Below are 222,541 nucleotides of genomic sequence, written 5' to 3' on the forward strand. Positions count from 1 at the left end.
TCCTGACGTGGCTCGCGCAGCACGGCGACCAGTCGGGTGCCGTCGCGGGAGACGATGGCGCGGGTGATGTTCTCGCCCGTCACGCCCGGGACCCGGACCGGGTGGCGACGCCCCCGGGTCACGTAGGAGACCTCGGCGTTGCCGGAGTTCCGGTCGACCACCCACAGCCGGCCCGACACGTCCCACGACGGCTTGAGCAGGTCGGTGCCGCCGCTGAACACGGTCGTGGCCCGCTCCCGCTCCCCCGAGACGGGGGCCAAGCGGATCGAACCGCCGTCGGAGGTGACGCCGGCGACCCGGGTGCCCGACAGGTCGACCGCGATCGCCTCCAACCCGGCGGCCTCGGTGCCGAAGGGCCCCGTCTGGTTGACCACTCCGCTGCCGGTCTGGGACACCAGACGTCCGTCGCGCAGGGCGAACAGGTCACGCCCGGCACCGGGACCGACCGGGTTGTACTGCTCCCCCATCGCCACGTCGAGGTCGGAGGACGTGCCGGAGACGCTGATCGGGGTGTCGTTGATGGTGAGCCGGACCCGACGTACGGACGGGTCCTGGCGCAGGGTCCAGACCACCTGCACCGCCATCAACTGAACGCTCTCCGGGTCGAGGGGTGCGGCGTCGCCGCGCAGGGACACCTCGGCCAGGCCGTTGGCGGAGACCGGTGCGGTGAGGTCAAGGGTGAGGTCATCGGGAATGTAGGAGCGGGTCACCCCGCGCAGGTCCGGGCCCGGCCCGCGGAGCAGGGCGCGCATCAGCACCGCGGAGAGCTGTCCGCCGGTGGGCACGAAGACCGGCTCCGGGACGACCACCTTCGCCGTCGGGTCGAGGAAGTAGAGGAACACCTGGCGGTAGCGGGCGTCGAAGAACGCGTCGGAGACCACCATCGCGTCCGGCGGGTCGTCGATGCGCCACTCGCCGTCCTCGATGGTCATCCCGAAGTCGAGGGTGCGCTGCCGCTCGGGCAGCTCGCCACGCCACACGCCACGGGCGTCGAGGTGGTGCGCGCCGAGAAGGGTCACCGACACCTCGTCGTTGCCGCTCGGGGTGAGGATGTCGTCGTAGGTGATCAGCTGACGGTCCGGGTGCCAGGAGTCGCGGGCACTCGAGGAGAGGAACTGCTTGGCCACCGCGGTGGTGGTCGGGTTGGCGAGCATCGCGTCGAGGAAGTGACCGACGATCTCGTCCGGCTCCTCGCCCTTCTGCGGCGGCCTCGGGTCATAGGGGAAGCCGGAGTCCTGGGCCGACGCCGGACGGTCGTCGCCGACCTGCACCTCGCCGCTGTCGGGCAGGCCGACACAGGCGGAGCAGAGCGAGACGAGCAGGGCGACTGCCACGAGGGCTCGGGCGTACGGCGTCATCAGGCCAGCTCCTCGGCGTCCTCGGGGACGAGCGGCAGCGGGCTGTGCCGCAGGATGCCCCCGGCCCGGCGGGGCAGGGTGAGCCGGAACTGCGAGCCCCTCCCGGGCTGGCCCCATGCCTGCAACCAGCCGCCGTGCAGGTGTGTGTCCTCCAGGGAGATGGCCAGGCCCAGGCCGGTGCCGCCACTGGTGCGGGCCCGGGCCGGATCTGCGCGCCAGAAGCGGTTGAAGACCAGGGCTGCCTCGCCCGCGGCCAGTCCGACACCGTGGTCGCGTACGGCGACCGCGGCCGCGTGGTCGTCACCGTTGACCAGGATCACGATGCCGCGGCTCTCCGCGTGGTCGATGGCGTTGCTGACCAGGTTGCGCAGGATGCGCTCGACCCGGCGGGTGTCGGCCTCGGCCAGCACCGGTTCGGAGAGCGCGCGCACGGTCACCGTGGTGTTGCGTTGCTCGGCCAGCGGACGGGTCATGTCGACGATCCGGTGCGCGATGTCGATCAGGTTGACGTCGTCGGCGTCGAGGGCAGCCGCACCGGCGTCGAACCTGCTGATCTCGAGCAGGTCGGTGAGCAGCCCCTCGAACCGGTCGAGCTCGGTCTGCAGCAGCTCGGCGGCACGCGCGGTCGCCGGGTCGAAGTCCTCACGCGCGTCGTGCAGCACGTCGCCGGCCATCCGCACCGTGGTGAGCGGCGTACGCAGCTCGTGCGAGACGTCGGAGGTGAAGCGACGCTGGACCCTGGAGAGCTCCTCGAGCTGCCGGATCTGCCGCTGCAGGCTGGAGGCCATCTGGTTGAACGACGTGGCCAGGCGAGCGATGTCGTCGTCCCCGCGCACCCGCATGCGGTCCTCGAGCTCCCCGGCGGCGAGTCGCTCGGCGACCCGGCGCGCCATCCGGATGGGGGTCACCACCTGACGGGTCACCAGCCAGGCCAGACCGGCGACCAGGACCAGCAGCAGGGCGCCCGCGGTGAGCAGGGCGCGGGTGACCAGGCCGAGCGTCTCGGCTTCCTGCTGCATCGGGTAGAGGTAGTAGATCGTGTAGAACTCGCCGTCGGCAGGCAGCTGGATGCGGGAGCCGACCACGATGCCGGGAGTGTCGGCGCGGCCGCTGTCGGGCAGGTAGCGGATCTTCGAGAAGACCCAGGCCATCGAGTCGCCGGAGTCCAGCTGCCTGACCAGGTCCTCCGGGACACTGCGCAGGTCGAGCCCCGCGGAGTAGCGGGGGCCGCTCCCGGCCAGGTCGGTCGGCGCCGAGCCGATCGGACCGTTGAGCACGACCGAGAAGCCGCGCGACTGTCCGCGCGTGATGATCGGGTCGACGAGCTGCTGCAGCTGGAGACTGGCCTCGTCGTCCGTGCCGGGGACCGTGGCCAGCCGGGCGCGGGCGTCGGCGGTCTCGTTGCGAGCCTCGGCGACCACGCGCTCCACCCGGGAGTCGACCAGCCCGTCACGGGTCTGCTGCAGCAGGAACCACCCGACCACGCTGACCACCAGCGCCGAGAGCAGCATCGTGCTGACCACGACGCGGGCCTGGATGGAGCGTCGCCAGAACGTCAGTCCCCGTCGGATCGCCTCGGGCAGGCTCCGGGAAGGCATCAGGCCCTACTGGGTTCCGGCCTTGTACCCCACGCCACGCACGGTGACGACGATCTCCGGGTTCTCCGGGTCGTGCTCGACCTTCGACCGGAGCCGCTGGACGTGCACGTTGACCAGGCGCGTGTCCGCCGCGTGGCGGTAGCCCCAGACCTGCTCGAGCAGGACCTCTCGGGTGAAGACCTGCCAGGGCTTGCGGGCCAGGCACACCAGCAGGTCGAACTCGAGGGGCGTGAGGTTGATCGGCGTACCGCCGCGGGTGACCGAGTGGCCAGCCACGTCGATGGAGAGGTCACCGATGGTGAGGTTCTCCTGGGCGGGGTTCTCGGTACGCCGGACGCGGGCCCGGATGCGGGCCACGAGCTCCTTCGGCTTGAACGGCTTGACGACGTAGTCGTCGGCCCCGGACTCGAGGCCGACGACCACGTCGACGGTGTCGCCCTTTGCGGTCAGCATGACGATCGGTACGCCGGACTCGGCGCGGATCTCCTTGCAGACGTCGATGCCGTCCTTGCCGGGCAGCATCAGGTCGAGCAGCAGCACATCGGGGCGGTAGTCGCGGAACGCGGCCAGTGCCAGGTCGCCCCGGGGACAGACCTGGGCGTCGAACCCCTCCTGCCGGAGCACTATGGAGAGCATCTCGGCGAGGGACGCGTCGTCGTCGACGACGAGGACTCGCCCCTTGGTGCCGTACTCGCTTGCTGCGCTCATGGGTGTCAGTGCCCGCTCAGTAGCGGTACTGCTCCGACTTGTAGGGGCCCTCGACGGGAACGCCGAGGTAGTCGGCCTGCGCCTGCGTGAGCTCGGTGAGCTCGACACCGAGGGCGTCGAGGTGCAGTCGGGCGACCTCCTCGTCGAGGTGCTTGGGCAGCACGTAGACGCCGACCGGGTAGTCCTCGACCTTGGTGAAGAGCTCGATCTGGGCCAGCACCTGGTTGGTGAAGGAGTTGGACATCACGAACGACGGGTGACCGGTCGCGTTGCCGAGGTTGAGCAGGCGGCCCTCGGAGAGCACGATGATCTTCTTGCCGTCGGGGAAGATCCACTGGTGGACCTGGGGCTTGATCTCGTCCTTGACGATGCCCTCGATCTTGGCCAGGCCGGCCATGTTGATCTCGTTGTCGAAGTGGCCGATGTTGCCGACGATCGCCTGGTGCTTCATCTTCTCGAAGTGCTCGACCCGGATGATGTCGAAGTTCCCGGTCGTGGTGATGAAGATGTCCGCGGTCTCGACGACCGACTCGAGGCGCTTGACCTCGTAGCCGTCCATCGCCGCCTGCAGCGCGCAGATCGGGTCGATCTCGGTGATGATGACGCGCGCGCCCTGGCCGCGGAGGGACTCCGCCGAGCCCTTGCCGACGTCGCCGTACCCGCAGACGACCGCGACCTTGCCGCCGATCATGACGTCGGTACCGCGGTTGATGCCGTCGATCAGGGAGTGGCGGCAGCCGTACTTGTTGTCGAACTTCGACTTGGTGACCGAGTCGTTGACGTTGATCGCAGGGAAGAGGAGCGAGCCCTCCTTGAAGCGGTCGTAGAGGCGCAGCACGCCGGTGGTGGTCTCCTCGGAGACGCCCTGGATGCCGTTGGCGATGGTGGTCCAGCGGTCCGAGCTGTTCTCGAGCGAACGGGCCAGGACACGCAGCACCTCCTTGAACTCCTCGTTGTCGGTGGAGTCCTGGCCGGGCACCTTGCCGGCCTTCTCGAACTCGACGCCGAGGTGGACGAGCATGGTGATGTCGCCGCCGTCGTCGAGGAGCATGTTCGGGCCGATCGTGTTGCCGGCCTCGTCCTTGAAGTCGAAGACCTTCTCGGCCTCGTCCCAGTACTCGGCCAGCGACTCGCCCTTCCAGGCGAAGACCGGAGTGCCCTGCGGGTCCTCGACGGTCCCCTTGCCGACGACCACCGCGGCAGCGGCGTGGTCCTGGGTGGAGAAGATGTTGCAGGTGGCCCAGCGCACGTCGGCGCCGAGCGCGACCAGGGTCTCGATGAGCACACCGGTCTGGATGGTCATGTGGAGCGAGCCGGCGATCCGGGCACCCTTGAGCGGCTGTGCGTCGCCGTACGTCGTGCGCAGCGACACGAGACCGGGCATCTCGTGCTCGGCGAGAGTGAGCTCCTTGCGGCCGAACTCGGCCAGGCTCAGGTCAGCAACCTTGTAGTCCATCGAATAGTCCTCAACGTGTTCGACTGGGTTCCGCGGTGCATCTGCATCTATTCGGGATCTCCCGCGCGGACCCGTCCAGCCTACAAGCGTGTGCCGCCGCCCACTGAATTGTCGCCGGGCGTGCGCGTCGGGGCGTCCGGGATCAGTGGGACTTCTCGGCGCCGTGGCCGAACGGCAGGAAGTGCATGATCACGACCACCACTGCGCCCACGAGCAGGCCCATGATCGCGGAGGCGATCGTGTTGACCACCCAGCCGAGAGCGGCACCGATGCCGGCGACCGCGTGGTGCACCTCTTCCTCGAGGTGGTGGACGAACTCGTACGGCGGGTGCCAGCCGAGATCGTCGAGTCCGACGAGGAGGATGTGGCCGCCGACCCAGAGCATGGCCGCGGTGCCGACCACGGAGATGACGCCCAGCAGCGCGGGCATGCCCTTGACCATGGCGTGGCCGAGCTTCTGCGAGAGGCCGGAGCGGAACCTCGTCATCGCCACACCGATGTCGTCCATCTTCACGATGATCGCGACCACGCCGTACACCAGGGCGGTGATGCCGAGCGCGACCACGACCAGGATCGCGGCCCGGGCCAGGAACGGCTGGTCGGCGACCTCGTTGAGCGAGATGACCATGATCTCGGCGGAGAGGATGAGGTCGGTGCGGATCGCGCCGGCGATCATCGTCTTCTCCTGCTCGGGACTGATCTCGGCGGTCACCTCCTCCTCGGCGTGGGCGTCGTGGCCGCTGAGCTTCTCCCAGATCTTCTCGGCGCCCTCGTAGCAGAGGAACGTCCCACCGAGCATCAGGATCGGGGTGAGCAGCCACGGCAGGAACTGGCTGAGGATCAGGGCCGCCGGCAGGATGATCAGCAGCTTGTTGCGCACCGACCCGACGGCGATCTTCTTGATGATCGGGAGCTCGCGCTTGGCGGCCACTCCCGAGACGTACTGCGGGGTGACCGCGGTGTCGTCGACGACCACGCCGGCCGCCTTCGCGCTGGCCCGGCCGGCGGCCGCACCGACGTCGTCGATCGACGCGGCGGCGACCTTGGCCAGGGCCGCGACGTCGTCGAGGAGGGCGAACAGACCGGCGCTCATCGGGCGTTCACCACTGCGTGGTCGGCTACGTCATCGGCACACACGTGTGTCATCACGCCGGCAAGTCTAGGGGGCCGCCCCCGCTCGCCAACTCTTCGATACTCCCTGACGTTCCGGCCCTCACCCATGGATACTCCCTGACGTTTCGGCCCTTCAGGGGGCCGAAACGTCAGGGAGTATCCCCACGGAGGGACCGAAACGTCAGGGAGTATCTCGTCAGTCGGGGACGAGGCCGAGCTGGAGGTAGGCGGCGGCATAGCGCCCGGAGAGGATCAGGGAGGCGTAGCGGGCCACCTCGCTGCCGGTCTCGGTGGTGACGGTCTCGACGCGGATGCCGCGGCTGTCGGCAGCCGCCCTGAGCCGGCCCAGCTGCTCGTTGCCGACCGGGTCCTCGGCGCCGTCGTCGAGGACCAGCAGCACGGTGCGCAGGTCACCGCCGTCGTCGGCGAAGGGGTCGTCGAACACGTCGCGGGCGCGGGTCGCCTCCAGCACCGGGAGCAGGTGCTCGGCGTCACCGGCCAGGGCGCTGCGACCGGAGGCACGCCGGATCGACTCGGCGACGCGTCGCGCGGCACGTGCGGCCAGCACCGAACCGCCCCACACGAGCGGGTTGGCGTCGGCCAGGGCGATCGCCAGCACCTTGGCGGGGTTGACCGCCAGGTCGCGGTGCGGGGAGTCCGCGATGGCCACGGCGTCGAGGGCGGCAGCCACCTCGTCGGCGTCGGAGGCCGGGCCCAGCCCGATGCGGTGGAGGTAGTCGAGCATCACGACTGCGGTGGCGAGCTGGTCGCCCGACTGGATCGGCAGCACCGTGGCCCACCGGCCGGCGGCGTGCTCGGCCACCATCGAGTCGGCCTGGCAGGCGACGACCACCTGGCAGCCACGGCGCACGGCCTCTGCGATCGCCGACGCCGCGGCCGGGTCGGAGCGCTCGGGGGCCAGGATCACCACGAGGTCGAGGCTGCCGGCCCACCCGGGGAGGGCGGCACCGGGCCACGCCACGAACGGCACCGGGCACCACGGCTCGAGCACCGCACGCAGCAGCCGTGAGTCGGGACCCGCGGCGATCACCGCCCGCGGACGCGAGTCCTGGCTGGCCTGGACCGCCTCGACGATCGCGTCGGCAGCGTCGCTCGCGGCCCGTCGGACCCGCGATCCGGACTCGGCCAGGGAGCGCAGCAGGAGGTCCACCCCGGCCAGGGCGGCTTCGTCATCCAGGCGAGACTCGTCGAACCACATGGGCGTCAGGCCGTCGTACGGGCCTCGTCGACCAACAGCACCGGGATGTCGTCCCGGACCGGGTAGGCCAGCCCGCACCCGGAGCAGACCAGCTCCTCGGCGACGGGTGCCAACGTGCCGTGGCAGTCGGGGCACACGATGATCTCGAGCAGGGCGGGGTCGATGTTCACTGGTCTCTCCTGATCACACTGAGTACGGCGTCACGCATGGTCACCATCGTCGCTTCGTCCTTGCCCTCGGCGTTGAGCCGCAGCAGGGGTTCGGTGTTGGAGGCCCGCACATTGAACCACCAGTCGTCGTGGGCCACCGTGAGCCCGTCGAGGTGGTCCAGCGCCACTCCCGGGGTCCCTGCGTACGACGCCTCGAGCTCATGCAGGATCGCGGCCTGGTCGGCGACGGTCGAGTTGATCTCGCCCGACGCGACGAACCGGACGTACTCCCCCAGCAGTTGCGACAGGGGCTGCTCGGTCTCCGCCAGGGCGGCCAGCGCGTGCAGCGCGGCGAGCATGCCGGAGTCGGCCCGCCAGAAGTCGCGGAAGTAGAAGTGGCCGCTGTGCTCGCCACCGAAGATGGCGTCGGTCTCGGCCATCGTGGCCTTGATGAAGGAGTGGCCGACGCGGGTGCGCACCGGGGTGCCGCCCAGCTCGGCGACGATCTCGGGCACCGAGCGCGACGTGATCAGGTTGTGGATGATCGTGGCGCCGGGCTCGCGGGCCAGCTCGCGGGCGGCGATCAGCCCGGTCAGCGTCGAGGGCGAGACCAGCTCGCCGCGCTCGTCGACGAGGAAGCACCGGTCGGCGTCGCCGTCGAAGGCCAGCCCGATGTCGGCGTTCTCGGCCCGCACCCGCTTCTGCAGGTCGACCAGGTTGGCCGGTTCGATGGGGTTGGCCTCGTGGTTGGGGAAGGTGCCGTCGAGCTCGAAGTACATCGGCACGACCTCGACCTGGTCGGCCAGCCGGTCGAAGACGGCCGGCGCCGTGTGGCCGGCCATGCCGTTGCCTGCGTCGACGACGACCTTGAGCCGACGCCCGGTCACCGGCGCCAGCGACAGCAGATGGTGGGCGTACTCGGCGAGCACGTCGCGGTTGGTGATCGAGCCGACCCGGCTGCCGGTGACCTCGGTCGCGACCGCGTCGCGGATGTCGAGCAGTCCGGTCTCCGCGCCGATCGGCCGGGCACCCGGCAGGCACATCTTGATGCCGTTGTACGCCGCGGGGTTGTGGCTGGCGGTGAACATGACACCGGCCAGGTCGAGGTGACCGGAGGCGAAGTAGAGCTGGTCGGTCGAGGCCAGGCCGATCACCACGACGTCGGCACCCGCAGCGGATGCGCCGTCGGCGAACGCCCCGGCCAGGCCGGGCGACGAGGGCCGCATGTCGTAGCCGACGACGACGGTGGACACCCCGGTGACGGCCACGAAGGCCCCGCCGATGCGTCGTGCGAGAACTTCGTCGATCTGATCACCGACCGTGCCGCGTACGTCGTACGCCTTGAAGATCGCGTGCAGGTTCTCGGTGGCCAGTGTGGATTCTGGCGCGGAGGCTGGAGGCATGGCGCGAGCCTATCGCCCGTCGCAGGGTCAGTCGTTGGAGAGGACCCGCAGGTGGCCGCGACGCGTGGTCTCACGACCGGTCTCGGCCTCGAGCCCTGCGGGTGCGGGGATGCGGGGCGCCGGTCGCGCGGCCTCGCGGACCGCGTCGGCCAGGGCCAGCAGGTCGTCGCCACTGGGCTCGAGCGTGGCCGGGTCCGGGGCCAGCCGGAGCACCTCCCAGCCGCGCGGCGCACTCAGTCGCTCGCTGTGCGCCTCGCACAGGTCGTAGGCGTGCGGTTCGGCGTACGTCGCCAGCGGTCCCAGCACCGCGGTCGAGTCTGCGTAGACGTAGGTCAGCGTGTTGACCGCGGGACGGCCACACGCGGTACGCGAACAACGACGGGCTGGCTTCACGGAGCAGACGCTACCCCGCGGGTGCCCGGGTCCCGATTAGGCTCGCGGCGTGACTGAGCATGGACTGACCGGGCGACCGGCTGGGCGACGAAGGGACCGGCGTGACCGGGGCATGCGTGGACCGGAGGTGCTGCCGCCGTCGGCCCCCGGTGGCCTGCGTGCGCCCGACCGACCCACGCGTCGCGAGCGGTTCGACTCCCTCGTGCTCGGCGTGGTCTCGGCGATCGAGGAGCGCTGGCACGACCGCCTCGGCCTGGTCGAGTTCGCGGTCGAGGACACTCCGTTGGTCCCCGACGACTGGGAGCAGACCGGGGTGCCGCTGTCGTCGTTGATCCGCGGCAGCGGGAGTACGCCGACCAGGCTGGTCCTGTTCCGCCGGCCGATCGAGCATCGATGTGACAGCCGCGAGGAGCTCGACGCCATGGTGCTGACCGTGGTGGTCGAGCAGGTCGCCGAGCTGCTCGGCATGGACGCCACCGACGTGGACCCGCGCTACCGCGCCGACGACTGAGCCGGTCAGGGAAGACCGGTCACGCCGGTTGGTCGCGGACGGCCGGCTCGGGCCTGGGCCCGGGCACGGCCGCCCGCGCGCCTCGGCCTCGAGCTCAGCCGACCTTGGAGTCGAGCTTGATCTTGAGGGTCTTCTCGTCGCCGTTGCGCTTGACGGTCAGCTCGACCGTGTCGCCCGGCAGGTGGGAGCGGATGGCCACGATCAGGGTCGGGCTGTCGGTGATCATCCGGTCGTCGAGGGCACTGACGACGTCGCCCTCCTTGAGGCCGGCGTCCTCGGCCGGGCTGCCCTTCACGATTTCCTGGATGTGTGCACCGTCGCCGGAGCCGTCGCTGTTCACGGTCGCCCCGATCACCGGGTAGCGCGCCTCGCCGTCCTTGAGGATCTGGTCTGCGGTGACCTTCACCTGCTCGATCGGGATCGCGAAGCCGACGCCGATGTTGCCGGACTCCTGGCCCACGCTGGAGCCGCCGGTCGTGGCGATCGCCGAGTTCACGCCGACGACCTGCCCGGCCAGGTTGACCAGCGGGCCGCCCGAGTTGCCGGGGTTGATCGCCGCGTCGGTCTGGACGGCGTTGATGTAGGACTGTGAGTCCTCCTCGCCGCCGGTGGTGACTGGCCGGTCGAGGGCGCTGACGATTCCGGCGGTCACGGTGCTGCTCAGGCCGAGCGGGGAGCCGATGGCCACGACGTTCTCGCCGACACGCAGGGCCTTCGAGGTGCCGAGTGCGGCGGGCTTCACGTTCTTGAGGCCCTTCACGTAGAGCACGGCGAGGTCGTAGACGGGGCTGCGGCCGACGACCGTGGCCTCGTGCTGGACGCCCTCGTGGTCGACGATCTTGATCTCGCCACCGTCGGCGGCATCCGCGACGACGTGGTTGTTGGTGACGACGTGCCCCTGCTTGTCGAGGAAGAAGCCGGAACCGGTGGCGCCGCCCTCCTCACCCTTGAAGTCGGCGATGATCTGCACGGTGCTGGGCAGCAGCTGTTCGGCGACGGCGGCGATGCTGCCGTTGTCGGCAGGGAGCGGCGCGGTGTTGACCGTGTCGACGTCGGCCAGGCCGTTGTCGGTGCGCCCGGGTTCGTCGGAGCTGTCCTGCCACTTGGTCACCACGGCCCCGCCGACGGCACCGCCGACCAGGCCGAGGAGCAGCGAGAGGACGGCCACGGCCGGCCAGATGCCACGTGGCGGCTTGGCCCGACGCTCCGGGGCCGGGCCCACGGCCTGCACCTGCGGGTAGGCGGCGTACGGCTGCTGCGGGGCACCGTAGGGAGCGCCCCGGTAGGGGCCGGGTCCGCCGGTCGGGGGCGCGTACGACGGGGGCCCCGAGGGCGGCGCATAGGAGCCGGGCCCCTGCTGGCCATGCTGCGGAGCCTGGTGACCGCTGGCTGCGTGAGAGCCGGCAGCCGGGGCCTGCGTGCGCTCGTCGGGCGGCGCGAACTGCGAGGTCTCGGCATCGGGGGCCGCGGACTCCGCCGGCAGCCTCAGGGTGTGCTCCACGTCGTCGGCGTCGGAGGTCGCGGCAACGGGCTGCTCGGCGTCCGACCGCTCGAGGTCGGCGCGGCCGGCGTCGGGCTGCTCGCCGTCGGGTGTGGGGGTCTGCTGATCGTTCACTGGGAGATTGTCACCCATCTTGGGAGGGAAGCGTCAGGCGCAGAGCCGCGCGTGGACGTCGACGACACGGTCGTTCCGACCGGCGTGGCCGATCGGGAGGGGCCCGAGACACCGCCGGTCAGGGAGGTGACCGGACCGCGGCGGTCGACCGCCGGGGCCTGGGCCGGCACGGCCAGGGCGAACACGCCGACCATGGCCGCGCCCACCGAACCGGCGCCGACCACTGCGACGGCCATCGTGCGACGACGACTTCCCAGCGGGGAGAGAGCCGGCGCCGGCTCCTCGGGGAGATGGGTGGCCCGGCACAGCACGCTGGCCAGGTAGTTGGGGGCGGCCGGCTGGCTGGTCGCGTTGAGTCCGGCGAGGCGGGTCTTCACCCAGCCCTCGCGCTCGACGTGGCTGCGGCACATCGCGCAACCGTGCACGTGCACCCAGAGACGGTCGCTCTCGGCCTGCGGCAGCTGCCCGTCGATCAGTGCGCTGACCTTGGTGCCGACGTGGCCGATCACCGGACGACGCCCTGTTGGACCTGGCGCGGCACGGGCCCGGAGTAGCGCTCGCGGCCGGCGGTGGGGGCGCGGTGTGCCAGCGCCTCGCGGAGCATGGCCCGGCCGCGGTGGATGCGGGAGCGGACGGTGCCGAGCTTGGCGTCGAGGATCTCGGCGATCTCCTCGTAGGAGAGCCCCTCGATGTCGCAGAGCACGACGGCGGCACGGAAGTCCGGCGGAAGCTGGGCCAGCGCCTGCTCGACGTCGTCCTCGAATCGCTGGTCGGCGTACTCGTCGTGCGGGATGCCGCCGTCGCTGCGCAACCGCGCGGCGCGCTCGTCGGACAGCGCGTCGAAGCGGATCCGCTGCTTGCGGCGGGCGCCGTCGAGGAAGAGGTTGGTGGTGATGCGGTGCAGCCAGCCCTCGAAGGTGCCGGGGCTGTACGTCGACAGTGACCGGAAGACGCGGACGAAGACGTCCTGGGTGAGGTCTTCCGCGTCGGCCTGGTTGCCGGTGAGGCGGTAGGCCAGCCGGTAGACGCGCTCGGAGTGCTGGGCGACGATCTCGTCCCAGCTGGGGACCACCTGACTGTCCTGCATGGTGCTCTCCTGCCCTCGTCTGCGCAACAACCTGACCTCACCAACGCTAGGGAACCCGACTGAGAGGAACCTGAGCAGCAGCAAGGGAGTTGCTGGGAGGTTCCTCAGTGCTTCAACGATCCCGGACCCCGCCGTGTTCCCGCTCCGGCACGCGGTCCACGCCCGAGAGTCGTTATAGGGTCGTCCACATCGGTGAGTCGTCACGACCTCAGGAGGCTGTCATCACCACGCCCATCAAGCCCACGAGCTGGACCTACGCCGAGGAGTTCGTCGCCGAGGACGAGATCCTCGCGGCCGCCCGGGCACGCGCCGAGGAGGTCGGCGTCGTGCCGATCGGTTCCGGCGTGGGCGCAACCCTGCGCTTCCTGGCCGCCGTCCTCGATGCGCGCGCCGTCGTCGAGATTGGCACCGGCACCGGGGTCTCCGGCCTCTGGCTGCTGCGCGGCATGCGCCCCGACGGCGTGCTGACCACGGTCGATGTCGAGACCGAGCACCAGCGCCTCGCCAAGCAGACCTTCGGCGACGCCGGTGTCCCCGCCCAGCGCGCACGCACCATTCCCGGTGCCGCACTCGACGTCCTCCCCCGCCTGACCGACGGCCACTACGACCTGGTGTTCTGCGACGGCGACAAGCGCGAGTACGCCGACTACCTGAAGGAGGCCATGCGCCTGCTTCGTCCCGGTGGCGTGGTGGCCTTCGACAACGCCCTGTGGCACGACCGCGTGGCGGACCCGGCGCAGCGCGACGAGGAGACCGTCTCGATCCGCGAGCTGGGTCGCACGATCCAGGAGGCCGAGGGCCTGGTGCCCGTGCTGTTGCCGGTCGGCGACGGCCTGCTGGCGGCCAAGAAGGAATGGATCCCCGAGTGATGTGACGGCGGTCGGGTGCAGACGCAGCCGGCCGTCAGCTCGGAAGAGGTGTGAACCCGTGGGCGCCTTCGGCGATCGCGACGACCTCGCACGCCTCGATCAGGATCGGCGCGCTGCCGATGATCTGCGAGCCCGGCGACTCCGCGGCCGTGGCGGTGAACGTCTCCTGGAACGACACGCGCTCCTCGTCGGAGCCGAACACGTAGCAGCCCTCGAACCACCGACCGGGCACGCTGCGCCACGTCTTGTAGGCGAGCCCGTCCATGCCGGTGAAGCGGGCGTGCGAGGTGCCGTGCACGTAGTCCCGGAGCCGTGCGTCGACGTCGTCGGGGGCGTCGGTCAGTGACCAGCGCACGGTGAGGCCGTTCACGAGGACGCCTTGCGGGTGATGCCCGCGAGAGGGTTGTCCTGCTCGAGCCAGGTCAGGAGGGTGCGAGCCCCGAAGCCGGTCGGGCCGACCGTCCACTCGTTGTCGTCGGTGGGCGCGTCGCCCACCGAGGCCACGTCGAGGTGCACCCACGGCAGGCCTCCGGTGAAGTGCTGGAGGAACAGGGCTGCGGTGATCGCGCCCGGGTTGCCGGCGCCGTTGTCGCCGTCGGCCACCTTCGAGGAGATCTTCTCTTCGTACTCCTCGGCGAGGGGCAGGCGCCAGAGCCGCTCGCCGGCGTCCGCGCCGGCCTCGGCGACCAGGTCGGCCAGCGCCTCGTCGTTGGCGAAGTAGCCGCCGGTGCGCAGGCCCAGCGCCACCTTCATGGCACCGGTCAGGGTGGCGATGTCGACGAGCACGTCGGGCTTGACCTTCGCGGCGGCGTACGCCAGCGCGTCGGCCATCACGAGACGCCCCTCGGCGTCGGTGTTGGTCACCTCGGTGGTGCGCCCGCCGTAGTGGCGGATCACGTCGCCGGGGCGGTACGCCGCACCGCCGATGGCGTTCTCGGCGGCGGGCACCAGCGCGGTGACCTTGACCGGGCACTCGAGTGCGGCCAGTGCGGCCATGGTGGCGAGCACGACGGCACCGCCGGTCATGTCGCGCTTCATGTTGACCATCGCCTCACCGGGCTTGATGGACAGGCCGCCGGTATCGAACGTGATGCCCTTGCCGATCAGGGCCACGTGGCCGGTCTTCGCGCCCCTGCGGGCCGACCGGGTGGGCGTGTAGTCGAGGCGGATCAGGCGCGGCGGCGTGGCCGAGGCGGCGCCGACGGCGAGGATGCCGCCGAACTCGTCGTCGGCCAGCTGCTTCTCGTCCCAGACGGTGATCTTGAGTCCGGCCTCGTCGGCGATCTCCCGGGCCTGGTCGGCCAGCCACGCCGGGTTCTTGGCGTTCGAGGGGACGCTGGCCAGGAAGCGGGCCCGCCACCCGGCGGACGCGACGGCAACCGCCTTGTCGAGCACGGGCTGCCGCTCCACGGAGCCGGCCAGCACCACCCGGTGTACCGGTTGGGCCTTGGCACCGTCCTTGCGCCAGTGGAACTCGAAGGAACCGAGGGTCAGCCCGACGACAAAGGCGCGCAGGCCCTCGTCGTCGGCGACCGTGGTGATGGTGGTGGCGACGAGTTCGCGATCCTTGACCTGACGAGCCAGGGCCGCGCCCGCGGCACGCAGGTCGGCCGATCCCCCGGCCCCCACACCGACCAGCGCCACCGCCGTGTGGCGGGAGTCGCCGAGCAGCGGGTGCAGCACGACCTCGCCCGCCCGACCGGTTGCCCGGTGGTGGTCGAGGACGCCGAACAGGTCGACGTCGTGCGTGTCGAGGAACTCCGCCGCACCCGGCCCCAGAGTGGGACCGTCGTCGTCGCTGCCGGCAAGGACCGGGAGGGCGATGATCGACGGCTGGTCCTGGTCGAGCGTCGTGTCACTGAGTGTGAACGTCGGCGGCTGGACCTGGTCGGGAAGGCGGGGGTGTCGGGAGGGATCGCTCACAAGTCAGCCAACAACACCCTTGAGTGCATCGCCGAGAGCCGTGGCTTCCTCAGCGTTGAGTTCGACAACGAGACGGCCACCGCCTTCGAGCGGAACGCGCATGACAATGCCGCGTCCTTCCTTGGTGACCTCCAGCGGACCGTCCCCAGTCCGCGGCTTCATCGCCGCCATCCGCGCACCTCTTCCTGTGCTCATGCCGCGCCCCGTGGCGCTGTACGCAGGGACCAGTATCCCCTATTGCCCCACGAGTCCCGAAACGACGGTCGCTCGGCTGCTGGCACACTCATCCCCATGCACGCCCGATCCGCGCTCTTCGACGTCTACGGAGACCACCTGAGCACGCGCGGCGACCGGGCACCCGTGGCCGCACTGGTGCGGCTGCTCGAACCTGTCGGCATCGCCGCACCCGCCGTACGCACCGCCATCTCGCGCATGGTGCTGCAGGGTTGGTTGGACCCGGTGCCGCTCGACGCGGGGCGTGGGTACGCCGCCACGGCGCGCGCCGGTCGACGCCTCGACGAGGCACGGGCCCGCATCTACCGCACCCTCGACCGGGTGTGGGACGGCCACTGGCACATGGTCGTGCTCGACCCGATCGGCTCACGCACGGTGCGCACCCGGGTCCGTTCGGCGCTGCAGTGGATCGGGTACGCCGAGCTGGTCGACGGCGTCTGGCTCAGCCCGTGGCCGCAGCCCGACCTCGAGGAGCTGCTGGCCCGCGAGGGCGTCACCGCCTCCCGCGCCGAGGCGACCTGCTTCGACCCGCCGTCACGACCGGCGACCTGCTGGCACCTCGACGACCTCGCGGAGGAGTACGCCACCTGGCTGGCCCATGCCCGCACCGCGCCGTGGCGGGTCGAGACCGACGACGCCGACCGCGCCGACTTCGCGCACCGCTTCCACCTGGTGCACGAATGGCGCATCTTCCTCTTCCGCGACCCCGGCCTGCCCGACGACCTGCTGCCCGCCGACTGGCCGGGTCGCGAGGCCGCCGCGTTCTTCACGGCCGAGGCCGGCCGCCTCAAACCCGGCGCCGACCGTTTCGTCGACCGCTGCCTGTCCGCCTGACCCGCACCCACGAAGGGATCCACCCATGTCCACCGAGTCCGTCCTCCTCGAGGTCACCGACGGCGTCGCCACCATCACGCTCAACCGTCCCGAGGCGATGAACAGCCTCGACATCGCCACCAAGGAGGCGCTGCTCGACGCCGTACGCCGGGCCGCGGACGACGACGCCGTGCGCTGTGTGGTGCTGACCGGCACCGGCCGCGCGTTCTGCGTGGGCCAGGACCTCAAGGAGCACATCCAGCTGCTCGAGAAGGGCGACTCCGACGCGCTGTTCACCACCGTCGACAAGCACTACAACCCGACCGTCACCCTGCTGGCCACGATGAACAAGCCGGTCATCGCCGCCGTTCAGGGCGTGGCCGCCGGGGCCGGCGCGAGTCTCGCGTTCGCCTGCGACTTCCGGATCCTGGCCGACACGGCCGGCTTCAACCTGGCCTTCACCGGTGTCGCGCTCTCGTGCGACACAGGCGCCTCGTGGACCCTGCCCCGGCTGGTCGGTCAGGCCAGGGCGCTCGAGCTGCTCTACTTCCCGAGCACCCTCTCCGCCGAGAAGTCCGCCGAGCTAGGACTGGCCACCAAGGTGGTCTCCGGTGACGACTTCGCGGCCGAGGTCGGCGCGCTGGCCCGCAAGCTGGCCGACGGCCCGACGGTGTCGTTCGGCGCCATCCGGCGATCCGTGGCGAACTCGGCCGGCGCGTCGTTCGAGGACGCCGTCGCCTTCGAGAGCGAGATGATGTCGCTGACCGGCGCCACCGCCGACCACAAGTCCGCGGTCGCCGCGTTCGTGGCCAAGCAGAAGCCGGTCTTCGAGGGGCGCTGAGGCGTCGTACGACGGGCTGGTTCGGGACGTCCTGCGTGGCGGTTGCTCTGGCGACCGGCGCGCAGGACGTTGTTCGTGTGCCGGGCGTACGGCGGGTGGGTCAGACCCTGGAGAGCAGGTAGGCCCAGGTGAAGACGGAGACGCCGACCACCATGCCGACGTGGGCCAGCACGGAGAGTCCGGGCCCCTGGCTCCAGGTGTCGTGCACCGCGTCCGAGGAGTGCTTGCCGCGGGAAGGCAGCCAGCGGACCAGGATCATGATTCCGACCACGGCGGTGAGCCAGAACAAGGCCAGCGCCGCGATCCCGATCATGGAGTTGCCGTTGCCCTCGCCGAGCCCGGTGACCAGGAAGACCGCCCAGGTCATCACCGCAGCGAGGCCGGCGATCGTGTGCACGTTGAGCAGCATCGAGGAGGTCTGGAACCGACCTGCACCAGCCTTGTCACCGCCCAGCCGGACCCTCGTGAGCACCACCACGACGGCCGCCAGCACGGTGAGGATGTAGATGATCCACTGAAGAGGCACGGGCCGAGTGTGCCCTACGTGCCGGTCGCTTTGCCATCTTCCGCGCCGTCACGAGCGTCGGCGTTCTCCTCGAGCTGGGCGGCCAGACGCGCCAGGAGGGCGTCGACCTCGCTCATCCGGTAGCCCCTGACCGCGGCGGTGAACCGCACCCGGCGCAGGTCACCACCGGCCAGGTCGCGGCCTGCCGGGAGTGTCACGTCACGCCGGTCGGGGTGCACCCGGGCCAGGCCCTGGCCGTAGCCGGAGGCCACCAGCGCCACCCCGCCGAGGGCCAGCACGATCAGGATCGCGAAGAACCACGTCACGGCCGCGTCACTCCGGCTGCTTGGCGACCGGCGCCGTGGGCCCGTGGCCCGCTCGGGCCTCCACCATGAGGCGTACGGCGAGGTCGAGGTCGTCGGTGAGCGTGATCAGGTCGAGATCCTTCTCGGAGATCTTGCCCTCGGCGAGCACGGTCTCGCGCAGCCAGTCGATCAGCCCGGACCAGTAGTCGACGCCGACCAGCACGACCGGGAACGAGGTGACCTTCTGGGTCTGCACCAGGGTGACCGCCTCGAAGAGCTCGTCGAGGGTGCCCACTCCGCCGGGCAGCACGACGAATCCTTGGGCGTACTTGACGAACATCGTCTTGCGGGCGAAGAAGTAACGGAAGTTGACGCCCTTGTCGACCCACTGGTTCAGCCCGGTCTCGAAGGGCAGCTCGATGCCGAGGCCGACACTGACGCCACCGGACTCGGAGGCGCCCTTGTTGGCCGCCTCCATCGCGCCCGGTCCGCCACCGGTGATCACCGCGAAGCCGGCCTCGACCAGCTTGCGGCCCAGCTTCTCGGCCTGGGCGTACGACGGCTCGTCGGTCTTCGTGCGCGCCGACCCGAACACGCCGATCGCGGGACCCAGCTCGGCCAGGGCGCCGAAGCCCTCGACGAACTCCGACTGGATCCGCATGACCCGCCACGGGTCGGTGTGCACCCAGTCCGTCGGGCCGCGTGACTCGAGCAGCCGCTGGTCCGTCGTACCGCTGTCGACCTGCGAGCGGCGCATCACCACCGGCCCGCGGTACTTGTCGTGCCCCTTGTTCTCCGTCATGACTCCCCCAACCAGATCCGAAGCTGCTCTTCGCACCGCTCGATGTGTGCGAACGGGACGTGCTCTTCCTGCTTGTGCGCCAACAGTGGATCACCCGGCCCGAAGTTGACTGCCGGCACCCCGAGCTCGCTGAACCGGGACACGTCGGTCCAGCCGAACTTCGGGTTCGCCTCGCCACCGACGGCCTCGAGGAACGCCGCCGCGGCCGGTACGGAGAGACCCGGGAGCGCGCCGGGGGCGAGGTCGGTGACCGTGATGTCATAGCCGTCGAAGAAGTCGCGAAGGAACTTCTCGGCCTCCTCGCCACTCCGGTCGGGGGCGAAGCGGTAGTTGACCTGAACCACGCACTCGTCGGGCAGCACGTTGCCGGCGACGCCACCGTCGATGAAGACGGCGTTGAGGCCCTCGTGGTACTCCAGTCCGTCGATCACCGGCCTGCGCGGCTCGAACTCCGCCAGCTTGGCCAGGATCGGCGCCGCGGCATGGATCGCGTTGACGCCCATCCAGCTGCGGGCGCTGTGCGCGCGCTCCCCCGTCGTGCGCACGTCGACCCGCATGGTGCCCTGGCAGCCGGCCTCGACGACCGCGTTCGAGGGCTCCATCAGGATCGCGAAGTCGGCCTGCATGAGCTCGGGGGCGCTCCGGCTCAGCTTGAACAGCCCGTTGTGCTCGGCCTCGACCTCTTCGGCGTCGTAGAAGATGAAGGTGATGTCGCGGTTCGGCTGGGTCAGGTCGGCGGCCAGCTTGAGGGCGACGGCGACGCCGCCCTTCATGTCGCAGGAGCCGAGTCCGTGCAGGAGCTCCTCGTCGCGACGGGCCGGCAGGTTGTCGTTGAGCGGCACGGTGTCGATGTGGCCGGCGATCACCACCCGGTCGTCGCGGCCGAGGTTCGTGCGGGCCACGATCGTGTGTCCGTGGCGGGTCACCTCGAGGTGTGCCAGCGGTGTCAGCGCCGCCTCGACGGCGTCCGCGATCACCTGCTCGTGGTGGCTCACCGACTCGATGTTGACGAGTTGCTCGGTGAGGGTGACGGCATCGGCGGCGAGGTCGAGTTCGGGCATGCCCGCCATCGTAGAGGCGCGGAATACTGGAACGTGTTCTAGATTGTCACCATGCGCCACGGAATCGTCCTGTTCACCAGCGACCGCGGGATCACCCCGGCCGCTGCCGCACGCGCAGCAGAGGAGCGGGGCTTCGACACGTTCTACGTGCCCGAGCACACGCACATCCCGGTCAAGCGCGAGGCAGCCCATCCCGGCACCGGCGACGAGACGCTGCCCGACGACCGCTACACCCGCACCCTCGACCCGTGGGTGTCGCTGGCCACCGCTGCCGCCGTCACGTCGCGCATCCGGCTCTCGACGGCCGTCGCGCTGCCGGTCGAGTCGGACCCGATCACCCTGGCCAAGACGATCGCCACGCTCGACCACCTCTCCGGCGGCCGGGTCACCCTCGGCGCAGGCTTCGGGTGGAACGTCGACGAGCTCACCGACCACCACGTGCCGGCCCGGAAGCGCCGTACGGTCCTGCGCGAGTACGTCGAGGCGATGCGGGCGTTGTGGACCCGGGACGAGGCGTCGTACGACGGGGAGTTCGTGCAGTTCGGGGCGTCGTGGGCCTGGCCGAAGCCTGTGCAGGACCACGTGCCGCTGCTGATCGGGGCCGGCGGCGGGCCGAAGACGTTCACCTGGATCGCGGCCAACGCCGACGGCTGGATGACCACGCCGATCGAGACCGACATCGGCGACAAGTCCGCCGCGCTGCACAAGGCCTGGGCGGACGCCGGACGCGAGGGCTCCCCCGAGATCCACGTGCTGATCGCGGCCAGGCCGACGCCCGACGACTTCGCGACCTGGGACGCCGCAGGTGTCACCGAGCTGATCTGGGGGGTGCCCGACGCGTCGGAGGACGAGGTCGTCGCCCACCTCGACCGACTCTCGGCCAGGCTCGGACTGCGCTGACGCCGGATCCCGGCAGGTCAGGCCCTAGGGTCAGGGCATGTTCGGCCTCACCGGCTCCGAGCGGACCACCGTCCGCAACGTCCAGCTCGCCAGCCTGCTGGCCCTGCTCGCGGGCATGCTGAACTCTGTCGGCTTCGTCGCGGTGTCGGCGTACACCTCCCACATGACGGGCCTGACCGCCACCGTCGCCGACTCCCTGGTGGTCGGCTTCGACGAGCTCGCCTGGCTGGCGGTCGTGGCGCTGGCCGCGTTCGTGGTCGGAGCCATGACCTGCGCGGTGGTGTTCAACTGGGGTCGCCGGCGGGACCTGCGCGGCCGCTACGCCAACGTGCTGGTGATCGAGGCGTTGCTGGTCCTCGCCTTCGGGCTGCTCGCCGAGCAACTCCACGGACCCCACCGTGCGTTCGTCTTCATCAGCGTCCTCGGCTTCACGATGGGCCTGCAGAACGCGATCATCACCAAGCTCTCCGGCGCCCAGATCCGCACCACCCATGTCACCGGCATGATCACGGACATCGGCATCGAGATCGGCAAGGCCGCCTACCGGGAGCGCACGCCGGGTCTCCCACCTGTCACCGCCGACGCCCGGAAGCTCGGCGTGCTCGTCCTCCTGGTGGCGCTCTTCTTCATGGGTGGGGTTCTCGGCGCGCTCGGCTACCTGCGCTTCGGCTTCCCGGTCGTCGTACCGATGGCGCTGGTGCTGCTCGTGGTGGCCTCACCGCCCGTTCTGCAGGATCTCCGCCGCCGCGCACAGAGCGACTGAGCGACAGAGCGACTGACCGCACTGCCGCGCCCCCGTGGACGCATTGCACCCCGCCAGCAGGGTGCAATGCGTCGTGGACAGCGCGTTGCACGAGGTGGGGCGGGGTCAGACGCGGGCCACGGCCACGCTGACGCGGGCCTTCTCACCGTCACCGACGACCACCTCGGTGCCCGCGACCGTCGCGTCGAGGACGACCGTCGTGGCCAGGGTCTCGCCGGCGATGAGCGCCTCGTGGGTCCTGGCCGCGGCCAGGACCGCGTCGTCGCCGCCGACGGTCAGGGTGATCCGGTCGGAGACGTCGAGGTCGGCGTCACGGCGGGCCTGCTGGACCGCCCGCACGAGGTCACGGGCCAGACCCTCCGCGGCCAGCTCGGGCGTCACGACCGTGTCGAGGACGACGAACCCGCCGCGCGGCAGCATGCCGGTCGCCGAGTCGTCGCCACTGGCGGCCACTGTCTCCAGGGTGAACTCCCCCTCGACCAGCGCCAGCCCACCGGAGGTCACGGCGCCGTCGTCGGCCACCGACCAGTCGCCCGACTTCGAGCCCTTGATCGCCAGCTGCACGTCCTTGCCCAGGCGCGGACCGGCCGCGCGGGCGTTGACGGTCAGCTTCTGCGAGACGCCGTACGACGCGGCTTCCGGGTCGGCCAGGTCGAGGAGGCGCACCTGCTTGACGTTGACCTCGTCGGAGACGATCGAGCCGAAGCCGGACAGCGCGTCGGCGCGGTCGACCACCACGGTCAGCGTCGAGAGCGGGAGCCGGTTGCGCAGCGAAGCGCCCTTGCGCAGCGCCGACGTGGCCGAGCAGACGTCACGCACGAGGTCCATCGACGCCACGAGCGCGTCGTCGGCGGGCAGCTCGTCGGCGGAGGGCCAGTCGGCCAGGTGCACCGAACGGCCACCGGTCAGGCCGCGCCACATCTCCTCCAGCGTCAGCGGCAGCAGCGGCGCCGTGACCCGGCAGAGCACCTCGAGCACGGTGTAGAGCGTGTCGAAGGCGTCGTGGTCGAGGTCGTCGCCCGTTGACCAGAACCGCTCGCGGGAACGACGGATGTACCAGTTGGTGAGCACGTCGAGGAAACCACGCGTCGACTCACACGCACCGGCGATGTCGTAGGCGTCCATCTGCTCGGTCATCGACTCGACGTGCTGGCGCAGCTTGGCCAGCAGGTAGCGGTCGAGCGGGTCCTTGGAGTCGGTGCGCCACTGGGCGTCGTACCCCTCGCCACCGTTGGCGGCGTTGGCGTAGAGGCTGAAGAAGTACCAGCTGTTCCACAGCGGCATCAGCACCTGGCGGACGGTGTCGCGGATGCCCTGGTCGGTGACGATCAGGTTGCCCCCGCGCAGGATCGGCGAGGCCATCAGGAACCAGCGCATGGCGTCGGCGCCGGCGCTGTCGAAGACCTCGCGCACGTCGGGGTAGTTGCGCAGCGACTTGCTCATCTTCTGGCCGTCGGAGCCCAGCACGATGCCGTGGCAGATCACCGAGCTGAAGGCCGGCTTCTCGAAGATGGCACTGGCCAGGATGTGCAGCATGTAGAACCAGCCGCGGGTCTGGCCGATGTACTCGACGATGAAGTCGGCCGGGAAGTGGTGCTCGAACCACTCCTCGTTCTCGAACGGGTAGTGCACCTGGGCATAGGACATCGACCCGGAGTCGAACCACACGTCGAGGACGTCCTCGACGCGGCGCATCGTGGACTTGCCGGTCGGGTCGTCGGGGTTGGGCCGGGTCAGGTCGTCGACGTACGGCCGGTGCAGGTCGGGCTCGCCGTCGGCGTTGAGGGGCACCCGTCCGAAGTCGCGTTCGATCTCGGCGAACGAGCCGTAGACGTCGATGCGCGGGTAGGCCTCGTCGTCGCTCTTCCACACCGGCACCGGGGAGCCCCAGAACCGGTTGCGGGTGATCGACCAGTCGCGGGCGTTGGCCAGCCACTTGCCGAACTGGCCCTGCTGGATGTGGTCGGGGACCCAGCGGATCTGCTCGTTCAGCTCGAGCATCTTGTCCTTGAACGCGGTCACCTCGACGAACCACGACGAGACCCCCTTGTAGATCAGGGGCTCGCGGCAGCGCCAGCAGTGCGGGTAGGAGTGCTCGTAGGACTCGCGGCGCAGCAGGATCGTGCCGGGGGTGACGGATCCGACCTCACCGGTCCCACGGGTGGCGGCCTTGAGGTGGTCCATGATGTGCAGGTTGGCGTCGAAGACCAGCATCCCGGCGTACTCCTCGACCGGGTGCGTGAAGCGGCCGTCCTTGCCGACCGGCATGACCGGCTCGATGCCCTCGCGGTCGGTGACCTCCTTGTCGACCTCACCGAACGCGCCGGCGCTGTGCACCAGCCCGGTGCCGTCGGTGGTGGTGACGGCGTCGTCGGCAGCCACGATGCGGAACGCGTTCTCGTGGCCGGCGTAGTAGGAGAACGGCGGGGCGTAGCTGCGCCCGACCAGGTCGGCGCCGCGGTAGCGGCCGAGCACCGTGAGCTCGCCCTCGGCGTCGCCCAGCTCGCGGGCGTACGACGCCAGCCGGGCCTCGGCCAGCAGGTAGCGCGCGGTCGACTCGGTGCCGGGTACGCCGGCCTCGACCACGACGTAGTCGATGTCGGAGCCCACCATGACCGCGAGGTTGGAGGGCAGGGTCCACGGCGTGGTGGTCCAGATCAGCACGTGTGCGCCGTCGAGGACCGGGTCGTCGCCGGTCATCTCCATCACGAAGCCGACCGTGACCGCCGGGTCCTGACGGTTCTTGTAGACATCGTCGTCCATGCGCAGCTCGTGGTTCGACAGCGGCGTCTCGTCGTTCCAGCAGTAGGGCAGCACCCGGAAGCCCTCGTAGACGTAGCCCTTGTCGAAGAGCGACTTGAACGCCCAGATGACGCTCTCCATGTATTCCGGGTTGAGCGTCTTGTAGTCGTTGTCGAAGTCGACCCAGCGGGCCTGGCGGGTGACGTACTCCTGCCACTCGTCGGTGTACTTCAGCACCGAGGCGCGGGCGGCGCCGTTGAACTTCTCGATGCCCATCTCGTGGATCTCGTCGGTGGTCTTCAGTCCGAGCTGGCGCATCGCCTCGAGCTCGGCGGGCAGGCCGTGGGTGTCCCACCCGAAGCGGCGCTCGACGCGCTTGCCGCGCATCGTCTGGTAGCGCGGCACGACGTCCTTGACGTAGCCGGTGAGCAGGTGGCCGTAGTGCGGGAGGCCGTTGGCGAACGGCGGACCGTCATAGAAGACGAACTCGTTCTCGCCGTTGACCCCGGCGTCACGCTGCTCGACGCTCGCCACGAAGGTGTCGTCGTGCTTCCAGTAGGACAGCACCCGCTCCTCGAGCGCCGGGAACCTCGGGCTCGAGGGAACGCTCGCGGTCTCGTCCTGGGTCTCCTGGGTCGAGGCCTTGGGGTACGTCATGTGCTCTCCTGCGGGTACGTCGTACAACTCGGGGCTGTTGCCACGAGGACGACTCCCCCGGACTTCAGTCCGGAGTGACCGCGGTACCACCTCGCTTGCCGCACCGTGGTGCGACCGCTTCGTCTCAGGCTGTGACGGGCCCGCCCGTCCGGTTCTAGTGAGGCCCTTGCGGACCCGTTCTTCCGGAGACTCGCCGCTGATGACGGCTCGAACGTCTGTGGGGCCAAAGGTACTCCCCGGCGCCCGCCGGCGACCAATCAGATTCCCCGGGGAGAACTTTCGGCGGTGTTTGTCGGGGCGGTTGTTGGTTAGGGTCACCTCGCAGGCAACTCTTCAACGTGACTCGGGGACTCCCATGAACGACAGCTTCGGACCGTCCGGCGACCAGCCCTGGCAGCAGCCCGGTGGCCAGCCGCAGCAACCCCAACAGCCTGGTCAGCAGCCCGGTCAGCCCCAGCAGCCCCCGCACCAGGGCGGCCAGCAGCCGGGCCAGGGCCAGTGGAACCAGCCCCCCGCCCAGCACCCCGGTCAGCCGCAGCAGCCCCCGTACCAGGGCGGCCAGCAGCCCGGTCAGCCGCAGGGCCAGCAGTGGGGCGGTCCGCAGGGCCAGCAGCCCGGACAGCAGCAGTGGGGCGCCCCGCAGTACGGCGCCCAGCCTCCGCAGGGCGGTGGCGGGGTCAACAAGAAGATCGTGATCGGTGGCCTGGTCGTCCTACTCCTGATCATCGGCGGCATCATCGCCGCCGTCCTCCTCACCGGTGGCGATGACGACGACAAGGAAGCCAGCAGCGACAGCCCCGTGGCGACCGTCGAAGCGTTCATCAAGGCGTCCGAGGACGACGACTGCGAGGCCGCGAAGAAGCTCATCCGCGACGGCGACGACCTGCCCTGCGAAGACTTCGACAGCTCCGACGAGGACATTAGCTTCGGCGACGTGACCGAGAAGTCGGTCGACGGCGACAAGGCCGAGGTCGACGTCGAGTACACCCAGGGCGGCGAGACCGACACCGAGACGCTCTCGCTGAGCAAGGTCGACGGCAAGTGGCTGATCGACTTCGGTGGCGGTGATGGCAGCAGCGACGAGGGCTCGTCGTCCCAGAGCGCTCCGGAGTCGCCGGACTCGGCCGAGGTCCAGCCCGAGACAGTCACGCCCGACGGGGGCGGCGACACCACCGCGGTCACGAGCGTGGCGACGACCTTCGTCTCGGCCATCGAGAGCAACCAGTGCGACATCGCGAAGGCCTGGCTGGTCGACCCGGACTCCGCGGACTGCTCGGAGATCACCACCGACGACGCCGAGGGCGTCACCTTCGGCGAGCCGAACGTGATCTCGATTGACAGCGAGACCGCCACCGTCGGGGTCGACATGACCGCCGGCGGCTCGAGCGTCGGCACCTTCACCATCGAGATGGTCCACACCGAGACCGGCGAGTGGAAGATCGAGAGCTGGCACTACTGAGCCGACAAGGCTGAGTCAGCCGGGCATGCGACGTACGGCGTCGGCGGGAGCAGTCACCACTGCCCACCGCCGGCGCCGTTCACCGTTGGGAGCCTGTCCTGCGGCGCTGGGTGTCCGACCGTAGAGTTGCGCCCGTGACTGACACGACTTCCGGCCCCGCGTGGGCCCACGGCCTGGCCACTCTCACTCCCGACGGCACCGTCCTCGACGTCTGGTTCCCCGAGCCCGCGCTCGGCGCGGCACCGGACGACGCCTCGGCGCCCGCCGAGCTCACCGCGCTCGAGGGCTTCGACGACGTGCGCGGCGTACGCCGTGAGGTTCGGCTCGTCACGATCGCCGACCTGGCCGCCGCACCGGTCGACACCCCCGACACCTGGCTGCGCCTGCACCTCCTCTCGACCCGCCTGGTGCAGCCGCACGGGCTCTCGCTCGACGGCATGTTCGGGCTGCTGACCAACGTCGTGTGGACCAGCGCCGGCCCGTGCGCCGTCGAGGGCTTCGAGCTGACCCGGGCGCGCCTGCGTGCGGCCGGCCAGCACGTCACGGTCTTCAGCATCGACAAGTTCCCCCGCATGGTCGACTACGTGATCCCGAGCGGCGTCCGGATCGGTGACGCCGACCGCGTCCGCCTCGGCGCGCACCTCGCGTCGGGCACCACGGTCATGCACGAGGGCTTCGTGAACTTCAACGCCGGCACGCTCGGCGCCTCGATGGTCGAGGGTCGCATCTCCGGCGGCGTGGTTGTCGGCGACGGCTCCGACGTGGGCGGCGGAGCCTCGATCATGGGCACCCTCTCCGGCGGCGGCAAGCAGGTCATCTCCGTCGGCGAGCGCTGCCTCCTCGGTGCCAACTCCGGGCTCGGCATCTCCCTCGGCAACGACTGCGTGGTGGAGGCCGGCTGCTACGTCACCGCCGGCACCAAGGTCACGCTCGCGGACGGCTCCGTCGTGAAGGCGCTGGAGCTCTCCGGCGCCGACAACGTGCTGTTCCGCCGCAACTCGGTCAGCGGCGCGATCGAGGCCGTGGCGTGGAAGGGCGAGGGCATCGCGCTCAACACCGCCCTGCACGCCAACGACTAGGCGAATGACTCCACGGGGTGCCGGATCAGCGAGCGGTGCATCCGCGCCCGATCCGGCAAGGCGGACGAGCGAAGGCGGGACGGAGTTCCGTCGAGTCGAGGACAACGCCGCCGGTCGGGATGCGGGGCACCGTGAGCCCGGCACTTCCCCTTGGAGTCACCCGCCTGGGGCCGGGTCACCCATCCCCACGTCAGGGACGGCCCGATGATCACCCGCGGCCGGATCGCCGCTGGGGTGGCCGTCATCGCCGTCGTCGCCGGCGTGGCGATCGCGGTCGAGCGCGGCTTCGGGCCGTTGCCGGACCCCGAGTCGTGCACGGCGAAGGTCGCCGGGCACGAGGTCGAGCTCGACCTCGAACAGGCCGAGAACGCGTCGTTGATCTCCGCGATCGCCACGCGACGCGGCCTGCCCGCTCGGGCGGTCAGCATCGCGCTGGCCACGGCGTACCAGGAGTCGAAGATCATCAACCTGGAGTACGGCGACCGCGACTCCCTCGGCCTCTTCCAGCAGCGACCCTCCCAGGGTTGGGGCACCCGGGAGCAGCTGCTGGACCCGTACTACGCCACCAACGCGTTCTACGACGCGCTGGTCAAGATCGACGGCTACGAGACGATGCGGATCACCGAGGCCGCCCAGCGGGTGCAGAACTCCGGGTACCCCGAGGCCTACGAGGACCACGCCGAGGATGCCAAGACTCTGGCGTCGGCGCTGACCGGCAACTCCCAGGAGGGCAAGTTCAGCTGCGTGGTGCAGGGGCGTCCCGAGAGTGAGGACGACGACCTCGACGAGACGGGCCTGACCCACCGTGCGGCCGTCGTACGCGCAGACCTGGAGGCCGCGTTCGGTGACCAGGCGCTGGGCGGGTTCGCCCCCGAGGGTGTCGACTCAGGCCACATGGAGGGCTCGGCGCACTACGAGGGCCGGGCGATCGACGTGTTCGTCCGGCCGATCAACGAGGCGAACCGCAAGCAGGGTTGGGCGATGGCCTACTACCTGGTCGCCCAGGCCGACCGGCTCGACATCGAGCACGTGATCTTCGACGACATGATCTGGAGCTTCGGGTCCCGCTCGGAGTCGGGCTGGCGCGACTACGACCCCGGCGACGTCAAGGGCAAGCCCGCCGGGACGATCGCCGTGCTCGAGCACCGCGACCACGTGCACGTCGACGTCCACGACTGACCACCCAGACCTGCGCGAACCGTGGATTGTTGATGCGCGAACCGCGTGCTCTTGACGCGCGAACCGTGGATCAGGTCAGGCGGCGTACGGCGGTGTCGACACGTTCGTCGGTGGCGGTGAAGGCAACCCGCACGTGCTGGTGCCCGGCCGCGCCGTAGAACGCACCGGGAGCGACCAGGATGCCGAGCTCGGCGAGGGCGGCCACGGTGTCCCAGCAGTCCTCGTCGCGGGTGGCCCAGAGGTAGAGCGAGGCCTCGGAGTCGTCGATGCGGAAGCCGGCCCGCTCGAGCGCCTCACGCAGCTTGGCCCGGCGCGCGGCGTACCGCGCGTGCTGGTCGGCCACGTGGACGTCGTCGCCGAGCGCGGCGATCATCGCGAGCTGTTGCGGGTTGGGCATCTGCAGGCCGAGGTTCTTGCGCACCGCGAGCAGCTCACCGATCAGGGCGGTGTCGCCGGCGATGAACGCACACCGGTAGCCGGCCAGGTTCGAGCGCTTCGACAGCGAGTGCACCGCGAGGATGCCCTCGTGGCTGCCACCGCAGACGTCGGGGTGCAGCACGGAGATCGGCTGCTTGTCGGCGTCCCACGCCATCTCGATGTAGCACTCGTCGGAGACCAGGATCGTGCCGCGCTCGCGGCACCACTCGACCACCTTCTTGAGGTGGTCGGCGGGCAGCACCTTGCCGGTCGGGTTGGACGGCGAGTTGATCCAGAGGATCTTCGGCGTCTCGGGACCGATCGCGGTGAGCGAGTCGGCGGCCAGCGATCGGGCACCGACGAGCGCCGCGCCGACTTCGTACGTCGGGTAGGCCAGCCGCGGGAAGACCACCAGGTCACCCGCGCCGACGCCCAGGTGCAAGGCCAGGCTGGCGATCAGCTCCTTGGAGCCGATCACCGGGAGCACGCCGTCGAGGCCCACGCCGGTGACGCCGAGCGCGCGCACCATCCAGTCGATGATCGCCTGGCGGGTCTCGACCTTGCCGATCGTGACCGGGTAGCCCGGGCTGTCGGCGGCCGCGACCAACGCGTCCTGGGCCACCTTCGGCGTCGGGTCGACCGGCGTACCGACCGAGAGGTCGACGATGCCGTCGGCGTGCTCACGCGCGCGAGCGGCGTACGACGTCAGCTTGTCCCAGGGAAAGTCGGGAAGCCGCCCGGAGACGGTGGTTCCGAGAGGGCGCTGGCCCTCTCTGACCACCGAGCTCACTCCTGGTTCTGCGGCTCGAGGGCGGCGATGATCGGGTGGTCCTTGTCGATCTCGCCCATCTTGGCCGCGCCACCGGGCGAGCCGAGGTCTTCGAAGAAGCCGACGTTCGCGGTGTAGTAGTCCTTCCACTGCTCCGGGGTGTCGTCTTCGTAGAAGATCGCCTCGACCGGGCAGACCGGCTCACACGCACCACAGTCGACACACTCGTCGGGGTGGATGTAGAGCATGCGCTTGCCTTCGTAGATGCAGTCGACAGGGCACTCGTCGACACACGCGCGGTCCTTGAGGTCGACGCACGGCTGGGCGATGACGTAGGTCACCAGTTCCTCCTGAGGACTAACGAATGCGGGTTTCTGCAGACAGCCTAGTATCCCCCGCATGGAATCCGTCGGCGACTCCCACGACGTGGGCATGCATCGGCTCGGACCGCACGTGGTCGGCCGGCGCGTGGTGGTCCGGCGCGTGCTCCGTGGAGAGACCGGACCGTCCGGTGGTCCGGCCATGACCGACGTCCTCGGCGTGTGTACGGCGTGGGCCGACGGGGTCTGTGTCGTGGAGCCGGCCACGGGTCCGGCGGTGGTGATCCAGATCGCCGACATCGTCTCCGGCAAGCCGGTTCCGCCGCGCCCGTCGGTGCGCCACCGGGTCTCGGCCCGTGAGGCGGAGAGCCACGCCACGGCGCTCTGGGCGCACGTCGAGCGCGCGGCACTCGGCGAGTGGGAGCTCCGCTGCGACCCTGCTCCCGTGGGCCGCCTGCTGAAGCGGGCCAACTCCTGCCTGGCGATCGGAGACCCCGGTACGCCGTACGCCGAGGCAGAGTCCGCCGTACGTGCCTTCTACGCCGCGCGTTCGCGCGACCCGTTGGTGCAGGTCGAGACGGGGTCCGAGGCCGACGAGCACTTCACGCGGCAGGGCTGGCAGGTCGTGGCCGGCGGGGACTCGCACTTCCAGCTCGCCTCGCTCGCGCAGCTCTCGCGAGCGCTGCGCGGCGTCCCTGACTTCTCGACGCTCCTCGCCGGGGATGCACTGCCGCCGATGTCGGTCGGGCTGGCCCACGACGGACCACGACTCGACCTGTCCCTCCGGATCGGTGACCAGGTGGTGGCCTCCGCCAAGGTCGCGCTGTCCGGCGAGTGGCTCGGCATCCACGCCTTCGGCGTCGAACCGGCCTTCCGGCGCCGGGGACTGGCCCGCCGCATGCTCGCCGAGCTCGTCGAGTGGGGCGGCGAGAAGGGCGCCTCGACCGTCTGGCTGCACGTCGAGACCGACAACCAGCCGGCACTCGCGCTCTACGGCTCGCTCGGGTTCGCCACACACCACACGCTGCGCTACCTCTCCCCGGACTGAACGGACGCGCCCGCTCGGTCACCCGGGGCAGCCGTACCGCCGAACGGGCACAAGGCCGCCCTTTCGCCTCTTTCCGGGCCGAATCGGGCCGTTGTGCCCGTTCAGAGGTACGTGCGAAGGCACGCACGGACCCAGTCGCGCTCGGACATCACATGGGCGTGGCCGAACCGCAGCACCGTCCAGTCAGCGACTGTCAGGGACGTGTAGCGCCAGAGGTCCTGCTGGAACACCCTGATGTCGAGCCTGTGGTGCCGGTAGCTGTCAGCTTCGAGCACCAGCCGCCGGCCCACGTCGACCAGGTCCGGATGCACCAGCCGACCGGGCAACTGGATCGGATGCTGCGCAATGACGTCGAGCCCCACGTCGAGGGCGATCGCCCTCAGGCACGACTCGAAGGAGTTGGCCGAGAGCCCCGAGGCGCTTTCAGCCACTCGACGAATCTGCACGGACCCCGGGCCACGGGCCTGCGCGGCGGCCTCGACCAGGACGGCCTTGTCGACGTCGCGGGCACGCAGGGCGGAGTCGGCCACGCTGAGCGCCTCGTCGAAGGGCAGCTTCCTGGCGCAGTCGAGCACGGTGCGCAGCGGGTCGGTCACCCTCCCCACGGCGGGGGCGAACACAACGTGCATCTCCTCCCGCACCGACGCGGGCACGTTGCGGCTCCGGGGCACCGTCACCCAGGGCCGTGCCGGGGCGCGGGCAATCGGCCAGCCATGGAGTTGGGCCGCGCTGAGGTGTGAGGCCGTGCCGGACAGCCGCATCGCTGCCTGAGCCGCTTGGTGAGCAGACCGCAGGCCGAAGCGTCCGCGCCCGAGGCGGACGATGTGGCCCTGCCGGAGGGCCCCGGTGATCTCCCGCCTGGTCAGGTGCTCGAGCAGCTGAGCCCGGGTGGCCACGAACCCGAGCTCCTGCATGACGTCCTGGGCCTTGATCGTCTCCGGAATCACCCTTCCAGCCTGTGCGATGCCGACCGCCGGCGCATCCGGTCATCCACAGGGCACCCCGGGCGTACCGCCGAACGGGCACAGGGCGCTCCATCCCCCACTTCCGGGCCGAATCGGGCCGTTGTGCCCGTTCTTCGGTACGGCGCTCAGGTGTCGAGGTGGCCCGCCAGGCCGACCATGCTGGTGAACGGCTCGACGAGCTCCTCGATCTCGTCGCTGATCGCCCGGTTGGTGTCGCTGGCGCAGTTGTCGAGGTCCATCGACGTGCTGGCCGAACCCGCGTCCTGCACCTCGAGTGACATCGCGGTGCCGCCGGTGCACCCCTCCTCGACGTCCTCCGGCTCACCGAGCTCGTCGACCGCGTCGTCGAGATCGGCCACGAAGTCCTTCCACCGCCCGGCCGATATCTCGACGGTCTCGTCGGCCAGCACGTCGCCGTACGAGTCGACGACGAGGTGCACCGTGTCCTGGTCGAGCGTGAGGTCCCAGCTGCGGTGGTACTCCGGCGGCACCGACGAGTCGGTGAAGTGCACGTGCACCGTCGTCGCGGCCGGGTCAGCGGGCGTGGCGTCCGCCGCGTCGGAGTCGTCGTTGCACGCGGACATCGACAACACGGTGACCAGCAGGGCCGGCCCGAGAACCTTCATGCGCTTCGTCATGGCGAGTACGACGGGATGCGGCCGGATCCGGTTCCCGCGCGCACGGCATCCGTCAGCAGGCAGGCTTGAACGTGGCGCGGGCCGGGCCGGCATGCGTCAGTGCGTCGAGGGTCCAACTGACCGCGGGCTTGCTGGTCGGGATCAGCACGTGCTCGGAGAGCTCGAGAGGGCAGGCGTTCTGGACGGTCAGGTTCGTGGTGCGCGGGCCGGCCCTCAGGTAGCCCGACGTGTGCGGCACGACGACCTCGTCGTACCGCGTGGTGATCTGGGTGTAGCTGACCGTGCCGGGGGTCTCGTCGCCGGCGTTGAGCCGCTGCAGGAACGGCGAGTCGGTGGCCTGCTGACTGCACGCCCGACAGACCACGTCGAGGAGCGGGCCGACCACTCCCATCAGTGGCGCCAGCCGACCGATCTGGTCGGTGCCGTGGTTGGACGGCGCGATGCCGACCAGGTCGTCGACGACCGCGGCGCCACCGAGGAACTTGAGGTAGTAGCGCGGCATCATGCCGCCCTGGCTGTGCCCGACCAACGACACCTTGGCGGCACCGGTCGCGTTGCGCACCTTGGCGACGTACGCCTTCAGGGCCTTCGCGGAGGTCGCGACGTCGCCGGTGCCGCGGTTGCCGTAGTCGAGGGAGAAGACGCAGAAGCCGGCCGCCTTGATGGCCTTCGACAGGTTCTCGAGGAGGTTCTTGCGGTCACCGAACGTGCCGTGCACGAGGATCACCGGCGTCGGCCGCTTGGCGGTGGGCTTGCAGTTCCAGTCGTTGGCGCCGGGTGGGTCACCCGCCGGAGAGGTCGGCAGCGGCAGCGGGAAGCCGTCACCGGCGGCCGAGGCCGGCGAGACGGGCAGCAGCCCCAGGAGGGCGAACCCGAGGAGCGAGGCGAGGAGCAGCGAGAGTCGGCGCATACCCGGTGAAACGACGCCGGGCGACGCGCGTTACTCGCGGGTCAGTTGTCGTCGCTGGGCTTCTCGTCCGGTTTCTTGGGTGCCTCCGGCTCCTTGCAGACCACGGAGTCGGACGGCGTGTACGTCGTGTGGAACTTCTCCGTGCGCTCGACGTTGCCGGAGCCGGCCTTCGCGAAGTAGCGCCACACGTTGATGTCGAAACCGCCGTACCCGCTGTTCGGGTAGCAGTCGGCGGTGGTCATCGTGCGCGTCTGCGGCGAGGTGAAGTTGTAGCGCTCACCGGTCTTGGTGGTGATGTCCCAGACCTTGGTGGAGTACATCGACACGGTCAGGGATCCCTGGCCGGACGGCGAGCTCGGGGCCAGGTGCGCGTTGATCAGCACGCCGTGGTCGGTGTCGTTCTTGAACTTCAGGTCGAGCGAGCCCCACACCACGGTGGCCTCGCGACCGACCGGGTAGCGGTCGATGTAGAACGAGTGCGGCTTGTGCTCGACGTCCTCGAGGCCGGCGAAGAACATCGCGTTGAACAGGGTGGTCGCCATCTGCGAGACGCCGCCGCCGAAGTCTTCCTTGAAGATGCCGTTGCTGATGATGAAGCCCTTGGTGAAGCCGTTCTCGGCCGTGCGCTCCCCCACGGTGTCGTTCAGGGAGAACGTCTCGCCGGGCTTGAGGATCGTGCCGCTGATCAGCTCGGCGGCGCGGCCGAGGTTGACGTTGCGGTACTCGGCGTACGGGAAGTGGGTGGTGAACGTCGAGATCTGCGTCTTGATGCCGAGCTTCTTCGCGTCGGCGGTGGTGAAGTCGGGCTGCTTGACCGTGGCCTTCACCTTGACCTCGCGGCCGGACTCCTTCGCGACCAGGTCGAGGAACGCGGAGCTGATGTCGGAGGGCTCGTAGTCGACGCCCGGCTTGGCCGGGATCACCTTGGGCTTGCCGTTGACCAGCTTGACCGTCGCGTCGACGGGGGCACCCTTGGGATCGGAGAACTGCGAGCGCACCAGCTTGGTCAGCCGCTTCTCGTCGAGGTCGGGGACCAGCCTGCCGTTCTCGGCCTTCATGCTCAGCACCGGCGCGAACTGGGCCGGGCTGAGCCGCACCTTGGCCTTGTCGAAGACCAGGGTGACCGGACCGGACACGGCCGCGTTGCCGAAGTCGTTGAGGGCGTTCTGCACGTCGTCGTCATTGATGTCGGGGTCGGCCTCGACCAGGTCGAGCTCGGCCGCGTCACCGGTCAGCAGCGCGTTCGTGAGCTCTTCACGGGCCTGGTCGGGATCGATCGCGGTGCCCTTGGCCGACGCGACCCTGTGCACCCGGCCGCCCTTGAAGGTGACGGCGCCGTCCTTGGTCGGCGTACCGAACTCCTTGGTCAGCTTGTCGACGGTGGCGGTGAGCGCGGCCTCGTCGGTGTTCACGACGGGGTCGATGTCCTCGCCGCCGGTGTAGTAGTGCCACAGCCGGGTCGGCGACCAGCTGCGACCGCCGCCGGCCTCCGTCACGGACGCCTCGGCGTCGACCTCGATGCCGGTGTCGGCCACCGGGACGCTGGTCTTCTTGCCGTCGACCGTGACGTCGATCTCCGCGCGGTCGGCCATGCCCTCCTCGAGGGTCGACACCGCGTCGCCGTGCGACTTGCCGCCGATGTCTATGCCGGCGACGGACGCACCACGGGGCACCTTGGCCCCGGCTCCGGCGTACGCCGCGACGTACCCGCCACCGAACAGGACGAGGAGGCCGAGGATCGTCAGGATGACGACCCGGCCTCCATTGCTCTCACGCGAGGGCTTGGTGTTCACCCGCGCCATCCTAACGGCGCGGGTGGCCTATCCAGATTCGTCGGTGCGCCGCCTCACGGGCAGCGTCACGATCACGAAGACCAGCATCGCCAGGCCACCGACCAGCAGCCCGTAGCCGCGCGCGCTGGAGAGCACGACGTAGTCACCCTCGGGTCGGGTCTGCAGGAGCAGGAACACCATGGCCAGCCAGCCGAGACCGAATCCGCTGCGCAACCAGCCTGCCGACAGCGCCCAGGTCGCGCTCAACGGGGCAGCCAGCGCCAGCGCCAACCAGGCCCACGACTTCTCGTGAACCAGCACTGACGCGATGGCCGTGCCGCCGCCGATCAGCGCGGCGACGATCACGACGGCAACGAGCAGGATGCCGCGGGGCGGCCACGCCATGAAGCGCGTCACAGACCCGCGAACAGGTCGGCCTCGAGGCCGTCGTCGCCGACCGGGCCGGGCGTGCCCTTGGCAAGCCGGAAGTATTCGTCGGCCCAGAACGCGTGCCCGCTCTCGGCGCCCGAGAAGAAGAACCCGTCCTGCTCGATCTGGGTGGTGTGCGCCTTGAGCGCGGCCATCTTGCGGTCGATGAAGCCGCTGCCGTCGACGCGCGCCGCGATCAGCTCGTCGGGCGTCACGAACGGCCCGAGGTCGCCGTCGGGCTCCATGCCCTCGAACGACTCGGTGTCACCCGACTCACGGATCGCCCGCAGGCTCTCGCGCATCTTGTTCTCGCTCATCGCGCCCCAGTAGATCTTCGCGATCTCCCAGGGCTCACCGAGGTCGAGCTTGTACGACGTCACGGCGGCCAGCTGTGCGGCGTACATCGCCACTCGGTGGGCCTGGATGTGGTCGGGGTGCCCGTAGCCGCCGAACTGGTCGTAGGTGACCAGCACCTGCGGCCGGACCTCGCGGATCACCTTCACCAGGTGGTCGGCCGCCTCGGTGAGGTCGGCGTGCCAGAAGGCGTTCTCGTGCACGTCGTCGGCCGCGACGGCGTGGCCGTCCTCGTGCCACTTCATGCCGGAGTCGCGGTAGGTGCCGAAGCCGCCGAGGAAGCGGTGGTCGGAGACACCGAGCTCCTTCATCGCGTCCTCGAGCTCGCCGCGCCGGTGTTCACCGAGCTGGTCGTCCTTGTCGGCAGCGAGGTGCTCGAGCTCCTTCACGAGGATCTCGCCCATCTCGCCCGCCGTACAGGTGACGAGCGTGACGCCCCTGCCCTCGGCGACGTACCTGGCCATGGTCGCGCCCTGGCCGATCGACTCGTCGTCGGGGTGGGCGTGCACGAGGAGCAGTCGCTGGTCATTCATGGGACCAGCCTAGTGAGCGGGCTCCAGCTTTTATTCAGCCGTCGGTCGCTTGATGCGCTTCGGCGCGGTCGGCAGGTCGAGCGGGGGTACGACGACGGACGGGCCGGCCGGCACGTCGTCGGTGTCCATCCACCCGTCGTACTGGTCGATCAGCATCTCGAACTGGAACGGCGGCGCATCCGTGAGCACCGCCCACGGGTGGTCCTCGTCGTCGTCCTCACCGGCCAGACGCTCGCGCACGACGGAGGCCTCCCACCCCTCGCGCTGCAGCTGGGCGACGACGGCCCGCGCGTCGTCCTCCTCGAAGAAGATGCCTCTCACGCGTCCAGTATCCCAGCAAGCTGACCCAGGAACGGGCGGTCGGGCTGAAGCCAGTCGACGTCGTCGAGCTCCTCGGGCGTCAGCCAGCGCAGGGCGTCGTGCTCGGTCGGCTCCGGCTCGCCGTCGACGAGGTCGACCACTGCCACGCGCAGCTCGTGCGTCGAGCCGATCGGCACCACGCCGTCGAGCCAGCTCCTGACCCGCACGACGCAGCCGAGCTCCTCGGCGATCTCGCGCACCAGCGCGTCGGCCGGCGACTCGCCGGGCTCGACCTTGCCGCCGGGGAACTCCCAGCGGCCGGCGGCGTCGGGCGGCGACGTACGCCGGGCAGCGAGCACGCACCCGTGACGGACGATGGCGGCACCGACGACGGGCTTCATGGTGCGTCAGCCTGCCACGTCCCGAGGAGGGTCGTGGCCGCGATCGCTACGGTGGGGCCATGGCCTTCGAGTTCGTGCAGGGCGTCCACCTGCACCGCACCGACGAGAACATCGACGAGATCGACGCGCTGGCCGACCGGCTCGGTGGCAGGGTCGGGTTGGAGGGGGTCCTCAAGGACCTGAACCGCCAGGCCCGACGCAGCTTCTTCGCGTTCGGTCGGGCCGTGCACCGCGCCTACCGGTGGGACCGCTCCGACTGCCGCAGCGCGCGGTGGTGGCCGCAGGGCATCACCACCTCGGCGGACGCATCCGACACCGAGGACTTCGACGGCCGACGACTGCTGGTCACGACCTGGTACGCCAAGGAGACCGAGGGCGTGAACAAGGGGTCGCGCATCAGCATCGTCGACCTCGAGACGCTGAAGTACCGCCACGTCCTGCTCGTCGTACCGACCCTCGGCGAGGACGGCGAGATGAAGCTGGCACCGCTCAAGGTGCACGCCGGCGGCATCGTGTGGGCGGGGCCGTACCTCCACATCGCGGCCACCTCGAAGGGAATCATGACCTGCCGGGTCGATGACATCCTGCGCGTACCCGACGAGCGCGGCGTCCTCGACCGGCTCAAGCTCGGCGCGGCCGAGGACAAGGTCGCGTCGTTCGGCTACCGCTACGTGCTGCCGGTCCGGTTCTCCTACAAGGCCTACTCCGACGAGGGTCTCGACCGCTTGCGCTACTCGTTCATGTCGCTGGACCGTTCGGCCGACCCGCCCGAGCTGGTCGTCGGCGAATACGGCCGCGGCAAGCAGACCACGCGGCTCGCGCGCTATCCGATCGACGCCGAGAGCATGCACCTCGTGCTGGGCGACGACGGCTACTCGCGGCCGCTGATGCTCGACGACGGTGGCGTCGTCCAGATGCAGGGCATCGCGGTCACCGGCGGCCACTACTACGCGACCGCGTCCAACGGGCCGGTCTTCCCGGGCAACGTGTACGTCGGCAGGCCCGGCGACTTCCGCAAGCACAAGTGGGCCACGCCGATCGGGTGCGAGGACCTGTCCTACTGGCCTTCACGCCAGGAGCTGTGGTCGGTCACCGAGCACCCGAACCGCCGCTGGATCTTCTCTATGCGGAAGAAGTGGTTCGACAAGCGGTCCTGAGAGACCGCAAGAATCCACGGCTCGAGGCGCAAGAATCCACCGCTCGCGCATCAAAAACCCACGGTTCGCGAGGGAAAGGACAAGGGTCAGCGGGGGGCGCGGGCCAACTGACGGGACTGCGCGACGAGGCGTCCGGCGGAGTCCCAGACCTCGCAGTCCTCCTCGAACATGCCACCGGCGACGTTGCGCGTCGCATGGCGCACCTTGAGCCAGCCCGGCGCCGGGATCGCCCGCACGTGCGCGGTGAGCTCGAGCGTCGGCGCCCAGCCGGGCAGGCCCAGGTCGTAGGTGGCCGGCGGCAGCGCGTCGACCATCAGCAGGAGTGACAGCGCGTCGGGTTCACGCGCGTCGGCGAGCCGGATCCAGCCCTGGACGACGCCGTTGCCGCTGGGCTGCCCGACCGCCCAGCCGGCGTACGCCGGATCGAGGCGGAGGTCGAAGCGCGACAGGAGCGGGGCGGTCTTCTTGAGCTTCTCGGGTGCCGCCGAGGTCGGCAGGCACTGCTCCAGCGGCGGAAGCTCGGGCTCGACGGCCGACGTGCGCACGTCGTCGGGCAGACCGGACAGCTCGCCGTACGTCGCGAGCACGGTGATCCGGTCAGCGCCGTCCTGGCTTAGATCGGCGGCGAGAGTGGCCACGCTGCCACCGTCGCGGATCACGCGGGAGCGCACCGTGGCCGGACCGGGCGTCGATGCGGAGAGGTAATAGGCGCTCACCGAGATCGGGTCGGGCTTGCCGGGCGCGGCCTCGCGCAGGGCATTGCCGATGACCGCGAGCAGGTAGCCGCCGTTGACGCCACCACCGACGACCCACCCCTCGCCCAGCTCGACGGTGTGCTCCCCGGTGCCGTTGGCGGTGACCTCGATGTCACGGTCGAACTCAGTTCCCATGCCGTTGATCCTAGGAGGGCCCGGCGACACCGCACGATGCATCGGACCGTGCGCTCGGTCACCCTGCCCCTCCATGGATGATGGGGGCCGTGATCCGACACCGCGACATCGCCCGTGACGCCCTCCGGTTCGGGCCACACGGCGGCGCGCACCGGGTGGCCATGCGGGCCGGGGTCTCGGTGTTCGTGCCCTTGGTCGTGCTGTGGTCGATGGGCCACCTCGACTGGTCCATCTACGCAGCGTTCGGCGCCTTCACCTCCCTCTACGGACGCCAGCGCACCGGGCGCGCCCGGCTCCAGCTGCAACTGACCCTCGCGCTCGCCCTCACCGTGTCGGTCGGGGTCGGCGTGCTGGTCGGCATGTCGCCGCACCGGGCCTGGCTCGCCGTACCGGTGGCCGGTCTGGTCGCCGGGGTCGGCTCGTGGGTCTCCGACCTGGAGGAGTGGCACCCGCCCGGGCCGCTGTTCATGATCTTCGCCTTCGCGGCAGTCGCGTCGATCCCCGCGCAACCCGGCGACATCGTGACCGGGTGCCTGGTCGCGGGCAGCGCCGCCCTCTTCGCCGTCGCGATCGGTTCGACGGGGCACCTCTGGCGTGCCGTACGCCGACCCGGCGGACAGGTGTCGGCGTGGCACCCCAGGCGCAGCTCGGCGGCCGGGCGCCACGTGGCCCGCAATGTCATCGGCGTGGTGGTCGCCGGCGGCGTGGCCACTGCGATCGGCATCGGGCACCCCTACTGGGCGATGGTCTCCGCCGTGGTGCCGTTGGCCGCCCGTGACCTGCTCCCCCAGACGGTGCGTGGCGTCCAGCGCGTCGTCGGCACCGGTCTCGGACTGCTCACCGCCGGGTTCCTGCTCTGGCTCGACCCGGGCGGTCTGGCGCTGATCCTGGTGGTCGTCGTGCTGCAGGTGGGCGCCGAGCTGCTGGTCGGTCGCAACTACGCACTCGCGCTGGTCGTCATCACCCCGCTGGCCCTGCTGATGGTGCACCTGGCCGCACCCATCCCTACCCGCACCCTCCTCTTCGACCGGGGTGTCGAGACCGTGATCGGCGTCGCGATCGGCATCCTGATCGGATACCTCACCCGTGATCGGAGTCGTGCCTGATGCCGCGTCCCCTCCTGTCCGTCGCCCTGCTCGGACTGCTCTCGGCCGTGACCGGCGTCCACCTGTGGGCGCAGTGGGTGGCACAGGGCCGGGTTGCCGACGGCACCCAGTGGCTGCTGATGCCGTTGCTGGCCGGGGCCTTGTGGCTCGACACCCGCTCGGGCCGCAGCCGACTGGCCCGGCTCACCCTTCTGGCACTGGTCTTCTCGTGGCTGGGCGACGCCCTGCCCGGGTTCTTCTCCGGCGACGCCGACTTCCTGGTGATGGTCGGCTGCTTCCTGCTGGCCCAGCTCACCTACGTCAACGCCTTCCTGCCGTACGCCGACCGCTCGGTGCTGCACGTCGGACGCATCGCGCTGGCGCCGTACGTCGTGTTCGTCGTCGTGCTGGTCACGCTGTGCGCAGCCGGCGCCGGTGTCCTGTTGATCCCGGTCCTCATCTACGGCGGATGCCTCGGCGCGATGGCGGTCCTGGCCACGGGCGTCAACGGCCTGGTCTGGGTCGGCGGTACGACGTTCCTGGTCTCCGACGCGATGATCGCCCTCGACGCGTTCAGCGACCTCGAGATCCCGCACAGCGACTTCTGGGTGATGCTCACCTATGTGGTCGCGCAGGTGCTGATCGTCCTCGGCGTCGAGGAGAAGGCCGAGCAACTCACCGACCCGTCGCCAGCTCCCACTGACCCGTCGTGAGTTTGAGCTGACCCGTCGCCAGTTTCGAACTGGCGACAGCTCAGGCGAGCCCGGCCAGCACCTCGTTGAACGACTCGGTGCTCGACGGGTGGGTCCAGATGCCGTCGCGCAGCTGCGAGGCGGTCACCCCGGCGCGCATGGCCAGCGCGACCAGGTTGACCAGCTCCTGCGCGTCGATGCAGAACAGCGCCGCGCCCAGCACCTCGTCGGTGTCCGCGTCGACGACGAACTTGATCAGGCCGTGGGTCTCCCCCACGATCTTGGGCCGGGGCATGGCGGCGATCGCGGCCACCGGCTTCACGGCCACCTGCACGGCGCGCCCCTGCTCACGGGCCTCGGCCTCCGTGACGCCGACGCGTCCCAACGGCGGGGTGAGGAACGTCGTGGTGGGCACGGCGACCCGGTCGCCGGTGGTGCGGGTGCCGGACCCGGTCAGCTTGTCGAGCACGATGCGATGGTCGTCGTAGGAGACATAGGTGAACTGCGGTCCACCGTTGACGTCGCCGACAGCGAAGACGTGCGGTCGGCTGGTGCGCAGGTGCTCGTCGACCGCGATCGCACCCTTCTCGCTCACCTCGATGCCGGCCGCGTCGAGTCCGAGCCCGTCGGTGGCCGGGCGTCGACCGACGGCGACGAGCACGGCATCGGCCGTGATCTCCCGGTCCTCGCCGTCGACCTCGTGCCGGACGACGGCGCCGCCGATCGCGGTGACCGTCGCGCCCTGCACGAACGTCACACCGACCTCCTCGAGGGAGCCACGCACGGCGTCCGCGACGTCCTCGTCCTCGCGCATCAGCAGGCGGGCGCCGCGGTCGAGCACAGTGACATGTGAGCCGAACCGGGCGAACATGCCCGCGAACTCGAGACCGATCGGCCCACCGCCGACCACGACCAGCTCGGCCGGCAACGGATCCACGTGCTGGAGGGTCGTGCTGGTGTGCACCACCGGGTTGTCGACCAGCCCGGGCAGGTCGGGCAGCACGGGCACCGAGCCGGTGTTGACGATGATCGTGTCGGCGCGCACCCGCAGCACGTCGTCCCCACCGGTCACCTCGACGATGTGCTCGTCGACGAACGTGGCGCGTCCGGTCAGCGCGGTGACGGTGTCGACGACGTCGAGCATCTCGAAGTTCTTGGCGCGCAGCTTGCCGATGAGGGTGTCGCGGAAGGCCACCGCGTCGGTGAACCACGCCTGCGGGTCGTCGCCCTCGCGGCGTCCCTCCGCCTGGTGCACCAGCGCCTTGGTCGGCACGCAGCCGATGTTGATGCACGTGCCGCCGTACATCTCGTCGGACTGCTCCACCATGACCACGCGCTGCCCGGCCCGGCCGAGGGCGCCGGCGAGCGTCTTGCCCGCCTTGCCCCAGCCGACCACGAGTACGTCGGTTTCCAGCTCCTGCACGGGTGCCTCCTCGGAAGTCGTGTGCCGCCATCGTGGCAGCCCGATGATCGACAGTGGTGCTGGCACCACACGGGGACGGGACCGAGCGCCCTCGCGTCAGACCAGAAAGAGGCGTTGACTCGAACCATGACCATCGACCTGCAGACCGAGCCGTCCAGCCGCCGCGACCACGGCGGATCCGACTTCGCCGAGCTCCGGCGCCGCATCGACGATGCCGGCCTCCTCGACCGCCGCCCCGGCTACTACGCCGCACGCTTCGCCCTGCTCGGCACGGCGGTCGTCGTGGGCTGGGCGTCGTTCGTGGCCATCGGGAGCACCTGGTGGCAGCTGGTCACGGCCGTCGTACTCGCTGTCGTGTTCGCGCAACTTGCCCTGCTGGCCCACGACATCGCGCACCGCCAGGTCTTCCGGACCCGGCGACCGAGCGAGATCGCGGGTCGCCTGGTCGGCAACCTCGGCGTGGGCATGAGCTACGGCTGGTGGATGGACAAGCACACCCGTCACCACGCGAACCCGAACCACGAGGAGCTCGACCCCGACGTCTCACCCGACCTGCTGGTCTGGTCGCAGGACCAGGCCCGCAACGCCAGCGGGGCGGCCCGCTTCATCGGGAAGTACGAGGCGTTCCTCTTCTTCCCGCTGCTGACCCTCGAGGCGTTCAACCTGCACATCTCGAGTGTGCGCGCCGTGCTGAAGCCGGGCCTCAAGGAGCGCCGCCTCGAAGGTGGCCTCCTGCTGGCCCACTTCGTGATCTACCTCAGCCTGGTCTTCACCGTGCTCTCCCCCGGGCTCGCCGTCGCGTTCATCCTGCTCAACCAGGCCGTCTTCGGCCTCTACCTCGGCTGCTCGTTCGCGCCCAACCACAAGGGCATGCCGACGCTGACCGGCGACCGCGAACCCGACTACCTGCGCAAGCAGGTGCTCACCTCGCGCAACGTGCGCGGCGGCCCGGTGGTCGACGTCGCCCTCGGCGGACTGAACTACCAGATCGAGCACCACCTGTTCCCGAGCATGCCGTGCGCCAACCTGCGCCAGGCACGGCCGATGGTGCGGGACTTCTGCGCCGAGCGCGGCGTGGAGTACGCCGAGGCAGGGCTGGTCGAGTCCTACACGATCGCCCTGCGCCACATGCACTCCGTCGGCGAACCGCTGCGCGCTGCCTGAGCCGACCGCGAGCGCACGATTGATGTCGTGCCCAGGCCCGGAAGCGACCGAAATCGTGCACTCAACGCCTGGCTGGTTGCGCTTGCCATCCACCCGAATCGCCTGTCAGCGGGCACCGCTCACCGGCTGCGGACCTGCTCGAGCACCGCGCGGAACTGCGCCGCGGCGCCGGCGGAGTTCGGGTGGGCGGGCACTCCCACGCCCGGACCGTTGACGGACAGTCCGACCACTTCGACGTACCGCTTGTCCGGTGGGGCGCAGACGTCGTGCCCGATCGACGGGGTGTAGGTGTCGACGAACTCGGCACCGCCCTTTCGCGCGGCCCGCTTCACCATCGCGTTGAGGCTGCGGAAGGTCCTGTAGAGGTAGGCACGGTCCGACTCGGTCATCGGCAGCTGCGGGTAGCAGGTGTGCGTCGGTACGGCGGCGAGGTAGTCGACCATCAGGATCCGCGCCCTCGGTGAGCGCTGGTGGATCTGGCGCAGGGCACGCACCAGCTTGGGCTCGGATGCCTTGATCTGCTTGGCGAGCACGTCGACTCCCCCGGCCGTGAAGCGTTCCTTGCAGCCGCCGAGCGGCAGCTGGCCCGGCACCAGCGGGAGTCCGAGACTCGGCAGCGGCGGCACGGTCCCAGCGGGAAGCGGCAGGGCCTGCGGGAGGAGGCTCAGGCAGTCGAGTGCCGCCGAGGCGATGCCCGCGTCGTTGCCGCCGATGCCGACGGTGACCAGGTCGGTGGTGCGGGTCAGCCGCGCGAACTGGGGCGGGTTCGTCTGGCCGGTCGGCAGCTTCTGGGCCCGGTAGAAGTCGTCGGTGGTGGCCGACCCGCAGGTGGCGTCCCGGTGCACCCTGACGCCCAGCTGCCTGGCCAGGAGCTTCGGGTAGTTGGTCTGCGACTGTGCACACCCGAGCGGCACGTGGCGGGTGTCGGGTGTGCCGTTGAGGTCCGCGAGCTTCACGTCGGCCGACCACGAGTCGCCGAGGGAGACGTACTCCCGGTAGACGCGTTTCGCCTGTGCAGGCTGGGCAATCTCCGCCGTGGAGCCGGCGGCCACCGCCGGTGAGGGACCGTGGGCCAAGGCACCGAGGGCCAGGGCAGCGAGGACGATTCCGGACACCTGCAGGCGAGGCTTCATGCCTGCTCAACGCAGCGATGTGGCCCAGGTCACGCCAAGCGGTCGAACTCCAGGTGGTGGCGCAGCTGCTCCAGGCCGGCCGTCAGGTGCCGGGCCATGATGCCGCGCCCGAGGATCTCGGAGAGCCGGGCCATCAGGAGCCCGCTGAGCCGCAGGGACAGGGAGGAGGTCACCAACGACCCGTCGGGGTGGTCGGTCACCTCGAGCCGGAAGTCGCTGGTGGTGCCGCGCACGGAACGCCACACGAGGGTGCGGGAGTCGGGGTTCTCGAGCAGCACGCGACCGCCGACGTGGATCGTGCCGATGTCGAGGAACACGTCGTACTCGCCGTCCCCGAGGCGCTCGAAGCGGTCGATGCCGCCCATGATCGGGAAGAGCCGGTCCGGGTCCGTGGCGAAGGCGGCGACCTCCTCCGGTGGGCGTCGTACGACGACCGTGCGGGTCACGTTGGTGGCCATCAGCCGAGCACCGGGATCACGGTGCGGGTGGCCAGGTTCGACAGGCCGACCTGCATGAGGCTGGTGACGTAGTCGTAGGCCTCGTCCCAGTCGGGGTCGTCGCCGAAGAGCTCGCGCAGGTCGATCGGCGGGAGCACCTGGATGCGGATCTTCGCCGGCAGCGGGACGTGCGGCAGGTCGCCGGGCAGCAACCCCCACGGGAAGCTGATCGACAGCGGCAGGGTCTTGAGCCTCAGAAGCTTGTCCAGCTTGAGGAATCTCGCGGTGGCGCGGCCGTCGTTGAGCACGAAGAACGTGTCCTGGCCGCCGGTCGCGACCACCGGCATGATCTTCACGTCGTTGCGGTGGGCCAGTCGCAGGAAGCCCTTGCGCCCGTCGAAGACGATCTTGTTGCGGTCGCGCCACGGCCGCAGGGCCTCGACGTCGCCCCCGGGATAGACCATCACCGAGGCGCCTGCGGCGAAGAGCTCGTCTGCCTTCTCGTTGCCCGCGGTGACCATGCCGAACTTGCGGGCGAAGTCACCGACCACCGGCGTCATCGCGATGATCTTGTGCCCGAGGCCGGCCAGCGGGCGACCCTCGACGGTGAAGTACGTGTGGTAGGCCAGCGTGAACACCCAGGTGTCGGGGATGTTGGCTCCGCCACTGTGGTTGCCGACGAACAGCACCGGCTCGTCGGGCACGTTCTCGAAGCCGTTGACCTCGGGACGGAAGTAGAGGCTGGTGCCCAGCCACAGTCGCGGCAGCATGCGCCTGATGAAGTCGGGGTCGCGCCCCTCGAGCCCCTCGGGCCGGGGCGCCAGCAATCGGGCGAACGGCAGTCCCACGCGTCGTACTCCTCATCGTGGCCGCGGTGTGCGGCCATCAGGTGCAACGCGCGAGCGGTCCGTTGGTGACGGTCACGTGGGCGAGGTCTCACGCCCACCCCGGGCGTGACGGCGAGGCCCTGGTCGCCGGCCGCACCCGGGGTCGCGGTTGAGTCGCCGGCCCCCACGCAAAAGCGGTGGCGGTCGTCGTACGGCGACGGTTGACTGGCCCGGTGAGCAACGCACCGGAGGGCTTCGACCACACCGTCCGCAAGGACGGCACCGTCGTGATCACCCACCACGGCAGGCCGGCCGGCGTGCTCCGGGGCCGTCGCGCCGCCGAGTTCCTCGAGGACGTCGAGGATGGCGACGCCCAGGAGCTGATGGCCCGGCTGACCGGCAACTACAAGCACGGCAACGAGCGCACGGCACGGTCCCACCCGCGCAACCGCGACTCCCGCTGACTCCGGACCCGGGCAGAACGCACGGTCAGGAGCCAGCGCCGAGCCTCAGGCCGCGGGTCGCAGCGCGACGCCGTACTGCCAGATCGTGTCGACCTCCGCGGACTCCACCGAGTCCGGGTAGGCGTTCGTGCACGACGGGCCGGGGCCACCACCGGACATCAGCTTCGAGCACGGCTGGGTGTAGCGGTCGGGCAGGCCGAGCGCGTGGCCAGTCTCATGGGCGACGATGCGCAGCGGCGCGTAGACGTCGGCCTGGTCGTAGTCGATGAAGATCAGGCCGCTGCCGTGGCCGTCGCCCTGGTAGTAGGACCCGTTGGACGACGAGCCCTCCTCGAAGTAGAGGGTCGCGCGGCTCGTGTCCTCGACGAGCTGAACGTTGCCGACCGACGAGTTCCAGATCTGTTCGGTCCCCGAGACCTCGCTGGCGAACGACGGAGCGTCGGTCGCGTCGTAGTAGACAGTCGTGACGGCGGCCGGGGCCTTGGCGACGCCGTCCGCCTTGGCGACGCCGTCCGCCTTGTCGGCCCGGGCCTGGGCCTTGGCGGCGGCGAGCTGCCGTTCCAGCCGCTGATTCTGCTCCTTGTCCAGGTCGTTGGGCAGGTACGCCGAGGAGCCGCCGGAGCGCTCAGTCGTGGGAGCCGACGCCGTGGAGGTGGCTGCCGGAACTGCTGCGGTTCCGGCGAAGGTGAGAGCCGCTGCGAGGAGTGCGAGCGGTGTCCTGATGGCCATGGGAATGTCCTTCCAGGTTGTTCCCGAGAGTTGCCTTGCCTCTCGTTCCTAACCCGGCGGACACTCCCCCGTCTGCGGTGCGCAGCGTTTTGACTTTTGACAGTTGTGGCTCAGCGCCGCCATTCGTACGGCGTCGTGGTCGACACCTTCAGCAGCCCGGAGCGCTCCAGGATCGGTCGGGAGAACTCGGTCGAGTCGCTGTTCATCAGCGACTTCCCGCGGGCCAGCGCCGAGTTGGCACGCGCCGCGGTGAGTGCGCGGTAGATCCCCTTGCCACGCCATTCCGGGCGGGTCGAGCCACCCCAGACACCAGCGAACTCTGTGCCCGCGACCGGCTCCAGACGGCCGGCACTGACGATCACCCCGTCGGCCTCCGCGACCCAGAGCTCCATGCCGTCGTCCTTGGCCAGCCGAGACAGCATGGCCTGGGTCATCTGCTCGGCGTCGCCGGGCTCGTCGCCGAAGACCTCACCCTGCATCCGGCACATCGCGAGCACGTCGTCCGGCTCGGTGACCTTCCGCAGCGTCACGCCGTCGGGAAGCTCCACCTCGCCGGCCAACAGCTTCGCCTCGCCGATCATGATCGACTCCGACTCCTCCTGCACGAACCCGTTCTCCAGCAGTGCCTGGTGCAGTCCGGGTGCCCGGTCGTGGCCGCGGGTCTTCCACTCCACCTTGGTGATCCCGGGGTCTGCCCGGTAGTGCTCGAGCGCCTCGCCGACCAGCCGTCGGATCTCGTCGGCGTCGGCGTCGCCGAGGTCCTGGTAGGTGATGAACCCGCGGCCTCCCGCGAACGTCACGAGGCGCAGCGGCCCGAGGCGGGTCACGGACGCCGCACCGGGCGTCTCGGCGTCGGTGCGCAGCTGTTCGTCGTACGCGGCCAGGAGCTCGTCAGGGTTCATGGCCGCCACTCTGGCAGTCGGCCGCTTCGGAGTGCCACCGCATTTCCGGCACAATGGCGCCCGATGAGCGATGCACAGGTCTGGTACGTCAGCTACGGCTCGAACATGAGCCGGACCCGCCTCGCGACGTACATCGCCGGTGGCCGGCCGCGCGGAGCCGTCACGACGTACGTCGGCGCGCGCGACGCGACCCTGCCGGTGCACGACGTGCCCGTCGTGCTGCCGGGGCGGCTGTACTTCGCGGGCGAGTCAGCGAACTGGGGCGGCGGCGTGGCGTTCTACGACCACGACGCGCCCGGGCCGACCGAGGCGCGCGCCTACCTGATCACCGCCGAGCAGTTCGCCGACGTGGCCGCCCAGGAGATGTTCCGCATCCCCGAGCCCGGGGACCCGCTCGAGGAGGTCGTGATGAACGGGCTCGAGACCGGCCGCCACGAGGCCGGGCCCGGCCACTACGAGACGCTGATCGAGGTCGGCCGCCGCGACGGCCTGCCGATGCTGACCTTCACCGCACCCCACGGGTTCGACGCCGTCCCGCACACGCGGCCCACCCCGGCGTACCTCGCGATGCTGGCCGAAGGCCTGCGGGAGTCGCGCAACTGGTCGGCCGCTCAGGTGGAGGCCTACTTCGCCCGGGTCATCGCTCCCTGACGACCAGCGCACCGCCTTCTGCAGTGAGCGTGGGTACGCCGACTGCGGTCGGGTTCGGCAGCAGGGTCGGGGTGGTCATGGTGGGTGTCTACCCCGACGCCGGCGGTTGAACCTGCGGACCGGAAACCCGCGTGTCCCCGGGGCGCCTACAGCTCCCTGACCTGGCCCGCCTCGACCCGCAACAGGCGGTCGGTGTGCACGTTGGCGAGCATGCGCCGGTCATGGGTGACCAGCAGCAGTGCCCCGTCGTACGCCGTGAGGGCCTGCTCGAGCTGCTCGATCGCGGGGAGGTCGAGGTGGTTGGTCGGTTCGTCGAGGACCAGCACGTTGACGCCCCGCGCCTGCAGCAGGGCGAGGCCGGCCCGCGTGCGCTCTCCCGGCGACAGCTGGTCGACGGGGCGACCCACGTGGTCGGCCTTGAGCCCGAACTTGGCCAGCAGGGTGCGCACCTCGCCCGACGCCAGGTCAGGCATGAGCTCTTCGAAGGCAGCGGCCAGGGACCGGGACCCGGCCAGCAGCGAGCGCGCCTGGTCGACCTCGCCGATCTGCACGCTGGTGCCGAGGCTCGCCGTGCCGGTCACCGGTGACTGTTGTCCGAGCAGCGCCCGGAGCAGCGTCGACTTCCCGGCGCCGTTGGGTCCGGTGATGCCGATCCGCTCCCCCGCGTTCACCTGCAGCGACACCGGCCCGAGCGTGAACGAGCCCTGGCTGAAGGTCGCGTCGTTGAGCGTCGCCACCACCGAGCTGGAACGCGGAGCCGAACCGATGCTGAACTCGAGCTGCCACTCCTTGCGTGGTTCCTCGACCTCTTCGAGCCGGGCGATCCGGCTCTCCATCTGGCGCACCTTCTGGGCCTGCTTCTCGCTCGACTCGGTCGCGGCCTTGCGCCTGATCTTGTCGTTGTCCGGCGCCTTCTTGATCGCGTTGCGCACCCCCTGGCTCGACCACTCGCGCTGGGTTCGGGCCCGGGAGACGAGATCAGCCTTCTTCTCCGCGAACTCGTCGTACTTCTCCCGCTGGTGGCGGCGCACGGTCGCGCGCTCTTCGAGGTAGGCGTCGTAGCCACCGCCGAACACGCGGTTGGAGCCCTGGGCGAGGTCGATCTCCAGGACCCGGGTGACACAGCGGGCGAGGAACTCGCGGTCGTGGCTGACCAGCACGACTCCCCCACGGAGCCCGTGCACGAACTCCTCCAACCTGTCGAGCCCGTCGAGGTCGAGGTCGTTGGTGGGCTCGTCGAGCAGCACGACGTCGAACCGTGAGAGCAGCAGCGAGGCCAACCCGACATGGGCCGCCTGCCCGCCCGAGAGCGAGGTCATCAGGGCATGCTCGACGTTCGTCCCGTCGAGGTCGAGACCGAGCTCGGCAAGCACGCCCGGCAGGCGGTCTTCGAGGTCGGCCGCGCCACTGGCCAGCCAGTGGTCGAGTGCCGACGAATAGGCGTCGTTGGGGTCGACACCGGTGGCCACCGAGGCCGACGGGTCGGCCAGTGCTGCCGCCGCGGCATCCATCTCGGCGGTCGCCGCGGCGCAGCCCGTACGGCGGGCGACGTAGCCGGAGACGGTCTCGCCGGGGACGCGTTCGTGCTCCTGGGGCAGCCACCCGACGAAAGCGTCGGCCGGTGAGAGTGCCACCGACCCGGACAGTGGTTCGTCGAGGCCGGCGAGCAGCCTGAGCAGGGTCGACTTGCCGGCGCCGTTGGCACCGACCACTCCCACGACGTCGCCGGGCGCGACGGTCAGGTCGAGGGAGTCGAAGAGGGTGCGGTGGCCGTACCCTCCGGCCAGGCCCCGGGCCACGAGGGTTGCGGTCATGGTCCGATCCTGTCACTGGCCGGTCGGCAACCGTCCGGCCGCCGTCCGGTCGACCTAGCCGGACTTGCGCCCGGCGACCGTTCCCGGAGCCTCGATCAGGGCCAGCGCCTCGCGGTCCTTGATGACCTTGGGGTTCGACGACACGATCCCCGCGTCGAGGTAGATCTGGTCGAGACTCCCGCGCCCGCCCCCGCTGACTGCCCGCGCCAGGGGTCCCATGCCGAGGAACAGCAGCACGCAGACCGCCGTCACGGCGAGCGTGACGTTGGTGCCGACACCCACCCGTGGCAGGACGAGCCACGCCACCACGACGCCGACCACGGCTATCCCGGCCACGACCAGGAGCACGTTGGAACGGCGGGCAAAGGTGCTCTGGAAGTCGTCGAGGCGCTCGTCCAGGGCGTAGAGGTCCGAGAGCTCCAGCCGCCGGTTCGTGTCGTGGCGCAGGTACTTCAACCGGTCGTTGTCGGGGCCGGGCGGCCAGGTCTGGAGGACCGTGCCGTCGGCGGCGATGAACCACTGGGGCTTTTCGGACTGCTCGCTCATCGACACTCCTCGTGCGGCGTCGCCCGGACGACGTGACGCTCGATGAGATCGTACGACGTGCCTCAGACGTTGAAGCGGAACTCCACGACGTCGCCGTCGGCCATCACGTAGTCCTTGCCCTCCATGCGCACCTTGCCGGCCTCCTTGGCCTTCTGCATGGTGCCCAGGCCGATGAGGTCGTCGAACGAGACGATCTCGGCCTTGATGAAGCCGCGCTGGAAGTCGGTGTGGATCACCCCGGCCGCCTCGGGAGCCGTGGCGCCCTTGGGGATCGTCCAGGCCCGCGTCTCCTTGGGTCCGGCGGTCAGGTAGGTCTGCAGGCCGAGGGTGTCGAAACCGACCCGGGCCAGCTTGTCGAGGCCGGGCTCGGTGATGCCCATCTCGGCGAGCATCTCCCGTGCTTCGGCGTCGTCGTCGAGCTCGACCAGCTCGGCCTCGAACTTCGCGTCGAGGAAGATCGCCTCGGCGGGCGCGACGAGGGCGCGCATCCTGTCCTTCAGCTCTTCGTCGCCGAGCTCGTCGGAGTCGCAGTTGAAGACGTAGATGAACGGCTTGGCGGTGAGCAGTGAGAGCTCGCGGATCAGGTCGCGGTCGATCTTGGTGGCGATGATCGGCGTACCGGCCTCGAGCGCTGCCTTGGCCTCCTTGACCGCTTCCGCCTTGGGCGCGACGTCCTTCTTGATGCGCGCCTCCTTCTCCAACCGCGGCAGGGCGTTGTCCACCGTCTGCAGGTCGGCGAGGATCAGCTCGGTCTGGATGGTCCCGATGTCGGAGCCGGGGTCGACCTTGCCGTCGACGTGGGTGACGTCCTCGTCGCGGAACACCCGGGTCACCTGGCAGATCGCCGAGGACTCACGGATGTGAGCGAGGAACTTGTTGCCCAGGCCCTCACCCTGCGAGGCGCCGGCCACGATGCCGGCGATGTCGACGAACTCGACCGTCGCGGGCAGCAGCTTGGCCGATCCGAACACCTCGGCGAGCTTCGGCAGGCGCTCGTCGGGCACGCCGACCACCCCGACGTTCGGCTCGATGGTCGCGAACGGGTAGTTCGCCGCGAGGACGTCGTTCTTGGTCAGTGCGTTGAAGAGCGTCGACTTGCCAGCATTGGGGAGCCCGACGATTCCGATGGTGAGTGCCACGGGCGGTGAGTCTACGGCCCGCGTGCCCCTCCCCCGGAATCGAGCCGGACCGGGCACTCGACCCGGTCAGCGCGGCAGCTGTCGACGTACTGCCTTCACCCGCTGCGCGTGCCACAGCAGGGCGCCGATCACGACCGCGAGATAGACCGCGTACGCAGACAGCACCGCCACGTGGTGGTCGCGCGCGATGCCGGTCACCACGATCGAGAAGAGGAGCACCCCGGCGGAGGCAGCGGTCCACATCAGCCGGCCCGCATCGAGGCGGCCGAGCAGCACGGTCATCAGGGCCAGCACCCCGAAGACCAGGTGCGGCAGCGGCACACCGAACGACTCGTCCCGGGTGACCGCGAGGACCAGGAACGCGATCTCCGCGAGCACGCCGAGGCCGAGCAGCACCATCACCGCGAGACCCGCTCGCTGGACGGCGGCCATGCCCTGCAGCAGGCCCCGGTCGACCTCGATGAAGTCCTGATCGACAGGCTCCGCGGCTTCGGTGAGCCCCCCTTCACGCGATTCGGACTCGCTGGAGAACGGCCAGTCGAGCTCGTGGAAGGTCCCCGCCAACCACTCGTCGTCGAGCACCTGCACCCCGGTCAGCCGGGCAAAGGTCTCGGCGACCGCGTCGGACTCGAACTGCTCCTGGGCGAACGCCGCCTCCTCCTCGGGCCACGGCTCGCCGAGTGAGTCCATCACGTCGCCGGCGTTGAGCACCCGCTCGTGCTCGCGTTCGCCGTCACGCATCCACAAGACGTGCACGTCCGCGGTGCTGCCGAACACGGCGACGACGGCGCGGGCGTCGAGCTCGCGCGAGACCTGCTGCACCTCGTCGAGCAGCTCCGGCGACGCGCAGGCGAAGACCAGCTGGCCGTCACGGACGCCGACGTACGGCGTGCCCTCCTCGAGTGCCAGGTCGCCGGACGTGGTGGCCCCGGTGGTCCTGATGCCGAGCCCGGCCAGGTCTTCGAGCCGGGTGTCGGCGAGCGCCGCGATCGTGAAGTTGAATCCCATGGCCGGTGTCTACCACGCCCTCCCGGTCGGAACGAGCGTTGCAGTTCGTACGTCGGCGGACGTCGAACTGGTCGAACTGCAACACTCGGCGGCCGACCCCGATGCCGTGCCGTGCCCCCGAAATTGACGATGCCGGACGCCCTCCGACTCCCTAACGTGGGCCTTGGGACAGAGGGAGGGACACCATGCCCAGGCTCGCTGCTGCATTCACGGCCGCCATCACGACGAGGGACCGGGCGCGCCTGAGTGCCCTGTTCGCCGACGACATCGACTTCCGGGGCCTGACCCCGCACCGGTTCTGGGAGGCGCACACACCCGACGAGGTCGCCTCGGTCATCCTCGACCACTGGTTCGAGGGAGACGACCGCATCGTCAACGCCCACCTGATGGACGTCGTGACCGTCGCCGACACCCAGCGGATGGGCTACCTCTTCGAGCTCGAGACCCCTGATGGCGCGCACGTCGTGGAGCAGCAGGCGTACTACCGCACGGACGGCGAGCGCATCTCCTACCTCCGGGTGCTCTGTTCCGGATTCCGGCCCGTGGTGCCGGGCTAGCCGACGACGATCACGTGCAGCACCCGGGGGCCGTGCACGCCCTCGACCCGGTCGAGCTCGATGTCACTGGTGGCCGACGGGCCGCTGATCCAGGTCAGTGGTCGGGACGGGTCGAGGAGCCCGACGGCGTCCGGCACGTCGGGCACCACCTGGTCGGCGCGTACGACGCAGACGTGGTGGTCGGGCACCAGCGAGAGTGCACGGCGGCCCTGGTCGGGTTGATGGTCCAGGACGATCGTGCCGGTCTCCGCGATGCCCAGACGGGCGGCGGTGACCACGGCGTCGACAGCGTCGAGCTCGACAGCGGTGAGGCCGTCGTCGACGACCGCGCCGGGCACCTCGATCTCGAGGCCGGGCGGCACGACCACGCTCGCACCGGACGGCAGTGCGGCGCGCACGCGCTCCTCGAGGTCGGACCCGTCGCAGCGCTCGACCACGGCGCGGTAGTCGGCCACTCGCTCGAGGAACAGTGCGACCACGTCCTCGGGTCCACCCTCGTGGCGGGGCGCCGGAGGCACGTCGACGTCTGCTTGCCGGTCGACGTCGGCCAGCGCCGCCCGGACCCGGCCGAGGATCTCGTCGCGGGCGCTCATGACCGGCCCCCCGACGTACGCCGCCACCATGCGCGGAACGACTCCGGCGGCGGCGCCGGCAGGTCGCGGGCCGACGTCCATGCGGCGCCCGGTCCGGGAACGCGTCGTACGGCGGCCCGCCCGCCGGGAAGACGTGAGCGTCCGAACCGGCCGACGACTCGACCTGCGAGACCGGAGAGCCGTTCGGCGAAGGCCAGTCGCCGCGCGTCGGAGAAGGCGTACGACGCGGCCTTCATCGCCACCGCCTCGGGCTTGGGCGGCCGGTCCCCGCGATGGGAGTCGACCACCTTCGTCCGCAGGTGCACCAGCACCTCCGGGATGTCGATGCGCACCGGGCAGACCTCGAAGCAGGCACCGCACAGCGTGGAGGCGTAGGGCAGCGAGTCGGTCTGCTCGTCGACGCCGGTGCCCTTGAGCAGCGGGTTGAGGATGGCGCCGATCGGGCCCGGGTAGACCGAGCCGTAGGCGTGGCCGCCGGTGCGCTCGTAGACCGGGCACACGTTGAGGCAGGCCGAGCAGCGGATGCAGCGCAGGGCCTGGCGACCGACCTTGTCGGCGAGGGCGTTGGTGCGGCCGTTGTCGAGGAGCACCACGTGCACCTCCTGCGGCCCGTCGCCGGGGGTGACGCCCGTCCACGTCGAGGTGTAGGGGTTCATCCGCTCGCCGGTCGACGACCGGGGCAGCAGGCGCATCATGGGGTCGAGCGACTCCCAGGTCGGAAGCACCTTCTCGATCCCGACCACGGAGACCAGGACGTCAGGCAGGGTCAGGCACATCCGGCCGTTGCCCTCGGACTCCACGACGACGAGCGTGCCGGTCTCGGCGATCGCGAAGTTGGCCCCGGAGACGGCGACCTTGGCGCGGAGGAACTTCTCGCGGAGGTGCTCACGGGCGGCCCCGGCCAGGGCGGCGGGGTCGTCGGTCAGCCCCGCGGGGGCCGGGCGACCGGCGGCGGCCATCCGGGTCCGGAAGATCTCGCGGATCTCCGCACGGTTGCGGTGGATGGCCGGCACGAGGATGTGGCTGGGCAGGTCGTCACCGAGCTGCACGATGAGCTCGGCGAGGTCGGTCTCCCAGGCGGAGATGCCCTCCGCGGCGAGCGCCTCGTTGAGCTCGATCTCCTGGGTGACCATCGACTTCACCTTCACGACCTCGTCGGCGCCGTGTCTCTTGGCGACCTCCGCGACGACGGCGCACGCCTCGGCGGCATCACGGGCCCAGTGCACCACCGCTCCGTGGGCGACGAGCTGTTCCTCGAGCTGCACCAGGTGGGTGTCGAGCGAGCGGAGCGCGGACTCCTTGACCGCGGCCCCGACCAGGCGCAGCTCCTCCCACTCGGGCAGCTCGGCGACCACCCCGGCCCGCTTGGCACGGATGGTGCCGGTGGCATGGGCCAGGTTGTGGCGCAGCTGGGGGTCGGCCAGCGCCTCGCGGGCGGCTTCGGGGAAGACCGGCATGCCGACGAACGTGGCGCTCATGTCGTGACTCCCTTGCCGCGTGCCACGTCGGGCAGGGTCACGGGCTGCGTCTCGTCCGGTTCGGTCGCAGCCAGGATCTCGGCCAGGTGCATCACCCGCACCCCGGCCTGCTGGCGCGAGAGCATCCCGCCGATGTGCATGAGACACGAGTTGTCGCCGGCCACCAGCACCTCGGCATTCGTCTCGCGCACGTGGCGGGCCTTGTCGGCGCCCATCGCCACCGAGGTGTCCGCGTTCTTCATCGCGAAGGTGCCGCCGAATCCGCAGCACTGGGTGGCCTCCGGCAGCTCGACGAGGCGCAGCCCGCGCACCGCCTCGAGCAGCTGTCGTGGCCGGTCGCCGACGCCGAGCAGACGCAGCGAGTGGCACGTCGGGTGGTAGGTGACCTGGTGCGGGAAGTAGGCGCCGACGTCGGTGACTCCGAGGACGTCGACGAGGAACTCGCTCAGCTCGTGCACCCGTGGCCCGGTCTCGGCGACCGCCTGCACCAGGGCCGGGTCTCCCGAGCGCTCGGCGACGAGGCCGTGCTGGTGGCGACAGGTCCCCGCGCAGGAGCCGGACGGCGTGACCACGGCGTCGTACCCCGCGAAGGCCTGCACCCAGGTGCGGACCACCGGCACGGCCTCGTCGAGGTAGCCGGTGTTGACCATCGGCTGCGAGCAGCAGGTCTGGGCCTCGGGGAACTCGACGTCGACACCGAGGCGACGCAGCAGCGTGACCACCGCCTTGCCCGTGTCGGGAAACATCGCGTCGTTCACGCAGGTGACCATCAGTGCGACCTTCACCCGGCCACCCTCGCAGACTTCGACCGTGGAATGAACCGTCGTGGCTCGTGCGTGGACGCCACCAGCCGACGCAGCGCCTCGAGGTCACCGGACACGGCGCCGACAGTGCGCCCCTGGACCAGGATGTTGCCGAGGGCCGTGGCTTCCACCGGTCCGGCCAGGACCGGCAGCCCGCAGCGATCGGCGGTCAGCTGGCAGAGCAGCTCGTTGAGTGCACCCCCGCCGACGACGTGCACCACGTCGACCCGCCGACCCGACAAGTGGCTTGCGCGTCGCACGCTGACCGCGAAGGCCTCGGCCAGGCTCTCGAGGATGCTGCGCACCGTCGACGCACGATCGGCGGGCGGTGCCACGTCATGCTCGACGCACCACGAGGCGATGCGACCGGCCATGTCACCGGGCGGCAGGAAGCGCGGGTCCTGGACGTCGAAGACGGGCACCGGTGCGGTCACGGCTGCGGCCTCGGCCAGCAGCGTCACAAGTGGCGCTGACCGTCCGGTGCGCTCCCAGCCACGGATCGCCTCGCTGAGCAGCCACAGGCCCATCACGTTGGTGAGGAACCGGACCCGTCCGTCGACGCCGCCCTCGTTGGTGAAGTTGGCCTCGCGCGCGGCGTCGCTCAACACCGGGGCGGGCAGCTCGACCCCGACCAGACCCCAGGTGCCACAGGAGATGTACGCAGCGGTCTCGCCATGCATCGGCACGCCCACCACCGCGGAGGCGGTGTCGTGGGAGCCGACGGTGGTGACGGTGAGCCCGGACAGGACGTCGGGCAGCGCCGGCCCTGTCACCGGGCCGACGACCGTGCCCGGGTCGACGAGGTCGCCGAAGAGCTGTTCGGGCAGGCCGAGCCGCCGGATCAGGGCTCGGTCCCACTCCCCCGTGAGTACGTCGAGCAGCCCGGTCGTCGATGCGTTCGTGCGCTCGGTCACCGGCACCCCGGTCAACCAGAAGGCGATCAGGTCCGGCACCAGCAACAGGCGGTCCGCCCGGTCCACCAACGGGTCGGCGGCCAGTTGGTAGAGGGTGTTGAAGGGCAGGAACTGAAGGCCGTTGCGTGGGTAGAGCTCCTCATGGGGCAGCACGGCATGCACGACGTCCACGCCGGCGGTGCGGCCCGCGTCGCGGTAGTGGAACGGCTCGGCAAGGAGCCGGCCCTCGCTCAGGAGCCCGTAGTCGACGGCCCAGGAGTCGACCGCCACCGAAGCCAACCTGCCGAGGCTCGAGGCCACCGCTGCACGCAGCCCGTCCAGGACGGCGTCGTAGAGGCCGGACACGTTCCAGTGCAGGCCGTCGCCGGTGCCGACCGGTTCGTTCGCGAGCCGGGCGACGACGTCGAGGCGGAGCCGGTCCGGGCCGACCTCTCCGAGCACGACCCGACCACTGGAGGCGCCGAGGTCGACCGCGGCGACATGCACCATGACCGGCTACCTGAGGAAGGCCGCCGCCACCCCGGCGTCCACCGGGATGTGCAGGCCGGTGGTCTGGGTGAGGTCCGGGCCGACCAGGGCGTACGCCGCGGAGGCGACGTGGTCGGGCAGCACCTCGCGCTTGAGCAGGGTGCGCTGGGCGTAGAACGCGCCCAGGTCCTTCTCCTCCACGCCGTAGACCGCGGCCCGGTTGGCACCCCAGCCGCTGCTGAAGATTCCCGAGCCCTGGACGACACCGTCTGGGTTGATCCCGTTCACGCGGATGCCGTGCTCGCCGAGCTCGGCGGCCAACAACCGCACCTGGTGCGCCTGGTCGGCCTTGGTGGCGGAGTAGGCGATGTTGTTCGGACCCGCGAAGACCGAGTTCTTGCTGGAGATGTAGACGATGTCGCCGCCCAGCCCCTGCTCGATCATGGCGACCGCTGCGGTGCGGGCGACCAGGAACGAGCCCTTGGCCATCACGTTGTGCTGGAGGTCCCAGTCGGCGACGGTGGTCTCGAGCAGCGACTTCGACAGCGACAGGCCGGCGTTGTTGACGACCAGGTCGAGGCCGCCGAAGGCCAGCAACGCCTCGGCCACGGCCCTCTCGACGGCAGCTTCGTCGGAGACGTCGACCTGCACCCCGACGGCGACGTCGGTGCTGCCGAGCTCTGCAGCAGCTGCCTGCGCCTTGTCCAGTGACAGGTCGGCGATGACCACGCAGGCGCCCTCGGCGGCGTACCTGGTGGCGATCGCCTTGCCGATGCCGGAGGCGGCACCGGTGACCAGGGCGATCCGCGTCGCCAGCGGCTTCGGCTTCGGCATCCGCTGGAGCTTGGCCTCCTCCAGCGCCCAGTACTCGATGCGGAACTTCTCCGCCTCGTCGATCGGGGCGTACGTCGAGAGTCCCTCGGCACCACGCATCACGTTGATCGCGTTGACGTAGAACTCCCCCGCGACGCGGGCGGTCTGCTTGTCCTTGCCGAAGCTGAACATGCCGACCCCGGGCACCAGGACGATCAGCGGGTCGGCGCCACGGATCGCCGGGCTCTCCGGGGTCGCGTGGCGGTCGTAGTAGCCCTGGTAGTCCTCGCGGTAGGCGGCGTGCAGCTCGCGCAACCGGGCCACCGACTCCTCGACGGTCGCCGAGGCGGGCAGGTCGAGCAGCAGCGGCTTGACCTTGGTGCGCAGGAAATGGTCGGGGCAGCTGGTGCCGAGGGCGGCCAGTCGCGGGTGCTCGGTGGCGGCGAGGAAGTCCAGCACTTCGGTCGAGTCGGTGAAGTGGCCGACCATGGGACGGTCGGCGGACGCGATGGAACGGATCGTCGGCACCAGTGCAGCAGCCTTGGCGCGGCGCTCGGCCTCCGGCAGGGCGGCGTACCCCTCGAGTGCCGGGCCGAAGGGATCGGGTCGGGACTGCTCCGCGATGTGGGTGGCCGCGGTCTCGATGATCCAGAGGGAGTTCGCCTCGGCCTCTTGGGAGGTCTCGCCCCACGCGGTGATGCCGTGGCCGCCAAGGATGCAGCCGATGGCCTCGGGGTTCTGCTCCTTGATCGCGGCGATGTCGAGTCCGAGCTGGAAGCCGGGCCGGCGCCACGGCACCCACACGACCTTCCCCTCGAAGATGACCTCGGTCAGCTTCTCACCGTCGGCGGCGGTCGCGATGGCGATGCCGGAGTCGGGGTGCAGGTGGTCGACGTGCGCCGCGTCCACGAGGCCGTGCATCGCGGTGTCGATCGACGGGGCGGCGCCGCCCTTGCCGTGCAGGCAGTAGTCGAAGGCGGCGACCATCTCGTCCTCGCGGTCCACGCCCGGGTAGACGTCGACCAGGGCGCGCATCCGGTCGAGCCGGAGCACGGCCAGGCCGGAGTCCGTCAAGGTGCCGAGGTCGCCGCCGGAGCCCTTCACCCAGAGCAGCTCGACGTCCTCGCCGGTGACCGGGTCCTTCTCGATGCCCTTGGCGGAGGTGTTGCCGCCGGCGTAGTTGGTGTTGCGGGGGTCCGCGCCGAGACGGTTGGACCGGGTCACGAGCTCGGTCACGGTGGGGTTGACGTCATTCGCCATGGGGATCAGTTCCATCCTGCTTGGTGGCCGCCGACTCGGTCGGCCGCGATCTGCTGCTGGTAGCCGCTGGCCGCGTAGGCCGCCATCGGGTCGGCCGGCAGCCCGCGCTCCTCACGCCAGCCGGCCAGGTCGCGTCGCACGTCGGTGTAGAAGGCGTCCATGAAGACCGAGTTGGCGGCGAGCACGTCACCGTCCTCCCGCGCGGAGGCCAGGGCGTCGGTGTCGAGGAGCAGTGCCCGTGCCGTCATCTCCTGGACGTTGAGGACGGAGCGGATCTGGCCGGGCACCTTGTCCTCGATGTTGTGGCACTGGTCGAGCATCAGGGCGACGTCGCTGTCGGGACCGAACCCCCCACCGCGGATCACCTCGACGATGATCCGGAACAGCTGGAACGGGTCGGCCGCGCCGACGATCAGGTCGTCGTCGGCGTAGAAGCGGCTGTTGAAGTCGAACGAGCCGAGCTTCCCGAGCCGCAGGAGCTGCGCGACGATGAACTCGATGTTGGTGCCGGGGGCGTGGTGACCGGTGTCGAGGCAGACCATCGCCTTGTCGCCGAGGGCGCTCACGTGGGCGTACGACGTGCCCCAGTCCGGGACGTCGGTGTGGTAGAACGCCGGCTCGAAGAACTTGTACTCGAGCACCAGCCGCTGGTCGTCGCCGAGTTGGTCGTAGATGCGCTGCAGGCTCTCGGCCAGCCAGTCCTGGCGGGCCCGGATGTCGCCCTGGCCCGGGTAGTTGGTGCCGTCGGCCAGCCAGATCTTGAGATCGCGCGACCCGGTCGCGTTCATCACCTCGATGCAGTCCAGGTTGTGCTGGACCGCCTTGTCCCGCACCTTGGGGTCGGCGTGGGTGAGGCTGCCGAGCTTGTAGTCGTCGTCCTGGAAGGTGTTGCTGTTGATGGTGCCCAGCACCACGCCCTGGTCCTCGGCGTACGCCTTGAGCGCGGCGAAGTCGTCGACCAGGTCCCACGGGATGTGCAGGGCGACCGACGGCGCGAGCCCGGTGAAGCGGTGCACCGTGGCCGCGTCGGCGATCTTCTCCTCGACGGTGCGCGGCGTGCCGGCACTGCCGAACACCTTGAAACGGGTGCCCGAGTTGCCGTAGGCCCAGGAGGGGACCTCGATGGCGAGCGCCCCGAGGCGCTCGGTGATGTCTGCGAAGGTCGTCATGTCTCTCTCACTTGCTGGTGCGGTGCGCCGGGAGGCGCCCGAGCTGGTCCTCGAGGTGGAAGACCTCACGAAGCTGGACGAAACCGGTGTCTGGCCGGGCGTCGCCCAGCTCCTCGAAGAACTCCGACATCTCGGCCTGCCAGCGGGCGTTCACGTGCGTGGTGGCCATCCCTGCAACGGCCTCCTCGATGGAGGGCGTCTCGACGTAGCCGATCAGCAGGCCGTCGTCGCGCAGGAACAGGGAGTAGTTGTGCCAGCCGTGTGCGGCCAGGGCCTCGAGCATCTCGGGCCACACCTCCGCGTGTCGGGCGACGTAGTCCTCGATGCGGTCTGACCGGACCTGGAGCTGGAAACAGGCACGCTGCACGGTCGCCTCCTTCGCGGATGACGGGCTGGACGGTTGGGTTGGTGTCGAGGGCGCCGGCCGGACCAACCACGGAACGGCCGGCGCCCTCGGGAACGGGGAGTGCAGCGATCAGAAGTTGAAGTCGCCGATGTTGTCCTTGGTGAAGACGAACGGGTCGCCGAGCAGCACCTCACCGTCGGCGCCCACCGTGTACTCGCCGAGCTTTCCGGCCTTGAAGGTGTCGCCCTCCTCGCCCTTGATGTCGCCGTCGACGAGCGCCTTCGCGACGTACGCCGCCAGGTAGCCGAGGTCTTCGGGGTTCCACAGCGCGAACTCGGCCACGGTGCCGTTCTCGACGTACTCGCGCATCTGGTTGGGGGTGCCCAGACCGGTCAGCGCGACCTTGCCCTTCTTGTCGGAGTCCGACAGGTAGCGGGCCGCAGCGGCGATGCCGACGGTGGTCGGCGACACGATGCCCTTGAGGTTCGGGTGCGACTGCAGCAGCGCGGCGGTCTTGTCGAAGGAGGTCTGGTCGTCGTCGTCGCCGTAGACGGTGTCGACGAGCTTGATGTCGGGGTGGTTGGCCGCGAGCTCCTCCTCCATCATCTTGATCCAGGCGTTCTGGTTGGTCGCGTTCGCCGACGCCGAGAGGATCGCGATCTCGCCCTTGTCACCGATCGCCTTGGCGATCATCTCGACCTGCACCTTCGCGATGCCCTCGGCGCTGGCCTGGTTGACGAACGCGTCACGGCAGTCGGTCTCGGTGTCGGAGTCGAAGGTGACGACCTTGGTGCCTGCGTCACGGGCCTGGTTCAGTGCGTCACAGATGGCCTTCGGGTCGTTGGCCGAGACCACGAGCCCCTTGACCTGCTGCTGCGCGGCGGTGTTGATGTACTCCACCTGGCCGTCGGGGGTGGCCTCCTGGGGTCCGACCTCCTCGAACTTCCCACCGAACTCGTCGACCGCGGCCTTGCCGCCCTTGTCGCTCGTGTCGAAGTAGGGGTTGCCGAGGTTCTTGGGCAGGAACGTCACGGTCACCTCGTCGGAGGAACCGCCGCCGTCGCCGCCACCGCATGCGGTGAGGATCATCGCGCCGCTGAGCAGGAGTGCCGCAATCGCGCAGGCCCGCTTCGAGTGCAACTTCATGGTCATTGCCTTCCTTCTGTTCCCACGCCGGCCGGCGCGACTGAGGGGCTCGGGCCCCGCTTGTTCCGTCTGGTCGCGGTTGTCGAGGACAGCCATGCCAGGACGCTGTTGGACATCACCGAGGCCACGAGGAGCAGACCGATGATGATGTTGATGACGTTGACGGTGTAGTGCTCCAGGCGCAGGGCGCTGGCGATGACACCGATCAACAGGACTCCCGCGATCACGCCGTGCAGTCGCCCGCGGCCGCCGAAGATGGACACGCCACCGAGAAGGACGGCGGCGATCACGCGCAGCTCCATGCCGGAGGCGTTGTCGCCGCGGGAGCTGCCGAACCGCAGCGTGTAGTAGATCCCGGCCAGGGCCGAGACGACCCCGGCCAGCATGAAGAGGATCAGCTTGGTGCGGCGCACGTTGACGCCGGTGAAGTGGGCGGCCTCGGTGTTCAGGCCGATGTCGTAGACACCTCGGCCGAACGAGGTGAAGTGCAACAGGAAGGCGAACACCAGGGCCAGCAGGATCACGATGATGATCACCTGTGGGTACGGCGAGTCGCCGATGTTCTCCTTGGCCCGGGTCGTCCACTTCTCGGGGAAGTCCGTGACGGCCTTGGTGCCGAGCAGTCCGACCGCGAGTCCGCGGTAGAGCGCCAGGGTGCCGATGGTCACGGCCAGCGACGGCAGGCCGACGTACGCGACCAGGAAGCCGTTGAGCGCCCCACAGAGCAGGCCGACGACGAGGGCGGCCAGGCCGGCGGCCGGGATCGACCAGCCGTCCTGGTGCAGCACCCCGACCAGCACACTGCTCAGTCCCACGACGCTGGCGACGGACAGGTCGATCTCGCCGGTGATGATGATCAGGGTCATCGGCAGCGCGATCAACAGGATCGGCGTCATGTCCTGCAGCAGGAACGTGATGGTGAGCGGGCCGTCGAAGAACGCGACGTTGTTGAGCGCGTAGAACCAGACGGCCAGCAGCAGGGCGATCACCGCGGCTTCGCGGGTGAACAACCAGCGTTGCCACAGGGGGCGGCCGTACGCCGGGTAGTCACGGGTGGTGGGTCCGGCGGTCGTGGTGGTCGCGTTCATGACTCATCCCTCGCTGTGACGAGCTTGCGGGCCTGCCGGAGCGCGAGGATCCGGTCCAGGACGATGGCGCTGAGGATCAGGGCGCCGACGACGGCGCGCTGCCAGAAGTCGGGGATGCCGAGGATGGGGAGGGCACGGTCGATGGTGACCAGCAGGATGGCGCCGAGCGAGGCTCCCCACACGGTGCCGCTGCCGCCGAAGATCGCGACCCCGCCGATGACCACCGCGGCCACGGCCTCGAGCTCGATGCTGGTGCCGGCGCCCGAGCTGACGGTGCCGTAGCGGGCCGCGTAGACGACACCGGCCAGACCGGCAAGGGCGCCGCTGAAGACGAACGCGGCGATCACGCGGCGCCGGACGGGCAGGCCGTAGAGGACCGCGGCGTCCGGGTCGGAGCCGATCGCGTAGAGCTCGCGCCCTCCGCGATGCGAGTGCAGGTAGTAGCCGACGAGGCAGACCACGACAGCGGCCACCATGAACAGCACCGGGATGCCGAGCACGGACCTGGTGCCCAGGCTGAGGAATCCCTCGGGCATGTCACTGGCGTTGACCCGGTCGCTGCCGGCCCAGCTGAGCACGATGCCGCGGTAGACGTACATCGTGCCGAGGGTGATCACGAGCGCGGGCACCTTGCCGATCGCGACCAACAGCCCGTTGACCAGCCCGAGCAGGGCACCGGCCAGCATTCCGGCCGCAACCACGGCCACGACCGGCAGGCCGGGGTGGTCGATGAACAGCCGGCCGGTGAGGTACGCCGTGAACGCCAGCACGGACCCGACCGACAGGTCGACGTTGCGGGTGATGATCACGACCGCCTGACCGGCCGCCAGGAGCAGCAGGATCGACGGGGTGAGGAGCAGGTCGCGCCAGGAGTTGGAGCTGAAGAGGAAGCTCGGTGTCTTGACGGTGGCGGCCGCGATGACCAGCAGCAGCACCAGCAGGATCGACATCTCGCGTGAGCGGAAGACGGTGTTGAACAGTCGCGTCGACCGCGACTGGCTGCTCGGCTCGATGAGCCGCTCGAGCTCGGCGCTGGGCGCGGCCTCGGTCGGCCGGATGGTGGTGTCGCTCATGCGGAGGCCTCCTGGAGGGTCTGCGTGGCGGCCTTCATGACGACCTCGGGGGTGGCCTGGTCGCGCGGGATGTCGGCGGTGAGCCGTCCCTCGCAGAGGACCAGGACGCGGTCGGCCATCCCGAGCACCTCGGGCAGCTCGGAGGAGATCATCAGGATCGCCATCCCCTGCCCGGCCAGCTCGGAGAGCAGCCGGTGCACCTCGGCCTTGGTGCCGACGTCGATGCCGCGGGTGGGTTCGTCGATGATCAGGAGCCGTGGGTTGGTGGCCAGCCACTTGGCGATGACGACCTTCTGCTGGTTGCCGCCGCTCATGGTCGCCGCCGTGGCGTCGAGGGCGCTGGTCTTCACCTCGAGCCGGGACGCCCAGGGCCGCGCCGCCCGGCCCTCGTCGGCGCCACGGAGGATGCCGAAGGTGCCGAGCCCGCCGCGGACCACACCGGCGATGTTGCGGGCCACCGAGGCCTCGGTGACCAGGCCCTGCTTGCGACGGTCCTCCGGGACGAATGCGATGCCGCGGCGGATCGCCACGCTGGGCTTGTGCTTGGGGATGGTGCGGTCGGCCAGGGTGACCGTGCCGGAGTCGTAGGAGTCGACGCCGAAGATGGCCCGGGCGACTTCGCTGCGACCGGCTCCGACCAGCCCGGCCAGGCCGACGATCTCGCCGGCACGGACCTCGAAGCTGACGTCGTGGAACACACCGGTGGACGTGAGGTTCTCGACGGTCAGGACCGGCCCGCCGATGGCGGCCGGGGTCTTGGGGAACAGGTCTCCGACCTCGCGGCCGACCATCATCTCGACGATCGCATCGACGTTCGTGGTGCTGGTCTCGACCGTGTCGACGTACGAGCCGTCGCGCATCACGGTGATGGTGTCGCAGAGGCCGAACACCTCGTCGAAGCGGTGGGAGATGAAGATCAGCGCGCGCCCCTCGTCGCGGAGGCTGCGGGCGACGGCGAAGAGGCGGTCGACCTCCACCCCACTCAGGGCCGCGGTGGGCTCGTCCATGATCAGCAGCCGGGCGTCGAGCGAGATGGCCTTGGCGATCTCGAGGATCTGCTGGTCCGCGATCGACAGCCCGAGCGCGGGTCGCCGCGGGTCGATGTGGACGCCGAGCCGGGCAAAGAGTGACTCCGCCTCGGTGTGCATGGCGCGGCGGTCGATGCGGCGGCCGCGGCCGAGCGGTTGGCGGCCCATGAAGATGTTCTCGGTGACCGTGAGGTCGGGGAACAGGGTCGGCTCCTGGTAGATCACCGCGACGCCGGAGTCCTTGGACTCGGCGGTGCTGGAGAAGTCCACGGACTCACCACCGAGCAGGAACTCCCCCGAGTCGCGTCGGTGGACACCGGCGACGATCTTGACCAGCGTCGACTTGCCGGCGCCGTTCTCGCCCACCAGCGCGTGGATGGACCCGGCGCGGGCCTCGATGCGGCCGGACCGCAGGGCCACCACGGGGCCGAACGACTTGGAGACGTCGCGGAGCTCGAGGACGACCTCGCCGCTTCCTGCGGGCATCTGCTGCCTCCGGTTCTTCGTTGATTGAAAGGTTTCAAGTTTCGGTAACGTAACGTGACCGGCACCACAGCGTCAAGGGTTTCCGCAACAATTGCCCAGAGCGCCCACCACCTGCGCAGATGCTGCGCCCGCTAGAGTCACCGAACACGCATTGAAACGGCGCGCCACATTTCACGAAACGGGAGGCTTCGATGGCAATCGGGGTGAAGGACATTGCGACCGCGGCCGGCGTCTCTCTCGGCACGGTCTCCAACGTGCTCAACCATCCTGACCGGGTCAGCCCCCGCACCCGGGCCCGGGTCGAGAAGGTGATGGCCGAGCTCGGCTTCGTCCCCAACGAGTCCGCCCGGCAGCTGCGGGCCGGCCGCTCGCGCACCCTGGCCTACGTCGTCCTCGACGCGACCAACCCGTTCTTCACCGACGTCGCCCGCGGTGTCGAGGAGACCTTGGCCGCGCGTGACCTCTCGCTCTACATGTGCAACTCCGACAACCGTGCCGACCGCGAGGCCAACTACCTCAACCGGCTCGAGGAGCAACGGGTCGCCGGCATCCTGCTCACCCCGGTCGACCCTGAGTCGCCCGCGCTCGACAAGATCTCCGGCCGCGGCACGCCGATCGTGATCGTCGACCGCACCCGGGCCGGCGACACCCACTGCTCGGTCGCCGTCGACGACGTCCTCGGCGGCCGACTGGCCCTCGAGCACCTGCTCGACCGTGGCCACGAGCGGATCGCCTTCATCGGCGGCCCCTCCTCGATCGGGCAGGTGCATGACCGTCATGCGGGCGCCCTGGCGGCACTGGCCGATGCCGGACTCGACGAGAGTCACCTCGTTCGGATCGACACCTCCGCGCTCAGCGTCGGCGAGGGTCGCCAGGCCGCGCAGCGACTGGCCGGGATGCCCGGGGCGCGCCGGCCCACGGCCGCGTTCTGCGCCAACGACCTCCTGGCCCTGGGTCTGCTCCAGCACTGCGTGACGACCGGGGTCTCCGTGCCGGACGAGCTGGCCATCGTCGGCTTCGACGACATCGAGTACGCCGGTGCGGCGGCGGTGCCGCTGACCTCCGTGCGCCAGCCCCGCCTCCGCCTCGGCCGGACCGCTGCCGAGCTGCTGCTCGACGAGGTCGAGAACCCGGACCACGTCCACCAGCAGATCACCTTCACGCCCGAGCTGGTCGCCCGGGCCTCCACGGAGACCCGGGCGAACTAGACACCCCCAGGGGCGTCCGGCCAGCGGGGTGTTCGGGTCGGACGGGGACGGCCGGATCAGCTCACCGGCCGGCTCCAGACATCGGCGATCGAGGGGTCGTAGTAGGCGGGGTCACCCTGGTTCTCGAACTTCACCCGGACGGTGCCGTCGGCCGCGGCCAGGGCCGCCGGGACGGTGAACTCGTAGGTCTCGGTTCCGACGCCACCGGTGTGGGCGAAGGTGCGCAGGAGCACCTCGGTGCCGTCGACGTACACCTTGTAGCGCTTGGTCTGGGCCCGGTCGTAGGTCTCCACCGCCCGGAGCACGAACGCATCGCCGGGCACCACGGCCAGGTCGAACTGGAACTGCGATAACGGGGTCAGGTGACCGGCGTACCGCCGGGTCAGGCCCGCTTCGCTGCTGGTCCCGGACGACGCCGAGGCGGTGAGCGCATGGGCCTGTTCGGCCGCGGCGACGCCGAGGTCGAGGTGGTCGTACCCTGCGGCGGTCCCCGGGCTCGGGTCGATGGCCACCCGGACGTTCCCCGTCCCCGAGGCGAGCACCTCACCGTCACTCGTGACGTGGGCGACCAGGGCGAAGTCCTCGACGGCCTGCCGGGCGTCGCGCGGCACGCCGACGTCGAGGGAGACGCTGCGGGTCGCCCCCGCCGGGATGTCCAGCACGTCGCTCGGCTCCGGAGCGGTCCAGCCCGTCGGCACCTCGACCGTGACGCGACCACTGGCCGGTGCGCGGCCGATGTTGCGCACCGTCGCGGTGACGGAGACCGTCGTGCCCGGTCGGACCGGGCTCGGCGCAACCGTCACCGTGTCCACCACCACCGGCGAGGCGACCTCGAGGTCGAAACCCGTCCCCAGCCTGAGCTGCGCGTCCTCGAACTCGTACGTCGCGGTTGCCGCGCCGCGGGTGGTGCCCGGCCTCTGCCGCTGCGGGACGGTGACGGTGAACCGGCCGTCAGCGGTGTCGCCACCGGCCAGCTTGTTGCTCAGGCGGGTGCTGGCCGGAGCAGTGGCCCAGCCCTCGGGAAGACCGTCGAGGGTGGCGCGGACGTCGTGCACCGTGGCGCTCCCGGCGTTGCCCACCTCGACAGTCAGTGGCGCCTCGTCACCCGGCCGCAGCACGTCGTCGCCGGCGGTCGCCGTCAGGTCGAGCTCGAGGTAGTCGGCGACGGCGGCGTCCAGGGCGTCTCGGACGGCCACGATGGCCGCGTCGAGGCTGGCTGCCTCATCGGCCTCGAGATCGAGCCGGCCGGCGACCTCCTGGGCGGACTCGATGTCGCGGTGGGCTGCGGCGAGGGCCTTGGCCGCACGGACGACGTCGGCGTCCAGCAGCTCGTCCATCGCGCGGATCATGTCGGCCCGCGCCGTCGACGTGAGGGCGAGCAGGCGCGAGGCCAGGCCGGCGTTGATGCTGCCGTCGTCGCGCAGCGCGGTGACGACTCCGTCGGCCGTGGCGATCGCCTCGACCGCCGTACCGGCAAGGCCGCGCCGCTCGTCGGAGGCGAAGCTGTAGTGCCCCGAACCGACCGTGACCACCACGGTGCCGTCGGCGTACGCCACGTCGTGGACGCCCTCCGCCTCCGCGGCGGGCAGGCCGCCCTCGGTGAGCGCCCAGGCGTTGGCACCGGGCACCTTGATGGTGGCGGTGGAGCCGACGGGAACGTCGACGTCCAGCTGGAGAGTGCGGCCTGTGCGCCGCCAGTCACTGGTGACCGGACCGTACGGCGTCTCCGTGGTCGCCCTGGCCCAGCTCATCTGCTTCGTGACCGCCGGGGCGATGGTCAGGTCGCGGTAGCCGGTGGTCTCGGAGGCCTTGATCCCGGCGACGTAGTGGTAGAACCAGTCGTCCACGGTGCCCAGGAAGTAGTGGCCGCGGGACCGGGCCTCGAGCGCCCAGTGCTCCCACATCGAGGTGGCGCCGTTCTCGATCATGTAGCCCCAGCTCGGGTACGCCGTCTGCGCGGCGAGCCGGAACGCCACGTCCTCGTAGCCATGGTCGGAGAGCACCGGCAGGAGGTACTTCGTGCCGAGCACGCCGGTGTTGAGCGTGTAGTTGCGTGCCTTCACGTTCGCCACGATGCTGGCCGCGACGCGTTTCTCGGTCCCCTCGTCCGGGGCCAGGTCGAAGGCCAGCGCCAGCACGTTGTGGGTCTGTCGGTAGCCACGGTCGCCGTTGCCGCGATAGTGGCCGGCTGCCCGGTCGAGGAAGGTCGCGTTGAACGTGGCCTTGACGGTGGCGGCGTTGTCGGCGAACGCGGCAGCGTCGGCGTGATTGCCCAGGTGTCGCGCGGTCCGCTCCATCGCGGTGGTCATCGAGTAGAGGTAGGCGGTGCCCGAGACCCGCACGTCCTCCGGTGCGTTTCCTCCTGCGGGGCTGGCCTCCGGACTGACCCAGTCACCGAGCCGCGGGTTGGTGACCAGCCCGTTCGCCGACTGCGCGAACTCGAGGTCGACGTACTTCTTCATGCCGTCGTAGTACTCGGTGAGCACGCGGTCGTCGCCGCCGTACTGGTAGAGCCACCACGGGATCATGATGTACGCCGAGTGCCACGGCGGCGCGACGCCCCACTCGCCCCACGTGCTCGAGCTCGGGGCGATCACCATCGGGCGGCCGTCGGTGGACCGGGTCTCGTTCACGTCGCGCATCCACTTGGCGAAGAGCTCGTGGACGTCGAGGTTCATCATGAACATCTCGGCACCCACCGCGGCGTCACCGGTCCAGCCGTTCTTCTCGAACATGGGGGTGTCGGTCGGGATGCCGTGGATGTTGTTCTTCAGCGTGTCCACCACGGCCCGGTGGGTGCGGTTCATGATGTCGCTGGAGCTCTCGAACGAGCCGGTCTCCGTCGCGTCGGTGTGCACCACCCGGGCGGTGAACGCGTCCAGCGTCGGCGGTTCGCTGCCGGGCCAGCCGGTCACCTCGATGTACTGGAAGCCCTTGTAGGAGAAGCGGGCCTCCCAGGTCTCACGGTCACCGGTGCCGGCGAGGATGAACCGGTCGGTCTGGAAGCCGCTCTGGAAACCGCCGTTGTTGGAGAAGTTGACCCGGCCGTTGGGCAGCAGCTTCTCGCCGTACTGTGCGCGGACCGTGGTGCCGGCCGATCCCTCGACGCCCAGCTCGACCCAGCCGGCCAGCATCCGGGGGAACTTCACGACGTAGACGTCGTCTGCGGGTTCGGTGATCTCGACGGCCGGCAGGGACTCGGTCACCCGGATCGGCTGCTGGCGCTGGTTGACCAGGCCGCCGGCGGGTCCGTCGACCTCGCTGGCCGATGCCCAGCCCGCGTCGTCGAAGCCGACGGTGTCGTAGCCGTCCTGGACCAGGCGGGCGTCGTACACCTCGCCACCGTAGAGGTCGTCGAAGACCGTCGGGCCGTCGTGGATGGTCCACGAGTCGTCGGTCACCACCTGCTCGGTGTGGCCGTCGGCGTACTCGATGTGCAGGACGGCGCGGAACACCGGCTCGTCGTGCCAGGGCGCACGCTCCCACCACCAGACGTTGCCGCCGGTCATGCCGTAGAAGCCGCGGCCGAGCTGCGCGCCCAGCGCGTTGTCACCCTGCGCGAGTTGGTCGGTGACGTCGGTGGCGACGTACTGCACGGTGTCGTCGTAGTCGGTGAATCCGGGCGACAGCACGTCGTCGCTGACCGGCGCGCCGTTGAGAGACATGTCGGCGTAGCCGCCTGCAGCCACGAACAACGTCGCGTCACGGACGTCGCCGTCGACCTGGAACTCGCGACGCAGCAAGGGCGCAGGGTTCACCTCGGTCTTCGGCGCGCGGACGCCCGAGCCCCAGGGGCCACTGCCGTAGTCGGCCTGCTTGGCGGCACTGCCCCAGGCGGAGTCGTCGTACGCCGGGGCCTCGAAGCCGGTCGGGACCGTCTTGCTCGCCAACCAGTCGGTGCCGGTCGTGAAGACGGAGGTGGTGCCGTCGGTGTAGGTCACCCGCACCTTCGCGACCAACCCTGCGGGCGACCCGGCTCCGTTGTTCGTGCGGACCGCGAAGACGTTGCTGGCGGGGTCGAGCTGCACTGTGTAGAGGTGCGACTGCTGCCACTCGTTCTCCGCGCCGTGGCTCTCGCCGACGAGCTCACCGTTGACCCAGAGGCGGAACAGGTCGTCGGCGGTGATCAGGATCTCCGCGCTCTGCGCGGTCCTGCCCTCCGGTGTCGTGCGGGTGGTGCGGAACGCGCGAGGCTCGGCGGGCGCGACCGGACTGGTCGCCTCGGGGGTCCAGATCCACGACGCCCCGGTCATCGTGAGGTCGTCGGAGGTGTCGATCCGTTCGTTGCCGATCCACGAGCTGTCGGCCCAGTCCGACTCGTCGTGGAACCCCGTGCGCAGCTGACTTGTCGCGGACGCGGTGCCGACGCTGGTCGTGACCTCCACGCTCCAGACGTAGTCGGTCGCGGAGGCCAGGTCCGGGCCGTCGTACTCCACACCCGATGACCGGTCGGAGGAGACCTGACCGCTGTCCCAGGTGAGGTCACCGGCGTCGAGGTCGGCCCGGCTGGTGGCGACCCGGAGCCGGTAGCCCTCCTGCACGACGTCGCGTGCCTCGGTCTCGATGACCCAGCTGAAGCGAGGGCGGTCGACGTCGATGCCGACCGGTGCCGTCTTCTTCTCGACCTGGAGGCGCGTGAGAGCGACCTGTGGCGCCGCCGCGGCAGCGTCGGCCGACGCGGTGGGGGTCGTGAGGGCGACCGTCCCGACGAGGGCGAGCTGGAACACCAGGGCCAGGACGGTCAGCATCGCCGCCGTCCCCCGCCTGTGCGAGCGGGCGTTCGGGTCCGTTGCCGACACGGTTTCCTCCATCGTTTAGAACGTTTCAGCGATACAACCACGCGCGGCGTGATCGGCACCACATCCGTGACCGGATCCGGCCACCTCCTCGGGCACTTCGGCGCCGCGTCGCCCAGGCGTCGGCGACGATCGCGCTGCGACCAGCACGACCGACCCTGCGGTCAGACGAGCCGACGCCGCGCCGCCCACACGACCGCCTCGACAGTGGTGCCCACGCCGAGCCTGTCGCAGATGAGCCGGATGCGTCGTCGGACCGTGCGTTCGGAGAGGCCGAGTCGTCGGGCTACGGTCTCCGCCGGCAGGCCGCTGGCAAGCAGGGCCAACAGCGCGACGTCGTCGTTGCTCAGCTCTTCTGACAATGCCTGCATCCCGAATTCCCTAAAACGTTTCAGTCCTGCGGAACGTATGAGGTCCGGCCGACTGTGTCAACAGTCACGGGGGCATTCACGCCTCCTGACTACAGTCGAGCCATGACTGGGGAGAACCAGCCGGCCCGTCGCAGGGTCACGCTGACCGACATCAGCTCCCGTGCCTGGGAGCATCCCGCCGATCAGGGCGCGCTGGTCGCGCTGCGCAAGCTCAAGGGCTTCGACTTCGTGCTGCGCAAGATGACCGCGATGGTCAACGAACGCGCCTTCCGGCTGCGCTTCCTCGGGTCGGCGATCCGGGTCGACGACCGGCAGTTCCCCGACATCCAACGGCTGTACGCCGAGGCGGCCGCGGTGCTCGACGTACGCACCCTGCCCGAGCTGTACGTCGTGAACTCGCCGCTGTGGAACGCCGTGACCATCGGCCTCGACAAGCCGTTCATCGTGCTCAACTCCGCGCTGGTCAACGCCCTCGACGAGGAGGAGCTCCGGTTCGTGCTCGGTCACGAGCTCGGCCACGCCGCCAGCGGGCACGCGCTCTATCGCACACTGCTGCTGTGGTTGATGCAGATCAGCGGAGCCCTGTCGTGGGTGCCGCTGGGCAACCTGGGCCTGCGCGCGATCGTCGCGGCGCTCACCGAGTGGGAGCGCAAGTCCGAGCTCTCCGCGGACCGGGCCGGGCTGCTGGCCACCCAGGACCCCGCCGCCGCACTTCGGGTCAACATGAAGTCGGCCAGCGGCGGCAACCTGTCGCAGCTCGACAGCACGGCGTTCCTCGCCCAGGGCAGTGAGTACGAGGCCGCCGGCGACCTGCGCGACAGCGTGCTGAAGATGATGCTGCTCGAGGCCAGCTCCCACCCGTTCCCCGTGATGCGGGCCCACGAGCTGCGCCGCTGGGTCGACAGCGGCACCTACGTCAAGATCATCGCCGGCGACTACCCTCGTCGTCAGGACGACGGCTCGGCCTCGATGTCCGACGCGGCCAGGCAGGCGGCCGCGTCGTACGGCGAGAGCTTCCGCACGTCCCAGGACCCGTTGGCCAAGCTGCTGCGCGAGATCGGCGACGGAGTCGGCTCCGCCAAGGACTGGATCACCTCCCGCATCCCCCGCCCCAAGCAGGACGACACGTGAGCAGACCAGCAGCCCTGCTCCGCGAGCCGGCCCACCAGGTCTCCCCCAGGGCCGTCCAGATGTGGCGGGTCATCGCCGTCGCGGAGCTGGCGACCACGGTCGTCGTACTCGTCGTGATCGCGGTGCTGCTGCCCTCGCGCCCGTGGTGGCTGTGGGTGGCCTACGCCGTGGTGCTGACTCCCCTGGCCGCCATCGCGATCTGGATGCCTGGCCTGCGCCACCGCATCCACCGGTGGGAGGTGACGCCCGGCGCGGTCTACACCCGCTCGGGCTGGGTCGTCACCCGGCAGCGGATCGCACCGTTGTCGCGCGTGCAGACCGTCGACACCAGGCGCGGCGCGATCATGCGTCTCTTCGGGCTCTCCGCGATCACCGTGACCACGGCGTCGGCCGCCGGTGCGATCACCATCGAGGGCCTCGACCAGGACGTGGCCCGGCGCGTGGTCGCCGAGCTCACCGAGATCACGGCAGCCAGCGAGGGCGACGCCACGTGAGCGAGTGGCAGCGTCTCGACCGTCGCACGATGCTGGTCGGACCGCTCAAGACGTTGCGCCAGATCCTCGTGCCGGCACTCGCTGCTCTGATCGGAGTCGGCACCCAGCAACCGCGCTGGCTGCTCTTCGCAGCACCCGTGGTGCTGGTGGGTGCGGTCGGCATCGGCGTCCTCCCGTGGGTGACCACCCGGTTCCGCATCGCCGGTGACCAGCTGGTCGTGACCCGCGGGCTCCTCAACAAGACCCGGCTGACCGCACCGCTCGACCGGATCCGCAGCGTCGACCTCGAGGCGCCCTTGCTGCACAGGGCGTTGGGCATCCAGAAGGTCGAGGTCGGCACCGGCGTCGACGACACCCGCATCGAGCTCGACTCCCTCTCGACCGCGCAGGCCGAGCAGCTGCGCAACCTGCTGCTCACCCGGGCCGCAGTCACCCCTGACCCGGCGGACGACGCCGACGTGGACACCGAGCCGGCGCCACGCAGCCCCGACCTCGCCCGCTTCCGGGGATCCTGGGTCCGATTCGCGCCGTTCAGCCTCGGCCGCCTGGTGATCGCACTCGGTGCCCTGGGTGGCCTGAGCCAGTTCGTCGGCGACGTCGGCATCGACTTCAGCGTCGACCAGGAGGACGTCCAGCGCATCGAGAGCGCGCTCCTGCTCGTCGTCGTCGTCCTGCTGGTCGGCGGCCTCGTCGTGTGGACCCTCCTGTCGATGGCGGCGTACGCCGTGCAGTGGTGGGGCCTGCGCCTGTTCCGCGAGGAGGGCAACCTCCGCCTGACCCGCGGGCTCTTCACCACTGCGTCGACCACGATCGAGGAGGCCCGGGTCCGTGGCGTGCAGCTGCGCGAGACCGCCCTGCTCCGCGCGGTCGGGGGCGCCGAGCTGCACACGCTGGTCACCGGCCTCGACGAGGGCGTGTACGCCGTCCTGCCGCCGTGTCCGACGTCGGAGACCCGACGGGTGGGCGACGACGTGCTCGGCGACCCGGCCCCACTGCGCACTCCGTTGACGAAGCACGGGTCGCGGGCCCGCCGGCGCTGTCACCTCCGTGGTGTGCGGCTGCTCCTGCCGGCCGTCGTCGTCGCGCTGGTGCCGGCGGTCTTCTTCTCGGTGACCCCCGTGCTGCCGGTGCTCGTCACGCTCGCCGTGCTGCTCGTCGGCATCGCGCTCGGTGAGGCGGAGTACCGCCACCTCGGCCATGCGCTCACCGCCGATCACCTCGTCGTCGGCTCGGGCGTGACCTCCCGGGTGCGCACCGTGCTCGAACGCGGCGGTGTGATCGGCTGGGTGGTGTCACAGACCTGGTTCCAGCGCCGCCGAGGGCTGGCCACCCTGGTCGCCACGACTGCCGCAGGGGCCGAGCGCATCACCGTGCGCGACGTGCCGCTCGACCGGGCCATCACGTTCGCCGACGCGGTCGTGCCCGGCATGCTCGAGCCGTTCCTGGTCAGCTCACCGCCGGCGACCGCACCGGCTGGAACGTGAGCCACAGACTCAACGCCGTGTAGTACGCCGGGTAGGCGAGCGAGAGAATCGCCAACCACAGTTGGGGATCGGGCAGCTGCGCGGTCAGTACGGCGAACGCCACCAACCACAACGAGGCGAGCGTCATGTTGAGCCTCCACAGGGTCGCGGTGCGTGAGGGATAGACGTACTTGACCGGCACGAAGACCAGCACCGCGAAGACGAGCAACAGCCACGCCGCGGTCGTCGTACCCCACCCGAAGACGACCACGTAGAACGCCACGATGTTCCAGTAGCTCGGGAAGCCGAGGAAGAAGTGGTCCTCGGTCTTCGCGTCGCTGCGGCAGAACTGGTAGCAGGAGGCCATCAGGGGCACCGACGCGGTCACCGCACCGAGGACGCCGTCGGGCAGGTAGCCGCACGACCACAGCAGCACCATCGGCGCGAACGCGTAGGTCAGGTAGTCGACGATGTTGTCGAGCAGGGCACCGTCGAAGCCGGGCAGCACCGTCTTCACCTCGAGGTGGCGGGCCAGGAACCCGTCGGTGCCGTCGATGACCATCGCCGCGAGGAACAGCCACAGCACCGTGCGCACGTCGCCCTCGTAGGCGAAGTGCACCATCAGCAGCCCGAGCACCACCCCGAGCGAGGTGTAGACGTGCACCAGCGCGGCAGCGAGTCGGGCCCCGCGGGTCGACGTGTCCATCCCCGAACGATAGGGCCCGTACGCCGCCCGCCCGCGCACGCCACGTAGATTCGCCGCATGCGCATCGCCACCTGGAACGTCAACTCGATCCGCAGCCGCATCGATCGCGTCGAGGCATTCCTGCAACGCCACGAGATCGACGTGCTCGCCCTGCAGGAGACCAAGGCCCGCGAGGACCAGCTGCCCCTGATGGGGCTGCAGTCCCTGGGCTACGAGGTCGCGGCCGCCGGCTACAACCAGTGGAACGGTGTGGCCCTGATCAGCCGCGTCGGGCTCGACGACGTGCAGGTCGGCTTCGAGGAGATGCCACAGTTCGGCGACCCGCTGGCCTCCGAGGCGCGCGCGATCGGCGCCGTGTGCGGCGGCGTACGCATCTGGTCGCTCTACGTGCCGAACGGTCGCAAGATCGAGGACCCGCACTACGCCTACAAGCTGGACTGGTTGACCCGTCTGCGCGCGGCGGCCGGCGGCGACTGGCTCACCGGTGACACCGCACTCGTCGGGGACTGGAACATCGCGCCGCTCGACGAGGACGTCTTCGACATGGCGCAGTTCAAGAACTCGACCCACGTCACCGTCCCCGAGCGCGAGGCGTTCCAGTCGTTCATCGACGACGGGTACGTCGACGTCGTACGCCCGCACACGCCCGGGCCCGAGGTCTACACCTACTGGGACTACTACCGGCAGCGCTTCGAACGGAACCGGGGCCTGCGCATCGACTTCGTGCTGGGCTCCCCGTCGTTCGCGGCACGCGTGACCGGGGCGCGCATCGACACCGACGAACGCGACCCTGCGCAGGGCCAGGGCAGCCCGTCCGACCACGCCCCCGTCGTCGTCGACATCTCCTGACCCTTCACGCGGCCTTCAGCGGTAGCCCAGTGTCGTCGACACGCCCCGCAACAGCGCTGGGCCACCGCTGAGCCGGCGTCGGCCCCGAGTTCGCCAGGTGACCGCCTCAGGATTCTGGATGCGGCAGAGGTTGGCCCGCTACCTCACCCGAGCGCAACGCGACCACCTCGGCCCGGAGCGCGGCGATCTCATGGGTCAGCGCGCGGAGGTCGCGGCGGGTGACCGCGTTCGACTCCTCCTCCACCTCCGACACCCGGTCGAGCAGCCAGGACGCGAACGACGCCGTCACGATTCCGAGCAGGGCGATACCGGCAACCATGAGGCCACCCGCGACGAAGCGTCCCGTCGTCGTCACCGGGAACTGGTCGCCATATCCCACCGTGGTCACGGTGGTCATGGCCCACCACAGTGCATCGGAGAAGGTGCCGATGTTCGCTCCCTCCGCACCGCGCTCGGCGTCAAGCACGGCGAGGGCGGCGACGAAGAGGACCAGCCCGGTCCCGCCGGTCACGTAGACGATTACCTGGCCACGAAGCGAGCTACCCGCGTGCCTGTTGAGGACGCCCAGCAGCTTCACCAGTCGAAGCAGGCGGAGCGGTCGCAGGATCGGCAGCACGACGACCAACAGGTCAAGCACGTTGCCCAGGACGAAGCCGCGTCGATCGTGGCTCAGGAACCACCGCGCCAGGTAGTCCACGGTGAAGGCAGCCCACGCGATCCAGGTCACCCATTGGCACGCCGTGACCCACCACGCCGGGGTGTCGGGCTCAAGGATCGGCCACGCGTAGGCGGCCAGGAACAGAAGGGCCAGCCCGGTCAGGGGCCACTCCGCGGCCCGTTCCCAGTGGGTGCGCCTGTCCTCAGTCATGGCGGTCAGCATGGCAAAGGGAAGGTGTCTGTGACAGCGCCTCGCCCAATGGCCGCCCGTCCGGCCGTCTCTCCCGGCGGGTCAGTCCATCAGCGCCGGTTCGGGTGAGGCCGGGTCCGCCGACGGGACTCGCCTGATCGCACCCGAGGCGACGGCCGCCACCAGGCACAGCGCACCGGTGATCACGAACGCCGGCGCGTAGGTGCCCTGCACGTCGCGGATGAAGCCGGCTCCCGTCGCGGCGACGGCGGCACCGAGCTGGTGCGAGGCGAAGATCCAGCCGAACACGATCGGACCGTCGGCCCCGAAGGCCTCGCGCGCCAGCAGGACGGTGGGTGGCACCGTGGCCACCCAGTCGAGCCCGTAGAACACGATGAACGCCCACGTCGGGGGCTCCACGCTCGGTCCGAGCAGTGACGGCAGCAGCATCAGGGAGAAGCCCCGCAGCAGGTAGTAGACGACCAGCAGCAGCCTCGGGTCGACCCGGTCACTGAGCCAACCTGACGCGATGGTGCCGACGACGTCGAAGATGCCGATCACCGCGAGAAGTCCGGCGGCCAGGGTCGTGGGCATGCCGTGGTCGTGTGCAGCCGGCACGAAGTGGGTCTGGATCAGCCCGTTGGTGGACATGCCGCAGATCGCGAAGCCCAGACTGAGCAGCCAGAAGGTGCGCGAACCCAGGGCAGCGATCAACACCCGGATCGCCCGCCCGGCACTCGACCCGGCACCGCTGTGTCGGTCGGGTCCCGGGTCCTCGGCGGTGGCGCCGTACGCCGTGATGCCGAGGTCGTGCGGGTGGTCGCGCAGCCAGAAGACGACGATCGGTACGACGGCCAGCGCCGCACCGGCTGCCAGCAGCGAGGCGGTGCGCCAGCCGTGCTCGCCGGCCACCATGGCGATCAGCGGGAGGAAGATCAGCTGGCCGGTGGCGGAGCCGGCGGTGAGGATGCCCGCGACCAGGCCCCGTCGCGCCACGAACCAGCGGCTCGTGACGGTGGCGACGAACGCCATCGACATCGACCCGGTGCCGACTCCGACGAGCAGCCCCCACGTCGCGACGAGGTGCCACGGCTGGGTCATGAAGACGGTCAGTCCGCTGCCGAGCGAGACCAGCAACAGTGCCAGGACCACCACGCGTCGTACGCCGAAAGTGTCCATGAGTGCGGCCGCGAAGGGAGAGATCAGTCCGAAGAGCACGAGGTTGAGTGAGACCGCGGAGCCGATCGTGGCGTGCGCCCAGCCGAACTCGTGGTGCAGAGGATCGAGCAGGATGCCGGGAACGGAGCGGAAGGCGGCCGCGCCCACGAGGGTCACGAACGCGACCACCGCCACGGTCCACGCGGGGTGCACGCGGTACGGCTTCGGGGCGCGCTCGGGAACGGTCTCGGAATCGATCACCCGTAGATCCTCGCTGACCGGAGCACGACCGACGAGTGGCCGAATTGCCAATGTGTGGAAGAATCCTGCCATGAGCGCTCCGCACCGCGTCGTCGTCCTCGCCCTGCCCCCGGTGATCGGCTACGACCTGGTCATCCCGACCCTGGTCTTCAGCACCGCGAACACCGACCCGGGCAAGCCGCGGTACGACGTGACGGTGGCCAGCCTCGACGGTCGACCGGTCCCCACCTCGGCGGGCTACGACATCGCCCCGCACAGCACCGTCGACGCACTCGCCGCGGCCGACACCGTGATCGTCCCGGGCACCCAGATCGACGGCCCGCGCCGGCACGGCGTGCTGCCCGACGACCTTCGCGATGCCCTCGCCCTGATCAGGCCCGGCACCCGACTGATGTCGATCTGCACCGGCGCCTTCGTCCTGGCCGCGGCCGGACTGCTCGACGGCCGTCCGGCCACCACCCACTGGTCGCACGCCGAGAGCTTCCGCGCCCTCTATCCGCACGTCAACCTCGACGAGAACGCGCTCTTCGTCGACGACGGCGACGTCCTCACCTCAGCCGGACTGGCCGCCGGCATGGACCTCTGCCTGCACGTCGTGCGCCGCGACCACGGCAGCGAGGTGGCCAACCACGTCGCGCGCTACTGCGTCGTGCCGCCGTGGCGCGACGGCGGCCAGGCACAGTTCATCGAGAAGCCGTTGCCCGAGGCCGTGGACGAGTCGACCGCCGCGGCGCGCGACTGGGCCCTCGCCCATCTCGACCAGCCGATCGCCGTGAGCGAGCTCGCGACCCGTGCGCGCATGAGCGTGCGCACCTTCGCCCGACGGTTCCGCGCCGAGACCGGGCACTCCCCCGGTGCCTGGCTCATCGTCCAACGCATCCGCTACGCCCAGCGCCTGCTCGAGACCTCCGACCTGTCGGTCGACATGGTCGCGGCGAAGGCCGGACTCGGCACGGGCGCCTCGTTGCGGCAGCACCTGCGTGCCGTGGCCGGAGTCTCGCCGACCGCCTACCGTCGCACGTTCCGGGGCACGGCTCCGCTCGTCGGCTGACGCGGGGCCCGGGCGCCGCGTCGAACGCCGCGTCCTGAACGGCATTGTCGGTGGCCTCGTGCATGCTCGGGGTCATGGAGATCTTGCTGCTGATCGTGGGGCTGGTGCTCGGCGTCGTCATCGGGGTGCTGTGGAACCGTGGCCGACCGGCCGACAGTGGTGAGGCGGTGGCCGCCCTCGAGCGCCGGGTCGCCGACGACACCGTGGTCCGCGACGGGCTCGACCGGCTGGCCGACCAGATGCGCGACCTCGAGCACAACCGGGCGACGTGGCAGGGCCAGCTGCGCCAACAGGTCGAGGAGGTGCGCCACTCGGCCGAGGGCCTGCGCCGTGAGACCGCCTCGCTCTCGACCGCCCTGCGCAAGCCGCAGGTGCGCGGCCAGTGGGGCGAGATGCAGCTGCGCCGCGCGGTCGAGCTGGCCGGCCTGGTCGACCGGTGCGACTTCACCGAGCAGCATCACGTCGTGGTCGACGGCGCCGCCCTGCGCCCCGACATGGTGGTCCACCTCGCGGGCGGTCGCGACGTGGTGGTCGACTCGAAGGTGCCCCTCGACGCGTTCCTCACTGCCACCGAGGCCGACGACGCCGACGTCCGCGAAGCCCATCTGGCCCGCCACGCCCGCCAGGTGCGTGCCCACATCGACGCCCTGTCGACCAAGCGCTACTGGCAGGCGCTGGTCGACACCCCTGAGTTCGTGGTGCTCTTCCTGCCCGGAGAGGCGTTCCTCTCCTCCGCCCTCGACGGCGACCGTTCCCTCCTGGAGTACGCCGCCACCCGCAACGTCGTGCTGGCCACACCCACCACGTTGATCGCCCTGCTCAAGACGGTCGCGCACGGGTGGACCCAGGAGCGCCTGGCCGAGCAGACCCGGCAGATCCACGACCTCGGGCGCGACCTCCACTCCCGCCTCGGTGTCATGGGCGGCCACCTCGACAAGGTGGGCCGCTCCCTCAAGGCATCGGTCGAGGCCTACAACCGTGCCGTCGGGTCCCTCGAGTCGCGGGTGTTCGTCACCGCGCGACGCTTCGAGGAGCTCGGCGTCAGTGGCGAGACCCTCGAGGCCGTGGAGCCGGTCACCGACACGCCTCGTCCCCTGACCGCGACCGAGCTGCTCGACGTGGTGGCCGACCCTCGCCCGGAGCTGCATCTTCCCGCGCCCGGCGAGGCCGGTCCCGCGGACGATCGCCAGATCGGCTAGGCGGCATTCGCCCGGCGCCTCCGTAAGGGGTCGACTAGTCTTTGCCCGTGACCGACCCTCGTGAGCGCGCACCAGGTGCGCGTCGGGCGACCCGGGCCAGGCCTCGACCGGCGCGGCGCGCCTCGCGCAGGCGTTCCCGGTCCTACCGTGGCCCTGTGGCCCGTGCGCGCACCCTCTGGGAAGAGGGCACCGAACCCGGACGGCTGGTTGCCGCTCTCGGGATCGCCGTCGCGCTCACCGCCGTGCTGGCCGACCTCGCCGTCCACCGTGAGATCACCTGGCTCTTCGACCTGGCCTTCGTCGCCCTGTGCGTGACGATGGCGCTGCGCGTGCGCCAGGCCGACTTCTTCACCGTCGGGGTGCTGCCTCCCCTGTTGATGCTCGGCATCTTCAGCCTCCTCGGCCTTGCCTCGCCCGGGGTCATCGCCGCCAAGGGCGACGGCACGGTCCAGGCCGTGGTCGCGGGGCTGGCGCACCACTCGGGCGCGCTGATCCTCGGTTACGCCCTGTGCCTGGGTGTGCTCGCCATGCGCCAGCACGTCTATCGCAAGCGCGCGGCCGGGCCCGCACAGATCGTCCCTCCGCGTCCGCGGACCGGCGACCGGACCCTGCTCGATCGTTGAGGCGGTCGCCCCTCGGCGTACGCCGTCGAAGGTCGCACGTCGTGCGCCCGGCTGTTGTCGATGTCGCCGCGGTGACTACGCTGAGTCAGGTGAGGACGTCAGAAGCGCTGAGAAGACGCGCGCGCCTGGTCTCGGGACTGATCGTCGGCCTGGTCGCACTGTCCGGGCCCGCCTGGGCTGCCCCTCCCCCGGTCGCCGAGCCCGGTGGGTGCACGGTCAAGCCCGGCTTCCCCGCCTCCGCCGAGATCCCCTGGGCCCAGGAACGCCTCGGCTTCGAACGCGTCCACGCCCTGGCCACCGGAGCCGGCATCACCGTCGCAGTGGTCGACAGCGGGTTGAACGTCAACGACCAGCCGCAGGTGAGCAGCCTCGAGTCCACGAAGCCCACCAACGTGATGGGTGGCGGCGGGTACGGCGCGACGGACGTCAACGACTGTGAGGACTACGGCCACGGCACCCGGGTCGCGGCCATCATCGCGGCCCAGCAGGAGGACGGCGTCGGCTTCGAGGGCCTGGCGCCCGACGCCACGATCATGCCGATCAAGTACCGCGACTCCAGCAGCCAGGACGTCGGTGGCGATGCCGCCGCGGTGGCCCGGGGCATCGAGGCCGCCATCGCGGCAAAGGTCGACGTGATCAACCTGTCCCTCCAGTCCCCCGACACCCCCGAGCTGCGGGCGGCGGTCGAGCATGCCAAGGCAGCAGACATCGTCGTCGTGGCCGCCTCGGGCAACAACGACGGCCAGGGCGTCCCGGCGCTCTATCCCGCGAAGTACGCCGAGGGGAAGGACTTCCCGAACGTGCTCGTCGTCGGGGCGAGCGACGCCAACGACGCGATCGCGCAGTTCTCCATCACCGGCGACTACGTCGGCGTGGCCGCACCGGGAGTCGGCATCCTGGCCCCCACCCAGATCCAGGGCTACTACGCCGAGGACGGCACCAGCTTCGCGACCCCGTTCGTGAGCGCCACCGTCGCCCTGGTGCGTGAGCGCCACCCGAGGTTGTCGGCCGAGCAGGTCGTCAACCGCATCAAGGCCACCGCAGACCGTCCCGGTGTGAGCGTGCCCGACGCCGGCTACGGCTGGGGAATCGTCAACCCCTACGTCGCGATCACCGCCGAACGCGACGACTCCCGCATCCTGCCGCAGCAGGCGAAGCTTCCCGCGGTCCCGGCACCCAACCTGCCGGAGCCGCCCGACCACACGCTGCGCGACAGGGGCTATGCCGTCGCCGCGGGCCTGCTCGGCGCCGCGCTCCTCTTCGGAGTCGGCAGCATCGCCTGGCGCCACACCGCCGAGCGGCGTGGGGCCACCGCGGACGGCACCCAGCCCCGAGGCTGAGTGCCTGCCCGTCAGCTCGTGGCGGTGTTGCCCGTCTGCTTGTCCACGACGAGGATCTTGCCGGTGACCGACTCGCGGTCGAGGCGTACGACGGCGTCGGCGACGGACTCCGTGCTGACGATGCCCGGGAAGCTGTTGGGGGCAAGCCCGTTGACGCGCACGCCGAACCCGTCGAACTCGCGCGCCATGTGCCGGGTCATCTGGTTCTGGGCGGCCTTGCTGGCGGCGTACACGGCTTGGCCGCCACCGTAGATTCCCGTGCCGGCAAGGCTGGAGACGTTGACGACGTTGCGGTTCGCGGCACGGTTCTCCGCGGCACGCGAGGACCAGAACTTCTGGGCCAGGCGTACGCCGAGACGCATCGGCAGCTCGACGTTCACCGCGAAGTGCCGGGCCGCGTCGTTGAGCGCGGCGTCGCCGTCGATCATCCCGTTGCGGTGCCACACCGAGAACGCGGCGTTGTTGACCAGCAGGTCGACGCGTCCGTGGCGCGCGAGCACCAGGTCGACGACGTGCTCCGGCTCCCCCTCCTTCTCGAGGTCGGTGTGTACGACGAACACACGGCCGCCGTCGACGTCGGCCGTCGGGTCGAGCGGGTCGACGAAGGAGTCGTACTGCGAGGGCACGTTCGGCGCCCGGTGGCGGCAGACCGCGACGATGTCGTAGTCCTTGAGGTACTTCTGGCAGAAGGCGTTTCCGAGCTGCCCACCGGCTCCGGTGAGCACACACACGCGACGTTCATCCCCAGTGGACAATGCTCTGCTCCCCCCACGTCGAAACCGCATCTTCCTTGGTCCGGTGCAGCCACATCACCACGGAGGTGCGCGGCTTCCGGTTGGTCAGGAACGAGTGCCAGGTGAAGGGCGTGCACTCGAACATCACCATGGAGTTGTTGATCGGCGGCACCACGGCCGAGGGCCCGTGCGCGGCGGCGCTGGCCGACTCGAACAACCCGGTCTCGCCACCGTCGCCCGGAGACCACGCCGGGTTGCCGAGGTAGAACAGCACGGCGACCGCGCGAACGTTCTCCCGAGCCTCGACACCTTCCGCACGGGTGCCGCGCTGGTGATCGACCAGGTCGTTCTCGACCATCTGGATCTCGTCGCTCTTCGGCGGCGGTCCGGGGAACCAGCTGGGGTTCAGGTCATTGTGCGGCCAGCCGCTCTTGCCGCCGGGTGCGTGATGATGCAGCGTGGCGGAGACGTCGCCGGTGGCCTCGACTCCCCAGATGCCGGCCAACGTGTCGTGCCAGGCCCGGGAGGTGAACACGCCGAGCGGGCCCTCGCGGTGCGTCTTGAGCTCGCATGACGAGGCGTCGTAGCCCGGCATGTTGCGGGCGAACATCTCCGGGTCGTCCAGGATGCCCTGCACCTGGTCGTGGAGCTGGCCGTAGAAGTCCGGGGTGAACACGTCGGTCGAGACGACGTGGTCGAACGGCCTGCGGCGTCGTACCCACCGGCGATGCGCGAGCACGTCGCCGAGGCTGTGCGGGTCGGGCAGTGCCGACCAACCTTCTCCGGTGCGAGTGAGTTGGGCCGACGCCGTCATGAGCCGGACCCGATCGTGAGGGGTGTCATGGTCGCGACGCTTCCCACGGACTTTCGCTCCGAAACCTGCGAGAGCACAACCGCCGGTTCGACTGTGCGTCGGGCTCGACACTTCATGCTCGCCTGCCTAATCTCGGGTTTGATCCGCTGGACAGTGGGTACGCCAGCGATCACCAACTGAACCACGGCGCACCACACACGACCGGAGCCACTGGGTTTGCGAGTGCGAGGGCGCCCCGACAACTGGGACGGAAGACTATGGGGACAGGAACCAGGTTCGATCCTGACGTGCTGGAGGAGGCCTACGAAGCCCTGGCACGTATCCCGGGCATCATCGATGGGGACACCCACGGCCTGGGATCGATGGACGACTCAGCAGAAATCATGTCGGACATGGGTTTGTCCGACTCCGAGGGAGGCTGGTCCTACCTCGGCGGCGAAGTCAGCGATGTGACCAATGCGGTCAAGATCCACGTCGGGAACCTGAGGACGAAGGCCGCCGAGGTGCACGCAGCGATGCGCTCCACCATCGACACGCTCCACGGAACCGACAAGGCCAACGAACAGGCCGCCAACCAGCAGAACTCGAGCACGAGCACCGCTCCGGTTCCGCCGAACGTGGGAGGCTGACATGGCTGGCTTCGACACCAGTGGCGAGAGCTACGTCAACGTAGAGCTCCACAACCCCGGCGGCTTCCTGTTCGTCGAGGGCGGCACCGCCGGAACGGACGAGGACTGGTTCAACGAGCAGCTGGCGTTGGTCAGTGAGGGCAAGATCCTCAACAAGGCAGGAACGTGGAAGGAGATCCACGGCACCCTCAACCAGATCGAGCAGCAGCTCAACACGGCCATCCAGAAGGCTCGTGAGGCCAACTGGGAGGGCGACACCGCCGAGAAGGCGATCAAGAACCTCGAGCAGCTGCACCTCACCTCCGGCTCGTTGTCGACTGCGTCCCGCCAGGTGCACGAGGGCATGTCGGGCGTCGGGGAGGCCTTCAACACCGCGAAGAACTCCGGCGGCGATGCGGGAACCCGCTACCAGACGCTCCTCGACAACATCAACCACAACGGCCTCGACAAGCTGCCGTCCAACGCCGAGGTGAACACGCCGGGGACCAACCCGGCTCCCGGACCGCCCGGACCTCCGGGACCGCCCGGACCTCCCGGACCCCCCGGACCCGGAACACCCATTCCCGGTCCACACCCGCCTGGGCCTCCGGGACCCATCCCCGGCCCGGAGATTCCCGGTCCGCCCGGACCTCCCGGACCGCCCGGACCGATTCCTGGTCCTCCCGGCCCCATCCCTGGCCCTCCTGGTCCTCCTGGACCTCCCGGACCCGGGCTCGACACCGGCTCCAACCTGGCCGGCCTCGGTCCCGGTGGCCCCGGCCCCGGCCCCGGCGGTCTCTCGCCGGGTGGCCTGCCCACGGGCGGCCCCGGCCCCGGTTCACCTGCCGGTCCCGGTGGACCCGGACCGGGCACCGGTCCGTCGGTCGGCACCATGGGCGCCGGCGGACGCCCCGGCCCCGGCCCCGGCATGATGCCGGGCAGGGGCGGTGGCGGCGGTGAAGAGGGCGAGACCGACCGCTCCACCTGGCTGAGTGAGGACGACGACGTCTGGGGCGGCAACCCGGACGCACCGTCCTCGGTCATCGAAGGCGAGTGACTCCAGCCCCACCGCGACACAGAAGTGGCGCCCTACCCGCAGTGCGGGTAGGGCGCCACTTCTGTGTCTGCTGAGTACGGCTACTGCAACCGGGAGAGCATGTTCTCCGCCACCGGCACATCGACGTTGTCCCGCCACAGCGCCTTGTCGTCCTTCGAGGGCTCAGTGCCACTGGCGGTGACGTCGAACATCATCCCCCCGACCAGGACGTTCACCTTCACGCCGTCGAAGAAGGCGTCCGAACCCGCGCCGAGCTCGTCCTTGTAGTCGACGAAGTCCTCGTCGTCGGCCGCCGCCTCCTTCGAGGAGTTGAAGGCATCCTCGACGACGGCGCGGTCCACGACCGCGGCGTTCTGGTCGAAGCTGACGATGATGAATCCCACGTTCTCGTCGTCGGCCGTGCCGGAGAAGTACTGGCACATGTAGGGCGTGCCGTTCTGGTCCTCCGACGAACGCTGCACGCCGGCCTCGCCGTCCTCTCCAGCGGCCGGCAACAGCTTCAGCACCATCTCCTCGCTCAACACCGAACAGGCGTCGGGGTAGGCGCCGCCGTTGGCGGCCTTGAGCGGCGTCGTCCCGCCCTCGAGCGTGGACAGGTCGGGCGCCGGGCCCTCGGGCTGGGCATAGCCACCGTCACCGCTGCCACCCTTGCTCCCCTTGTCGCCGTTGCCCGAGTCGTCATCACCACACGCGGTCAGCCCCAACGCCATGACGAGGGAAACCAGCAGCCCGAGAAATTTCATGTCTTCATCCTCGCTGTCGAGTCGTCGCCCGTGGTCGGGGCGCGGAATGACCCCGACGGTACCGTCCGGACACAGGGCTTTCATCCCCCAGGTCCGGACATGCGTGTGCCCCGACCCATGGAATGAGTCGGGGCACATAGCGGCCGCAGTGCTGCGGCGTCGTACGGCGAGCGTCAGCTCACTGCCACATGTTGGTGGCGGTGCCCTCAGCCTGCTGGTAGTTCTCCTGGGCGGAACCGACGAGCGTGCCGATCTGGCCCAGGGTGGTCGCCATCTGCGCGGCGGCGTTGTCCCACTCCTGCTTGCACTGGTAGTACGCCTCGCGAGCCGCACCGTCCCAGGTCTGCAGCATGGGCTGGAGGTTCGCCTCGAGGTCGTCGAGGGTGGAGACCAGCTGACCGTGGGTCTTCTGGATGCCGGCCTTACCAGCTTCGAGGGATCCGAAGTTGACCTTGATTTCACTCATGACCTACTACCTCACATCTCGTTGATCTGGCTGGACAGGTTGGTGATGTTGGAGGATTCCTGCTCCTCCTGCGCGGCGTACGTCGTACGCGTGGAGACCAGGGCCTCCTGCATCGACTGCAGCGAGCTGTTGATGCGGTTCGCCTGGCCTTCGAAGTTCTGGTGGAGGTTCTGGAACGCGGTCGCAGCGCCGCCACCCCATCCGCCCAGCATCGTCTCGATCTCGGTTCGCAGGGTGTTGATGTGGCCCTGCACCTGCTGGGTAGCCTCGTCGACGTGGGCCGCCCCAGCGGCCATCGCCTCTTGACTGGTATTGAATCCGGACACGGTACTTCCTCTCCATTTGAGTGGTCGGTGACGTACCAATTCCCATCTCCCGAGAGCCTAAACCGGCAACTTGCGAGAGAACAGGGTCGTGCCGGATCCGGCCGCCGGCATCAGCCGGCGTTCAGGCTCACTGTCGGGTGGGCTCACTGCTGGAGCGGAAGCCGGGCCCGGGCCGGGTCGAGCGCGTCCCCGTGTGGGATGACGCCGAGCAGCTCGGCCGGAATCTCCACGGCGTCGTCGCCGTCGTAGCCGAAGCTGGCCAGGGTGCCGATCCCCTGCGCGGGGTAGGCCTCCCCCGGCTCGCCGATCAGGTAGACCATGTTGCTGGCGGGGGTGCTGGCGATGAGTCCCACGCCGGGTGAGAGTGAGACGTCGTCGGCGCTGCCGTGCTTCGAGGCGTCTGACTCGCTGGTCGGCGTACCGGCCTGGCTGTCCGTGGGCACGGCCAGCCGCAGGGCCGACGAGTCCTCGTCGAAGACGACGCAGGCACCCGATGCGGTCGACGCGGCGGAGGACTGCGACGGCATCGCCGAGGGCAGCCCCTCCATCTCGCCGTCCATGCCGTCGGACTCACGCATGTCGAGCACGTCGGAGAGGGACATCGGGACGGGGTCGCGGCGCTGCCCGTCGAGCTTCGCGGTGCGGAGCAGCTTGGCCTGCACGTCGGTGATGGTGGCGATGCCGTCGGGCAGTACGACGCGGAACGTGCCGTCGTCGACCTCGATCACCTGGCCGACCAGCATGGAGCGCCCGGCTTCCTCGGTGGGCGAGCCCGCCTGGTCGATCGACGGCGTCTCGAACGGTGTGCCGACGGGAATCGCGGTGAGGAAGGCGCTGCCCACCTTCACGGGGTCCTGGGTGATCTGCAGGGCGGGCTCGACGGTCTCGCTGACCAGATGGCGTCGACCCTGGAAGAGCAGGAACCGCTCGCCGTCGAACGACTCGACGTAGAGAGCCTCATCAGGGTCCAGCGGCTGCGAGGACGAGTCGCCGCCCACCTGGACGTGGACCACGGCGCTGACGTTGACGCCTTCGGCCTCGGCCTGTGAGCAGACCGTGACCGGGCCGCGGACGAGTTCTTCCTGCGAGGGCATCGAATCGGGCAGGCCAGGTATGCCGATCGTCGTCGATCGCTGCACGGAGTCGAGGTCGGACCGCGGCACGTGGTGGACCTCCACCAGCTTGCTGGCACCGGTGGACAGCACGGCCGAGGCGTAGTTGACGGCAGGGTGCAGCTTTCCGTCGATCATCACGAAGCGGGCGCCGGTCTCCTCCTCGACGATGACCGATCCCTCCTCGCGCCAGGCGTCTCCGCCGCCGCCCTTCAGGATGCCGATCACGGCGAACACCGCGGCGACCACGATGGCGATCATGATCCCGCTGATGGTGATCACGGTGAGCCGTCGCATCGGCGGCTCGACGGAGTCGGGTTCGCCCGTGACCAGTGCCGACATGGCACGTCGGGTCATGAAGCGATACGCGTGCAGTTGATCGCGGCGGGTCTGCACCACGCCCCCTTCACTCGGAACCGGACAAGAACGGCAATCACCATAGGTCGAGGACAACCATAGAGGTCCGGCATACTCACCCTCATGTCACTCCTCTCGCGCCCCCGCCTGGTCTTGCTGGAGATTGCGGCTGCCGCCGCACTGGTCGCCGTCGCGTTCAAGGGCATCTGGATGCCCGTCGGCGGCGTCGTCGCCGTGGTCGCCGCGGCACTCGCCCTGGTGTCCGTACGCCGACGCGGTCTCCACCAGGTGGTGCGATCCTGGCTGGCCATGCGCTCGCGTCGATCGCGGCTCCGCGGCCAGGGAATCGCATCCCTGACTGGTGATTCCTACGAGGTCGTCAGCGTTCCGACCGCCGGTGGCGGCGTACCGGTCGGCGCGATCCGCGACGCCACGACATGGTCGGTGCCGCTGGCCCTTCCGCTGGCCGGTGTGTTCAACGACGACGCCCCGATCCCGCTGGAGCGACTGGCCACGCTGCTCACCGTCGAGGACGTCCCGCTCTCCAGCGTCCGGCTCGTCACCATGACGGCACCGGCCACGGCGGGCAACCCGGCCGGCCCGGTCGCACCCGCGCCCCGCCTGGCGATGCGGCACCTGGTGCTGACGCTCGACACCGTGTACGCCGCCGACGTGATCGCACAACGCGGCGGGCACGCCGCGATCCACCAGATCCTGCGCCGCTGCGTCCTGCGCGCCGAAGAGGTGCTGGCCTCGGCGGGCGTGGAGGTCCGCCGCCTGACCGAGAAGGTCGTGGCCATGGACAGCGCGAGCTGTCTCGGGCCCGTGCCCATGTCCCCGGACGGCACGCTGCCCTCGGCCACCGAATCACTCAACGACGTCCGACTGGAGGGGTCCATGTCCATGACCTTCGCGGTCTCGGGAGACGACGCGGTGACCAAGCTCGACCAGCTGGCCGCGGTGCTCCCGGTGCCGATCGTGGCGACCAGTGCGGTCCTGCAGCCGGGGCCGCTTCACCGCCATCCCACGCTGCTGCTCCTGCTCCGCCTCAGCGGCCCGACCGAGGTGGTGCAGGGTGCGGTCGACCATCTCGACTCGGTGAGCCGTGACCTCGGGCTGCGGATCAACCGGGTCCTCGGTGAGCAGGTGCCACTGCTCAAGGCCACCACGTTGCTCGGCGTCTCGGCGGAGGCAGCATGAGCCGCGCCTGGCAACAGCCCCTGATGCCCGAGCACGTCGCACCGGCACCGACCACCGGAGTGTTCCTCGGCCGCAACAAGTCCGGCCCGTTGACGCTGCGCCTGCTCCGGCCTCGTGGCACCCGGATCGTGGTGTTCTCGGGACCCTACGCCGCCCAGCTCATGTCGCTGCGCGCTGCCGTGTCCGGTGTCGCGGTGCGCATCGTCACCAACCGCGAGGCGGCCTGGGCACCGATCTTGCGGAACGGCTCCGACACCCGGCTGGTGCCGGCCAACGGACCACTGCCGCCCGCGATCCAGGGCCCGGGCCTGGTCATCGAGGACCGGCCCGACGAGCCTCGCCCGCTCGCGGAGGTCTCCGACTGGCAGTGCCTCCTGGATCTCCGCAACCTGCCGGAGGGCCACGACGAGGCGGACGCGGCACGGCTCTCGAGCTTCGGCAACGCCGACGTGGCGTTCTTCGGCGCACTGAGCACCACCTTGGCCAACGCGGCCGGCCGGGTCTTCAACCTGGGTGACGCGGCCGCGTCCCTGACCGTCGTACCGCCGCACGCGGTCGCCGTCGTGGCGCGAGGCAGCGTGCAGCTGGTGCGCCTCGAGGCCACGCCGGGCGAACGCGACGCCCTGCGCGGCTGACAGGAGGCAGGGCGCGATGCGGAAACTGGTCTACGGCATGAACCTCACACTCGACGGCTACGTCGCTGCGCCCGGTGACGACATCGGCTGGGGTGTGCCGAGCGACGAGCTGTTCCAGTGGTGGCTCGACGAGGAGCTGGCGACCGGCCTGTTGCTGTACGGGCGCAAGCTGTGGGAGGCCATGAGCTCTCACTGGCCGACCGGCGACCAGCAGCCCGATGCCAGCCCGGCGCAGGTCGAGTTCGCGCGGAACTGGCGTGACACACCGAAGGTGGTCTTCTCCTCGCAGATCGAGAGGGCCGACTGGAACACCCGCGTGGTCACCGGCGACGCGGTCGCGGAGATCACCCGGCTCAAGGCCGAGGACGGCGGGCCGATGCGGGTTGGTGGTGCCATGCTCGCCGGCGCGGCCATGCGGGCCGGGCTGGTCGACGAGTACACGATCGTGACCCATCCGGTCCTGGTGGGCGCTGGCACACCGTTCTTCACCGCACTGGACAGCTGGGTGGACCTGAACCTCGTGGAGACACGGACGTTTCCCGGCGGGGTGGTCCTGACCAGGTACGAGACCAGGCGCTGAGCGCGTTCCCGCCCCCGCCCGAGTACGTCAGCCGACCATCTCGCGGATCTTGCCGTAGACCCCGACGATGCCCAGGATCAGCGGCAGCACGGACAGCACCAACAGCGACTCGAAGATGTCGGCGGCACGGCTGGTGGGCGGGGCGTAGCGGCGACCCGGAAGGACCACCACGAGGGCCAACATGGCCAGGGCCAGTGCAGCGACGGGTACGACGAGGACGAGCAGTCGCACGAGCGGCTCGGCGTCAGCGGACAGCCCGGCCAGCACGGCCACGCCGGCAGCCGCCGCCGCGATCAGCATCGACAGGCGCTGCGAGCGACCGGTGAACAGGCGCGCCCGGAAGAGTGCGATGCCACCGAGGACGGCGGCCAGCACCTGCTCGACGGTTCCGGCGGAGGCGAGGAACACCGCACCGCCGCCGACCGCCGCGGCGAGTGCGGCCACGATGCCGGTCATGAACTGGTCGGCCCGGACTGCCTGCCCCAGCACGCGGGTGCCGTCGACGGTCGTGCGTTCGTTGCGCAGGTCGTCGGCACCGGTCGGGACGAAAGGCAGCGCCAGCCGGGACAGCTTGAACGCGACCATCGGGATCATCGGTGACAGGAGGAGCGCCACGCCCGCGGTGAATGCCGCCGTCGCCGCGACGTCGAGGTCGCCGAAACCGGCGGCCGCAGAACCGATCGCGGCCAGGAGACCGCTGCCGATCACGGCGGTGAAGCCAGGGACGCCGCGGCTCAGCATGACCAGGCTGACCAGGGCGATGAGCACCGCGGCAGCGGCACCAGGCAACAGCTGGGTCGCGCCGAACGACCACACGCGTTCGTCGCCACCGACCACCATGGCGCCCGCCGCGAAGGCCGTGGCGATCGAGAAGCCGGCCGCCACCAGGGCTGGCCCGGGCTGGGCGTAGGCCCGGTCGAGGGCGACCGCGCCGCCGAGCAGCAGCAGGCTCAGGGCTCCGGAGATGGCCGCGGGAGCGATCCACGACGGACCCGAGAGGAGGCAGGCGAAGAGCACGAAGACGATCGACAACGACGCGAACCAGGTGCAGGCCCGTGCGGTGTGGGCGTCGGACCACCGCGCCGACTTGGTGAGCACACCGGTGGCGACGGCATCGAGCACGTCGTCGTAGGCCACCTCGGGCAACTGGGTCGCGCGCATGCGCAGGTGGAGCAGGTCGCCGTCGCTGATCTGCCCTGCCCGCAAGGTCAGGGCTGGGTCGAACGGCGCCTCCCCCGTGCGCTGAAGGACGAACCCGCCGGCCGCGGCACCCTGATCGGCCACCTCTGGGCCGAGGGTCCCCACCAGGTTCGTCAGCAACTCGGCAACGGTCAGGTCCAGTGGCACCGCGAGATCGACTCGCGTGTTCGTGGTCATCACCGTCAGCCGGCACAGACTCGACATCGTGCTCGCAGCCATCACACCTCCAGACGTCATCCGGGTCCGCGCCCGGTATTGTCACCAGCATTGTGGACCATCGAGGGTGGTTTCCACCGGTGCGGGTCGAACACGCCGCACCGGCTGACTCGGGAGGTGTGTGTGGGAACGCAACTGTTCAAGCGGCCGGCTCGGCAGCGCGCGCCGCGGGAACCACGCGGCGAGATCGTCCTCGAGTCACCCCCTGAGTTGCCCGAGACCACCCAGGGCGGCGGGGTCGGCCAGGCGCTGACCATGCTGCCGATGCTGGCCGGCGCCGGCGGCATGGGACTCATGATGACCGCGCGCGGCGGCACCGGCGGCAGCCCGATCATGATGCTCGCGATGGGCATGATGGCGGTCGCCTTCGCCGGCATGATGGTCGGCAACATCGGACGCCAGTCCGGCGAGAAGCGCCGCAAGCTCGACGGCGACCGCCGCGACTACCAGCGCTACCTCGTGCAGGTACGCCGCCGCGTCCGCAAGGCCGTCGAGCAGCAGCGCAAGGCAGCCCTGTGGCACCACCCGGACCCCGCTTCCCTCTGGTGCCTCGCACTCGGCACCCGGCTGTGGGAGCGCCGTGCCACCGATGTCGACCATCTCGCCGTCCGCATCGGTCGCGGCCCACAGCGGCTGGCGGTCACGCTGGTCACGCCGGAGACCAAGCCGGTCGAGGACCTCGAGCCGATCTCCGCAGGCGCGCTGCGTCGTTTCGTCGGCACCCACAAGTCCGTCCCCGACCTCCCGGTGGCCGTGTCGCTGCGTGCCTTCGGCCTGATCAGCCTCAACGGGCAGGTCGACCAGACCCGTGCCATGGCGCGGGCGATGATCGCCCAGCTGGCCACGCTTCAGTCGCCAGACGACGTCCGCATCGCCGTCTGCGCCGGCAAGAACACGGTCAGCGACTGGGAATGGCTCAAGTGGCTGCCCCACGCCCTGTCCGAGGACACCGACGCCGTCGGCCAGGTGCGACTGGTCCGCGACGACCTGATCGCCATCGAGGCGCGGCTGGGTGACCTGCTGAGCAGCCGTCCGCGGTTCGGTGCCGACGCCGCGTCCGACGGCCCGCACCTCGTCGTCGTACTCGACGGCGGACGCGTTCCGCCTGAAGCCCAGCTGGCCGCCGGCCTGGTGCAGGGCGTGACCGTGGTCGACCTGCGCGGCGTGCTGCCCACCGAGCACTCCTCCGGTGTGCTGCAGCTCGAGCTGCGCAAGGGCACCGTCTCGATCGTGCGCAAGGAGGGCACCTCGGGAGACATCACCCGCTCCCCGCTGGGCGCCCCCGACGCGCTCTCCACCACCGAGTGCACGACGCTGGCCCGCGCCATGACCCGCTACCGCATGTCCGCCGGCGCCGAGAACGACCCCACCGACCTGCTCACCGTCGACGTCACCCTCCCCGAGCTGCTGCGTCTCGGCGACCCGCACAACATCGACACCGACACCACATGGCGCCCCCGGGCGGCCCGCAACCGACTCCGGGTGCCGATCGGGGTCGGACCCACCGGCCACCCGGTCGACCTCGACATCAAGGAGTCGGCGCAGGGCGGCATGGGGCCCCACGGCCTGGTCATCGGTGCCACCGGATCCGGCAAGTCCGAGCTGCTCCGCACCCTCGTGCTGGGACTGGCCGTCTCCCACTCCCCCGAGATGCTCAACTTCGTGCTGGTCGACTTCAAGGGTGGTGCCACGTTCGCCAGCATGGACGTCCTGCCGCACACCTCGGCGGTGATCACCAACCTCGAGGACGAGCTCATCCTCGTCGACCGCATGAAGGACGCCATCGCCGGTGAGATGGTGCGCCGCCAGGAGGCGCTGCGCGCCGCCGGCAACTACTCGTCGCTGAAGGACTACGAGAAGGCCCGTGAACAGGGCGCTCCCCTGGACCCGATGCCCTCCCTGTTCATCGTGGTCGACGAGTTCAGCGAGCTGCTCAGCGCCAAGCCCGACTTCATCGACCTGTTCGTGATGATCGGCCGACTCGGCCGCTCCCTCGGCGTACACCTGCTGCTCGCCTCACAGCGCCTCGAGGAGGGCAAGCTCCGCGGCCTCGACACCCACCTGTCCTACCGGGTCGGCCTGCGCACGTTCTCCGCGATGGAGAGCCGCACCGTGCTCGGCGTCGCCGATGCCTACGAGCTGCCCAGTGCACCCGGCCACGGTTACCTCAAGGAGGCCAGCGAGGGCCTCGTGCGGTTCCGTGCGGCCTACGTCTCCGCGCCGTACAAGCGCAACCCCAACGCCGTCGGTGCGGGGCTGAGCGAGTCTGCGGTCGGCGGCTACGTGCTGCCCTACGAGGTCGCGTACCTCGAGCCGCGCCAGCAGGAGGTCGAGCCGGAGGACACGACGCCCGAGGCCGAGCCGACCGGGCCGAGCGAGACGCTGATGGAGATCATGGTCGACCGGCTCAAGGGCCGCGGCACCCCGGCACGCCAGGTGTGGCTGCCGCCGCTCGACGAGTCGCCGTCCCTCAACGACCTGCTTCCCCCGCTCGCCGAGACCGAACACGGTCTGCGCCCCGGGCAGTGGGACAACTCGCGGATGCTGTCGGCGCCGATCGGCATCGAGGACAAGCCGTTCGAGCAGCGTCGTGACCCCCTGTGGGTCGGCCTGGCCAGCTCGCACGCCGTCGTGGTCGGCGGTCCGCAGAGCGGCAAGAGCACGCTGCTCCGCACGCTGATCAGCGGCCTGGCCCTGACCCACACGCCGCAGCAGGTGCAGTTCTACTGCATCGACTTCGGTGGCGGCACGCTGAGCGGTCTCTCCGACCTGCCGCACGTCGGTTCCGTGGCCACCCGCATGGACCCCGAGCGTCTGCGCCGCACGGTCTCCGAGATGAACGCGCTGATCGACGGACGCGAGGCGCACTTCACCGCCAAGCGCATCGACTCGATGCAGACCTACCGCCGCATGGTGGCCTCCGGCGCGGAGCCGGGTGACGGGTTCGGCGACGTGTTCCTGGTCGTCGACGGCTGGGGCACGGTGCGCCAGGACCACGAGGCGATGGAAGCCCAGATCACGAAGATCGCCACGCGTGGCCTCGGCTTCGGCGTGCACGTGGTGGTCTCGATCCAGCGCTGGATGGAACTGCGGCCGGCCCTTCGCGACCTCATCGGCCAGCGCCTCGAGCTGCGACTGGGTGACCCCGCCGAGTCCGACGTGGACCGCAGGGCCGCCAAGAACGTCCCGGAGAAGATGCCCGGACGCGGCCTGAGCGTCAACAAGCTGCACTACCTGACCGCACTCCCGCGCATCGACGGGTCCTCCAGCTCCGACGACGTCGCCGACGGCGTGGCCGACATGGTCAAGCGGGTGCGCAACGCGTGGACCGGCCCCGAGGCGCCGGAGGTGCGACTGCTGCCCCGGAAGATGCCGTACGACCAGCTGCCCGTGCCCGACGAGGAGAAGTCGGCGCTGCCGCTCGGCCTCGACGAGGACACGCTCTCGCCGGTGTTCGTGAACTTCGACGCCGAGCCGCACTTCCTGATCCTGGGCGACGTCGAGTCCGGCAAGTCCAACGTGCTGCGGGCCATCGCCCGGGGCATCACGACACGTTGGGATCCCAAACAGGCGAAGATCGTCACGTTCGACTACCGCTGGGGCATGATCGGCGCGGTCACGACCGGGCACCAGCTCGCCTACGTGACGAACTCCGGTGACGCGCCCGAGATGGTCAAGCAGATCGCCTCCGCGATGCGTGACCGCCTCGCCGGCATCAAGGTCGACCCGACGGCGCAGGAGGTGCCGCGCTGGGAAGGGCCCAAGCTGTTCGTGCTCATCGACGACTACGAGATGATCGCGGCCGCCCAGCCCAACCCGCTCCACGCGCTGCTGGAGTTCCTGCCGCAGGCCCGCGACATCGGCCTCCACGTGGTGCTGACCCGCTCTGCCGGCGGCTCGGGCGGCGGCAGCTTCGAGCCGCTGCAGAAGCGCCTCAAGGAGCTCGGCACGCCGGGCCTGCTGCTCTCCGGCTCCAAGGAGGAGGGCGCGGTGCTGCACGGCAACAAGTTCGAGCCCCAGCCCCAGGGCCGAGGCAAGCTGGTCGACCGGCGCACCGGCGTGAAGGTCATCCAGACCCCGATCATGACCAAGTGACCGCTGACCGGCGTACGCCGTGTGGCGGCACGCACGCCGTCACTCGAAGCGCGTGGGGTCTCCGGCGCCGACGCGCACGATCTCGGGTGCGTCGCCCGACCAGTCGATGACGGTGGTCGGCTGCGCCGAGACCTCACCGGCCTCGATCACGATGTCGACGACGTGGTCGAGCTCTTCCTTGATCTCCCAGCCCAGCGTGCGGGGTTCGTCCTCGCCCGGCAGGATCAGCGTGCTGGTCAGCAGCGGCTCACCGAGAGTGTCGAGCAGCGCGTGGACCAGCGGCGAGGTCGGGATGCGCACGCCCACGGTGCGCTTCTTCGGGTGCATCAGCCGCCGCGGCACCTCGCCGGTCGCCGGCAGGATGAAGGTGTAGGGCCCCGGCGTCGAGGCCTTGATCGCCCGGAACGCCGTGTTGTTCACGTGCACGAACTGGCCGAGCTGGGCGAAGTCGCGACACATCAGGGTGAAGTGGTGCTTGTCGTCGAGCTCGCGGATCCGCAGGATTCGGTCGCGGCCGTCACGGTTGCCCAGGGCACATCCCAGCGCGTAGCCCGAGTCGGTCGGGTAGGCGATCAGCGCGTCGTCGCGCAGCTGCTCGACGACCTGGTCGATCAGTCGCTGCTGCGGGTTCTCCGGGTGTACGTCGAGGTAGCGCGCCATCGTCGTGGGCTACTTGCCGGCGTTCTGGGCGGCGCGCAGGTCGCGACGCAGCTCGGGCGGGAGCGCGAAGATCAGTGACTCCTCGGCGGTGTGCACTGCCTTGGCGTCGGGGTAGCCGCGGGCGCTGAGGAAGGCCAGCACGCCGTCGACGAGGTCTTCGGGCACGGAGGCACCGGAGGTGACGCTGACCTTGTCGACACCTTCGAGCCAGGCCTCGTCGATCTCGGTGGCGTCGTCGACGCGGTAGGAGGCCTTGGCCCCGGCCTCGAGGGCCACCTCGACCAGGCGCACGGAGTTGGAGGAGTTGCCGGAGCCGACCACGATCACCAGGTCGGCGTCGGCGGCGATCTCCTTGACCGCGAGCTGGCGGTTCTGGGTGGCGTAGCAGATGTCGTCGCTCGGCGGGTCGAGCAGCGCGGGGAAGCGCTCCCGGATCGCGGCCACGGTCTCGAGGGTCTCGTCGACCGACAGGGTGGTCTGGGAGAGCCACGAGACCCGGTTGGGGTCGCGGACCACGATGTTGGCGACGTCTTCGGGGCCCTGCACGAGCTGGATGTGGTCGGGTGCCTCACCGGCGGTGCCCTCGACCTCCTCGTGGCCCTCGTGGCCGATCAGCAGGATGTCGTAGTCGTCGGCGGCGAACCGCTTCGCCTCGTGGTGCACCTTGGTCACCAGCGGGCAGGTGGCGTCGATGGTCTTCAGGCTGCGGGTCTCTGCCTGGCGGTGCACCTCGGGCGAGACGCCGTGGGCGGAGAAGACCACCGTCTCCCCCTGGGGCACCTCGTCGAGCTCTTCGACGAAGATGGCGCCACGGCTCTCGAGATCGGAGACGACGTGCTTGTTGTGCACGATCTGCTTGCGGACGTAGACAGGGGCGCCGTACAGGTCGAGCGCCTTCTCGACAGTGATCACGGCCCGGTCGACGCCGGCGCAGTAGCCACGCGGCGCGGCCAGGCGTACGGCGCGTTCTGCCTCGTCGGGACTGAGGACGGCAGGGGTGCCGAGGTCGGTGCTCATGGGCCCGAGTCTAGACGTCGGGTGTACGCGCCCTGTCGGCGCTGTGGAGAGCCGGAGGCAGGCTGTCGGTCTCCTCCCCTAGGCTCGCGGTCATGGCAATGGAGACCTCCCTCGAATCACCGGCCCCGGTCCGGCAGATCGCCAACGCGATCTCGGGTTGGGTCGACCGGCTCGGCGTGGTGTGGGTCGAGGGCCAGATCGCCCAGCTGAGCCGCCGCCCCGGCCTCAACACCGTGTTCCTGACGTTGCGCGACACGGTCGCCGACATCTCCATCCCGGTGACCTGCTCGCGCACGCTGTTCGACGGCCTGAACCCTCCGGTCGTCGAGGGCGCCAGTGTGGTGATCCAGGCCAAGCCGACGTTCTACGCCGTCCGCGGCACGCTGTCGTTGCAGGCTCGCGACATCCGCATGGTCGGGCTCGGCGAGCTGCTGGCCCGCATCGAGCGACGCCGCCAACTGCTCGCCGCCGAGGGCCTGTTCAGCATGGAGCTCAAGCGCAGGCTGCCGTTCCTTCCGCACACCGTCGGCCTGGTCACCTCCCCCGGCTCCGACGCCGAGCGCGACGTGATCGAGAACTCCCGCCGGCGCTGGCCGTCGGTGCAGGTGAAGGTCGCGGCCGCCCGCATGCAGGGACACAACAGCCCGCTCGAGGTGACCGAGGCCCTGCAGAGGCTCGACGCCGACCCCGAGGTCGAGGTGATCGTCATCGCCCGCGGCGGCGGCTCGGTCGAGGACCTGCTGCCCTTCTCCGACGAGGGCCTGCTGCGCGCCGTGCACAAGGCCCGCACGCCCGTGGTCTCCGCGATCGGCCACGAGGCCGACCAGCCGCTGCTCGACCTGGTCGCCGACGTGCGTGCGTCCACACCGACCGACGCCGCGCGGCGCGTGGTGCCCGACATGGCCGAGGAGACGCAGCGCATCGACCAGGCCCGGCAACGTCTGCGCTCCTCGATGCTGGCCTGGCTCGACCGCGAGCAGACCGGGCTGGCGGCGATCCGCAGCAGGCCGGCGATGGCCGACCCGCGCAACCTGCTCGACGACCGGGCCGACGAGGTCGCGCACCTCCGCGACCGCGCCAGGCGCAGCGTGCGCCACCGTCTCGACCGGGCCGGCGACGAGATCGCCCACCACGCCGCGCGGGCCACGGCCCTGTCGCCACTGGCCACCCTGCGCCGGGGGTACGCCGTGCTGCAGGGGCCCGACGGCCACGTCCTCACGTCCGTCACCGGCGTCGACGAGGGCGCCGAGATCTCCGTGCGCGTCGCCGACGGACGCGTGCACGCCACCACCACCAGCATCGAGACCGCGACACCCGTGGTCGAGGTCGACACCGAGGAAGCAGATGCCTGAGCAGACCACTGACGAAGAACTGTCCTACGAGAGCGCCCGCGAGGAGCTGATCACCGTGGTGCAGCGGCTCGAGGCCGGTGGCACCTCGCTCGAGGAGTCACTGGCGTTGTGGGAGCGCGGCGAGAAGCTGGCCCGCACCTGCCAGGGCTGGCTCGACGGTGCCCGCAAGCGGCTCGACGCAGCCGTCGAGGCCACCGACGACGAGTGAGCGGAACCTCGGGGTTCAGGTGACCGGCTCGGTCACCAGCGACTCGGCGACCTGCTGGATCGTGCCGTGGTCGGCGGTCCCGAAGACCAGCACCACCGTGCCGTCGTGCTCCGCGGTCAGCGCGTAGTCACCGTCCTCGTCCTTCCAGGACTGCCAGGTCGGGGCGATCGCACTCTTGAGGGTGACCGGGTCGCCCTTGTCGACGGCATCATCGTCGACGTACTCCTTGAGGAAGTCCTCAACGGGAGCCGCGCCCTGGTAGACCCCGATGAACTCGTCGTCATGGGTCAGGATGTCGAGCGACCAGCCAGCACCGAGCGCACCCTCGACGTCGACGGCCTTGGCGCCCTCGGGCAGCCTCGGCGGGTAGGCGAGGTCGAAGTCCACGCTCTTCTGGAGGCCCTGCACGGCGGGCAGGTAGTCGATGGCTTCCCGTTCGACGTCGAGGTCGTCGCGGGTCACCGACCGGAAGATCACGAAGATCAGGATCACGCCGACGGTCACGATCATCGCGCCGACCATGCCGATGCTGCTGCCTGAGTAGTGGCTGCCGCCACGCTGCTGGCTCATCGCACGACCCCGGCGTCCGTCGTACGACGACCTGCGGGCCGGTCGTCGTGGTGCTTCGCGTTGTGCACGGCGCTCCTGCTGTGGGTCGAACGGTTTCGCGGCAACGCTAGCGCCTGCCGCCACGGCGGTCGCTGGCGGCCGCACGTCGGGTCGCCGCGTGTGTGACGTCGTGCACGCCGCGAACCGCTGCGGCTATTCAACCAAACGGTTGACAAGGCACCTTGGTCGTCGTACGGTTTATTCAACCAATAAGTTGAAGAAGGTGTCCGCATGACCGACCAGCTCTCGAAGGTCTTCGCCGCCCTGGCCGACCCGACCCGGCGCGACATGGTCGCTCGCCTGACCGAGTCCGACGCGACGGTCAACGACCTGGCGGCGCCGTACGACGTCAGCGTCCAGGCGGTCTCCAAGCACCTGAAGGTGCTCGAGGACGCCGGGCTGGTGAGCCGGAGCCGGGAGGCCCAGCGCCGACCGGTGCACCTGGAAGCAGAGGTGTTCGACCTGATGACGAAGTGGATCGAGCGATACCGCCAACGTGCCGAGGAACGGTTCAGTCGCCTCGACGCCGTGCTGGCCGAGCTGAACGAGGACGAGACGCCAGAGACCCCCACCCGCAAGGAAGGAACAGCATCATGACCACCACGAACCCGACCGCCCGCTACACCGAGGCCGCGATCGAGGCCGACCCGAAGGTCCCCGCCGTGCACATCTGGCGCGACTTCGCCGGCACTCCCGAACAGCTCATGAAGGCGCACACCGACCCCGAGCTGTTCGCGAGGTGGATCGGACCCGACTCGCTCAACACCCGGATCGACCAGTGGGACTGCCGCACGCTCGGCTCCTACCGCTATGTCGCGGGCCGGGGCGAGGAGGAGTTCGCCTTCCGTGGCACGTTCCCCTACGTCGGCGAGAACAAGCTGGTCCAGACCTTCACCTGGGAGGGCATGCCCGAGGCCATCGCGCTGGAGACGATGACCTTCGAGGACCTCGGCGACGGCCGCACCCGCATGCACGCGTTCTCGTTGTGCGACTCGTTCGAGAGCCGCGACGGCATGCTGTCGAGCGGCATGGAGGTCGGGGTCCACGAGGGCTACGCCAAGCTCGACGCCCTGCTCGCCGACGGGTCGGTCTGAGATGGCACTGCCTGACTCGGCGGCCGATCGCCACCGCGAGGTCGCCGGCGCCTTCGCGGCCAGGGTCGCAGCGACCCCGGACTGGGAGGCTCCCGCGCCCGTGGCCGGCTGGACGGCCCGCGACGTGGTCGCCCACCTGGTCGAGTGGTTCCCGGGATTCCTGGGTGGGGGCGGGATCACCCTGCCGGCCGGTCCCGCCGTTGCCGACGACCCGGTGGCGGCGTGGCAGCACCATGCGGACGCCGTACAACACCTGATCGAGACCCGGGGCGAGGAGTCCTTCACCCACCCGATCGCCGGCACCCACCGGCTGGCCGACGCCGCGGACCGCTTCTACACGGCCGACGTCTTCATGCACACCTGGGACCTCTCGACCGCGACCACGGCCTCGACGTGGACTTCGCGGCCACGCTCCTCGAGGGCATGGCGCCGATCGAGGAGCTGCTGCGCTCGTCGGGGCAGTACGGCGCCGCCGTGCCCGTCGCCGATGACGCCCCCGTGGTTGACCGCCTGATGGGCTTCATCGGCCGCGACCCGGCCTGGGCGCCCTCGGCCTGAACGGCTGGCCCGAACGAGCTCGGCCCGCCTGGTCGTCAGGAGCAATGTCGCGGACTGTCTGGGCAGGAAAGCCGCAGATGCGGAATACTCGCCGCGTGACCACCTACCGAATAGCGGAAGCGGCAGAAGTCCTCGCCGTCAGCAACGACACCGTGCGTCGCTGGATCGACGGCGGGCGCCTCCCTTCCGTGGCCGGCACGGAAGGCAGCCCGACCACCATCCGTGGCACCGACCTCGCGGCCCTGGCCACCGAGCTGGCCGACCGGCCCGACCGGGACGACCCCCGGAGCACGACGGTCAGCGCGCGCAACCGGCTGTCGGGAATCGTCACCAAGGTCGTCAGGGACACCGTGATGGCGCAGGTCGAGATGATCTGCGGCCCCTACCGGCTGGTCAGCCTGATGAGCAGCGAGGCCGCCGCCGAGCTCGGCCTCGAACCGGGCGTGCGCGCCGTCGCGTCCGTGAAGTCCACCAACGTCGTGATCGAGAGGCACTGAACCCCTGATGCGCATGCGCCCACTGATCGCCGTCTCCGTCCTCACCCTGCTCCCCCTGACCTCCTGCTCCTCCGATGACGACGAGAAGCAGCTGACCGTGCTGGCCGCAGCCTCCCTCACCGGGACCTTCGAGACGCTGGCCTCGACGTTCGAGGACGAGCACGACGGCGTGGACGTGAAGTTCAACTTCGGCTCCAGCACGACCCTGGCCGAGCAGGGCGTCGACGGCGCCCCGGGCGACGTGCTGGCCACCGCCGACGAGAAGTCCATGACCATCGCCGAGGACGGCGACGCACTGGCCACGGACCCGGTGCAGTTCGCGACCAACGAGCTCGTGCTGGTGGTGCCGGCCGACAACCCTGCGAAGATCACCGGGTTCGACGACCTCGCCGACACCGACTGGGTGCGCTGTGCGGACGACGTACCGTGTGGGCGGCTCGCCCTGAGCCTGCTGGAGGAGAACAAGGTGACGGCGGAGCCCAGGAGCCTGGAGGTCGACGTGAAGTCCGTGCTGGCCAAGATCACCTCGGGTGAGGCCGACGCCGGCTTCGTCTACGCCAGCGACGCGGTCGCCGCCGGCGACGACGTGTTGGTCTTCGACGTGCCCGGCGCCGCCGAGCAGCTCAACCCCTACTTCATCGCCCCGCTCGACCAGAACGACAGCGGCGACCTGGCCCAGGAGTGGGTCGACTTCGTGAGCTCCGACGAGGGTCGCAAGATCCTGGACGACGCGGGCTTCGGGAAGCCGTGACCGACCCCCTCGGGCGACCGCCGGTCAGGTTGCTGGTCCCGGCCGCCCTCGGCACCTTGCTCCTGCTGCTCCCCCTCGTCACGCTCGTCGCGGGCACGCCGTGGTCCCTGCTCGGCGAGCAGCTCGCCTCGCCGGAGCTGCGCGAGGCCATGTGGCTCTCGGTGCTCACCGCCACGGTCGCGATGACCATCTGCCTCGTGCTCGGGCTGCCGCTGGCCTGGGTGCTGGCCCGGGTCGAGTTCCCCGGGCGCGGGGTCGTGCGCACCCTGGTCACGGTGCCGCTCGTGCTGCCCCCGGTGGTCGCCGGCGTCGCGCTGGCCAGCGCCTTCGGCCGCACGGGCTTCATCGGCGAACCCCTGCGAGAGCTGACCGGCTTCTCCCTCCCCTACACGACGGCCGGCGTGGTCCTGGCCCACACGTTCGTCGCGCTGCCGTTCGTCGTACTCAGCATCGAGGGCGCCCTGCGCACCGCACGCCGTGAGTACGACGCCGCGGCCGCCACACTGGGCGCCACGCGCTGGCTCACCTTCCGCGCGGTCACCGTGCCGTTGGCGATGCCGGGCATCCTGGCCGGGATGATGCTGGGCTGGGCCCGCTCGATCGGCGAGTTCGGCGCGACCATCACCTTCGCCGGCAACTACCCCGGCACCACGCAGACGATGCCGACGCTGATCTACGTCTCGATCAACTCCGAGCCCGAGGCCGCCAGGTCGCTGAGCCTGGTGCTGCTGGTCTTCTCGATCGTCGTGCTGGTGGCCCTGCGCGACCGTTGGCTGGTGGCCCGATGAGCACCCTGTCGCTCGACCTCGAGGTGCCCGGCCGGGTCCACGCTGTGCTCGACGCCGACCGCGGCGACGTGATCGCGGTGATCGGTCCCAACGGCGCGGGCAAGTCGAGCCTGGTCAAGGCGCTGGCCGGTCTCGTGCCCGCGCGCGGCCACGCCACGCTCGACGGTGTGGACCTCACCGGCGTGCCCACTCGGGAGCGCGGCGTCGGCATGGTGTTCCAGGACCAGCTGCTGTTCCCCCACCTCGACGCCCGGCACAACGTGGCCTTCGGACCCCGGGCCCGCGGCGTACCGAAGGCCGAGGCGCTGCGTCGCGCCGAGCTGTGGCTGACCCGTCTCGGGGTCGACGACCTCGCCCACCGCAGACCCGGAGAACTCTCCGGCGGGCAGGCCCAACGCGTCTCGATCGCCCGGGCCCTGGTCACCGAACCCGACCTGCTGCTGCTCGACGAGCCGATGAGCGGGCTCGACGTCGGGGTCGCGGCGTCCCTGCGCATCGAGCTGGCCAGGCACCTCGCCGAGTTCGGCGGGATCTCGCTGCTGGTCACCCACGACGCGCTCGACGCGCTGACCGTGGCGAACCGGGTGCTGGTGCTCGACGGCGGGGAGGTGGCCCAGTTCGGCACCCCCGACGAGGTCACCCAGCGTCCGGTCACTGACCACGTTGCCCGGCTCGTGGGCCTCAACGTCCTGCGCGAGGGCACCGAGCTGCGTGCGTTCGAGCCCACGGCGGTCACGGTCGACCTGAACGAACCCAGCGGCTCGGCCCGACACCACTGGCGGGGCACGATCGTCGTGGTCACCCCGCACGGCGCCGCGATGCGGGTCGTCGTACACGTGGCCGACGACGGTCCGGAGCTCCTCGCCGACGTGACGCCGGCGGCCGCCGTCGAGCTCGGACTGTCGGTCGGACGGGTGGTGTGGCTGTCCGTCAAGCAGACATCGGTGCGGTCCTACACCGCGCCCTCGTGATGAGCCGATAGCATTCGCCCATGCCTACGCGCCCCCCTGAGTTCCGTGTTGCCCCCGAGTCCCCCGACCGCAACCTCGCCCTGGAACTGGTCCGGGTCACCGAGGCGGCCGCGATGGCTGCTGGCCGCTGGGTCGGCCGGGGCGACAAGAACGGTGCGGACGGCGTGGCGGTCAACGCCATGCGCGTGATGATCTCCAGCATCGGCATGAAGGGCACCGTCGTGATCGGCGAGGGCGAGAAGGACAACGCCCCCATGCTCTACAACGGCGAAGAGGTCGGCGACGGCAGCGGCCCCGAGTGCGACGTCGCGGTCGACCCGATCGACGGCACCACCCTCGCCGCCAAGGGCATGACCAACGCGGTCTCGGTGCTCGCGGTCGCCCCGCGCGGCACGATGTACGACCCGTCGGCCGTGTTCTACATGGACAAGCTGGTCACCGGACCCGAGGCCGCAGACGTGGTCGACATTCGTCTGCCCGCCGCCGAGAACATCAACTTCGTCGCGAAGGCCAAGGGCTCGAGCCCCGAGGACGTCACGGTCGTGATCCTCGACCGTCCGCGCCACGCGGACCTCGTCGAGGAGATCCGGGCGACCGGTGCCCGCATCAAGTTCATCAGCGACGGCGACGTCGCCGGCGCAATCATGGCGGCCCGCCCCGACACCGGTATCGACCTGCTGATGGGCGTCGGCGGCACTCCCGAGGGCATCATCACCGCCTGCGCGATGAAGTGCATCGGCGGCACCATCCAGGGTCGCCTGTGGCCGACCGACGACGAGGAGCGCCAGCGCGCGATCGATGCCGGACTCGACCTCGACGCGATCCTGACCACCGACGAGCTGGTCACCGGTGACGACTGCTTCTTCGTGGCCACCGGCATCACCGACGGCGAGCTGCTCAAGGGGGTCCGCTACCGCGCGGGCGGGGCGACCACGCACTCACTGGTCATGCGCTCGCGCAGCGGCACGATCCGCAACATCACCAGCGAGCACCGCCTGCGCAAGCTGCGCGCCTACAGCGCCATCGACTTCGACTGAGCACAGTCGGTCGGCGGGGAGTCGGCGTACGCCGGCGGGAGCCCGTGTACGTCGGCACTTGTGCGCCCCTGTTGACACTTCCACCCCCGTCAGCAGGGTGCAGAGCGGCACGGACGGCGCATTACATGCGGTGGGGTCAGGCGGTGTCGGCGGGGGCTGCGGCGCGGGTGGTTCGGCGCTGGGCGGCCAGCTCGGCGACCACGTGGTCGGCCACCCGCGGATCGATCGCCATGCCGATGTGACTGGCATGCACCTCGATCGACGTCGCCAACGGGTCCACGCACGACGCCGGGTCGACCAGCCCGTCACCGGCCGACCAGATGCAGGTGAAGTCGACGCCTGACGGGATCGGCTGACGCGACTCGTGCCAGGCCGAGCGTGCGCAGTCACCGCGGACGCAGGACTCCCCCATCACCCCTGGTACGCCGACCTGGTTGAGCCGGACGAGCACGTCGGCGGCACCGAGCAGCAACGGATGGGCGGTGCCGGGCGCCATCATCGGGCTGCCCATCGTGATGATGCCGGACACCAGGTCGGGTCGGCGTACGGCCAGCCCGCGGGCGAGCATGCCGCCCAGTGAGTGCCCGACGATGCGGACCCGGCTGTCGCGCTTGGTGGCGATCGCCTCGAGGCGCCGTTCGAGAAGTGCCGCGTTGGTGGTCAGGCACGACACGTTGGTGTGGATGTGGGAGCGATAGGTGCGGTAGCCGTGGCGGCGCAGCGTGTGCGCCATCAGCCGCAGCGTGTAGTCGCCGGCCAGGAATCCCGGCACCAGCAGGACCGGCTCGATCGAGCGCTGCGGAGCGCGGCTGACGTAGGGAGTGCCCAACAGCTCACGCTTGTCGGCGAGGGAGCGCCGGATCGCGCGCCCGGCCTCGGGCCACACGGTGAGCTCACGGACCAGACTGAGCGCCCCGGGCTGGTGGTAGCCCGCAGGTGCCAGGAAGTCGCCGATGCTGTTCGCCACGTCGCCACCGTAGAACGGCAGGACCCCGCGGACAGGCAATTCCCGCTCCTCTCGGAGCGTCGTGTTGGATGAATGCATGAGCGACGTCCATGTCTCCGAAGAACTGTTCGCCCCCGTCGGCGGCGGTGTCGAGCTGTGCTACCAGACCTTCGGCGATCCTTCCGCCGACCCCCTGCTGCTGGTGATGGGCCTGGGCGGGCCGATGATCTGGTGGGACGACGAGTTCTGCAAGCTCCTTGCCGGCAAGGGCTTCCACGTCATCCGCTACGACAACCGCGACACCGGCAAGTCCTCCCACGTGCGCGGTCGGGTCCGTCGGCCCGACCTGGTCCGGGCCTTCCTCACCGGCCGGGGCGCGGCGCCGTACGGCATCTCGGACATGGCCTCCGACGGCATCGGCCTGCTCGACCACCTCGCCATCGACTCCGCGCACGTGGTCGGCATCTCGATGGGCGGCATGATCGTGCAGACGATGGCCCTCGACCACCCGGGCCGGGTGCGTTCGCTGACCTCGATCATGTCGACCACCGGCAAGCGCAGCGTCGGGTGGCAGGACCCCAAGCTGCTGCCGCGGCTGCTGGCCGGCAAGCAGGTGGACCGTCAGGCGTACGTCGACACGTCCGTGGCGTTCGCGAAGCTGATCGGCTCCCCCAGCTACCCGGAGCCGACCGAGCGGGCCACGAAGCGGGCCGAGGACACCTTCGACCGCGGCCTCAACGGGCCCGGGGTCCTGCGCCACATGATGGCCGTGCTGACCCAGCCGAACCGCTCGAAAGCCCTGCACTCGTTGACGATTCCCAGCCAGGTCATCCACGGACTGCGCGACCGCATGGTGCACGTCTCCGGTGGTCGGGCGACCTCCGCGGCGATCCCCGGGTCGGAGCTCCTGCTGGTCGACGGCATGGGCCACGACCTGCCACCCGAGCTCTGGGAATCAGTGACCGACGCCATCCGTCGTACGGCGGACCGCGGCAACATCTGATCCGCACTAGCAGGTGTCACAACCCCCTACAAGTGGCTTGCCAAATCGGCGCAAGAGGTCGAGTGTGAGGTAGACCACGACAGGGAGGCACTCGTGAAGCAACCCTCAACGCACAGAGGGCGCTCGCGTCGCACCATTGCGGCCCTAGCGTCACTGGCTTGTACGGCCGGTCTGCTGACATCCTGCTCGGCGTTCGGAGACGACTCCGGCCCGCCGACGCTCAACTGGTACGTCAATCCCGACGGTGTCGAGACCCTGACCAAGCTGGCCAAGCAGTGCAGCACCGACGACTATGACATCGAGATCCAGCTGCTGCCGTCCGGTGCAACGGATCAGCGCACGCAGCTCGCTCGCCGGCTCGCCGCCAAGGACTCGTCGACCGACCTGATGAGCCTCGACCCCGTGTTCGTCGCCGAGTTCGCCAACGCCGGGTGGCTGGAGAAGCTCCCCGAGGACACGGCGGCCAAGGCGGTCGACGAAGACGTCCTCACCGGTGCCGCCGAGACCGTCAAGTGGGACGACGCGGTGTACGCGTTCCCGCAGTGGGCCAACACCCAGGTGCTCTGGTACCGCAAGTCGCTGGCCGAGAAGGCAGGACTCGACATGACCAAGCCGGTGACCTGGAGCGAGGTCATCGAAGCCGCCGAGAAGGCCGGCGGCACGGTCGGCGTCCAGGCCAACAAGTACGAGGCGTACGTCGTGTGGATCAACGCGCTGATCCAGGGCGCGGGCGGCGACATCATCTCCGACAACGAGGCCGGCAAGGACGCCAAGATCGACATCGACTCCGATGCCGGCAAGAAGGCCGCCGAGGTGATCAAGCAGCTCGCCGACTCCGACGCGAAGCAGCCTGACCTGTCGACCTCCAACGAGGGCACCAGCCTGGGCGCGATGTTCCCGGAGGGGGCCCCGGGCGAGTTCATGACGAACTGGACCTTCGTCTACAAGAACTACGAGGGCGTGATCGGCAAGCCGGGCGGCCCGGTCGACAAGGACGCGTTCGGCGACCTCGGCTACGCCCGCTACCCCGAGACCGTGGCCGGCGAGGACTCCAAGCCGCCGATCGGCGGCATCGACATCGGCGTCGGCGCCTACTCCGAGCACCCCGACTTCGCGATGGCGGCGGCGGAGTGCGTGACCAACACGGAGGCCCAGGTGGCGCTGGCCGTCGAGTCCGGCCTGATGCCGGCCCGCGCGTCGGCGTACGAGGACCCGGCACTGGCCAAGGCCTATCCGCCGGATCTGCTCAAGCTCTTCCGGGAGAGCGTCGACACCGGCGGACCCCGGCCCAAGAGCGCCTACTACGCCACGATCTCGGCTGCGATCCAGAGCCAGTGGCACTCTCCCTTCGACGTCGATCCGGACTCCACTCCGGGTGACTCGGCCGACTTCCTCTCGGACGTCCTCAACGGAAAGGCACTCCTGTGAGCACGGCAACCGTCGAGAAGCCTGCCCGGGGCAAGGGCAAGGTCCGGGCAAGTGACCGGGCCAGGGCGGAGAACAGCCTGGGCCAGAAGCTGGTGGCACCGGCCATCTTCGTGATGCTGCTGGTGACCGCGTTCCCGATGCTCCGGGCGCTCTACCTCTCGGTGTTCAACTACACCCTCACCGCACCCGACGACCGCGAGTTCGTCGGGCTGAGCAACTACATCACCGCACTGACCGACCCGCTGTTCTGGCGCGACACCGGGGTGACCGTCCTCTACATGCTGGTCACCGTCTCCGTCGAGCTCGTGATCGGGTTCGTCTTCGCGATGGTGATGCACCGGGTGATCTTCGCCCGCGGGCTCATCCGCACGTCGATCCTGATCCCCTACGGCATCATCACCGTGGTCTCGGGCTTCGCCTGGCAGTTCGCGTTCAGCTACCAGAACGGCTTCGTCAACGGGTGGCTGCCGGGCATCAGCGAACAGTTCAACTGGTTCGGTGAGACCACACCGGCGGTGATCGCGATCATGGTCTCCGAGATCTGGAAGACCACACCGTTCATGTCACTCCTGCTGCTGGCCGGGCTCGCCCAGGTCTCGGAGGACATGATCGAGGCCGCCAAGGTGGACGGTGCCTCCTGGACCCAACGACTGTTCAAGGTGATCCTGCCCAACATGCAGGCAGCCATCATGGTCGCCGTACTCTTCAGGGCCCTCGACGCCTACCGCATCTTCGACAACATCTTCGTGATGACCAATGGTGCGTCCGGGACGGAGTCGATCTCGTTCCTGACCTATCGGCAGACCATCGAGCAGTTCCAGCTCGGCATGGGATCGGCACTCTCCGTGCTGCTCTTCCTCTCCGTGCTGCTGATCGCCTGGCTGATCGTCAAACTGTTCCGCGTCGACCTCGCCGCGGCACGGCAGGAGGGCTGAGACATGGTGCGCAAACTCGGAACCGCAGTCGGGTGCCTCCTGATCCTGGTGTGGTGCCTGCTGCCAGTGGCCTGGATCATCTCGCTGTCGTTCAAGACGCAGGAGTCCATCACGGTGGGCAACCCCGGGTTCCTGCCCGCCGAAGGCACCAACGCCGGCTGGCAGAACTACATCGACGTCTGGGACAACGAGCAGTTCCGCCGGGCGATCCTCAACTCGGTCGGCATCGCGCTGATCGCCACGGTGGCCTCGGTCATCCTCGGCACGCTGGCCGCCTACGCCATCGCCCGGCTCGAGTTCAAGGGCAAGAAGTTCGTGCTCACCACGGCACTGGCGATCGCGATGTTCCCGGTGGTCTCCCTGGTCGGCCCGCTCTTCGACATGTGGCGCACGCTCGGCCTCTACGACACCTGGCCGGGGCTGATCATCCCCTACATGAGCTTCACGTTGCCGTTGGCGATCTGGACCCTCACCGCGTTCTTCCGGGAGATCCCGTGGGAGCTCGAGCAGGCCGCCCAGGTCGACGGCGCCACGTCATGGCAGGCGTTCCGCAAGATCATCGTCCCGCTCGCGGCACCCGGTGTGTTCACCGCCGCGATCCTGACCTTCTTCTTCGCCTGGAACGACTTCGTCTTCGGGATCTCGCTGACCTCCACCGAGAACGCCAGACCGATCCCAGCGGCGCTGTCGTTCTTCGTCGGCGCCGACCCGTTCAACCGGCCGGCATCCCTGCTCGCCGCCGGGGCCGTGATTGCCACGATCCCGATCATCGTCATCGTGCTGGTGTTCCAGCGCAAGATCGTCGCCGGTCTGACCTCCGGCGCAGTGAAGGGTTAGGGAGAACCTCATGGCCAAGATCCAGATGAAGAACATCGTCAAGAAGTACGGCGACGGGTTCCCGGCGGTCAACGACGTCAGCATCGACGTGGCCGACGGGGAGTTCGTGATCCTCGTCGGGCCGTCCGGGTGCGGCAAGTCGACCCTGTTGCGGATGATCGTGGGGCTCGAGGACATCTCGTCGGGCGACATGATGATCGGCGAACGACGGGTCAACGACCTCGCCCCCAAGGAGCGCAACCTGGCGATGGTCTTCCAGAACTACGCGCTCTACCCTCACCTGACCGTCTACGAGAACATCGCGTTCCCGCTCCGTCTCGCCAAGGTTCCCGACAAGGAGATCGACGAGAAGGTGCGCCACGCGTCCAAGACGCTCGAGCTCGACGAGCACCTCGACCGCAAGCCCGGCAACCTGTCAGGCGGTCAGCGCCAGCGAGTCGCGATGGGGCGGGCGATCGTCCGCGAGGCCGACGCGTTCCTCTTCGACGAGCCGCTGTCGAACCTCGACGCCAAGCTCCGTGGCCAGATGCGCACCGAGATCTCGCGGCTCCAGAAGCGCCTGGGCATCACCACGGTCTACGTCACCCACGACCAGACCGAGGCGATGACGCTGGGCGATCGGGTCGCCGTGCTCAAGCGAGGCATCCTGCAGCAGCTGGCCACCCCGCGCGAGCTCTACACCCAGCCGAACAACCTGTTCGTGGCCGGCTTCATCGGCTCGCCGCCGATGAACTTCCTGCCCGCCACCGTCGAGGGCAACACCATCTCGTTGCCGTTCGGCAAGGTGAACCTTCCGCCGGACAAGGCGGCAAAGGCGCAGGGCAAGGGGCTGCTCATCGCCGGCATCAGGCCCGAGCACTTCGAGGACGCCTCCGTGGCGGCGAACGCCGACGAGGGCTCCACGTTCAGTGCCAAGGTCGACGTGGTGGAGTGGCTCGGCAACGAGGCCTACGCCTACATCCCGTTCGAGGCCCCGCCCGAGGTGCAGGAGCAGCTGACCCAGCTCGAGAAGGACCTCGACGGCGAGTCGATGCGCACCCAGCTCGTGGTCTCTCTCGACGGCGCGTCCATGGTGGCCGCCGGCGACGACGCCAGGATCTGGGTCGACGCGTCCAAGATCCACCTGTTCGACCCCGCCACGGGCGAGAACCTCACCCTGGAGCGCACCGTCCAGGACAACGAGCAGGCCGATGACACGACCCGCGCACCCGGGGGCGGGCCCAGCGAGGAGCCCGAGATCACGCGAGTGCGCGAGGGCAACTGACCCCTGGTGAGCGGGTGGCTGTTTCGACGGCCACCCGCTCACTGCCATTTCAGGAGCGGCGCAACAGGTAGGTGTCCATCACCCAGCCGGACGTCGCCTTCGCGTGCGCCCTGGCGGCCTCGATCTCGGGGAGTACGTCGACCAGGGGCCCGGCGACCAACGCCTGGTCGGGGGTCCCGAGGTTCGCCCCCCACCAGATGTGCCAGCCGGGTTGGTCCTTCAACGTCGTGCAGGACAGCGAGCCGTCGAGCATGACGACGAGGTTGTCGTGCCCTTGGTCGACTGCCTCGGCCAGCCGTCGCCCGGTGGTGACCAGGATCGGCTGGCCGACCTCGTGCAGCACGATGCGGTGTGCCGCGGCCAGCACCTGCAGGCTGGAGATGCCGGGCAGCACGTCGTAGTCGAACGTGACGTTGCCGCGGGCCAGGATGCGCTCGACGATGCGAATCGTGGAGTCGTAGAAGGCCGGGTCTCCCCACACCAGGAACGCCGCGTCGCCGTCGCGTTCGAGCAGCACCTTCTCGTACGCCGCGGCCCGGGCGTCGTGCCAGTCACCGACCGCGCCGGTGTAGTCGGCCGGGTCGTTGCGGTCGCGCGGCGGGTCGGGGACCGGCACCAGCTCGGGGTTGCCGTGCCGACGGCAGATCTCTCGGCGAGACTCGAGCAGCGGGTCCTCGGCGGACTTCGCCGCCGCGATGACGAAGTCGACGCCCTCTATCGCGGCCGCGGCCGCCAGGGTGAGCTGATCGGGGTGGCCCGAGCCGATCCCGACGAGGCGCACGCGGCGGGTCACCCGCGGTCCTCGAGGTCACCCTCGAGGTCGAGGTAGACCTGCTGCATGGCGGCGATCACCTCGGGGTCGGGCTCGGCCCACAGGTCGCGCTCGGCGGCCTCGTGCAGCCGTTCGATGATGCCGCGCAGCGCCCAGGGGTTGGCGTCCTTCATGAACTCCTGGTTGGTCTCGTCGAGGACGTACTCGCGTGCGAGCGCGTCGTACATCCAGTCGTGGACGACGCCGGCGGTGGCGTCGAACCCGAAGAGGTAGTCGACGGTGGCGGCCAGCTCGAACGCACCCTTGTAGCCGTGCCGCTGCATCGCACCGATCCAGCGTGGGTTGACCACCCGGGCCCGGAAGACGCGGGCGGTCTCCTCGGCCAACGTGCGGGTGCGGACGGCGTCGGGCGTGGTGGAGTCGCCGACGTACGCCCGCGGGGTGTTGCCGGTGAGCGCGCGGACGGTGGCGATCATGCCGCCGTGGTACTGGAAGTAGTCGTCGGAGTCGGCGATGTCGTGCTCGCGGGTGTCGATGTTCTTCGCGGCCACGTTGATCCGGCGGTAGTTGGCCTGCATGGCGTCGGCGGCCGGGGCGCCGTCGAGGCCACGGCCGTAGGCGAAGCCACCCCACTGGGTGTAGACCTCGGCCAGGTCCTTGTCGTCGCGCCAGTTGCCGGACTCGATGACCTGCAGGATGCCCGCGCCGTACGCGCCCGGGCGGGAGCCGAAGATGCGGGTCGTGGAGCGGCGTACGTCGCCGTGCTCGGCCAGGTCGGCCTGGGCGTGGGCCCGGACGAAGTTCTGGTCGAGCGGCTCGTCGAGCTCGGCGGCCATCCGGATCGCGTCGTCCAGCATGGCGATCACGTGGGGGAAGGCGTCACGGAAGAACCCGGAGATGCGGACCGTGACGTCGACGCGCGGGCGGCCCAGCTCGTCGAGCGGGATCACGGTCAGGCCGTTGACCCGACGCGACGCGGGGTCCCACTCGGGGCGGATGCCGATCAGGGCGAGGACCTCGGCGATGTCGTCGCCGGAGGTGCGCATGGCGCTGGTGCCCCACACCGAGAGGCCGACCGACTTCGGGTACTCCCCCGTCTCGGTGAGGTAGCGCTGCACGAGCGACTCGGCCATCGAGACTCCGGTCTCCCAGGCCAGTCGCGACGGGACGGCGCGGGGGTCGACGGTGTAGAAGTTGCGGCCGGTCGGCAGCACGTTGACCAGCCCGCGCAACGGCGACCCGCTCGGGCCGGCCGGGATGAAACCGCCGTCGAGGGCGTGCAGCACGGCGTCGAGCTCGTCGGTGGTCTTCGCCAGCCGGGGCACGACCTGGGTGGCGGCGAAGTCGAGGATGGCCGCGACCTCGGGAGCACTCTCGGACTCGTGCCGGGCGATCACCCCGGCCACTGCGTCCGGCTGCCAGTCGGCGTCCTCCATGCCCTGGACCAGGGCCTTGGCGCGTGTCTCGATGGCGTCGACCTCGGTTGTCGTCGGCTCACTCGGTGGTCGAGTAGATCCCGAGGAACGAGGGGTCGTATCGAGACCCAGTCCGAGGGCGTGCCGCAGGCCGGGCAGGGAGGCCTGGGTGCCGCCCCAGATCTGGGTGGCCCGCAGGATCGCGAGCACCAGGTTGACCCGGGCCTCGCCCTCGGGTGCCTGGCCGAGGACGTGCAGGCCGTCGCGGATCTGCGCGTCCTTCACCTCACACAGCCAGCCGTCGACGTGCATGATGAAGTCGTCGAACTCCTCGTCGCCGGGCTGGGCCTCGAGGCCGAGGTCCTTGTGCATCTGGGCGGCCTGCATGAGCGTCCAGATCTGGGCCCGGATCATCGGCAGCTTGGGCGGGTCCATGGCGGCGATGTTGGCGTACTCGTCGAGGAGCTGCTCGAGCTTGGCGATGTCGCCGTACGACTCGGCGCGCGCCATCGGCGGGATCAGGTGGTCGACGATGGTGGCGTGCGCGCGGCGCTTGGCCTGGGCGCCCTCGCCCGGGTCGTTGATCAGGAACGGGTAGATCAGCGGCAGGTTGCCGATCACCGCGTCGGTCGCGCAGGTGGCGGCCAGGGCGGCGTTCTTGCCGGGCAGCCACTCCATCGAGCCGTGCTTGCCGAGGTGTACGACGGCGTGGGCGCGGAAGCCCTTCTCGACCCAGCGGTACGCCGCGAGGTAGTGGTGGCTGGGGGCCAGCTCGGGGTCGTGGTAGATCGCCACCGGGTTCTCACCGAACCCGCGCGGCGGCTGGATCATCAGGACGATGTTGCCGGCCCGGAGCGTGGCCAGCACGATCTCCTGCTGGTCGTTGACGAAGAGCGTGCCGGGAGCGGCCCCCCACGCTTCGACGATCTCGTCCTTGAGCTCGTCCGGGAGGTCGGCAGTCCACTTCTCGTAGTCCTGCTTGGGGATTCGCACATGGCTCTCGTCGAGCTGGGCGGAGGTGAGCCACTCCTCGTCCTGGCCGCCGGCCGCGATCAGGGCGTGGATCAGTGCGTTGCCGGCGGCGGTGTCGTCGTCCATGGCGAGGAGCTCGTGGACGTCGAACGTGGCCCCCTCCGTCAAACGTGCGGGCGCACCGAGGTCGTAGCCGGCGTCGCGCAGCTTGCGGAGCAGCCGGATCGTCGAGACCGGGGTGTCCAGGCCGACCGCGTTGCCGATGCGGCTGTGCTTGGTCGGGTACGCCGACAGCATCAGCGCGAGCCGGCGGTCCTTGGGCTCGATGTGGCGCAGACGCGCGTGGTTGACGGCGATTCCGGCCACCCGGGCGCAGCGCTCCTCGTCGGCGACGTAGCGCGGCAGGCCGTCCTCGTCGATCTCCTTGAACGAGAACGGGGCGGTGATGATCCGCCCGTCGAACTCGGGGATCGCGATCTGGTTGGCCGAGTCGAGCGGGGTCACGCCGTCGTCGCTCTCCTCCCACTCGGCGCGGCTCGAGGTGAGGCAGAGCCCTTGCAGGACAGGGATGTCGAGCGCCTTCATGCGTTCGACATCCCACGCCTCGTCGTCCTCACCGGCGCTCGCGGTGCCCGGCGTGGTGCCACCCGCGGCAAGCACCGTCACGATCACCGCGTCGAGGGTGCCGAGGGCGTCGTACAGCTCGTCGGGTGCGGCGCGCAGGGACGAGGAGAAGATCGGCAGGCCGACCGCCTCACCGGTGGCGTCGATCGCGTCGGCCAGCGCGTGCGCGAACGCGTTGTTGCCGCTGGCCTCGTGGGCCCGGTAGTAGAGCACTCCGACCCTCGCCGTGCCCGGTTCGCCCGCGGGCGACGGGCGTTCCGACCAGCCCCACTCGGGGACCACCTGCGGGGCCTCGAAGCCCTCACCGGTCAGCAGCACCGTGTCGGAGAGGAACGCGTGCAGGTTGGTCAGGTTCACCGGCCCGCCCTGGGCAAGGTAGGCGTGGGCCTCGGCCGCCGTCCCGACCGGGACGGTCGAGTGCCCCATCAGCTCGGCGTCCGGGGTCTGTTCCCCGCCCAGCACGACGACGGGGACGCCGCTTGCCAGCACGGTGTCGAGACCGGCCTGCCAGGAGCGGGCGCTGCCGAGGATGCGTACGACGACGAGGTCGGCACCCTCGATCACACCGGGCAGGTCAGCCTCGACGTCGAGGCGCGACGGGTTGCCGAGTGCGAAGTCGGGCCCGGCAGCGCGTGCGGAGAGCAGGTCTGTGTCCGAGGTCGAGAGCAGGGCGATGCGAGTCATGACTTCTCCTGGAGGTTCATCGTCCGAGCGTCGTCGGACTGGATGTGTCGCGGCAGGCGGTGCGCCTCGACGGGTTGGTGTGTGACGAGGTGGTCGGTGGCGATGGTGCGGGCGACGTCGGGCGTGACGCCGCCGTACCAGACGTCGTCGGGCTGCACCGAGACGACGGGTGCGTGGTTGCAGGGGAACTGACAGCCGGTCTGGGTGATCAGCACGTCGTCGTCCCCCTGCTCGAGACGCATCAGCTCGAGGGCGAAGGCCTCGGCGGTCCTGTCCGAGCCGAGCGCCGTGCAGCGCGGCCCCCGGCAGACGAACAGCTGGTGACGGTGGCCCGGCACGTCCTCCCAGGCCGCCGAGGTCAACGGCGCCTCGGTGCCCGCGATGGGGCGGGTGACGTCGAGGACGAGATCGAGGTCGAGGTCGTTGCGCATCATCGCCGTGGCCACCTCGATCACCGGAGGCTCACCGGCCCGTTCGCGCCACCAGTGCGAGGCGATCCGACGCAGCCACGAGTTCGCGGGTGCGAGGGTGCCGAGGCTGACCCCGACCAGCGTGATGTGGGTGGCGCCGGCGTCGGCCAGCCGGGTCAGCTCCCGGTCCAGCGAGGGATCGCCCATCTGCAGGAACGCGACGGTGCCCTCGTGGCGCGCGGCGACTGCGGTCAACCGGTCGCGCGCGTCGGCCTCACGGACGGACATTCCAACCAATACGAGTGCCGTCACCGGCGGTCTCCAAACCCTCGTGGAACATGACGCGCCGTGGCCGGTCTCCTGGCTTCCGTCTCAGCGTCTCTGGCCGACCTTCCCGGGACTTCTCCCAGTGGTCCGGCGCCCTCCCCGTTCTCAGGGGTGAGCACCGCAAGGGCCGTCAACTCGACGGTTACAGTGGCGAGGGCCGCGCCGGCATCGAACCGGCTTCCCGAACACCACGGCACTGGCACCGTATCAACGCCCCCGCCCACCGCGTCGACCCGTCGCCAGTTCTGGGCGACCCGTCGTGAGTTCTGGGCGACCCGTCGTGAGTTCTGGGCGACCCGTCGCCAGTTCCGGGCGCCGTGGGACGATGCCGCCGTGAGTTCGCCAGCAGCACGCCATCGCGCTGACCTGTGCCCGGGAGTCCTGCGCCCCTGGCCGGCCGATGACGGTGCGCTCGTGCGGCTGCGCCTGGTCGGTGGTGAGATCACGCCCGCAGCGCTGGCCCAGCTGCTCGACGTCGCGACGACGTACGGCGGCGGCACCGTGCACCTGACCAAGCGCGCCAACCTGCAGCTGCGTGCCCTTCCCACCGACGACGGCTGCCTGGCGCCCGAGGTGGTGGCCGCCATCGAGGCGACCGGCCTGCTGCCCTCACCCACCCACGAGCTGGTCCGCAACATCATGGTCTCGCCACTCAGCGGGCTGCTCCCGGACCAACGTGGAACATCGCAGGCACCAGGTGACTGGGATGTTCCGCGCAGTGGCCGGGTCGACCTTCGTCCGGTCGCCCGAGCACTCGACGAGGGCCTGTGCGCCCACCCTTCGTTGGCCGCCCTGCCGGGGCGTTTCCTCTTCGTCCTCGATGACGGTCGCGGCGACCTCCTGGATCGTCCGCTCGACCTGGGCCTGGTCGCGGTCTCCGAGACCGAGTGCCAGCTGCGCATCGGCACCCGCGCCTGGGGGCCGGTGGTGCCCCTGGACGAATCAGCCGCACGCCTGGTCGGGCTGGCCCGGGCGTTCCTCACCGTGCGCGGACACGGTGCCTCGGCTGCGTGGCACGTCGACGAGCTGTCCGCGCCACCCGAGGCGCATCCACGCGATCCCCGTACGCGCGTGCATGCCCGGCCACCGGCGTACGGCGCACTCACCCACCGCGTCGAGCACGTCGCCGTACCCGACGGGTTGCTGACCCGCCCGCTCGTCCAGCGCCTGCTCGTGGACGCTCCGAAGCATCTCGTGGTCACACCGTGGCGCAGCGTGCTCGTCGTCAACGCGTAGTCTGAGCCCGTTCTGGAGCCAGGAACCCGGTGCGAGTCCGGGGCGGTTCCGCCACTGTGAAGCCCGAGAGGGCCAAGCCAGACACTGACGCCAGGACAATCCCGCACACTGCCGCATTGGGGCGAGAACCCCGAGGAGTGAACATGTCCGCACCGGCTGCACCGTCCCGGCCCCCGCGCCGCTACGACTACATCGACGACGGCTCCGCGATCTACGTCGACTCGTTCGCGACGATTCGCGCGGAGTCGCGCTTCGACCACCTGCCGGCCGATGCCGAGAAGGTCGCCGTCCGCATGGTGCACGGCACCGGGCAGACCGACCTGACCGGTGACCTGGTCATCCATCCGGGTCTGGTGCGGGCTGCGCGCGACGCGTTGGGCGCCGGCGCGCCGATCATCACCGACGCCCACATGGTCGCCTCGGGTGTCACCCGCGCCCGCCTCCCCCGCGACAACGACGTGGTCTGCCTGCTCCGCGACGAGCGCGTCCCCGGGTTGGCGCGCGAGTTCGGCACGACGCGGTCGGCGGCCGCCTTCTCGCTGCTCGGCGACCGGCTCGAAGGCTCGGTGGTGGCCATCGGGAACGCCCCGACCGCACTGTTCCACCTGCTCGAGATGCTGGCCGACGGGGCTCCCCGGCCGGCCGCGATCATCGGCTGCCCGGTCGGGTTCATCGGCGCCGCCGAGTCGAAGGACGCGCTGGCCGCCTTCGCCGACGACCACGGCATCGACATCCCGTTCCTGACCGTCCGCGGCCGCCGGGGCGGCTCCGCGATGACCGCCTCCGCCCTCAACGCACTCGCCCAGGAGCAGGAATGACCGGCCGTCTCTACGGCGTCGGGCTCGGCCCCGGCGACCCCGAGCTGATCACCCGCAAGGCCGCCCGGCTGATCGGTGAGGCCGACGTGATCGCCTACCACGCAGGGGTCGGCAAGGAGTCGAACGCGCGACGCATCGCGGCCGACCTGATCCCCGACGGCGTCGTCGAGGAGCTGCTGCGCTACCCCGTCACGACTGGCCCGACCGCCCACCCGGGTGGGTACGCCGGCGCGATGGCCGAGTTCTACGAGTCCTGTGCCTCCCGGCTGTCTGATCATCTGGCCGCCGGCCGCACGGTCGTCGTACTGGCCGAGGGCGACCCGCTGTTCTACGGCTCGTTCATGTACCTCCACGACCGGCTCTCACCGAGGTTCCTGACCGAGGTCGTGCCGGGGGTGCCCGCGTTCGCCGCCGCCACGGCCGTCGTCGCGACACCGCTGGTGCGGCAGACCGACGTCCTCACCGTCCTGCCGGGCACCCTGCCGGTGCCCGAGCTGGCCCGCCGGCTGGCCGACACAGACGGTGCCATCATCATGAAGCTGGGGCGGCGGTTCCCGGGTGTGGTCGACGCGTTGGCGCAGGCCGGACGTCTCGAGCACGCGTGGTACATCGAGCGCGCCTCGATGCCCGCCGAGCGCTGGATGAAGGTGACCGACGTCGACCCGTCGTCGGTTCCGTACTTCTCGCTGATCGTCGTGCCCGGTGACTCCCTGACCGACGACCCCGGCGGGCGGAGGCCGGCGCTGGTTGCGGAGGCCCGGCAGGGTGCGCAACTTCCTCGACCGGCGGCTGCCGAACTGCTCGTGATCGGGCTCGGGCCCGGCCCGGACGACTGGCTGACCCCCGAGGCCAGCGCGGCACTGGCCGACGTGCAGCACGTGATCGGCTACGCGCCGTACGTCAACCGTGTGCCGCAGCGAGCGGGTCTCACCCGCCACGCGTCCGGCAACACCGTGGAGGTCGACCGGGCCCGGCTCGCGCTCGACCTGGCCCGTTCGGGCGAACGGGTCGCGGTGGTCTCCGGCGGTGACGCGGGCGTCTTCGGCATGGCGTCGGCGGTCTTCGAGGCGGCCGAGGGTGAGTACGACGACGTGCCCGTGCGCGTGCTCCCCGGGGTCAGCGCGATCCAGGCCGTCGCAGCCCGTGCCGGTGCTCCCGTGGGCGCCGACTTCGCGGTGATGAGCCTGAGCGACCGGCTCAAGCCGTGGTCCGTCATCGAGGACAGGTTGCGTGCCGTCTCCGAGGCCGACCTCGTGCTCGGCATCTACAACCCCGCCTCACGTTCGCGCACGGACCAGATCGTCCTGGCCCACAAGGTGCTGCTCGCACACCGCTCCGCGGAGACCGTGGTCGTGGTCGGGCGTGACATCGGTCGCGCCGAGGAGTCGCTGACCGTCACCACGCTCGGTGAGCTGGACCCCACGACGATCGACATGAAGTGCCTGCTGATCATCGGCGCCTCGAGCACCCGGCGTACGGCGAACGGCCAGGTCTGGACGCCCCGCTTCGTCGACCCGTCGTGAGTTTCGGTTCGGGCGCTGAACTGGCGACAGGTCACTCAGAACTGGCGACAGGTCGATCGAGACTGGCGACGGGTCAGCGCTTGAGGGAACGGTCGCGGGCCGGGGCGTAGAGGTAGGACTCGGCCATCTCGTGCGTGACGAGCGACGGGTCGATGGCGGGACCGACCATGATCAACGCGGCCTGGCGCAGGTCCGCGGCCTCGACCTGGTCGGCGATGTCGGCGAGGGTGCCACGCAGCACCAGCTCCGACGGCTGGCTCACCCGGGACACCACGGCAGCCGGGCAGCCGGGCCCGTAGTGCTCCGCCAGCTGCGTCGCCAGCTCACGGGTGCGGGTGATCGCCAGGTGCAGCACCAGCGTCGCGCCGGTGGCCGCGAAGTTGTCGAGGGTCTCCCCCGACGGCATCGCCGTCGACCTGGCCTGAGCGCGGGTGAGCACCACCGACTGGGCCAGCTTCGGCACGGTCAGCTCGCGGCCGAGCGCGGCGGCTGCGGCGGCGTACGCGGGAACGCCGGGCGTGACGTCCCACGGCACCTGCGCGGCGTCGAGTCGTCGGGTCTGCTCGGCCAGCGCCGAATAGACCGACGGGTCCCCCGAGGTGAGGCGTACGACGTCCTGCCCGGACTCGTGCGCGTTGACCATCACCGCCGTCATCTGGTCGAGATCGAGGTCCTGGGTGTCGACGCGGACGGCGTCGGGTCGGCAGTGCGAGAGGACCTCGTCGTCGAGATAGGTGCCGGGAAAGAGCACGACATCGGCGCCGGACAACAACGTCGCCGCGCGCAGGGTGATCAGGTCGGCCGCACCGGGGCCGGCGCCGACGAAGTGGATGGTCATGACTGCTCCTTGACGAGGGCCCACTGGGTGACCGTGCGGGCGGGGGTCCACCCGGTGAAGGTGCCGATCGGTGCCGCGGTCTCGACCTGGTGCCGGGTCAGCTCGCCGCCGTACTCCTTGTGGGCCGCGGCCAGCACGACCTCGGTCTCGACGGTGACTCCGTGGACGACCAGTCGACCGCCAGATCCCAGTGCAGCAAGGGAATTCTCGATCACCCCGTCAACTGTGGCACCGCCACCGACGAAGATCGCATCGGGCTTCGGCAGGCCGGCGAGGGCCGCGGGCGCCCGCCCTTCGACGACCTTCAGCGCGGGTACGCCGAGGGCCAGCGCGTTGCGCGTGATGCGGGCGGCACGCTCGGCGTTGCCTTCGACGGCGATCGTGCGGCAGGTGTGGTGGGCCCGCATCCACTCGATGCCGACGGAGCCGGCACCGGCGCCGACGTCCCACAGCAGTGCGCCGGGGGTGGGGGCGAGCCGGGCCAGTGCCGAGGCACGCAGGTCGCGCTTGGTCAGCTGTCCGTCGTGCTCGAAGGCGTCGTCGGGAAGGCCCGCCGACCAGCCGCCGACGAGGGGCCCGACGAGCTCGAGGGCGATCACGTTGAGCTGGGGCGCGCGGCCTCCCCACTCCGCAGCCGTCGTGTTGAGGCGGGTCTCGTCGCGCGAACCCAGGTCGGCCAGCACGGTCATCTTCGACTCGCCGTAGCCGGCACCGACGAGCAGTGCGGCGACCTCTGCCGGCGTACCGGCGTCGGAGGAGAGCACCACGAGCCGGTGCCCGGGCGCGAGTGCGCGCAGCACCGCGTGGGCGTCGCGACCGACGGCACTGACCACGTCGACCGCCTCGGAGTCCCAGCCCATGCGGGCGCGGGCCAGCGCCACCGAGGAGACGGCGGGTTCGACGACGACGGCGCTGCGCCCGAGCAGGTCGACCAGGGTGCCGCCGATGCCCGAGACGAACGGGTCACCCGAGGCCAGGGCGACCACGCGTCGGCCGTCGTACTTCCACAACAGGGCGGGCAGGCCGTCGCGCAGCGGAGAGGGCCACGGCTCGCGCACCTGGCCGGGCACGTCGGGCAGCATGTCGAGATGGCGGGTCCCGCCGAGGACCACTTCGGCGTCGAGGACGCGCTGGCGGAGGGCGGCCGTGACACCGGGCCAGCCGTCCGCGCCGATACCGATGACGGTGACTGCTGACATGGGGCCGACCCTAATCGGTCAGCGGGCCATCGCGAACCAGCGTCCGCCGCGACGCCCCACCTCGATGGGGTGGTCGAACGTCTCCGTGACCAGCTCGGAGGTCAGCGTCTGCTCCACCGGACCGGCCGCGACGATGCGCCCCGCACGCAGGAGGACGGCGTGGGTGATCGACGCCGGGAGCTCCTCGAAGTGATGGGTGACCGTCACCGACGTGAGCCCCGGAATCACGTTCGGCAGGTCGGTGATGGTGTGGATCATCTGCTCGCGGGCGGCCACGTCGAGCCCGGTGCTCGGCTCGTCGAGCAGCAGCAACGGCGGGTCGGGCATCAGCGCCCGGGCGATCAGTGCGCGACCGCGTTCCCCCTGCGACATGGTGTGCCAGTGCGGGTCGTCGGCGTCGATGCCCAGGGTCTTCATCAGCAGGTGCGCCCGCTCGTGGGTCTCGGACGACGGGGTCCAGCGCGGCACCATCTCGTTGGTGCCGGTCTCTCCGGTGAGCACGACCTGCTCCACGGAGAGGTTCGTGCCGATCTGGTGGCGCGGGTTCACGTGACCGATCGAGCGACGCAGCTCGCGCAGGTCGACCCGACCCAGCTTGTGGCCAAGCACGTGCACCTCGCCCCGGCTCGGGAAGGTGACCACGCCGAGGATGTTGAGCAGGGTGGTCTTGCCGGCACCGTTGGGTCCGATCAGGGCCCAGTGCTCACCACGGCGGACGGTCAGCGAGATGTCGTCGAGCAGGGTGCGACCGCCGCGGGTGAAGGCGACGTCGCGCAGCTCCAGGGCATGGCCGGCATTGCTTGCGCTCACCACGCAACCGTACGACGTACACCGGGCCTTCCTGCCCGGGTGGTGGCCACGTGGACAACCCGGTGGCGCGACCGGATACCGTGGCGCCGAAGGCACGAGGTGCCCCGAAGGTCGCCGTCATCCGACGGAGGTCGAGGGGAGAATCTGGGAAGCCGGTGAGAATCCGGCACAGGGCCCGCTGCGGTGACTCAGGCATTCCGTCCGACGGAGTGACCTCGAGAAGTCCGAAGACCGGCCTCGCGCCGCCACCAGTTCGTTGGCGAATGAGAGCGGGAGCCCCCAATGCCACAGCCCCACCCTGTCCAGCGCTATCCCTTCAGCGCGGTCGTCGGTTCCGACGACATGGCCCTCGCCCTGGTCCTCACCACGATCTCCCCGTCCGTCGGCGGAGTCCTCGTGCGCGGGGAGAAGGGCACTGCGAAGTCGACGATGGTGCGCGCACTTGCCGCAGTGCTGCCACCGATCGAGGTGATCGCCGGCGACCGGTTCTCCACCGATCCCCACGAGGCCCACCCCCTCTCCCCCGACGGCCCGTTCGCCGCGGACGTCGACACCGAGACCCGGTCGGTGCGCCTGGTCGAGCTGCCGGTCGGCGCCACCGAGGACCGCGTGCTCGGCTCGCTGCACCTCGAGAAGGCGCTCTCGTCGGGCGTCGCCGAGTACGAACCCGGTCTGCTGGCCCGCGCGCACCGCGGCATCCTCTACGTCGACGAGGTCAACCTGCTCCACGACCACCTCGTCGACCTGCTGCTCGACGCCGCCGCGATGGGCCGCTCGACCGTCGAGCGCGACGGTGTCTCGGTCGAGCACGCTGCCCGCTTCGTGCTGGTCGGCACGATGAACCCCGAAGAGGGCGAGCTGCGCCCGCAGCTGCTCGACCGCTTCGGCCTGACCGTCGAGGTCGCCGCACCGCGCGACCCGGCCCTGCGGGTCGAGGTGGTCCGCCGCCGGATCGCGTTCGAGACCGACCCTGCCACCTTCGCCGCGGCGTACGCCGACTCCGAGCGGGCACTGACCGACCGGATCCTGGCCGCCCAGAAGCTGGTCGACCAGGTCGCCCTCGGCGACGCCGCCCTGCTCAAGATCGCCGAGATCTGCGCCGCGTTCGACGTCGACGGCATGCGCGCCGACATCGTCACCGCCCGCGCCGCGGTCGCGCACGCCGCCTGGCACGGTCGTACGTCGGTCGCCCGCGAGGACGTCCGTGCGGCGGCCCGGTTGTCGTTGCCGCACCGGCGACGCCGCAACCCGTTCGACGCACCTGGCATCGACGAGGACCTGCTCGACAGGCTGCTCGGTGACGACGACTTCCCGCCCGAGCCGGACGGCCCTGATGACGACGGTCCGGGCGACGGTGGGCCGGGCGACGGTGGAACTGGCGACGGTGGAACTGGCGACGGTGGGCCGGGCGACGACAGCGCGGGCGACGGTGGTCTCAAGACGGGCGCTGGCGCGCCCTCCTCGACCAACGAAGGAGGCCGCGCGCCCTCCTCGACCAACGAGGAAGCAGGCGCGCCCTCCTCGAACAACGAAGACGCTGGCGCCACCTCCTCGACCGACGAGGCTGGCGCGCAGGACGTCCCGGTTGCCGAGGAGGTGGCCCGCACGCACGCGCCGTACCGCCCCAAGCTGTTCACGGTCACCGGCACCGGAGCGGGCGAGTCCGGGCGGCGCAGCCGCGCGGTCACCTCGTCGGGCCGCCGGATCGGCGCGACGAAGGCGACCGGCCGGGGCGGTTCGATCCACCTGACCGAGACCATCCGGGCCGCCGCACCCCATCAGGTGATCCGCGGCCGGGTCGGGGGCGCGCTGACCTTCCGGGCCAGCGACCTGCGCGTGGCGACCAAGGAGGGCCACGAGTCGAACCTGATCCTCTTCTGTGTCGACGCGTCCGGTTCCATGGCTGCGAAGAAGCGCATGGAGCAGGTCAAGACCGCGATCCTCTCGCTGCTGCTCGACGCCTACCAGCGCCGCGACAAGGTCGGGCTGATCACCTTCCGCGGGAACGACGCACAGCTCGCCCTGCCGCCCACGAACTCGGTCGACATCGCCGCCGCCCGGCTCGAACAGCTGCCCGCCGGTGGTCGTACGCCGCTCGCCGAGGGCCTGCTCAAGGCGGCCGAGGTGCTGCGCCTCGAGCGCATCCGCGACCCGCGTCGCCGTCCGCTGCTGGTGGTGGTCACCGACGGACGGGCCACCTCCGGGGCGGACGCCGTACAACGCTCGCGGCAGGTGGCGACGCACCTCGCGTCCCAGGGCACGGCGTCGCTGGTCATCGACTGCGAGGTCGGCCGGTTCCGGATGGGCCTGGCCGACGCGCTGGCCACCGACCTGATGGCCGAGTACGTGCCCGTCGGCGAGGTCAGCGCCAGTGCACTGACCGGCGCCGTCCGCGGATCACTCGGCACGACAGAAGGAGCGGCCTGATGGCCAAGGGAGTCCCCGCACACGTCCCCGACGACGGGCTGACCACGGCGCAGCGCCGCAACCAGCCGTTGCTGATGGTCAACACCGGCGACGGCAAGGGCAAGTCGACGGCCGCGTTCGGGCTGGCCATCCGCTCCTGGAACCAGGGGTGGAACGTCGGCGTCTTCCAGTTCGTGAAGTCCGCCAAGTGGCGCATCGGCGAGCAGACCGTGCTCGAACGGCTCGGAGAGCTGCACATCGAGACCGGCGAGGGCGGCCCGGTCGAGTGGCACAAGATGGGCTCGGGCTGGTCGTGGAGCCGCAAGGAGGGCACCGACGAGGACCACGCCCGCGACGCCGCCGAGGGCTGGGCGGAGGTCAAGCGCCGCATCGCGGAGGAGCGCCACGACCTCTACGTGCTCGACGAGTTCACCTACCCGATGGAGTGGGGTTGGGTCGACGTCGACGACGTCGTCGAGACGCTGGTCAACCGACCGGGTCGGCAGTACGTCGTGATCACCGGCCGCCGCGCGAACCCGAGGCTGGTCGAGGCCGCCGACCTGGTCACCGAGATGACCAAGGTCAAGCACCAGATGGACCGCGGCCAGAAGGGCCAGCGGGGCATCGAATGGTAGCGCTGCCCCGGCTGGTGATCGCTGCACCCGCCTCGGGGCACGGCAAGACCACGATCGCGACCGGCCTGATGGCTGCGCTCTCGCGGCGTGGCCTGTCGATCAGCGGCCACAAGGTCGGGCCTGACTACATCGACCCGGGCTACCACTCGCTGGCCACCGGGCGTCCCGGCCGCAACCTCGACCCGCACCTGGTCGGCGAGGAGCTGCTGGTGCCGCTGCTGCTCAACGGCGCCCGGGGTGCAGACGTCGCGGTGATCGAGGGCGTCATGGGGTTGTACGACGGCCAGATCGGCGGCGACGGATTCGCCTCCACCGCCCACGTCGCCACGGTGACCCGCTCCCCCATCGTCCTCGTCGTCGACATCTCCCACGCGTCACGGTCGATCGGTGCCGTCGTGCAGGGCATGGCGTCCTACGACTCGTCGGTCGAGATCGCCGGGGTCATCCTCAACAAGGCCGGGTCGGTGCGGCATGCCGACGAGGTACGCCGCTCGATCGACCTGCCGGTGCTCGGCGTGCTCCACCGCGACGACGGCATCGTCGCACCCTCGCGACACCTCGGGCTGGTGCCGGCCGACGAGCGCGACGAGGCAGCGGCGACCCTGGAGCGATTGACCGACCGGATCACCGAGCGGATCGACCTCGACGCCGTCCTGGCCCTCGCCCATCTGGCGCCTCGTCTCGACGCCGAGCCCTGGGACCCGACTGTCGCCCTGCAGACGTCCTGCAGAGCGGCGGCTCCGGCGACCCCGGTGCAGGACGCAACGCCGGACGTCCTGCGAGGCGGTGGCCCCGACGACCACGATGCAGGACGTCCCGATCGACGACCGGTCATCGCGATGGCCGGTGGGCGTGCGTTCACGTTCCGCTACGCGGAGACCGAGGAGCTGCTGCGCGCCGCCGGGTGCGACGTGGTCACCTTCGACCCACTCCACGACGACGCGCTGCCAGCGAGAACGGCCGGCCTCTATCTGGGCGGTGGATTCCCCGAGGTCCACGCCGCCGGCTTGAGCGCCAACGAGGCCTTGCTGGGCGAACTCTCCGCTGCCATTGCGTCGGGCATGCCGACGGTCGCCGAGTGTGCCGGGCTGCTCTACCTCTGCCGCACCGTCGACCACGCCGCCATGGTCGGCGCGCTGCCCGCGGACGCCCGGATGACCCCGCGCCTCACGCTGTCCTACCGACGCGCGGAGTCACCCGTCGCGACGTTGTTGGGACGTCCCGGCGAGGTCGTCACCGGCCATGAGTTCCACCGGACGACGGTCACGCCGGCCGCGTCCGACGTCCCGGCCTGGCGTGTCGACGACCAGCCGATCGGGTTCGCCTCCGACACCGTGCATGCGTCGTACCTGCACACACACTGGGCCGGGCATCCTCAACTGGCGCAGCGCTTCGCGGATGCGGCGTGTGCGTATGCGGAGGCCCCTGGCCCGCTGGTTGAGGAGGGCAGCGTGCCGCTGGTTGCGGCGGGCAGCGCCCCGCTGGTTGAGGAGGGCCGTCAAGGCCCGTCTCGAAACCTTGCGGCCCCCGGTTTCGAGACAGGCGCAGAGCGCCTTCCTCAACCAGCGGGAGCCGTCGCCGAGCGCCCTGGTCGACCAGCGGATCCGTTGCGGCACCACGGGGACACCGAGGCCGGGGAGGGCCTGGTCGACTTCGCGGTCAACGTGTACGACGCCCCGCGGCCGGCCTGGCTGCACGAGGCGCTCCTCGCCAGTCTCGACGGGATCGGCGCCTACCCCACCGCGGTTCAGGCCGAGCACGCGATCGCCCGCCGACACGGTCGACGCGATGGCGAGGTGCTGGCCACCGCCGGTGCGGCCGAGGCGTTCTCACTGATCGCCCGGATGCGCCCGTGGCGGCATCCGGTCGTCGTGCACCCGCAGTTCACCGAGCCCGACGTCGCGCTGACGATGGCCGGCCACCGACCCGCGCACGTGCCCTGTGACCCGGACGACGGATTCCGCCTGGACCCCACCCAGGTGCCCGATGACGCCGACCTCGTCGTGATCGGCAACCCGACCAACCCGACCGGCGCGCTCCACCCCGCGGCGACCATCCGTGCCCTGCTGCGACCGGGGCGACTGGTCGTGGTCGACGAGGCGTTCATGGACGCCGTGCCGGGTGAGACCCAGTCCCTCGCCGGCGCCACGACACCGGGCCTGGTCGTCGTACGCAGCCTCACCAAGCTGTGGTCGATCCCGGGGGTGCGCGCGGGCTACGTGCTCGCGGAGGCCGCGGTCGTCGACGACCTGCGGGCCCAGCAGGTGCCGTGGTCGGTCTCGACGACGGCGGCCGCTGCGATGGTGGCCTGTTGCAGTGACGACGCCGCATCGGAGGCGGCCGAACGTGCCCGGCAGGTCGTCGTACGCCGCAAGGTCCTCACCGACGGGCTGGCCGAGCTCGGCGTCGACCATCTCGCCTCGGACGGGCCGTTCGTGCTGGCCCGGGTCGACCCGGGCCTCCGGGCGCGGCTGCGCACGGCCGGGTTCGCCGTCCGCCGGGCCGACACGTTCCCGGGCCTGGACGAGACGTGGATCCGCATCGCCGTGCGCGCTCCCGAGCCCACGCGCAAACTCCTGTCGGTGCTGGGGATCGAGCTCGGTGACGCCGGTCGTGTCCAATGTCCGGCCGGCGGTGTCGGTGGCGACCTCGATGCTCTAGGGTGAAGCACGTTGGGCTCGAGGAAGCCGGTGTAACTCCGGCACAGTCGCGCTACTGTGACATCGCTCCGGCGGTGGAGTCAGACCCGAGGGCCCAGCGGAATCCCCACTAGTTCAGGGACGCACCATCCCTCAGGAGGACACATGTCTCAGGCAACCCCCGCCATCTCGACGGCCGGCCCCGACGCGATCGAGCTCCCCTCGATCCCGCTGGCCCAGATCGCCCCGTGGGCGCTCTTCTTCGGTCTCGTCGCGCTGCTCGCGCTCTTCTTCATCAGCACCGACCAGGGCGCCACTTCGCTGATCTCCGGCACCGCGATCCACGAGTGGGTCCACGACGGTCGCCACCTGCTCGGCTACCCCTGCCACTGATCCACGCCTGACGTCCTGCACGCCGGTCGCTCCGGCAACCACTCCGCAGGACGTCCAGCGCAACGTCCTGCGTGCAGGCTGCTCCGGCAACCACTCCGCAGGACCTCCGTCGCCACGTCCTGCACGCCGGTCGCTCCGGCGACCGCTCCGCAGGACGTCCAGCGCAACGTCCTGCGTGCAGGCTGCTCCGGTCGCCGCACCGCAACGTGCGCGCCCCTCTCTGATCGGAACGACCCATGACTGCACGCAACATCCTGATCCGGGGGCTCATCGCCGGATTCATCGCCGGCATCTTCGGCTTCCTCGTCGCCCACCAGGTCGGCGAACCGCACGTCGAGAAGGCGATCGCCCTCGAAGAGGCAGGCACGGCTGACGAAGCCGAGGCGCCCGAGGAACACGGCCACGAAGAAGGCGCGGCCCACGCGCACGACGCCGCAGAGGCGGGCGGCACAGCGCAGGAACACAGCCACGAGGCCGGGCACAGCCACGGCGAGGCGGCCGAGGTCTCCCGAGGCAACCAGCGCACCTGGGGCCTGCTCACCGGGACCCTGATCGTCGGTACGGCGCTGGGCGGGCTCATCGCGCTCATCTCCGCAGCCGCGATCGGTCGGGTCGGCCGGCTGCGTCCCGCCGCGTCGACGGCACTGGTGACCGCGATCGGCTTCGCGTCCTTCGCCCTGGTGCCGTTCTTGAAGTACCCCGCGGCTCCCCCGGCCGTCGGGTCGGGCGACACGATCGGCGAGCGCACGGGCTACTACTTCATCTTCCTGGCCATCTCGGTGCTGGCCGCCGTGGCCGCCACGTTCCTGGCTCGGCGCCTGCTCACCCGGGTCAGCGTGTACGCCAGCGTCGTGATCGGCGCCGGCGCCTACCTCGCGGTCGTCGTACTCGCGGCGGTCGCGATGCCGACGGTCAACGAGCTGGGCGACTTCCCGGCCGACACGCTGTGGTACTTCCGCCTGTCATCGCTGTTCACCCTGGCCACCATCTGGGGCGTCATCGGCGTCGTGCTCACCGGCCTGGTCGGCCGCCTCGACGCGGTCGCCGTGGCCCGGGCCGAACGCCGCGAACTCGCCGCGTCGATCTGAGCCACCGTTCGGTTCCGTGCTGATGAAGCATTCCGTGCCGCGTGCCCTGGGACTGCTCCTGGGGTTCGCGGCCGACCGCGCGCTCGGGGACCCTGCACGGTTCCACCCGGTGGCCGGCTTCGGCCGGCTCGCGACCCGCGTCGAGAAGCTGACGTACGCCGACTCGCGGGCCCGTGGTGCCCTCCACAGCGCCCTCCTGGTGGGCGGCCTCGGGCTCACCGGCGCCCTGGCCGAACGCTCCACCCGTGACCGTCCGGTCGCGCGGACCCTGCTGACCGCCACCGCCACCTGGGCCGTCCTGGGCGGCACGTCACTCGGTCGTGAGGCCGAGGCCGTGCACACCCGACTGCACGACGGGGACCTGCCCGCGGCACGGCAGCGGCTCACCCACCTGGTCGGCCGCGACACCTCGCGTCTCGACGAGTCCGGGGTTGCCCGGGCCACCATCGAGTCCGTCGCCGAGAACACCTCCGACGCCGTGGTCGCGCCACTGGTCCTCGGAGCGGTGTTCGGCGTTCCCGGTCTCCTCGGCTACCGCGCTGCCAACACGCTCGACGCGATGGTGGGCCACCACAACGAGCGCTACGAGAACTTCGGTTGGGCCTCCGCACGCCTCGACGACCTGCTCAATCTCGCCGGCGCGCGGCTGTCCGCCCTGCTCGCAGCAGGTCTCGCGCCCACGGTCGGTGGCTCGCCGCGCGCCGCGTTCACCGCCTGGCGCAAGGACGCCCGTCACCACCCGAGCCCCAACGCCGGCCCGGTCGAGGCGTCGTTCGCCGGGGCGCTCGGCGTACGGCTCGGTGGCGTGAACACCTACGACACGCGGGTCGAGGACCGGCACACCCTCGGGAGCGGCGGTGCTCCCGGGGCCACAGACATCGCCAGGGCGGTCCGACTCGCCGACCGGGTTGATCGGGGTTCGGTCGTCGTCGCGGCCGCCCTGGCGATGGCCCGACGAGGTCGCTGACGACTAGGCGCCGCGGCGAACCAGCCAGGCGTCGGCCGTGGCGGGCTCGGTGACCACCTCGACGTGGGACGCCGACGCAGCACGTCGTACGACGACCACCGGCACGCCCAACTCTGCCGCGGCCTCCATCTTGGGCCAGGTGAACGAGCCACCGGAGTCCTTGGTGACCACGACATCGGCGGCGTGCTCGCGCATCAGGGCCAGCTCGCCGTCGAGGCGATAGGGACCACGACTCGTCAGCAGGGTCCACGGGGCCGGCAGTTCGAGGTCGGGAGGGTCCACAACCCGCACCAACGCTGACGATTCGGCCAACGGCTCCACGAAGCGGGCGAGCGACTGCCGGCCCACGGTGAGGAAGGGCCGCTCCCCCAGCGTGGCGGTCAACGCGGCCGCTTCGTCGTGGTCGTCGACCCAGTGCCACGTCTCTGCGCCGGGCGCCTGGGCCCAGCCGGGTCGCTCGAGACGCAGCAGGGGCACGCCGGTCACCGCGCACGCCGCGATCGCGTTGCGGGTCATGCCCTCCGCGAAGGGATGCGTGGCGTCGACGACCGCAGTCACGTGCTCGTCACGAAGGTGGCCGACCAGTCCGTCCACGCCACCGAAGCCACCGATGCGCACGGGTCCGACGGGCAGCCGCGGACGCGCCACCCGCCCGGCCAGCGACGAGGTGAACGTGACACCGCGTTGTTCGAGCAGGAGGGCGAGCTCACGCGCCTCGCCGGTGCCGCCGAGGAGCAGGACGTTCATCGCGACGCTCCCGGGGGCAGGATCGCGAGGTCGGCCGGTGCACCGCGCTCGACCAGCTCGAGGAGGGCGTCGACGTCGAGGTGCTCCTCGACGAGCGCGCCGAGCAGGTCGAGCCGGGCCTCACGCTGCTCGGGGAAGCTCACGTCGGAGGAGCGCCACTCACGCCCCGCGGCGCTCGCTGCGGCTGCGAGGAAGGCGCGCCGGAACTCGTCGCCCTCGAGGCTGCCGTGCCACATCGTGCCGAACACTGCGCCCGCACGCGCTCCACCGAGGAACTCCTCGCCGGAGCTCCGGGTGATGCGGCCGTGGTGGATCTCGTAGCCGGTCGTCTCCGCACCCAGCGCCTCACCGGACGGCAGCCGCAGCGCCTTCTCCTCGGCGAACGTCGTGGCCACGTCGAGCAGGCCCAGGCCCTCGACATCGGCGCCGGCCACGCCCTCCACCCCCGTCGGGTCGATGATCCGACGACCGAGCATCTGGAAGCCACCACAGATGCCGAGGACCGGCTTGCCTGCCGCGGCGTGGTCGAGGATCGCGCGGTCCAGCCCACGCGACCGCAGCCAGGCCAGGTCGGAGATCGTCGCGCGGGTGCCGGGCAGCACGACGAGGTCGGCGTCGGCCATCGCCCGTGGGTCGCTGACGAACACCACGTCGAGGCCCGGCTCGATGCCGAGTGCGTCGACGTCGGTGAAGTTCGAGACCCTGGGCAGCCTGACCACTGCCACCTTCATGGCTGCAGCGCCGTCCGGCGTACGACGTCCCTCGAGGTCGAGTGCGTCCTCAGAGTCCAACCAGAGATGGGGATTCCACGGCAGTACGCCGAACACGCGGCGACCGGTGAGCGCCTCGAGCTGGTCGAGGCCGGGGGCCAGAAGGGTGGCGTCGCCCCGGAACTTGTTGACCACGAACCCCGCGATCAACGCCTGGTCGGCCGGCTCCAGCAGCGCGACGGTGCCGAACATCGCGGCGAACACACCACCCCGGTCGATGTCCCCGACGACTACGGTCGGGATCGATGCGTGCCGGGCCAGGCCCATGTTGACGTAGTCACTCTCACGCAGGTTGATCTCGGTCGGGCTGCCCGCGCCCTCGGCGATCACCACGTCGTAGCGCGCGGACAGGTCGTCGAAGGCGTCGTACGCCGCGTGCGCGAGGTGGCGTCGTCCGTCCACGAAGTCGCGGCTGGAGATCTCACCGGCAGGCTGGCCCATCACCACGACATGGCTCCGGCGGTCGCCCCCGGGCTTGAGCAGCACCGGGTTCATCGCCGCCTCGGGCTCGGCCCCGGCGGCCAACGACTGGATCCACTGGGCCCGCCCGATCTCGGCGCCGTCGCCGCAGACCATGGAGTTGTTCGACATGTTCTGCGACTTGAACGGCGCCACCTTCAGGCCCCGTCGCATCAGTGCGCGGCACAACCCGGTGGTCACGATGCTCTTGCCGGCGTCGGAGGTGGTGCCGGCGACGAGAAGGGCACCACGAGTCATGTCCGAACCCTATCGGCGCCGGGACCCGCGCGAGTCAGCGCGGCCAGACCCCGGACGAGCCGCGGCGATGGCTGGCCATCAGGTGGGTGTCGACGATGCCGACCGCCTCCATCAGTGCGTACATCGTGGTCGGCCCGACGTGGGCGAACCCCTTCTTCTTCAACGCCTTCGAGAGCGCCAGCGACTCGGGCGACTGGGTGGGCACGTCGGCGTACGTCGTCGGCTCGGGGGTCTCGGACGGCTGGAAGGACCAGACGAAGTCGACCAGCCCACCCTCGTCGCGCAACGCGAGCGTGGCCCGGGCATTGGTGATCGTGGCGTCGACCTTGCGCCGGTTGCGCACGATGCCGACATCGGCCATCAGGCGCTCGCGGTCGGCGTCGTCGTACGCCGCGACCTTCTCGGCGTCGAACCCGTCGAAGGCGGCGCGAAAGTTCGGCCGCTTGCGCAGGATCGTGGCCCACGACAGTCCCGACTGGAACGCCTCGAGGCTGATCCGCTCGAAGAGCGCGGTCTCCTCGCGGATCGGCATGCCCCACTCGGTGTCGTAGTAGTCGCGCATCATCGGATCGGTCGCCGCCCAGGTCGGCCTGGCCAGTCCGTCGTCACCCATCACCGTCATGGAGGTCAGTCTGCCAGCGGTGACGAACTGCGGCAGTTCGTCTGGTCCGGACCGCCACGCACGCTCATCGCATGGCCGATCGTGACGAACTGCCGCAGTTCAGTACCTCATGCCGTCAGGCGCGGGGCTCGACGTACACCGTGCCCCCGAGCTCGATGAACTCCTCCGACTTCTCCTTCATGCCCACCTCGGGGTCGAGGCCGGGCTCGAGTGCCGACCCGAACCGCTCCCGCACGTCCTGGCTGATCTTCATCGAGCAGAACTTCGGGCCGCACATCGAGCAGAAGTGCGCGGTCTTGCTGGCCTCGGCCGGCAATGTCTCGTCGTGGAAGGCCTCGGCCGTGTGCGGGTCGAGCGAGAGCGCGAACTGGTCACGCCAGCGGAACTCGAAGCGGGCCTTCGACAAGGCGTCGTCCCAGTCACGGGCCCGCGGGTGGCCCTTGGCGACGTCCGCGGCGTGCGCGGACAGCTTGTAGGTGATCACACCGGTCTTCACGTCGTCGCGGTTCGGCAGGCCGAGGTGCTCCTTGGGCGTGACGTAGCAGAGCATCGCGGTGCCGTGCATCGCGATGGTGGCCGCACCGATCGCCGACGTGATGTGGTCGTAGCCGGGCGCGATGTCGGTGGCCAGCGGGCCGAGGGTGTAGAACGGCGCACCCTTGCACCAGTCCTGCTGCAGCACGACGTTCTCCTCGACCAGGTTGAGCGGCACGTGGCCGGGCCCTTCGACCATCACCTGTACGTCGTACTTCCAGGCGCGCTCGGTGAGCTCGGCCAAGGTGCGCAGCTCGGAGAACTGCGCCTCGTCGTTCGCGTCCGCGGTCGAGCCGGGACGCAGCCCGTCACCGAGGGAGAACGAGACGTCGTACTGCGCGAAGATCTCGCAGAGCTCGTCGAAGTGCGTGTAGAGGAAGTTCTCCTGGTGGTGGGCCAGGCACCAGCCCGCCATGATCGAGCCCCCGCGCGAGACGATGCCGGTGACGCGGTCGGCGGTCATCGGCACGTAGCGCAGCAGCACACCGGCGTGGACCGTCATGTAGTCGACGCCCTGCTCGCACTGCTCGATGACCGTGTCCCGGAAGATCTCCCAGGTCAGCTTGTCGGCCTCACCGTTCACCTTCTCGAGTGCCTGGTAGATCGGAACCGTGCCGATCGGGACGGGGCTGTTGCGGACGATCCACTCACGGGTGGTGTGGATGTCGTCGCCGGTGCTGAGGTCCATCACCGTGTCGGCGCCCCAGGTGACCGCCCAGGTCAGCTTGTCGACCTCCTCGGCGATCGAGCTGGTGACCGCACTGTTGCCGATGTTGGCGTTGACCTTCACCAGGAAGCGCTTGCCGATGATCATCGGCTCGGCCTCGGGGTGGTTGATGTTGGCCGGGATGATTGCCCGACCGGCTGCGACCTCGCTGCGCACCAGCTCGACGTCGCAGCCCTCGCGGATCGCCACGAACTCCATCTCGGGCGTCACGATCCCGTTGCGGGCGTAGTGCATCTGCGTGACGTTCTTCCCGGCAATCGCCTTGCGGGGCTGGGGATTCTCACCCTGCCACTCCTCGGCGGCCGCACCACGTCGTACGGCGGAGCGGCCGTTGTCGAGCAGCTGCGTCTCGCGGCCGTCGTACGCCTCGGTGTCGCCGCGCTCGACGATCCAGTCGGCGCGCAGCCCGGGCAGCCCGACCTCGGGCGCGGACCCGGGGCCTTCGGTGGCGTAACGGTCGAAGGTCTCGCCGTTGGTCAGGTGCACGCGGGTCTGCGGCACCCGGATGTCGGGCCGCGGGCCGGTGACGTGGATGCGGCTGTGGGCGTCGTGAACGGTCATGGTGTCTCCTCGTGTCGGTGGTGCAGGGGGGTCAGGTGTGCGATCGGGCCGCGTCCGCGGCCCAGGTCCCAGCGACGGCTGAGCGCCAGCTGGGAGGAGGTGTACGCCGCCGCGCGACGGATGGCGGCCGGGATCGGCAGCCCGCGGGCGAGCAGTGCGGCAAGGGCAGCGCTGAACGTGCAGCCGGTGCCGTGGTCGTTGGTGGTGGGCAGGGCGGGGTGGCTCAGCGGCAGGGGTTCCTCGCCCGGGAGAGCGAGCCAGTCGGTGCAGACGAGCCCGGTGGCGGCGTCGCTCGCAGTCGGTTCGGGCCCCCACTCCAGTCCACCGGTCAGCACCACCGCCGGCCCCAGCGCGGCGAGCTTGGCGGCCAGCTGGTCCGGCGCGCCGTCGCAGCCGAGCAGCGCCCGGGCCTCGTCCAGGTTCGGCGTGATCACCGTGGCCACCGGAAGCAGGTGGTCGACGTACGCCGCCCGCACCGCCTCGTTCCCGAGCACGGCACCACTCGTGGCGACCAGCACGGGGTCGACCACCAGCAGCAGGTGGCCCAGCCGCTCGGCGACCAGGCGCACCGTCTCGGGAGAGCCGAGCATGCCGGTCTTCGCGGCGGCCACCGGCAGGTCGTCGAGGACGGCCTCGAGCTGCCCCGCCACCACGTCGTACGGCGGCACGTGGATCGCGTGCACGCCGGTGGTGTCCTGGGCGGTCACCGCGGTGACCACGAGCGCACCGTGTGTCCCATGGGCCGCGAACGTGGTCAGGTCCGCGGCCAGCCCGGCAGCTCCACCGGAGTCGGTGCCGGCCACCGACAGCACGACGGTCGGCGTCATCCGACCACCTCCAGCAGTCGCGCGACCGTCGCAGCGGGGTCGCCCGCGCGCATGATCTCCCCCATCACGGCGACCCCGTGAGCGCCGGCGTCGCGTGCTGCGGCGGCGTTGTCGGACGTGATGCCGCCGAGCGCGTAGACCGGCACGCCGTGCCCGGCGTACGCCCCGGCCGCGAGCGGTGGCCCGTAGCCCGGCTTGCTGGGTGTGGTCGCGAACGGCGAGAGGGTCACGTAGTCGGCCCCGTCGTCCGCTGCCCGGCGTACCTCCGCAGCCGTGTGGCAGGACCGCCCCACCAGCCCACCCCCGCCCGAGTAACGCGGGGTTATGGTCGCTTCACACGTGTTCTGACGCGTGTTCAGCGACCATAACCCCGCGTTACTGCCGGTGGGGAAGTGCCCGGCGGGGTGGGCGTGGGCGGGGAGGTGGAGGCCGTGGGCGGCGGGGTCCGGGATCCGGCTGCTGATCACGGTCAGGCCCGGTACGCCGACCAGGGCGCCGACCAGCGCGTGGCGCGCGGGTGCAGGCAGGTCGTGCTCGCGTACGACGACATGGGTGAGCCCGGCATCGACGCACTCGGTGATCGTGCGGGCCAGCCCGCGACCGAGCCGCAGCTGGGACCGGTCGGTCAGCAGGATCAGCCTCGGCAGGGCGGTCATGCGATCCGCCCCCTCACCGGGCTGGAGGCGCGGGCCACCGAGCGCCGCGGGACCCGACCGGCCGACCGGGCTGCGAAGCCGGCCTGCACGCCGAGGGAGAGCGCCCGCGCCATCGCCACCGGGTCGTCGGCCCGGGTGACCGCGGTGGCCGCCAGGACGGCCGAGCACCCGAGCTCCATCGCCAGCGCCGCGTCCGAGGCCGTGCCGACCCCGGCGTCGAGCACCACGGGCACGTCGACGGCGGCGACCACGGCTTCGATCGCATGCGGGTTGAGCACGCCCAGCCCCGAGCCGATCGGCGAGCCCAGCGGCATCACCGCGACGCACCCGACATCGGCCAGGCGCCGAGCCAGGACGGGGTCGTCGGTGGTGTAGGGCAGGACCGTGAATCCCTTGCCCACAAGGGTCTCCGCCGCTTCGAGCAGCTCCACGGCGTCGGGCATCAGGCTGGTCTCGTCGCCGATCACCTCGAGCTTGACCCAGTCGGTCTCCAGCGCTTCGCGGGCCAGCTCGGCGGTGAGCACTGCCTCTCGGGCCGAGAGGCAGCCGGCGGTGTTCGGCAGGATGCGCAGGCCGCGCCGAGTCAGCACGTCGAGCAGTCCGCCGGGCCTGGTGCTCGACGTGCGCCGCATGCTCACCGTGACCAACGCGGGTGCGGCGGCGTCGAGCACGGGGTCGAGCAGGGACAGCTGCGGCAGGCCGCCGGTGCCGAGGAACAGTCGGGACGGCAGGGGAACTCCTGCGATGACGAGGCTCATCCGCCCTGCACCGCCGTCACGACCTCGACCACGTCGCCGTCCTCGAGGTGTCGTGTGGCGTGCGCGCTGCGCGGCACCACACTGCCGTTGACCGCGACGGCACTCCCGGCGCACGGTGCGAGCACGGCGACCGCACTCCCGGGGGGCAGGTCGGCGGGTTCTCCGTTGAGGGTGATCTTCATGCGTTGTCCTTCCTGTACGTCGAATCGCGCCCGCTCGGCGCATGGACGAGTCGGTCCGCGTCGACCCGCCCAGCGGCGAGGTCGAAGCGGCGAGGGTCGAGGGCGGGGTCGAGGTGCCCGGTCTCGATGTGGTCGGCGACCAGTCGGGCGGCCAGGGGCGCGAGCAGCACGCCGTGCCGGAAGAAGCCGGCGGCCAGGACCACGTCGCTGCGACCCGGCGCCGGACCGACCAGCGGCAGGTTGTCCGGGGTGCCGGGGCGGTCGCGGGCGCACACCTCGACGAACGTGGCCCGGTCCAGGCCCGGCACCAGCAGTCGGGCGCCTTCGAGAAGCCGGGCGACGCCGCCGAGCGTCACGACGGGGTCGGCGTCGTGTTCCTCCGACGTGGCCCCGATGACCACACCACCGTCGGCCCGCGGGACGACGTAGAGCGGCTCGCCGTGCACCCATCCGCGGATCGTCCGTGTCGGCGGATCGTCGGTGTGGGCCCGCAGGATCTCGCCGCGCACACCCCGCACGAGGTGCGACCAGGGCTCGGGCAGCCGGGCACCGGTGGCGATCACCGTGACGTCGTGATCCCCCACGTCCGGGACGTCCTGGGCACCTCCCACACGAGACAGGAGTGCCGCGACCACCGCGCGAGGATCGACGCTGTGGTCGTCAGGGAGAAGCGCGGCACCGGTCAGACGGTGCGACAGGGTGGGCTCGATCCGCCGCGCGGCGGCTCCACCGAGCAGATCGACCGAGACGCCGACGGTGTCGAGCAGGGCCACCTGCCGCTGCACCTGCTGCAGGTCGCCGCCGTCGAAGCCGGCCAGCAGGGTTCCGGTGCGGTGCATGGGAACCCCCAGCCCGGCGGCGTACGACGGCCACAGCTGCAGGCTCGCCAGCCCGAGTCGCAGCAGGTCGAGATCGGTGTGCCACACCTCGCTCGACGGCGAGAGCATCCCGGCGGCGGCGTACGACGCACCGGCGCCCGGCGCGGGGTCGACCACGGACACCTGGTGCCCGCGGCGCAACAGCTCCTCAGCGCACGAGAGCCCGATGATCCCTGCGCCGAGCACGAGCACCCGCATCAGGCGACCGCGTTCACGAGTTCCTTCGCTGCCTGCACGGGATCGGGTTGTCGCCAGATCGAGCCGATGACCGCCACACCGTGGGCGCCGGCCGAGAGGACGGCCGGTGCCGTGGCCGCCGAGACCCCGCCGATGCCGATCAGCGGCAGTGGGCCGACACAGGCGGACAGGGCCGAGAGGCCGAGTGGGGCAGGCAGTCCGGCCTTGGAGGTGGTCTCGAACAACGGTCCGAACCCGGCGTAGGTCGCTCCGTCGAGAGCGGCCTGGCGCAGTGACGCGAGGTCACGGCAGGTGGCCCCGATGACCAGGTCGGGCGCCAGCCGTCGGGCGCTGGCCACCGGCAGGTCCGAGGCACCGAGGTGCACACCGTGGGCGCCGGCAGCCAGCGCCACGTCGAGCCGGTCGTTGACCACGACCATCGCGCCCGTGTCGAGCGCTGCCGCCACGCACGCCATCAGCGAGCGGGTGGTCGCGGACTTCGCCCGCACCTGGAAGCCGTCTACTCCCGCGTCGGCGAGAGCGGGCAGCAGGAACAGGTCGTCGGTCGTGTCGACCAGACAGAAAATACGTGCAAGCACGGAAATCGCTCCTCGCTTCCTGCGCCGGCATTACCCGGTTCAGGTTCAACGGTCAGAGCGGCTTCAGCCCCATCTCAGCCCGCTGCCGCGAGCACCCGTGGTGGAATGTGCTGCGACCATAGCGCAATCAGCAGGCCATGAGAACCGTGGGTTCAGTGGCCGGGCAGCGCGCCGTGCCCGCGCCAGCGCCTGCCCTCGCCGGGCATCGGCTTGCGCACGACCGTGACGCCGCCCATCAGCGCGAAGCCCTTGACCCGGACGATCGGCGAGTCCGGACCGAGCTGGGCCTCGACACGGTCGCGGCCCTGGCTGAAGTCGCCCATGATGCCGAAGCCCTCGACCACCACGACGGTGAACGCGTTGACGATGACGTCGATGCCGCCCATCACCGTGTTGGCGATGATCGTGGTCTCATGCTCGGTGAGGATCGCCTGGCGCAGGTCGATGTCGATGCCGCCCATCATCGCGAAGGCGGTGTGCGTGCCGTTGACCTGCCAGACCCCACGGCGGTCCTGGCCGCCCATGATCGCCAGCGACGACCGGTGCACGGGGGCACGCACGTTGGCCGGAAACGACGCCGCCTGGCGTACGGGCTCCTGTGGACGGACGGGCTCGACGCCCTTCATCGGCAGGTCCGCGGTGATCGGCACGAGGTCGGCGTACACCTTCGCGGCGTACGTCGCGTCGAGCCGCTCGTCGAGCTCGTCGAAGTCGAGCCGTCCCTCGGCTGCGGCGTCGCGCAGCACCTCGGCGACCTTGTGACGGTCGGCGTCAGAGATGCGCATCTCGTGGGGTCCCGGCGTGCCCTCCATGCCCGTCAGACTAGCGGCCGCACCCTCATCTGGTCAGTGCCCGGCAGCGGGCCGGAGCGCACTGGTCCCAGGCCCGCAGGCGACGCATGAGCTCGCGCGCATAGGGCTTTCGGTGGTCCTGGGTGAACACGTTGCGGTCCTCCCACGGCACGTCGTAGCGGTAGAGCTCCCAAGCGTAGCGGGTGCCGCGCCACGAGTTGTCGAGGTCGAAGCGCACCAGCAGCCCACGACGCCCACGCACCGCGATGTACGACGGCACGAGGTCGGTCATGCCACCGGTCTGACGATCGGCATCGACCTCACCGGGCCGCGACTTCGACCAGGTGTGCTCGAAGAACGCGAACCGCCCACCCGGGGCCCGTCGCGCGCGCAGGCTGGCCTTGAACGAGGAACCCGAGCGGTACTCCGGGCTGTCCAGACCGGCCAGCGCCTCGAACGTCGGGGCGAGGTCGATGTTGTTCACGAACTGGCCACGCCGGCCCGGCGCCACTCCCGGACCCACCACCACCAGGGGCACCCGCACGTCCGAGTCGTAGGGCGTGCCCTTGCCCCCGTTGAGCTGGTGCTGGCCGAGATGGATGCCGTTGTCGGCGGTGAGGAAGACATATGTGTTCGGGCCGACCTCGGCACGGACCCGGCCGATCAGCCGGTCGATGGACTGCACCATGCGGGCCCGGTTGCGGTAGTGGCCCAGTGCCGCCCGGTCGGTCAGCGTGATCCGGTTCGTCCGCCAGGCAGGAGCCGGCGCGGTCCGTCCGTTGCGACGCAGGTAGGTCGGCGCGTTGTCACGCCGCGGGTCGCCGTACCCCAACAGGTCGCGCAGCCTGAGGGACCCGCACGCCTTGAGTCCACAGTTGCCGTTGGCCAGGCCAGCGCGCGGGCGGTCGCGGAACGCCGGCGGGAAGGTCGGACTGTTCCGGTAGGCCTTGCGGAGCTGGCCGTGCGAGCCGTAGGTCGCGATCTCGAGGAAGTACGGCGCCGCGTCGTCACGGTGCCCGCGGATGAACCGCACCGCCTTGGCCGCGGTCACGTTGGTGGCGTAGTGGCTGTCTCGCACTCGTCGGGGCGCACGCAACGGCGGAATCGGGTGGTTGCGCAGCCGCAGGTTGCCGTCCCGGTCCAGGTAGGTGGAGCGGAACCCCCAGCCGTTGTACCCACCGCCGAGGATGGCCTGCCAGTCGTCCCACCCGGGAACCTTCGGCGGCGCCACGGTGTGCCCGTCGACGTCACGTGCCTCATACAGGTTGAGGAACTTGCCGATGAATCCCGTGGTGTAGCCACTGCCCTGGAGGGCCACGCTGAACTGCTTGCCCGGGTTGTCGTGCGCGACGAACGCCGGGTAGCCGCCGACGGCCAGCGTGCCGTTGCGCGTGTTGGTCAGCACTCCGGTCTGGTGCGGCGCCTGGCCGGTCAGCAGGGCAGCACGCGAGGGGCAGCACAGTGAGTCCACGACGTAGGAGTTCCGGTACGACGCTCCCTGGCGCACCATGCGCTGCGCGTTCGGCATCGTCGAGAGGAGCTCCATGGAGAAGTCGTCCATCAGGATCAGCACCATGTTGGGGCGCCGGTCGCCGGCCGCACCGGCCGACGAGGGCTGGCTGGCGCCCTGGCCGGCCGACGAGAAAGGACCCATCACGAGGGTCACGACGAGCAGAAGTGTGCCGAGGACGCCGCCAGAGAACCTGTACCGCATTTTTAAAACCCTTATCTGTAGTGACTTACTACAGTTTCACACACGGCAGTGACGGATCCCCGACCGGGTCCATCCTTCGGCGAGCCGCCCGAGGGGTCAGTCGGAGCTGTTCAGCCCGCGGCGGTCAGCCCGTCGGACCCGAGGAAGCCCGAGACCGCCACCGCGGCACGACGTCCGGCCCGGTTCGCGCCGATGGTGCTGGCCGAGGGCCCGTAGCCGACCAGCTGCACTCGCGGGTCGGCCACCGATGTGGTGCCGTCGAGGCGGATGCCGCCGTACTCGCTGCGCAGGTGGAGCGGCGCGAGATGCGAGACCGCCGGCCGGAAGCCGGTCGCCCAGAGGATCACGTCGACAGCCTCGAAGGTGCCGCCCTCCCAGCGCACGCCGTACGGCTCGATCCGGGCGAACATCGGGCGCCGGTCGTAGGCGCCCAGCCGCTCGGCCGCACGCTCCTGCTCGCGCAGCACCAGGCCGGTCACGCTGACCACGCTGCGCGGCGGCAACCCGCGGCGGACCCGGTCCTCGACCATGGCGACCGCGGCCCGGCCGATCTCGGGCGTGAAGTCGTCGGTGCGCCAGACCGGTTCACGCCGGGTCACCCAGACGGTGTCCGCGATCGGCGCCAGCTCACCGAGGAACTGCACGGCCGAGGCGCCACCTCCGACGACGAGCACCCGCTTGCCGGCGAGGCGCTCCGGGCCGGGGTAGTCGGCGGTGTGCCACTGCTCCCCCGCGAACGAGTCGATGCCCGGGTACGTCGGCACGAACGGCCGGGTCCACGTGCCGGTGGCGTTGACCAGGGTGCGGGTGAGCCAGTGGCGCGGGCCGGCGGACACCCGCAGCAGCCCGTCGTCGTCCTCCACACGTTGTACATCGACCGGGCGGATCACCGGCAGTCCGTGCGCGCCCTCGTAGTCGGCGAACCAGGACGGGACGACCTCGTTCGCCCGGTCGTGCGACCGACCGGGCGCCGGTGCGTCGGGCAGGTCCGCGACACCGTGCACGTCGGCCATCGTCAGTGAGTCCCAACGATGCTGCCAGGCCCCGCCCGCCTGCGGATTGGCGTCAAGCACGACGTGGTCGATGCCGAGGCGGCGCAGGTGGAAGCTCGTGGAGAGCCCCGCCTGCCCGGCGCCGATCACGAGGGAGTCGAGGATGTGCACACCCACGTCAACGCCCGACGCCCGGCGGTTATGCCGTGCCGCGGGTCAGGACCGCTGGCCCATCACCCAGGTGGCCACCTGGGTCCGTGAGCGCACTTCCAGCTTGGCCAGGATCCGCTCCAGGTGACCGTCGACGGTGCGGTTGGAGATCACCAGCTGCTCGGCGATCTGCCGGTTGCTCAGTCCCTCGGCGACCAGCTCGGCCACCTGCTGCTCGCGCTTGGTGAGCGGACTGTCCCGGGGGCTGCCGGTGGCGACGGCAGCGGTGCCGAGCCCGAGCATCACCGCCCCCACGCGGTCGAGCCCCCGTTGCGCCTCACGCAGCCGCTCGGCCTGCGGGTGCCCGATCGCGGCGTCCACGTGCGAGACGATGCGCCGACTGTCGGCGCTGATGTCGGGCCCGAAGGCGTCGATGTCGGTGCCGAGCAGTCGCCACACCGCTGTGGCCGCCCCGAAGAGGGCAGCCGAGTTCTCGAGGTGGTCGTTGGCCGCCGCGATCCATGACGTGAGCTCGAGGGTGAGCGCGATGCAGATCCCGTCCTGGAAGTCGCGTTGAAGCTCCAGCGCCTCGACCGCAGCCGCCCTGGCCGAGACCTGGTCGCCGAGGCGCCAGTGGCACATGCCGGCGATCCACAGCGTGTAGGCCCGGCACCAGCCCTCGCCGCGCGGCGCACTCAGCGCGAGCACCTCACGGCACGTGGCCAAGGCCTCGGTCGGCCCCACCTCGAAGTACTCCGCCATCGCCAGCTGGAACATCGCGGTCTGGGCAGCGGCATCATCGCCGACCTTCTCGAACGTGACCAGCGCACGCCGGAACGCCGCGATCGCGGGACCGAGGTTGCCACTGAACAACCCATGGATCCCGGTCCAGGCGTCCACGTGCGCCAGCAGGTGCTCGTCCTCGAGCTCCAGCGCCAAGGCACGACCATGCTCGAGATGGACGCTCCCCGCCTGACGATCACCCTGGATGAGGCAGACCCACGCCGCGACCCACAGCGCCGCTCCGTGCTCCGGGGTCCGTCCGAGATCGAGGGCCAGGATCCGCTCCAGCCAGCGCCGTCCGTCGCTGAGGAAGCCGCCGGCGATCCAGTGGTAGCGCAGCAGCGAACCGAACGCGGCCGCCTGTTCCTCCTCTCCCGTGGTGGTGGTCGACCACTCCAGGCCCGCGAGCACGTTGGCGTGGTCGCGCCGCATCGCCGCCAGGGCCGCCGGCTGGCCCGGCCCGCACCAGGCCGCGACCATCGACTCCGCACGGGCCAGGTAGTGGTCACGATGCCGACGGCTCAGCTCGTCCGCCTCGCCGGACTGGTCGAGCTTCTCCGCGGCGTACTCCCGCATCGTCACCAGCATGCGATACCGCATCTCGGCACCGCCGGACTCCGCGATGACGATCGACTTGGCGACCAGCTGGTCGAGCACGTCCAGCAGTCGCTCCGGCGCCAGGTTGCCGAACCCGCACACAGCCTCCGCCGCGGCCAGGTCGAGGCTTCCGCGGAACACCGACAACCGGGTCCACAGGAGCCGCTCCTCCGCACCGCACAGCTCATGGCTCCAGTCCACCAGGTCCCAGAGCGCCTGGTGTCGCGGCAGACGGCCCCTGACGTCACCCTTCAGCAGCTGGAACCGGTGGTCGAGCCGCTCCAGCAGCTGGCTGACCGACAGGCTGCGCAACCGGGTGGCCGCGAGCTCGATCGCCAGCGGGAGCCCGTCCAGCGTCGCGCACAGCCGCTCCACGTCGTCGTGATTGGCCTCGGTGACGGCGAAGTCGGGAACCTGGTGTCTGGTGCGGTCCACCAGCAGCCGCACTGCCTCGGGCAGATCGAGCGGTCCGACCGGGAAGACCTGTTCGCTCGCCAGGCCCAGCGGTTCACGACTGGTGGTCACGATCCGCAGCGCGGGCGCCACGTCGAGCAGCTCGGAGACCAGGTCTGCCACCTCGTCGAGCACGTGCTCGCAGTTGTCGATCACCAGGAGCATCGCCTTGCCGACCAGGTGCCGGCACAGCTGCTCCAGTGGCGTGCGGGTCGACTGGTCCGCGACTTCGAGGGCAGACACCATCGCGGGCGCCACCGCCGCGGCTCCGGCCAGGCTGGCCAGGTCGACGAAGACACCGCCGTCGGCGAAGAGGTGCCGGGTGCGCTCGATCAGTTCGAGGGCCAGCCGGGTCTTGCCGACGCCGCCGGTCCCGGTCAGCGTGACCAGCCGTGAGGAGCCCACCAGCGAGCGCACGTCTCTCAACATGTCGTCACGGCCGATGAAGGTCGTCAGCCGTTCACCGGTGCCGGGGCTCATGCTGGGAGACCTTAGTCGCGCACTGTGACCCGTGCCACGGTCTGCCCGCCCGCGGGAGGAAACGGGTGGGCGAACGGGTGGTTCCACCCGCGCCCCGGCCGTGTGACCGCGGTCACGATGGCGCTCCGCCGACTGGAGGAGAAACCATGACCCAGGACCAGACCCACGACGTCATCGTGGTCGGTGCCGGATTCGCCGGCATCTACGCCATCCACAAGTTCCGCGACCAGATGGGCCTCGACGTCCACGCCTTCGATGCCGCCAGTGACGTCGGCGGCACCTGGTACTGGAACCGGTACCCGGGCGCCCGGGTCGACATCGAGAGCGTGCACTACTCCTACTCCTTCGACGAGCAGCTCCAGCAGGAGTGGCACTGGAGTGAGCGCTACCCGGCGCAGCCCGAGATCCTGAAGTACCTCAACCATGTCGCCGACCGCTTCGACGTACGCCGCGACGTCACGTTCGACACCCGGGTCACGTCGGTGACCTGGGACGACGACGCGAGCCTGTGGCGGGTCACCACCGACGACAACCGCGAGCACACCGCACGGTTCTTCGTCTCCGGCGGCGGCACCCTCTCGGTCCCCAAGACCCCGGACTTCCCCGGCATCGAGACGTTCGCCGGCCGTACCCTGCTGACCGGCAACTGGCGCGAGGACGTCGACCTGTCCGGCCAGCGGGTCGGCATCATCGGCACCGGTTCGAGCGGGATCCAGGCGATCAGCGAGATCGCGAAGGTGGCCGACTCCCTCACCGTGCTGCAGCGCACCCCCAACTTCGCCACCCCTATCGGCAACTACGCCACCGACCCGGCCGAGGAGGCCACCGAGAAGGCGAGTTACGCAGAGCTCCGCGCAGCGTCACGCAACCACTTCCTCGGCGTGCCGTACTCCGACGTACAGCCGTCTGCCCTCGCGGTGAGCGCGGAGGAGCGCCGGGCGATCTTCGACGACCGCTGGGACCGCGGCGGCTTCCGCCTCTTCATCGACAGCTTCGCGGACGTGCTGCTCGACCAGGACGCCAACGACACCGCCGCCGACTACATCCGTTCGCGGATCCGCGAACGAGTCACCGACCCGACCACCGCTGACCTGCTCTCCCCCACGACCTACCCCTACGGGACCAAGCGACCCCCGCTGGAGACGGACTACTACGAGGCGTTCAACCGCGACAGTGTCTCGCTGGTGGACGTCGCCGCGAACCCGATCGCCGCGGTCGTGCCCGAGGGCGTGCGACTTGCCGACGGTTCGGTCCACGAGTTCGACGTGCTCATCCTGGCCACCGGGTTCGACGCCTGCACGGGCCCCCTGCTGGCGATGGACATCACCGGGCGTCACGGCGTACGGCTGGCCGACGAGTGGGCCGACGGCCCGCAGACCTACCTCGGCGTCACGGTGCACGGCTTCCCGAACCTGTTCATGGTGACCGGCCCGCAGAGCCCGTCGGTGCTCTACAACATGCCGTTGGCGATCGAGGACCACATAGACCTCATCGGCGACACGATCAGCTACATGGCCGAGCACGGCCACCACGTCATCGACGCCAGCGAGCAGGCGCAGGACCAGTGGGTCGCGGAGACCACGGCCATCTCCGAGATGACGCTGCTGCCGAAGTCGGCCTCGTCCTGGTACATGGGTGCCAACATCCCCGGCAAGCCGCGTCGCGTCCTCGTCTACCTGGGCGGCGCGCCGCGCTACCGGGCGATCTGCGACAACGTGCAGGCGCACGACTATCGCGGGTTCCGGTTTGCCGAGACCTCGCGACAGCTGGACGGTGCCGGCTGCTCGCGGGCGCTGGACCCGTCGGTGATGTTCGTGGTCCAGGCGCTCAAGGACCAGCAGTTCACCGGCTTCCGGGCGGTAGGAGTCGAGGGCACCCGCGCGGTCGTGGAGTCCTTCGTCGAGATGCAGGCCCCGAAGAAGGAGGTCGCTCGCGTCGTCGAGGCGTCGTACGGCGAGCACGCAGACCAGCGGGTGCGCATCTACACGCCCGAGTCCGACGGTCACGAGAAGCCGGTGCTGGTCTACCTGCACGGTGGCGGCTTCGTCGGCGGCAGCCTCGACGTGGCCGACGAACCGGCCCGTGACCTCGCGGTGCGCACCGGAGCGATGGTGGTGTCCGCGACCTACCGCCGTGCTCCGGAACACAGGTTCCCGGCCGCCCACGACGACGCGTACGCCGCCCTGCTGTGGACGGCGGAGAACATCGCCTCCCACGGCGGTGACGCTCGTCGCATCGCCCTGGCCGGCGACTCGGCAGGTGGCACCCTCGCCGCCGCCGCTGCGCTCCGGGCCGCGAAGGACGGCCCGGAGCTGTCAGGCCTGGTGCTGGTCTACCCGTTGGTCAACGCCAGCATCGAGACCGCGTCCCGTCAGGAGTTCGCCACCGACCACATCATCGGGCTCGACGACCTTGCGTGGTTCGGCGAGCAGTACGTCGGGTCGCCCGACGACCTGGCCGACCCGCGCCTGGCCCTGGACACCGCGGACCTGTCCGGACTCCCGCCGACGTTGGTGATCACCAATGAGTGCGACACCCTTCGCGACGAGGCCGAGCTGCTCGCCGCGAAGATCGCCGAGAGCGGCGTCGACACCCGGGTGGTGCGGTTCGACGGGCTGGCCCACGGCGTCTTCTGGATGTCGCTGGCCGTGGCCCGAGGCAATGACCAGCGGGCTGCCGCCGCGGACTTCCTGGTGCGTCAGCTCGACCGGGTGCCCGCCGGCGTCTGACCCGGTGGCGGCCGGGCGGTGGCGACACCCACCGCCCGGTCACCGGCACATCTCAGCGGGACAGTGCCCGGCAGACCGCGGGGCGGCACCCGTCGAATTCTTCGATCCGCCGCTTGAGGTCTCGCACCCAGGGCTTGGCGTGGTCCTCGGCGAAGACGTTGCGGTCCTCCCACGGCACGTCGTAGCGATAGAGCTCCCACGCATAGTCCGTGCCGCGCCAGTCCTTGTCGAGGTCGACGCGCACCAGCAGCCCGCGGGCACTGCGCACCGCGATGTAGGACGGCACGACGTCTGTCGACCCACCGGACTCCTTGTCCGGGTCGAACTCGGCGGGCCGCGACCTCGACCACGTGTGCTCGAAGAAGACGTAGCGCCCGCCCCGGGCCTGCGGCGCCCGGAGGCTGGCCGCGAACGACGTGCCGGAGCGGAAGGCCGGGCTCTCCCGGCCGGCCAGCTCCTCGAAGGTCGAGGCGAGGTCGATGTTGCTGACGAACTGGGACCGACGGCCGGGCACCACGTCGGGCCCGACGACGGCGAGCGGCACCCGTACGTCGGAGTCGTACGGCGTGCCCTTGCCGCCGTTGAGCTGGTGCTGGCCGAGGTGGATCCCGTTGTCGGCGGTGAGCACGACGTACGTGTCCGGGCCGACCTCGCGTCGCACGCGGGCGATCAACCGGTCGATCGACTGCACCATCTGGACCCGGTCGCGGTAGTGCCGCAGCGCCGACTTGTCGGAGAGGATGATCGGGTTCGTGCGCCAGGCCGGTGCCGGCGCCGTTCGCCCGCCGGGACGCAGGTAGGTCGGCGCGTTGTCGTCGCGCGGGTCGTCGTACCCCAACAGGTCGCGCAGGCTCAGGGAGCCGCAACGCTTCAGGCCACAGTTGCCGCCGTCGAGGTCTCCGCGGGGAGCCCGGTCCCGGAAGGCCGAGGGGAAGGCGGGACTGCCCGGGTAGGCCTTGCGGATCTGGGCGTGCGAGCCGTAGGTGGCGATCTCGAGGAAGTACGGCGAGGTGTCGTCGCGGTGATCGCGCAGGAACCGCACCGCCATGTCGGCAGTGACGTTCGTGGCGTAGCCGCGGTCACGCTCCTCGTGCGAGGCGTTCCGCGGTGGCTTGGCGTGGGTGCGCAACCGCATCGTGCCGTCCTCGTCGAGGTACGTCGACCGGAAGCCCCAACCGTTGTAGCCACCGCTGAGGATCGCCTGCCAGTCGTCCCAACCGGGCACCTTGGGCGGCGGGACGATCTTCCCGTTGACCCGGCGCACGTCGTAGACGTTGAGGAACTTGCCGATGAACCCTGTCGTGTAGCCGCTGCCCTGCAGGGCCACGCTGAACTGCTTGCGCGGGTTGTCGTGCGCGGCGAACGCCGGGTAGCCACCGACGGCGGGCGTTCCGTTGCGGGTGTTGGTGCGCACCCCGGTCTGGTGCGGCGCCTGCCCGGTCAGCAGCGCGGCCCGCGAGGGGCAGCACAGCGAGTCGACCACGTAGGAGTTCCGGTACGCCGCCCCCTCGCGGACCATGCGCTGCGCCTCGGGCATCGTCGACAACAGCTCCATGGAGAAGTCGTCCATCAGGATCAGGACGATGTCGGGACGATCGTCCACGCGCTGTTGGGAGATCGTGGCGTCGTCCCGAACGGCCGCGGGACCGCGCGTCGGCAGGCCGCCGAGCACCAACGCGACGAGCAACAGCACGCCGCAGGACGCAGCGGCTCCCCAGGACCTGCGCCCCATTGTTCTCCCCCGATGTTTCTGCAGTCTTTCACTGCATTTTGGCAGGAGACTACCCACGCGCGCAGCGGAATCGGGCATCGACCGGCCGGAGCCGGCCATGCGATCAGCGGCTCAAGGACCTGCACACTGCCGGGCGGCACCCGTCGAAGCGTTCGATGCGCCGTTTGAGGTCCTGCACCCACGGCTCGGCGTGGTCTTCCGCGAAGACGTTGCGGTCCTCCCACGGCACGTCGTAGCGGTAGAGCTCCCATGCGTGGTCAGTGCTGGTCCAGGCGTTGTCGAGGTCGAATCGCACCAGCAGTCCGCGGGCACTCCGCACGGCGATGAACGACGGGATGATGTCGATGGTGCCGCCGGACCCCTGGTCCGTGTCGACCTCGCCGGGCTGGGTCTTGGCGTAGGTGTGCTCGAAGAACGCGTAGCGCCCGCCGGCCACCTTCGGCGCGCTCAGCGACCCCGCGAACGAGTTGCCTGCCCGGAACGCCGGACTCTCCACTCCGGCCAGCGCCTCGAAGGTGGGCGCCAGGTCGATGTTGTTGACGAACTGGTTGCGCGCGCCGGGCTGGACGTCGGGACCGACCACCACCAGCGGAACCCGGCTGTCGCTGTCGTAGGGCGTGCCCTTGCCGCCGTTGAGCTGGTGCTGGCCGAGGTGGAAGCCGTTGTCTGCCGTGAGGAAGACGTAGGTGTTCGGACCGACCGCCGCGCGCACCCGCGCGATCAGCCGGTCGATCGACTGCACCATCCGGGCCCGGTCTCGGTAGCGGGTCAGCGCCTGGTCGTCGGTCAGCGAGACCTCGTTGGTGCGCCAGGCCGGTGCGGGCGACGTACGCCCGTCGCGGTGCAGGTACGTCGGGGCGTTGTCGGTGCGGTCGTCGCCGTACCCGACGAGGTCGTCGAGGGTGAGGTCACCGCAGGCGGCGAGGCCGCAGTTGCCGCCGGTCGGATCGCCGGCCGGCGCGCGGTCCGCGAACGCCGAGGGGAACTGCGGGCTGTCGGGGTAGGCGGCCTGGAGCTGGCTGTGCGGTCCGTACGTCGCGATCTCGAGGAAGTACGGCGCGTCCTCGTCGTCGTGGCGCTCGATGAAGTCGATCGCCTTGTCTGCCGCGACATTCGTGGCGTAGCGCTGGTCGCGGGCCTCGACGGGCTGGGTCAGCGCCGGCTTCGGATGGTTGCGCAGCTGCACGTCGCCGTTGTCGTCGAGATAGGTGCTCTTGTAGCCCCACCCGTTGTAGCCGCCGCCGAGGATCGCCTCCCAGTCGCTCCATCCCTGCACCTTCGGGGGTGCGACCAGCTCACCGTCGACGGTCTTCGCCTCGTAGCGGTTCATGAACTTGCCGATGAACCCGGTCGTGTAGCCGCTGTCCTGCAGGGTCACGCTGAACTGCTTGGCGGTGTTGCCGTACTGCTCGAACGCCTCGTAGCCACCGATCGGGTTGTCCGGATCGTTGGGCGTGTTGGTCAGGACGCCGGTCTGGTGCGGGGCCTGGCCGGTCAGCAGGGCCGCCCGCGACGGGCAGCAGAGCGAGTCGATGACGAACGAGTTGTCGTACGACGCGCCCTCGGCCTTCATCTGCTGCGCAGTCGGCATGGTCTCCAGGAGCTCGGTGGAGAAGTCGTCCATCAGGATGAACACGATGTTGGGGCGGGCCTCGGTCTCATCGTCCGGTGGGGCGCTGCCCGCGGTCGGCGCCGCGCCCACGAACGTGGCGAGTGCGAGCACGGCCGTCCCGAGGATCGCTGCCACTGTTCTCTTCTTCACGCAAAGCCTCCAAAGTCACCCGAGTCACTATACTTTTATCACGAGTTTGGCGGAGCCGTGCGCTGGGGAGCATCGCGACATGCCCCGTCGCCGCATCTCCACCCTGGTCGCCGTCCTCGCGGTGCTGCTCCTGAGCGGCTGCTTCGGTGACGACGAGGAGGAGGCGCTGTCGGCACTCCCCCGGGTCGAGCGCGCCGCGCAGACCAACCCCGACCGGAACGCCGTCGAGGTGGCCGAGAAGGCCGCCGCCCTCGACCCCTGCGCGCTGTTGCGGGCGGCCGATCCAGCGGGCGCGCGTACGACGGGAGCCGTCCCGCAGGCCGACAAGCCCCACTCCTGCTGGATGTCCGACAGCTCGGTCAAGGCCGACGTCTACACCCTCCTGAGCGAGACGCAACGGCACCGACTGGCCCGACGCGACCTGGCCGGCACCGTCTCCTACCGAGCCGACCTGGACTCCGGACAGTGCCTCGTCCACCTGCCGATCAGCCACACCCGCGCCATCAGCTTCAGCGGACTCGCGCCGTGCGCCACCGTGACGGCGTACGCCGAAGCCGCCGCCGGCCTGCTGCATGACCACCCCGCGCGAGCCACGCGGCCGCGGGGGCTGCAACGCGCGGCGACCTGCGACCTGATCGAGCGGGCCGGCCGCACCCCGGTTCCCTACGAGGGCGCGACCAACTACACCGTGCTCGACCGGTGCCAGGACAAGGCGTCAGGGGTCGATCTCGAGCTCCGGTACCGCGACACGGACGTGCAGGACTACCAGACGACCCACGAGGTGGCCGGGACGACGGTCCGCGCGAACGGCGACGGCACCGGCTGCTACCTGGAGTGGACGCTCGGCGAGGCTGACGTCGCCGTGCGTGACGGGGACAAGCTCGTCGCCTTCGTGACCGCCGAGTCGTGCCAGCAGGGCCTCACGTTCGCCAGGGCCCTGATCCCGACGGCGACGAAGGTCCCGTCCCCGGACCGCGATCCGGTCGACCTCCTCCATGCGTGGGACGAGGCGGACACGTCTGCGGTGGGTGCCTGCGTCGACATCCAGGACCAGGCAGAGCTGGAGTGTGCTCCGACCGAAGACGCCGACGTGCCGGACAACCGCCGCGACCTCATCATGGAGGCCGAGGCAGACCCGAACGTGTTGTGTGCCGCGGCGACACCCGTCGTGCGCGAGCACTTCGGCGACTCGTTCACCGGCGTGACCACGGTCGCGCCCCCGAACAGCCTGGTGTTGGTGGCCGACGATGCTCGCGACGGCACCACACAGTGTTCCTTCGCAGATCCGACGCACACCCTGGAGATCTCGGTCGTCGTCACCACTGACTCGACGGTGAAGTTCCGCGACGGGGACGAGCTCGGCGGCCACCCGGCCCATGTCAACAGGGACGAGGACGCACGGTCGTACGTCGTGGCACGCGACGCCATGGGCGAACCCGGCCTGCTGGCCGTCGCCCTGAGGGTCTGGCCGGCACGAGGCAGCGGGATCTACCGAACCTCGGGCGGTGCTCCCGCTCCGGTGGACCGGAAGCCCCTGGAGGCGGCTGACGCCTTCGTCGCGGATCTCGCCAGGACGCTCCTCTGATCCGGAGTCAGGACCGCCCGCCGACCGGAGTAATCTTGACGTCCGTGGCCACCGAACCTGAATTCCGCTATTCCGACCTGCTCCCGACCGGCAAGGACGACACGCCCTACCGGCTGATCACCACCGAGGGCGTCTCCACGTTCGAGGCGAACGGGAAGACGTTCCTGCAGGTCGACCCCGAGGCGATCCAGAAGCTGACCGCGGAGGCGATGCACGACATCAGCCACTACCTGCGCCCGGCCCACCTCGCGCAGCTGCGCAAGATCATCGACGACCCCGAGGCGTCGGGCAACGACCGGTTCGTGGCCACCGACCTGCTCAAGAACGTCAACATCTCCGCCGGCGGCGTGCTGCCGATGTGCCAGGACACCGGCACCGCGATCGTGATGGGCAAGAAGTCCGAGGGCGTGCTCACCGGCGCCGACGACGGCGAGGCGATCAGCAAGGGCGTGTACGACGCGTACACCAAGCTGAACCTCCGCTACTCCCAGCTCGCACCCCTCACGACGTACGAGGAGAAGAACACCGGCACCAACCTGCCGGCCCAGATCGAGCTCTACTCCACGGCCCAGGGCGAGAAGGGGCCGGAGTACAAGTTCCTCTTCATGGCCAAGGGTGGCGGCTCGGCCAACAAGTCGTTCCTGTTCCAGGAGACGAAGGCGATCCTGAACCCCAAGCGGATGCTGGAGTTCCTCGACGAGAAGATCCGCTCGCTCGGCACCGCTGCGTGCCCGCCGTACCACCTGGCCGTGGTCATCGGCGGCACCAGCGCGGAGTTCGCGCTCAAGACCGCGAAGTACGCGAGCGCGCACTACCTCGACAACCTGCCGACCGAGGGCACGATGAGCGCCCACGGTTTCCGCGACCTCGAGCTCGAGGACGAGGTCTTCAAGCTCACCCAGTCGTTCGGCATCGGTGCGCAGTTCGGCGGCAAGTACTTCTGCCACGACGTCCGCGTGGTCCGGCTCCCCCGCCACGGCGCCAGCTGCCCGGTCGCGATCGCCGTGTCGTGCTCGGCCGACCGCCAGGCGCTGGGCAAGATCACCGCCGAGGGCGTCTTCCTCGAGCAGCTCGAGACCGACCCGGCGAAGTACCTGCCCGAGCCCAGCGAGGAGCAGCTGGCCGCGGCCGACGACGTCGTGAAGATCGACCTCACCCAGCCGATGAGCGAGATCCTCGCCGAGCTGGCCAGGCACCCGGTCAAGACCCGGCTCTCGCTGACCGGCCCGCTGGTGGTCGCCCGCGACATCGCGCACGCCAAGATCAAGGACCTGCTCGACGCCGGCGAGGAGATGCCGCAGTACCTCAAGGACCACCCCGTCTACTACGCCGGCCCGGCCAAGACGCCCGAGGGCATGCCGTCGGGCTCGTTCGGTCCGACCACGGCGGGCCGCATGGACTCCTACGTCGACCAGTTCCAGGCGGCCGGTGGCTCGATGGTGATGCTGGCCAAGGGCAACCGCAGCAAGCAGGTCACCGAGGCGTGCCACACCCACGGTGGTTTCTACCTCGGCTCGATCGGCGGGCCCGCGGCGCGCCTGGCCCAGGACTGCATCAAGGACGTCTCGGTGCTGGAGTACGAAGAGCTCGGCATGGAGGCGATCTGGAAGATCGAGGTCGAGGACTTCCCTGCCTTCATCGTGGTCGACGACAAGGGCAACGACTTCTTCACCGACCCGTCGGGCGCGGTGAACATCCCGATCTCGGGCATCCGGGTGCGTTCCAAGGAAGACTGACCGGCGGACGTGGACGACTGAGGGCCTGAGGGAACGCCGGGCGGTCGCCGTACGTTGGCTGGGCAGGCAACGAAAGGAATCCCCCATGCAGTGCCCCACCGACGGCGCCACCCTCGTGATGAGCGAGCGCAGCGGCATCGAGATCGACTACTGCCCGACCTGTCGCGGCGTCTGGCTCGACCGTGGCGAGCTGGACAAGATCATCGACCGGTCGATGACCCAGGCTCCTCCGGCCCCCGCCGCACCTGCTCCCCCGCAGCAGCGGTACGACGACCGCGACCGCTCGTCATCGTCGTACGACCGAGACCGTTCCTACCAGCAGCAGCCCTACCGCAAGAAGAAGAAGGAGAGCTGGCTCAGCGAGCTCTTCGACTGATCCGGCCGCCCCGGCATGCCCAGTGTGCCGGGCACCGGCCCGGTCAGGCCCGACCGCCGAAGAACACCTGTATCTCGGTGATCAGGCCGTCACGCACCGTGATGAGCTCGGTGTTCCGGTAGCGCTCCCCGGTCGTCAGCTCGTACTCGTACATGAGGAAGACCCCGCCGTCGCCGGCTTCCACGACGTGGAGGACCTCCTGTGAGGTGAACCGGTCGGCGGTCGGGAAGCACACCTCGAGGTAGGTCGCCTTGTCGATGTGGTCGTCCTGGGGACTCGTGAACGTCACGTCGTCGGCCAGCAGCCCGGTGGCCGTCGGCAGGTCCTGGGCCCGGAAGGCACCCAACATGGCGCGGACGGTCTCCGTGTTCGACAGGGTCATCCTTCGAACCTACTCGCCCTGGCCGCGGTGCTTGGGCGGGTGAGCGAGAATCAGGAGCGTGACCCTCCAGCGACTCCCCCTGCTCCGCAGCCTCGGCACGCGACCTCCCGCCGATGCGTTCGCGGACTCCCCGCAATACCGCGACGGGTCCTTCCACAACAGTCGACCATCCCGCATGGTCGAGGAGACGAGCCGGGCCTCGATCGCCCGCGACTTCGCCCGGAAGGGCCGCACGGGCAAGCCCAGCGGCCCGGTCCCGCTGGCCACACCCGCACTGCCGGCGACGGCCGACCAGTGCGCCGCGACCTGGCTCGGCCACGCCACCGTCCTGCTCGAGGTCGGCGGCCACTGGGTGCTGGCCGACCCGGTGTGGAGCGACCGTGTCTCGCCCGCGTCGCGCGTGGGTCCGCGCCGGCACCACCCGGTGCCGCTGGCGCTGCGTGAGCTGCCGCGGCTGAGTGCGGTGCTCATCTCGCACGACCACTACGACCACCTCGACACCGGAACCATCGAATGGCTGGCCCGGCACCAGGAGGTCGTCTTCGTGGTGCCGCTCGGCATCGGCAGCCACCTGCGCCACTGGGGAGTCCCGGAGCAGCGCATCGTCGAGCTCGACTGGGGCCAGTCGCACACCGTCGACGACCTCGTCCTCACCTGCACCGAGGCACAGCATTTCTCCGGCCGACTCTTCGCCCCGAACCCGACGTTGTGGTCGTCGTGGGTGGTGGCCGCCGGCGAACGGCGGGTCTTCTTCGGAGGGGACTCCGGCTGGACCGACGCGTTCGAGGCCATCGGGTCGGCGTACGGCCCCTTCGACCTGACCGTGCTGCCGATCGGCGCCTACGACAAGCGCTGGCCCGACGTCCACATGGACCCTGCCGAGGCACTGCGCGCGCACCGGGTGCTCGGCGGCAACGCGCTGCTGCCGATCCACTGGGCCACGTTCGACCTCGCCTTCCATCGTTGGGCCGAGCCGATCGAGTGGCTGGTGCGCGAGGCGGACGGCGTGCGCGTGGCGGCGCCGATGCCCGGCCAGAGGGTCACGCCGGACGGCGCGCTGCCGATCGACGCGTGGTGGTCCGGACCGGGGCGCTGAGGCTCCCGGAGGTCAACGCAGCGGACCCTCGTGGAAGTGGTCCAGCGCGGCCATCATCTTCGGCTGGAGCGCCTCAGGGTTCTTGATCGGGCTCGGTGCGATCACCGACACCGACGTGTAGACGCCGTCAGAGCAGGCCTGCGCGTTGATGCTGAGCGGCTCGTCGGGTGACGGCACGACGTTGACCACGTTGTTGGATCCCTCGGGTCGGCCCTGGATGTCGACGACCATCGTGGTGAACAGGTCGCAGGCCTGGTCGGGGTCGAGCCCGTCACCCGACTCGAGCAGGTCGAGTCCTTCCTGCAGCTTGGCCTGGTTCTCCGCGTCGTCGAGGAGGCCCTGGTCGATGACCTGCTTGATCGCCACCTTCACCGTGCGCGCCCAGACGTCAGCCGGCGTGATCGACACGTTCAGCTGGCTCAGGTCGCCGCTCAGCCTGGCCACGCACGTGGGCGAACCCGCGACCGTCAACAGCCGCACCTCGTCGGGCGTGGCGATCGCGCGGACCTCGTCGGCGTCGAGCAGTGCCTCGCAGTCGTCGTCGCTCTGCGCCATGCCGCTGTCGTCCGTGGGCTCGGTCGGGATCTCCGTCGTCGACTCCGTCGGTGAGTCGGACGAGGAGGCCGCGGACGCCGGGTCGCCGGCGCGCCCGGAGGCCCCCTGGTCGTCGGAGCACCCCGCCAGGAACAGGGCTGGTACGACGAACGCGGCGAGAAGGCACTTCATGGGGACATCCTGCCCGTCCGACGCACCCGCCACACCCGACGGCCAGTCGCATCCGCCAGAGTGGACCCATGGATTCCGTCGAGATCGCGCGCCACGAATCTCCGCGCGGCGAGGTCGTGCTGCGCGAACGCCGCGAGGACAACGCCCCTACCGTGCTGGAGCTGCGGGTCAACGGCGTGTTCGTGATGGACACCCTCGAGACCAGCAGTGAACGAGCCCTGGCCACCGCCGCACTCGGCCTGGTCGACCGCCCGGGCAGCGTGCTGGTCGGCGGACTCGGGCTGGGCTTCACGCTTGCCGAGGTGCTCGCCGATCGCCGCGTGGAGTCCTGCACCGTGGTCGAGCTGGAACAGTCACTGGTCGACTGGATGCGCGACGGCACGATCTCGCACGGCCCCGCGCTGCTGGCCGACGAACGCCTCGACGTGGTCGTCGCGGACGTCGCCACCGCGTTGGCCGAGGCGGACGATTCGGCGTACGACCTGGTCCTGCTCGACGTCGACAACGGCCCCGACTACCTCGTGCACGACGCCAACGAGGCGATCTACCTGCCGCCGTTCCTGCAGGCCGCACGTCGGGTGACCCGTCAGGTGCTGGCCATCTGGTCGGCGGCCGAGACGCCCACGCTGCAGACCGCGATGACCGAGGTGTTCGGCACCTGTGAGCCGTCGTCGTACGACGTCCAGCTCGGCACGCGCGAGGAGAAGTACTGGCTCTACGTCAGTCGAGTCTGACTAGGAGCCGATGCCGGGGAGCGTGGCCAGCACGGCAGCCCACTGCGCCAGGTCGGCCTTGCGGCGCTGCAGGTCGCTGCGCAACAGGGCACCGAGGCCGACGCCACGGGTCAGGTCGATGGTCAACCGCACCGACTCGGCGGCCCGCGGCTCCCTCCGGTCGACCTCCAGCAGCTCGGCGGTGGTGCGGAACAGCTCGCGACTGAAGCGCTGCTCGAGTGGCAGCACCAAGGCGCGCAGCCCCGGGTCGGTGGCGGCGGCGACCCACAGCTGGGTGGCCGCCCGCCCGAAGCGCCCGGCCCACATGTCGGTGAGCAGCTCGACCACGGCCAGCGGCCGGTTCCCTCCCTCGGCGAAGTGCGCCTCCTGCTCGCGCATCTCGCGGGTGAGCTCGTCGGTGACCGACTCGACGGCGGCACGCACCAGGTCGTCGCGGGTCGCGAAGTGATGCTGGGCCGCGCCGCGGGACACGCCCGCGCGCGCGGCCACCGCCACCACCGTGGTGCCCGACCAGCCGACCTCGGCGAGGTTGTCGATGGTGGCGTCCAGCAACCGCTGCCGGGTGGCCCGAGATCTCTCCTGCTGCGGCTGGCTCATGTCACTCGTAGAGTCGCGCGATCACGTCGGCGTACTTGTCGTTGATCGGCTTGCGGCGCAGCTTGAGGGTCGGGGTGAGCACCTCGCTGCCAGGCAGCCAGAACTCCGGCAGCACCTCGACCTTCTTGACCTGCTCGACCCGCGACAGCTTGGCGTTGCCCGCGTCGACTCCGGCCTGCACGGCAGCGAGCAGCTCCGGGTGCTTGGCCAGCGTGGCCGGGTCCGCCGCCACGCCCGCCTTCTCGGCGAATGCGGCAGCCGCGTCGGGGTCGAGCGTCACCAGGGCCACGTTGTAGGGGCGGCCGTCGCCGATCACGGTGATCGTGGCGGCCAACGGGGTGGTCACCTTGAGCGTGTTCTCGATGTTAGACGGCGACATGTTCTTGCCCGAGGAGCTGATGATCAGCTCCTTCTTGCGGTCGACGATGGTCAGGTAGCCGTCGGCGTCGAGGGTGCCGACGTCGCCGGTGTGCAGCCAGCCGTCCTCGTCGATCGCCTCGGCTGTCTTCTCCGGGTCCTTGCGATAGCCGGGCATGACGCCGGGCCCGCGGAACAGCACCTCGCCGTCCTCGGCGATGCGGATCTCGGTGCCGGGCAGTCCGGGGCCGACGCTGCCGACCTTGGCCTTGCCGGGCGGGTTGATGGTGCCGGCCCCCGAGAGCTCCGACATGCCCCACAGCTCGCACACGTTGACGCCCAGGCCCATGAAGAACCTCAGCGTCTCGGGCGCGATCGCGGCGGCACCCGACCAGGCCCACTTGAGCTCGGACATGCCGAGCGCCTCGCGCACCTTGGAGAGCACGAGCTTGTCGGCCAGCCCGACCTGCAGGCGGTCGAGGGTGCCGAGCTGCTTGCCGGAGAGCACGGCCTCGGCCCGCATCGCGGCCAGCTCGAGGGCCCAGGCGAACATCTTCTTCTTGACCGGGGACTCCTCGGCGGCGAGCTTCGCCTCGACGGCCATCTTGATCTTCTCCCAGACCCGCGGCACGGCGAACCAGATCGTCGGCCGGGCGTCGGGCAGGGCGGCCGCGATCGCGCGCGGGTCGTCCACGTAGGTGACCTGTACGCCGCTGGTGGCCGCGAAGTACTGCGCGGACGCACGGTCGGCGATGTGGGCCGCGGGCAGGAAGGACGTGATCCGGTCGCCGAACTCGACCGGCACCACCTTCAACGCGGCCTCCACCGTGTCCATGATGTTGGCGTGGGTCAGCTGCACGCCCTTCGGCGGTCCGGTGGTGCCCGAGGTGTAGATCAGGGTGAGCACGTCGTCGGGCCGGACCGCCTGCCAGGCGGCTTCGAAGTCGAAGTCCGGGTCGCCCGAGGCCTCCAGCTCCTCGAGGCTCATCGTGGCTCCCTCAGGCTTCCCGTCGACCACGATCACGTGCTCGAGCGAGATCCCGGAGGCGAGGATCGCCGGGAGCAGCGCGGTCTCGGTGACCACTGCCGTGTTCTCCGCGTTGCCGAAGAGGTAGTCGACCTGGTCCGGCGACGAGGTGTTGTAGATCGAGAACGCGATCACGCCGAGGTGCATGGCTCCGGCGTCGACCCAGGCGAACTCGGGGCGGTTGGTCAGCATGAGCGCAAGGGTGTCCCCGCGCTCCAGGCCGAGCTCGGCCAGGCCTGCGGCGACCTTGCGGACACGGTCGGCGTACTCCTGCCAGGTGACTGAGACGGCATCGCCCGGCGTGCGCAGGGCCACGGCGGACGGCTGGACCGTGACGGTGCGTTGGAACGCTGCACAGACGGTGGTGGGTTGGGACATGGGTGGCGGGTCTCCCTCTGAGCGATCGATGGCCGAATGTAAGCCACGTCACACACGCAAAGCAAGCACTCCTGATTGTTTTCGGACCCACTAGGCCGTTTCTCTCAAACTGCCGTTTGAGAGACATGGCCTAGCCTCGAGGCATGAGCGACTTCCGCATCGAACACGACTCCATGGGCGAGGTGCAGGTGCCTGCCAAGGCGCTGTGGCGGGCGCAGACGCAGCGCGCCGTGGAGAACTTCCCCATCAGCGGCACCCGCCTCGAGGGCGAGCACGTCATCGCCCTGGCCCGGGTCAAGGCGGCCGCCGCGAAGGTGAACGCCCGGCTCGGTGTGATCGACGAGTCGGTGGCCGAGGCGATCGGCGAGGCCGCCGCGGCGATCGGCGACGGCCAGCACCTCGACCACTTCCCGATCGACGTGTTCCAGACCGGCTCGGGCACCAGCTCCAACATGAACATGAACGAGGTGCTGGCCACCCTGGCCGCACGGGCCGGGGTCGAGGCGCACCCCAACGACGACGTCAACGCCAGCCAGTCGAGCAACGACACGTTCCCGACCTCGATCCACGTCGCGGCCGCCACGGCGACCCACGACCGGCTGGTTCCCGCGCTCGACCACCTGGCCGCCGCCCTCGAGACCAAGGCGGTCGCGTTCGCAGACATGGTGAAGTCGGGCCGTACGCACCTGATGGACGCCACCCCGGTGATGCTGGGGCAGGAGTTCGGCGGGTACGCCGCGGCCTGCCGGCTCGGCATCGAGCGACTGGAGTCGACCCTGCCGCGGGTGCTCGAGCTCCCCCTGGGCGGTACGGCGGTGGGCACCGGCATCAACACGCCGCCCGGGTTCGCCGCGGCCGTGATCGAGGAGCTGGCCGAGGCGACCGGCCTGCCGTTCACCGAGGCCCGCAACCACTTCGAGGCACAGGGCGCCCGTGACGCGTTGGTCGAGCTCTCCGGCCAGCTGCGCACGATCGCGGTCAGCCTCACCAAGCTCTGCAACGACCTGCGCTGGATGTCGTCGGGCCCGAGCACCGGCCTGGCCGAGATCCACCTCCCCGACCTGCAACCCGGCTCGAGCATCATGCCGGGCAAGGTGAACCCGGTGCTCCCCGAGGCGACGCTGATGGTGTGCGCCCAGGTGATCGGCAACGACGTCACGATCACCACCGCCGGCGCCTCGGGCAACTTCGAGCTCAACGTGATGATGCCGGTGCTGGCCCGCAACCTCCTGGAGTCGATCCGGCTGCTCACCACCTCGACCCGGCTGCTCGCCGACCGGTGCATCGACGGCATCGAGCCCGACGTCGAGCGGATGCGGACCTACGCCGAGTCCTCGCCGTCCGTGGTCACGCCGCTGAACCGCTACCTCGGCTACGAGGCTGCGGCCAAGGTGGCCAAGAAGTCGCTGGCCGACGGGGCCACCATCCGCGAGACGGTGATCGCGCTGGGCTTCGTCGACGACGGCACCCTGACCGAGCAGCAGCTCGACGAGGCGCTCGACGTGGCCTCGATGACGAGGCCCTGACATGGCGGAAGCGCTGCTGCCCGGCCTGCTCCGAGCCCGCACCGACCGGCACCTGAGCGTCGCCGGCACCACCACCAGCCACGCCGACCTGCTGGCCGCCGCCGCGGTCGTGGCCGACTCGCTGGCCGGTCGGAGACGCGTGGCGGTGCTCGCCACGCCGACGATGTCGACCGTGCTCGCCGTGACCGGGGCCCTGCTGGCCGGCGTCGAGGTCGTGCCCGTTCCACCCGACTCCGGGGCCGCCGAGCTGCGCCACATCCTCTCCGACGCGACACCCGACGCCTGGTTGGGCGCGGCGCCAGACGACACGTCCTTGCCCGCGCTCGAGATCGACGAGACGGCCAGGGCGTCGTACACGCCGGTGCAGGTCGACCCGGAGCGCATCGCCTTCGTGCTCTACACCTCGGGCACCACCGGCCTGCCCAAGGGTGTGCTGCTCTCCCGCCGCGCACTCACGGCCGGGCTCGACGGCCTCATCGACGCCTGGGCATGGACCAGCGACGACGTCCTCGTGCACGGCCTCCCGCTCTTCCACGTGCACGGCCTGGTGCTGGGCGTGCTCGGCCCGTTGCGCATCGGCGGCAGCCTCGTGCACGTCGGCCGCGGCACGCCCGAGGCGTACGCCGGGGCGAAGGGCACCATGTACTTCGCGGTCCCGACCATCTGGTCACGCCTGGCCGAGTCGCCCGACCACGCCCGCGAGCTGACCGGCGCGCGACTGCTGGTCTCGGGCAGCGCGGCCCTGCCGGTGCCGGTCTTCGAGCGCCTCAAGGAGCTCACCGGCCACGAGGTGGCCGAGCGCTACGGCATGAGCGAGACCCTGATCACCGTGGCCACGCGGGCCGACGGCGTACGACGGGCCGGTTGGGTCGGCGTGCCGGTCGCCGGGGTCGAGACCAGGCTGCGCGACGAGCACGGCGCCGACGTGCCGCACGACGGCGAGTCCGTCGGCCGGCTCGAGGTGCGCGGCGCCACCTTGTTCGACGGCTACCTCAACCGCGCCGAGGCGACTGCCGAGACGTTCACCGACGACGGCTGGTTCGTCACCGGCGACGTGGCGGTGATCGACGCGGACGGCGCGCACCGCATCGTCGGGCGCGAGTCGGTCGACCTGATCAAGTCGGCCGGCTACCGCATCGGCGCCGGCGAGATCGAGTCGACGCTGCTCGGGCACCCGGCGGTCGCCGAGTGCGCCGTGATCGGCGCCCCCGACCCCGACCTGGGCCAGAAGATCGTGGCGTTCGTGGTGGCCCGCACACCGGTCAGCGCCGCGGACCTCACGTCGTACGTCGGCGAGGAGCTCTCCGCGCACAAGCGGCCGAGGGAGATCGTGTTCGTCGATGCCCTGCCCCGCAACGAGATGGGCAAGGTGCAGAAGAAGCGGCTCTAGACCTGAAGTGGCGCTGGGCCTGGTGACCGACCGTCAACGGTCGGCCACCAGCCCACCCCCGCCCTCAGCGACGCGTCAGTGACTGCGCGCGCCAGACCACCGTGGACAGGTTGCCGACCTTGTCCTGGGCGATCACGTTGTAGACCAGCTGACCCTTGGCCAGGCGCGGCAGGCGCGCCGTCCAGGTGCCGGTGGCGGTGGGCACCACGACCCTGATGCCCGACTTGCGCAGGGCGGCCGACTTGGTCGTGCCGGCCTTGACCCACGTGCCGGTGGCGGGCCGGAAGGCGTACCAGGCCGCGCCCCGCTTCTCGACGGCGCGAACTCGCACCTGGCGGACGCCGGTGCCGCTGTCACGGGCCACACCACGCAGGGTGGTCCACTTGCGCACCGACGTGCGCGGGGCACGCGGCAGCGTCAGCCGGACCACGGGGCGGGCGGTGTCTGCCTTGACCGTCACGGCGCCGACCTCGACCGGAACGCTGTTCTGGGCCTCGTCGGTCAGCGTGACGCTCGGCGTGAACGGGCCGGCGGTGCGGTAGACGTGGGCCAGCACGGTGCCGGTCGTCCAGAGAACCAGCGGAGTGCCGTCTCCCCAGTCGACGCGTCGTTCGATCAGGTTGCCCGGCGTCCAGTTGTCGACGAGGGCGTCCTGCGTGAGCTGGACCTTGGTGAGCTTCGCCCACGCCGTTGCCGGGCTGAGGGTGAACGCGCCGGTGGGTGCGGCGTGGTCGTTGACGACCACCGCGTCCAGGGTGAGCTCACGGGTGTTCCCGGCCAGGTCAGTCAGGCGCACCCGGGGCACGTAGCGCGCCTCGGTCGTCGGGTAGACGTGGACGAGCGACGTGCCGGTCGACCACTCCTGCTCGGTGGAGTCACCCCAGTCGACGGTGCGAGTGATGGAGTCGGCTGCCGTGACGTCGTCCGACAGCGCGGCCTGGGTCACGGTCGCGGTGTAGCCGTCGGCGTCGACCGACACGTCGAACGCGCCGGTCGGCGCGGTGAGGTCGGCCAGCACCTTGGCGCCCGACTGGACGAGCTTCCCCCTGCGGGTGCCGGCGTACGGCGTCACACGGACCCTGACCGACGTACCGGGCCGGGCCGTCGTGAACGCAGTCCAGGCTTCGTCGGTGACGGTCTCGGAGTCGAGCACGACGCCTGCTGCGTCGACCAGCTGGACCCGGTACGTGGTGGCCCGGCTGGCCTGGTTCCACGTCGCCGGGACCACGTAGGCCGCGGCAGGCTTGGTGATCGCGCCGGCGACGAGGCCGGTGACGGCTCCCGGCCTGACCGGCGGGGCGGCCACGCTGGGTGAGATGGAGGCGACCAGCGTGATGCCGGTGGCCACGGCGAGAGCGGGCAGAGTCCTGCCCAGGAAATTTTGTGCGCGCACGGCGACACCTTTCGGATCAGTCCCGGTGGCACCCGGATCCGAAAAGTCGGTCCCCCCAGGTGCCCTGTGTTCCGAGCATGGAGGGTGTGCGCCGCACCACGTGCGGAAATGGAGCTGAACCGGCGGATCAGCCGGTGCGCGCGTGACCCGTTCGAACCAGACTAGACAACTGGCCGGTCGGATCGAGGGCGACTCAGTACCAGTTGTGGCTCTGGCTGTGGCCCCAGGCGCTGCACGGAGTGCCGTAGCGGTCCTGGATGTAGCCCAGGCCCCAGCGGATCTGGGTGGCCGGGTTGGTTGCCCAGTCGGCACCGGCCGAGCTCATCTTGGAGCCGGGCAGCGCCTGCGGGATGCCGTACGCCGAGGAGCTGGGGTTGTCCGCGCTGGGGTTCCAGCCGCTCTCCTTGGTCCACAGCGAGTCGAGGCAGCCGAACTGGTCGGAGCCGAAGCCGAACTCGGAGAGCAGGGCCCGGGCGACACCACGCGGGTCGTCGTCGGTGGCGTCCTCGGTCTCGATGACCGCGTTGCCGGTGGGCGTGCTCGCGGCAGCGGTCAGCTCGGCCTGCTTGGTCCGGTCGAGGTCGCTGCGACGGTCGGAGCGCGAGGGCTCGTCGTCACCGCGGCGTTCGGCGATCTCCTGGGCACTGAGCGGGGCCACGGATCCGAGGTCGGCAGCCATCGGCGCGACGTCTCGCTTCGCGGCTGCACCGTCACCGAACATGCCGGTTGCGACGGTGGAGCCAGTGGCGGCCACGGCGATCGAAGAGAGGACCAGCGTGTTGCGCAGAGCCTTCTTCGGTACGCCCGCTGCCCGGAGTTGCCGGTGCTTGGGGTCGTACTTCTTGTGCTTGGACAAAGGGGTACCCACGGGGTAGACATCAGGACTGATCGATCCGCCAACATGCCCCCCGGCGCGCGAAAGATCTTGACCACCTTGCATGAAGGGGCCAGTGGAGGCAAACCGGACACGGCAAATCCACAGGCGAGCCCGGTCACACCCGCGCTTCACCAGTCACACGGGTCACACCGGGCTCGCCTCGTCCCAGAGGTGACGGGACTACATCGTGATGTTCTCCAGCATCTCCGTGACCAGCGCCGCGATCGGGGACCGCTCGGACCTGGTCAGCGTGACGTGCGCGAACAACGGGTGGCCCTTGAGCTTCTCGACCACGGCGACCACGCCGTCGTGGCGGCCGACCCGCAGGTTGTCGCGCTGGGCCACGTCGTGGGTCAGCACGACCTTGGAGTTGGCGCCGATCCGCGAGAGCACGGTGAGCAGCACGTTGCGCTCCAGGGACTGCGCCTCGTCGACGATCACGAACGCGTCGTGCAGCGAGCGGCCGCGGATGTGGGTCAGCGGCAGCACCTCGAGCATGCCGCGGTCCATGACCTCCTCGATCACGTCGCGCGTGGTGAGGGCGCCGAGGGTGTCGAAAACTGCCTGGGCCCACGGCGACATCTTCTCGTTCTCGGAGCCGGGCAGGTAGCCGAGCTCCTGGCCGCCGACGGCGAACAGCGGACGGAAGACCACGACCTTCTTGTGCTGGCGGCGCTCCATCACCGCCTCGAGGCCCGCGCACAGTGCCATCGCCGACTTGCCGGTGCCGGCGCGGCCTCCGAGCGAGACGATGCCGACGTCGGGGTCGAGCAGCATCTCCAACGCGATGCGCTGCTCGGCGGACCGGCCGTGCACGCCGAACGCCTCGCGGTCGCCGCGCACCAGGTGCACCTGCTTGTCGGGACCGACCCTGCCCAGGGCGGTGCCACGGTCGGAGAGCAGCACCAGGCCCGTGTGGCAGGGCAGCGCGCGTGCCGACTCGAGGTCGACCACGCCGTCGTCGTACAGCTCGTCGAGGTCGGCCGAGGCCACCTCGAGCTCGGCCATGCCGGTGTGGCCGGAGTCCTCGTTGACGGTCTCGGCGCGGTATTCCTGAGCGTCGAGGCCGACCGAGGAGGCCTTGATCCGCAGCGGGAGGTCCTTGGAGACCAGGGTGACCAGGGCGCCCTCGTTGGAGAGGTTCTGCGCCACGGCCAGGATCCGGGTGTCGTTGTCGCCCAGGCGGAAGCCGCTGGGCAACGACGTCGGGTCGGTGTGGTTGAGCTCGACGCGGATCGTGCCGCCCGCCTCACCGACCGGGATCGGCTTGTCCAGCCGGCCGTGCGTCACCCTCATCTCGTCGAGCTGGCGCAACGCGGAGCGGGCGAAGTAGCCCAGCTCCGGGTGGTGGCGCTTGCCTTCGAGTTCGGTGATGACGACGACGGGCAGGACCACCTCGTGCTCGTCGAACCGGTGCATGGCACCCGGGTCGGCGAGCAACACGCTCGTGTCGAGCACGTAGGTGCGGGTGGGGACGGTCTTGCTCTGCTTGGAGGCCACGGATCTCACCCTTTACGAACCGGCGCGCGCACTCCCGCTCCCGGCCCTAACTCATCCACATGGACCGGGAAATCGCCCGAAGACCGGAGTGCCGGCCTCCGTAGGCACACGCCACCCCAGCGGCTGTGCAACAGTCGTGAAACTTCACGTCCGGGCCTCCCGATACAGCGAGCTTCCCCACTCGCCGGTACCTCCGAAATTACGCCCCCGGTGGGTGGAACCCGGGCGACACGCCCGAACGCAGGGTGAAGGTTGCGTTACGCGCCGAAGCGACGCTCGCGCTCGGCGTACGCCCGGATCGCGCGGAGGAAGTCGACCCGTCGGAAGTCGGGCCAGAGCGCCTCGCAGAAGTAGAACTCGCTCTTCGCGCTCTGCCACAGCAGGAACCCGCCGAGCCGCTGCTCCCCCGACGTGCGGATGACGAGGTCGGGGTCGGGCTGGCCCTTGGTGTAGAGGTGCTCACTGATGCTGTCGACGTCGATCTCGTTGGCGAGGTCCTCGAGCGAGGTCCCCTTCTCGGCGTGTTCGAGGACCAGCGATCGGACCGCGTCGGCGATCTCGCGGCGGCCGCCGTACCCCACCGCGATGTTGACCAGCATGCCGTCGACGTCACGCGTGGCGTCCTCGCACTCCTTGAGCCGGCGGGCGGTGTTCGCCGGGAGCAGGTCGAGGGCGCCGACCGGGTGCAACCGCCAGCGCTTCTGGTCGGCCAGGGAGGCGACGGCCTCCTCGATGATCGTCATCAGCGGCTCGAGCTCGGCGGCGGGGCGGTTCAGGTTGTCGGTGGAGAGCAGCCACAGCGTGACCACCTCGATGCCGACCTCCTCGCACCAGCCCAGCAGCGGCTCGATGTTGGCGGCCCCGGCACGGTGTCCGTGGGCGGTGTCGGCCCCGACGGCCTTGGCCCAGCGCCGGTTGCCGTCGAGCATCACGCCGACGTGCTTGGGGAGCTGGTCGGTCGGGAGGAACTTCACGACCCGTGCTTCGTATGCCGGGTAGAGCACCCGTCGAATCGCCCGCTTCCAGTCCGCCACGTCTCGATGTTACCGGCGTGTGGTCCCTGACTCGGGTGACCTGGCCCTCATTCGCACGCGCGCCAACCTACGGTGGCGTAAGTTGGAGCGCATGAACGACATGATCCGCACACGTCTAGACGACGCAGTCGACCGCGCCCAGGACAAGCTGGCGGACGTCAAGCCCAAGCTCCGGGGCTGGCTGCACGCCTGCACGGCGCCACTGGCCCTGGCCGCTGGCATCGTCCTGATCGCCTTGTCGCCCACGCAGTCCACCCGTGTCGCCTCGGCCGTCTTCGCGGCCAGCGCGCTCGTGTTGTTCACGGTCTCCGCGATCTATCACCGCGGCACCTGGTCTCCCCGCACCTGGGCCTTCCTCCGGCGCTTCGACCACGCCAACATCTTCGTGCTGATCGCCGGCTCCTACACGCCCTTCGCGGTGCTGTTCCTCGAGGGCTCGGCACGCTTCACCCTGCTGGCCGTGGTGTGGTCGGCCGCCATCCTGGGCGTCTTCTTCCGGGTGTTCTGGACCGACGCGCCGCGCTGGCTCTACACGCCGATGTACATCGCGCTCGGCTGGGCGGCGGTCTTCTTCATCCCGCAGTTCATCGAAGGATCCGACCGGTTCAGCAACGGCATCGCCATCGCCGTGCTCACCCTGGTCGCGGCCGGCGGCGTGCTCTACACGCTGGGCGGCGTGGTCTACGGCTTCAAGCGCCCCGACCCGGCGCCGTCGTGGTTCGGCTTCCACGAGGTCTTCCACACGTTCACGATCCTCGCCTTCATCACGCACTACGTCGGCGTCTCCCTGGCGACGTACAGCCTGCGCTGACCAGCCGCGGCGCTAGAGCACCCAGAGCGCGATCACGGTGCCAGTCGCCAGGATGCTCACGAGCACGGCGACCCCGGCGACGATCAGCGGCTGGCGGTCGACGGACTTCTCGGTGACCTGGTAGAGCGCGGTCACGCCCAGCAGCCCGACGGTCACGTGCAGCAGCACGGCCAGGCCGATGCCCATCACCCAGCCGGCCATCCGGAACCGCCCCCAGGCCAGCCCGAGCACGAGCGGTACGACGATCGCGCCGGCCAGCCCTCCGACCAGCTCCAGCCACCACGGTCGGTCACCCATCCACGGCAGTTCCGGCGAACCGCCGATGTCGAACAGGTCGAGCGTCGCGAGCACGCCGAGCACCACCACGACGAACAGCGACGCGCCGATCACGATGCGGTGGCGCCACGTCGTCGCGGTCGACCACGGCACCTGCTCGCCCTTGAGCAGGGTCGCGGTGGCGACCGCCGACCACACCAGCCAGCGCCGTACGACGCCCGTGCCGGTGTCGGCCATCGCGTCACGGAAGATGCGGTCGGCCTCGACACGATGGACCATGTGGCCGTCGGTGGAGGTGTAGGTCGGCGGCTCGTCGTCGGCGAAGCAGAGCCCGTCGTGCAGCAGCGCGGCCGGCAGGTGGGCGCCGGTCTTCGGCACCAGCCAGGTGAAGAGCATCGGCACCGACGTGAGGTCGGTGCGGAACGAGACGGTGTCCGCGGGCACCAGCAGCTCCCCCAGATGCCTGTCGCGGTAGGCGATCCGGCGGATCAGGGCGAACTGCTCGTGGCCCTGCACCGACAGCCGCTCGAGCACGATCTTCGGGTCCTCACCCGGGTTCGGAGGAACCTCCGGCTGGCCGTCGACGGCCGGCAGCCCGCCGTCGTAGAACCGCCGCGTCTCCTGCTCGACCTGCTCGACCTGCCCGACCATCGCGTCCGAGATCTTCATGAGTCAAGCGTCCTCCCGGCAGGCACCGCTGTCGAGGAGCCCCCACCGCATCGAGAGTGAAGTCCGTGTCGTCGTTCACCCCGGATCGCGACACAGGTTTCACTCTCGGCCCGCTCAAAGCAGGGCGGGGTCGGTGACCGGGCGCTCGCAGACCATGTGGCGGCAGACGTACGCCGCGGGCGCGCCGTCGACCTCGTCGCGGCCGACCAGCAGCGGGATGTCGTCGCGGCCCGGTTCCACGACGAGCACGACGGCCCCGTGCCGACGACGTGCGGCCAGCTCCAGCTGGTCACGTTCGAGGCCGGGCCGGCCGACCACGACGATCTCGTCGGGGCCCTCGAGCATCGACTCGGCCGCTGCCAACGCCCAACCCGCGAAGCGGGGAGCCCGTTCGGCCAGGCCGGCGAGCACCGCGAGGGTCTGCTCGGCGGCCTCGCGGTGCGTGCCGGATCCACTGAGTGCGGCGTACGTCGCAAGGGCGTGGACCATCGCCGACTGGCCCGAAGGGCTGGCGTTGTCGGAGAGCTCGCGGGGCCGGGTGATCAGCGCTTCGGCATCGGAGGCCGTGTCGTGGAAGCCGCCGTCGTCGGCCCGGAACCTGGCCAGTGCGTCGTCGAGCAGCACGCCTGCCCGCTCGAACCAGACCCCGTCACCGGTGGCCTGCAGCAGGTCGAGGAAGCCCGACGCGACACACGCGTAATCCTCCAGCACTCCGTCGTGTCGCCCGACCAGACCGTCGCGCGACACCCGCAGGAGCCGCCCCTCCACGAGATGTACGTCGACCAGCAGCTGACCGGCACGCACCGCGGCCTCGACGTACTCCGGTTTGCGCAGCAGGGTGCCGGCCGCGCACAACCCGCTGATCGCCAAGCCGTTCCACGCCGCGACCACCTTGTCGTCGCGGGCCGGCCGCACCCTGGACGCGCGCGCTTCGAAGAGCCGACGCTTCACGTCCTCGAGGCGAACCAGGTCGTCCGGGTCGCGCAGCAGCTGCAGCGTCGAGGACCCGTGCTCGAACGTGCCGGCCTCGGTCACCTCGAACGTGGTCGCCGCCCAGGCGCCGTCGTCCTCACCGAGCGCCTCGACCAGCTGGGCAGGGGTCCATGCGTAGAACTTGCCCTCGACGCCCTCACTGTCGGCGTCCAGCGCGGAGGCGAAGCCGCCCTCCGGCGTACGCAGCTCGCGGAGCAGGAAGTCGGCGGTCTCCTCGGCGATCCGGTTGCCGCCCCACCGTGCGTAGAGGCCGAGCAGCTGCGCGTTGTCGTAGAGCATCTTCTCGAAGTGCGGCACCACCCAGCCGGAGTCGACGGAGTAGCGCGCGAAGCCGCCGCCGATCTGGTCGTAGAGCCCGCCGCGGGCCATCGCCACGCAGGTCGCGTCGACCATCCGCTTCGCGACGGAACCGTCCGCTGGTTGAGGAGCGAGCTCCGGCGAGCGTCTCGATACCCGCGCCTCGTGCCGCAGCAGGAACTCCAGGACCATGCCCGGCGGGAACTTCGGCGCACCGCCGAACCCGGCGCTCTGCCCGTCGAACTCCGTGGCCAGGGCACGCACGGCCTGGTCGAGCGTCTCGGCAGTGATCAGGCCGGTGTCGAGATCGCCCTGCACCTTCAGGTGGGCGCCGATCTCCGACGCCGCCTGCCGCACCTCGTCGGCCCGGGTCACCCACGCATCGGCCAGGGCATCAAGGATCTGCATGAAGCTGGCGCTGCCGTGGCGCGGCGTGTCCGGGAAGTAGGTGCCGGCGAAGAACGGGTTGCCGTCGTGGTCGAGCACGCAGGTCATCGGCCAGCCGCCGTGCCCGGTCATCGCCTGGGTGGCGCTCATGTAGACCGAGTCGACGTCGGGTCGTTCCTCACGATCGACCTTGACGTTCACGAAATGCGCGTTCATGTACGCCGCGGTCTCGGCGTCCTCGAACGACTCGTGCGCCATCACGTGGCACCAGTGGCACGCGGCGTACCCGACGCTCAACAGGACCGGCACGTTGCGGTCGCGGGCCTCCGCGAAGGCCTCGGTGCCCCACTCCCACCAGTCGACGGGGTTGTCCTTGTGCTGGAGCAGGTACGGCGAAGTCGCGTCAGCGAGTCGGTTCGTCACGAGCCCAGCGTGTCATGCCCGTGGCGCCCGCTGGCTGCGCCCGTCACTCCGCCGGCAGGTCCCGTACGACGACCGCGGGGCTTCCCACCGCGACGACGTGGTCCGGCAGGTCGGAGAGGACCAGGCTGCCCGCACCGACCACCGTGTTGAGTCCGATCGTGACACCGGGCCCGACGATCACACCGGCACCCAGCCAGGCGTTCTCACCGATCTCGATGCCGAGGGCCTGCTCCCAGCCCTGCCGTCGCATCGCATGCTCCTCGACGGGGTGCAGCGCGGTCATCAGCTGGACCGACGGCCCGAGGCGCACGTGGTCGCCGATGACGATCGGGGCATCGTCCATGAAGAACGCGTCGGCATTGACGAAGGCACCGGCACCGATGGTCACGTGGAAGCCATAGCTGCAGCGAAACCGGGGCACGATCTCTGCGCCCTCACCGAGGCCGCCGAGCAACGCGTCGAGCACCTCGCGGCGCCGGTCGTGGTCGGCAGCCGCGGCCGAGTTGAACGTGTCCAGCGCCGTGCCGCACTCGTCCCGGAGCCGCGCCAGCTCGGGCGAGTCGAGATACCAGTCCCCTCCTGACATGGCGGCGACCGCTTCGCCCTGCGTCCTGTCGAGCACCCCACGAGGGTGGCACACTCCGGCACTCGATCAGCGACGGGCACACGCCACCCAGGCCATGAAGGCCGAGGTGACCGCGTGCCAGGTGCCGGGCGACATCAGGCGTTCGCCTGCACCGTCACGCCGAGCGGCTCGAGGAGTACGTCGACCCCGGGCCACTGGCCGTACCCGGAGGCGGGGTTGAGATGGCCCACCGCACCGAGCACGTGGACGTCGCTCCCCCACGCTGCCGCGAGGTCGCGCACCCGGCCCAGGTCGCCGATCGGGTCGTCGGTGCTGGCCGCCACGATGCTCGGGAACGGCAGTCCCTGCAGGGGAATCGGCAGCCACCCGTCCACAGCGAGGTCCTCGATCGCCGGGTGTCCCGGCCCGAGGGGCGAGACCAGGTCGGGCGGCGTGGCGAGCAGGACACCCTGGATCCGACCCACGTGGTCGGCGGCGTGGCGGGCCGCCCAGTGCACCGTGATCAGGGCACCGGCACTGTGCGCCACCAGCACCACCGGTCCCTCGGTGCCACGGATCGTCTCGTCGAGGGCCTCGACGCGCTCGGTGAGGTCGTGCCGTTCGCGACCCAGGAAGGGAACGCAGACGGCGTCGGTCAGTCGCTTGTCGAGGTGGGTCTGCCAGTGGTCCTCGACGTGGTCGCGGAGCCCAGGAACGATGATGACGGTGGGGCGGTTCATGCGCGTACCTCCAGTTCTGCTGCGTGGACACGGGCCAGGCTCGCCGGGTAGTAGGCCCGGCCGACAAGCAGGAGAACGATCGAGAGGGCGCCTGCCACGGGCAGTGCGCGGAAGGCGGTGGCCAGGCCGTACTGGTCGGCCAGCATGCCCATCACGAGCGGGCCGGCCGCGAGGCCGAGCAGGTTGTTGGCCATCGTGAGTGTGCCGAACGCCGTGGCCCGGATCCGCTCGGGCGTGAGGTTGGCGACCATCGCCCCGGCCGGCCCTGCAGTGCCGGAGCAGAAGAAGACACCGAAGCCGAGCAGCACCAGCTGGAGCGTTCCGGCCGGCTGGGCGAAGGCCAGGCCGAGAAGCACCAGGGACACCACGGCGTAGCAGATCGCGGACGTCCACTTGCGGATCGGCACCGTCTTGGCGACCCGGTCGGTGACCGCACCGCAGACGATCATGCCGACGCCCATCACGAGGATGTAGCCGGCCGCGGCGACGGCGGCGCGGTCAGGAGCCAGGTCGTACTCGCGGTTGAGATAGCTCGGCAACCATGCGTACACCGACCCGGCCACGAACAGCTGCGTGCCGCTGCCGAGGTAGGCGAGCACCACCGAAGGCGTGGAGAAGAGCGAGCGGAACCTCGGCCGTGCCGGTGTCGCCGCGGTCGGCGTACTGTCCGGGTGCCGGTGCTGCTCGAGCTTCTCATCGGTTACCAGGAGCCGGTAGAGCGCGACCAGCACGAACCCGAAGATCGCCATCGCGACGAACGCAGAACGCCAACCGAGCCGCTCGGCGACGATGCCGCCCAGGGCGACACCGAGGACGGCGCCGAACAGGCCGCCGGCCATGAAGGAGCCGGTGAGCGCGGAGCGTCGGCGCGCGGGATAGACCGCGATCACGACGGCCAGGCCGACGCTGCCGAACGCGGCCTCCCCCACGCCGACGAAGAGACGGGCCAGCATCATCTGGCCGTAGCCCGCGGCCAGGGCGCAGCCGAGGGTTGCGACGCTCCACAGGGCACCCATGGCGATGATCGCCCGCACCCGGCCGAAGCGGTCACCGATGATCGACAGCGGTACGGCGAGGATGCCGACGGCGAGAGCCACGACGCTGGTGAGGCCGCCGAGCTGGGTGTCGGTGAGACCCCACTCGGCCTTGAGCAACGGGAAGACGGCCGAGAGCACCTGCCGCGACATGTAGTCGGAGAGCAGCAGCCCGAAGGTGAGCAGGAAGACGAGGAACGGGAAGGCCCGTCCGGCGCGGGCCGCCACGGGGGCGGCAGAGGGCTCAGTGATGACGGCGCCCTCGGTGACGTGCAGTGCCATGGAAAACTCCAGGAAAGGTCGATCCGGTCGGCAGGGAACGAGTCCGTCGCTGCCGTCGATGCAGGGCGTGGGGCGCGGCCCGGAGACCGCACCCCACGCAGACGCTGCGGGAGAACGCCGTGCGGATGGGCTCAGGCGTGGAAGGTGAATCCCACCTGGCCGGGCTGGCGGTTGGGCGCGAAACCGAGCTTGGCGAGCGTCTCGTCGACACTGGAGTACTGCTCACCGATCTTGTATGTCTCGCGAGCGTCCTTGCCGGTGGCGATCGGCCGGTCGAGCTCCTGGGCGATGCGCACGAGCTGCTCGACCTGCTGGACCGAGGTCATCTTCTCGCGACGACGACCCCAGATCGTGTCCTCGTTGCCGCACCGCGAGTGCAGCCCGAGGGCGATGGCCATCGCGTTGACGGGGAGCACGCTGCGCATCAGCGTCTCCAGCGTGAGGCAGGCACCGTCCGGGACCCGGCGGATGAAGTCCATCATGTTGTAGGGGTTGGGCCCCTCGAAGCCGCCGCCGATCGCGACCCACGTCAGGTTCAGCGGCCCCATGTAGTGGCCGCGCCGGATCAGTCGCTCGACGGTCTCGAGCTGTGCCGAGGTGGCCAGCTGGAAGTGCGGCTGGATGCCGTTGGCGGTGAGCCGGCGCAGGTGCTCGATGACCCACTCGGGCCCGGCAGGGACGACCATCTCGCGGTAGGCCTCGGCGAGCTCGGGGCGGGCAAGCGACGTGCCACGGGTGTCGTCGTCGGTCATCAGCTCCATGATGTTCATCTGGCTGGTGTTGATGGCGATCGTGACCTGGTCGGGCGCCGGGTCGAGGTCGGCCAGCATGTGTCGGGCGTCGTCCTCGAGCCACTTGGCCGACTGACCGTCGTCCTCGGGGGCGAAGGAGATCGACCCGCCGATCTGGAGGATCATCTCGGGCACGGCCTCACGCAGGCGACCGAGCAGCTCGTTGAACTTCGAGAGCCGCTTGGAGCCCTTCCCGTCGAGCTCGCGGACGTGGATGTGCAGCACCGTGGCGCCGGCGTTCCAGCAGTCGACGGCCTGCTGGACGTGCTGGTCCATGGTCAGCGGCAGGTCCTCCGGGAAGTCGGCCGGCTCCCATTCGGGGCCGTACGGCGCCGCGGTGATGACCAGCTTCTCCTGGTTCTCGGGGAACAGTGAGTCGTCGTGGAAGTACATGGTGGTTCTCCTTTGTGAAGGGTTCGGAAGTGTCAGAAGGTCGGGTCGCCGATGACGCCGGCGCGCTCCATCTTGCGAACGGCGGGCCAGTAGTCCTGGACGGCGTAGTGCTGGGTCGAGCGGTTGTCCCAGATCGCCACGCTGTTGGGGGTCCAGCGCCAGCGCACCTGGTACTCCGGCACGGATGCCTGCCGGATCAGGTAGTTCAGGAGCTCGCCCGCTCCGGGGCTGTAGTCGTGCCCGAAGCGAACCCGCTGGGCGTTGTGGAAGTTCACGAAGTGGGTCGTGAACGCGTTGACGAACAACGTCTGTTCGCCGGTCTCCGGGTGCGTGCGTACGACGGGGTGCTCGGCGTCCGGGAAGCGGTCGCGCAGGGCGCGTCGTTGTTCGGCGGGTAGCGCGGCGCCGAACGTCGACTCGATGCTGTGGCTGGCCCGCAGGTCGGCGATCTGGGTCTTGACGTGATCGGGAAGGCGCCGGTAGGCCTCGACCATGTTCACCCAGATCGTGTCGCCGCCGACGTCGGGCGTCTCGATGCAGCGCAGCACGGCGCCCATCGGCGGCGCCTCACGCCAGGTGGCGTCGCAGTGGAAGGAGTTCTCGTACTGCTCGGCCGGGGAGTCCAGGTCCTTGTAGATCTGCACCAGGCCGGGGTGGTCGGGGTCGGCGCCGACCATCGGGTGGTCCTCGAGCGGCCCGAACCGCTCGGCGAGCGTGACGTGCTCGGCCCGAGTGAGGTCCTGGTCGCGCAGGAAGACCACCTTGTAGCGGAGCAGCAGCTCCTTGATCCGGGCAAACAGCTCGGGGTCGCGCGAGGCATCGGCCAGGCTGACGTTGCGCAGCTCGGCGCCGATGGTGGCGGTGAGGGGGTGGACCTCGATGGCGCCGGTCGTGACGGGTTCGGCGGTGACAGTCATGGGCTTCTCCTTCTGGGTCTCAGGACTCGAGGTCGAAGACGGACGAGCCGATGCTGCGGCCCGACTCGAGGTCGTGGTGGGCCCGGACGGCATCGTCGAGCGAGTAGCGCTGGTTGATCGGGACCTCGATGCGGCCAGAACCGACCAGGTCGAAGAGCTCGTCGGCCAGGGCCGCGCGCTCGTCCTCGTCAGCGATGTAGTCGGCCAGGGCCGGCCGGGTCACGAAGAGCGAGCCCTTGACGGCCAGCTGCATCGCGTTGATCGGCGGAGTCGGGCCGGAGGCGGTGCCGAAGCAGACCAGGAGCCCCCGGCGGCTGAGTGAGTCGATCGACTGCTCGAAGGTGGTGGCGCCGATGCTGTCGTAGACGACCGGCACGCCCTTGCCGTCGGTGAGCTCACGAACGCGGGTGGCGACGTCCTCGCGGGTGTAGACGATGGTGTGCGCACAACCGTGGGCGCGGGCAACCTCCGCCTTCTCGTCGCTGGACACCGAGCCGATCACGTTGATGCCGAGCTCACGCGCCCACTGGCTGAAGATCAGGCCCACTCCCCCGGCGGCGGCGTGAAGCAGCACGGTGTCGCCGGCCTCGAGCGGAGCGATGCGGCGCAGGAGGTACGCCGAGGTGAGTCCGCGCATGGTCATGGCCGCGGCGGTGTCGAAGGCGATGGTGTCGGGGAGCTTGATCAGGGAGTCGACCGGCATGACCCGTTCAGTGCTGTAGGCACCCAGCGGGCTGCCGGTGTAGGTGACCCGGTCTCCCTCCGCGAAGCCGATCACACCGGCGCCGACCGCCTCGATGACGCCGGCGCCCTCGACGCCCATGCCGGCAGGCAGCGGGGCCGGGTAGAGGCCGGTGCGGAAGTAGGTGTCGGCGAAGTTGAGGCCGACCGCGTGGTGGCGGACGCGCACCTCGCCGGGGCCGGGCTCACCGACATCGACGGCCTCCCAGCGCAGCACGGCCGGGCCGCCGGTCTCGTGGAAGCGAATGGCCTTGGCCATGGGGAACTCCTTTGTTGCGTGGTCCGCGGGATCGGCCGCGATGATCTGTGACGCAAGCCACGCTAGGAGCCAGCGCTCGCCAGCGCTTTACGGATCGGGACAGATCACTTATCTTTTCGGGACAGGCGGGAGAGGCAGGTCACATGCACCCGGAGGTCCGCGCCGCGTCGCTGCACGGCTTCACCGACCTCGCGAAGTCGGTCGGGCTGGAGCCGCTCGCACTCATCGACGACGCCGGCCTCGACGTCGCGGACCTGGCCACCCCGGACACCTGGATCCCCGCGCGGGCGGCGGTCGGCCTGCTCCAGTCCGCGGCCCTCGCCTCGGGCCGCGACGACTTCGGGCTGCTGCTCTCCGAGCGGCGCCGGCTCTCGACCCTGGGACCGCTCAGCGTCGTGCTGCGCGAGGAGCCGGACGTCCGCAGCACGCTGGACCTGCTGATGCGCTACGAACGCAACTACAACGAGGCCCTGCACCTCGAGCTCCACGAGTCCGGCGGGCTGGCCAGGCTCCAGATCAGCATCGAGCTGGGTGTGTCCGCGCCGACCGGGCAGGCCGTCGACCTCGGCGTGGCCGCGCTCGTCGGCATCCTGCGGGTCTTCCTCGATGACGACTGGAGCCCGCTCAAGGTGTGCTTCGCGCATCCCGCGCCGGACGACCTGGCCACCCACGAGCGACTGCTCGGTGACCGGCTCCAGTTCGACCACGAGTTCTCCGGCGTGATCCTCACCTCCACCGACCTCGACCGGCGCAACGAGCACTCCGACCCGACCCTGCGGCACTACACCCAGCAGCTGCTCGCCAACCTGCCCCGCGCGCGACCGGAGGGCGCCGTCGAGCGGGTCCGCGAGCTGATCGAGCTGCTGCTGCCCCTGGGCCGCTGCTCGGTCGACCAGGTCGCACGCGGCCTCGACGTCGACCGTCGCACCCTCAACCGCCACCTGGCCGTGCACGGCGAGACCTTCACCTCACTCCTGTACGCCACGCGCGGCCGTCTCGCCGAACGTCACCTCGCCAATCCGCGCCACTCACTGACCGACATCTCGCAGCTGCTGGGCTTCGCGGCACCCAGCGGGTTCTCCCGCTGGTTCCGCGACCAGTACGGCGTCGCACCGCGCGAGTGGCGCGCACAGTGAGGTCAGGACGTCACAGGTGACGGTTCCGGGCGACGAGGTGGCTCACCGCTAGGGTGAGTGAGTCACCAGAGGGGACCCAGGCCATGCCGACATTCTCGGGCCGCACCCACGCGACCGTGGACCATGTTGCCGCGTCCTCGACGTGCGTCGGACGAGACGGCGAGCTCGCCTCAGCCAGCGCCGCACTGTCTACGGGACGCGCACTGATCGTCATCGAGGGTGAGCCGGGAATCGGCAAGTCACGCATGGTCTCCGAGATCCTGGGCGCCGCCGACCTGCGCCCATCCGCCGTGCTGATGCTCGCGGGTCTGCCGATGCCCGACACGTTCCCGCTGGGCTTGCTTGCCGACGGCCTGCGTCGCCATGCCCGACGTCGTGACGACCTCGAGACGGCGCTGGCTGAGCTGTCCCCGCTGGGAGGGTGCCTGCACGCACTGCTTCCCGACTGGTCGTCCACGCTTCCCCCGCCGCTCCGACCGGAGGATGACCCCCGTGCGACTCGACGGCGTCTGCGGGCCGCCCTGGTCGAACTCGTCGGTGTGCTCGGCATCGAAGTCGTCGTCCTAGAAGACGCGCACTGGTCCGACGCCGCGACCCTGGAGTGGCTGCTCCTTCTCGACGGCGCCGACGACGGCCCATCGCTGCTGGTCACCGACCGTCCGAGTGAGGTGCCGGACTCCTCCCCGCTGCTCAGGCTCCGCTCCCGAGGCAACTCTCCCGGCACCTACCTCCGACTCACCCTTCAGGCACTCGACGTGGACGCCGTCGCCCGGCTGACGAGCGCGATGCTGGACGGCGCGGAGATCTCCATCGCCTTTGCGGCGTTCCTGCGGGAGCACACCGACGGCGTACCCCTGGCCGTCGAGGAGTCGATTCGCCTGCTTCGCGAACGACACGACATCGAGCTGCGCGACGGACGCTGGGCCAGGCGTGCCCTGGACGAGATCGGCGTACCACCCTCCGTCCTCGACTCCGTGCGCGAGCGACTCACGCGACTGCCCGAACCGGCCCGCCGACTGCTGGAGGCCGCGGCCGTGCTCGCCGAGGACGCCACCAGCGACACCCTCCACTCCGTCGCACACGGCGACACTTCGACCGGCGCTGATGAGATCGAGTCGATGGCCGCGGCTCTGTCGTCTGGCCTGCTCCGCGAGGTCAGGCCGGATCGGTACGCGTTCCGGCACTCCCTCGACGCGGAGGCGGTTCTCGCCTCGGCCGCCGCACCTCGTGTGCGGGCCCTTCACCGGCGGGCCCTGGAAGCCCTCGCACGCGACGAGGGCGCCTCCGTCGTCCGGCTCGCACACCATGCCAAGGAGGCGGGCGACACCACCCGCTGGCGGGGGTACGCCGAGCAGGCCGCAGACGTGGCCATCGACACCGGAGATGACGAAACCGCGATCCTCACGCTCGTCGCGATCATCGAGTCGACCGATCAGTGGAGCAGCCCCGCTCTGTCGGCCATCATCGGCAAGCTCGACGCGGCCCGAGCGATCGGTGGTGGCACCAGCATCGCCACCGGGTCCCGTGCCGCCGAGGCGTTGCAACGGGTGATCGACCGGCGCGTGCTGGACGGGGCACAGTTGGGCACCGCCATGCTGGTGCGAGCTCGGCTGCTGTGGGTCATCCATCGGGAGCGAGACGCCTATGAGCTCTTCGAAGAGTCCGTTCCCCTCCTGGAGGAGCGTCCTCAGGAGGCCGAGCGAGCCATGGTCAACCTCGCGCTCCCCATGATCGACGAATGGCCCATCGCACGTCATCTGAGCTGGTTGGATCGAGTCGACACACTGTTCGCAACCGAACCGCAGGTCATGCCTGCACTCGAGGGACGCGCCACAGCGCTGCTGATGGCAGGGCACCCTGAGGGCTGGCAGGCACTGGAGACGGTCCTTGGGCAGCCCGGAAGCGATTCGTCACCGAGCCAGATGCTCAACGTCATCGGTGCGACCTTCCCGTGGGGACGACTGCACGAGACCCGACGACTGCTGGAACGTGAGGCGCAGTCGGTGGCCGCGGCCAACCACCCACGACTCGACGACATCTGGCTGCTGAGATCGGTCCAGCTCGACTGGTATTCCGGTGCGTGGGACCAGGCTCGCGTCAGCATTGCTCGTCTGGACGAGAGGACCGACGAGCCCTACCTCGACGATCCCACCGAGACCGCCTATGCCGACGCACTCGACTGCTTCGGCCGCACACCCAACGACGCAGTGAAGCGGCTCGAGGAGGTGGCCGCCCGGCTGGCACGTTCGGAGAGCGTGCTGCCCACCTGCCTCGACCCCGCGTCGACCCTGGCCCACCTCGCGGTCTCCTCCGGCGACTTCGAGACCGCGCTTGCCCACACCCGATCGATGGCGGAGATGGTGACACGCCGCGAGGCCTGGCTGTGGGCGGTCGAGTTCACGGTAAGCCACGTCGACGCACTGCTGGGCAAGGGAGACGTGCCCGCGGCGGTCGAGTTCGTTGACCGGTTCGAGGCAGGCACCTCGGGGCTCGATGCCCCGGCAGCACAGGCCGTGGTCCACGAGTCTCGCGCCGCGCTCGCACTGGCCGCAGGTGAATCACGTGAGGCGATCGCGCTCGCACAGGAGGCGGCCAGGCAGTGGGCGGCGATGCCCCGCCTGCACCGGGAGCTGCTCGCGCTGGAGCGCCTGGGCGCCTGCCTCATTGGAGCCGACCGAGTGCCCGAGGCGGTCGGCGAGCTCGAAGCGGTGCACGAGCGGCTGCGTGAGCTCGGCTCGGTGCATGACGCAGCCAGGGTCGCCCGCACGCTCCGTGCGCACGGTTCCCGCACCGGCCGACCCGAGGCCAACGGTCGACTCGGGTACGGCGACCAGCTCTCGCCCCGCGAGCGCGAGGTGCTGCAACTGGTCGCCCGGGGCATGACCAACAAGGAGGCGGCCGCGGCACTGTTCCTCTCGCCCAAGACAGTCGGGCTCCACCTGGGCTCGGCGATGAGGAAGCTGGGTGTTCACACCCGCACCGCGGCTGCCATCGCGGCCACGCAGGCCGGCCTGATCGAGAGCTCCTCGCCCGACCGGTAGGGCAGCGGCTGCACGAGAAACTGGGCAATCGCCCTATTGCTGGTCGCACCGTCTCTGCGCCAGCGTGAGTCCGTGCCGGAAGAGAAGCCACGTGCCAAGGAGTACGCGGGTGCGCCCGACGACGAGCCGACCGAGCCCGAGTACGAGGCCGATGAACCTTCCAGTGCTCCCCGACCGGAGCCACCCGGCGAGACCCGTTGGTTTCCGCTCTAGTCACTCAACTCACGCATGCCCGAGATCCGAAGCGGGCTCACCCGAGAGGTCACACCCTGATGCATCGTCTCGCGAGAACGAAGGCCGGCCGACTGAGTGCCGTCGGCTCGCTCCTGGCAGCACTGATCGCACTGGTTGCACTGCCGACGGGCGCCTCCTCCGCGTCACCCACCGCCGAAGACAAGGGCCACATCCAGCCCGAACTGCTCGCCGAGTTCGAGAAGGCCGTCGACGAGACGCAGGAGTTCTGGGTCATCCTCGACAGCTCCGCTGACACGTCGAGCGCCTCCGGCGTCGGAGACTGGGACCAGCGCGGGCAAGCGGTCTACGACGCGTTGCGCAGCCACGCCAAGACGTCGCAGGCCGAGGTGATCGCCCAACTGGACGCCGCCGGCGCGACGTACACGTCGTACTGGATCACCAACGCTGTGCACGTGGAAGCGGGGACTTACGCACTGGCCAGCAGCCTGGCGGGCGCCACCGGGGTCGAGACCGTGCGCGCGCCGGTCACCTACGAGCAGGTGGAGCCGATCGACAAGGAACTCACCACGAACAAGATGGGACCCGACGCCGACGCGGCGGTCGAGTGGGGCGTCGCCAACATCAAGGCCGACCAGGTGTGGGACACCTACGGCATTCGCGGCGACGGCATCGTGGTCGGCAGCATCGACACCGGCGTGCAGTACGACCACCCGGCACTCATCCATTCCTACCGCGGCTACCGGGCCGATGGCACGGTCAGTCATGACTACAACTGGCTCGATGTCACGGGGGCATCAACGCTGCCGGTCGACGGCGGCGGCCACGGAACGCACACCATGGGCACCATGACCGGTGACGACGGCGCCGCCAACCGGATCGGGGTCGCCCCCGGCGCCACGTGGATCTCTGCCAACGGCTGCTGTCCTTCAGATGCCGCCCTGCTCGACTCGGCACAGTGGATGCTGGCCCCCACCAAGGTCGACGGAACCCGCCCCGACCCGGCGCAACGACCCAACATCATCAACAACTCCTGGGGCACGAGAACGCCCAGCAACGACCCCTTCATGGAGGACGTCCTGCAGGCGTGGGCAGACTCAGGCATCTTCGGAGTTTGGGCCAACGGCAACATCGGACCCGGCTGCGACACCTCGGGCGCGCCCGGGTCGCGGACCATCAACTACTCGGTCGGCAACTACGACATCAACGACACCATCGCGCCGTCGTCCTCACGCGGATCCGGTCAGGACGGCGAGATCAAGCCGAACATCTCGGCCCCCGGCACCAACGTCAGGTCTGCCTATCCCGGCAGCAGCTACGCGTCCATGACCGGCACCTCGATGGCGGCACCGCACACGGCGGCCGCCGTCGCCCTGCTCTACAACGCCGATCCGTCCCTGATCGGCGACCTGGCTGCGACTCGCGAAGCGCTCGACGGCACTGCCCGCGACACCGCCGACGACCAGTGCGGCGGCACGGCCGACGACAACAACGTCTATGGCGAGGGCCGGCTCGATGCGCTCGCGCTGGTGGAGTCGGCCCTCGAGCAGTCCACCAGCGGATCGCTCACCGGCACCGTCACCGACGCCGAACGACAGGTCCCCGTCACGGGCGCCACGATCACCCTGACCAGTGGCGAGCTCGTGCGCTCGACCCGGCAGGGCGAGAGCGGCGGCTATGCGCTCACGCTCCCGGTCGGCGAGTACACCGTGCGGGTCGCCGCGTTCGGCTACGAGCCGAGCACCACGACCGTCACGGTGACCGACGGGGAGACCACGACGCACGACGTCACCCTGACACCGCTCCCGGGCGGCACGGTCAGCGGTCGCGTGGTAGACCCCGTCACCGGTGCCGGCATTCCCGAGGCGGTGGTCACGCTGGCCGGGGTGCCGTTCGTCGGCACGACCGACGCCACCGGCGCGTTCGCCATCAACAAGGTTCCCGGGCCGAAGAAGTATGTGCTGAGTGTCAACGCCGGCCTCTGTGGCGCCCGCCTGGTCACCAGGTCGGTCGACATGGGCGGCACGGACGCCGTGGTTCCCACGATCGCCATGCCCCGACACCCGCTCGGCGTCCCCTACGGCACGTCGTACGGCTATTCCTGTGTCACGGAGACCAGTGACTGGACTCCCGGCGACACCCTCCTCGAGCTAGCACCGATGGATGCCTCGGGAACGCGCCCCGTGACCGAGGTCGACCTTCCGTTCCCGTTCCGCTTCCACGGACGCGCACTCGACTCGATCGGAGTGCACGCTCCAGGACGAGGACCCGGAACAATGGGAGCGAGCGTCTCGTTCTGCCTCGACGAGCCGCGATGGAACGCGTGGACGCCGGATGCACCCTGTCCTTCGAGCTCCGCACTGACCCTGGACACGAGCCTCATCCCGCTTTCCCCGGAGAACGGTGGAGGACAGGTGTTCACGGCAGTGAAGGGAACAGCCCCGAACCGGACCTTCACCATCGAGTGGCGCGACTACACCTACTTCGGCACGGACGCAGACTTCGACCTCGGGCTCACGTTGCACGAGAACGGCGACATCGTCATTGCCGGCCATGACATCGACCCCGATTCACTGTTCGATCGGGCCGGAGCCGCCGGGCGCCCTCTGGTCAGCTCATCGATCGGTGGCCCGGCCCTGATGCATTGCTGCACCTGGGACCAGCTCCACGCGGTCGGCAACGAGAGCGGGGGCTGGCCGTGGCGGTCCGACGCCACGCAGGTGCGCATCGACCTGCCCGACGCGGGCACCGTTGCCGGCGTCGTGACCGATGCCGCCACCGGTGACCCAATCGCCGACGCCGTCGTCCAAGTACGGGCGCCCGACGGTGCCGTGCAGTGGCAGGTTCACACCGACGGGGCCGGCCGATACAAGACGGAGATCTTCACAGGGCACGGCTACACCGTGGCGGCGTACAAGCCCCGGACCTACGGACGCGGGACTCCCGTCGACGTGAGGATCGGTGCACCCGGGGCCACCGCTCACGCAGACTTCAACCTGGCCGGGGCGAAGCCGACAGTGACACTGGACGCCGACACTTCCGGACAGACCGCCACCCTGCGCAACAACGGCGACAAGGCCTACGAGTGGACGGCGGCACTCGACGTACCCGTGGCCTCACCCGCGGAAGCCGGATCACTGACCAAGGTGACCGATCTCAACGCGACGAAGGCACCCGTTGCGGTCGAGGAGGGCGGTGGGTCCTGGTGGGTGGCCCAGGCTCATCTGGTCGCCGCCAACCCCCAGCACGAGATCCGCGAATACACAACGGACGGCGACCCGACCGGCACCGTGATCGCTATGTCGGCAATTGCGAACGAGATCGGTGTGGACCCGTCGTGGCTCATCCCCTACGACCTGGTCTACGTCGACGCCACGAACGAGGTCTGCTTCATCGTCGCTGGTGACTCCGGTGCCGGAGGGTTCGACGCAACTCAGCCCTTCAACGACATCGTCTGCGCCGACGCCCGCGATGGAGGCTACTCGCGCGTGATACGTACCGACATTCCCGACTTCCACCTCGCCTGGGGACTTGCCTATGACGAGACCCACGATCGACTGTTCCTGCAGCACTGGCACAAGGACGACGACCGTTTCGCCAGCGGAGAGGCTCTCGGAATTCGACTGACCACGATGGCCGGGCCCAACAGCCCTCAGGCGGGCACCCAACTCACCTCGTGCACTCTCTACGGCGTGCAAGGCCTGGGCATGGCATATCAGCCCGGTTCGGACAGCATGTGGAAGATGGAGCGCTCGGGCTCTCGAACGCCGATACTCTCGCAGATCGATCCGACCACGTGCACCGAGACCGGGTGGCGCCGTGCAGACAATCCGCCAGCAGGTCTGCCGCGAGGCACTGACATCCGCCCGGACGGCACCCTGCTCGCGGCGTCGCTCACTGGCGACATCCTCGAGTTCGCCACCGGCGATGACGACGTCCCCTCGCTGCCGTGGCTGAAGCTCTCGCAGAACCGCGGGACGATCGCGCCGGGCGGCTCGGCCGCGATCGAGGTCAGGGTCGACGAGGAGAAGATCCCCGACGGCGTCGATCACGTCGACCTGGTGCTCAGCGGCAACGGCGGCGAGCAGAGCAAGATCCGGGTGCCGATCAGGCTCCGGGAGAGTCAGCAGACCGACACGACGCTCTCGCTGAGCGCGACACCCACCCAGGTGAAGGTCGGAGGCTCGACGAAGGTGAAGGTCAAGGTCAACACCACCTCGGGCGTCACCCCGACCGGACAGGTGACAGTGACGCCTCCGGGAGGCAGGACAGTGCGCGCCAACCTCGTCGACGGGACAGCCGTGCTCACCGTCGGGCCCTTCACCTCTGCGGGCCGGATCGCGCTGACGGCTCGCTACGCCGGCGACGCGTGGAACCGGGCGTCGTCACGGTCCCTGTCCCTCACGGTGGTCGCGAAACCGAGACTGCGTCTGACCACGCGGGTCGTGACTCTGAAGCGCGCCTCGGCCTACGTGGGCCTGCGATGTGCCGGCACCGCCGGCACGTGTGCCGGCACCCTGGTGATCAAGAAGGGCGGCAACCCCGTGGCCCGTGGCTCGGTGTCATTGAGGGCAGGCACGGCGCGAACGGTGAAGCTGCCGTTGAACGCACGGGGCAGGGCGCTGCTGCGCAAGGGACGCAGGGTCACCGCCGTGCTGGTGGTGCCGAGCCCTTCCGGCACCAGCCAGGTCAGCATCACCCTGAAACCCGTGCGCTGACCGACCGGCCGCAAGGTCAGGCGTGGGGCTCGTGCTCCTCGCCGGCCTTGCGGGCGGCGTCACGGATCTCGAAGAGCTCGGTGGCCAGGCCGCCCAGGGCCTTGCCGACGTCGCGGACTGCACCGACCACGACGCCGCCGACGTGGCCGACCGTCGACACGGTGGCCTCGAAGCCGTCCTGGATGGCGTCCTTGCGGATCTCGTTGCGGCTGATGTGGTCGTGATTGCTCATGATGACTCCAGTGTCACGGACGACGGGCGAACCGACAACCACACAGGCAAGGGGCGTTCGTCACGCCGGCGCCAGACGCCCCGATGCCGTCTGCGCCAGGACCTCGCGGAACGCGGGGATCTGCTCGCTCAGCCGCTCGACGGCCTCGGCCGTGAAGTGGACGACCTCGAGCGGTGTCGCGGCGACAACGGTCGCCGTACGCAGCTTGTGGTTGACGATCGCCATCTCACCGACCACGTCGCCGGGCCCGAGGCGGGCGACCTCGACGTGGTCGCGCTGGATAGACACCTCGCCGGCCACGATCAGGTAGGCCTTGTCGGCCGGTGTCCGCTCCCAGATCAGGGACCAACCCTGCGGGACGGTCAGGCGGGTGCCCTCGGCGTGCATGCGGCGCAGCTCGCGCGGGGTCAGGCTGTCTGCGATGTGGGTCATGGTGACTCCTTCGTCAGGCGGCGACGGGGTCGCCGACGCTGACCTTGGTCGAGGTGGAGGTGGAGGCGGCGTCCGCCTTCTTCGGCGGGAGCGCCATCTTGAAGATCTTCTTCGCGACGCTGCCGAGCTGCTTGTGCAGCGGGCCGGTGTTGTACTGCAGCCCGTAGCGCTGGCAGATCTCGCGCACCTCCTCGGCGATCTGCGGGTAGCGGCGCGCCGGCAGATCCGGGAAGAGGTGGTGCTCGATCTGGTGCGACAGGTTGCCGGAGAGCAGGTGCATCAGCTTGCTGCCACTGATGTTGGCCGAGCCGAGCAGTTGCCGGTAGTACCAGTGGCCACGGCTCTCGTTCTCGCACTCCTCCTCGGAGAAGGTCGCGACGCCGGCCGGGAAGTGGCCGCAGAAGATGATGTTGAAGGTCCAGATGTTGCGGACCAGGTTGGCGGTCGCGTTCCCGGCCAGCGTCAACGGGAACAGCGGGCCGGTCAGCGCCGGGAACAGCACGTAGTCCTTGAGCGTCTGGCGCTTGATCTTGCGCAGGATGCCGGCGCGCAGCGCCTTGTTCTCCTCCCAGGTGCGCTTGCCCTTGACCATGTTCTCGACCTCGAGGTCGTGCAGGGCCACGCCCCACTCGAAGAACACCATCAGCAGGAACGCGTAGACCGGGTTGCCGAGGTAGTAGGGGTGCCACTCCTGGTCCTCGTCCATGCGCAGGATCCCGTAGCCGATGTCGCGGTCCTTGCCGAGGATGTTCGTGTACGTGTGGTGGATGTAGTTGTGCCCGTACTTCCAGTTCTCACTGGGGGCCATCGTGTCCCACTCGTACATCCGCGAGTTCAGGCCGGGATCGCCCATCCAGTCGTACTGCCCGTGCATGACGTTGTGGCCGATCTCCATGTTGTCGAGGATCTTGGAGATCGACAACGAGGCGACGGCAAGGGGCCAGGCGGGCGGCAGGTAGAAGAGTGCGCGACCGGCGACCTCGAAGGCGCGCTGCGCCTTGACCACGTTGCGGATGTAGGTCGCGTCCTCCTCGCCGAGCTCGGACATGACCCGCTGGCGGATCGCGTCCATCTCCTTGCCGAACTCGTCGAGCTGGTCATCGGTCAGGGTGGTGCTGTTCATGGGCTTCCTTTCGGTCATGGTCTCGAGACGGTCGCTGCGCGACCTCCTCGACCAACGGGGAGTGTCAGAGGTCGACCGCGCAGTCGCCCTGGGGCGAGCTCACGCAGATCCTGATGTCTTCGTCGGGAAGGGACGACGTCTCACCGGTCAGCACGTTGGTGACCGTCCCCTCCTTCTTGGTCGCGGTGCAGGAGAAGCAGATGCCCATGCGGCAGCCGAACTCCGGCTTCAGGCCCGCGGCCTCGGCCTGCTCGAGCAGGGTGGCTCCGGTGTTGGCCGCCGTACTGCCGGCGCGGGTGAAGGTGACGTCGCCCTCGGCCGCCCCGGTGCTGACGACCGGCGCCTTGAAGTACTCCACCTGCAACGCGTCCGAGTCCGCGTACGCCTTCTGGACGGCGTCGATGAGCGGCGCCGGTCCGCAGGCCCAGGTGGGCACGTCGCGGTAGCCGGGCACGAGGCGCTCGAGCCACGCCGGGCTCAACGCCGGGTCGCCGAGCTCGGGGTGCAGCAGGTGGACGTCGATGCCGTAGCCGGAGCGGGCGATCTCGGCCAGCTCGTCGGCGAAGATCTGGTGCTCGGGCGACTGCGCGTAGTGCACGAAGGTGACCCGGCCGCGGTGGGTGCGGCGCTGCAGGCTGCGCAGCATCGACATCACCGGCGTGATGCCCGAGCCGCCGGAGATGAACAGCACGTGGTCGGGCACCAGGTCGGGAAGGGTGAACTCACCCTGTGCCTGCGAGAGGTGCACCATCGTGCCGACCTCGGCCTCGACGAGGTGCCGCGAGACCAGGCCGTCGGGGTTGGCGCGCATGGTGACGGTGAAGCGGTCACCCTGGCGGGAGTCCGGGCTCGAGACCGTGAAGACCCGCGTCGTACGACGCGCGCCGTCGATCTCGACACCCAGCTGCACGTGCTGGCCGGCGCGGTGACCCTGCCACGTGGACGTGGGCTGCAGCGTGATGGTGGCGACCGGCGGGTGGCCGGCGACGTCGACCTCGCGGTGCACGTCGACGATGCGGGCACGCACCTCGCGGGCGGCCCACATCGGGTTGACCAGCTCGAGGTAGCGATCCACGCCGTGCGGGGACGCCAGGGCCTCGAGGGCCCGGGAAGCGAGAAGGTTCTGGACGATGCTCATCACGAGCTCCGATTCGGTATGACTTTCAGTGAACATCCGTACACTGAAACAGTACCCAAAGACTCCCCGGCAGCGTCAAGCCCGCTCCGTGTGAGCGTGAACACCTCGCACACGTGTTCACCGACAAGTGGTCGCAGTGTTCACCGAACGGCTACACTGCGCAGCGTGACGAGCAAGGTGGCCGCCGTACCCGACAAGCCCGAGAGCCGGCAGGAGCGCAAGGAGCGCACCCGGCGGGCGATCCTCGACGCTGCCCTGGAGATGCTCGCCGACGAGGGCTTCGGGTCACTCTCCCTGCGCGCACTCACCAAGGCCGCCGGCATCGTGCCGACCGCCTTCTACCGCCACTTCTCCACGCTCGACGAGCTCGGCCTGGCGCTGCTCGACGAGTCCTTCATGACCCTGCGCGGCCTGATCCGCGAGGTGCGTGGCGGCGACCCGGCTCCCGAGACGCTCATCGACCGCTCGGTCGACGTGTTGTCCGTGCAGCTCGAGGAGCACAAGGCCCACTTCCGGTTCATCGGCCGGGAGCGGCAAGGCGGCAACGCCGTCCTGCGGGACGCGATCCGGCACGAGCTCAGCCTCTTCGAGCGCGAGCTGGCCACCGACCTGGCCCGCATGCCCGGCCTCGAGCGCTGGGGGGCCGCCGACCTGCACGTGCTGGCCAGCCTGTTCGTCGACCTGATGGTCGCCGCGGCCGGAGAGCTGGTCGGCCCCGCCGCGGACCACCCGGCCACCCGCAAGGAGCTGGTCGACAACCTGCGCAACCAGGCCCGCATGATCGTGGTCGGCGCGGCCGGCTGGGAACCCCTCGACCGCTGAGCCTCGAATCGGGCCGGCTCACTCGTCGTCGTGGACGGCCAGGGCGAACTCCCGCATCTGCCGGTACGCCGCCACGGCTGCGAGCTGGGAGCTGACCTCGAGCTTGCGCAGGATCGACTTGACCTGGCTGCGCACGGTTCCCTCGGAGACGTTCGCCCCCTGCGCGATGAGCTTGACCGTCAACCCGTCGTGCAACATGGCCAGCACCGCCATCTCACGCGGGGTCAGGGAACCCATCAACCCGGCGACCCTGCGCGACTGGACACTCTCCTCGTGCCAGGCCTCGAGCGCGCGGACGCGGACCTCGTCGGCCATCACCGGCCGGCCGGCCGCCTCCTGGGTCAGCGCGCCGGCCAGGGTGTCGAGGTTGGTGGTCATCGGCAGCACCGCCGACACGCCGGCCTCGAAGAGGGCTCCCCACGCCGCGGTGTCCCTGGACCTGGTCAGCAGGAGCCAGCGGACCCGCACCGACGACACGGTGGCCACCGCGTCGCGCAGCAGCGAACGGTCCTCGAGCTCGCACAGGAGGAGCCCGACCGCGGGACCGAAGCGGGAGACCCGCATGGTGAAGTCCCGGTGGCCGCCGCGTCCGGACGGAGGGGCCAGGCTCACCGCCTCGAAGCCGCGACTGGCCAACGCCATCCGCACGGCCTCGCTGACCAGACTGTGGTCGGAGACGACGATCAGGCGCACGACTGTCCCACCTGGCCGTTGACGCGGCACGACCGGCCCACCGGGTCCTCGGGAGAGCATTCTCGGAGCGTAGGACGCCCCACGACCACCACGTGGCCGTACGCCGCAACTTCGCCAATCTTGATGAGTCAGGTGCGCCGAGGCACTGCCCCACATTTGGTGATGCTCATGACCGGTCCCGAGCCCGAAGGTTGAGGGACCCCAAGATCTGGCCTCACCAGTCGCGTGGACCCGGACCGGTACACACCCCCCGCCCGCGTTCAGGACTTCCTTGCGACTGGTGAGTCCCTTGGGATCAAAGTTGCGAGATCTGGGCCAGTCGCTTGGGCGAACGTCCCCAATTTGTGGTAGGCACTCCCATTCGCCGGACAGGGCGGGCCCACCGGTCCTACATTCAACGACATGGTGGGGTGGACCTCCCTGCAGGCGTCCTCACACGTGCCACCACGGGACTCGGCCAAGGACTCATCGTCCTTGATACCGAAGGGTGGGCGCGGGGGCGCCGGCAGGACAATGGAACGATTTCATGACCGACCGCGGACCCAGTTCGGCTGGGAATGGCGGAGGTCGATCACGACTGCCCTGTTGCTGGCGTTGCCCCCGATCCTGGCGGTTGCGCTGGTCACCGAGGGCCAGCCTCGACTGTTGACCGCGGGGGCGGTCGCAACCCTCGACTTCCATCTGGTGCTGGCCGCCGGCGCCTTCCTGCTGTACTCCCGCTGGCGCATGACCGGCGACCCGACCAGCGGCTGGCTCTCGTCCGTGCTGGTCACCCTGTTCCTCAGCGGTGTGGCGTTCGCGATCGTCGACATGACCAACGTCGCGGAGCGCTCGGGCAGCACGGGTGACCTGATGGGCGCACTGTTGGCCACGCCGGTGATCGCAGGCCTCGTCCTGGCCACTCGTGGCGCGGAGCTGCCCGAGCGCCTGCACCCACTCGGACTGGGCATCACTGCGGGACTCGTCCTGCTCGCCGGGCGCCTGCTCTACACCTGGCTCGTGGACGAGCCCTTGGTGGCCCTGCCCCAGCCTGCCGCGGCGGTCGCCGCCGTCATTCTCGGAGCCGGCCTGGTGGTCGTCCTGGGGGCGTGGCACCGGTCGAGGAGGCCGAGGCCGGAGGTTTCCACGCGCAGCCTCGTGGTGATCGAGGCTGCCGTCGTCACGTCCCTGTTGCTCGGGTCGGTCGGCACCACCGGAGGCACCCTGAGGTCGTGGACCGCGGTCGTCGTACTCATGGGGCTGTCGGTCCAGTTGGCACTCACGACCGCCACGATCCTCCTCCGCGCGCTGGCCGAGCAGGGTCCTGCCCAGCCGGTCGTGTCCGAGGACCAGCGGCACCAGGAGGAGCTGTTCCACGAGCTCCGGTCGACGGTCGCCGACATCAGCACCGCCTCGCAGATCCTGCTGGGCAGCGACGACCGGCTGAGCCCGTCCAGCAGGCACCGGCTCGAGCTGGGCCTCGCCTCGGAGGTGGCCCGCCTCCAGCGCCTGCTGAGCAACCCCGGTCCCCTGGAGACCAGTGCGGTCTCGCTCGACCAGGTGATCACCCCACTGGTGGCCACCCAGAGGGTCGCCGGGCACGAGATCCGCTGGGAGGCGACGGGTCATCACGTCCGTGGGCGGCAGGACGACATCAGCGAGATCGTCCACATCCTCCTGCACAACTCACTTCGCCACGCGCCCGGATCGGCGGTCACCCTGACCGTCGGACGCCGCGATGACGTGGTCGAGCTCCGGGTCTCGGACGCCGGACCTGGTATTCCGGCGGCCATGCGCGACTCCTTGTTCCAGCGAGGCGTACGCAGCAGGACGTCGCCAGGTAGTGGACTCGGGCTCTACCTCGCACGCCGCCTCGCGGAACAGCAGGGCGGCAACCTGCAACTTCGACACAACGACGGCGCGCGGGGTGCCTCCTTCGTGGTCACCCTGCCCCACTTCCGAGGAGAAGACTCTTGATCATCACCAGAACCGGGACCCGAGTCGCAGTGGTCGAGGACCATTCGCTGTTCGCCGAGTCCCTCGAGATCGCCCTCGACATGGAGGGTCACGACGTACGCCGGATCATCCTCTCCGAGGGAGGCCGGTCGGTGAGCACGTTGCTCCCAGCCATCATGCGTGCGCACCCGCGCGTCGTCCTGCTGGACCTCGACCTCGGCTCGTACGGCAACGGGGTGCGCCTGATCGAGCCGCTGACCAAGGCCGGCGTCAACGTCGTCGTGGTGACCGCAAGCATCGACCGCGGTCGCTGGGGCGAGTGCCTGCGCTACGGGGCACGGCAGGTGCTCGCGAAGAGCTCACCGCTCAACGACATCCTGGCCACGATCCGCCGGCTCAACGAGGGCCTGCCGGTGATCAGCCGCGACGAACGCGAGGAGCTGCTGGGCCACTGGCACAAGCAGCGCCAGGAGGTCCAGGTCATGCGGACCCGCCTCGAGCACCTGACCCACCGGGAGAGCCAGGTCCTCGGACACCTGATGGACGGACGCGCCGTGCGCGAGATCGCCCGCATCAGTGTGGTCTCCGAGGCGACCGTGCGCACCCAGGTGAAGTCGATCCTGTCCAAGCTCGAGGTCTCCTCGCAGCTCGCCGCGGTCGGCCTGGCCCACCACGTCGGTTGGCAGCCGGCCGTCGGCTGATCGCGAATCGCGTTCCCCACAACGCGATTCACCAACGTTGGTGATGCCGCGGCGACTGCCTCGCCAGCATGCTGGATCTGGGCCGTCCGTCCACCGCGGACGGCTCGCCATTTCCATCGGCAACGTGATGTGGGGTCGCAAACGATGAGCAGTGCCAACGCCCTGACCAACCCTTCGGTCCGGACCGCCCAGCGCCTCACCGCCCTACCGACCGCGGCGCCCTCTCTCTCCAGGCCGGCTCCGCCGCGACCACCCACCGTGCCCCTGCCCAGGACCGAACCGGCTCTCGTGCCGCGAGTGGACATGGTCGCCTCGACGCAGGTTCTGGCAACTCCCACTCGCCGTTCGGGCATCAGCCGCCGGGCCGGCTTCGTGATCGGTGACGCGGTCGGTGCACTGGTGGCCACCGCGGTGGTCCCCGGACCGCTCGCCGTGGTGCTGGCGCTGCCCCTGCTGTGGGTCCTCCTCGTCGCGGTGATGCGCGGCTACGAGTCGCGCCTCGTGCTGCCCGGCATCGAGGACCTCCGCCGGGTCGCCCGGGCCGCACTGGCCCTGGTCGTGACCGGGGCCGCGATCTCGTGGATGGTCGACCTGCCGACCCGACCCGGGCACCTGCTCACCCTCGTTGCCGTCACCACCGGAACCGCCGTCCTGCAACGCGTCAGCTGGGCGGGAGTACAGGGGTGGCGCCGCGAGCACGGACATGGCCTCACCCATCGCGTCGTGCTCGCCGGCCACCGGCACCAGGTCGCCGAGATGGCGACCGAGCTGGGCCGTTCCCGCAACCACGGCTTCGAAGTGGTGGACACCTGCACGCACGGACGAGGAACCCCCGTCGGCGCCATCGCCGACCGGATCCGCGAGGCCCGCGCCGACGCGGTGATCGTGTTGCCCTGCAAGCACTTCACTCCCCCGGTCCTGCGTCGGCTGGGGTGGGACCTGGCCACCACGCACACGCAGCTGTTCGTCGCTCCGGGGCTCACTGACGTGGCCGAGGGACGCACGACTGTCACCGCGGTCGGCACCCTGCCGATGATGCACGTGCGCGAGGCCGAGCTGCGCGGATGGCGCCGGATCCTCAAGGAGCTGTGGGAGCGCAGTGCCGCCGCCCTGGTCCTGCTGCTCCTCGCGCCCGTGCTCCTCGCGCTGATGCTCGCCGTCCGCATCGAGTCCCGTGGACCGGCGATCTTCCGCCAGACCCGCGTCGGGCGCAACGACGCGCCGTTCACGATGTTCAAGCTGCGCACCATGTGTGACCGGGCCGAGCAGCAGTGTGGCGAGCTCGCAGGGATCAACGAGGCGGACGGTGTGCTGTTCAAGGTGCGCAACGACCCGCGGATCACCCGCATCGGTGGGTTCCTGCGCCGCTACTCGCTCGACGAGCTCCCCCAGCTGTTCAACGTGGTCCTCGGCGACATGGCCCTGGTCGGCCCCCGCCCGCCGCTGCCCGCCGAGGTCGAGAAGTACGGCGACGACGTCCGACGACGCCTGGTCGTCAAGCCCGGGGTGACCGGGCTCTGGCAGGTGTCGGGACGCTCGGACCTCCCGTGGGACGAGGCCGTGCGCCTGGACCTGCGCTACGTCGACAACTGGTCGCTCGGGCTCGACCTGTCGATCGTGCTGCGCACGGCGCGGGCCGTCGTGTCCCACCAGGGCGCGTACTGACGCCGGCGCTCATTGAGTGCTGAACAGGTCGCCGAGCTCGGAGACCCGCTCGAGGACCTCCTCGAACCGGCACTGCTCCACACCCAACGGGTCCCCCGCCCCTGCCTCGATCTCCTCCCACGTGCGCGGAGTCGCGACGTACGGCTTCTCCTTTCCGCGCAGGGAGTACGGCGAGATGGTGGTCTTGGAGCCCGCGTTCTGCGACCAGTCGAGGAACACCTTGCCCGAGCGGCGCGACTTGGTCATCACCGCGGTCACGAGCTTCGGCTGCTCTGCCTGCAGCTCCTCCCCGATCTCCTTCGCCAGGCCGGTGGTGCCCTCGGGGTCGAGGTCTCCGGGCAGTGCCGCGTAGAGGTGCAGCCCCTTGCTGCCGCTGGTGACCGGCAGCGCCTCGAGATCGCGTTCGGCGAGCTTCTCCCGCACCAGCAGGGCGATCTCGCAGCACTCGGCCAGTCCGGCGGGCTCGCCGGGGTCCAGGTCGATGACCAGGCGGTCGGGGTTGCGAGGGCGGCCGGTGCGGGTCACCGTCCACTGGTGCACGTGCAGCTCGAGGCTGGCCAGGTTGACCAGGTAGGTCAGGGCGGCCAGCCCGTCGACGACCGGGAAGACCAGCTCGTCGCCGTTGCGCGAGGAGCCGCGCGACCCCGTGGTCGGCACCTTCGCAGTGCGCAGCCAGCTCGGCGCACCCGCCGGCGCGTTCTTCTCGAAGAACGAGTTCCCCTGCACGCCGTGCGGCCATCGGATCCTGGTGACCGCACGGTCGGCCAGGTGCGGCAGCAGCACCGGGGCGACCTGGGCGTAGTAGTTGAGCACCTCGCCCTTGGTCGTGCCGGTTGCCGGGTACATCACCTTGTCGAGGTTGCTGATCCGCAGGGTGCGGCCGTCCACCTCGGCCCTGATCTCCGTCATTGCCCACCCCCGAGCAGGTCGTCGGGGCCGAGGTCGGCCCGCACTCCGATGTACGACGGCTGGCGCAACCGTCCCTGGGTCCCGAGGCCGAGCGACTCGACGTCGACCACGACGCGGGGCTCGACCCAGTGCGTGCCGGCCGCGTCGACACGCGGGATCTCGTCGACGAACGGGCTGCGGTCGGCGGCCAGGGGCTCGAGCAGCTCCTTGAGCATCGGCCCCACCTTGCCGGCGATGCCGCTGCCCACACGGCCCCGGAACACGAGACCCTCGGCCGTCGGCTCGCCCACGAGGATCGCACCGAGCCGCTGCTGCGAACCCGTCTCGTGGCGCCACCCGCAGATCACCCACGACGTGCGCAGGCGATGTGGGAACTTCAGCCAGTGCGGGCTGCGCACGCCGAACTCGTAGCGCGAGGACAGCCGCTTGCTGACCACACCCTCGAGGCCCTGGGCCCTGGTCGCCTCGAGCAGCATGGCGCCGTCGTCGTACACCTCGGGCACGTGCCACGACTCCCCCGCGAACCCGAGCGACACCAGGATCTCGCGGCGCTCGGAGAGCGGTTCCCGCGAGAGGTCGCGGCCGTCGAGGCGGACGATGTCGAAGGCCAGGAAGGTCACCGGCCGGGTGGTCGCCAACCGTGCCGCGCGCCGCGCGTCGCGCACGTGCATGCGCTCGGCCAGGGCCCCGAAGCTGGGACGACCGTCCTCGAGGGCGATCACCTCGCCGTCCAGGAGCAGGTCGCGGCCGGCCATGCCGAGCAGCTCGGGGTAGCTCGCGGTCACGTCGTTCTCCGCGCGACTGGTCAGGCGCACGCCCTCCCCGGAGACGTCCGCGAGGACCCGCATTCCGTCCCATTTCACCTCGTGCACCCAGGCGTCCCCGGTCGGGACGTGGAGACCTCGGGTGGCCAACATCGGTCGCATGTCCCACATCCTTGCAATACTGGTGGCATGCGCGCGATCTGGAAGGGTGCGGTGTCGTTCGGCCTCGTGTCCGTACCCGTGAAGTTGTACTCCGCCACCGAGAGCCACGACGTGTCGTTCCGTCAGGTTCATGCCAAGGACGGCGGACGCATCAAGTACCAACGCGTCTGCGCCATCGACGGTGAGGAGGTGGCCTACGCCGACATCGCCAAGGGCTACGAGACCGAGGACGGCGAGATGGTGATCCTCACCGACGACGACATGGCCGAGCTGCCGTCGACCTCGTCCCGCGAGATCTCGGTCGAGAAGTTCGTGCCGAGCAACCAGATCGACCCGATGCTGTTCGAGAAGTCCTACTACCTCGAACCGGAGAAGACCGGTGCGAAGCCCTACGCGTTGCTGCGCCAGGCCCTTCTCGAGGCCGACCGGATGGCCGTGGTCACCGTGGCCCTGCGGCAGCGTACGTCGGTCGCCGTGCTCCGCGTCCGTGACGACGTGATCGTCCTGCAGACCATGATGTGGCCCGACGAGATCCGCACTCCCGACTTCACGATCGACTCCGGCGAGGTCAAGGACAGCGAGGTCAAGATGGCCGAGATGCTGGTCGAGACCCTGGCCGGCGACTTCGACCCCTCGGAGTTCGAGGACGACTACGCCGGCGCCGTCGAGTCCCTGGTGAAGAGCAAGATCGAGGGCGGGGAGATCCAGCGCACGCCCACCGCCACCAAGTCCTCCGGCGAGGTGGTCGACCTGCTGGCCGCGCTGCAGAAGTCGGTGGCAGCGGCCAAGGAGGCCCGTGGGGAGGACGCGGACGACGCTCGCGCGAAGAAGTCCACCCCGGCCGCGAAGGCACCCGCCAAGAAGGCGGCAGCAAAGAAGTCCACGGCCAAGAAGACCGCCACGAAGAAGTCCCCGACGAAGAAGTCGGCGCCCAAGAAGAAGGCCAGCTGAGCCTCGTCACCCCGCCTACCCCAGTGTTCGACCGAACGCTGGTCAGCCTCCTCACCCATGGTTAGTGTCGACGTGTCGTGCTGTCCGGCACGGCGCTACGGGGATAAGGACATGGGGAATGAACACCTGTGGGGGTGTTTCCCAGACCATGCAGGCACGGCTGAAGCTGGCCGAGGCGCGGGTCCGGGAATACGAAGAGACGATTCATGAGATGGGTGGCACGATCGCGGGGGTCAATGCGGCCGCACGCCTGCTCCTGACGCACGGGAGCGTCCTGGGTGAGGACCAGGCGCGCACCCTGGAGACGATGCTCAGCTCCGAGCTGGGTCGCCTCGACAGGTTGCTCTCCGACGCGCGGGACGGCTCCGTGTGCGTGCTCGACCTCGACGAGCTGCTGCTGCCGCTGGTCACGGTCCGGCGCCTCCTCGGCCACACCGTCGAGTGGCAGGCCAGCGATCTCCGGGCGATCGGGGACACCGACGGCCTGTCGGAGGCGGTCAACATTCTCCTGACCAACGCGGTGAGGCACGGCAAGGGTGCGCCGATCACTGTCGCCGTCGAGGAGGTGGGCGACGTCATCACGATCACGGTCTCCGACGACGGGCCCGGAGTTGCCCCGGAGATCCGCGTCGACGTCTTCCGACGCGGCGTACGCAGCGACAACTCCGACGGCCAGGGCCTGGGCCTCTACCTGGCGCGCGAGCGCGTGACGGCGCAGGGCGGCACCCTCGAACTGGCCGACACTCCTGTCGGCGCGCGCTTCGTGGTCACCCTCGCCGCGTACCGGCCGTAGCCGCCTGCGAGTCCGGGAACCTCTGGTCGAAGCGGGCGAAGGCAAGGTCCATCAGTCGTGGCGTGACAAGGTTCATCACCTCTGACGCTGCGCCCGCCAGGGTGTTGACGGTCAGCGGGCGGTCCTCGAGCGCCCGCACGACCTTGGCGGCGGCCTGCTCCGGTGACTCGGAGCGGGCGTCGGCGTACGCCTCGGTGGGCGTCACCATGGGCGTCCGCACCAGAGCCATGCGGATGTTGGTGAACGTCACGTTGTCGTCCCACGTCTCGCGGCCGGCGATGCGGGAGAACGTGTCGAGGGCGGTCTTGGAGGCGATGTACGCCGCGAACTTCGGGGCCTTGACCTGCACTCCCCACGTCACGATGTTCACGACGTGGCCGAACTTCTGCTCGCGCATGGCGGGCAGCAGGCCGAGGATCAGCCGCACCGGGCCGAAGTAGTTGATCGCCATGGTGCGTTCGAAGTCGTGCATGCGGTCGTAGGACAGAGCCAACGAACGGCGGATCGACCGCCCGGCGTTGTTGACCAGGTAGTCGATCGCGCCGTGCTCCGCGAGCAGGGTCGCGACGAGAGAGTCGACGGCGTCACCGTCGGTGAGGTCGACCGCGTGGGCGGTCGCCCGGCCACCCTCGGCGGCGATCGCATCGACCACGCGCCGCAGCTCGTCGGCCCGCCGGGCCACCAGGACCACGTGGGCTCCGCACCGCGCCACGGCGTACGCCGTCGCCTCCCCGATGCCGGACGACGAACCGGTGATCAGGACGGTGCGGTCTCGGAGTGGACTGTCGGTGGCGCGGAGCCGTCGTAGGACGTGGCGGCGCAGCAGGGCGCCCGGGGTCTGCAACAGCAAGTTCACCAGTGCAGGCTAGACGGTCCCCCAGCCCTCCGTGGTCTTGGCAGGGCACCGGCACGAAGGCGAACGCCGTGAAGCACAAGGAGCCGCAGACGATCAGCGGGATCGCCATCCGCCTACTGCCGGTCAGCTTCGGACCGGGCGGCCGCGCCGACTACGGGGAAGATCGGGGTCACGAACTGGATGGTGGTCAGGAAGTCGCCCTCGACGGACTCGGAACCGTTCCTCCTGGCTCAGCCGGTGCCAACTGTGTTGCCGCGGCCGAGTTTCAGGCCGAGCTGGAAGCGCGTGTGCGCAGAGTTCTCCGCCATCGCTTCCCGGATCCTGCGCTGGACGGTGCGCTCGGTGACTCCGAGCTGGCGGGCAATCGCCTTGTCGGGCACCCCCGCGGCCATCAGGGTCAGCAGGCTGGCCAACTGGGTCTCACGCTCCGACGATGGGGTTGCGGCGCGCTCGCCCTTGAGGCGTGGGTCGCCGATCGGAGTCGCCCGGTCCCACAGCAGCTCGAACAACACATGGAGGGAGTCCAGGAGCGAAGAGGCGTGCACCACGGCTGCGACCTCGATGGTGTCCGGTGCGGTCTCCAGCGGCACGATGGCCACCTGACGGTCGGCCATGACCATCTTCGTCGGCACGCCCCATAGGACACGAGCCTGCTCGCCGAGGCCACAGGCCACCCGAATCGACTCCATCTGGCCGGGCAGGTCCAGGGAAGAGCCCTCGTAGAGGCTGCGGTAGGTGCACCCTTCCTGGAGCTTGCGGTACTCGACGGGGTTGCCCATCTCGAGGGCCGCGTACGGAGGTCGGTCGAAGAAGATGATCTCCTGAGCCTGCCGTTCCAGCGTCCGAACGCGCTGGCGGATGGCAGAGCGGCCGACGATGATCTCGATGACGTCCCGTGCGTCAACTCCGTGCTCGACGGTGACCCATCGGTTTCGAAATTCCTGGGCGACCCGGTCCTTGGCCCGAGCGAGGTCGGCGATCCTGCGATCGGCAAGGTCGGCCAGGGCCACATCGGGAGCGATCGCCGTCACGCGCTCGGGCTCCCCGGCCAAGGTGGTGATGAGGCCGTGCTGGTCCAGGCTGCCCAGGAGTGCCGGACTCGGAGCCCGATCGGCCCCGTCCCACAGGAGACCCAGGGCGTCACGGGTGAGCGGCGGACTCTCGACGAGCAGCGCGTAGAGCTCCGCTTCGTGAGCCGCCAGCCCGAGGATCTGCAGATCAGGGTGCACGGTCGCAAGTCTGGCAGGCCCTGTCGGCTTTCGGAAGGTGTCGGGAACCGACAATCAGATCACTCGTGTTTGCCGACGCGCACTGCGAAAGTCAGGGAGCCCGCCTTCGCCCCGCTGGTCCGGAATGAGTGGCGAAGCGCAGGCGTCCCCAACCAAGGAGAATTCAACGATGACGCACAACGCCCTACGAATCGGGTCATCCAGGGCCAGAAGGGTGCTGATCCCCGCCCTCGCGCTCGGGTTGACGACAAGCGTGCTCGGGTCGGCATCCGGCACTGATCGATTCGAATCCTCAGCGGCCGAAGTCATATCCCTCGGGCCGGCCGCAGCGGAGGCCACCTCCTCATCCGAAGTGACCCTGGTCAACGGGGACGTCGTGCACTGGCATGCTGACGCCAAGGGCAAGGGCACGGCCACCGTTGAGGACAAGGGCGCCAAGAGCGTCTTCCAGACCATCGAGTCCGACGAGGGCTTCTATGTGATCCCCTCGGACGTCGAGGCATTGGTCGGCAGGTATCTGGACCGAGAGTTGTTCAACGTGTCCTCCCTCGTGGAGCAGGGCTACACCGACGACGCCGTCAACGGGATCCCGGTGATCTTGCAGGGCAAGGGGGCGGCAGCGGGCACGAGTCGGCGCGGCGCCAGCAAGGCGCCAGGCCTGAAGGTCGCGAAGCGGCTTCCCAGCATCGCGTCCGATGTCGGCACGGTCGAACGGGCCGGTGCTGTGGCCTTTGGTGACCTGCTGGCCAGAGCCGCGGCCCGCACGAAGCCGGGCGCCCCGGTCCAGGCCGTGGCCGGGGTGGACAAGATCTGGTTGGACCAGAAGGTCCACGTGTCCCTGGAGGACAGCGTTCCCCAGACCGGCGCTCCTCAGGCCTGGGAGGCCGGATATGACGGGACCGGGACGACGATCGCGGTGCTGGACACGGGGATCGATCAGGGCCACCCCGATTTTGCGGGCCGGATCGCGGCGTCGCAGAACTTCACCAGCGAGACTTCCGTCCAGGACGGACATGGTCACGGCACACACGTGGCCTCCACGGCTGCGGGCAGCGGGGCGGCCTCACAGGGGCTGCGCAAGGGTGTGGCTCCGGGCGCCGAACTGGTCATCGGCAAGGTCATGGACAGTAAGGGCAGCGGGTCCAACTCGGACATCATCGCCGGCATGGAGTGGGCAGCAGCCCAGGACGGTGTCGACGTCATCAACATGTCCATCGGAGGGACGAGGTCCGACGGGACCGACCCGATGAGCCAGGCGTTGAACACCCTCACCTCTGAGCACGGTGTCCTCTTCGTCGTCTCCGCCGGCAACGACGGCCCGGGTGATTCGACGCTCACGTATCCGGCCACCGCGGACGCCGCGCTCACCGTGGGCGCGGTCGACAAGGAGGGCAACCTGGCGTCGTTCTCCAGCCGTGGCCCGCGCCTTGGCGACCAAGGGATCAAGCCGGAGATCACGGCCCCAGGGGTCGGGATCCGGGCCGCACGCGCCCGCGGTACCTCGATGGGTTTGCCGGTGGACGACTTCTACACCTCCACCAGCGGCACGTCGATGGCATCGCCACACGTGGCTGGGGCGGTGGCTCTCCTCAAGCAGCAACACCCTGGTTGGGGCCCGGCAACCCTGAAGGCCGCACTCGTCAACTCTGCCGCCCCCCGCGACTCCGTCTCCGTGTTCGCGCAGGGCGGCGGCGAACTGGACCTGGCCCGGGCCATCGGGACCTCTGTCGTGAGCACGCCGTCCACGCTCAGCATGGGTCGGCTCGAGTTCCCCCACGACGGCGCCGAGCCGGTGACCAAGACGCTGACCTACACCAACCTGGGCGACCAGGCCACCACCATTGACGTGCACGCGGACCTGAAGGACGACAAGGGCACCCCGGCACCCGCAGGCATGCTGACCTTTGCGCCCACCACGGCGACGTTGGCAGCGGGTTCCTCGGTGGAGGTCGCTGTCACCCTCAACCCGTCGCTGGGCGTGAACGCGCAGTACTCGGGGTCGATCATGGCCACTGACGCAGCCGACAACCTTTTGGCAGGAACCCCGATCGGCTTCCTCAAGGAGCCAGAGCTCTACGACCTCACCATCGAGGGCGTCCAGCGCAACGGCATTCCGGCGGGTGACGGAAGTTCGGTCGCCGTGCTCGACGCGACGAACATGAGCACCTTCCGCCGCTCGAGCGTGCCGTTCGTCGACGGTGTCGCGACCCTGCGCGTTCCCCCGGGCCACTACAGCGTGATGAGCATGATCGGCACGATGGAACAGGGTGGTGGCGCCTACGCCTATGAGAGCCAGACCATGATGGGCGATCCGCAGGTCGAGATCACCCAGGACACCCACCTCGTCCTTGACTCGAGGGAGGCGGTCGAGATCACGGTGGACACGCCGTACTCCGGGGCCACGGTGGTGCATCACGCGATTCAGTACCAGCGCAGAAGCCAGAAGGCTGGGAACCTCACCCAGGGGTGGGTCGGCGGAGACTGGCCCTACTACGTCTCCGCGACTGACCCGGTCACCATGGGTGTGTTCAACTTCGGCTCCAAGTTCGAGCTCAGCGCTTCCGGCGCCTGGATGGACCTCGCCTACCCGGAGCCCGGCGCCATTCCGGCCGATCCGTCCTACGTGGTGAGCGACCAGACGACGGCCACCGTGGAAACGTCCTACTACAGCGACACCCCGGACCAGACGTACATGCGCGCGGCCCCCGGCAGACTTCCGTGGGAGGGCATGGCGTTTGGCCAGTTCAGCAACGTCGACGCGCGGACGACGCGAGTCGAGCACTACTCCGCCAACGACACCCGCTTCGCTCAAGCCCTGGTGGCCAAGAGGCCCTCCGGTGGGCTCATGTGGGACCGGGAGACCGGCTACAAGGCAGGAGAGCGACTCACGCAGAGCTGGCTCGGCACGCCGCGCACGCCGAACCTCGACGAGGGCAACGAGTACACGCCGGCCAGCCGCCCGACAACCCGCCTCGGGAACACGCTGAACGTCGCGATCTTCGAGTTCGGCGACTCCAACAGTGGTGACGGCGTGCACTACGGCAGCCTGGGTCCCTTCAGCTCCTCGGACAAGGCGGCGTTCCGGCTCTACCAGGACGGCGAGCTGTATGCCACGGGCAAGCGCGCGTTCGGCACGGTCCCGGTGGACCCCAGGTCCCGGCTGCGCTTCGAGCTCGACGTCGCCCGCGACACCGACTGGTGGACCACCTCCACCAAGACCCGCACGTCCTGGGAGTTCGACAGCGCGACCACGGCGACCGCGCAGCCGCTGCCGTTGCTGCAGGTCGACTACGACGTCAATGTCGACCTGACCAACACGGCCGTGCACCCGAAGGCGGGCAAGGGTCCGTTCACCATCGGCCTGGACGTGCGTCATCCGGCGGGCGCCGTCGCGTCGCAGATCGCGGACGTCATGGCCTGGGTCTCCTACGACGACGGCCAGACCTGGGAACAGCGTCCGGTGAAGTCGGTCCCGGGCGGGACCTTCCAGCTCACCACCGACAACCGCGACGGTGGTGGAGCCGTCTCGCTCAAGGTCAAGGCGACCGATGCCGACGGCAATGCGGTTGAGCAGGAGGTCATCCGCGCCTACAAGCTGCGCCCCTGAGCGTCCGGCAATGGCAGTCTCGCCCAGCAGATCCGTCTGCTGGGCGGGACTGCCATGTGGACGTCGAGCCCCATACGAGGCTCGCTGCCGGTCCCGGAGACTCAGTTCGCGAGCAACCCGCGCACCAGCCGCAGCCCCACCGACATGCGGGCCAGGTCGGCGTCGTCGTCGGAGCAGATCTCCTGCAGGGTCGCGACCGCACGGGTGATGACCACCTCGTCCTCGTCCTCCCAGTCGGCGATGCGCGCCGCTGCCGAGTCGTCGGTCGAGGTCGAGGTGAGCACTTGTGCGGTCAGCTGGGCGTGCACGGCGTACAGGTCGTCGCGCAGCGCAGCCCGCGCCATGGTCTGCCAACGATCGGCCCGCGGCAGCCCGAGGATGCGTCCGACCAGCAACGGCAGTCCGAGCCGCTCCCCCAGTGCGAAGTGCACGCGGGCCACCTCGAAGGGGTCGACGTCGATGGCGACGGCGGTCTCGACGATGCCCAGGGCCATGTAGGCCGGCGGAAGCACCGCGACGCGTTCGGCGAGGTCCTCCGGGACGCCACGTTCCACGAGCCCGCCCTTGCGCTCCTCGAACGCCGCCAGCAGGCCCCCCGACATCAGGGTCGGCAGCTCGGCCATCACCTTCTGCACGGTCACCGAGAAGAAGTCGACGGTCGCCTCGCTGTCGATGGGTGGCCGGCGGTTGTTGACCAACCAGCGCGAGGCCCGCTCGACCAGGGTGCGCATCTCGATGCGCATGCGGGTCTGGACGTCGGCCGGAATCCGGTTGTCGTAGGACGCGATCTCGTCGCGCAGCGCCAGGGACCCGAAGATCTCGCGGGCCACGAAGTTGGCGCGGGTCAGCTCGGCGGCCGAGGCCCCGGTCTCACCGGCCAGCCGGGGCCAGAACGTGATGCCCGCACCGTTGACCAGGTCGTTGACCACCTGGGTCACGATGATCTCGCGGCGCAGCGGGTGGGTCTCCATCTGGTTGCGGTAGCCCTGGCGCATCTTCTTGGGGAAGTAGGCGAACAGGTCGGCCCGCAGGTAGGGGTCGTCGGGCAGGTCGGAGGCGAGCAGCTCGTCGGCCAGCACGATCTTGGTCCACGCCATCAGCACGCACAGCTCGGGCAGTCGCAGGCCCTCACCGCGGTCGAGGCGGCGACGCACCTGGCGCGAGGTCGGCAGTGCCTCGAGGTCGCGGTTGAGCACGCCCCGGCGCTCGAGATCCTTCATCCAGTCCTCGTGGACGTGCAGCAACGGTCCGGAGTGCGCCACCGCGTTGGCCAGTGCGAGGTTCTGCTCGTAGTTGTCGCGCAGCACCAGGTCGGCGACCTCGTCGGTCATCGTGGCCAGCAGCTCGTTGCGTTGCTTGAGGGTGAGGTCGCCGTCGCGCACCACACCGTCGAGCAGGATCTTGATGTTGACCTCGTGGTCGGAGGTGTCGACACCGGCCGAGTTGTCGATGAAGTCGGTGTTGATGCGTCCACCGTTCTCGGCGTACTCGATGCGGCCGAGCTGGGTCAGGCCCAGGTTGCCGCCCTCGCCGACACAACGCACCCGCAGCTCCTCGCCGTTGATGCGGATGGTGTCGTTGGCCTTGTCGCCCGCGTCGGCGTGGGTCTCGTCGGCGGACTTGACGTAGGTGCCGATGCCGCCGTTCCAGAGCAGGTCGACGGGCGCCTTGAGGATCGCCTTCATCAGGTCGCTCGGGGCCATCGACGTGATGGCGGCGTCGATGTCGAGCGCCTCGCACACCTGGGGCGTCAGCGGGATCGACTTCAGCGAGCGGGGGAAGACGCCGCCACCCCCGGAGATCAGCGACCTGTCGTAGTCCTGCCACGACGAGCGCGGCAGGTCGAAGAGCCGACGGCGTTCGACGTACGACGTCGCGGCGTCGGGCGTCGGGTCGAGGAAGATGTCGCGGTGGTCGAACGCGGCCACCAGCCGGGTGTGCTCGGAGCACAGCATGCCGTTGCCGAAGACGTCGCCGGACATGTCACCGACGCCGACCGCGGTGAAGTCCTCGGACTGGCAGTCGACACCCATCTCACGGAAGTGGCGCTGCACCGACACCCAGGCGCCGCGGGCGGTGATGCCCATGCCCTTGTGGTCGTAGCCCACCGAGCCGCCGGAGGCGAACGCGTCGCCGAGCCAGAAGCCGTAGTCGGCCGCGACTCCGTTGGCGATGTCGGAGAACGACGCGGTGCCCTTGTCGGCCGCGACCACGAGGTAGGAGTCGTCACCGTCGTGGCGGACCACGTCGACGGGAGGCACGGTCTCCCCGTTGACCAGGTTGTCGGTGATGTCGAGCATCCCCGAGATGAAGGTCTTGTAGCAGGTGATGCCCTCGGCCAGCCAGGCCTCCCGGTCGGACATGTCGGGGAGCTGCTTGCAGAAGAAGCCGCCCTTCGAGCCGACCGGGACGATGACGGTGTTCTTCACCATCTGCGCCTTGACCAGGCCGAGCACCTCGGTGCGGAAGTCGTCGCGTCGGTCGGACCAGCGCAGGCCGCCGCGGGCGACCGCGCCGAACCTCAGGTGCACGCCCTCGACCCGCGGCGAGTAGACGAAGATCTCGTACTTGGGCCGCGGCTCGGGCAGGTCGGGGATCGCCGACGGCTCGAGCTTGAAGGAGATGTAGGGCTTGCTGCCGCCCTCCTGGAAGTAGTTCGTGCGCAGGGTGGCGTCGATGATCGTGCGGTAGGACCGGAGGATGCGGTCCTGGTCGAGGCTGGCCACGTCGTCGAGGGCCCGGTCGATGCGCTTGCAGATCGCGTCGGCGTCGGTGTCGGAGGCCGGGTCGAACCGGGCCTCGAACAGCTGCACCAGCAGCCGGGTGATGTCGACGTTGTTGCGCAGCGCGTCCTCGATGTAGTCCTGCGCGAACGGCGTACCGCCCTGGCGCATGTACTTCGCGAACGCACGCAACACGGTGGCCTGGCGCCAGGTCAGCTCGGCGGCCAGCACCAGGGCGTTGAAGCCGTCGATCTCGTTGCGGCCCTCCCAGACGGCGCGGATCGCGTCCTGGAAGAGCTCGCGGGCGTTCGGCGGCAGGTCGCGGTGGTAGGAGAGGCCGAACTCGTAGATGTGCGAGGGCCGCCGCAGCATCTCGAGCTCGTAGGGCCGCTCGTCGACCACCTCGACGCCCATGGAGCTCAGCATCGGCAGGATCTGGCTCAACGACAGGGGCGAGCCGATCCGGTAGATCTTCAGCCGGGCCTCACCACGGTCGGCGTCGACCGGTACGTAGAGCGAGAGGTCGATCCCCTCGTCACCCGTCAGGGCCTCGAGCCGACCGAGGTCGACGGCACCGGTGCGGGGCGCGAAGTCCTCCTTGTAGGCCTCGGGGAACGACTCGACGTAGGAGCGGCTGAGTCGCGCGCCGGTCTCCTCGCCGTACTCGCTGACCACGGCGCTGGTGAAGTCGTCCTGCCAGGACCGGGCCGCCTCGACCAGCTGCCGCTCGAGCTCGGCGGCGTCGACGTCGTCGACGAACCCGTCCTTCGGAGGGCGTACGACGAAGTGGACCCGGGCCATGTTGGACTCGCTGACCCGGACCGTGAACTCGACGGAGTCGCCGCCGAGCCGGTCGCGCAGGATCGCGGCGATCCGCTCACGGACGGTCGTGTTGTAGCGGTCGCGGGGCAGGTAGACCAGGCACGAGAGGTAGCGGCCGTAGGTGTCGCGGCGGATGAACAGCCGCAGCTGGCGCCGTTCGCGGGTGTACATGACGGCTTCCGCGATCTCGCTGAGCTGGTCGACCGGGGTCTGGAACAGCTCGTCGCGGGGGTAGTTCTCGAGGGTGTCCATCAACGCCTTGCCGGCGTGGCTGTGCGGCTCGAAGCCGACCCGGCTCATCACCTGGCTGGCCTTCTCGCGCAGCAGCGGGATGCGGGTCAGCGACTCGGTGTAGGCGGCACTGGAGAAGAGCCCGAGGAAGCGTCGTTCGCCGACCACCTCGCCGGCCTCGTCGAAGACCTTGACGCCGACGTAGTCGAGATAGGCGTCGCGGTGCACGGTGGCGCGGGAGTTGGCCTTGGCCAGCACCAGCAGCACCTTCTCGCGAGCCTTCGCCTTGACCAGGGCCGGCAGCTTCGCGGTCGACGTGGTCAGGTCGGGGTCGGAGCGCAGGATGCCGTAGCCGGTGCCGGGCACGGCGCGCAGCACGTCTTCGCCGTTGACGACGTCGAGGCGGTACTCGCGGTAGCCCAGGAAGGTGAAGTGGTCGTCGGCGAGCCAGGTCAGCAGGTCGCGACCCTGCTGGAGCTCGTCCTCAGGCAGGGGCGGCGGGTCCGTGGAGAGGTCCTCGACGATCTCCCGGATCTTGTCGTGCATGCGCTGCCAGTCCTCGACGGCCTCGCGGACGTCGCGCAGCACCTTGTGCAGGGCGGCCTCAATCTCGGCGACGTCGTCGCCCTCGGGGATGCGGTCGATCTCGACGTGCATCCACGACTCACGGACCGACTGGTCGCCCTCGGACGCGGCGACGCCGTCCTGGGCGACGGCGGTGTCCTGGAGGTCACCGGTGATCGAGCGCACCACGTCGAAGTGCGGGTGCACGATCACGTGCAGGTTGCGCTGCTGCTCGGCCAGAGCCATGGTCACCGAGTCGACCAGGAACGGCATGTCGTCGGTGACCACCTCGACGACCGAGTGCGCGTTGGCCGACCAGCCGTGTTCCTGCACCGTCGGGGTGAACACGCGCACGTTGGCCGTACCCTGCGGTCGGTTCTGGGCCAGCCGCCAGTGGCTGGCCAGGGCTCCGTAGAGGTCGACCTCACTGCGGTCGCACACGTCCTCGGGCGCGACGTGGCGGTAGTAGGCCTTCAGCATCGCTGGAACGAGCTCGAGCGGGGGTCCGCCGGTGCCCTTGCGATGCGTGGCCAGATCGGTGGCCTTGGCGATCAGCGTGGACTTGTTGTCATCGAGGGTGTTCGACACAACTCGACACTAGGGCCGGGAGTGTGACGGCGACAACACCAGCCCCCGACGCGGCGGGAACGTCATCGAAACGTTAGGCGTCGACCGCGAATTCGGCCATGATGTGCGGCATGAAGATCCAGCACTCCGTCAGGTACGACGCCCCGGTCGGCGAGGTCTACGCGATGCTCACCGACCCCGCCTTCCGCGAGAGGGCGTCGCAGGCCCAGGAGGTCATCTCGCTCGACGTCACGGTCGAGGGCGAGTCGGTCAACATCGACATGGTCCAGCCCAACACCGACATCCCGTCGTTCGCCAGGAAGTTCGCCGGCGAGACCAGTCACGCCATCCAGGCCGAGCAGTGGTCGCAGGGCACGACCGCCGAGTTCTCGGTCACCATCCCCGGGAAGCCCGGCAGCATCACCGGCACCCGCCGCCTGGTCGCCGACGGCGACGCCACCCTCGACACCTTCGACGGCGAGGCCACGGCCAGGATCCCGTTGATCGGTGGCAAGATCGAGAAGCTCATTGCCGACAAGCTCAAGGACGGCTGGAACACCGAGCACGGTGTCGGTGTCGCCTGGCTGGAAGGAAACCGATGAAGAAGCTCACGCACGAACTGACCTACCCCGGGGCGACCGTCGAACAGGTGGTCGCCATGGTCTCCGACCCGGCCTTCCGCGAGGCGGTCGCCGACTACCAGGGCGTCGTCCGCAGGACCGTCACCGTGTCGGGCGAGGTGCCCGCGAAGAAGATCGAGGTCGAGATCGTGCACGGCACCGACCGGGTGCCGTCGTTCGCCAAGAAGTTCGTCGGCGACGAGATCCCGATCGTGCAGGTCGAGAAGTGGACCTCCGACACCGCTGCCGACGTCGAGGTCACGATTCCCGGCAAGCCCGGGGACATGAAGGGCACCGCCCGCATCGAACAGCGCGGGGACGCCGTCGTCGAGACCCTGGACCTCGCCGTACAGGTGAAGATCCCGCTGGTCGGCGGCAAGGTCGAGGACCTCATCGTCGGGTTGCTGGCCAAGGGCTTCAAGGCCGAGAACAAGGTGGGCGTCAAGTGGCTCGCGGGCGAGTGGAGCTGACCTCGTCGCCTTCATCACCGGGCGGCTCGGCTGCGATGTCGCGGCGTCGTACGACGTACACGACGGCTGCCAGGACCAGGAACGGTCCGAACGCCACGGCCACCACGAGCCACTGCTCGTAGGCGTGCAACTGGCCCATGTGCAGGGCAGTGATCAGTGAAGTCATGACGGCCCCAGTGTCCCACCGGGGCCGTCATGCTTCCTCTGCAGGGTCAGGCGTCGGTGTCCATGTGCGGGTAGCGGAAGTCCTTCGGCGGCACGAAGGTCTCCTTGATCGAGCGCGGCGAGGTCCAGCGCATGAGGTTGCTCGGTGCCCCGGCCTTGTCGTTGGTGCCCGAGGCGCGGGCACCGCCGAACGGCTGCTGCCCGACGACCGCACCCGTCGGCTTGTCGTTGATGTAGAAGTTGCCGGCCGCGAAGCGCAGCACCTTGCGGGCCCACGCGATCGCCGCCCGGTCCTGGCTGATGATCGCGCCGGTCAGGGCGTAGGGCGAGGCCGACTCGGCCTGCAGCACGACCTTCTCGAAGTCCTGGTCGTCATAGACGTGGACGGCCAGGATCGGGCCGAAGTACTCGGTGGTGAACATCTGGTCGGTCGGGTCGGTGGAGGTGACCACGGTCGGCCGGACGAAGTAGCCCACCGAGTCGTCGTAGGTGCCACCGGCGACGACGGTCAGGTGCTTGGTGCGCTTGGCCCGGGTGATCGCCGCCTTGTGCTTGGCGAAGGCCCGGTCGTCGATCACGGCGCCCATGAAGTTGGAGAAGTCGCGCACGTCGCCCATCGGCAGCGCCTCGACGTCGGCGACCAGCTGGTCCTTGATCTTGTCCCACACCGACTTCGCGACGTAGGCCCGCGACGCGGCCGAGCACTTCTGGCCCTGGTACTCGAAGGCACCACGGATCATCGCGACCCGCGTGACGTCGGGATCGGCCGAGGGGTGGGCGATGATGAAGTCCTTGCCACCGGTCTCCCCCACGATGCGCGGGTAGGAGCGGTAGCCCGCGATGTTGGCACCGACCGTGCTCCACAGGTGCTGGAAGACCGCGGTCGAGCCGGTGAAGTGGATGCCGGCCAGGTCGGGGTGCTTGAGCGCCACGTCGGAGACGTCGGCACCGTGGCCCGGCAGCATGTTGATCACGCCCGGCGGCATGCCGGCCTCCTCGAGCAGCTCCATCGTCAGTGACGCGGCGAGCTGCTGGGTGGTCGACGGCTTCCAGATGACCGTGTTGCCCATCAACGCCGGAGCGGTGGGCAGGTTGCCGGCGATCGCGGTGAAGTTGAACGGCGTGATCGCGTAGACGAAGCCCTCGAGCGGGCGGTGGTCGGTGCGGTTCCAGATGCCGGGGCTGTTCGCGATCGGCTGGTCGGTGAGGATCTGCTTGGCGTAGTGGACGTTGAACCGCCAGAAGTCGATCAGCTCGCACGCCGCGTCGATCTCGGCCTGGAACGCGGTCTTCCCCTGCCCCAGCATGGTGGCCGCGTTGATCCGCTGGCGCCACGGCCCGGCCAGCAGGTCAGCCGCCTTCAGCATGATCGCGCACTTCTCGTCGAACGGCATCGCCCGCCAGTCGGGGGCCGCCTTGGCCGCGGCCTTGATCGCCGCGTCGGCGTCCTTGCCGGTCGCGCTCTTCAGCGTGCCGAGCACGTGCTGGTGGTCATGCGGCTGCACGACCTTGATCTCCGCGCCGCCGCCGGACTTCCGGCGCCCACCGATGACCGCACGGAGGGTGTGCTGCTTGCGCTGGAGCTTGTCGATCTCCGCCACCAGCTCGGCCCGTTCGGGGCTGCCCGGTGCGTAGGTCAGGTTCGGCTCGTTGGTGGGAGCCGGGGGAAAGGTGATTGCGTCCATGGCGCGATCGTGTCAGAGAGTGAGGTTGCTCTCAAATGCCTCCCCGCTCAGCCTGCTTCCGGGCTCAGGCCAGGTCGGCGATCTCCTGCGTCGCGAACCAGGCCAGCTCGGAGCCCTCCACCGTGGCGTCGGTCTGGTCGTCGACGTCGACGTGGGCGGCCGCGACGTGCTTCCACGTCAGGTCACCCGTCACGCGCACCGCGGTCGGCTCGCCCTCCATCCCGCGGGACTCCACGGAGCCCACGTCGGCGGCCACGACGATGCGACGGGCACCTACACCACGCAGGGACCACGACTCGTCGGCGGCCGCGGAGAGTGCGGCGTACTCCCACCCCTCGTCGTCGCCGTCCGGCCACGAGTCGCGCAGCCCCTCGGTGACCGCGTGCGCGTCGAGCGGCCCGGGGAGACGCGCGTCGGCGACCAACGCGGCCAGCCGCTCGGCGGTCAACGGCAGGTAGACCCGGGTGCTCACAGCTTGCGCTCCGTCGTACGACGGCGGCCCCGGGGCGCGCGCGGACGGTCGTCGCTGGCCGAGTCGAGCAGCTCGTCGAGGGCCTCCTTGACGCACTGACCGAGGACCGCCACGTCGGGCAGGGCGTCACGGTCGGCGGTGATGCCGTAGTGGACGCGTCCGTCGTACGACGTGACACCGATGGCGAGCGCCTGGCCGGGCAGCAACGGCTGCACCGGATAGGTCTCGACCATGCGGGCACCCGCCGCGTAGAGCGGGAACTGCGGCCCGGGCACGTTGGTGATCGTGAGGTGGAACCCCTTGCGTTGCTGGAGTGCCGCGACCCGGGAGCCGAGTGCGTGGAACGTGGTCGGGGCGAACCCGGCGATGCCGGCCAGCCGGTTGGCGGCGACGGCGCGACCGGTCTCGCGGTGGCTCTTGAACGCGTAGGAGACCTGGTGCAGGCGGATCACCGGACTGGCCTCGCCGATCGGCAGGGTGACGAGGTGACCGGTGATCTGGGTGCCCAGCGAGGTGGCCTCGAGCTCGTCGTCGATCACCGACATGGGGACCATCGCGCGCAGCGACCGCATCGCCGACGACGAGGTCCCGCGGGCCATCAGCCAACTGCGCAGGGCGCCGGTCACGGTGGCCAGGATGACGTCGTTGACCGAGCCGCCGTGTGCCTTGCGGATCCGGCGGTAGTCCTCCAGGTCGGTGGAGACGGTGACGAAGCGGCGCTGCTCGGAGAGCTCGGCCGAGATCGGCGATTCGGGGGCGGGCCTTCGGTTGGCCAGCGCATTGACGACCGTGCGGGTGCGCTGGCGTGCCTCGGCGATGCGCCGGGTCGCGGCGTCGACCGTGCTCAGGGTGGTGGACATCAGCACGGCCGGCGAGCGCAGGTTGTCGAGGACGGCGTCCGTGGTCAGTCCCATGGGGGACGGCGCACGGCGGGGCGCCCAGTCGTCGGGCTCCAGGGACTTCGGCTCGGCCTTGGTGTCGAGCAGCACCTGGCCGAGGTCGACGGTCTCGACGCCGTCGACCAGGATCTGGTGCGACTTGGAGAGCACTGCCACCTTGCCGTCGGCCAGGCCCTCGATGAAGTAGACCTCCCACAGGGGCCGGCTCATGTCGAGCTGGCGACTCATGATCCGCGAGACCAGCTCACGCAGCTGCTCGATCGTGCCGGGTCGGGGCAGGCCCGAACGGCGCACGTGGAAGCCGAGGTCGAAGCGCGCGTCGTCGATCCACGCCGGGTTGGCGAAGCGTCCCGGCACCTGCTGGATGCGTTGGCGGTAGCGCGGCACGAACGCGATGCGCTCCCCGATCAGGTCGACCAGGGTCTGGTAGTCGAAGCCCGACTCCCCCGGCTCGAAGATCTCGAGGGTGGCGTTGTGCATGGGCGTGGACGCCGATTCGGTGTCCAGGAACGCCAAGTCCCTGGACCGTAGACGCTCGGTCATTCCACTCACCCCTGTTCCAAGCAATTTGTCCTGCATGGGATTCTTGCAGAGGACCTGCCCGACCGGGGCCACGTCCATCGTCTGGAGGAGTCGCAGTGCACCGTCGTCGAAGGTTGGCCGCCGGGGCCGCCGCCGTCCTGATCAGCCTCACCGCGGTCTCCGCGTGCAGTTCCGAGGAGTCGGGCGACAAGGGCGGCACCAGCACCAAGGACGCCTCTGTCATCAACGTCACGATCAAGGGCGACACGGTCGAGCCGAACGGCAAGCGCTACGACGTCTCGCTGAACCAGAAGGTGGAGTTCGTGATCGACGCCGACGAGGCCGGCGAGATCCACATCCACTCCAAACCCGAGCAGGAGATCGCGTACGACGCGGGCACGTCCACGCATGACGTGAGCTTCGACAAGCCGGGCATCTTCGCGGTCGAGTCGCACGCGCTCGAGAAGACCATCGTCGAGCTCGAGGTTCGCTGACCGTGCAGTTCTTCGCCCACGGCGTGGGCGGCGCGAAGGATCTCCCGATCCCCGCCGAGTACGCCATCGCCGGAGCCTGCGCTGCCCTGGCGATCTCGTTCACCGTCCTCGCCCTCGCCTGGCGCGCTCCCCGTTTCAACATCGGCGAGCAGCCGAAGCCGGCGCCGCCGCTGCTGGCCACGATCGTGGACAGCACGTGGTTCAAGCTCGTGGCCCGGCTCTGGGGCTTCTCGTTCTTCCTGTACGTCGCCGTCGCGGGCGTGTTCGGCAAGGACCTCGCGATCAACCCGATCTTCGGGGTGTTCTTCGTCCTGCTCTGGGTCGGCATCGTGCCCATGTCGTTGGCGTTCGGCCCGTTCTACAAGGCGATCAGCCCGGTCCGGTCGATCAACTGGGCCCTGGCCAAGGTCTCCGGTTCCGACCCCGACGTCGGGCTCTTCCGCTTCCCCGACCGGCTCGGCTACTGGCCTGCCGCACTCGGGCTCTTCGCGTTCGTCTGGTTCGAGCTGGTCTACCCGTTCAACTCCGAGCTCGGCCCGCTGCGCCTGTGGTGTGCGATCTACGTCGGCGTGATGCTCATCGGCGGCGCGCTGTTCGGCAACCGGTTCTACGAGCGCGCCGACCCGTTCGAGGTCTTCTCCACCCTGGTCGGCCACCTCTCCGTGTGGGGGCGCCACGAGGGCCGGCTCGTGATGCGCAGCCCGTTGGCCAACCTCGACCTGATGCCCGTCCGACCTGGTCTCCTCGCGGTCGGGTCCGTGCTCCTCGGCAGCACCGCCTTCGACTCCTTCAAGGGCTCGAACCGCTGGACGATCTGGTCACAGACCACCGACCTCAACGGCAACCTGGTCAACCTCGGCGGGCTGGTCGGCTTCATCCTGGTGGTCGGAGTTCTGTTCGCCGCCGCCACGATGCTCACCGGAATCCACGCCGGCTTCCGGCGTACGGAGCTGCCCGGGGAGTTCGCGCACTCGCTGATCCCCATCGTGGTCGGCTACGTGGTGGCTCACTACCTGACCTACCTGGTGGAGTACGGCCAGCAGACCGTGATCCTGCTCAGCGACCCGCTGAGCAACGGGTCGAACGTGCTCGGCACCGGTGACCGGGCGATCAACTACTGGCTCAGCTACCACCCCACGTTCCTGGCCGTGACCAAGGTGCTCGGCGTGATCGTCGGCCACGTGGTGGCCGTGGTCGCCGCGCACGACCGGGCCGTACGGCTGCTGCCGAAGCGCCACCAGCTGACCGGACAGCTCTCGATGCTCGTCGTGATGGTCGGGTTCACCATCGGCGGACTGGCGCTGCTCTTCAGCTCCTGAGCCGGCGCTTGCTGACCCGGCCGGTGCCGGGGCGCAGTCCGTCGACCAGTCCGGACACCGCGCGCGACAGGGTGCTCTCCCCCAGCTCACCGAGGGTTCGCCCGGCCAGCAGGGCGCGGTCGGTCGTCGCGCGGTCGTCAGGCAGGAAGTGGAGCCCGGCCAGCTCGGCGAACCCGCCGAGCATGCCCGCGACGTCTGCCTCGGACCATCCGAGCGAGGACCGCATGCGGTTGACGACGACGTGCACGGGCCGGCCTCCGGTCACTTCACGCAACTCGACCAGGCCACGTGCCAGGCGTGACAGGCCGACCGGGTCGGCACTGCCCACCACCACCAGGTCGTCGGCCAGCCCGATCGCCTCGTGCGTCATGGTGTTGCGACCCGGGCGCCCGGCCAGCTCGGCGTTGATGTCCTCCTCGAGCGCGAAGCCGGTGTCGACCACGACCTCGCCCTGGCGTCGCCCCAGGTCGATGAGCTGCTCGACGACACCCGTGCGCACCTCGACCCACCGGTCGGCGCGAGGCAGGCCGGTCACCACTCGAAGGCCCGCGACCCGGCGCTGCAGGCCCACGTAGGCGCCGGGCAGGTCACCCGAGGTCGACATCCGGGCGCAGGCGAGCAGGCCGGACACCTCTTCGAGCATGCCCAGGTGCTGGCCCACGGATCCGCCCCACGGGTCGACGTCGAGCACGAGAGGAGCTGCTCCTCGACGCGCCATCTCACCGGCCACGGCGAGGGCGATCGTCGTACGGCCCGGTGCTCCGGTGGGACCCCACACCACCACCGTGCGGCCACGGCCCGGCCCGACCGCCGGACCGGCCCGTGTCGGAACGGACTCCTGGCGATCGGCCGAGGCCGCCGCGAGCACGGCGTCGGGAAGGTGCGCCATCTGTGAGGTGCCGATGGCGAAGGTCATGCCCAGCCGGTGGAGCCGGTCACGGAGGTCCTCGCGGCCGGGGTCGGCGAGCACCGCCACCGGCTCGATGCCGTGGCGCCGCAGGTGGTCAACCGCCGCGGTGTCCAGGCCCGGGACGTCGAGCGACAGCACCGCGACACCGGCCTCGCCGGTGGTCGCGGCGGCCATCAGGTCGGTGACGTCGACGCAGCGCTTGAGCACCACGATTCCCGGCCGGGAGGACAGTGCCGGCAGCGCGGCCGACTCCCAGGGCGCTCCGGCGGCCAGCACCAGGACACAGGTGCGGGAGGAGCCACCATCCGTCGCCGTGCTCACTGCTCGGCGAACCAGACCTGGCCGTTGCTGAGGGCGCTGAATACGCGTTGGAGCTGTGTGTCACTCAGGTCGTGCACCCCCACCAGGATCTCCCGGGTTCCCCCGACGCCGAAGGACTCGTCGACGGCTGGCGCCTTGATCACCACGACGTCGTCGAGCAGCTTGGTCGTCCCCTTGAGCGCGGCGCCCGCGTCACCCGAGTCGGGCGGTGACGACCAGACGTCCAGGACAGCGCCTGGCTTGATGAGCAGGTTTCCGTTGGCCGCAGTGAACGTCAGGGACACCTGGCGCAGCTCGTCAGCCTCGCCCAGCGCCGCCTTCGGCAGCAGTTCGCCCGCGCCGACGCCCCGGGTGAGGGTGCTCTGGTCGGGCAGCCCCTTGTCGCTGCGCAGGTAGAGGTCGGCGTCGTCACCGTCGAAGTGGACGCGTCGAACGACCAGGTCGTTCTCGCTGACCTGCTCGCCGGGAGGCAGGTCGGCGCGTGCCGACCAGACCTCGATGGTGTCGTCGGCCGCCCCCAACACCCGCGCGCCGATCAGCACCGAGGCAGCCACCAGGGCCACCCCGATCCACAGCCGCGGGTCACGCCAACCGGAGGTGGCGGCCCGCGCCGCAGGGGGAGCATCTGTCTTCCCGAGATGTGTGCTCACCCCGACATCATGGGCGAGATGCGCCGATCCGTCATCTCGTTGTCCACAGGGATCGGCCCGGTCCGCGCCAATCGCGGCCCGGGATGGCAGAGTTGGCCCCATGCCCGCAACACCGCGCTTCCTCACGCTGCCCGACGTGGCCGAGGTGCTCAACACGTCTGCCGCACAGGTCTACGCCCTCGTGCGGCGCGGCGATCTGCCGGCGATCAAGATCGGTGGGCGTGGCCAGTGGAGGGTGGAGGCCCAGCAGTTGGAGGACTACATCCAGCGCATGTACGCCGAGGCCCGCACCTTCGTCGAGGAGCACCCCTTCGCCGAGGCCGAGTCAGAGGTCCCCGCCGACTGACTGCTCGCCCCGCACCGCCCTCGTTGGTTGAGGAAGGCGCGCCAGCGCCTGTCTCGAAACCAACCCTCGAAACTTTTCGGGAAAGTTCTCCACATCCCCTGTGTTCCAGGGGTTTTCGGGGGGTCGTTGTCGGTGGTGAGTGCTTGAGTTTGAGGCATGGTGGAAACGGAGGATCTCGACGCGGGCGGCACGTTGCTGTT

General features: G+C 70.0%; 202 protein-coding genes and 5 riboswitches (1 of these 207 only partly in view). Of the genes, 80 read left to right on the forward strand and 122 right to left on the reverse strand.

The window, feature by feature from the left end:
- The 9 genes from ASD66_RS01335 to ASD66_RS01370 all read right to left on the reverse strand — a co-directional run.
- On the reverse strand, positions 1 to 1,358 hold the 5' portion of the coding sequence (locus ASD66_RS01335) for an LpqB family beta-propeller domain-containing protein (RefSeq protein WP_056889820.1). The gene continues 382 nt to the left of window position 1, outside the view; only the first 1,358 of its 1,740 coding nucleotides appear in the window; the start codon lies at positions 1,356 to 1,358; its stop codon lies beyond the left edge, outside the window.
- On the reverse strand, positions 1,358 to 2,956 hold the full coding sequence (gene mtrB, locus ASD66_RS01340) for an MtrAB system histidine kinase MtrB (protein ID WP_056889821.1): 1,599 nt from the start codon (positions 2,954 to 2,956) through the stop codon (positions 1,358 to 1,360). The genes ASD66_RS01335 and mtrB overlap by 1 nt, the downstream gene beginning before the upstream one ends.
- A 6-nt stretch (positions 2,957 to 2,962) precedes the next feature.
- A complete protein-coding gene (gene mtrA / locus ASD66_RS01345; protein WP_056681316.1) occupies positions 2,963 to 3,664 on the reverse strand; it encodes an MtrAB system response regulator MtrA in 702 nt (233 codons plus the stop codon).
- A 16-nt stretch (positions 3,665 to 3,680) separates the two neighbouring features.
- The gene (gene ahcY / locus ASD66_RS01350) at positions 3,681 to 5,120 is read right to left on the reverse strand and encodes an adenosylhomocysteinase (protein WP_056681318.1); all 1,440 of its coding nucleotides are present in this window, start codon (positions 5,118 to 5,120) and stop codon (positions 3,681 to 3,683) included.
- Positions 5,121 to 5,262: 142 nt separating this feature from the next.
- Positions 5,263 to 6,213: a DUF808 domain-containing protein gene (locus ASD66_RS01355; protein WP_056889822.1), complete on the reverse strand. Its 951-nt coding sequence runs from the start codon at positions 6,211 to 6,213 to the stop codon at positions 5,263 to 5,265.
- A gap of 216 nt (positions 6,214 to 6,429) precedes the next feature.
- Positions 6,430 to 7,452: an SIS domain-containing protein gene (locus ASD66_RS01360; protein WP_056681321.1), complete on the reverse strand. Its 1,023-nt coding sequence runs from the start codon at positions 7,450 to 7,452 to the stop codon at positions 6,430 to 6,432.
- Between the two features lie 5 nt (positions 7,453 to 7,457).
- A complete protein-coding gene (locus ASD66_RS24010) occupies positions 7,458 to 7,616 on the reverse strand; it encodes a Trm112 family protein (RefSeq protein ID WP_200949914.1) in 159 nt (52 codons plus the stop codon).
- A gap of 2 nt (positions 7,617 to 7,618) precedes the next feature.
- Positions 7,619 to 9,004, reverse strand: coding sequence for a phosphomannomutase/phosphoglucomutase (locus ASD66_RS01365; RefSeq protein WP_056889823.1), 1,386 nt, complete (start codon positions 9,002 to 9,004; stop codon positions 7,619 to 7,621).
- Between the two features lie 27 nt (positions 9,005 to 9,031).
- Positions 9,032 to 9,397, reverse strand: coding sequence for a DUF3499 domain-containing protein (locus ASD66_RS01370; protein WP_056681325.1), 366 nt, complete (start codon positions 9,395 to 9,397; stop codon positions 9,032 to 9,034).
- Positions 9,398 to 9,446: 49 nt separating this feature from the next.
- Between ASD66_RS01370 and ASD66_RS01375 the strand changes: the two genes are divergently transcribed.
- On the forward strand, positions 9,447 to 9,908 hold the full coding sequence (locus ASD66_RS01375) for a metallopeptidase family protein (RefSeq protein ID WP_056681327.1): 462 nt from the start codon (positions 9,447 to 9,449) through the stop codon (positions 9,906 to 9,908).
- 94 nt (positions 9,909 to 10,002) lie between these two features.
- Here ASD66_RS01375 and ASD66_RS01380 read toward each other — a convergent pair whose 3' ends face one another.
- From ASD66_RS01380 to sigE, 3 genes are read right to left on the reverse strand one after another with little or no spacing between them, the layout of a single operon-like run.
- The gene (locus tag ASD66_RS01380) at positions 10,003 to 11,523 is read right to left on the reverse strand and encodes a S1C family serine protease (RefSeq protein WP_056889824.1); all 1,521 of its coding nucleotides are present in this window, start codon (positions 11,521 to 11,523) and stop codon (positions 10,003 to 10,005) included.
- Positions 11,520 to 12,032 carry a hypothetical protein gene (locus tag ASD66_RS01385; RefSeq protein ID WP_056681331.1) on the reverse strand — a complete coding sequence of 171 codons (513 nt, stop codon included), beginning with the start codon at positions 12,030 to 12,032 and terminating at the stop codon, positions 11,520 to 11,522. Before ASD66_RS01385 ends, ASD66_RS01380 begins: the two co-directional genes overlap by 4 nt.
- Entirely contained in the window at positions 12,029 to 12,610 is a 582-nt protein-coding gene (gene sigE / locus ASD66_RS01390) for an RNA polymerase sigma factor SigE (protein ID WP_056681333.1), read from the reverse strand. The genes ASD66_RS01385 and sigE overlap by 4 nt, the downstream gene beginning before the upstream one ends.
- Positions 12,611 to 12,843: 233 nt before the next feature.
- On the opposite strand from sigE, the gene ASD66_RS01395 reads away from it, so the two are divergent.
- A complete protein-coding gene (locus tag ASD66_RS01395; RefSeq protein WP_414858565.1) occupies positions 12,844 to 13,479 on the forward strand; it encodes an O-methyltransferase in 636 nt (211 codons plus the stop codon).
- A 34-nt stretch (positions 13,480 to 13,513) separates the two neighbouring features.
- On the opposite strand, the gene ASD66_RS01400 is transcribed toward ASD66_RS01395, so the two are convergent.
- From ASD66_RS01400 to ASD66_RS24015, 3 genes are read right to left on the reverse strand one after another with little or no spacing between them, the layout of a single operon-like run.
- Positions 13,514 to 13,849, reverse strand: coding sequence for a hypothetical protein (locus tag ASD66_RS01400; RefSeq protein ID WP_056889825.1), 336 nt, complete (start codon positions 13,847 to 13,849; stop codon positions 13,514 to 13,516).
- Positions 13,846 to 15,402 (reverse strand): leucyl aminopeptidase, encoded by a 1,557-nt coding sequence (locus ASD66_RS01405; RefSeq protein WP_056889826.1) that lies wholly within the window; start codon positions 15,400 to 15,402, stop codon positions 13,846 to 13,848. Before ASD66_RS01405 ends, ASD66_RS01400 begins: the two co-directional genes overlap by 4 nt.
- 3 nt (positions 15,403 to 15,405) lie before the next feature.
- On the reverse strand, positions 15,406 to 15,573 hold the full coding sequence (locus ASD66_RS24015; protein ID WP_082748240.1) for a DUF3117 domain-containing protein: 168 nt from the start codon (positions 15,571 to 15,573) through the stop codon (positions 15,406 to 15,408).
- 120 nt (positions 15,574 to 15,693) lie between these two features.
- Here ASD66_RS24015 and ASD66_RS01410 point away from each other — a divergent pair, with 120 nt between their 5' ends.
- Positions 15,694 to 16,470 (forward strand): PaaX family transcriptional regulator C-terminal domain-containing protein, encoded by a 777-nt coding sequence (locus ASD66_RS01410; RefSeq protein ID WP_056681339.1) that lies wholly within the window; start codon positions 15,694 to 15,696, stop codon positions 16,468 to 16,470.
- Positions 16,471 to 16,495: 25 nt separating this feature from the next.
- Entirely contained in the window at positions 16,496 to 17,290 is a 795-nt protein-coding gene (locus ASD66_RS01415) for an enoyl-CoA hydratase-related protein (RefSeq protein WP_056681341.1), read from the forward strand.
- 100 nt (positions 17,291 to 17,390) lie between these two features.
- Here the strand turns inward: ASD66_RS01415 and ASD66_RS01420 are convergent, their stop codons facing one another.
- From ASD66_RS01420 to dapE, 4 genes are read right to left on the reverse strand one after another with little or no spacing between them, the layout of a single operon-like run.
- Positions 17,391 to 17,816, reverse strand: a complete 426-nt coding sequence (locus ASD66_RS01420) for a hypothetical protein (RefSeq protein WP_056681343.1) — start codon at positions 17,814 to 17,816, stop codon at positions 17,391 to 17,393.
- 14 nt (positions 17,817 to 17,830) lie between these two features.
- Positions 17,831 to 18,121: a DivIVA domain-containing protein gene (locus tag ASD66_RS01425; RefSeq protein ID WP_056889827.1), complete on the reverse strand. Its 291-nt coding sequence runs from the start codon at positions 18,119 to 18,121 to the stop codon at positions 17,831 to 17,833.
- Between the two features lie 7 nt (positions 18,122 to 18,128).
- Positions 18,129 to 18,902, reverse strand: a complete 774-nt coding sequence (locus tag ASD66_RS01430) for a TIGR00730 family Rossman fold protein (protein WP_056681347.1) — start codon at positions 18,900 to 18,902, stop codon at positions 18,129 to 18,131.
- Entirely contained in the window at positions 18,899 to 19,963 is a 1,065-nt protein-coding gene (gene dapE, locus ASD66_RS01435) for a succinyl-diaminopimelate desuccinylase (protein ID WP_156388492.1), read from the reverse strand. Before dapE ends, ASD66_RS01430 begins: the two co-directional genes overlap by 4 nt.
- A gap of 51 nt (positions 19,964 to 20,014) precedes the next feature.
- Here dapE and ASD66_RS01440 point away from each other — a divergent pair, with 51 nt between their 5' ends.
- Positions 20,015 to 20,863 carry an LLM class F420-dependent oxidoreductase gene (locus tag ASD66_RS01440; protein WP_056889829.1) on the forward strand — a complete coding sequence of 283 codons (849 nt, stop codon included), beginning with the start codon at positions 20,015 to 20,017 and terminating at the stop codon, positions 20,861 to 20,863.
- 37 nt (positions 20,864 to 20,900) lie between these two features.
- Positions 20,901 to 21,626 (forward strand): YoaK family protein, encoded by a 726-nt coding sequence (locus ASD66_RS01445; RefSeq protein ID WP_056681351.1) that lies wholly within the window; start codon positions 20,901 to 20,903, stop codon positions 21,624 to 21,626.
- A 105-nt stretch (positions 21,627 to 21,731) separates the two neighbouring features.
- Here the strand turns inward: ASD66_RS01445 and ileS are convergent, their stop codons facing one another.
- Entirely contained in the window at positions 21,732 to 25,025 is a 3,294-nt protein-coding gene (gene ileS / locus ASD66_RS01450; protein WP_056889830.1) for an isoleucine--tRNA ligase, read from the reverse strand.
- Positions 25,026 to 25,380: 355 nt separating this feature from the next.
- Here ileS and ASD66_RS01455 point away from each other — a divergent pair, with 355 nt between their 5' ends.
- From ASD66_RS01455 to ASD66_RS01465, 3 genes are all read left to right on the forward strand, one after another.
- Positions 25,381 to 26,484: a hypothetical protein gene (locus ASD66_RS01455; protein WP_056889831.1), complete on the forward strand. Its 1,104-nt coding sequence runs from the start codon at positions 25,381 to 25,383 to the stop codon at positions 26,482 to 26,484.
- A gap of 134 nt (positions 26,485 to 26,618) precedes the next feature.
- A complete protein-coding gene (gene dapD / locus ASD66_RS01460) occupies positions 26,619 to 27,563 on the forward strand; it encodes a 2,3,4,5-tetrahydropyridine-2,6-dicarboxylate N-succinyltransferase (RefSeq protein ID WP_082599277.1) in 945 nt (314 codons plus the stop codon).
- 204 nt (positions 27,564 to 27,767) lie between these two features.
- The gene (locus tag ASD66_RS01465; protein WP_056681354.1) at positions 27,768 to 28,742 is read left to right on the forward strand and encodes a hypothetical protein; all 975 of its coding nucleotides are present in this window, start codon (positions 27,768 to 27,770) and stop codon (positions 28,740 to 28,742) included.
- A 70-nt stretch (positions 28,743 to 28,812) separates the two neighbouring features.
- Here ASD66_RS01465 and dapC read toward each other — a convergent pair whose 3' ends face one another.
- Complete coding sequence (dapC, locus tag ASD66_RS01470) at positions 28,813 to 29,940, reverse strand: succinyldiaminopimelate transaminase (protein WP_056684803.1); 1,128 nt, start codon at positions 29,938 to 29,940, stop codon at positions 28,813 to 28,815.
- 5 nt (positions 29,941 to 29,945) lie between these two features.
- The gene (fdxA, locus tag ASD66_RS01475) at positions 29,946 to 30,269 is read right to left on the reverse strand and encodes a ferredoxin (RefSeq protein ID WP_056681355.1); all 324 of its coding nucleotides are present in this window, start codon (positions 30,267 to 30,269) and stop codon (positions 29,946 to 29,948) included.
- 58 nt (positions 30,270 to 30,327) lie between these two features.
- On the opposite strand from fdxA, the gene ASD66_RS01480 reads away from it, so the two are divergent.
- Entirely contained in the window at positions 30,328 to 31,296 is a 969-nt protein-coding gene (locus ASD66_RS01480) for a GNAT family N-acetyltransferase (RefSeq protein ID WP_056889832.1), read from the forward strand.
- Positions 31,297 to 31,397: 101 nt separating this feature from the next.
- Here the strand turns inward: ASD66_RS01480 and ASD66_RS01485 are convergent, their stop codons facing one another.
- From ASD66_RS01485 to ASD66_RS01520, 8 genes are all read right to left on the reverse strand, one after another.
- The gene (locus ASD66_RS01485; protein WP_056681357.1) at positions 31,398 to 32,243 is read right to left on the reverse strand and encodes a hypothetical protein; all 846 of its coding nucleotides are present in this window, start codon (positions 32,241 to 32,243) and stop codon (positions 31,398 to 31,400) included.
- Positions 32,244 to 32,386: 143 nt separating this feature from the next.
- Entirely contained in the window at positions 32,387 to 32,899 is a 513-nt protein-coding gene (locus ASD66_RS01490; RefSeq protein WP_156388493.1) for a hypothetical protein, read from the reverse strand.
- 52 nt (positions 32,900 to 32,951) lie between these two features.
- Positions 32,952 to 33,809 carry a lipase family alpha/beta hydrolase gene (locus ASD66_RS01495; protein ID WP_056681359.1) on the reverse strand — a complete coding sequence of 286 codons (858 nt, stop codon included), beginning with the start codon at positions 33,807 to 33,809 and terminating at the stop codon, positions 32,952 to 32,954.
- A 41-nt stretch (positions 33,810 to 33,850) separates the two neighbouring features.
- Positions 33,851 to 35,602, reverse strand: a complete 1,752-nt coding sequence (locus tag ASD66_RS01500) for a VanW family protein (protein ID WP_162250949.1) — start codon at positions 35,600 to 35,602, stop codon at positions 33,851 to 33,853.
- Positions 35,603 to 35,629: 27 nt separating this feature from the next.
- Positions 35,630 to 35,986: a hypothetical protein gene (locus ASD66_RS01505; protein ID WP_156388494.1), complete on the reverse strand. Its 357-nt coding sequence runs from the start codon at positions 35,984 to 35,986 to the stop codon at positions 35,630 to 35,632.
- Between the two features lie 8 nt (positions 35,987 to 35,994).
- Positions 35,995 to 36,897 (reverse strand): N-acetyl-1-D-myo-inositol-2-amino-2-deoxy-alpha-D-glucopyranoside deacetylase, encoded by a 903-nt coding sequence (mshB, locus tag ASD66_RS01510; RefSeq protein ID WP_056889834.1) that lies wholly within the window; start codon positions 36,895 to 36,897, stop codon positions 35,995 to 35,997.
- Between the two features lie 30 nt (positions 36,898 to 36,927).
- A complete protein-coding gene (locus ASD66_RS01515) occupies positions 36,928 to 37,218 on the reverse strand; it encodes a hypothetical protein (protein WP_056681363.1) in 291 nt (96 codons plus the stop codon).
- Positions 37,215 to 37,598, reverse strand: coding sequence for a (deoxy)nucleoside triphosphate pyrophosphohydrolase (locus tag ASD66_RS01520; protein ID WP_056681364.1), 384 nt, complete (start codon positions 37,596 to 37,598; stop codon positions 37,215 to 37,217). The genes ASD66_RS01515 and ASD66_RS01520 overlap by 4 nt, the downstream gene beginning before the upstream one ends.
- 59 nt (positions 37,599 to 37,657) lie before the next feature.
- Between ASD66_RS01520 and ASD66_RS01525 the strand changes: the two genes are divergently transcribed.
- Complete coding sequence (locus ASD66_RS01525) at positions 37,658 to 38,755, forward strand: hypothetical protein (RefSeq protein WP_056681365.1); 1,098 nt, start codon at positions 37,658 to 37,660, stop codon at positions 38,753 to 38,755.
- Between the two features lie 86 nt (positions 38,756 to 38,841).
- Here the strand turns inward: ASD66_RS01525 and ASD66_RS01530 are convergent, their stop codons facing one another.
- Entirely contained in the window at positions 38,842 to 39,645 is an 804-nt protein-coding gene (locus ASD66_RS01530; RefSeq protein ID WP_082599278.1) for a thioesterase family protein, read from the reverse strand.
- Positions 39,646 to 39,734: 89 nt separating this feature from the next.
- Between ASD66_RS01530 and ASD66_RS01535 the strand changes: the two genes are divergently transcribed.
- Together ASD66_RS01535 and ASD66_RS01540 are read left to right on the forward strand one after the other, a co-directional pair.
- The gene (locus ASD66_RS01535) at positions 39,735 to 40,751 is read left to right on the forward strand and encodes an FUSC family protein (RefSeq protein WP_235529925.1); all 1,017 of its coding nucleotides are present in this window, start codon (positions 39,735 to 39,737) and stop codon (positions 40,749 to 40,751) included.
- Positions 40,751 to 41,443 (forward strand): lysoplasmalogenase, encoded by a 693-nt coding sequence (locus tag ASD66_RS01540; RefSeq protein ID WP_156388495.1) that lies wholly within the window; start codon positions 40,751 to 40,753, stop codon positions 41,441 to 41,443. Before ASD66_RS01535 ends, ASD66_RS01540 begins: the two co-directional genes overlap by 1 nt.
- 40 nt (positions 41,444 to 41,483) lie before the next feature.
- Here the strand turns inward: ASD66_RS01540 and ASD66_RS01545 are convergent, their stop codons facing one another.
- The gene (locus tag ASD66_RS01545) at positions 41,484 to 42,845 is read right to left on the reverse strand and encodes an FAD-dependent oxidoreductase (RefSeq protein WP_235529926.1); all 1,362 of its coding nucleotides are present in this window, start codon (positions 42,843 to 42,845) and stop codon (positions 41,484 to 41,486) included.
- Positions 42,846 to 42,971: 126 nt separating this feature from the next.
- Here ASD66_RS01545 and ASD66_RS01550 point away from each other — a divergent pair, with 126 nt between their 5' ends.
- A complete protein-coding gene (locus ASD66_RS01550; protein ID WP_056889836.1) occupies positions 42,972 to 44,009 on the forward strand; it encodes a fatty acid desaturase family protein in 1,038 nt (345 codons plus the stop codon).
- Between the two features lie 119 nt (positions 44,010 to 44,128).
- Here the strand turns inward: ASD66_RS01550 and ASD66_RS01555 are convergent, their stop codons facing one another.
- Genes ASD66_RS01555 through ASD66_RS01565 form a run of 3 tightly spaced genes read right to left on the reverse strand, consistent with a single transcriptional unit; the run spans position 44,129 to position 46,427 of the window.
- On the reverse strand, positions 44,129 to 45,142 hold the full coding sequence (locus ASD66_RS01555; RefSeq protein ID WP_056889837.1) for an SGNH/GDSL hydrolase family protein: 1,014 nt from the start codon (positions 45,140 to 45,142) through the stop codon (positions 44,129 to 44,131).
- 29 nt (positions 45,143 to 45,171) lie between these two features.
- Complete coding sequence (locus ASD66_RS01560; protein WP_056889838.1) at positions 45,172 to 45,600, reverse strand: SRPBCC family protein; 429 nt, start codon at positions 45,598 to 45,600, stop codon at positions 45,172 to 45,174.
- Positions 45,600 to 46,427: a 1-acyl-sn-glycerol-3-phosphate acyltransferase gene (locus ASD66_RS01565; protein ID WP_056889839.1), complete on the reverse strand. Its 828-nt coding sequence runs from the start codon at positions 46,425 to 46,427 to the stop codon at positions 45,600 to 45,602. Before ASD66_RS01565 ends, ASD66_RS01560 begins: the two co-directional genes overlap by 1 nt.
- Positions 46,428 to 46,639: 212 nt before the next feature.
- Here ASD66_RS01565 and ASD66_RS01570 point away from each other — a divergent pair, with 212 nt between their 5' ends.
- A complete protein-coding gene (locus tag ASD66_RS01570) occupies positions 46,640 to 46,870 on the forward strand; it encodes a hypothetical protein (RefSeq protein WP_056889840.1) in 231 nt (76 codons plus the stop codon).
- A gap of 45 nt (positions 46,871 to 46,915) precedes the next feature.
- Here ASD66_RS01570 and ASD66_RS01575 read toward each other — a convergent pair whose 3' ends face one another.
- Positions 46,916 to 47,599: a snapalysin family zinc-dependent metalloprotease gene (locus ASD66_RS01575; RefSeq protein WP_056889841.1), complete on the reverse strand. Its 684-nt coding sequence runs from the start codon at positions 47,597 to 47,599 to the stop codon at positions 46,916 to 46,918.
- A gap of 110 nt (positions 47,600 to 47,709) precedes the next feature.
- Complete coding sequence (locus ASD66_RS01580; RefSeq protein WP_056890536.1) at positions 47,710 to 48,501, reverse strand: GNAT family N-acetyltransferase; 792 nt, start codon at positions 48,499 to 48,501, stop codon at positions 47,710 to 47,712.
- 63 nt (positions 48,502 to 48,564) lie between these two features.
- Between ASD66_RS01580 and ASD66_RS01585 the strand changes: the two genes are divergently transcribed.
- Positions 48,565 to 49,152 carry a hypothetical protein gene (locus ASD66_RS01585; RefSeq protein WP_056681372.1) on the forward strand — a complete coding sequence of 196 codons (588 nt, stop codon included), beginning with the start codon at positions 48,565 to 48,567 and terminating at the stop codon, positions 49,150 to 49,152.
- Positions 49,153 to 49,298: 146 nt separating this feature from the next.
- On the opposite strand, the gene ASD66_RS01590 is transcribed toward ASD66_RS01585, so the two are convergent.
- The 4 genes from ASD66_RS01590 to ASD66_RS01605 form a co-directional block, all read right to left on the reverse strand.
- Positions 49,299 to 50,966: an ABC-F family ATP-binding cassette domain-containing protein gene (locus ASD66_RS01590; RefSeq protein WP_056889842.1), complete on the reverse strand. Its 1,668-nt coding sequence runs from the start codon at positions 50,964 to 50,966 to the stop codon at positions 49,299 to 49,301.
- A 54-nt stretch (positions 50,967 to 51,020) separates the two neighbouring features.
- Positions 51,021 to 51,512 (reverse strand): hypothetical protein, encoded by a 492-nt coding sequence (locus ASD66_RS01595; RefSeq protein WP_056681374.1) that lies wholly within the window; start codon positions 51,510 to 51,512, stop codon positions 51,021 to 51,023.
- Between the two features lie 62 nt (positions 51,513 to 51,574).
- The gene (gene ychF / locus ASD66_RS01600; protein ID WP_056681375.1) at positions 51,575 to 52,651 is read right to left on the reverse strand and encodes a redox-regulated ATPase YchF; all 1,077 of its coding nucleotides are present in this window, start codon (positions 52,649 to 52,651) and stop codon (positions 51,575 to 51,577) included.
- A 66-nt stretch (positions 52,652 to 52,717) separates the two neighbouring features.
- The gene (locus ASD66_RS01605; RefSeq protein ID WP_056681376.1) at positions 52,718 to 53,659 is read right to left on the reverse strand and encodes a hypothetical protein; all 942 of its coding nucleotides are present in this window, start codon (positions 53,657 to 53,659) and stop codon (positions 52,718 to 52,720) included.
- Between the two features lie 185 nt (positions 53,660 to 53,844).
- On the opposite strand from ASD66_RS01605, the gene ASD66_RS01610 reads away from it, so the two are divergent.
- Positions 53,845 to 54,216, forward strand: coding sequence for a hypothetical protein (locus ASD66_RS01610; RefSeq protein WP_056889843.1), 372 nt, complete (start codon positions 53,845 to 53,847; stop codon positions 54,214 to 54,216).
- Here the strand turns inward: ASD66_RS01610 and ASD66_RS01615 are convergent.
- The 11 genes from ASD66_RS01615 to ASD66_RS01665 form a co-directional block, all read right to left on the reverse strand.
- On the reverse strand, positions 54,213 to 54,809 hold the full coding sequence (locus ASD66_RS01615) for a LutC/YkgG family protein (RefSeq protein ID WP_056684823.1): 597 nt from the start codon (positions 54,807 to 54,809) through the stop codon (positions 54,213 to 54,215). The two genes, ASD66_RS01610 and ASD66_RS01615, sit on opposite strands and share 4 nt — an antisense overlap.
- Positions 54,806 to 56,287: a lactate utilization protein B gene (locus tag ASD66_RS01620; protein ID WP_056889844.1), complete on the reverse strand. Its 1,482-nt coding sequence runs from the start codon at positions 56,285 to 56,287 to the stop codon at positions 54,806 to 54,808. The genes ASD66_RS01615 and ASD66_RS01620 overlap by 4 nt, the downstream gene beginning before the upstream one ends.
- Positions 56,284 to 57,057, reverse strand: a complete 774-nt coding sequence (locus ASD66_RS01625; RefSeq protein WP_056890537.1) for a (Fe-S)-binding protein — start codon at positions 57,055 to 57,057, stop codon at positions 56,284 to 56,286. Before ASD66_RS01625 ends, ASD66_RS01620 begins: the two co-directional genes overlap by 4 nt.
- Before the next feature lie 11 nt (positions 57,058 to 57,068).
- The gene (locus tag ASD66_RS01630) at positions 57,069 to 58,493 is read right to left on the reverse strand and encodes a rhamnulokinase (RefSeq protein WP_056681379.1); all 1,425 of its coding nucleotides are present in this window, start codon (positions 58,491 to 58,493) and stop codon (positions 57,069 to 57,071) included.
- Between the two features lie 6 nt (positions 58,494 to 58,499).
- Complete coding sequence (locus tag ASD66_RS01635) at positions 58,500 to 60,545, reverse strand: bifunctional aldolase/short-chain dehydrogenase (protein WP_156388496.1); 2,046 nt, start codon at positions 60,543 to 60,545, stop codon at positions 58,500 to 58,502.
- Positions 60,546 to 60,550: 5 nt separating this feature from the next.
- Positions 60,551 to 61,714, reverse strand: coding sequence for an L-rhamnose isomerase (gene rhaI / locus ASD66_RS01640; RefSeq protein WP_056681381.1), 1,164 nt, complete (start codon positions 61,712 to 61,714; stop codon positions 60,551 to 60,553).
- Between the two features lie 7 nt (positions 61,715 to 61,721).
- On the reverse strand, positions 61,722 to 62,081 hold the full coding sequence (locus ASD66_RS01645) for an L-rhamnose mutarotase (protein ID WP_056681382.1): 360 nt from the start codon (positions 62,079 to 62,081) through the stop codon (positions 61,722 to 61,724).
- Between the two features lie 108 nt (positions 62,082 to 62,189).
- The gene (gene rhaS / locus ASD66_RS01650; RefSeq protein ID WP_056681383.1) at positions 62,190 to 63,206 is read right to left on the reverse strand and encodes a rhamnose ABC transporter substrate-binding protein; all 1,017 of its coding nucleotides are present in this window, start codon (positions 63,204 to 63,206) and stop codon (positions 62,190 to 62,192) included.
- A 2-nt stretch (positions 63,207 to 63,208) separates the two neighbouring features.
- Positions 63,209 to 64,294, reverse strand: coding sequence for an ABC transporter permease (locus tag ASD66_RS01655; RefSeq protein ID WP_056681384.1), 1,086 nt, complete (start codon positions 64,292 to 64,294; stop codon positions 63,209 to 63,211).
- Positions 64,291 to 65,367 (reverse strand): ABC transporter permease, encoded by a 1,077-nt coding sequence (locus tag ASD66_RS01660; RefSeq protein ID WP_056681385.1) that lies wholly within the window; start codon positions 65,365 to 65,367, stop codon positions 64,291 to 64,293. Before ASD66_RS01660 ends, ASD66_RS01655 begins: the two co-directional genes overlap by 4 nt.
- Positions 65,364 to 66,881 carry a sugar ABC transporter ATP-binding protein gene (locus ASD66_RS01665; RefSeq protein ID WP_056681386.1) on the reverse strand — a complete coding sequence of 506 codons (1,518 nt, stop codon included), beginning with the start codon at positions 66,879 to 66,881 and terminating at the stop codon, positions 65,364 to 65,366. The genes ASD66_RS01660 and ASD66_RS01665 overlap by 4 nt, the downstream gene beginning before the upstream one ends.
- Before the next feature lie 191 nt (positions 66,882 to 67,072).
- Between ASD66_RS01665 and ASD66_RS01670 the strand changes: the two genes are divergently transcribed.
- On the forward strand, positions 67,073 to 68,089 hold the full coding sequence (locus ASD66_RS01670) for a LacI family DNA-binding transcriptional regulator (protein WP_056681387.1): 1,017 nt from the start codon (positions 67,073 to 67,075) through the stop codon (positions 68,087 to 68,089).
- 56 nt (positions 68,090 to 68,145) lie between these two features.
- On the opposite strand, the gene ASD66_RS01675 is transcribed toward ASD66_RS01670, so the two are convergent.
- Positions 68,146 to 72,888: a family 78 glycoside hydrolase catalytic domain gene (locus tag ASD66_RS01675; protein ID WP_156388498.1), complete on the reverse strand. Its 4,743-nt coding sequence runs from the start codon at positions 72,886 to 72,888 to the stop codon at positions 68,146 to 68,148.
- Positions 72,889 to 73,049: 161 nt separating this feature from the next.
- Positions 73,050 to 73,256, reverse strand: a complete 207-nt coding sequence (locus ASD66_RS01680) for a LuxR C-terminal-related transcriptional regulator (RefSeq protein WP_082563768.1) — start codon at positions 73,254 to 73,256, stop codon at positions 73,050 to 73,052.
- A 102-nt stretch (positions 73,257 to 73,358) separates the two neighbouring features.
- Here ASD66_RS01680 and ASD66_RS01685 point away from each other — a divergent pair, with 102 nt between their 5' ends.
- Genes ASD66_RS01685 through ASD66_RS01695 form a run of 3 tightly spaced genes read left to right on the forward strand, consistent with a single transcriptional unit; the run spans position 73,359 to position 76,365 of the window.
- Positions 73,359 to 74,387 (forward strand): M48 family metallopeptidase, encoded by a 1,029-nt coding sequence (locus ASD66_RS01685; RefSeq protein WP_056681389.1) that lies wholly within the window; start codon positions 73,359 to 73,361, stop codon positions 74,385 to 74,387.
- Positions 74,384 to 74,881, forward strand: coding sequence for a PH domain-containing protein (locus ASD66_RS01690; protein WP_056889846.1), 498 nt, complete (start codon positions 74,384 to 74,386; stop codon positions 74,879 to 74,881). The genes ASD66_RS01685 and ASD66_RS01690 overlap by 4 nt, the downstream gene beginning before the upstream one ends.
- Positions 74,878 to 76,365, forward strand: a complete 1,488-nt coding sequence (locus ASD66_RS01695) for a PH domain-containing protein (protein WP_056889847.1) — start codon at positions 74,878 to 74,880, stop codon at positions 76,363 to 76,365. The genes ASD66_RS01690 and ASD66_RS01695 overlap by 4 nt, the downstream gene beginning before the upstream one ends.
- Here the strand turns inward: ASD66_RS01695 and ASD66_RS01700 are convergent.
- A complete protein-coding gene (locus tag ASD66_RS01700; RefSeq protein ID WP_056889848.1) occupies positions 76,328 to 77,050 on the reverse strand; it encodes a CDP-alcohol phosphatidyltransferase family protein in 723 nt (240 codons plus the stop codon). The genes ASD66_RS01695 and ASD66_RS01700 overlap by 38 nt on opposite strands.
- 57 nt (positions 77,051 to 77,107) lie before the next feature.
- On the opposite strand from ASD66_RS01700, the gene ASD66_RS01705 reads away from it, so the two are divergent.
- Complete coding sequence (locus tag ASD66_RS01705; RefSeq protein WP_056889849.1) at positions 77,108 to 77,899, forward strand: exodeoxyribonuclease III; 792 nt, start codon at positions 77,108 to 77,110, stop codon at positions 77,897 to 77,899.
- A gap of 106 nt (positions 77,900 to 78,005) precedes the next feature.
- Here the strand turns inward: ASD66_RS01705 and ASD66_RS01710 are convergent, their stop codons facing one another.
- Together ASD66_RS01710 and ASD66_RS01715 are read right to left on the reverse strand one after the other, a co-directional pair.
- A complete protein-coding gene (locus ASD66_RS01710) occupies positions 78,006 to 78,767 on the reverse strand; it encodes a potassium channel family protein (protein ID WP_082599377.1) in 762 nt (253 codons plus the stop codon).
- An 81-nt stretch (positions 78,768 to 78,848) separates the two neighbouring features.
- A complete protein-coding gene (locus ASD66_RS01715) occupies positions 78,849 to 80,165 on the reverse strand; it encodes an MFS transporter (RefSeq protein ID WP_235529927.1) in 1,317 nt (438 codons plus the stop codon).
- Positions 80,166 to 80,235: 70 nt separating this feature from the next.
- Here ASD66_RS01715 and ASD66_RS01720 point away from each other — a divergent pair, with 70 nt between their 5' ends.
- The 4 genes from ASD66_RS01720 (at position 80,236) to ASD66_RS01735 (ending at position 84,378) form a co-directional block, all read left to right on the forward strand.
- Positions 80,236 to 81,216: a GlxA family transcriptional regulator gene (locus ASD66_RS01720; protein ID WP_056889852.1), complete on the forward strand. Its 981-nt coding sequence runs from the start codon at positions 80,236 to 80,238 to the stop codon at positions 81,214 to 81,216.
- A 74-nt stretch (positions 81,217 to 81,290) separates the two neighbouring features.
- A complete protein-coding gene (locus tag ASD66_RS01725) occupies positions 81,291 to 82,415 on the forward strand; it encodes a DNA recombination protein RmuC (RefSeq protein WP_082599378.1) in 1,125 nt (374 codons plus the stop codon).
- A gap of 155 nt (positions 82,416 to 82,570) precedes the next feature.
- Positions 82,571 to 83,038 (forward strand): DUF6542 domain-containing protein, encoded by a 468-nt coding sequence (locus ASD66_RS01730; RefSeq protein WP_200949828.1) that lies wholly within the window; start codon positions 82,571 to 82,573, stop codon positions 83,036 to 83,038.
- A gap of 89 nt (positions 83,039 to 83,127) precedes the next feature.
- Positions 83,128 to 84,378 carry a S8 family serine peptidase gene (locus ASD66_RS01735; RefSeq protein ID WP_056889853.1) on the forward strand — a complete coding sequence of 417 codons (1,251 nt, stop codon included), beginning with the start codon at positions 83,128 to 83,130 and terminating at the stop codon, positions 84,376 to 84,378.
- Positions 84,379 to 84,389: 11 nt separating this feature from the next.
- Here ASD66_RS01735 and ASD66_RS01740 read toward each other — a convergent pair whose 3' ends face one another.
- Both ASD66_RS01740 and ASD66_RS01745 read right to left on the reverse strand, forming a co-directional pair.
- Positions 84,390 to 85,109 carry an SDR family oxidoreductase gene (locus tag ASD66_RS01740; RefSeq protein ID WP_056889854.1) on the reverse strand — a complete coding sequence of 240 codons (720 nt, stop codon included), beginning with the start codon at positions 85,107 to 85,109 and terminating at the stop codon, positions 84,390 to 84,392.
- Between the two features lie 7 nt (positions 85,110 to 85,116).
- Positions 85,117 to 85,926: a 2OG-Fe(II) oxygenase gene (locus ASD66_RS01745; RefSeq protein ID WP_082599281.1), complete on the reverse strand. Its 810-nt coding sequence runs from the start codon at positions 85,924 to 85,926 to the stop codon at positions 85,117 to 85,119.
- A 287-nt stretch (positions 85,927 to 86,213) separates the two neighbouring features.
- On the opposite strand from ASD66_RS01745, the gene ASD66_RS01750 reads away from it, so the two are divergent.
- Together ASD66_RS01750 and ASD66_RS25605 are read left to right on the forward strand one after the other, a co-directional pair.
- Entirely contained in the window at positions 86,214 to 86,555 is a 342-nt protein-coding gene (locus ASD66_RS01750; protein WP_056681399.1) for a hypothetical protein, read from the forward strand.
- A gap of 1 nt (position 86,556) precedes the next feature.
- A complete protein-coding gene (locus ASD66_RS25605) occupies positions 86,557 to 87,591 on the forward strand; it encodes a collagen-like protein (protein ID WP_056681400.1) in 1,035 nt (344 codons plus the stop codon).
- Between the two features lie 80 nt (positions 87,592 to 87,671).
- Here ASD66_RS25605 and ASD66_RS01760 read toward each other — a convergent pair whose 3' ends face one another.
- From ASD66_RS01760 to eccB, 4 genes are all read right to left on the reverse strand, one after another.
- Complete coding sequence (locus ASD66_RS01760) at positions 87,672 to 88,334, reverse strand: hypothetical protein (RefSeq protein ID WP_156388500.1); 663 nt, start codon at positions 88,332 to 88,334, stop codon at positions 87,672 to 87,674.
- A 178-nt stretch (positions 88,335 to 88,512) separates the two neighbouring features.
- On the reverse strand, positions 88,513 to 88,800 hold the full coding sequence (locus ASD66_RS01765; protein ID WP_056681402.1) for a WXG100 family type VII secretion target: 288 nt from the start codon (positions 88,798 to 88,800) through the stop codon (positions 88,513 to 88,515).
- An 11-nt stretch (positions 88,801 to 88,811) separates the two neighbouring features.
- The gene (locus ASD66_RS01770) at positions 88,812 to 89,126 is read right to left on the reverse strand and encodes a WXG100 family type VII secretion target (RefSeq protein WP_156388501.1); all 315 of its coding nucleotides are present in this window, start codon (positions 89,124 to 89,126) and stop codon (positions 88,812 to 88,814) included.
- A 143-nt stretch (positions 89,127 to 89,269) separates the two neighbouring features.
- Positions 89,270 to 90,637: a type VII secretion protein EccB gene (gene eccB / locus ASD66_RS01775; protein ID WP_056681404.1), complete on the reverse strand. Its 1,368-nt coding sequence runs from the start codon at positions 90,635 to 90,637 to the stop codon at positions 89,270 to 89,272.
- Between the two features lie 81 nt (positions 90,638 to 90,718).
- Here eccB and ASD66_RS01780 point away from each other — a divergent pair, with 81 nt between their 5' ends.
- From ASD66_RS01780 to ASD66_RS01790, 3 genes are read left to right on the forward strand one after another with little or no spacing between them, the layout of a single operon-like run.
- A complete protein-coding gene (locus tag ASD66_RS01780; protein WP_056681405.1) occupies positions 90,719 to 91,795 on the forward strand; it encodes a type VII secretion protein EccE in 1,077 nt (358 codons plus the stop codon).
- Positions 91,792 to 92,430 (forward strand): hypothetical protein, encoded by a 639-nt coding sequence (locus ASD66_RS01785; protein ID WP_156388503.1) that lies wholly within the window; start codon positions 91,792 to 91,794, stop codon positions 92,428 to 92,430. Before ASD66_RS01780 ends, ASD66_RS01785 begins: the two co-directional genes overlap by 4 nt.
- Before the next feature lie 16 nt (positions 92,431 to 92,446).
- A complete protein-coding gene (locus ASD66_RS01790) occupies positions 92,447 to 93,010 on the forward strand; it encodes a dihydrofolate reductase family protein (RefSeq protein WP_056889856.1) in 564 nt (187 codons plus the stop codon).
- Positions 93,011 to 93,037: 27 nt separating this feature from the next.
- Here ASD66_RS01790 and eccD read toward each other — a convergent pair whose 3' ends face one another.
- Entirely contained in the window at positions 93,038 to 94,447 is a 1,410-nt protein-coding gene (gene eccD / locus ASD66_RS01795; protein ID WP_082563773.1) for a type VII secretion integral membrane protein EccD, read from the reverse strand.
- 102 nt (positions 94,448 to 94,549) lie between these two features.
- Here eccD and eccCa point away from each other — a divergent pair, with 102 nt between their 5' ends.
- Positions 94,550 to 98,521, forward strand: coding sequence for a type VII secretion protein EccCa (gene eccCa / locus ASD66_RS01800; protein ID WP_056681408.1), 3,972 nt, complete (start codon positions 94,550 to 94,552; stop codon positions 98,519 to 98,521).
- A gap of 39 nt (positions 98,522 to 98,560) precedes the next feature.
- Here the strand turns inward: eccCa and ASD66_RS01805 are convergent, their stop codons facing one another.
- Together ASD66_RS01805 and ASD66_RS01810 are read right to left on the reverse strand one after the other, a co-directional pair.
- Positions 98,561 to 99,181, reverse strand: coding sequence for an L-threonylcarbamoyladenylate synthase (locus ASD66_RS01805; RefSeq protein WP_056681409.1), 621 nt, complete (start codon positions 99,179 to 99,181; stop codon positions 98,561 to 98,563).
- Positions 99,182 to 99,190: 9 nt separating this feature from the next.
- A complete protein-coding gene (locus ASD66_RS01810) occupies positions 99,191 to 100,198 on the reverse strand; it encodes a 4-hydroxy-3-methylbut-2-enyl diphosphate reductase (protein WP_056681410.1) in 1,008 nt (335 codons plus the stop codon).
- Between the two features lie 92 nt (positions 100,199 to 100,290).
- Between ASD66_RS01810 and xseA the strand changes: the two genes are divergently transcribed.
- Together xseA and ASD66_RS01820 are read left to right on the forward strand one after the other, a co-directional pair.
- Complete coding sequence (xseA, locus tag ASD66_RS01815; protein WP_056889857.1) at positions 100,291 to 101,550, forward strand: exodeoxyribonuclease VII large subunit; 1,260 nt, start codon at positions 100,291 to 100,293, stop codon at positions 101,548 to 101,550.
- Positions 101,543 to 101,758 carry an exodeoxyribonuclease VII small subunit gene (locus ASD66_RS01820; protein WP_056681412.1) on the forward strand — a complete coding sequence of 72 codons (216 nt, stop codon included), beginning with the start codon at positions 101,543 to 101,545 and terminating at the stop codon, positions 101,756 to 101,758. The genes xseA and ASD66_RS01820 overlap by 8 nt, the downstream gene beginning before the upstream one ends.
- A gap of 15 nt (positions 101,759 to 101,773) precedes the next feature.
- Here the strand turns inward: ASD66_RS01820 and ASD66_RS01825 are convergent, their stop codons facing one another.
- Positions 101,774 to 102,328 carry a DUF4245 family protein gene (locus tag ASD66_RS01825; RefSeq protein ID WP_056889858.1) on the reverse strand — a complete coding sequence of 185 codons (555 nt, stop codon included), beginning with the start codon at positions 102,326 to 102,328 and terminating at the stop codon, positions 101,774 to 101,776.
- A 270-nt stretch (positions 102,329 to 102,598) separates the two neighbouring features.
- Between ASD66_RS01825 and ASD66_RS01830 the strand changes: the two genes are divergently transcribed.
- The 8 genes from ASD66_RS01830 to glpX all read left to right on the forward strand — a co-directional run bounded on the left by ASD66_RS01830 (position 102,599) and on the right by glpX (position 108,063).
- A complete protein-coding gene (locus tag ASD66_RS01830; RefSeq protein ID WP_056889859.1) occupies positions 102,599 to 102,964 on the forward strand; it encodes an ArsR/SmtB family transcription factor in 366 nt (121 codons plus the stop codon).
- The gene (locus ASD66_RS01835; RefSeq protein WP_056889860.1) at positions 102,961 to 103,461 is read left to right on the forward strand and encodes an SRPBCC domain-containing protein; all 501 of its coding nucleotides are present in this window, start codon (positions 102,961 to 102,963) and stop codon (positions 103,459 to 103,461) included. The genes ASD66_RS01830 and ASD66_RS01835 overlap by 4 nt, the downstream gene beginning before the upstream one ends.
- Before the next feature lies 1 nt (position 103,462).
- Positions 103,463 to 103,975, forward strand: a complete 513-nt coding sequence (locus tag ASD66_RS01840; protein WP_235529928.1) for a maleylpyruvate isomerase N-terminal domain-containing protein — start codon at positions 103,463 to 103,465, stop codon at positions 103,973 to 103,975.
- Positions 103,976 to 104,114: 139 nt separating this feature from the next.
- Positions 104,115 to 104,516 carry a TOBE domain-containing protein gene (locus tag ASD66_RS01845; protein ID WP_200949830.1) on the forward strand — a complete coding sequence of 134 codons (402 nt, stop codon included), beginning with the start codon at positions 104,115 to 104,117 and terminating at the stop codon, positions 104,514 to 104,516.
- Positions 104,517 to 104,523: 7 nt separating this feature from the next.
- A complete protein-coding gene (gene modA, locus ASD66_RS24030; protein WP_082599283.1) occupies positions 104,524 to 105,267 on the forward strand; it encodes a molybdate ABC transporter substrate-binding protein in 744 nt (247 codons plus the stop codon).
- Positions 105,264 to 106,055 (forward strand): ABC transporter permease, encoded by a 792-nt coding sequence (locus ASD66_RS01850; RefSeq protein ID WP_235529929.1) that lies wholly within the window; start codon positions 105,264 to 105,266, stop codon positions 106,053 to 106,055. The genes modA and ASD66_RS01850 overlap by 4 nt, the downstream gene beginning before the upstream one ends.
- Positions 106,052 to 107,026: an ABC transporter ATP-binding protein gene (locus ASD66_RS01855; RefSeq protein ID WP_056889862.1), complete on the forward strand. Its 975-nt coding sequence runs from the start codon at positions 106,052 to 106,054 to the stop codon at positions 107,024 to 107,026. The genes ASD66_RS01850 and ASD66_RS01855 overlap by 4 nt, the downstream gene beginning before the upstream one ends.
- Before the next feature lie 20 nt (positions 107,027 to 107,046).
- Complete coding sequence (gene glpX, locus ASD66_RS01860; RefSeq protein WP_056889863.1) at positions 107,047 to 108,063, forward strand: class II fructose-bisphosphatase; 1,017 nt, start codon at positions 107,047 to 107,049, stop codon at positions 108,061 to 108,063.
- Positions 108,064 to 108,199: 136 nt separating this feature from the next.
- Here the strand turns inward: glpX and ASD66_RS01865 are convergent, their stop codons facing one another.
- Positions 108,200 to 109,030, reverse strand: coding sequence for an esterase/lipase family protein (locus tag ASD66_RS01865; RefSeq protein ID WP_162254237.1), 831 nt, complete (start codon positions 109,028 to 109,030; stop codon positions 108,200 to 108,202).
- A gap of 76 nt (positions 109,031 to 109,106) precedes the next feature.
- On the opposite strand from ASD66_RS01865, the gene ASD66_RS01870 reads away from it, so the two are divergent.
- From ASD66_RS01870 to ASD66_RS01890, 5 genes are all read left to right on the forward strand, one after another.
- Positions 109,107 to 110,012 (forward strand): alpha/beta fold hydrolase, encoded by a 906-nt coding sequence (locus tag ASD66_RS01870; protein ID WP_056889865.1) that lies wholly within the window; start codon positions 109,107 to 109,109, stop codon positions 110,010 to 110,012.
- A gap of 93 nt (positions 110,013 to 110,105) precedes the next feature.
- A complete protein-coding gene (locus ASD66_RS01875; RefSeq protein ID WP_056889866.1) occupies positions 110,106 to 111,440 on the forward strand; it encodes an extracellular solute-binding protein in 1,335 nt (444 codons plus the stop codon).
- Entirely contained in the window at positions 111,437 to 112,375 is a 939-nt protein-coding gene (locus ASD66_RS01880; protein WP_056681423.1) for a carbohydrate ABC transporter permease, read from the forward strand. Before ASD66_RS01875 ends, ASD66_RS01880 begins: the two co-directional genes overlap by 4 nt.
- 3 nt (positions 112,376 to 112,378) lie before the next feature.
- Positions 112,379 to 113,212 carry a carbohydrate ABC transporter permease gene (locus ASD66_RS01885; protein ID WP_056681424.1) on the forward strand — a complete coding sequence of 278 codons (834 nt, stop codon included), beginning with the start codon at positions 112,379 to 112,381 and terminating at the stop codon, positions 113,210 to 113,212.
- 10 nt (positions 113,213 to 113,222) lie between these two features.
- On the forward strand, positions 113,223 to 114,476 hold the full coding sequence (locus tag ASD66_RS01890) for an ABC transporter ATP-binding protein (protein ID WP_056681425.1): 1,254 nt from the start codon (positions 113,223 to 113,225) through the stop codon (positions 114,474 to 114,476).
- A 49-nt stretch (positions 114,477 to 114,525) separates the two neighbouring features.
- Here ASD66_RS01890 and cobF read toward each other — a convergent pair whose 3' ends face one another.
- From cobF to ASD66_RS01905, 3 genes are read right to left on the reverse strand one after another with little or no spacing between them, the layout of a single operon-like run.
- Entirely contained in the window at positions 114,526 to 115,269 is a 744-nt protein-coding gene (gene cobF / locus ASD66_RS01895; RefSeq protein ID WP_056681426.1) for a precorrin-6A synthase (deacetylating), read from the reverse strand.
- Positions 115,266 to 118,943, reverse strand: a complete 3,678-nt coding sequence (cobN, locus tag ASD66_RS01900; protein WP_056889867.1) for a cobaltochelatase subunit CobN — start codon at positions 118,941 to 118,943, stop codon at positions 115,266 to 115,268. Before cobN ends, cobF begins: the two co-directional genes overlap by 4 nt.
- Positions 118,940 to 119,641 (reverse strand): (2Fe-2S) ferredoxin domain-containing protein, encoded by a 702-nt coding sequence (locus ASD66_RS01905; protein ID WP_056889868.1) that lies wholly within the window; start codon positions 119,639 to 119,641, stop codon positions 118,940 to 118,942. The genes cobN and ASD66_RS01905 overlap by 4 nt, the downstream gene beginning before the upstream one ends.
- Before the next feature lie 44 nt (positions 119,642 to 119,685).
- Positions 119,686 to 119,888: riboswitch (cobalamin riboswitch) on the reverse strand.
- A 125-nt stretch (positions 119,889 to 120,013) separates the two neighbouring features.
- On the opposite strand from ASD66_RS01905, the gene ASD66_RS01910 reads away from it, so the two are divergent.
- The 3 genes from ASD66_RS01910 to ASD66_RS01920 all read left to right on the forward strand — a co-directional run bounded on the left by ASD66_RS01910 (position 120,014) and on the right by ASD66_RS01920 (position 123,257).
- Positions 120,014 to 120,916, forward strand: coding sequence for a hypothetical protein (locus ASD66_RS01910; RefSeq protein WP_056889869.1), 903 nt, complete (start codon positions 120,014 to 120,016; stop codon positions 120,914 to 120,916).
- Positions 120,894 to 121,024: riboswitch (cobalamin riboswitch) on the forward strand. Its footprint overlaps the gene before it by 23 nt.
- 35 nt (positions 121,025 to 121,059) lie before the next feature.
- Complete coding sequence (locus tag ASD66_RS01915; RefSeq protein WP_056889870.1) at positions 121,060 to 121,734, forward strand: precorrin-8X methylmutase; 675 nt, start codon at positions 121,060 to 121,062, stop codon at positions 121,732 to 121,734.
- A complete protein-coding gene (locus ASD66_RS01920) occupies positions 121,731 to 123,257 on the forward strand; it encodes a precorrin-2 C(20)-methyltransferase (RefSeq protein WP_056889871.1) in 1,527 nt (508 codons plus the stop codon). The genes ASD66_RS01915 and ASD66_RS01920 overlap by 4 nt, the downstream gene beginning before the upstream one ends.
- Before the next feature lie 73 nt (positions 123,258 to 123,330).
- Here ASD66_RS01920 and cobM read toward each other — a convergent pair whose 3' ends face one another.
- From cobM to ASD66_RS01935, 3 genes are read right to left on the reverse strand one after another with little or no spacing between them, the layout of a single operon-like run.
- Entirely contained in the window at positions 123,331 to 124,095 is a 765-nt protein-coding gene (gene cobM, locus ASD66_RS01925; RefSeq protein ID WP_056889872.1) for a precorrin-4 C(11)-methyltransferase, read from the reverse strand.
- A complete protein-coding gene (gene cbiE / locus ASD66_RS01930; RefSeq protein ID WP_056681433.1) occupies positions 124,092 to 125,294 on the reverse strand; it encodes a precorrin-6y C5,15-methyltransferase (decarboxylating) subunit CbiE in 1,203 nt (400 codons plus the stop codon). Before cbiE ends, cobM begins: the two co-directional genes overlap by 4 nt.
- Before the next feature lie 18 nt (positions 125,295 to 125,312).
- Complete coding sequence (locus tag ASD66_RS01935; RefSeq protein WP_082599379.1) at positions 125,313 to 126,104, reverse strand: ABC transporter ATP-binding protein; 792 nt, start codon at positions 126,102 to 126,104, stop codon at positions 125,313 to 125,315.
- A gap of 80 nt (positions 126,105 to 126,184) precedes the next feature.
- Positions 126,185 to 126,359, forward strand: a riboswitch (cobalamin riboswitch).
- 27 nt (positions 126,360 to 126,386) lie between these two features.
- Here ASD66_RS01935 and ASD66_RS01940 point away from each other — a divergent pair.
- From ASD66_RS01940 to ASD66_RS01965, 6 genes are all read left to right on the forward strand, one after another.
- Complete coding sequence (locus tag ASD66_RS01940) at positions 126,387 to 128,531, forward strand: VWA domain-containing protein (RefSeq protein ID WP_056889873.1); 2,145 nt, start codon at positions 126,387 to 126,389, stop codon at positions 128,529 to 128,531.
- Positions 128,531 to 129,145: a cob(I)yrinic acid a,c-diamide adenosyltransferase gene (gene cobO / locus ASD66_RS01945; protein WP_056889874.1), complete on the forward strand. Its 615-nt coding sequence runs from the start codon at positions 128,531 to 128,533 to the stop codon at positions 129,143 to 129,145. The genes ASD66_RS01940 and cobO overlap by 1 nt, the downstream gene beginning before the upstream one ends.
- A complete protein-coding gene (locus tag ASD66_RS01950) occupies positions 129,139 to 131,811 on the forward strand; it encodes a cobyrinate a,c-diamide synthase (protein ID WP_056889875.1) in 2,673 nt (890 codons plus the stop codon). The genes cobO and ASD66_RS01950 overlap by 7 nt, the downstream gene beginning before the upstream one ends.
- 4 nt (positions 131,812 to 131,815) lie before the next feature.
- A riboswitch (adenosylcobalamin (AdoCbl) riboswitch) is annotated at positions 131,816 to 131,905 on the forward strand.
- Between the two features lie 44 nt (positions 131,906 to 131,949).
- Positions 131,950 to 132,177, forward strand: coding sequence for a CbtB-domain containing protein (locus tag ASD66_RS01955; protein ID WP_056889876.1), 228 nt, complete (start codon positions 131,950 to 131,952; stop codon positions 132,175 to 132,177).
- Between the two features lie 236 nt (positions 132,178 to 132,413).
- Positions 132,414 to 133,265, forward strand: a complete 852-nt coding sequence (locus ASD66_RS01960; protein WP_056889877.1) for a CbtA family protein — start codon at positions 132,414 to 132,416, stop codon at positions 133,263 to 133,265.
- Positions 133,266 to 133,287: 22 nt separating this feature from the next.
- On the forward strand, positions 133,288 to 134,232 hold the full coding sequence (locus tag ASD66_RS01965; RefSeq protein ID WP_056889878.1) for a cobalamin biosynthesis protein: 945 nt from the start codon (positions 133,288 to 133,290) through the stop codon (positions 134,230 to 134,232).
- A 3-nt stretch (positions 134,233 to 134,235) separates the two neighbouring features.
- On the opposite strand, the gene ASD66_RS01970 is transcribed toward ASD66_RS01965, so the two are convergent.
- The 14 genes from ASD66_RS01970 to ASD66_RS02035 form a co-directional block, all read right to left on the reverse strand.
- Positions 134,236 to 134,979, reverse strand: a complete 744-nt coding sequence (locus ASD66_RS01970) for a cobalt-precorrin-6A reductase (protein WP_056889879.1) — start codon at positions 134,977 to 134,979, stop codon at positions 134,236 to 134,238.
- On the reverse strand, positions 134,976 to 136,466 hold the full coding sequence (locus tag ASD66_RS01975; RefSeq protein ID WP_056889880.1) for a cobyric acid synthase: 1,491 nt from the start codon (positions 136,464 to 136,466) through the stop codon (positions 134,976 to 134,978). The genes ASD66_RS01970 and ASD66_RS01975 overlap by 4 nt, the downstream gene beginning before the upstream one ends.
- Before the next feature lie 34 nt (positions 136,467 to 136,500).
- Positions 136,501 to 137,088 carry a DNA-3-methyladenine glycosylase I gene (locus ASD66_RS01980; RefSeq protein ID WP_056889881.1) on the reverse strand — a complete coding sequence of 196 codons (588 nt, stop codon included), beginning with the start codon at positions 137,086 to 137,088 and terminating at the stop codon, positions 136,501 to 136,503.
- A gap of 115 nt (positions 137,089 to 137,203) precedes the next feature.
- On the reverse strand, positions 137,204 to 138,910 hold the full coding sequence (gene thiC, locus ASD66_RS01985) for a phosphomethylpyrimidine synthase ThiC (protein WP_056681443.1): 1,707 nt from the start codon (positions 138,908 to 138,910) through the stop codon (positions 137,204 to 137,206).
- Positions 138,907 to 139,737 (reverse strand): bifunctional hydroxymethylpyrimidine kinase/phosphomethylpyrimidine kinase, encoded by an 831-nt coding sequence (thiD, locus tag ASD66_RS01990; protein ID WP_056889882.1) that lies wholly within the window; start codon positions 139,735 to 139,737, stop codon positions 138,907 to 138,909. The genes thiC and thiD overlap by 4 nt, the downstream gene beginning before the upstream one ends.
- Positions 139,734 to 140,393, reverse strand: a complete 660-nt coding sequence (locus tag ASD66_RS01995) for a thiamine phosphate synthase (RefSeq protein WP_056889883.1) — start codon at positions 140,391 to 140,393, stop codon at positions 139,734 to 139,736. Before ASD66_RS01995 ends, thiD begins: the two co-directional genes overlap by 4 nt.
- Entirely contained in the window at positions 140,390 to 141,151 is a 762-nt protein-coding gene (locus ASD66_RS02000) for a thiazole synthase (RefSeq protein ID WP_056889884.1), read from the reverse strand. Before ASD66_RS02000 ends, ASD66_RS01995 begins: the two co-directional genes overlap by 4 nt.
- Positions 141,148 to 141,333, reverse strand: a complete 186-nt coding sequence (thiS, locus tag ASD66_RS02005) for a sulfur carrier protein ThiS (protein WP_056889885.1) — start codon at positions 141,331 to 141,333, stop codon at positions 141,148 to 141,150. Before thiS ends, ASD66_RS02000 begins: the two co-directional genes overlap by 4 nt.
- Positions 141,330 to 142,409, reverse strand: a complete 1,080-nt coding sequence (gene thiO / locus ASD66_RS02010; RefSeq protein ID WP_056889886.1) for a glycine oxidase ThiO — start codon at positions 142,407 to 142,409, stop codon at positions 141,330 to 141,332. The genes thiS and thiO overlap by 4 nt, the downstream gene beginning before the upstream one ends.
- Positions 142,409 to 142,987: a thiamine phosphate synthase gene (locus tag ASD66_RS02015; protein ID WP_056889887.1), complete on the reverse strand. Its 579-nt coding sequence runs from the start codon at positions 142,985 to 142,987 to the stop codon at positions 142,409 to 142,411. The genes thiO and ASD66_RS02015 overlap by 1 nt, the downstream gene beginning before the upstream one ends.
- Positions 142,986 to 143,096: riboswitch (TPP riboswitch) on the reverse strand. It overlaps the preceding gene by 2 nt.
- Before the next feature lie 43 nt (positions 143,097 to 143,139).
- A complete protein-coding gene (locus tag ASD66_RS02020; protein ID WP_056681450.1) occupies positions 143,140 to 143,799 on the reverse strand; it encodes a DUF1707 domain-containing protein in 660 nt (219 codons plus the stop codon).
- A gap of 25 nt (positions 143,800 to 143,824) precedes the next feature.
- On the reverse strand, positions 143,825 to 145,492 hold the full coding sequence (locus tag ASD66_RS02025) for a sulfatase-like hydrolase/transferase (protein ID WP_056889888.1): 1,668 nt from the start codon (positions 145,490 to 145,492) through the stop codon (positions 143,825 to 143,827).
- Positions 145,493 to 145,602: 110 nt separating this feature from the next.
- The gene (locus tag ASD66_RS02030; protein ID WP_056889889.1) at positions 145,603 to 146,655 is read right to left on the reverse strand and encodes an NAD(P)-binding domain-containing protein; all 1,053 of its coding nucleotides are present in this window, start codon (positions 146,653 to 146,655) and stop codon (positions 145,603 to 145,605) included.
- A 45-nt stretch (positions 146,656 to 146,700) separates the two neighbouring features.
- Positions 146,701 to 148,947 (reverse strand): ATP-binding protein, encoded by a 2,247-nt coding sequence (locus tag ASD66_RS02035; RefSeq protein ID WP_056889890.1) that lies wholly within the window; start codon positions 148,945 to 148,947, stop codon positions 146,701 to 146,703.
- Positions 148,948 to 149,093: 146 nt separating this feature from the next.
- Between ASD66_RS02035 and ASD66_RS24035 the strand changes: the two genes are divergently transcribed.
- Positions 149,094 to 151,676 carry a flavin-containing monooxygenase gene (locus tag ASD66_RS24035; protein ID WP_082599285.1) on the forward strand — a complete coding sequence of 861 codons (2,583 nt, stop codon included), beginning with the start codon at positions 149,094 to 149,096 and terminating at the stop codon, positions 151,674 to 151,676.
- Positions 151,677 to 151,728: 52 nt separating this feature from the next.
- Here the strand turns inward: ASD66_RS24035 and ASD66_RS02045 are convergent, their stop codons facing one another.
- A complete protein-coding gene (locus tag ASD66_RS02045; RefSeq protein WP_162254238.1) occupies positions 151,729 to 153,408 on the reverse strand; it encodes a sulfatase-like hydrolase/transferase in 1,680 nt (559 codons plus the stop codon).
- A 103-nt stretch (positions 153,409 to 153,511) separates the two neighbouring features.
- On the reverse strand, positions 153,512 to 155,170 hold the full coding sequence (locus ASD66_RS02050) for a sulfatase-like hydrolase/transferase (protein WP_156388505.1): 1,659 nt from the start codon (positions 155,168 to 155,170) through the stop codon (positions 153,512 to 153,514).
- A gap of 79 nt (positions 155,171 to 155,249) precedes the next feature.
- On the opposite strand from ASD66_RS02050, the gene ASD66_RS02055 reads away from it, so the two are divergent.
- From ASD66_RS02055 to ASD66_RS02065, 3 genes are all read left to right on the forward strand, one after another.
- Entirely contained in the window at positions 155,250 to 156,755 is a 1,506-nt protein-coding gene (locus tag ASD66_RS02055; protein WP_056889892.1) for a hypothetical protein, read from the forward strand.
- A gap of 44 nt (positions 156,756 to 156,799) precedes the next feature.
- The gene (locus tag ASD66_RS02060; protein WP_200949831.1) at positions 156,800 to 158,491 is read left to right on the forward strand and encodes a fumarate hydratase; all 1,692 of its coding nucleotides are present in this window, start codon (positions 156,800 to 156,802) and stop codon (positions 158,489 to 158,491) included.
- Positions 158,492 to 158,576: 85 nt separating this feature from the next.
- On the forward strand, positions 158,577 to 158,867 hold the full coding sequence (locus tag ASD66_RS02065) for a zf-TFIIB domain-containing protein (RefSeq protein ID WP_056889893.1): 291 nt from the start codon (positions 158,577 to 158,579) through the stop codon (positions 158,865 to 158,867).
- A gap of 43 nt (positions 158,868 to 158,910) precedes the next feature.
- Here ASD66_RS02065 and ASD66_RS02070 read toward each other — a convergent pair whose 3' ends face one another.
- Complete coding sequence (locus tag ASD66_RS02070; protein ID WP_056681459.1) at positions 158,911 to 159,249, reverse strand: nuclear transport factor 2 family protein; 339 nt, start codon at positions 159,247 to 159,249, stop codon at positions 158,911 to 158,913.
- Positions 159,250 to 159,307: 58 nt separating this feature from the next.
- Between ASD66_RS02070 and ASD66_RS02075 the strand changes: the two genes are divergently transcribed.
- Complete coding sequence (locus ASD66_RS02075) at positions 159,308 to 160,345, forward strand: MBL fold metallo-hydrolase (RefSeq protein ID WP_200949832.1); 1,038 nt, start codon at positions 159,308 to 159,310, stop codon at positions 160,343 to 160,345.
- A gap of 12 nt (positions 160,346 to 160,357) precedes the next feature.
- On the opposite strand, the gene ASD66_RS02080 is transcribed toward ASD66_RS02075, so the two are convergent.
- Positions 160,358 to 161,071: a hypothetical protein gene (locus ASD66_RS02080; RefSeq protein WP_056889895.1), complete on the reverse strand. Its 714-nt coding sequence runs from the start codon at positions 161,069 to 161,071 to the stop codon at positions 160,358 to 160,360.
- Between the two features lie 68 nt (positions 161,072 to 161,139).
- Between ASD66_RS02080 and ASD66_RS02085 the strand changes: the two genes are divergently transcribed.
- Positions 161,140 to 161,805: a hypothetical protein gene (locus ASD66_RS02085; RefSeq protein ID WP_056889896.1), complete on the forward strand. Its 666-nt coding sequence runs from the start codon at positions 161,140 to 161,142 to the stop codon at positions 161,803 to 161,805.
- On the opposite strand, the gene ASD66_RS02090 is transcribed toward ASD66_RS02085, so the two are convergent.
- Both ASD66_RS02090 and ASD66_RS02095 read right to left on the reverse strand, forming a co-directional pair.
- Entirely contained in the window at positions 161,806 to 162,402 is a 597-nt protein-coding gene (locus ASD66_RS02090; protein WP_056681463.1) for a TetR/AcrR family transcriptional regulator, read from the reverse strand. It abuts the gene before it with no gap.
- Between the two features lies 1 nt (position 162,403).
- Positions 162,404 to 164,164 (reverse strand): AMP-binding protein, encoded by a 1,761-nt coding sequence (locus tag ASD66_RS02095; protein WP_056889897.1) that lies wholly within the window; start codon positions 164,162 to 164,164, stop codon positions 162,404 to 162,406.
- Between the two features lie 143 nt (positions 164,165 to 164,307).
- Between ASD66_RS02095 and ASD66_RS02100 the strand changes: the two genes are divergently transcribed.
- Entirely contained in the window at positions 164,308 to 165,690 is a 1,383-nt protein-coding gene (locus ASD66_RS02100; RefSeq protein ID WP_056889898.1) for a class II fumarate hydratase, read from the forward strand.
- 1 nt (position 165,691) lies between these two features.
- On the forward strand, positions 165,692 to 167,080 hold the full coding sequence (locus ASD66_RS02105; RefSeq protein WP_056681466.1) for an acyl-CoA synthetase: 1,389 nt from the start codon (positions 165,692 to 165,694) through the stop codon (positions 167,078 to 167,080).
- A gap of 64 nt (positions 167,081 to 167,144) precedes the next feature.
- Here ASD66_RS02105 and ASD66_RS02110 read toward each other — a convergent pair whose 3' ends face one another.
- The 4 genes from ASD66_RS02110 to ASD66_RS02125 all read right to left on the reverse strand — a co-directional run bounded on the left by ASD66_RS02110 (position 167,145) and on the right by ASD66_RS02125 (position 171,884).
- Positions 167,145 to 168,473 (reverse strand): hypothetical protein, encoded by a 1,329-nt coding sequence (locus ASD66_RS02110; RefSeq protein WP_156388506.1) that lies wholly within the window; start codon positions 168,471 to 168,473, stop codon positions 167,145 to 167,147.
- Positions 168,474 to 168,666: 193 nt separating this feature from the next.
- A complete protein-coding gene (locus ASD66_RS02115) occupies positions 168,667 to 169,341 on the reverse strand; it encodes a lytic transglycosylase domain-containing protein (protein WP_235529930.1) in 675 nt (224 codons plus the stop codon).
- A 189-nt stretch (positions 169,342 to 169,530) separates the two neighbouring features.
- Positions 169,531 to 170,850 carry a PhoH family protein gene (locus ASD66_RS02120; protein ID WP_414858559.1) on the reverse strand — a complete coding sequence of 440 codons (1,320 nt, stop codon included), beginning with the start codon at positions 170,848 to 170,850 and terminating at the stop codon, positions 169,531 to 169,533.
- A gap of 257 nt (positions 170,851 to 171,107) precedes the next feature.
- On the reverse strand, positions 171,108 to 171,884 hold the full coding sequence (locus ASD66_RS02125) for an isoprenyl transferase (RefSeq protein WP_056681470.1): 777 nt from the start codon (positions 171,882 to 171,884) through the stop codon (positions 171,108 to 171,110).
- 91 nt (positions 171,885 to 171,975) lie between these two features.
- Here ASD66_RS02125 and trhA point away from each other — a divergent pair, with 91 nt between their 5' ends.
- A complete protein-coding gene (gene trhA / locus ASD66_RS02130; RefSeq protein ID WP_056681471.1) occupies positions 171,976 to 172,695 on the forward strand; it encodes a PAQR family membrane homeostasis protein TrhA in 720 nt (239 codons plus the stop codon).
- A gap of 12 nt (positions 172,696 to 172,707) precedes the next feature.
- On the opposite strand, the gene ASD66_RS02135 is transcribed toward trhA, so the two are convergent.
- The 8 genes from ASD66_RS02135 to ASD66_RS02170 form a co-directional block, all read right to left on the reverse strand.
- A complete protein-coding gene (locus ASD66_RS02135; protein ID WP_056889900.1) occupies positions 172,708 to 173,640 on the reverse strand; it encodes a DUF1353 domain-containing protein in 933 nt (310 codons plus the stop codon).
- Between the two features lie 114 nt (positions 173,641 to 173,754).
- Complete coding sequence (locus ASD66_RS02140; protein ID WP_056889901.1) at positions 173,755 to 175,740, reverse strand: thioredoxin domain-containing protein; 1,986 nt, start codon at positions 175,738 to 175,740, stop codon at positions 173,755 to 173,757.
- Between the two features lie 43 nt (positions 175,741 to 175,783).
- Entirely contained in the window at positions 175,784 to 176,362 is a 579-nt protein-coding gene (locus ASD66_RS02145; RefSeq protein ID WP_200949833.1) for a sugar O-acetyltransferase, read from the reverse strand.
- A gap of 98 nt (positions 176,363 to 176,460) precedes the next feature.
- Positions 176,461 to 177,045, reverse strand: coding sequence for an RBBP9/YdeN family alpha/beta hydrolase (locus ASD66_RS02150; protein WP_056681499.1), 585 nt, complete (start codon positions 177,043 to 177,045; stop codon positions 176,461 to 176,463).
- On the reverse strand, positions 177,042 to 178,361 hold the full coding sequence (locus tag ASD66_RS02155) for an MFS transporter (RefSeq protein WP_056889902.1): 1,320 nt from the start codon (positions 178,359 to 178,361) through the stop codon (positions 177,042 to 177,044). The genes ASD66_RS02150 and ASD66_RS02155 overlap by 4 nt, the downstream gene beginning before the upstream one ends.
- Before the next feature lie 131 nt (positions 178,362 to 178,492).
- Positions 178,493 to 179,545, reverse strand: a complete 1,053-nt coding sequence (locus ASD66_RS02160) for a 3-keto-5-aminohexanoate cleavage protein (protein WP_056889903.1) — start codon at positions 179,543 to 179,545, stop codon at positions 178,493 to 178,495.
- Positions 179,546 to 179,577: 32 nt separating this feature from the next.
- Positions 179,578 to 180,462 carry a TauD/TfdA dioxygenase family protein gene (locus ASD66_RS02165; protein WP_056681502.1) on the reverse strand — a complete coding sequence of 295 codons (885 nt, stop codon included), beginning with the start codon at positions 180,460 to 180,462 and terminating at the stop codon, positions 179,578 to 179,580.
- A 19-nt stretch (positions 180,463 to 180,481) separates the two neighbouring features.
- Complete coding sequence (locus ASD66_RS02170) at positions 180,482 to 181,462, reverse strand: quinone oxidoreductase family protein (protein WP_056681503.1); 981 nt, start codon at positions 181,460 to 181,462, stop codon at positions 180,482 to 180,484.
- Positions 181,463 to 181,605: 143 nt separating this feature from the next.
- Between ASD66_RS02170 and ASD66_RS02175 the strand changes: the two genes are divergently transcribed.
- From ASD66_RS02175 to ASD66_RS02185, 3 genes are all read left to right on the forward strand, one after another.
- A complete protein-coding gene (locus ASD66_RS02175) occupies positions 181,606 to 182,598 on the forward strand; it encodes an AraC family transcriptional regulator (protein WP_056889904.1) in 993 nt (330 codons plus the stop codon).
- A gap of 83 nt (positions 182,599 to 182,681) precedes the next feature.
- Complete coding sequence (locus ASD66_RS02180) at positions 182,682 to 185,639, forward strand: ATP-binding protein (protein WP_056889905.1); 2,958 nt, start codon at positions 182,682 to 182,684, stop codon at positions 185,637 to 185,639.
- Between the two features lie 272 nt (positions 185,640 to 185,911).
- Positions 185,912 to 190,549, forward strand: a complete 4,638-nt coding sequence (locus ASD66_RS02185) for a S8 family serine peptidase (protein ID WP_056889906.1) — start codon at positions 185,912 to 185,914, stop codon at positions 190,547 to 190,549.
- Positions 190,550 to 190,565: 16 nt separating this feature from the next.
- Here ASD66_RS02185 and ASD66_RS02190 read toward each other — a convergent pair whose 3' ends face one another.
- The 4 genes from ASD66_RS02190 to ASD66_RS02205 form a co-directional block, all read right to left on the reverse strand.
- On the reverse strand, positions 190,566 to 190,781 hold the full coding sequence (locus tag ASD66_RS02190) for a hypothetical protein (RefSeq protein WP_056681507.1): 216 nt from the start codon (positions 190,779 to 190,781) through the stop codon (positions 190,566 to 190,568).
- Positions 190,782 to 190,841: 60 nt separating this feature from the next.
- On the reverse strand, positions 190,842 to 191,213 hold the full coding sequence (locus ASD66_RS02195) for a Crp/Fnr family transcriptional regulator (protein WP_056889907.1): 372 nt from the start codon (positions 191,211 to 191,213) through the stop codon (positions 190,842 to 190,844).
- Between the two features lie 13 nt (positions 191,214 to 191,226).
- Entirely contained in the window at positions 191,227 to 192,336 is a 1,110-nt protein-coding gene (locus ASD66_RS02200) for a fatty acid desaturase family protein (protein ID WP_056889908.1), read from the reverse strand.
- 64 nt (positions 192,337 to 192,400) lie between these two features.
- On the reverse strand, positions 192,401 to 193,474 hold the full coding sequence (locus ASD66_RS02205) for a ferredoxin reductase (protein ID WP_056889909.1): 1,074 nt from the start codon (positions 193,472 to 193,474) through the stop codon (positions 192,401 to 192,403).
- Between the two features lie 165 nt (positions 193,475 to 193,639).
- Here ASD66_RS02205 and ASD66_RS02210 point away from each other — a divergent pair, with 165 nt between their 5' ends.
- Entirely contained in the window at positions 193,640 to 194,296 is a 657-nt protein-coding gene (locus tag ASD66_RS02210; RefSeq protein ID WP_235529931.1) for a TetR family transcriptional regulator, read from the forward strand.
- Between the two features lie 18 nt (positions 194,297 to 194,314).
- On the opposite strand, the gene ASD66_RS02215 is transcribed toward ASD66_RS02210, so the two are convergent.
- On the reverse strand, positions 194,315 to 194,989 hold the full coding sequence (locus ASD66_RS02215; RefSeq protein ID WP_056889910.1) for a response regulator transcription factor: 675 nt from the start codon (positions 194,987 to 194,989) through the stop codon (positions 194,315 to 194,317).
- Between the two features lie 585 nt (positions 194,990 to 195,574).
- On the opposite strand from ASD66_RS02215, the gene ASD66_RS02220 reads away from it, so the two are divergent.
- From ASD66_RS02220 to ASD66_RS02230, 3 genes are all read left to right on the forward strand, one after another.
- Positions 195,575 to 196,945, forward strand: coding sequence for an ATP-binding protein (locus ASD66_RS02220; protein ID WP_056889911.1), 1,371 nt, complete (start codon positions 195,575 to 195,577; stop codon positions 196,943 to 196,945).
- The gene (locus ASD66_RS02225; protein ID WP_056681513.1) at positions 196,942 to 197,625 is read left to right on the forward strand and encodes a LuxR C-terminal-related transcriptional regulator; all 684 of its coding nucleotides are present in this window, start codon (positions 196,942 to 196,944) and stop codon (positions 197,623 to 197,625) included. Before ASD66_RS02220 ends, ASD66_RS02225 begins: the two co-directional genes overlap by 4 nt.
- A 303-nt stretch (positions 197,626 to 197,928) precedes the next feature.
- Positions 197,929 to 199,290: a sugar transferase gene (locus ASD66_RS02230; RefSeq protein WP_235529932.1), complete on the forward strand. Its 1,362-nt coding sequence runs from the start codon at positions 197,929 to 197,931 to the stop codon at positions 199,288 to 199,290.
- Between the two features lie 9 nt (positions 199,291 to 199,299).
- Here ASD66_RS02230 and ligD (ASD66_RS02235) read toward each other — a convergent pair whose 3' ends face one another.
- Together ligD (ASD66_RS02235) and ligD (ASD66_RS02240) are read right to left on the reverse strand one after the other, a co-directional pair.
- Positions 199,300 to 200,199 (reverse strand): non-homologous end-joining DNA ligase, encoded by a 900-nt coding sequence (gene ligD, locus ASD66_RS02235; protein ID WP_056889913.1) that lies wholly within the window; start codon positions 200,197 to 200,199, stop codon positions 199,300 to 199,302.
- Positions 200,196 to 201,125, reverse strand: a complete 930-nt coding sequence (gene ligD / locus ASD66_RS02240; protein WP_056681516.1) for a non-homologous end-joining DNA ligase — start codon at positions 201,123 to 201,125, stop codon at positions 200,196 to 200,198. Before ligD (ASD66_RS02240) ends, ligD (ASD66_RS02235) begins: the two co-directional genes overlap by 4 nt.
- Positions 201,126 to 201,152: 27 nt before the next feature.
- Between ligD (ASD66_RS02240) and ASD66_RS02245 the strand changes: the two genes are divergently transcribed.
- Together ASD66_RS02245 and ASD66_RS02250 are read left to right on the forward strand one after the other, a co-directional pair.
- Positions 201,153 to 202,076, forward strand: coding sequence for a Ku protein (locus ASD66_RS02245; protein WP_056889914.1), 924 nt, complete (start codon positions 201,153 to 201,155; stop codon positions 202,074 to 202,076).
- 148 nt (positions 202,077 to 202,224) lie between these two features.
- Positions 202,225 to 202,869 carry a sensor histidine kinase gene (locus ASD66_RS02250; RefSeq protein ID WP_056889915.1) on the forward strand — a complete coding sequence of 215 codons (645 nt, stop codon included), beginning with the start codon at positions 202,225 to 202,227 and terminating at the stop codon, positions 202,867 to 202,869.
- On the opposite strand, the gene ASD66_RS02255 is transcribed toward ASD66_RS02250, so the two are convergent.
- Together ASD66_RS02255 and ASD66_RS02260 are read right to left on the reverse strand one after the other, a co-directional pair.
- Positions 202,844 to 203,725: an SDR family NAD(P)-dependent oxidoreductase gene (locus ASD66_RS02255; RefSeq protein WP_235529933.1), complete on the reverse strand. Its 882-nt coding sequence runs from the start codon at positions 203,723 to 203,725 to the stop codon at positions 202,844 to 202,846. The two genes, ASD66_RS02250 and ASD66_RS02255, sit on opposite strands and share 26 nt — an antisense overlap.
- Before the next feature lie 230 nt (positions 203,726 to 203,955).
- Positions 203,956 to 204,954, reverse strand: a complete 999-nt coding sequence (locus ASD66_RS02260) for a helix-turn-helix domain-containing protein (protein ID WP_056889917.1) — start codon at positions 204,952 to 204,954, stop codon at positions 203,956 to 203,958.
- Between the two features lie 376 nt (positions 204,955 to 205,330).
- Here ASD66_RS02260 and ASD66_RS02265 point away from each other — a divergent pair, with 376 nt between their 5' ends.
- Positions 205,331 to 208,561 carry a S8 family peptidase gene (locus tag ASD66_RS02265; RefSeq protein ID WP_162254240.1) on the forward strand — a complete coding sequence of 1,077 codons (3,231 nt, stop codon included), beginning with the start codon at positions 205,331 to 205,333 and terminating at the stop codon, positions 208,559 to 208,561.
- A 101-nt stretch (positions 208,562 to 208,662) separates the two neighbouring features.
- Here the strand turns inward: ASD66_RS02265 and ASD66_RS02270 are convergent, their stop codons facing one another.
- Complete coding sequence (locus ASD66_RS02270; protein WP_056889919.1) at positions 208,663 to 213,489, reverse strand: NAD-glutamate dehydrogenase; 4,827 nt, start codon at positions 213,487 to 213,489, stop codon at positions 208,663 to 208,665.
- A 110-nt stretch (positions 213,490 to 213,599) separates the two neighbouring features.
- Here ASD66_RS02270 and ASD66_RS02275 point away from each other — a divergent pair, with 110 nt between their 5' ends.
- Positions 213,600 to 214,070 (forward strand): DUF2505 domain-containing protein, encoded by a 471-nt coding sequence (locus ASD66_RS02275; protein ID WP_056681524.1) that lies wholly within the window; start codon positions 213,600 to 213,602, stop codon positions 214,068 to 214,070.
- On the forward strand, positions 214,067 to 214,558 hold the full coding sequence (locus tag ASD66_RS02280) for a DUF2505 domain-containing protein (RefSeq protein ID WP_056889920.1): 492 nt from the start codon (positions 214,067 to 214,069) through the stop codon (positions 214,556 to 214,558). The genes ASD66_RS02275 and ASD66_RS02280 overlap by 4 nt, the downstream gene beginning before the upstream one ends.
- On the opposite strand, the gene ASD66_RS02285 is transcribed toward ASD66_RS02280, so the two are convergent.
- The 4 genes from ASD66_RS02285 to ASD66_RS02300 form a co-directional block, all read right to left on the reverse strand.
- The gene (locus tag ASD66_RS02285; protein WP_056681526.1) at positions 214,530 to 214,724 is read right to left on the reverse strand and encodes a hypothetical protein; all 195 of its coding nucleotides are present in this window, start codon (positions 214,722 to 214,724) and stop codon (positions 214,530 to 214,532) included. The genes ASD66_RS02280 and ASD66_RS02285 overlap by 29 nt on opposite strands.
- A gap of 46 nt (positions 214,725 to 214,770) precedes the next feature.
- The gene (gene pruA, locus ASD66_RS02290; RefSeq protein WP_056681527.1) at positions 214,771 to 216,408 is read right to left on the reverse strand and encodes an L-glutamate gamma-semialdehyde dehydrogenase; all 1,638 of its coding nucleotides are present in this window, start codon (positions 216,406 to 216,408) and stop codon (positions 214,771 to 214,773) included.
- Between the two features lie 64 nt (positions 216,409 to 216,472).
- Positions 216,473 to 216,880 carry a DUF6912 family protein gene (locus ASD66_RS02295; protein WP_056889921.1) on the reverse strand — a complete coding sequence of 136 codons (408 nt, stop codon included), beginning with the start codon at positions 216,878 to 216,880 and terminating at the stop codon, positions 216,473 to 216,475.
- The gene (locus ASD66_RS02300) at positions 216,877 to 218,358 is read right to left on the reverse strand and encodes a wax ester/triacylglycerol synthase family O-acyltransferase (RefSeq protein WP_321163485.1); all 1,482 of its coding nucleotides are present in this window, start codon (positions 218,356 to 218,358) and stop codon (positions 216,877 to 216,879) included. The genes ASD66_RS02295 and ASD66_RS02300 overlap by 4 nt, the downstream gene beginning before the upstream one ends.
- Before the next feature lie 59 nt (positions 218,359 to 218,417).
- Between ASD66_RS02300 and ASD66_RS02305 the strand changes: the two genes are divergently transcribed.
- Positions 218,418 to 218,795 (forward strand): hypothetical protein, encoded by a 378-nt coding sequence (locus ASD66_RS02305; RefSeq protein ID WP_056681530.1) that lies wholly within the window; start codon positions 218,418 to 218,420, stop codon positions 218,793 to 218,795.
- Positions 218,796 to 218,797: 2 nt separating this feature from the next.
- Positions 218,798 to 220,114 (forward strand): hypothetical protein, encoded by a 1,317-nt coding sequence (locus ASD66_RS02310; RefSeq protein WP_235529935.1) that lies wholly within the window; start codon positions 218,798 to 218,800, stop codon positions 220,112 to 220,114.
- Here the strand turns inward: ASD66_RS02310 and ASD66_RS02315 are convergent.
- On the reverse strand, positions 220,104 to 221,345 hold the full coding sequence (locus ASD66_RS02315; RefSeq protein ID WP_056889922.1) for an AAA family ATPase: 1,242 nt from the start codon (positions 221,343 to 221,345) through the stop codon (positions 220,104 to 220,106). The two genes, ASD66_RS02310 and ASD66_RS02315, sit on opposite strands and share 11 nt — an antisense overlap.
- Positions 221,342 to 221,995: a hypothetical protein gene (locus ASD66_RS02320; protein WP_156388509.1), complete on the reverse strand. Its 654-nt coding sequence runs from the start codon at positions 221,993 to 221,995 to the stop codon at positions 221,342 to 221,344. Before ASD66_RS02320 ends, ASD66_RS02315 begins: the two co-directional genes overlap by 4 nt.
- A gap of 100 nt (positions 221,996 to 222,095) precedes the next feature.
- On the opposite strand from ASD66_RS02320, the gene ASD66_RS02325 reads away from it, so the two are divergent.
- Positions 222,096 to 222,341, forward strand: coding sequence for a helix-turn-helix domain-containing protein (locus ASD66_RS02325; protein WP_056681534.1), 246 nt, complete (start codon positions 222,096 to 222,098; stop codon positions 222,339 to 222,341).
- Positions 222,342 to 222,541: the final 200 nt, after the last annotated feature.

Source organism: Nocardioides sp. Root151, from assembly GCF_001427925.1.
Classification (GTDB): domain Bacteria; phylum Actinomycetota; class Actinomycetes; order Propionibacteriales; family Nocardioidaceae; genus Nocardioides.

Coding starts and splice junctions, on each gene's coding strand:
- mtrB (WP_056889821.1), bottom strand. CDS start 2,956: ATGCCTTCCCGGAGCCTGCCCGAGGCGATCCGACGGGGACTGACGTTC.
- mtrA (WP_056681316.1), bottom strand. CDS start 3,664: ATGAGCGCAGCAAGCGAGTACGGCACCAAGGGGCGAGTCCTCGTCGTC.
- ahcY (WP_056681318.1), bottom strand. CDS start 5,120: ATGGACTACAAGGTTGCTGACCTGAGCCTGGCCGAGTTCGGCCGCAAG.
- ASD66_RS01355 (WP_056889822.1), bottom strand. CDS start 6,213: ATGAGCGCCGGTCTGTTCGCCCTCCTCGACGACGTCGCGGCCCTGGCC.
- ASD66_RS01360 (WP_056681321.1), bottom strand. CDS start 7,452: ATGTGGTTCGACGAGTCTCGCCTGGATGACGAAGCCGCCCTGGCCGGG.
- ASD66_RS01365 (WP_056889823.1), bottom strand. CDS start 9,004: ATGCCTCCAGCCTCCGCGCCAGAATCCACACTGGCCACCGAGAACCTG.
- sigE (WP_056681333.1), bottom strand. CDS start 12,610: ATGCAGGACAGTCAGGTGGTCCCCAGCTGGGACGAGATCGTCGCCCAG.
- ASD66_RS24015 (WP_082748240.1), bottom strand. CDS start 15,573: ATGGCGGCGATGAAGCCGCGGACTGGGGACGGTCCGCTGGAGGTCACC.
- ASD66_RS01410 (WP_056681339.1), top strand. CDS start 15,694: ATGCACGCCCGATCCGCGCTCTTCGACGTCTACGGAGACCACCTGAGC.
- ASD66_RS01415 (WP_056681341.1), top strand. CDS start 16,496: ATGTCCACCGAGTCCGTCCTCCTCGAGGTCACCGACGGCGTCGCCACC.
- ASD66_RS01430 (WP_056681347.1), bottom strand. CDS start 18,902: ATGACGGAGAACAAGGGGCACGACAAGTACCGCGGGCCGGTGGTGATG.
- dapE (WP_156388492.1), bottom strand. CDS start 19,963: ATGCCCGAACTCGACCTCGCCGCCGATGCCGTCACCCTCACCGAGCAA.
- ASD66_RS01440 (WP_056889829.1), top strand. CDS start 20,015: ATGCGCCACGGAATCGTCCTGTTCACCAGCGACCGCGGGATCACCCCG.
- ASD66_RS01445 (WP_056681351.1), top strand. CDS start 20,901: ATGTTCGGCCTCACCGGCTCCGAGCGGACCACCGTCCGCAACGTCCAG.
- ileS (WP_056889830.1), bottom strand. CDS start 25,025: ATGACGTACCCCAAGGCCTCGACCCAGGAGACCCAGGACGAGACCGCG.
- ASD66_RS01455 (WP_056889831.1), top strand. CDS start 25,381: ATGAACGACAGCTTCGGACCGTCCGGCGACCAGCCCTGGCAGCAGCCC.
- ASD66_RS01465 (WP_056681354.1), top strand. CDS start 27,768: ATGATCACCCGCGGCCGGATCGCCGCTGGGGTGGCCGTCATCGCCGTC.
- ASD66_RS01480 (WP_056889832.1), top strand. CDS start 30,328: ATGGAATCCGTCGGCGACTCCCACGACGTGGGCATGCATCGGCTCGGA.
- ASD66_RS01490 (WP_156388493.1), bottom strand. CDS start 32,899: ATGACGAAGCGCATGAAGGTTCTCGGGCCGGCCCTGCTGGTCACCGTG.
- ASD66_RS01495 (WP_056681359.1), bottom strand. CDS start 33,809: ATGCGCCGACTCTCGCTGCTCCTCGCCTCGCTCCTCGGGTTCGCCCTC.
- ASD66_RS01505 (WP_156388494.1), bottom strand. CDS start 35,986: ATGGCGTGGCCGCCCCGCGGCATCCTGCTCGTTGCCGTCGTGATCGTC.
- mshB (WP_056889834.1), bottom strand. CDS start 36,897: ATGAATGACCAGCGACTGCTCCTCGTGCACGCCCACCCCGACGACGAG.
- ASD66_RS01520 (WP_056681364.1), bottom strand. CDS start 37,598: ATGAAGCCCGTCGTCGGTGCCGCCATCGTCCGTCACGGGTGCGTGCTC.
- ASD66_RS01525 (WP_056681365.1), top strand. CDS start 37,658: ATGGCCTTCGAGTTCGTGCAGGGCGTCCACCTGCACCGCACCGACGAG.
- ASD66_RS01530 (WP_082599278.1), bottom strand. CDS start 39,645: ATGGGAACTGAGTTCGACCGTGACATCGAGGTCACCGCCAACGGCACC.
- ASD66_RS01540 (WP_156388495.1), top strand. CDS start 40,751: ATGCCGCGTCCCCTCCTGTCCGTCGCCCTGCTCGGACTGCTCTCGGCC.
- ASD66_RS01550 (WP_056889836.1), top strand. CDS start 42,972: ATGACCATCGACCTGCAGACCGAGCCGTCCAGCCGCCGCGACCACGGC.
- ASD66_RS01555 (WP_056889837.1), bottom strand. CDS start 45,142: ATGAAGCCTCGCCTGCAGGTGTCCGGAATCGTCCTCGCTGCCCTGGCC.
- ASD66_RS01560 (WP_056889838.1), bottom strand. CDS start 45,600: ATGGCCACCAACGTGACCCGCACGGTCGTCGTACGACGCCCACCGGAG.
- ASD66_RS01575 (WP_056889841.1), bottom strand. CDS start 47,599: ATGGCCATCAGGACACCGCTCGCACTCCTCGCAGCGGCTCTCACCTTC.
- ASD66_RS01580 (WP_056890536.1), bottom strand. CDS start 48,501: ATGAACCCTGACGAGCTCCTGGCCGCGTACGACGAACAGCTGCGCACC.
- ASD66_RS01585 (WP_056681372.1), top strand. CDS start 48,565: ATGAGCGATGCACAGGTCTGGTACGTCAGCTACGGCTCGAACATGAGC.
- ASD66_RS01590 (WP_056889842.1), bottom strand. CDS start 50,966: ATGACCGCAACCCTCGTGGCCCGGGGCCTGGCCGGAGGGTACGGCCAC.
- ASD66_RS01595 (WP_056681374.1), bottom strand. CDS start 51,512: ATGAGCGAGCAGTCCGAAAAGCCCCAGTGGTTCATCGCCGCCGACGGC.
- ASD66_RS01605 (WP_056681376.1), bottom strand. CDS start 53,659: ATGGGATTCAACTTCACGATCGCGGCGCTCGCCGACACCCGGCTCGAA.
- ASD66_RS01610 (WP_056889843.1), top strand. CDS start 53,845: ATGCCCAGGCTCGCTGCTGCATTCACGGCCGCCATCACGACGAGGGAC.
- ASD66_RS01615 (WP_056684823.1), bottom strand. CDS start 54,809: ATGAGCGCCCGCGACGAGATCCTCGGCCGGGTCCGGGCGGCGCTGGCC.
- ASD66_RS01620 (WP_056889844.1), bottom strand. CDS start 56,287: ATGAGCGCCACGTTCGTCGGCATGCCGGTCTTCCCCGAAGCCGCCCGC.
- ASD66_RS01625 (WP_056890537.1), bottom strand. CDS start 57,057: ATGGTCACCTGCGTGAACGACGCGATGTTTCCCGACACGGGCAAGGCG.
- ASD66_RS01630 (WP_056681379.1), bottom strand. CDS start 58,493: ATGGTGCATGTCGCCGCGGTCGACCTCGGCGCCTCCAGTGGTCGGGTC.
- ASD66_RS01635 (WP_156388496.1), bottom strand. CDS start 60,545: ATGGCGAATGACGTCAACCCCACCGTGACCGAGCTCGTGACCCGGTCC.
- rhaI (WP_056681381.1), bottom strand. CDS start 61,714: ATGACGACCTTCGCAGACATCACCGAGCGCCTCGGGGCGCTCGCCATC.
- rhaS (WP_056681383.1), bottom strand. CDS start 63,206: ATGAAGTTGCACTCGAAGCGGGCCTGCGCGATTGCGGCACTCCTGCTC.
- ASD66_RS01655 (WP_056681384.1), bottom strand. CDS start 64,294: ATGAACGCGACCACCACGACCGCCGGACCCACCACCCGTGACTACCCG.
- ASD66_RS01660 (WP_056681385.1), bottom strand. CDS start 65,367: ATGAGCGACACCACCATCCGGCCGACCGAGGCCGCGCCCAGCGCCGAG.
- ASD66_RS01665 (WP_056681386.1), bottom strand. CDS start 66,881: ATGCCCGCAGGAAGCGGCGAGGTCGTCCTCGAGCTCCGCGACGTCTCC.
- ASD66_RS01670 (WP_056681387.1), top strand. CDS start 67,073: ATGGCAATCGGGGTGAAGGACATTGCGACCGCGGCCGGCGTCTCTCTC.
- ASD66_RS01680 (WP_082563768.1), bottom strand. CDS start 73,256: ATGCAGGCATTGTCAGAAGAGCTGAGCAACGACGACGTCGCGCTGTTG.
- ASD66_RS01685 (WP_056681389.1), top strand. CDS start 73,359: ATGACTGGGGAGAACCAGCCGGCCCGTCGCAGGGTCACGCTGACCGAC.
- ASD66_RS01700 (WP_056889848.1), bottom strand. CDS start 77,050: ATGGACACGTCGACCCGCGGGGCCCGACTCGCTGCCGCGCTGGTGCAC.
- ASD66_RS01705 (WP_056889849.1), top strand. CDS start 77,108: ATGCGCATCGCCACCTGGAACGTCAACTCGATCCGCAGCCGCATCGAT.
- ASD66_RS01710 (WP_082599377.1), bottom strand. CDS start 78,767: ATGACTGAGGACAGGCGCACCCACTGGGAACGGGCCGCGGAGTGGCCC.
- ASD66_RS01720 (WP_056889852.1), top strand. CDS start 80,236: ATGAGCGCTCCGCACCGCGTCGTCGTCCTCGCCCTGCCCCCGGTGATC.
- ASD66_RS01725 (WP_082599378.1), top strand. CDS start 81,291: ATGGAGATCTTGCTGCTGATCGTGGGGCTGGTGCTCGGCGTCGTCATC.
- ASD66_RS01745 (WP_082599281.1), bottom strand. CDS start 85,926: ATGACGGCGTCGGCCCAACTCACTCGCACCGGAGAAGGTTGGTCGGCA.
- ASD66_RS25605 (WP_056681400.1), top strand. CDS start 86,557: ATGGCTGGCTTCGACACCAGTGGCGAGAGCTACGTCAACGTAGAGCTC.
- ASD66_RS01760 (WP_156388500.1), bottom strand. CDS start 88,334: ATGAAATTTCTCGGGCTGCTGGTTTCCCTCGTCATGGCGTTGGGGCTG.
- ASD66_RS01765 (WP_056681402.1), bottom strand. CDS start 88,800: ATGAGTGAAATCAAGGTCAACTTCGGATCCCTCGAAGCTGGTAAGGCC.
- ASD66_RS01780 (WP_056681405.1), top strand. CDS start 90,719: ATGTCACTCCTCTCGCGCCCCCGCCTGGTCTTGCTGGAGATTGCGGCT.
- ASD66_RS01785 (WP_156388503.1), top strand. CDS start 91,792: ATGAGCCGCGCCTGGCAACAGCCCCTGATGCCCGAGCACGTCGCACCG.
- ASD66_RS01790 (WP_056889856.1), top strand. CDS start 92,447: ATGCGGAAACTGGTCTACGGCATGAACCTCACACTCGACGGCTACGTC.
- eccD (WP_082563773.1), bottom strand. CDS start 94,447: ATGACGTCTGGAGGTGTGATGGCTGCGAGCACGATGTCGAGTCTGTGC.
- ASD66_RS01805 (WP_056681409.1), bottom strand. CDS start 99,181: ATGGCGCGCTACCTCGACGTACACCCGGAGAACCCGCAGCAGCGACTG.
- ASD66_RS01810 (WP_056681410.1), bottom strand. CDS start 100,198: ATGAGCACCGACCTCGGCACCCCTGCCGTCCTCAGTCCCGACGAGGCA.
- xseA (WP_056889857.1), top strand. CDS start 100,291: ATGGCAATGGAGACCTCCCTCGAATCACCGGCCCCGGTCCGGCAGATC.
- ASD66_RS01820 (WP_056681412.1), top strand. CDS start 101,543: ATGCCTGAGCAGACCACTGACGAAGAACTGTCCTACGAGAGCGCCCGC.
- ASD66_RS01825 (WP_056889858.1), bottom strand. CDS start 102,328: ATGAGCCAGCAGCGTGGCGGCAGCCACTACTCAGGCAGCAGCATCGGC.
- ASD66_RS01830 (WP_056889859.1), top strand. CDS start 102,599: ATGACCGACCAGCTCTCGAAGGTCTTCGCCGCCCTGGCCGACCCGACC.
- ASD66_RS01835 (WP_056889860.1), top strand. CDS start 102,961: ATGACCACCACGAACCCGACCGCCCGCTACACCGAGGCCGCGATCGAG.
- ASD66_RS01840 (WP_235529928.1), top strand. CDS start 103,463: ATGGCACTGCCTGACTCGGCGGCCGATCGCCACCGCGAGGTCGCCGGC.
- modA (WP_082599283.1), top strand. CDS start 104,524: ATGCGCATGCGCCCACTGATCGCCGTCTCCGTCCTCACCCTGCTCCCC.
- ASD66_RS01855 (WP_056889862.1), top strand. CDS start 106,052: ATGAGCACCCTGTCGCTCGACCTCGAGGTGCCCGGCCGGGTCCACGCT.
- glpX (WP_056889863.1), top strand. CDS start 107,047: ATGCCTACGCGCCCCCCTGAGTTCCGTGTTGCCCCCGAGTCCCCCGAC.
- ASD66_RS01870 (WP_056889865.1), top strand. CDS start 109,107: ATGAGCGACGTCCATGTCTCCGAAGAACTGTTCGCCCCCGTCGGCGGC.
- ASD66_RS01885 (WP_056681424.1), top strand. CDS start 112,379: ATGGTGCGCAAACTCGGAACCGCAGTCGGGTGCCTCCTGATCCTGGTG.
- ASD66_RS01890 (WP_056681425.1), top strand. CDS start 113,223: ATGGCCAAGATCCAGATGAAGAACATCGTCAAGAAGTACGGCGACGGG.
- cobN (WP_056889867.1), bottom strand. CDS start 118,943: ATGACTCGCATCGCCCTGCTCTCGACCTCGGACACAGACCTGCTCTCC.
- ASD66_RS01905 (WP_056889868.1), bottom strand. CDS start 119,641: ATGTCCGTCCGTGAGGCCGACGCGCGCGACCGGTTGACCGCAGTCGCC.
- ASD66_RS01915 (WP_056889870.1), top strand. CDS start 121,060: ATGTCCGCACCGGCTGCACCGTCCCGGCCCCCGCGCCGCTACGACTAC.
- ASD66_RS01920 (WP_056889871.1), top strand. CDS start 121,731: ATGACCGGCCGTCTCTACGGCGTCGGGCTCGGCCCCGGCGACCCCGAG.
- cobM (WP_056889872.1), bottom strand. CDS start 124,095: ATGACCATCCACTTCGTCGGCGCCGGCCCCGGTGCGGCCGACCTGATC.
- cbiE (WP_056681433.1), bottom strand. CDS start 125,294: ATGTCAGCAGTCACCGTCATCGGTATCGGCGCGGACGGCTGGCCCGGT.
- ASD66_RS01940 (WP_056889873.1), top strand. CDS start 126,387: ATGCCACAGCCCCACCCTGTCCAGCGCTATCCCTTCAGCGCGGTCGTC.
- cobO (WP_056889874.1), top strand. CDS start 128,531: ATGGCCAAGGGAGTCCCCGCACACGTCCCCGACGACGGGCTGACCACG.
- ASD66_RS01950 (WP_056889875.1), top strand. CDS start 129,139: ATGGTAGCGCTGCCCCGGCTGGTGATCGCTGCACCCGCCTCGGGGCAC.
- ASD66_RS01955 (WP_056889876.1), top strand. CDS start 131,950: ATGTCTCAGGCAACCCCCGCCATCTCGACGGCCGGCCCCGACGCGATC.
- ASD66_RS01960 (WP_056889877.1), top strand. CDS start 132,414: ATGACTGCACGCAACATCCTGATCCGGGGGCTCATCGCCGGATTCATC.
- ASD66_RS01965 (WP_056889878.1), top strand. CDS start 133,288: ATGAAGCATTCCGTGCCGCGTGCCCTGGGACTGCTCCTGGGGTTCGCG.
- ASD66_RS01970 (WP_056889879.1), bottom strand. CDS start 134,979: ATGAACGTCCTGCTCCTCGGCGGCACCGGCGAGGCGCGTGAGCTCGCC.
- ASD66_RS01975 (WP_056889880.1), bottom strand. CDS start 136,466: ATGACTCGTGGTGCCCTTCTCGTCGCCGGCACCACCTCCGACGCCGGC.
- ASD66_RS01980 (WP_056889881.1), bottom strand. CDS start 137,088: ATGACGGTGATGGGTGACGACGGACTGGCCAGGCCGACCTGGGCGGCG.
- thiC (WP_056681443.1), bottom strand. CDS start 138,910: ATGACCGTTCACGACGCCCACAGCCGCATCCACGTCACCGGCCCGCGG.
- thiD (WP_056889882.1), bottom strand. CDS start 139,737: ATGACGCCGACCGTCGTGCTGTCGGTGGCCGGCACCGACTCCGGTGGA.
- ASD66_RS01995 (WP_056889883.1), bottom strand. CDS start 140,393: ATGACCGCCCTGCCGAGGCTGATCCTGCTGACCGACCGGTCCCAGCTG.
- ASD66_RS02000 (WP_056889884.1), bottom strand. CDS start 141,151: ATGAGCCTCGTCATCGCAGGAGTTCCCCTGCCGTCCCGACTGTTCCTC.
- thiS (WP_056889885.1), bottom strand. CDS start 141,333: ATGAAGATCACCCTCAACGGAGAACCCGCCGACCTGCCCCCCGGGAGT.
- thiO (WP_056889886.1), bottom strand. CDS start 142,409: ATGCGGGTGCTCGTGCTCGGCGCAGGGATCATCGGGCTCTCGTGCGCT.
- ASD66_RS02020 (WP_056681450.1), bottom strand. CDS start 143,799: ATGGAGGGCACGCCGGGACCCCACGAGATGCGCATCTCTGACGCCGAC.
- ASD66_RS02025 (WP_056889888.1), bottom strand. CDS start 145,492: ATGCGGTACAGGTTCTCTGGCGGCGTCCTCGGCACACTTCTGCTCGTC.
- ASD66_RS02035 (WP_056889890.1), bottom strand. CDS start 148,947: ATGAGCCCCGGCACCGGTGAACGGCTGACGACCTTCATCGGCCGTGAC.
- ASD66_RS24035 (WP_082599285.1), top strand. CDS start 149,094: ATGACCCAGGACCAGACCCACGACGTCATCGTGGTCGGTGCCGGATTC.
- ASD66_RS02045 (WP_162254238.1), bottom strand. CDS start 153,408: ATGGGGCGCAGGTCCTGGGGAGCCGCTGCGTCCTGCGGCGTGCTGTTG.
- ASD66_RS02055 (WP_056889892.1), top strand. CDS start 155,250: ATGCCCCGTCGCCGCATCTCCACCCTGGTCGCCGTCCTCGCGGTGCTG.
- ASD66_RS02065 (WP_056889893.1), top strand. CDS start 158,577: ATGCAGTGCCCCACCGACGGCGCCACCCTCGTGATGAGCGAGCGCAGC.
- ASD66_RS02070 (WP_056681459.1), bottom strand. CDS start 159,249: ATGACCCTGTCGAACACGGAGACCGTCCGCGCCATGTTGGGTGCCTTC.
- ASD66_RS02080 (WP_056889895.1), bottom strand. CDS start 161,071: ATGAAGTGCCTTCTCGCCGCGTTCGTCGTACCAGCCCTGTTCCTGGCG.
- ASD66_RS02085 (WP_056889896.1), top strand. CDS start 161,140: ATGGATTCCGTCGAGATCGCGCGCCACGAATCTCCGCGCGGCGAGGTC.
- ASD66_RS02090 (WP_056681463.1), bottom strand. CDS start 162,402: ATGAGCCAGCCGCAGCAGGAGAGATCTCGGGCCACCCGGCAGCGGTTG.
- ASD66_RS02095 (WP_056889897.1), bottom strand. CDS start 164,164: ATGTCCCAACCCACCACCGTCTGTGCAGCGTTCCAACGCACCGTCACG.
- ASD66_RS02100 (WP_056889898.1), top strand. CDS start 164,308: ATGAGCGACTTCCGCATCGAACACGACTCCATGGGCGAGGTGCAGGTG.
- ASD66_RS02105 (WP_056681466.1), top strand. CDS start 165,692: ATGGCGGAAGCGCTGCTGCCCGGCCTGCTCCGAGCCCGCACCGACCGG.
- trhA (WP_056681471.1), top strand. CDS start 171,976: ATGAACGACATGATCCGCACACGTCTAGACGACGCAGTCGACCGCGCC.
- ASD66_RS02135 (WP_056889900.1), bottom strand. CDS start 173,640: ATGAAGATCTCGGACGCGATGGTCGGGCAGGTCGAGCAGGTCGAGCAG.
- ASD66_RS02150 (WP_056681499.1), bottom strand. CDS start 177,045: ATGAACCGCCCCACCGTCATCATCGTTCCTGGGCTCCGCGACCACGTC.
- ASD66_RS02155 (WP_056889902.1), bottom strand. CDS start 178,361: ATGGCACTGCACGTCACCGAGGGCGCCGTCATCACTGAGCCCTCTGCC.
- ASD66_RS02160 (WP_056889903.1), bottom strand. CDS start 179,545: ATGTACTTCCACGACGACTCACTGTTCCCCGAGAACCAGGAGAAGCTG.
- ASD66_RS02165 (WP_056681502.1), bottom strand. CDS start 180,462: ATGACTGTCACCGCCGAACCCGTCACGACCGGCGCCATCGAGGTCCAC.
- ASD66_RS02170 (WP_056681503.1), bottom strand. CDS start 181,462: ATGGCCAAGGCCATTCGCTTCCACGAGACCGGCGGCCCGGCCGTGCTG.
- ASD66_RS02175 (WP_056889904.1), top strand. CDS start 181,606: ATGCACCCGGAGGTCCGCGCCGCGTCGCTGCACGGCTTCACCGACCTC.
- ASD66_RS02180 (WP_056889905.1), top strand. CDS start 182,682: ATGCCGACATTCTCGGGCCGCACCCACGCGACCGTGGACCATGTTGCC.
- ASD66_RS02185 (WP_056889906.1), top strand. CDS start 185,912: ATGCATCGTCTCGCGAGAACGAAGGCCGGCCGACTGAGTGCCGTCGGC.
- ASD66_RS02190 (WP_056681507.1), bottom strand. CDS start 190,781: ATGAGCAATCACGACCACATCAGCCGCAACGAGATCCGCAAGGACGCC.
- ASD66_RS02195 (WP_056889907.1), bottom strand. CDS start 191,213: ATGACCCACATCGCAGACAGCCTGACCCCGCGCGAGCTGCGCCGCATG.
- ASD66_RS02200 (WP_056889908.1), bottom strand. CDS start 192,336: ATGAACAGCACCACCCTGACCGATGACCAGCTCGACGAGTTCGGCAAG.
- ASD66_RS02205 (WP_056889909.1), bottom strand. CDS start 193,474: ATGAGCATCGTCCAGAACCTTCTCGCTTCCCGGGCCCTCGAGGCCCTG.
- ASD66_RS02230 (WP_235529932.1), top strand. CDS start 197,929: ATGGTCGCCTCGACGCAGGTTCTGGCAACTCCCACTCGCCGTTCGGGC.
- ligD (WP_056889913.1), bottom strand. CDS start 200,199: ATGACGGAGATCAGGGCCGAGGTGGACGGCCGCACCCTGCGGATCAGC.
- ligD (WP_056681516.1), bottom strand. CDS start 201,125: ATGCGACCGATGTTGGCCACCCGAGGTCTCCACGTCCCGACCGGGGAC.
- ASD66_RS02245 (WP_056889914.1), top strand. CDS start 201,153: ATGCGCGCGATCTGGAAGGGTGCGGTGTCGTTCGGCCTCGTGTCCGTA.
- ASD66_RS02250 (WP_056889915.1), top strand. CDS start 202,225: ATGCAGGCACGGCTGAAGCTGGCCGAGGCGCGGGTCCGGGAATACGAA.
- ASD66_RS02275 (WP_056681524.1), top strand. CDS start 213,600: ATGAAGATCCAGCACTCCGTCAGGTACGACGCCCCGGTCGGCGAGGTC.
- ASD66_RS02280 (WP_056889920.1), top strand. CDS start 214,067: ATGAAGAAGCTCACGCACGAACTGACCTACCCCGGGGCGACCGTCGAA.
- ASD66_RS02285 (WP_056681526.1), bottom strand. CDS start 214,724: ATGACTTCACTGATCACTGCCCTGCACATGGGCCAGTTGCACGCCTAC.
- pruA (WP_056681527.1), bottom strand. CDS start 216,408: ATGGACGCAATCACCTTTCCCCCGGCTCCCACCAACGAGCCGAACCTG.
- ASD66_RS02300 (WP_321163485.1), bottom strand. CDS start 218,358: ATGCAGGACAAATTGCTTGGAACAGGGGTGAGTGGAATGACCGAGCGT.
- ASD66_RS02325 (WP_056681534.1), top strand. CDS start 222,096: ATGCCCGCAACACCGCGCTTCCTCACGCTGCCCGACGTGGCCGAGGTG.